General features: G+C 73.5%; 166 protein-coding genes, 3 tRNA genes, 8 pseudogenes and 2 riboswitches. Of the genes and pseudogenes, 73 read left to right on the plus strand and 104 right to left on the minus strand.

The features are described 5' to 3' along the window. The 5 genes from FHS37_RS27625 to FHS37_RS27645 all read right to left on the minus strand — a co-directional run. The coding region (locus tag FHS37_RS27625) for a non-ribosomal peptide synthetase (protein WP_280528437.1) at positions 1-4,726 on the minus strand (4,726 nt) is incomplete at its 3' end. A 93-nt stretch (positions 4,727-4,819) separates the two neighbouring features. After that, positions 4,820-5,089: an acyl carrier protein gene (locus tag FHS37_RS27630; protein ID WP_184826098.1), complete on the minus strand. Its 270-nt coding sequence runs from the start codon at positions 5,087-5,089 to the stop codon at positions 4,820-4,822. Then, positions 5,086-6,834, minus strand: coding sequence for a fatty acyl-AMP ligase (locus FHS37_RS27635; RefSeq protein ID WP_184826100.1), 1,749 nt, complete (start codon positions 6,832-6,834; stop codon positions 5,086-5,088). The genes FHS37_RS27630 and FHS37_RS27635 overlap by 4 nt, the downstream gene beginning before the upstream one ends. 259 nt (positions 6,835-7,093) lie before the next feature. Continuing rightward, a complete protein-coding gene (locus FHS37_RS27640) occupies positions 7,094-8,059 on the minus strand; it encodes an ArsR/SmtB family transcription factor (protein WP_184826102.1) in 966 nt (321 codons plus the stop codon). An 82-nt stretch (positions 8,060-8,141) separates the two neighbouring features. Continuing rightward, entirely contained in the window at positions 8,142-8,624 is a 483-nt protein-coding gene (locus tag FHS37_RS27645; protein WP_184826104.1) for a phospholipase, read from the minus strand. Positions 8,625-9,060: 436 nt separating this feature from the next. Here FHS37_RS27645 and FHS37_RS41160 point away from each other — a divergent pair. The 6 genes and pseudogenes from FHS37_RS41160 to FHS37_RS27675 form a co-directional block, all read left to right on the plus strand. Next, positions 9,061-9,457, plus strand: a pseudogene (locus FHS37_RS41160) (IS5/IS1182 family transposase); the annotation flags it as partial. 148 nt (positions 9,458-9,605) lie between these two features. Further along, positions 9,606-10,595: an SCO3242 family prenyltransferase gene (locus FHS37_RS27655; protein WP_229890214.1), complete on the plus strand. Its 990-nt coding sequence runs from the start codon at positions 9,606-9,608 to the stop codon at positions 10,593-10,595. Continuing rightward, complete coding sequence (locus FHS37_RS27660; protein ID WP_184826108.1) at positions 10,592-10,990, plus strand: hypothetical protein; 399 nt, start codon at positions 10,592-10,594, stop codon at positions 10,988-10,990. The genes FHS37_RS27655 and FHS37_RS27660 overlap by 4 nt, the downstream gene beginning before the upstream one ends. 5 nt (positions 10,991-10,995) lie before the next feature. Then, positions 10,996-11,856, plus strand: coding sequence for a TatD family hydrolase (locus FHS37_RS27665; RefSeq protein ID WP_184826110.1), 861 nt, complete (start codon positions 10,996-10,998; stop codon positions 11,854-11,856). Positions 11,857-11,866: 10 nt separating this feature from the next. After that, the gene (gene eboE / locus FHS37_RS27670; protein ID WP_184826112.1) at positions 11,867-13,042 is read left to right on the plus strand and encodes a metabolite traffic protein EboE; all 1,176 of its coding nucleotides are present in this window, start codon (positions 11,867-11,869) and stop codon (positions 13,040-13,042) included. Further along, the gene (locus FHS37_RS27675) at positions 13,039-14,421 is read left to right on the plus strand and encodes an alkaline phosphatase family protein (protein WP_184826114.1); all 1,383 of its coding nucleotides are present in this window, start codon (positions 13,039-13,041) and stop codon (positions 14,419-14,421) included. Before eboE ends, FHS37_RS27675 begins: the two co-directional genes overlap by 4 nt. Before the next feature lie 22 nt (positions 14,422-14,443). Here the strand turns inward: FHS37_RS27675 and trpD are convergent, their stop codons facing one another. Then, positions 14,444-15,502 carry an anthranilate phosphoribosyltransferase gene (gene trpD / locus FHS37_RS27680; RefSeq protein ID WP_229890215.1) on the minus strand — a complete coding sequence of 353 codons (1,059 nt, stop codon included), beginning with the start codon at positions 15,500-15,502 and terminating at the stop codon, positions 14,444-14,446. Positions 15,503-15,653: 151 nt separating this feature from the next. Between trpD and pdxR the strand changes: the two genes are divergently transcribed. Further along, complete coding sequence (gene pdxR, locus FHS37_RS27685; RefSeq protein ID WP_184826116.1) at positions 15,654-17,087, plus strand: MocR-like pyridoxine biosynthesis transcription factor PdxR; 1,434 nt, start codon at positions 15,654-15,656, stop codon at positions 17,085-17,087. On the opposite strand, the gene FHS37_RS39910 is transcribed toward pdxR, so the two are convergent. Both FHS37_RS39910 and FHS37_RS27695 read right to left on the minus strand, forming a co-directional pair. Continuing rightward, positions 17,036-17,659, minus strand: a complete 624-nt coding sequence (locus FHS37_RS39910; protein WP_184826118.1) for an anthranilate synthase component II — start codon at positions 17,657-17,659, stop codon at positions 17,036-17,038. The genes pdxR and FHS37_RS39910 overlap by 52 nt on opposite strands. Further along, positions 17,656-19,269 carry an anthranilate synthase component I family protein gene (locus FHS37_RS27695; RefSeq protein ID WP_184826120.1) on the minus strand — a complete coding sequence of 538 codons (1,614 nt, stop codon included), beginning with the start codon at positions 19,267-19,269 and terminating at the stop codon, positions 17,656-17,658. Before FHS37_RS27695 ends, FHS37_RS39910 begins: the two co-directional genes overlap by 4 nt. A 177-nt stretch (positions 19,270-19,446) precedes the next feature. Between FHS37_RS27695 and FHS37_RS27700 the strand changes: the two genes are divergently transcribed. Beyond that, the gene (locus tag FHS37_RS27700; RefSeq protein WP_184826122.1) at positions 19,447-20,880 is read left to right on the plus strand and encodes a class II 3-deoxy-7-phosphoheptulonate synthase; all 1,434 of its coding nucleotides are present in this window, start codon (positions 19,447-19,449) and stop codon (positions 20,878-20,880) included. Positions 20,881-21,912: 1,032 nt separating this feature from the next. Here the strand turns inward: FHS37_RS27700 and FHS37_RS27710 are convergent. Beyond that, complete coding sequence (locus FHS37_RS27710) at positions 21,913-23,343, minus strand: endo-1,4-beta-xylanase (RefSeq protein ID WP_184826124.1); 1,431 nt, start codon at positions 23,341-23,343, stop codon at positions 21,913-21,915. A 726-nt stretch (positions 23,344-24,069) separates the two neighbouring features. Here FHS37_RS27710 and FHS37_RS27715 point away from each other — a divergent pair. Then, positions 24,070-25,536 carry a non-reducing end alpha-L-arabinofuranosidase family hydrolase gene (locus tag FHS37_RS27715; RefSeq protein WP_184826126.1) on the plus strand — a complete coding sequence of 489 codons (1,467 nt, stop codon included), beginning with the start codon at positions 24,070-24,072 and terminating at the stop codon, positions 25,534-25,536. Between the two features lie 661 nt (positions 25,537-26,197). Here FHS37_RS27715 and FHS37_RS27720 read toward each other — a convergent pair. After that, on the minus strand, positions 26,198-27,010 hold the full coding sequence (locus FHS37_RS27720; protein WP_184826128.1) for an SDR family NAD(P)-dependent oxidoreductase: 813 nt from the start codon (positions 27,008-27,010) through the stop codon (positions 26,198-26,200). A 362-nt stretch (positions 27,011-27,372) separates the two neighbouring features. On the opposite strand from FHS37_RS27720, the gene FHS37_RS27725 reads away from it, so the two are divergent. Beyond that, the gene (locus FHS37_RS27725; RefSeq protein WP_184826130.1) at positions 27,373-28,176 is read left to right on the plus strand and encodes an SDR family NAD(P)-dependent oxidoreductase; all 804 of its coding nucleotides are present in this window, start codon (positions 27,373-27,375) and stop codon (positions 28,174-28,176) included. A gap of 259 nt (positions 28,177-28,435) precedes the next feature. Here FHS37_RS27725 and FHS37_RS27730 read toward each other — a convergent pair whose 3' ends face one another. From FHS37_RS27730 to FHS37_RS27750, 5 genes are all read right to left on the minus strand, one after another. Continuing rightward, positions 28,436-28,840 (minus strand): (2Fe-2S) ferredoxin domain-containing protein, encoded by a 405-nt coding sequence (locus FHS37_RS27730; RefSeq protein ID WP_184826132.1) that lies wholly within the window; start codon positions 28,838-28,840, stop codon positions 28,436-28,438. A gap of 46 nt (positions 28,841-28,886) precedes the next feature. Next, positions 28,887-29,064, minus strand: a riboswitch (cobalamin riboswitch). A gap of 33 nt (positions 29,065-29,097) precedes the next feature. Next, positions 29,098-30,084, minus strand: a complete 987-nt coding sequence (locus FHS37_RS27735) for a ferric reductase-like transmembrane domain-containing protein (protein ID WP_184826134.1) — start codon at positions 30,082-30,084, stop codon at positions 29,098-29,100. Between the two features lie 294 nt (positions 30,085-30,378). After that, positions 30,379-31,107, minus strand: a complete 729-nt coding sequence (locus FHS37_RS27740; protein WP_184826136.1) for a DJ-1/PfpI family protein — start codon at positions 31,105-31,107, stop codon at positions 30,379-30,381. Continuing rightward, positions 31,104-31,748: a DJ-1/PfpI family protein gene (locus FHS37_RS27745; RefSeq protein WP_184826138.1), complete on the minus strand. Its 645-nt coding sequence runs from the start codon at positions 31,746-31,748 to the stop codon at positions 31,104-31,106. Before FHS37_RS27745 ends, FHS37_RS27740 begins: the two co-directional genes overlap by 4 nt. A gap of 2 nt (positions 31,749-31,750) precedes the next feature. Beyond that, positions 31,751-32,404 (minus strand): HD domain-containing protein, encoded by a 654-nt coding sequence (locus tag FHS37_RS27750; RefSeq protein WP_184826140.1) that lies wholly within the window; start codon positions 32,402-32,404, stop codon positions 31,751-31,753. A gap of 53 nt (positions 32,405-32,457) precedes the next feature. Between FHS37_RS27750 and FHS37_RS27755 the strand changes: the two genes are divergently transcribed. Together FHS37_RS27755 and FHS37_RS39915 are read left to right on the plus strand one after the other, a co-directional pair. Then, on the plus strand, positions 32,458-33,522 hold the full coding sequence (locus FHS37_RS27755) for a GlxA family transcriptional regulator (protein ID WP_230534839.1): 1,065 nt from the start codon (positions 32,458-32,460) through the stop codon (positions 33,520-33,522). 608 nt (positions 33,523-34,130) lie between these two features. Continuing rightward, positions 34,131-34,472 carry a protein-tyrosine phosphatase family protein gene (locus FHS37_RS39915; RefSeq protein ID WP_308436719.1) on the plus strand — a complete coding sequence of 114 codons (342 nt, stop codon included), beginning with the start codon at positions 34,131-34,133 and terminating at the stop codon, positions 34,470-34,472. A gap of 173 nt (positions 34,473-34,645) precedes the next feature. On the opposite strand, the gene FHS37_RS27765 is transcribed toward FHS37_RS39915, so the two are convergent. Continuing rightward, positions 34,646-35,104, minus strand: coding sequence for a DUF6281 family protein (locus FHS37_RS27765; protein WP_184826145.1), 459 nt, complete (start codon positions 35,102-35,104; stop codon positions 34,646-34,648). Positions 35,105-35,542: 438 nt separating this feature from the next. Between FHS37_RS27765 and FHS37_RS27775 the strand changes: the two genes are divergently transcribed. The 6 genes from FHS37_RS27775 (at position 35,543) to FHS37_RS27800 (ending at position 40,345) form a co-directional block, all read left to right on the plus strand. Beyond that, the gene (locus FHS37_RS27775; protein WP_184826393.1) at positions 35,543-35,932 is read left to right on the plus strand and encodes a hypothetical protein; all 390 of its coding nucleotides are present in this window, start codon (positions 35,543-35,545) and stop codon (positions 35,930-35,932) included. Positions 35,933-35,993: 61 nt separating this feature from the next. Further along, entirely contained in the window at positions 35,994-36,491 is a 498-nt protein-coding gene (locus tag FHS37_RS27780; RefSeq protein ID WP_184826147.1) for a hypothetical protein, read from the plus strand. Positions 36,492-36,541: 50 nt separating this feature from the next. After that, positions 36,542-37,297: a DsbA family protein gene (locus FHS37_RS27785; RefSeq protein ID WP_184826149.1), complete on the plus strand. Its 756-nt coding sequence runs from the start codon at positions 36,542-36,544 to the stop codon at positions 37,295-37,297. Beyond that, a complete protein-coding gene (locus tag FHS37_RS27790) occupies positions 37,294-38,169 on the plus strand; it encodes a cytochrome c biogenesis CcdA family protein (RefSeq protein ID WP_184826151.1) in 876 nt (291 codons plus the stop codon). Before FHS37_RS27785 ends, FHS37_RS27790 begins: the two co-directional genes overlap by 4 nt. 283 nt (positions 38,170-38,452) lie before the next feature. Next, positions 38,453-38,623: a hypothetical protein gene (locus FHS37_RS27795; RefSeq protein ID WP_184826152.1), complete on the plus strand. Its 171-nt coding sequence runs from the start codon at positions 38,453-38,455 to the stop codon at positions 38,621-38,623. 78 nt (positions 38,624-38,701) lie between these two features. Further along, entirely contained in the window at positions 38,702-40,345 is a 1,644-nt protein-coding gene (locus FHS37_RS27800; protein WP_184826154.1) for an alpha/beta hydrolase, read from the plus strand. Between the two features lie 78 nt (positions 40,346-40,423). Here FHS37_RS27800 and FHS37_RS27805 read toward each other — a convergent pair whose 3' ends face one another. Further along, entirely contained in the window at positions 40,424-40,636 is a 213-nt protein-coding gene (locus tag FHS37_RS27805) for an MbtH family protein (protein WP_184826156.1), read from the minus strand. 93 nt (positions 40,637-40,729) lie between these two features. Here FHS37_RS27805 and FHS37_RS27810 point away from each other — a divergent pair, with 93 nt between their 5' ends. Further along, complete coding sequence (locus FHS37_RS27810) at positions 40,730-41,830, plus strand: alpha/beta hydrolase-fold protein (RefSeq protein WP_184826158.1); 1,101 nt, start codon at positions 40,730-40,732, stop codon at positions 41,828-41,830. Positions 41,831-41,860: 30 nt separating this feature from the next. Here the strand turns inward: FHS37_RS27810 and FHS37_RS27815 are convergent, their stop codons facing one another. From FHS37_RS27815 to FHS37_RS27850, 8 genes are all read right to left on the minus strand, one after another. Beyond that, the gene (locus tag FHS37_RS27815; RefSeq protein ID WP_184826160.1) at positions 41,861-43,573 is read right to left on the minus strand and encodes an ABC transporter transmembrane domain-containing protein; all 1,713 of its coding nucleotides are present in this window, start codon (positions 43,571-43,573) and stop codon (positions 41,861-41,863) included. Next, positions 43,560-54,464, minus strand: coding sequence for a non-ribosomal peptide synthetase (locus tag FHS37_RS27820; RefSeq protein ID WP_184826161.1), 10,905 nt, complete (start codon positions 54,462-54,464; stop codon positions 43,560-43,562). Before FHS37_RS27820 ends, FHS37_RS27815 begins: the two co-directional genes overlap by 14 nt. Positions 54,465-54,521: 57 nt before the next feature. Continuing rightward, complete coding sequence (locus FHS37_RS27825) at positions 54,522-56,309, minus strand: ABC transporter ATP-binding protein (RefSeq protein ID WP_184826163.1); 1,788 nt, start codon at positions 56,307-56,309, stop codon at positions 54,522-54,524. 46 nt (positions 56,310-56,355) lie between these two features. Continuing rightward, positions 56,356-57,414: an iron-siderophore ABC transporter substrate-binding protein gene (locus FHS37_RS27830; protein WP_184826165.1), complete on the minus strand. Its 1,059-nt coding sequence runs from the start codon at positions 57,412-57,414 to the stop codon at positions 56,356-56,358. A 109-nt stretch (positions 57,415-57,523) separates the two neighbouring features. Beyond that, positions 57,524-58,363: an ABC transporter ATP-binding protein gene (locus FHS37_RS27835; RefSeq protein ID WP_184826167.1), complete on the minus strand. Its 840-nt coding sequence runs from the start codon at positions 58,361-58,363 to the stop codon at positions 57,524-57,526. Between the two features lie 40 nt (positions 58,364-58,403). Then, a complete protein-coding gene (locus FHS37_RS27840; protein WP_184826169.1) occupies positions 58,404-59,489 on the minus strand; it encodes a FecCD family ABC transporter permease in 1,086 nt (361 codons plus the stop codon). Beyond that, the gene (locus tag FHS37_RS27845) at positions 59,486-60,559 is read right to left on the minus strand and encodes a FecCD family ABC transporter permease (protein ID WP_229890220.1); all 1,074 of its coding nucleotides are present in this window, start codon (positions 60,557-60,559) and stop codon (positions 59,486-59,488) included. The genes FHS37_RS27840 and FHS37_RS27845 overlap by 4 nt, the downstream gene beginning before the upstream one ends. A gap of 83 nt (positions 60,560-60,642) precedes the next feature. Continuing rightward, positions 60,643-61,998: a lysine N(6)-hydroxylase/L-ornithine N(5)-oxygenase family protein gene (locus FHS37_RS27850; RefSeq protein WP_184826171.1), complete on the minus strand. Its 1,356-nt coding sequence runs from the start codon at positions 61,996-61,998 to the stop codon at positions 60,643-60,645. Positions 61,999-62,261: 263 nt separating this feature from the next. Between FHS37_RS27850 and FHS37_RS27855 the strand changes: the two genes are divergently transcribed. Next, positions 62,262-63,209 (plus strand): methionyl-tRNA formyltransferase, encoded by a 948-nt coding sequence (locus FHS37_RS27855; protein ID WP_184826173.1) that lies wholly within the window; start codon positions 62,262-62,264, stop codon positions 63,207-63,209. A gap of 132 nt (positions 63,210-63,341) precedes the next feature. Here FHS37_RS27855 and FHS37_RS27860 read toward each other — a convergent pair whose 3' ends face one another. Then, positions 63,342-64,283 carry an RNA polymerase sigma-70 factor gene (locus FHS37_RS27860; RefSeq protein WP_184826175.1) on the minus strand — a complete coding sequence of 314 codons (942 nt, stop codon included), beginning with the start codon at positions 64,281-64,283 and terminating at the stop codon, positions 63,342-63,344. A 172-nt stretch (positions 64,284-64,455) separates the two neighbouring features. Here FHS37_RS27860 and FHS37_RS27865 point away from each other — a divergent pair, with 172 nt between their 5' ends. Further along, entirely contained in the window at positions 64,456-64,941 is a 486-nt protein-coding gene (locus tag FHS37_RS27865; protein WP_184826177.1) for a carboxymuconolactone decarboxylase family protein, read from the plus strand. 251 nt (positions 64,942-65,192) lie between these two features. Here the strand turns inward: FHS37_RS27865 and FHS37_RS27870 are convergent, their stop codons facing one another. Next, a complete protein-coding gene (locus FHS37_RS27870; RefSeq protein ID WP_311136971.1) occupies positions 65,193-65,558 on the minus strand; it encodes an alpha-amylase inhibitor in 366 nt (121 codons plus the stop codon). Positions 65,559-65,918: 360 nt separating this feature from the next. Between FHS37_RS27870 and FHS37_RS27875 the strand changes: the two genes are divergently transcribed. Beyond that, positions 65,919-66,839, plus strand: coding sequence for a carbohydrate kinase family protein (locus tag FHS37_RS27875; protein WP_184826179.1), 921 nt, complete (start codon positions 65,919-65,921; stop codon positions 66,837-66,839). Between the two features lie 648 nt (positions 66,840-67,487). Here the strand turns inward: FHS37_RS27875 and FHS37_RS27880 are convergent. Beyond that, positions 67,488-67,670: pseudogene (locus FHS37_RS27880) on the minus strand (carbohydrate-binding module family 20 domain-containing protein); the annotation flags it as partial. On the opposite strand from FHS37_RS27880, the pseudogene FHS37_RS27885 reads away from it, so the two are divergent. Continuing rightward, positions 67,671-69,152 (plus strand): annotated as a pseudogene (locus FHS37_RS27885) (alpha-amylase family glycosyl hydrolase); the annotation flags it as partial. Between the two features lie 49 nt (positions 69,153-69,201). On the opposite strand, the gene FHS37_RS27890 reads toward FHS37_RS27885, so the two are convergent. Both FHS37_RS27890 and FHS37_RS27895 read right to left on the minus strand, forming a co-directional pair. Continuing rightward, entirely contained in the window at positions 69,202-69,546 is a 345-nt protein-coding gene (locus FHS37_RS27890; protein WP_184826181.1) for a carboxylesterase family protein, read from the minus strand. A gap of 250 nt (positions 69,547-69,796) precedes the next feature. Further along, positions 69,797-70,039 (minus strand): hypothetical protein, encoded by a 243-nt coding sequence (locus tag FHS37_RS27895; protein ID WP_184826183.1) that lies wholly within the window; start codon positions 70,037-70,039, stop codon positions 69,797-69,799. 169 nt (positions 70,040-70,208) lie between these two features. Here FHS37_RS27895 and FHS37_RS27900 point away from each other — a divergent pair, with 169 nt between their 5' ends. The 5 genes from FHS37_RS27900 (at position 70,209) to FHS37_RS27920 (ending at position 74,635) form a co-directional block, all read left to right on the plus strand. After that, positions 70,209-71,042, plus strand: a complete 834-nt coding sequence (locus FHS37_RS27900; protein WP_184826185.1) for an SDR family oxidoreductase — start codon at positions 70,209-70,211, stop codon at positions 71,040-71,042. 184 nt (positions 71,043-71,226) lie between these two features. Continuing rightward, on the plus strand, positions 71,227-72,051 hold the full coding sequence (locus tag FHS37_RS27905) for a hypothetical protein (protein WP_184826187.1): 825 nt from the start codon (positions 71,227-71,229) through the stop codon (positions 72,049-72,051). A gap of 50 nt (positions 72,052-72,101) precedes the next feature. After that, a complete protein-coding gene (locus tag FHS37_RS27910) occupies positions 72,102-73,370 on the plus strand; it encodes a hypothetical protein (protein ID WP_184826189.1) in 1,269 nt (422 codons plus the stop codon). Between the two features lie 43 nt (positions 73,371-73,413). Then, positions 73,414-74,421 (plus strand): radical SAM protein, encoded by a 1,008-nt coding sequence (locus FHS37_RS27915; protein WP_184826191.1) that lies wholly within the window; start codon positions 73,414-73,416, stop codon positions 74,419-74,421. Between the two features lie 4 nt (positions 74,422-74,425). Further along, complete coding sequence (locus FHS37_RS27920) at positions 74,426-74,635, plus strand: radical SAM-modified peptide, FtsH ternary system-associated (RefSeq protein ID WP_184826193.1); 210 nt, start codon at positions 74,426-74,428, stop codon at positions 74,633-74,635. A 21-nt stretch (positions 74,636-74,656) separates the two neighbouring features. On the opposite strand, the gene FHS37_RS27925 is transcribed toward FHS37_RS27920, so the two are convergent. The 14 genes from FHS37_RS27925 to FHS37_RS27990 all read right to left on the minus strand — a co-directional run bounded on the left by FHS37_RS27925 (position 74,657) and on the right by FHS37_RS27990 (position 90,768). Next, positions 74,657-77,836 carry a WD40 repeat domain-containing protein gene (locus FHS37_RS27925; protein WP_184826195.1) on the minus strand — a complete coding sequence of 1,060 codons (3,180 nt, stop codon included), beginning with the start codon at positions 77,834-77,836 and terminating at the stop codon, positions 74,657-74,659. Beyond that, on the minus strand, positions 77,833-79,443 hold the full coding sequence (locus tag FHS37_RS27930; protein ID WP_184826197.1) for a DUF8588 domain-containing protein: 1,611 nt from the start codon (positions 79,441-79,443) through the stop codon (positions 77,833-77,835). Before FHS37_RS27930 ends, FHS37_RS27925 begins: the two co-directional genes overlap by 4 nt. 208 nt (positions 79,444-79,651) lie before the next feature. After that, the gene (locus FHS37_RS27935; protein ID WP_184826199.1) at positions 79,652-80,326 is read right to left on the minus strand and encodes a soluble NSF attachment family protein; all 675 of its coding nucleotides are present in this window, start codon (positions 80,324-80,326) and stop codon (positions 79,652-79,654) included. Beyond that, positions 80,323-80,595, minus strand: a complete 273-nt coding sequence (locus FHS37_RS27940; RefSeq protein WP_184826200.1) for a hypothetical protein — start codon at positions 80,593-80,595, stop codon at positions 80,323-80,325. The genes FHS37_RS27935 and FHS37_RS27940 overlap by 4 nt, the downstream gene beginning before the upstream one ends. A gap of 3 nt (positions 80,596-80,598) precedes the next feature. Next, complete coding sequence (locus tag FHS37_RS27945) at positions 80,599-81,393, minus strand: hypothetical protein (protein WP_184826202.1); 795 nt, start codon at positions 81,391-81,393, stop codon at positions 80,599-80,601. Between the two features lie 28 nt (positions 81,394-81,421). Then, positions 81,422-82,627, minus strand: coding sequence for an AAA family ATPase (locus FHS37_RS27950; RefSeq protein ID WP_184826205.1), 1,206 nt, complete (start codon positions 82,625-82,627; stop codon positions 81,422-81,424). Positions 82,628-82,669: 42 nt separating this feature from the next. Then, on the minus strand, positions 82,670-84,586 hold the full coding sequence (locus FHS37_RS40865) for an ATP-binding protein (protein WP_184826207.1): 1,917 nt from the start codon (positions 84,584-84,586) through the stop codon (positions 82,670-82,672). After that, a complete protein-coding gene (locus tag FHS37_RS27960; RefSeq protein WP_184826209.1) occupies positions 84,583-85,455 on the minus strand; it encodes a hypothetical protein in 873 nt (290 codons plus the stop codon). The genes FHS37_RS40865 and FHS37_RS27960 overlap by 4 nt, the downstream gene beginning before the upstream one ends. Next, positions 85,403-86,491: a JAB N-terminal domain-containing protein gene (locus tag FHS37_RS27965; RefSeq protein WP_184826211.1), complete on the minus strand. Its 1,089-nt coding sequence runs from the start codon at positions 86,489-86,491 to the stop codon at positions 85,403-85,405. Before FHS37_RS27965 ends, FHS37_RS27960 begins: the two co-directional genes overlap by 53 nt. Beyond that, entirely contained in the window at positions 86,481-87,983 is a 1,503-nt protein-coding gene (locus FHS37_RS27970) for an effector-associated domain EAD1-containing protein (protein ID WP_184826213.1), read from the minus strand. Before FHS37_RS27970 ends, FHS37_RS27965 begins: the two co-directional genes overlap by 11 nt. Continuing rightward, a complete protein-coding gene (locus tag FHS37_RS27975) occupies positions 87,980-88,993 on the minus strand; it encodes a HesA/MoeB/ThiF family protein (protein ID WP_184826215.1) in 1,014 nt (337 codons plus the stop codon). The genes FHS37_RS27970 and FHS37_RS27975 overlap by 4 nt, the downstream gene beginning before the upstream one ends. A gap of 1 nt (position 88,994) precedes the next feature. Further along, positions 88,995-89,633: a hypothetical protein gene (locus FHS37_RS27980; RefSeq protein WP_184826217.1), complete on the minus strand. Its 639-nt coding sequence runs from the start codon at positions 89,631-89,633 to the stop codon at positions 88,995-88,997. Next, complete coding sequence (locus FHS37_RS27985; protein WP_184826219.1) at positions 89,630-90,484, minus strand: CHAT domain-containing protein; 855 nt, start codon at positions 90,482-90,484, stop codon at positions 89,630-89,632. Before FHS37_RS27985 ends, FHS37_RS27980 begins: the two co-directional genes overlap by 4 nt. 101 nt (positions 90,485-90,585) lie before the next feature. Continuing rightward, on the minus strand, positions 90,586-90,768 hold the full coding sequence (locus FHS37_RS27990) for a hypothetical protein (protein WP_184826221.1): 183 nt from the start codon (positions 90,766-90,768) through the stop codon (positions 90,586-90,588). On the opposite strand from FHS37_RS27990, the gene FHS37_RS27995 reads away from it, so the two are divergent. The 6 genes from FHS37_RS27995 (at position 90,751) to FHS37_RS28020 (ending at position 98,581) form a co-directional block, all read left to right on the plus strand. Next, complete coding sequence (locus FHS37_RS27995; protein ID WP_184826223.1) at positions 90,751-91,659, plus strand: protein kinase domain-containing protein; 909 nt, start codon at positions 90,751-90,753, stop codon at positions 91,657-91,659. The two genes, FHS37_RS27990 and FHS37_RS27995, sit on opposite strands and share 18 nt — an antisense overlap. 13 nt (positions 91,660-91,672) lie before the next feature. After that, entirely contained in the window at positions 91,673-92,752 is a 1,080-nt protein-coding gene (locus FHS37_RS28000) for a hypothetical protein (protein ID WP_184826225.1), read from the plus strand. Further along, the gene (locus tag FHS37_RS28005; protein WP_184826226.1) at positions 92,749-94,776 is read left to right on the plus strand and encodes a hypothetical protein; all 2,028 of its coding nucleotides are present in this window, start codon (positions 92,749-92,751) and stop codon (positions 94,774-94,776) included. Before FHS37_RS28000 ends, FHS37_RS28005 begins: the two co-directional genes overlap by 4 nt. 56 nt (positions 94,777-94,832) lie before the next feature. Then, positions 94,833-96,008 (plus strand): hypothetical protein, encoded by a 1,176-nt coding sequence (locus FHS37_RS28010; RefSeq protein ID WP_184826228.1) that lies wholly within the window; start codon positions 94,833-94,835, stop codon positions 96,006-96,008. Continuing rightward, on the plus strand, positions 96,005-96,538 hold the full coding sequence (locus FHS37_RS28015; protein WP_184826230.1) for a hypothetical protein: 534 nt from the start codon (positions 96,005-96,007) through the stop codon (positions 96,536-96,538). The genes FHS37_RS28010 and FHS37_RS28015 overlap by 4 nt, the downstream gene beginning before the upstream one ends. A gap of 162 nt (positions 96,539-96,700) precedes the next feature. Beyond that, the gene (locus tag FHS37_RS28020; protein ID WP_229890123.1) at positions 96,701-98,581 is read left to right on the plus strand and encodes a SpoIIE family protein phosphatase; all 1,881 of its coding nucleotides are present in this window, start codon (positions 96,701-96,703) and stop codon (positions 98,579-98,581) included. 112 nt (positions 98,582-98,693) lie between these two features. Here FHS37_RS28020 and FHS37_RS28025 read toward each other — a convergent pair whose 3' ends face one another. The 7 genes and pseudogenes from FHS37_RS28025 to FHS37_RS28055 all read right to left on the minus strand — a co-directional run bounded on the left by FHS37_RS28025 (position 98,694) and on the right by FHS37_RS28055 (position 103,697). Next, on the minus strand, positions 98,694-99,698 hold the full coding sequence (locus tag FHS37_RS28025) for a polysaccharide deacetylase family protein (protein ID WP_184826232.1): 1,005 nt from the start codon (positions 99,696-99,698) through the stop codon (positions 98,694-98,696). Between the two features lie 26 nt (positions 99,699-99,724). After that, a complete protein-coding gene (xynA, locus tag FHS37_RS28030; protein WP_184826401.1) occupies positions 99,725-100,732 on the minus strand; it encodes an endo-1,4-beta-xylanase XynA in 1,008 nt (335 codons plus the stop codon). A 309-nt stretch (positions 100,733-101,041) separates the two neighbouring features. Next, positions 101,042-101,380, minus strand: a pseudogene (locus FHS37_RS28035) (flotillin family protein); the annotation flags it as partial. Between the two features lie 58 nt (positions 101,381-101,438). Further along, complete coding sequence (locus FHS37_RS28040; RefSeq protein ID WP_184826234.1) at positions 101,439-102,062, minus strand: Rv1733c family protein; 624 nt, start codon at positions 102,060-102,062, stop codon at positions 101,439-101,441. A gap of 96 nt (positions 102,063-102,158) precedes the next feature. Beyond that, a complete protein-coding gene (locus tag FHS37_RS28045) occupies positions 102,159-102,962 on the minus strand; it encodes a rod shape-determining protein (protein WP_184826235.1) in 804 nt (267 codons plus the stop codon). After that, positions 102,959-103,324 carry a TraR/DksA family transcriptional regulator gene (locus tag FHS37_RS28050; RefSeq protein ID WP_184826237.1) on the minus strand — a complete coding sequence of 122 codons (366 nt, stop codon included), beginning with the start codon at positions 103,322-103,324 and terminating at the stop codon, positions 102,959-102,961. The genes FHS37_RS28045 and FHS37_RS28050 overlap by 4 nt, the downstream gene beginning before the upstream one ends. A gap of 46 nt (positions 103,325-103,370) precedes the next feature. Then, entirely contained in the window at positions 103,371-103,697 is a 327-nt protein-coding gene (locus tag FHS37_RS28055; RefSeq protein WP_184826239.1) for a TraR/DksA family transcriptional regulator, read from the minus strand. A gap of 271 nt (positions 103,698-103,968) precedes the next feature. Between FHS37_RS28055 and FHS37_RS28060 the strand changes: the two genes are divergently transcribed. The 4 genes from FHS37_RS28060 to secD all read left to right on the plus strand — a co-directional run bounded on the left by FHS37_RS28060 (position 103,969) and on the right by secD (position 108,405). Next, complete coding sequence (locus FHS37_RS28060; RefSeq protein WP_184826241.1) at positions 103,969-104,931, plus strand: HAMP domain-containing sensor histidine kinase; 963 nt, start codon at positions 103,969-103,971, stop codon at positions 104,929-104,931. Next, complete coding sequence (locus tag FHS37_RS28065; protein ID WP_184826243.1) at positions 104,928-105,596, plus strand: response regulator; 669 nt, start codon at positions 104,928-104,930, stop codon at positions 105,594-105,596. The genes FHS37_RS28060 and FHS37_RS28065 overlap by 4 nt, the downstream gene beginning before the upstream one ends. Next, a complete protein-coding gene (locus tag FHS37_RS28070; protein ID WP_184826245.1) occupies positions 105,593-106,009 on the plus strand; it encodes a hypothetical protein in 417 nt (138 codons plus the stop codon). The genes FHS37_RS28065 and FHS37_RS28070 overlap by 4 nt, the downstream gene beginning before the upstream one ends. 71 nt (positions 106,010-106,080) lie before the next feature. Further along, the gene (gene secD / locus FHS37_RS28075; RefSeq protein WP_229890122.1) at positions 106,081-108,405 is read left to right on the plus strand and encodes a protein translocase subunit SecD; all 2,325 of its coding nucleotides are present in this window, start codon (positions 106,081-106,083) and stop codon (positions 108,403-108,405) included. A 153-nt stretch (positions 108,406-108,558) separates the two neighbouring features. On the opposite strand, the gene FHS37_RS28080 is transcribed toward secD, so the two are convergent. Then, positions 108,559-110,454: an ABC transporter ATP-binding protein gene (locus FHS37_RS28080; RefSeq protein ID WP_184826405.1), complete on the minus strand. Its 1,896-nt coding sequence runs from the start codon at positions 110,452-110,454 to the stop codon at positions 108,559-108,561. Positions 110,455-110,637: 183 nt separating this feature from the next. Between FHS37_RS28080 and FHS37_RS28085 the strand changes: the two genes are divergently transcribed. The 4 genes from FHS37_RS28085 (at position 110,638) to FHS37_RS28100 (ending at position 116,479) form a co-directional block, all read left to right on the plus strand. Beyond that, positions 110,638-111,537, plus strand: a complete 900-nt coding sequence (locus FHS37_RS28085) for a lysylphosphatidylglycerol synthase transmembrane domain-containing protein (RefSeq protein WP_184826407.1) — start codon at positions 110,638-110,640, stop codon at positions 111,535-111,537. 195 nt (positions 111,538-111,732) lie between these two features. Beyond that, on the plus strand, positions 111,733-112,830 hold the full coding sequence (locus tag FHS37_RS28090) for a mechanosensitive ion channel family protein (protein WP_184826247.1): 1,098 nt from the start codon (positions 111,733-111,735) through the stop codon (positions 112,828-112,830). Positions 112,831-113,265: 435 nt separating this feature from the next. Beyond that, complete coding sequence (locus FHS37_RS28095; protein ID WP_184826249.1) at positions 113,266-115,485, plus strand: NADP-dependent isocitrate dehydrogenase; 2,220 nt, start codon at positions 113,266-113,268, stop codon at positions 115,483-115,485. 196 nt (positions 115,486-115,681) lie between these two features. After that, positions 115,682-116,479 carry an N-formylglutamate amidohydrolase gene (locus tag FHS37_RS28100; RefSeq protein ID WP_184826250.1) on the plus strand — a complete coding sequence of 266 codons (798 nt, stop codon included), beginning with the start codon at positions 115,682-115,684 and terminating at the stop codon, positions 116,477-116,479. Positions 116,480-116,563: 84 nt separating this feature from the next. On the opposite strand, the gene FHS37_RS28105 is transcribed toward FHS37_RS28100, so the two are convergent. Genes FHS37_RS28105 through FHS37_RS28115 form a run of 3 tightly spaced genes read right to left on the minus strand, consistent with a single transcriptional unit; the run spans position 116,564 to position 119,123 of the window. Beyond that, a complete protein-coding gene (locus tag FHS37_RS28105; protein WP_184826252.1) occupies positions 116,564-117,061 on the minus strand; it encodes a hypothetical protein in 498 nt (165 codons plus the stop codon). Next, on the minus strand, positions 117,049-117,633 hold the full coding sequence (locus FHS37_RS28110; RefSeq protein ID WP_229890121.1) for an RNA polymerase sigma factor: 585 nt from the start codon (positions 117,631-117,633) through the stop codon (positions 117,049-117,051). The genes FHS37_RS28105 and FHS37_RS28110 overlap by 13 nt, the downstream gene beginning before the upstream one ends. Before the next feature lie 59 nt (positions 117,634-117,692). Continuing rightward, positions 117,693-119,123, minus strand: a complete 1,431-nt coding sequence (locus tag FHS37_RS28115; RefSeq protein ID WP_184826256.1) for a S8/S53 family peptidase — start codon at positions 119,121-119,123, stop codon at positions 117,693-117,695. 121 nt (positions 119,124-119,244) lie between these two features. Here FHS37_RS28115 and FHS37_RS28120 point away from each other — a divergent pair, with 121 nt between their 5' ends. Next, positions 119,245-121,860, plus strand: a complete 2,616-nt coding sequence (locus FHS37_RS28120) for a CHAT domain-containing protein (protein WP_184826258.1) — start codon at positions 119,245-119,247, stop codon at positions 121,858-121,860. Between the two features lie 16 nt (positions 121,861-121,876). Here FHS37_RS28120 and FHS37_RS28125 read toward each other — a convergent pair whose 3' ends face one another. Further along, entirely contained in the window at positions 121,877-123,697 is a 1,821-nt protein-coding gene (locus tag FHS37_RS28125; RefSeq protein WP_184826260.1) for a LuxR family transcriptional regulator AbsR2, read from the minus strand. Positions 123,698-123,793: 96 nt separating this feature from the next. Between FHS37_RS28125 and absR1 the strand changes: the two genes are divergently transcribed. Beyond that, positions 123,794-124,879: a beta-glucuronidase AbsR1 gene (absR1, locus tag FHS37_RS28130; protein ID WP_184826262.1), complete on the plus strand. Its 1,086-nt coding sequence runs from the start codon at positions 123,794-123,796 to the stop codon at positions 124,877-124,879. Positions 124,880-125,140: 261 nt separating this feature from the next. Here the strand turns inward: absR1 and FHS37_RS28135 are convergent. Together FHS37_RS28135 and FHS37_RS28140 are read right to left on the minus strand one after the other, a co-directional pair. Next, positions 125,141-125,214: transfer RNA gene (locus FHS37_RS28135), tRNA-Pro, on the minus strand. A 235-nt stretch (positions 125,215-125,449) separates the two neighbouring features. Next, on the minus strand, positions 125,450-126,328 hold the full coding sequence (locus tag FHS37_RS28140) for a hypothetical protein (RefSeq protein WP_229890125.1): 879 nt from the start codon (positions 126,326-126,328) through the stop codon (positions 125,450-125,452). 137 nt (positions 126,329-126,465) lie between these two features. Here FHS37_RS28140 and FHS37_RS28145 point away from each other — a divergent pair, with 137 nt between their 5' ends. Beyond that, entirely contained in the window at positions 126,466-127,629 is a 1,164-nt protein-coding gene (locus FHS37_RS28145; protein WP_184826264.1) for a Gfo/Idh/MocA family protein, read from the plus strand. Positions 127,630-127,632: 3 nt separating this feature from the next. On the opposite strand, the gene FHS37_RS28150 is transcribed toward FHS37_RS28145, so the two are convergent. Both FHS37_RS28150 and FHS37_RS28155 read right to left on the minus strand, forming a co-directional pair. Beyond that, a complete protein-coding gene (locus FHS37_RS28150) occupies positions 127,633-128,244 on the minus strand; it encodes a TMEM175 family protein (protein ID WP_221500408.1) in 612 nt (203 codons plus the stop codon). Positions 128,245-128,319: 75 nt separating this feature from the next. Then, entirely contained in the window at positions 128,320-129,354 is a 1,035-nt protein-coding gene (locus FHS37_RS28155; RefSeq protein WP_184826266.1) for a LacI family DNA-binding transcriptional regulator, read from the minus strand. 106 nt (positions 129,355-129,460) lie between these two features. Between FHS37_RS28155 and FHS37_RS28160 the strand changes: the two genes are divergently transcribed. The 4 genes from FHS37_RS28160 (at position 129,461) to FHS37_RS28175 (ending at position 133,564) form a co-directional block, all read left to right on the plus strand. After that, complete coding sequence (locus tag FHS37_RS28160; RefSeq protein WP_184826268.1) at positions 129,461-130,657, plus strand: phytanoyl-CoA dioxygenase family protein; 1,197 nt, start codon at positions 129,461-129,463, stop codon at positions 130,655-130,657. 25 nt (positions 130,658-130,682) lie between these two features. Beyond that, positions 130,683-131,459 carry an SDR family oxidoreductase gene (locus FHS37_RS28165; RefSeq protein ID WP_184826270.1) on the plus strand — a complete coding sequence of 259 codons (777 nt, stop codon included), beginning with the start codon at positions 130,683-130,685 and terminating at the stop codon, positions 131,457-131,459. Between the two features lie 75 nt (positions 131,460-131,534). Then, the gene (locus FHS37_RS28170) at positions 131,535-132,539 is read left to right on the plus strand and encodes a Gfo/Idh/MocA family protein (RefSeq protein WP_184826271.1); all 1,005 of its coding nucleotides are present in this window, start codon (positions 131,535-131,537) and stop codon (positions 132,537-132,539) included. Continuing rightward, positions 132,536-133,564 (plus strand): Gfo/Idh/MocA family protein, encoded by a 1,029-nt coding sequence (locus FHS37_RS28175; RefSeq protein ID WP_184826273.1) that lies wholly within the window; start codon positions 132,536-132,538, stop codon positions 133,562-133,564. The genes FHS37_RS28170 and FHS37_RS28175 overlap by 4 nt, the downstream gene beginning before the upstream one ends. 138 nt (positions 133,565-133,702) lie before the next feature. Here FHS37_RS28175 and FHS37_RS28180 read toward each other — a convergent pair whose 3' ends face one another. From FHS37_RS28180 to FHS37_RS28200, 5 genes are read right to left on the minus strand one after another with little or no spacing between them, the layout of a single operon-like run. After that, positions 133,703-134,722, minus strand: coding sequence for a Gfo/Idh/MocA family protein (locus tag FHS37_RS28180; RefSeq protein WP_184826275.1), 1,020 nt, complete (start codon positions 134,720-134,722; stop codon positions 133,703-133,705). Between the two features lie 23 nt (positions 134,723-134,745). After that, positions 134,746-135,648: a sugar phosphate isomerase/epimerase family protein gene (locus FHS37_RS28185; RefSeq protein ID WP_184826277.1), complete on the minus strand. Its 903-nt coding sequence runs from the start codon at positions 135,646-135,648 to the stop codon at positions 134,746-134,748. A gap of 1 nt (position 135,649) precedes the next feature. Then, positions 135,650-136,561, minus strand: coding sequence for an ATP-binding cassette domain-containing protein (locus FHS37_RS28190; protein ID WP_184826279.1), 912 nt, complete (start codon positions 136,559-136,561; stop codon positions 135,650-135,652). A 5-nt stretch (positions 136,562-136,566) separates the two neighbouring features. Next, on the minus strand, positions 136,567-137,643 hold the full coding sequence (locus tag FHS37_RS28195) for an ABC transporter permease (RefSeq protein ID WP_184826281.1): 1,077 nt from the start codon (positions 137,641-137,643) through the stop codon (positions 136,567-136,569). Next, positions 137,643-138,662, minus strand: coding sequence for a sugar ABC transporter substrate-binding protein (locus tag FHS37_RS28200; RefSeq protein WP_184826283.1), 1,020 nt, complete (start codon positions 138,660-138,662; stop codon positions 137,643-137,645). Before FHS37_RS28200 ends, FHS37_RS28195 begins: the two co-directional genes overlap by 1 nt. Before the next feature lie 317 nt (positions 138,663-138,979). Between FHS37_RS28200 and iolC the strand changes: the two genes are divergently transcribed. The 5 genes from iolC (at position 138,980) to FHS37_RS28225 (ending at position 144,527) form a co-directional block, all read left to right on the plus strand. Then, positions 138,980-139,972: a 5-dehydro-2-deoxygluconokinase gene (gene iolC / locus FHS37_RS28205; protein ID WP_184826285.1), complete on the plus strand. Its 993-nt coding sequence runs from the start codon at positions 138,980-138,982 to the stop codon at positions 139,970-139,972. Positions 139,973-139,985: 13 nt separating this feature from the next. After that, entirely contained in the window at positions 139,986-140,861 is an 876-nt protein-coding gene (locus FHS37_RS28210; RefSeq protein WP_184826287.1) for a Cgl0159 family (beta/alpha)8-fold protein, read from the plus strand. Between the two features lie 110 nt (positions 140,862-140,971). Then, entirely contained in the window at positions 140,972-141,865 is an 894-nt protein-coding gene (gene iolB / locus FHS37_RS28215; RefSeq protein ID WP_184826289.1) for a 5-deoxy-glucuronate isomerase, read from the plus strand. After that, positions 141,862-143,733 carry a 3D-(3,5/4)-trihydroxycyclohexane-1,2-dione acylhydrolase (decyclizing) gene (iolD, locus tag FHS37_RS28220; protein ID WP_184826291.1) on the plus strand — a complete coding sequence of 624 codons (1,872 nt, stop codon included), beginning with the start codon at positions 141,862-141,864 and terminating at the stop codon, positions 143,731-143,733. Before iolB ends, iolD begins: the two co-directional genes overlap by 4 nt. Positions 143,734-143,759: 26 nt before the next feature. Next, positions 143,760-144,527, plus strand: coding sequence for a GntR family transcriptional regulator (locus FHS37_RS28225; protein ID WP_184826293.1), 768 nt, complete (start codon positions 143,760-143,762; stop codon positions 144,525-144,527). Here FHS37_RS28225 and FHS37_RS28230 read toward each other — a convergent pair. The 3 genes from FHS37_RS28230 to FHS37_RS28240 all read right to left on the minus strand — a co-directional run bounded on the left by FHS37_RS28230 (position 144,505) and on the right by FHS37_RS28240 (position 147,122). Beyond that, complete coding sequence (locus tag FHS37_RS28230; protein ID WP_184826295.1) at positions 144,505-145,311, minus strand: DUF427 domain-containing protein; 807 nt, start codon at positions 145,309-145,311, stop codon at positions 144,505-144,507. The two genes, FHS37_RS28225 and FHS37_RS28230, sit on opposite strands and share 23 nt — an antisense overlap. A 65-nt stretch (positions 145,312-145,376) precedes the next feature. Further along, positions 145,377-146,360 (minus strand): aldo/keto reductase, encoded by a 984-nt coding sequence (locus FHS37_RS28235; protein WP_184826297.1) that lies wholly within the window; start codon positions 146,358-146,360, stop codon positions 145,377-145,379. Positions 146,361-146,459: 99 nt separating this feature from the next. Beyond that, positions 146,460-147,122: an NUDIX domain-containing protein gene (locus tag FHS37_RS28240; protein WP_184826299.1), complete on the minus strand. Its 663-nt coding sequence runs from the start codon at positions 147,120-147,122 to the stop codon at positions 146,460-146,462. A gap of 241 nt (positions 147,123-147,363) precedes the next feature. Between FHS37_RS28240 and FHS37_RS28245 the strand changes: the two genes are divergently transcribed. Next, complete coding sequence (locus FHS37_RS28245) at positions 147,364-147,780, plus strand: DUF5958 family protein (protein ID WP_184826301.1); 417 nt, start codon at positions 147,364-147,366, stop codon at positions 147,778-147,780. Between the two features lie 70 nt (positions 147,781-147,850). Next, entirely contained in the window at positions 147,851-148,366 is a 516-nt protein-coding gene (locus FHS37_RS28250; RefSeq protein WP_184826303.1) for a GNAT family N-acetyltransferase, read from the plus strand. A 155-nt stretch (positions 148,367-148,521) separates the two neighbouring features. Here FHS37_RS28250 and FHS37_RS39925 read toward each other — a convergent pair whose 3' ends face one another. Further along, complete coding sequence (locus FHS37_RS39925) at positions 148,522-149,130, minus strand: hypothetical protein (protein WP_229890120.1); 609 nt, start codon at positions 149,128-149,130, stop codon at positions 148,522-148,524. Positions 149,131-149,456: 326 nt separating this feature from the next. Here FHS37_RS39925 and FHS37_RS28260 point away from each other — a divergent pair, with 326 nt between their 5' ends. Beyond that, a complete protein-coding gene (locus tag FHS37_RS28260) occupies positions 149,457-158,531 on the plus strand; it encodes a golvesin C-terminal-like domain-containing protein (RefSeq protein WP_245005654.1) in 9,075 nt (3,024 codons plus the stop codon). Positions 158,532-158,623: 92 nt separating this feature from the next. Here FHS37_RS28260 and FHS37_RS28265 read toward each other — a convergent pair whose 3' ends face one another. Both FHS37_RS28265 and FHS37_RS28270 read right to left on the minus strand, forming a co-directional pair. Beyond that, on the minus strand, positions 158,624-159,706 hold the full coding sequence (locus FHS37_RS28265) for a hypothetical protein (protein WP_184826307.1): 1,083 nt from the start codon (positions 159,704-159,706) through the stop codon (positions 158,624-158,626). A gap of 167 nt (positions 159,707-159,873) precedes the next feature. Then, positions 159,874-159,947, minus strand: a tRNA-Pro gene (locus tag FHS37_RS28270). Between the two features lie 99 nt (positions 159,948-160,046). Between FHS37_RS28270 and FHS37_RS28275 the strand changes: the two genes are divergently transcribed. Together FHS37_RS28275 and cobF are read left to right on the plus strand one after the other, a co-directional pair. Next, complete coding sequence (locus FHS37_RS28275) at positions 160,047-160,583, plus strand: DUF309 domain-containing protein (protein WP_184826309.1); 537 nt, start codon at positions 160,047-160,049, stop codon at positions 160,581-160,583. A gap of 65 nt (positions 160,584-160,648) precedes the next feature. After that, positions 160,649-161,431 carry a precorrin-6A synthase (deacetylating) gene (gene cobF / locus FHS37_RS28280; protein WP_184826311.1) on the plus strand — a complete coding sequence of 261 codons (783 nt, stop codon included), beginning with the start codon at positions 160,649-160,651 and terminating at the stop codon, positions 161,429-161,431. A 56-nt stretch (positions 161,432-161,487) separates the two neighbouring features. On the opposite strand, the gene FHS37_RS28285 is transcribed toward cobF, so the two are convergent. After that, positions 161,488-162,240 (minus strand): cobalt-precorrin-6A reductase, encoded by a 753-nt coding sequence (locus FHS37_RS28285; RefSeq protein WP_184826313.1) that lies wholly within the window; start codon positions 162,238-162,240, stop codon positions 161,488-161,490. Between the two features lie 152 nt (positions 162,241-162,392). Between FHS37_RS28285 and FHS37_RS28290 the strand changes: the two genes are divergently transcribed. Continuing rightward, the gene (locus tag FHS37_RS28290; RefSeq protein ID WP_184826315.1) at positions 162,393-163,820 is read left to right on the plus strand and encodes a diacylglycerol/lipid kinase family protein; all 1,428 of its coding nucleotides are present in this window, start codon (positions 162,393-162,395) and stop codon (positions 163,818-163,820) included. Between the two features lie 32 nt (positions 163,821-163,852). Here the strand turns inward: FHS37_RS28290 and FHS37_RS28295 are convergent, their stop codons facing one another. After that, positions 163,853-164,626 carry a sulfite exporter TauE/SafE family protein gene (locus tag FHS37_RS28295; protein ID WP_184826317.1) on the minus strand — a complete coding sequence of 258 codons (774 nt, stop codon included), beginning with the start codon at positions 164,624-164,626 and terminating at the stop codon, positions 163,853-163,855. Between the two features lie 52 nt (positions 164,627-164,678). Then, positions 164,679-165,866 (minus strand): thiolase family protein, encoded by a 1,188-nt coding sequence (locus tag FHS37_RS28300; RefSeq protein ID WP_184826319.1) that lies wholly within the window; start codon positions 165,864-165,866, stop codon positions 164,679-164,681. Between the two features lie 156 nt (positions 165,867-166,022). Here FHS37_RS28300 and FHS37_RS28305 point away from each other — a divergent pair, with 156 nt between their 5' ends. The 8 genes and pseudogenes from FHS37_RS28305 (at position 166,023) to FHS37_RS28340 (ending at position 171,358) form a co-directional block, all read left to right on the plus strand. Continuing rightward, complete coding sequence (locus FHS37_RS28305) at positions 166,023-166,832, plus strand: alpha/beta hydrolase (RefSeq protein ID WP_184826321.1); 810 nt, start codon at positions 166,023-166,025, stop codon at positions 166,830-166,832. A 175-nt stretch (positions 166,833-167,007) separates the two neighbouring features. Further along, the gene (locus tag FHS37_RS28310; RefSeq protein WP_184826323.1) at positions 167,008-167,490 is read left to right on the plus strand and encodes a Dps family protein; all 483 of its coding nucleotides are present in this window, start codon (positions 167,008-167,010) and stop codon (positions 167,488-167,490) included. A 92-nt stretch (positions 167,491-167,582) separates the two neighbouring features. Beyond that, positions 167,583-167,915, plus strand: coding sequence for a DUF3140 domain-containing protein (locus tag FHS37_RS28315; protein WP_184826325.1), 333 nt, complete (start codon positions 167,583-167,585; stop codon positions 167,913-167,915). Between the two features lie 2 nt (positions 167,916-167,917). Beyond that, complete coding sequence (locus FHS37_RS28320) at positions 167,918-168,571, plus strand: HhH-GDP family DNA glycosylase (protein ID WP_184826327.1); 654 nt, start codon at positions 167,918-167,920, stop codon at positions 168,569-168,571. Positions 168,572-168,707: 136 nt separating this feature from the next. Then, the gene (locus FHS37_RS28325) at positions 168,708-169,520 is read left to right on the plus strand and encodes an SAM-dependent methyltransferase (RefSeq protein WP_184826329.1); all 813 of its coding nucleotides are present in this window, start codon (positions 168,708-168,710) and stop codon (positions 169,518-169,520) included. Positions 169,521-169,560: 40 nt separating this feature from the next. Then, positions 169,561-169,700 (plus strand): annotated as a pseudogene (locus FHS37_RS28330) (glutamine synthetase); the annotation flags it as partial. 4 nt (positions 169,701-169,704) lie between these two features. Then, a pseudogene (locus tag FHS37_RS28335) lies at positions 169,705-170,748 on the plus strand (amidohydrolase family protein); the annotation flags it as partial. Positions 170,749-170,821: 73 nt separating this feature from the next. After that, positions 170,822-171,358, plus strand: coding sequence for an NUDIX hydrolase family protein (locus FHS37_RS28340; RefSeq protein WP_184826331.1), 537 nt, complete (start codon positions 170,822-170,824; stop codon positions 171,356-171,358). A 54-nt stretch (positions 171,359-171,412) separates the two neighbouring features. Here the strand turns inward: FHS37_RS28340 and FHS37_RS28345 are convergent, their stop codons facing one another. From FHS37_RS28345 to FHS37_RS28365, 5 genes are all read right to left on the minus strand, one after another. After that, the gene (locus tag FHS37_RS28345; RefSeq protein ID WP_184826333.1) at positions 171,413-172,597 is read right to left on the minus strand and encodes an ABC transporter ATP-binding protein; all 1,185 of its coding nucleotides are present in this window, start codon (positions 172,595-172,597) and stop codon (positions 171,413-171,415) included. 25 nt (positions 172,598-172,622) lie between these two features. After that, a complete protein-coding gene (locus tag FHS37_RS28350; RefSeq protein WP_184826334.1) occupies positions 172,623-173,456 on the minus strand; it encodes a carbohydrate ABC transporter permease in 834 nt (277 codons plus the stop codon). After that, positions 173,456-174,373, minus strand: coding sequence for a carbohydrate ABC transporter permease (locus FHS37_RS28355; protein ID WP_184826336.1), 918 nt, complete (start codon positions 174,371-174,373; stop codon positions 173,456-173,458). The genes FHS37_RS28350 and FHS37_RS28355 overlap by 1 nt, the downstream gene beginning before the upstream one ends. Next, complete coding sequence (locus FHS37_RS28360) at positions 174,370-175,644, minus strand: ABC transporter substrate-binding protein (protein WP_229890118.1); 1,275 nt, start codon at positions 175,642-175,644, stop codon at positions 174,370-174,372. The genes FHS37_RS28355 and FHS37_RS28360 overlap by 4 nt, the downstream gene beginning before the upstream one ends. A gap of 202 nt (positions 175,645-175,846) precedes the next feature. Then, positions 175,847-175,920 (minus strand) — tRNA-Pro (locus tag FHS37_RS28365). Positions 175,921-176,065: 145 nt separating this feature from the next. Between FHS37_RS28365 and FHS37_RS28370 the strand changes: the two genes are divergently transcribed. Both FHS37_RS28370 and FHS37_RS28375 read left to right on the plus strand, forming a co-directional pair. Further along, complete coding sequence (locus FHS37_RS28370) at positions 176,066-176,773, plus strand: thiamine pyrophosphate-binding protein (protein WP_184826340.1); 708 nt, start codon at positions 176,066-176,068, stop codon at positions 176,771-176,773. Positions 176,774-176,846: 73 nt separating this feature from the next. Continuing rightward, positions 176,847-177,770 (plus strand): transketolase family protein, encoded by a 924-nt coding sequence (locus FHS37_RS28375; RefSeq protein WP_184826342.1) that lies wholly within the window; start codon positions 176,847-176,849, stop codon positions 177,768-177,770. 370 nt (positions 177,771-178,140) lie between these two features. On the opposite strand, the gene FHS37_RS28380 is transcribed toward FHS37_RS28375, so the two are convergent. The 15 genes from FHS37_RS28380 to FHS37_RS28445 all read right to left on the minus strand — a co-directional run bounded on the left by FHS37_RS28380 (position 178,141) and on the right by FHS37_RS28445 (position 195,041). After that, positions 178,141-178,500: an MmcQ/YjbR family DNA-binding protein gene (locus tag FHS37_RS28380; RefSeq protein ID WP_184826344.1), complete on the minus strand. Its 360-nt coding sequence runs from the start codon at positions 178,498-178,500 to the stop codon at positions 178,141-178,143. A 17-nt stretch (positions 178,501-178,517) separates the two neighbouring features. Next, a complete protein-coding gene (locus tag FHS37_RS28385; protein WP_221500410.1) occupies positions 178,518-179,066 on the minus strand; it encodes a GNAT family N-acetyltransferase in 549 nt (182 codons plus the stop codon). Positions 179,067-179,071: 5 nt separating this feature from the next. Then, positions 179,072-179,656: a helix-turn-helix domain-containing protein gene (locus FHS37_RS28390; RefSeq protein ID WP_184826348.1), complete on the minus strand. Its 585-nt coding sequence runs from the start codon at positions 179,654-179,656 to the stop codon at positions 179,072-179,074. 46 nt (positions 179,657-179,702) lie between these two features. Beyond that, the gene (locus tag FHS37_RS28395; RefSeq protein WP_184826350.1) at positions 179,703-180,248 is read right to left on the minus strand and encodes a hypothetical protein; all 546 of its coding nucleotides are present in this window, start codon (positions 180,246-180,248) and stop codon (positions 179,703-179,705) included. Between the two features lie 59 nt (positions 180,249-180,307). Further along, positions 180,308-181,213 carry a LysR family transcriptional regulator gene (locus FHS37_RS28400; protein WP_184826352.1) on the minus strand — a complete coding sequence of 302 codons (906 nt, stop codon included), beginning with the start codon at positions 181,211-181,213 and terminating at the stop codon, positions 180,308-180,310. A gap of 36 nt (positions 181,214-181,249) precedes the next feature. Continuing rightward, positions 181,250-182,449, minus strand: coding sequence for a glycine C-acetyltransferase (locus FHS37_RS28405; RefSeq protein WP_184826354.1), 1,200 nt, complete (start codon positions 182,447-182,449; stop codon positions 181,250-181,252). Positions 182,450-182,489: 40 nt separating this feature from the next. Beyond that, a complete protein-coding gene (tdh, locus tag FHS37_RS28410; RefSeq protein ID WP_184826356.1) occupies positions 182,490-183,518 on the minus strand; it encodes an L-threonine 3-dehydrogenase in 1,029 nt (342 codons plus the stop codon). A 203-nt stretch (positions 183,519-183,721) separates the two neighbouring features. After that, positions 183,722-184,294, minus strand: a complete 573-nt coding sequence (locus tag FHS37_RS28415; RefSeq protein ID WP_184826358.1) for a GAF domain-containing protein — start codon at positions 184,292-184,294, stop codon at positions 183,722-183,724. A gap of 59 nt (positions 184,295-184,353) precedes the next feature. Further along, positions 184,354-184,977, minus strand: a complete 624-nt coding sequence (locus FHS37_RS28420; RefSeq protein WP_184826360.1) for a GTP-binding protein — start codon at positions 184,975-184,977, stop codon at positions 184,354-184,356. After that, the gene (locus FHS37_RS28425; protein WP_184826412.1) at positions 184,955-185,326 is read right to left on the minus strand and encodes a DUF742 domain-containing protein; all 372 of its coding nucleotides are present in this window, start codon (positions 185,324-185,326) and stop codon (positions 184,955-184,957) included. The genes FHS37_RS28420 and FHS37_RS28425 overlap by 23 nt, the downstream gene beginning before the upstream one ends. Before the next feature lie 2 nt (positions 185,327-185,328). Then, entirely contained in the window at positions 185,329-185,763 is a 435-nt protein-coding gene (locus FHS37_RS28430; protein WP_184826362.1) for a roadblock/LC7 domain-containing protein, read from the minus strand. A gap of 80 nt (positions 185,764-185,843) precedes the next feature. Further along, positions 185,844-187,715, minus strand: coding sequence for a sensor histidine kinase (locus FHS37_RS28435; RefSeq protein ID WP_184826364.1), 1,872 nt, complete (start codon positions 187,713-187,715; stop codon positions 185,844-185,846). Positions 187,716-188,625: 910 nt separating this feature from the next. Then, positions 188,626-189,666 (minus strand): TauD/TfdA family dioxygenase, encoded by a 1,041-nt coding sequence (locus FHS37_RS39940; RefSeq protein WP_193474793.1) that lies wholly within the window; start codon positions 189,664-189,666, stop codon positions 188,626-188,628. Between the two features lie 57 nt (positions 189,667-189,723). Continuing rightward, positions 189,724-192,285, minus strand: coding sequence for a non-ribosomal peptide synthetase (locus FHS37_RS28440; protein ID WP_311136972.1), 2,562 nt, complete (start codon positions 192,283-192,285; stop codon positions 189,724-189,726). A 53-nt stretch (positions 192,286-192,338) separates the two neighbouring features. Next, positions 192,339-195,041, minus strand: a complete 2,703-nt coding sequence (locus FHS37_RS28445; RefSeq protein WP_184826366.1) for a Pls/PosA family non-ribosomal peptide synthetase — start codon at positions 195,039-195,041, stop codon at positions 192,339-192,341. A gap of 426 nt (positions 195,042-195,467) precedes the next feature. Here FHS37_RS28445 and sbnA point away from each other — a divergent pair, with 426 nt between their 5' ends. Then, positions 195,468-196,508 carry a 2,3-diaminopropionate biosynthesis protein SbnA gene (gene sbnA / locus FHS37_RS28450; protein ID WP_184826368.1) on the plus strand — a complete coding sequence of 347 codons (1,041 nt, stop codon included), beginning with the start codon at positions 195,468-195,470 and terminating at the stop codon, positions 196,506-196,508. Between the two features lie 23 nt (positions 196,509-196,531). On the opposite strand, the pseudogene FHS37_RS39945 reads toward sbnA, so the two are convergent. The 3 genes and pseudogenes from FHS37_RS39945 to FHS37_RS28460 all read right to left on the minus strand — a co-directional run. Beyond that, positions 196,532-196,665 (minus strand): annotated as a pseudogene (locus FHS37_RS39945) (nuclear transport factor 2 family protein); the annotation flags it as partial. Between the two features lie 103 nt (positions 196,666-196,768). Further along, positions 196,769-196,918 (minus strand): hypothetical protein, encoded by a 150-nt coding sequence (locus FHS37_RS38925; protein WP_221500412.1) that lies wholly within the window; start codon positions 196,916-196,918, stop codon positions 196,769-196,771. A 185-nt stretch (positions 196,919-197,103) separates the two neighbouring features. After that, positions 197,104-198,333 (minus strand): MBL fold metallo-hydrolase, encoded by a 1,230-nt coding sequence (locus FHS37_RS28460; RefSeq protein WP_184826373.1) that lies wholly within the window; start codon positions 198,331-198,333, stop codon positions 197,104-197,106. Positions 198,334-198,535: 202 nt separating this feature from the next. Here FHS37_RS28460 and FHS37_RS28465 point away from each other — a divergent pair, with 202 nt between their 5' ends. Then, positions 198,536-199,156 (plus strand): TetR/AcrR family transcriptional regulator, encoded by a 621-nt coding sequence (locus FHS37_RS28465; RefSeq protein ID WP_229890311.1) that lies wholly within the window; start codon positions 198,536-198,538, stop codon positions 199,154-199,156. Positions 199,157-199,242: 86 nt separating this feature from the next. On the opposite strand, the gene FHS37_RS28470 is transcribed toward FHS37_RS28465, so the two are convergent. Together FHS37_RS28470 and FHS37_RS28475 are read right to left on the minus strand one after the other, a co-directional pair. Beyond that, complete coding sequence (locus FHS37_RS28470; protein WP_184826416.1) at positions 199,243-200,028, minus strand: SGNH/GDSL hydrolase family protein; 786 nt, start codon at positions 200,026-200,028, stop codon at positions 199,243-199,245. A 206-nt stretch (positions 200,029-200,234) separates the two neighbouring features. Beyond that, positions 200,235-201,173, minus strand: a complete 939-nt coding sequence (locus tag FHS37_RS28475) for a M23 family metallopeptidase (RefSeq protein WP_184826375.1) — start codon at positions 201,171-201,173, stop codon at positions 200,235-200,237. A 2-nt stretch (positions 201,174-201,175) separates the two neighbouring features. After that, a riboswitch (cyclic di-AMP (ydaO/yuaA leader) is annotated at positions 201,176-201,339 on the minus strand. A 692-nt stretch (positions 201,340-202,031) separates the two neighbouring features. On the opposite strand from FHS37_RS28475, the gene FHS37_RS28480 reads away from it, so the two are divergent. After that, positions 202,032-202,829 carry a tyrosine-protein phosphatase gene (locus FHS37_RS28480; RefSeq protein WP_184826377.1) on the plus strand — a complete coding sequence of 266 codons (798 nt, stop codon included), beginning with the start codon at positions 202,032-202,034 and terminating at the stop codon, positions 202,827-202,829. A 10-nt stretch (positions 202,830-202,839) separates the two neighbouring features. On the opposite strand, the gene FHS37_RS28485 is transcribed toward FHS37_RS28480, so the two are convergent. The 5 genes and pseudogenes from FHS37_RS28485 to FHS37_RS28505 all read right to left on the minus strand — a co-directional run. Continuing rightward, positions 202,840-202,968, minus strand: coding sequence for a DUF6126 family protein (locus FHS37_RS28485; RefSeq protein ID WP_184826379.1), 129 nt, complete (start codon positions 202,966-202,968; stop codon positions 202,840-202,842). Next, the gene (locus FHS37_RS28490; protein ID WP_184826381.1) at positions 202,965-203,588 is read right to left on the minus strand and encodes a helix-turn-helix domain-containing protein; all 624 of its coding nucleotides are present in this window, start codon (positions 203,586-203,588) and stop codon (positions 202,965-202,967) included. Before FHS37_RS28490 ends, FHS37_RS28485 begins: the two co-directional genes overlap by 4 nt. Before the next feature lie 68 nt (positions 203,589-203,656). Further along, positions 203,657-205,072 (minus strand): aspartate aminotransferase family protein, encoded by a 1,416-nt coding sequence (locus tag FHS37_RS28495; RefSeq protein WP_184826383.1) that lies wholly within the window; start codon positions 205,070-205,072, stop codon positions 203,657-203,659. Then, positions 205,069-206,982, minus strand: a complete 1,914-nt coding sequence (gene dxs / locus FHS37_RS28500) for a 1-deoxy-D-xylulose-5-phosphate synthase (protein ID WP_184826385.1) — start codon at positions 206,980-206,982, stop codon at positions 205,069-205,071. Before dxs ends, FHS37_RS28495 begins: the two co-directional genes overlap by 4 nt. A gap of 29 nt (positions 206,983-207,011) precedes the next feature. Further along, positions 207,012-207,141, minus strand: a pseudogene (locus tag FHS37_RS28505) (flavodoxin-dependent (E)-4-hydroxy-3-methylbut-2-enyl-diphosphate synthase); the annotation flags it as partial.

Genomic DNA, 207,141 nt, shown 5'->3' on the forward strand with positions numbered 1-207,141 from the left:
CCCGGTCACCCACACCCACACCACGCCCCGCCAGCCACCCGGCCAACGCACACGCACGCGCATCCAGCTCCGCGTACGACAACGACACACCCTCGAACACCACCGCCGTCGCCCCCGGCGACCGCCGCACCTGCTCCACGAACAGATCCGCCAACGACACCGAAGGCACCACACGCCCGGTCGCGTTCCACTCCTCCACCACCCGCCGCCGCTCACCGGACGACAGCACGTCGAGGGCGCTGACGGGACGTGCGGGGTCGGCGCACGCCTGGTCGATGACGCGCAGGAGTCGGTCGGCGAGGAGGTGGGCCGTGTCGGGGTCGAAGAGGTCGGTGCTGTACTCGAGGCCGCCGTACATCCCGGCCGGCGAACCGTCGGCGGTGAAGCGCTCGCCGAAGTCGAAGGACAGGTCGAACTCGGCGGTGCCGGTGTGGCTGGGCAGCAGTTCGGCGTCGAGTCCGGACAGGCGGCGCAGGGCGCCGATGCCGTCGTGCCGGTAGGTGTTCTGGAAGGCCAGCATCACCTGGAACAGGGGGCTGCGGGACAGCGACCGGGAGGGGTTGAGTTCGCCGACGAGCCGTTCGAAGGGCACGTCCTGGTGGGCGTAGGCGGCGAGGTCGGTCTCCCGGACGCGGGCCAGCAGCTCGGCGAACGTGGGGTCGCCGGACAGGTCCGTGCGCAGCACCAGCGTGTTGACGAACACGCCGACGAGCTCCTCGAAGTCCTCGTGGACGCGTCCGGCTGTCGGGGAGCCGATCGGGATGTCGTCCCCGGCGCCGAGCCGGGACAGCAGGGCGGCGAGGGCGGCCTGCATCACCATGAAGACGCTCACGTCGTGGGCCCTGGCGACGGCGGCGATGCGTGCGTGGAGTTCGGCGGGGACGTCGAAGGCGTGGTGGGCGCCCGCACCGGTGGAGACGGCGGGGCGGGGGCGGTCGCCGGGCATCGGCAGTTCGTCGGGCAGGTCCGCCAGGGCCCGCCTCCAGTGGGCGAGTTGGCGGTCGCCGAGGCTGTCGGGGTCGCCGGGCTCGCCGAGGAGGGCGTGCTGCCACAGGGCGTAGTCGGCGTACTGGAGCGGCAGCGGTGCCCAGTCGGGGGCGTGGCCCTGCCGGCGGGCGGCGTAGGCGGTGGCCAGGTCGCGGACGAGGCGTTCCATGGACCAGCCGTCGGCGGCGACGTGGTGGACGACGAGCAGCAGGACGTGCTCGGTGCCGGACGTGGTGAACAACCGGGCGCGCAGGGGCGGTTCGGTGGCCAGGTCGAAGCGTTCCCGGGCAGCCCGGGCGAGGGCGGTGTCCAGTTCGCCGGGCTCGACCGGGAGCACCGGCAGCACGGGGTGTGCCTCGTCCGCGGGCAGGAAGGTCTGGCGCAGGCCCTCGGTGTCCTCGGTGAGAAGGGTGCGCAGCGGCTCGTGGCGGGCCACGACGTCGGCGAGGGCGGCGCGCAGGGCTTCCCGGTCGAGGTCGCCGGCGAGCCGGAGGGCGGCGGGGATGTTGTGGGTGGCCGAGTCCTGGGCCTCCAGGCGGTCCAGGAACCACCAGCGGCGCTGGCCGTAGGAGGCGGGGACGCGTTCGGGGCGGTTGCGGACGGCGACGGGCCGTGCGTCGTCGGCGGTGCCGGCGTCCGCCGACGCGAGGACGCGGGCCAGGCCGGCGGGGGTGGGCGTGTCGAACAGCTGGCGGACGGACACGTCCGCCCGGAAGGCGGCGCGGATCCGGGCGGCGAGACGGGTGGCCAGCAGGGAGTGTCCGCCGAGGGCGAAGAAGTCGCTGTCGGGGCCCACCTGGGGCAGCCCGAGGACGCGTGCGAACAGCTCGCAGAGCAGTTCCTCCTGCGGGGAGCGGGGCGTGCGGGCGGGGGCGTCGTCGGCGTACTCGGGGGCGGGCAGCGCCTTCCGGTCGAGCTTGCCGTTCGGGGTGAGCGGCAGGGCGTCCAGCAGCACGATCGCGGCGGGGACCATGTACTCCGGGAGCGCGTCGGCCAGTTGCTCGCGCAGCGAGTCGGGGTGGGCGCCGCCGGACGGGACGGCGTATCCGACGAGCCGCAGGTCGCCGGGCCGGTCCTCCCGGGCGACGACGACGGCCTGGGCGACCTCGGGCAGCCGGGCCAGCCGGTTCTGGACCTCGCCGAGTTCGATGCGGTGGCCGCGGATCTTGACCTGGCCGTCGGCCCGGCCCACGAAGACGAGGGTGCCGTCGTCGCACCTGCGGGCGAGGTCGCCGGTGCGGTACATGCGGGCGCCCGCGTCGCCGTGGAGGCCGGCGTGGGGGTCGGCGACGAAGCGTTCGGCGGTGAGGCCGGGACGCTTCCAGTAGCCGCGGGCCAGGCCGGTGCCCGCGATGTAGAGCTCGCCGACGACGCCCGGGGGCACGGGGCGCAGGGCGCCGTCGAGGACGTAGGCGCGCGTGTTGGTGAAGGGCCGGCCGATGGGCACGGGGCCGTCGGGGCTGGGGGTGCCCGGGTCCAGCCGGTGGTCCAGGCAGTTGACGGTGGCCTCGGTGGGGCCGTACGCGTTGTAGACGACCGCGTCGGGGTGGCGGCGGCGCCAGCCGTCGAGGACGCCGCCGTGCAGGGCCTCGCCGCCGATGACGAGGGTGTCGCTCGGTGACGCGGCATCGGGCAGGGCGTCGAGGAGCTCCAGGTGGCTGGGGGTGACCTTCATGAACGTGGGCCGGTCGCCGGTCCGGGCGGTGTCCTCGCCCAGTTCGGCGACGCGGACGGTGCCGCCGCTGACGAGCGGTGTGTACAGCGCCGTGACGGTCAGGTCGAAGGCGACCGGCGAGTGCAGGAGGGAGGTTCCCGCGGCGGCCGGGTACTCGCGGCGGGCGCGCTGGAGGTAGGCGGCCAGCGAGCGGTGCTCGACCACCACGCCCTTGGGGCGGCCCGTCGAGCCGGACGTGTAGATGACGTACGCGGGGTGCCTCGGCAGCGGCCCGTCGGTGTGCCGGTCGGCGGTGTCCTCCGGGGCGTCGGCCGTGTCGGGGTCGTCGACGAGGAGGCGGCGGCGTGAGGCGGGCGCGGGGACCCGGTCGGCGAGCCGGCTGTCCGTCACGACGAGGGCGGGGTCGCAGTCCTGCAGCATGTAGCGGATGCGGTCCGCCGGGTAGTGGGGGTCGACCGGCACGTAGGCGGCGCCGGTCCGCACCACGGCGAGCAGGGCGACCACCAGGTCGGCGGAGCGGGGCAGTACCACCGCGACGAACGTCTCCGGGCGGGCCCCGGCCCGGCGCAGCCGACGGGCGAGGCGGTCCGCGCGGGCGTCCAGTTCGGCGTACGTCAGGACGGTGCCGTCGACGTCGAGGGCCGGACGGGTGGGGGTGCGCCGCACCTGCTCGGCGAACAGGGCGGGAAGGGTCGTCCCGGGTGTGTCGCGGGCGGTGTCGTTCCACTCGACGAGCGCGCGGTGCGTGTCCTGGGCGTCCAGGACGTCGGCCCGTCCGACGGGCAGGGCGGGGCCCTCGAGCAGCCTGGTGAGGAAGCCGAGGAAGCGGTCGCGGTGGGCGAGGAGCGCGGTGTCCTCGTACAGGTCGGGGTGTGCGTCGAAGTCGAGGCGGATGCCGCCGGAGCCGTCGGGGGCGCCGCTGATGTGCACGGAGAGGTCCCTGACGCGTCCGGTGGACAGCTGGCGGGCGGTGACGGTGCGGCCCGCGAGCTCGATGGACAGGTCCTGGGCGACGAGGTTGACGACCGGTCCGGTGAGCGGGTGCGCCGCGGTGCGGCCGAAGTCCCGGTGGAGGTCCTCGCCGCGGTAGCGCTGGTGGCGGACGGCGTCGCGCACCTGCCGGTCGGCCTGGGCGACCAGGTCCTCCAGGGTGGCGGCGGGGTGTACGCGCAGCCGCAGCGGCACCTCGTTGGCGAGCATGCCGGGGGTGGTGAGGGCGGCGCGGCTGGTGCGGGCGGAGACCGGGAAGCCGAGGACGACGTCCCGCACCGAGGTGAGGCGGTGCAGGTAGGCGGCGACGGCGGCGACGAGGACGACGGTCCAGCGGGTGCGGGCCGTGCCGGCCGCCGCGAGGAGGGTGGCGGCCTGCGGCTCGGACAGCCAGGTCCCGGCGCGCAGTTCGCTGTGCGCGGGCTGTGCGGAGCCGCCCGCGAGGCGGGGCGGCTCCGGCGGGTCGGCGAGGGCGTCGCGCCAGTACGCCCCGTCCCGGTCGTGGGCCGGGGAGCCGAGGTAGGCGGCGTCCTCCGCCAACAGATCGTGCAGGGTGCCGAACGGGGCGGCGGGTGCCTCGGCGCCCTTGGCCAGCGCCGTGTACAGCTCGGCGATCCGGCGGCAGTGGAGGATCTGGCCCCAGCCGTCGAGGGCGATGTGGTGGTAGCGGAAGGCGAGAACGTGGCGGTCCGGGGCGAGGCTCAGCAGCGCGTGCCCGTACAGCGCGTCCCGGCCGGGGTCGACGGGGGTGGCGAGATCGTCCCGCATCCAGGCGAGGGCGGCGGCGTACGGGTCGGCTTCGCCGGTGAGGTCGACGTGGCGCGGGGGTGCCGCGTCGGGCACGGTCCACAGCCACAGGCCCTCGTCGTCCTCGGTGAAGCGGGCGCGCAGCGCCGCGGTGTCCTCGACGGCGCGGACGACGGCCCGGTCGAGCAGCCCGGAGTCCACCGGCGCGTCGATGTCGAAGAACACGCCGCAGTTGTAAAGCGGGCTGCCGGGCTGCAACTGCTGTGCGACCCAGACGCCCAGCTGCGCCGATGACGCACGGTAACGCGGGGTTCCGCCCTTGGACATGCTCACATCCGCCCTTCCTCCGGCTCGTTCGGGACGTGCGCGCCGGTGCCCGGGACGAGCCGTCGTCCCGGGCGGGCGCTGCGGTGGTGCGGGTCAGCCGCCGTCGGCGATCCGTGCGGCGAGGTGGGCCGCGAGGAGCGCGACGGTGGGGTACTCCCAGGCGACGTCGGGGTCCACGGGCAGGCCCCAGCGGTCCTCGGCCTCCCCGGCCAGGGCGACCGCCTGGAGGGAGTCGAGGCCGTACTCGGCCATCAGGACATCCGGCTGGATCTCGTGGCCGGCCCGGTCGAGGAGGACGCCGATACGCTCGGCGAGCCACTGGCGGACCTCGGTCTCGGACACGGTGTGCGCGTGCGCGGTCATCGCGGCTCTCCCGGGGTGATGACGCTGGCGTACTCGCTGTCCAGGCGTCCGGTGGTGAACAGGTCGCGCATCGCGGAGCGTTCGATCTTGCCGCTGGTGGTGCGGCGGACCGCGCCGCGGCGCAGCAGCAGCACCGCTGCCGGGACGACGCCGAAGTCCCGGGCGACGGTCTGCCGGAGGGCGGCGGCGAGCGCCGTGAGGCGGGGCCCGCCGAGTCCGGCGCGCACCTCGTGCGTGACGACGAGGGCCTCCTCGGGGTCCCGGGTGTCGCGCGGGTGGACGGGCGCGGCGAACACGGCGCCCACGTTGGCGAGTTCCGGATGGGCGGTGCGCAGTTCGTGCTCGATGTCCTGGGGGTACAGATTGCGGCCGTGGAAGATCATCACGTCCTTGATGCGGCCGGTCACGTAGAGCTCGCCGTCGTGGACGGTGCCGAGGTCGCCGGTGCGCAGATAGCCGGTGTCGCCGTCGGCGGTGGTCGCGCGGAAGGTGGCGGTGGTGGCGTCGTCGTCGCCCCAGTAGCCCAGGGCGACGTTGGGGCCGCGCAGCCACAGCTCCCCGATCCGTCCGGCGGGCAGGCGCCGGCCGGTCTCCGGGTCGACGACGGCCACGTCGAAGCCGTGCGCGGTGCCGTTGCTCGGCAGGTCGCGCCCGCCCGCGGCGGTGGGCACGGGCCGGAACTCGCGCCGTGCCAGGGCATCGCCGTCGACGGTGGTGACGACGGGCTCGCGGGGCGGCGCGCCCGAGACGAACACCGTCGACTCGGCCAGGCCGTAGCAGGGGGAGGCCGCCTCGGGGCGGAAGCCCGCGGCGGCGAACCGCTTGGCGAACTCGGTCATGGTGCCGGCCTGAACGGGTTCGGAGCCGTTGACGGCGTAGCGCCAGCGGGACAGGTCCAGGCCGTGGATCTGCTCGTCGGTCACCTTGCGGCAGCAGTAGTCGTAGCCGAAGTTGGGCGCGGCGGACCACACGACGTCGTACGTGTCGATCATGCGCAGCCAGTGGTGGGGCCGCTTGAGGAAGGCCGTCGGGTCCATCAGGACGCAGGTGCTGCCGTGGAAGAGGGCGGGCAGCGTCTGCGCCATCAGGCCCATGTCGTGGAACTGCGGGGCCCAGCCCCCGAACCGGGCGCCCTCGGGGACCTCGAGGGTGGAGCAGAGGGTCGCCGCGTTGGTGAGCAGGTTGCCGTGGCTGATCATCACCCCCTTGGGGGTGCCCGTCGACCCGGACGTGTACTGCAGGAGGGCCAGCGTCCCGCGGCCGGCGGCCGGCGGCGTCCAGCCGTCGGGGGACGGCAGGTCCGCGTCGTCGGCGACGAGCAGGGGCACCTCGTCCAGCTCCTCCTGCTGCGCCCAGTCCCGGACGGCCGGGAGGCTCGCGGTGCCGGTGAGGACGGCGGACGCCCGCGAGTCGGCGGCGATCGCTCTGACCCGCCTGCGCTCGTGCGGGAAGCGGCCGGGCAGGGGGGCCGGTACGGCGACCATGCCGGCGTACAGGCAGCCGACGAACGGGACGATGAATTCCGCGGGCGGGCAGAGCAGCAGGATGCGGGACCCGGCGGGAAAACGGCTCTGCAGCCGCACGGCGAGCTGCCGGGCGCGGGTGTCGAGTTCTGCGTGGGTCAGGTGCACGGCATCCCGCCGCTCCGGATCGCGTACCCATATGAGCGCGTCCTGTGCGGGGCGTTCGGCGGCCCAGTGCCGAAGGAGTTCCGTGGCATTGGCAGCGGTGCTGACTTCCGACATGACCGTCGATTCCTCGATTCTGCGGTCAGGAATTGATGCACGATCATCGACGGGCTGCGACGCTAGTCGGCCCGCGAAGCAGGCGTCAAGGAAAGGGATCTCGGGCGACCGTCTTCCCTTCTGTTTTCGTGGGTTTCGCGGAGGGCTCTTTCCAGGGTTCTTAAGCCTGGACTTCAGCAGTCTCCGCGGCGGCCAGCAGGATCTTTCACTCTCGCCTGAATGACCGTCGCGGACGTCCCCAGCGGGATGTGGAGCGGTTTCACGCCGCGGGCTGACGGAACTCGCCCGCAATCCGCTGTTCACCCTTTCCGGAACCGCGCCCGGATTCCCGGACGCGCATGCCCAGCAGGGCCATTCCGAGGGGGGTCACGGTGTGCAGGACGGTATTGCGATTGCGGTGCGTGGTGATGAGTCCGGACTCCCGGAGAACCGCGGTGTGCTGGCTGGCACCCGCGGAGGAGATGCCGAGCGTCCCGGCGAGTTCGGAGGTGGTGCGCGAGGTGGTGAGGGCGCGCAGGGCCGCCGCCCGGGTCCGGCCCACCAGCGCGCCGAGCGCCTGCCCGGTGTTGTCGGGCTCGTCCCACAGTCCGGCGGCCTGCGGGAAGTCCGGCGACACGGCGAACACCAGGGCGGCCCCGCCGCTTTCCGGCAGGGAGCGGATCAGCACGGCGGGCTGGTGCACCAGGAACAGGGACGGCACCAGGACCAGCCCCCGTCCGTCCAGGTGGACGTCCCGGTCGGGGCCCGGCACCTCCAGGACCGGGCTCTGCCACTGGATCCTGGAGTGCAGGGTCTCCAGCAGCCGGTCGACCCCGCCGGTCATGGTGATGCGGCCGCGGGCGTTGCACTCGTGCTCCAGCTGGTTCAGCACCCGGTTCCAGTACGGGGCGAGGGCGTACCGCCACACGTCCCGCACGGCGGCCAGGGCCTCGTCGCGGCCCAGGCCGAGGGCCCGCAGCGCACGGTCGCCCTCGTCCGGGGCCGCGTCCACCAGACAGAGCAGATCACCGGGTGCCCGTAACCGGCTCTGGGGCGAGGCGACCAGCGCGGCGAGCGCGGTGCGCTGGCGCAGGTGCTGGGCCAGCCGGTGGCGCCAGCGCAGATGCGCGGCGCTGCCGGGGCGGCCGAGCAGCCCCAGGGCGAAGACCGTCTCCGCGACCTGGCCGAGTGTGGGGCTCAGCCGGGTCCGCGCCAGGTCCTCTGCCGTGAAGTGGATTCTCTGCACTGTCCGTTTCTCCCCGGGACGGTCCGGTCGCTGTGCGACCGGTGCGGTACGGGCCATTGCCGAAGCGCCGGTCAAGCCGGCGTCAGGCGGTCCTGCCGGTGTCCGCCTCCCGCGATCCCAGGATCCGGACCGCTTCGTAGTACACCCTCGCGAGGCTTTGGCACTCCGTGCGGCGCTCACCGCTGTAGGCGGCGCAGACCCGCATCAGATCCGCGTGGAAGGCGCTGTCCAGACGGTCCTTGTTCGCGGCGAACAGGCCGGCCGCCTTGTAGTTGCGATAACCGAAGTCGTGCCGGGCGCACGACAGCGAGAACGGATACCCGTAGGGGTTGTCCGGGGACGTGGTGCAGTAGTCGGTGGACCAGTCGAATGCGTACGCCGCCCAGGCCGCCTGGTTCTGCCGTGCTGCGTACCACGACTGGTAGCTGGTGGCACTGGTCTGCGTCCATCTGGACAGGACCTCCAGTTTGTCGGCCGGAGCCGCCTGCGCGGGAGCGGCAGTGAAAAGTGCGGCGGCCACCGCGGCGACAGCTGCACCGGCCGAAAGACGCACCTGGCGAAGCATGCTGGACACCTCCGGAAGACAGGCAACGGCTCGTCTGAGCCCGACGGACGGAAAGCACGCGGGGTCGCCCGCGCCGTCCCATTCTGGGGGACCCGAATATGCACGCTTTATCGAGCGACTATGGCGCGACTTATTCGCCGGCCAGGGGTCTTGGACCGATGACGGGGAGGGCACCGGTCAGGGCCGGTGAGACCTGCGGGAGGGTCCTTCGCGCCGGCCACGAGTACGTCCGTGCCGTGCTGCCGCGTCGGTGAGCACCCTCGGACGGGCGGCGGCGCAGCGGAGGCCGGAACCGGACGCGTCGACGCCGGACGGGGATACCGGCACACGGAGCCTCTGGTGGTGTCCGCCGTCTCGACCCGGGGCACGGGAGCCCGCGTCGGTCGCGTGCTCTGCCGCACCCGGCCGGCCGCACGCCTTGGCCGGGTGGGCCTCGATGCTCGTGTCACCCGCGACGGTGCCCGCCGCTGCGCCCCCCGCCGCACCGGGGGCTCGTCGGCCTGGTGCGCCGGCCCGGCACGCCCGCGCGGATCGCCGTCGGCTTCGGTGTCCCGCCGGGCTCGGCCCACGCGCCCGCACGACCGCCGTGATCGGCCTGCGCAGAGCGTGCACCAGGCCTGCTCAGGGCGTTGCGCGACACCGCTCGCGCGAGCACCGCCGACCGGGGTGAACGTGCAACGGGTGACCGGTCGGACGGCAGGCTGCTGCGGATCCCGCCCGCACCGGCCGGCCGCTCGCACGACCTGGCCACGTCCCGCGCCCACCGGATCATCCGGATGGGCGAACGCCAGGGCATCCCCGTCCTCGCCGACCGCGCCTACGGGGGAGCCGGCCCCGGGTGACGCCGCCCGGACGTTTCTCGTCGGCCGTGCTCGAGGGCGGCAAGCCGACTTGTCCGCTCGATAACAGCAGGATGCGCCCCGCATAGCTCCAGGGCGCACGATCGCCCGCAGAGGACGCCCTACCGAAGTGGAGGAGCCCGTGGCCCGCTCGCCCTTCCCCCGGACCGGCTCCGTCGGCCCCGCTGCCTGGGTGGAACTCGTCCGTGCCCCGGCCGCGCTGACGGTGCCGGGGGACGTGATCGCCGGCGCGGTGTCGGCCTGCCGGCCCCTGGGCCGTCGCGTCGTGGGGCTCGCCGCCGCGTCGACGTGCCTGTACTGGGCCGGGATGGCCCTCAACGACTATGCCGACCGGGAGACCGACGCCCGCGAGCGGTCGCACCGGCCCCTTCCGTCCGGGAGGGTGCGGCCCGGCACGGCACTGACCGTGGCGGCCGCCTGCACCGCGGGCGGGCTGGGGTTGGCCGCCTTGTCCGGCGGACGCCGCTCGCTGTGCACCGCCGTGCCGCTGGCCACCCTGGTCTGGGCGTACGACCTGTCGCTGAAGTCCACGCCGCTCGGGCCCGCCGCCATGGCGGGCGCACGGGCTCTGGACGTCCTGCTGGGGGCCACCGCGCCCGGCGGCCCCGGGACGGAGGTGCCACTGCGCCGGGCGCTGCGGCCCGCGGCGCTCACGGCTGCGCACACCGGTGCCGTCACCGTGCTCAGCCGACGCGAGGTCGAAGGCGCGCACCCGGCGCTGCCCGCCGCCGCACTGACCGTGACCGCCGCCGTCACCGCCGCGGCCGCCGCCCCCCGGGCCGCGCTGCGGCACGCCACCCCCCACAACGCCACCACCCCGGCCCCGCACCCGCCCCGCGCCGCCCGCCGCCCCTTCTTCGGCACCCCGGCCCAAGGCGTGTCCGCCGTGCTGGCCGGGCTGTACGGCATGGTCGCCGGCGCCGCCCAGTACGCGGCCGTACGGGACCCGCGCCCCGACCGGGTTCAGCGGGCGGTGCGGGACGGCATCCACGCGATGGTGCCGCTCCAGGCCTCCTCGACGGCCCGCGCCGGAGCGGTCACCGCGGCGGTGTCCGTGTCCGCCCTCCTGCCGCTGGCCCGGCGCCTGGGCCGACGGGTGTCCGTCACGTGAACGCCCCCGGTGGGCCGCAGAGGGAGGCTCTCCCGGCCGGGCGCGTGGACGCGGCCCCGTTGCGCGCGGCGCTCGACCAGGACCCCACCCCGCCGGCTCGTCGCTGGCTGCGGGAGTCCCAGGCCCGGGTGGCCGCCGAACCGGCGGCGCCCGCCGGGCTGTTCCCCGCCGTGGGCCGCCGCTGCGGGCGCGGCGTGCTCACCGCGCTGCCCGACTGGCTGACGGAGGGCGCCGCGCGAACCGTCCTGCTGCCCGCACTGCCGCCCCACGACGCGGGCCTGCCTGCCGAGGCGGCGTCCTGCCACCACGACGGGGACGCAAAGGAGCGGCGGGCCGCCGGGCGTCCCGTACCACCCGAGATCCCGCCCCTGCTCGAGCACTTCGCCAGGAGATGAGCCCGATGCGCATCCTCGATCCGCACATCCACATGACGTCCCGCACCACGGACGACTACCGCGCCATGCGCGCGGCGGGGGTGCGGTGCGTGGTCGAGCCGTCGTTCTGGCTCGGTCAGCCCCGCACGTCCGTCGGCAGTTTCACCGACTACTTCGCGTCCCTGGTCGGCTGGGAGCCGTTCCGGGCGGCGCGGTTCGGCATCGCGCACCACTGCGCGGTGGCGCTCAACCCGAAGGAGGCCAACGATCCGCGGTGCGCCGGGGTGCTCGACATCCTGCCCCGCTGGCTGGCCAAGGACTCGGTGGTCGCCGTCGGCGAGATCGGCTTCGACTCGATGACCGGGGCCGAGGCGAAGGCGTTCACCGCCCAGCTCGAACTGGCCGTCGCCGAAGGGCTTCCCGTCCTGGTGCACACTCCGCACCGGGACAAGGCGGCCGGCACGGCCGCGTCCCTGGAACTGGTCGCGGCGTCCGGGATCGACCCGGGCCTGGTCGTGCTGGACCACCTCAACGAGGTCACCGTCGGGCAGGTCGCCGGCACCGGCTGCTGGATGGGCTTCTCCGTCTACCCGGACACGAAGATGGACCCCGCCCGCGTGGTGCGCGTCCTGCGTGAGTACGGCACCGAGCGCGTGCTGGTGAACTCCGCCGCCGACTGGGGGCACAGCGACCCGCTGCTGACCCGGGCCACCGGCGAGGCCATGCTCGCCGCCGGGTTCGCGGAGGACGACGTGGACCGGGTCCTGTGGCGCAACCCGGTCGAGTTCTACGGGCAGAGCGGACGGCTCCGCCCGCTGCTCGAGGAGCCCGACGGCACCGCCCCCGCCGAGCACGAGGGCAACTCGATCGCGCGCGGCCCGCGCTGAGGAGACGTCGATGAGATTCCGGCACGCCGACGGCACCACCGTCCACCTGTCGTACGGGACCAACGTCCACGACGCCGACGACCTCGAGGACGTCGGCGCGCTGCTCGACCGGTACGCCACGCCGGTGCGTGAGCGGCTGGGCGCGGACCGGCTCGGGCTGGGCCTGTGGCTGCCCGAGCCGGCCGCCACGGCGCTGGCCCGGGACCGCTCGGGCGTGGACCGGCTGCGCGCGGAGCTGACGGCGCGCGGCCTGGAGGTCGTCACGCTCAACGGCTTCCCCTACCGGCACTTCCACGCCCCCGTCGTCAAACGCGACGTCTACCTGCCCGATTGGTCCCATCCGGCCCGCCTCGACTACACCCGCGACCTCGCGGCCGTCCTCTCCCGGCTGCTCCCGGACGACGCGGTGCGCGGCAGCATCTCGACCCTGCCGCTGGGCTGGCGTGCCTTCTGGTCGCCTGCCCACCGGGAGCGGGCCCTGGCCCACTTCGACGAGCTGGGCCGCGAACTGGCCGCGCTGGCCCGGACGTACGGCCGTCCGGTGCGGGTCGGCTTCGAGCCGGAGCCGGGCTGTGTCGTGGAGGACGCCGCCGAGGCGGCCGCCCATCTCACGGGGCTGGACCCGGAGGCGTTCGGCGTCTGTCTCGACACCTGCCATCTCGCGGTGGCCTTCGAGGAACCGGAGGACGCCCTGACCACCTGGGCCGGAGCGGGACTGCCCGTCGTGAAGGTCCAGGCGTCGTGCGCCCTGCACGCCGACGATCCGTCCGGTCCGGCGACCGCCGCCACGCTCGCCTCGTTCGCGGAGCCCCGGTTCCTGCACCAGACGAGGGAGGCCGTACCGGGCGCCGGGCGCATCGGCTGCGACGACTTGGACGAGGCGCTGCGGCCCGGCGCCCTGCCCGGCCGGGGGCCGTGGCGGGTCCACTTCCACGTCCCCCTGCACGCCGCGCCCGCCCCGCCGCTGCGCAGCACGCGCCCGGTGCTGGAGTCCGCCCTGTCCGCGCTGTTCGCCGGGGAGCGCGCGCTCACCGATCACGTCGAGGTGGAGACGTACACCTGGTCGGTCCTGCCGCCGGAGCAGCGGCCCGACGGGCCGGACGGCCTCGTCGACGGGATCGCCGCAGAGCTCGACTGGGCCCACCGCCGCCTCACCGGCATCGGCCTGAAGGAGGTGTCCGGATGAGCCGGCGCCAGGTGGTCGTGCTCTGCACGGTGGGCGTCACCCGCCGGCTGCTCGCCCACATGCCGCACCTGCGGGCCGTCGGGGAACAGGGCTTCATCGCCCCGCTCGACACGTCGTTCCCCGCCGTGACGTCGACGGTGCAGGCGTCCCTGGTCACCGGCCGCGCGCCGCGCGACCACGGGGCCGTCGCCAACGGCTGGTTCGACCGCGACCGCGCGGAGATCCGGTTCTGGGGACAGCACGCCGGGCTGGTGGCCGGGGAGAAGGTGTGGCAGGCCGCCCGCGCCTTGGACGACCGGCACCGTACGGCCTACCTGTGCTGGTGGTTCGCCATGGGCGCCGACGTGGACACCGTCGTCACGCCCCGGCCGGTCTACCGCTACGACGGCCGCAAGGAACCCGACTGCTACACCCGGCCGCCCGGGCTGCGCGACGTCCTCACGCACACCCTGGGCCCGTTCCCGCTGTTCCGCTACTGGGGGCCGGCGGCCGACATCACCTCCACCCGGTGGGTGATCGACGCGGCCCGCCTGGTCCTCGGCACCACGGCCCCCGACCTGTCGTTCGTGTACGTTCCGCACCTCGACTACGACCTCCAGCGGTACGGCCCCGACGGGCCCGAGGCGATCCGCGCGGCCCGCCAGGCGGACGCGGCGCTCGCCCCGCTGCTCGCCGAACTCCACGAGCGGGGCGCGACGGTCCTGGCCCTGAGCGAGTACGGCATCCGCCCGGTCGCCCGTCCCGTCGGCATCAACCGGGCCCTGCGCCGCGCAGGGCTGCTCGCCGTGCACGCCCAGCGCGGCATGGAGTATCTCGACCCGCACGCCTCGCGGGCGTTCGCGGTCGCCGACCACCAGGTCGCGCACGTCTACGTGCGCGACCCGGCGGACGTGCCGCGCGTGCGGGCGGTCGTGGCGGGGCTGCCCGGTGTGGACCAGGTGCTGGACCGGTCGGGGCAGGAGCGGCTGGCCGTGGACCATCCGCGGTCCGGGGAGCTCGTCGCGGTCGCGGAGCCGGACGCCTGGTTCACCTACTACTACTGGCTCGACGACGCACGCGCGCCGGACTTCGCGCGGGGCGTGGAGATCCACCGCAAGCCCGGCTACGACCCGGCGGAGCTGTTCTTCGACCCCGGCCGGCCCGCGGTGCGGCTGCGCGCCGGGCTGACCGTGCTGCGCAAGAAGCTCGGCATGCGCGCCCCGATGACGGTGGTGCCGCTCGACGCGTCCCTGGTGCGGGGCAGCCACGGCCGGCTGCCCGACGGCGACGACGACGGACCGCTGCTGCTGTGCTCCGACCCTTCGGCGGAGCGCCCCCGCTACCGGGCCACGGACGTCAAGCGGCTGCTCCTGCGGCTGTCGGGGCTCAGCGGGCCGTGACGGGGACACGCGTACGACCGGTTCACCCGGCGGCGGCCAGTTTGGCGGTCACGGTGATCCAGTCGTCGAGGACCTGCGCCGCCGTACCGGAGTCGATCGCCCGGGCGGCCCTGCCCCATCCCGCGGCGAGCCGTTCGGTGACGGTCCGCCCGTCGGGTTCCAGCGCGGCCAGGCCGGCAGCGGCCGACAGCAGCACGGCGTCCCGCACCGGGCCGGGTTCGCCGTCCAGCACCCGGCGGGCGACGCGGGCGTTGTGGACGCGGTCGCCGCCGCGCAGCGCGTCGAGCGGGGCGCGGGGGACGCCGATGTCCCGCGGGTCGAAGCGGCTCTCGTGCACCTCGCCGTCCTGGACCGACCAGACGGTGGAGGTGGTGGTGACGGTCAGTTCGTCGAGTCCGTCGTCACCGCGGAACACCAGGGCCCGGGTGCCGCGCCGGGCCAGCACCCCGGCGATCAGCGGAGCCATGCGCCGGTCGGCCACGCCGACGGCCTGGGCGGTGGGCGCCGCGGGGTTGGACAGCGGCCCGAGGACGTTGAAGACGGTGGGGACGCCGAGTTCGCGGCGGACGGCGGAGGCGTGCCGCATCGACGGGTGGAAGAGCGGGGCGAAGCAGAACGTGATGCCGGCCCGGGCGACGGTCTCCGCGGCGTGGTGCGCCGGCAGGTCGAGCGGAACGCCCAGTTCCTCGAGTACGTCGGCGGAGCCGCACGCCGAGGACGCGGACCGGTTGCCGTGCTTGACGACGCGCGCGCCGGCGCCGGCCGCGACGACGGCCGCCATGGTGGAGACGTTGACGGTGTGCGCGCCGTCACCCCCGGTGCCGACGATGTCCAGCGTGGGGCCCGGCACGTCCACGGTGTGCGCGTGCGCCGTCAACGACCGCACCAGGCCGCTGATCTCCTCCACCGTCTCGCCCTTGGCGCGCAGGGCGACCAGGAACGCCGCCATGCGGGCGGGGGTCGCGGTGCCGCGCATCGTCTCGTCCATCGCCCACCCGGTCTCGTCGGCGGACAGGTCGCGCCGCTCCAGCAGCGCGGTCAGCAGGGCGGGCCAGCCGGGTTCATGCGTGCTTCGGGTCACGTCGGTTCTCCCTGGGGTCGGTTCGCCGCGCGGGCGCGGGCGGCATGGGCCCGGCGGTGCGTCCGGTCCCAGTCTTCGCAGCGCGGTGAGCCGTCCACCAGACCATTCGGAGTGATCCCTTGCGGTCCAATCACCACAGGAGGAGAGGAACATGAGCTGGCTGCCGTCGATCGAGGTGTCCCGCGTCTCGGGCGAGTCCCTGACCGCGCAGATCCAGCGGGTGCTGAAGCGGGAGATCACCGAGGGGGTGCTGCACCCGGGGACCCGGTTGCCGCCGAGCCGCCGGCTCGCCGACGACCTCGACGTCTCGCGCTCCGTGGTCGTCGAGGCGTACGGGCAGTTGATCGCCGAGGGGTACCTGGAGGCGGTGCAGGGTTCGGGGACGCGGGTGGCGCGCCATCTGGCGACGACGCCGGCGGCGGTCGTGCCCACGCTGCTGGACGAGGGCCGGGTGCCGGCCGTGCGCTGGGACCTGCGCTCCGGCCGGGCCAATGTGTCGCACTTCCCGTACCGCGAGTGGCTGGCGGGCTACCAGCGCGTCCTGCAGACGGCCCGGCAGGGCGATCTGGACTATCCGCCGCTGTCCGGAGTGCCGCGGCTGCGCGAGGAGTTGGCCCGCCATCTGGGCCGGGTGCGGGGTGTGCGGACGGCACCGGGCCAGGTGATGGTGGTGTCCGGGTTCGCGCACGGGCTGGGGCTGCTGTGCGCGGCGCTGCCCGGGCTCGGCATCGGTGAGCTGGCCATGGAGGAGCCGGGGCTGCTGCGGCAGCGGGAGTTCGTGCTGGAGGCGGGGATGCGCCCGCGGGGTGTGCCGGTGGACGAGGACGGCCTGGACGTGGAGGCGCTGGCCCGCACCGGGGCGCGGGCCGTGCTGGTGACGCCGTTCCACCAGTTCCCCACCGGGGTGGCGCTGTCCGCCGAGCGGCGTGCCGCGCTGGTGCGTTGGGCCCGGGACGTGGACGGCTATGTCATCGAGGACGACTACGACGGCGACTTCTGGTTCGAGCGCCGCAGCCGGCCGCTGGCGCTCCAGCGGCACGCCCCGGACCGGGTGGTGTACGCGGGCACGGCCTCCAAGACGCTGGTGCCGGGGCTGCGGCTGGGGTGGCTGGCGGTGCCGGGCCCGCTGCTGGCGCCGCTGGAACGCGTGCGGGCCCGGCGCGACCTGGGTTCCGACAGCCTGACGCAGTTCGCCTTCGCCGAGCTCCTCGGCTCGGGCGCGTACGACCGGCACATGCGCCGGCTGCGGGGGCGCTACCGGCTGCGCCGGGACACCCTGGTGGAGGCCGTACGGCGCTTTCTGCCGCAGGCCCGGCTCGACGGTCCGGCCGCCGGTCTGCACGCGTATCTGCGGCTGCCGCGCGGCACCGACGAGGCCGCCCTGGTGGCGGCGGCGCTGCGCCGGTCGGTGCTGGTGCGCGGCGGGCGGGACCTCCACGGCCGCCCGCCGGGCACGGGCCCCGCGCTGGTGCTGGGGTACACCGCGCTGCCCCGGTCGGGTCTGACGGAGGCGGTACGGGTGCTCGGCGCGGCCTATTCGGAGGTGGCGGGCCGGGCGGCGCCGGCCCCGGCGCGGATCGCGTGACGGGCGCCGGCCAGGTCCAGGAAGTTGTCCAGCATGACGAGTCCGTCGTGGGTCGCGACGGACTCGGGGTGGAACTGCACGCCCTCGACGGGCAGGGTGCGGTGGCGCACGCCCATGACGTAGCCGTCGTCCGTGGAGCGGGCGGTGACCTCGAGGACGTCCGGGACGGGTTCGCGTACGACGAGGGAGTGGTAGCGGGTGACCACCGGTTCCTCGGGGGCGCCCCGGAACACTCCGGCCCCGTCGTGGCGGACGGAGCTGGTGCGCCCGTGCATCAGGTGCTCGGCGACCCGGACGCGCCCGCCGAAGGCGAGCGCCACGGCCTGGTGGCCCAGGCACACGCCGAGCAGCGGCACCCGGCCGGCGAAGGCGTGCACCAGCTCGACGTGGCCGCTGTCGGCGGGGTGCCCGGGCCCGGGGCCGAGGACCACGGCGTCCGGGGCGAGCGCCGCCAGTTCCCGCGGGGACCGGGTGCGGGAGCGCACCACCTGGGTGGTGGCGCCCAGGGAGCGCAGGTAGCGGTCGATGATGTGGACGAAGCTGTCGTAGGCGTCCACGAGCAGTACCTTCACGACCGTTCCTCCCGTCCCTGGGTGTCGTGGAGTTCGCGGCCGGTCAGCGCCCAGTACGTGGCGGCCATCTTCGCCAGGGTCTCGGCCCACTCCGCGGCGGGGTCGGACTCGGCGACCATGCCGGCGGAGCTCTGCGTGGCGTAGGTGCGCCCGTCGTGCACGACGGACCTGATGCACAGGGCGAGTTCGCTCCAGCCGCGCACGTCGACGAGGCCGACCGCGCCGGCGTAGGCGCCGCGCGGCTCCTCCTCCAGTCCGTCGATGATCTCCATGGCGCGGATCTTGGGGGCTCCGCTCATGGTGCCCGCCGGGAAGGTCGCGCGGACCGCGTCCCAGGGGCCCGCCTGCGGCCGGAGCCGCCCGGACACCGTGGACACGAGGTGGAACACATGGGAGAAGCTCTCCACCGACATCAGCCGGTCGACGGGCAGTGTGCCCGGTTCGCTGACCCGGCCGATGTCGTTGCGGCACAGGTCGACCAGCATGATGTGCTCGGCACGCTCCTTGCGGCTGGCCACCATGCGCGCGATGTTCCGCTCGTCGGCCGCGGCGTCCGGCCCGCGCCGGGTCGTCCCGGCGATCGGCCGCATGAGGATGCGGTCCCCCTCGATCCGCAGGTACAGCTCCGGGCTCGCCCCGATCAGGACGCTCCCGGCGCGCGGTACGAGGTACATGTACGGCGACGGGTTGCGGCCGCGCAGCCTCCGGTAGACGTCGACGGGCGTGAGGTCGGTCTCGACGTCGATCCGGTGGCCGATCTGGATCTGGTAGACGTCGCCGACGCGGATGTGCTCCAGGCACTTCTCGGCCCAGCCGAGGAAGGTCGCCCGGTCGACGCTGTCGCGCACCGAGCGGGGTTCCGGCGCCTCGGGGTGGCCGACGGCCGGCGACGCCTGCGCGCGGTGGGCGAGGGCGGGCGTGACGCGGGCCGGTACCCGGTCGAAGCCGGGGCCGTGCGCCCGCCGCAGCTGCACGGCACCGGTGTCGCGGTCGTACCAGACGGTGTCCCGGAAGAGGGTCAGGGTGACGTCCGGTGTGGCGGACTCGGCGCGCGCGGGGAGTTCCTCCATGTGCCAGGCGGCCTCGTAGGAGAAGGCGGCGAGGAAACCGAAGGCGTACGTCGTCGCGGACACGTCGGTGTCCAGCCGGAACAGCACCCGGGCCCGCTCGAGGAGGTCCCACACCTGGGCGGAGGTGCGGAACGCGCGGCGCCCGGGCGCGCCGTCGCCGGTCATGCCGGCCGCGTCGGCGGCGGCGAGGAGGGCCGTGCGGAGCTCGGGGAGGCCGTCCACCTCGATGCGGTGCGCGTACACCCGTACCTCGGCGAGCCGGCCGCAGCCGACGACGGCGGGCCTGCGGTCCTGTTCCGGGCCGACGGGGCTCTCGGTGAGGAACACGTCCTGCTCGCCGGCCTCCTGCCGCAGCAGCGCGTACAGGTCGAACGGGGCGTGCGGCGGCAGCTCGGTCGTGGTGACGCGGACGTCGATGCGCTGCGCGGACGATTCCCGGGATTCGTTCTCCGTCCGCTCGCCTGGCTCCGGCGGTTTCTCCTCCCGCGGTCGTGCCTGCGGGAGGAGTTCGTCCGCCGGTGTTCCCGTCCTCACTGACATTCCGGCCCCATCCGTCGTGAACTGCTGGATCGACGTCATGAGACAAGCAGTTTCCGCGCGGCGGGGACCAGACCAATTCCGTGGAACGCGTGCGGTCCATTCCCGGCGCCGCTTGACCCTTTTGTGAGAGCGCGTCTTGTATGGCGGCCGTCCCCCACGCACCGGAATGGGAGCCCCATGAATCCGACGCATTCGCACGTCGTGGACGGCCGGCGTGGTCTGCCCGCCGCCCAGCAGCCGGAATGGCCCGATCAGAACGCGCTCCGCCGGATCACCGAGGAACTCGCCGCCGCTTCCCCGCTCGTGCTGGTCGAGGAGTGCGACCGGCTGCGGGAGCTGCTCGGGGCGGCCGCGCGCGGGGAGGCGTTCGTGCTCCAGGGCGGCGACTGCGCGGAGACCTTCGCCGGGTCCACCGCCGACGCCGTGCAGGGCACGCTGAGGACGCTGCTGCAGATGGCGCTGGTCCTCACCCACGGGGCTTCGGTCCCGGTCGTCAAGGTCGGCCGGATGGCGGGGCAGTTCGCCAAGCCCCGGTCCAGCCGCACCGAGACGCGGGGCGCGGTCACGCTGCCGTCGTACTTCGGCGACGCGGTCAACGGCCTGGAGTTCACGCCGGAGGCGCGCCGTCCCGATCCGGCGCGGCTGCGCACCGCGTACGAGACATCGGCGGCCACGCTCAATCTGGTCCGCGCCTTCGCCCGGGGCGGCTCGGCCGACCTGCACCGGGTCCAGAGCTGGAACCGTGGGTTCCTGACGGACACGCCCGCGGCCGCCCGGTACGAGCGGCTGGCCGGCGAGATCGACCGGACGCTGGCCTTCATGCGCGCCTGCGGGGTGGATCCGCGGCAGCTGCACACGACGGAGTTCTTCACCAGCCACGAGGGTCTGCTGCTGGACTACGAGGTGGCGCTGACCCGGGTGGACCGGGAGTCCGGCCGGGCGTACTCGGCCGGGGCCCACCTGCTGTGGATCGGTGAGCGCACCCGTGACCCGGCGGGCGCGCACGTGGAGTTCTTCTCCCGGATCGCCAACCCGGTCGCGGTCAAGCTGGGCCCGTCCACCACCCCGGACGAGCTGATGGCGTACGCCGACCGGCTCGACCCGGACCGGACGGCGGGCCGACTGTCGTTCGTGGTGCGGATGGGCCGGGACCGGATCCGCGACCTGCTGCCCGTCCTGGTGGAGAAGGCCGCCGGGAACGGGGTCAGGGCCTGCTGGCTGACGGACCCGATGCACGGCAACACGTTCACCGTCGGCGGCCGCAAGACGCGCCGCTTCGACGACGTGCTGGACGAGGTGCGCGGCTTCTTCGAGGTGCACCGGGCACTGGGCAGCCGCCCCGGCGGACTCCACCTGGAGCTCACCGGGGACGACGTGACGGAGTGCCTGGGCGGCGGCCGGGCCATGGGCGTCGGGGACCTGCGGCGCGACTACGCGTCGGCCTGCGACCCGCGCCTGAACCACAGCCAGTCCCTGGACCTGGCGTTCCTGGTCGCGGAGATGCTGCAGGACGCGGGGGAAACCACCGGGCGGGACGCGGGTGCGGCCACCGGGCGGGGAGCGGCTCAGCCGGCGTCAGGCGGCCGGGACGCGAACCTGCGGCGTCCGTAGGGCAGCGGCGGTGCGTCGCCGAACACCGTCGGGCGCACCACCTCCCCGAACACGATGCGCTGTCCCCCGACCCGTACGATGCGGGCGACGGCGCAGTCGGCCACGGAGTGGGCGCCCCTCACCGGATGGGGCCCCGCGGCTGATTCTCCTTGTGCCGCCGGTCCTCGAACCGGATTCCCCGTTCGCAGGTGGTATTGCACCGGGGCGTCCCTACGTTCTCCGGCAGCCCCGGACAGCTGAGGAAGTGCCGTACCGCACTGAAGGCTGCCCCTCCGGCCCCGGTCGCCTTGATCCTCTCGGATTCCACCACCACACGGAAATGCGCTCTCCGAACGCGGCGCGCAGGTATGCCGCGGTCATCCGCCCGGCTGCCCCTCCCCCGACGATCACGACTTTTTCAGCGCGTGATTTCCTCCCCGGTCGCCCGTCGATGGACGAGCTGAAGCCGGATGGGTCCGGGCAGATGCTCCAGGAACCCTCCACGGGGCGCCAGGTCCTTGAGCCTCCGCGAAAAATCCCCTGCCGGCACCGTGTTCCCGGCCGCCGCTACGGTTGCTGGAGGCGACGATCCGACCGTTTTGCCGCCCCGTACGGGAGCGGGGGCAAAGCCCCGCCCCCAGGACCCTCCCGCCGCACGAGTGTCTCGCCTTCGTCCTGTGCGCCTCGGGCTGTGCTGCTCCCCCGTTCGGGCCAGGCCGCCACGAGGAACTCGCGGCGGGCCTCCGCGACGGACCGTGCCGTGCGCCTCTTCTCGGCGCAGACCCGAATGAGGCGCCCGATGCCGGCCATCTGCCGGCCCGGACCGGCCCGGACCGGCCCGTCACGCCTCTGACCTGTGCAGATGTCTGGCCTTCAGCTCTCGGACTTGAACAGGGTGCGCGGCATTCGGGGCTCCCGGAAGACGGCTCCCTGCCTGCACCTCCGCGGGACCGGACCGTCTGACGCCCCCACCGGTCCGTGCCGATCGCGAGGGCCGCCGCCACCACGGCGACGACCCTCGCGATCATCGGCGATGTCTTCGTGCAGGCCTTGTCAGGCGCGGGCCCAGCGTTGGTTGCTGCCGTTCGAGCAGGAGTAGAGCTGGATCAGGGTGCCGTTGGCGGTGCCGCTCCCGACGGCGTCGAGGCAGAGGCCGGACTGGACGCCGACGATGGATCCGTCGGAGTTCAGGCGCCACTTCTGGTTGTCGCCGCCCCAGCAGCTGTAGATCTGGACCTTGGCGCCGTTGCCGGTGCCGGCGGCGTCCAGGCACTTGTTGCCGTAGACCCTCAGCTCACCGGCGTCGGTGTACGTCCACTGCTGGTTGGTGCCGTTGTGGCAGTCCCACAGCTGGACCTGGGTGCCGTCGGTGGTGCTGCTGCTGGGCACGTCCAGGCAGCGGCCCGAACCGGCGCCCCTGATCGTTCCGCCGTCCGCGGGCGGTGTGGTGGAGCCGCCGTTGAGTGCGTTGAGGACGGCGGTGTAGGCAGGCTTCTTGCTGCCGTCGTTGTTGAACAGCAGCGGCGTCTGCTCCGATCGCCAGGAGTCGCTGTCGCGCACACCCCAGACGGTGACGCCGAGGCAGCGCGAGACGGCCAGGCAGTCGTTGACCACGTTGGCGTAGGTCGAGGCCGGGGCGCCCTGGATGTCGAGTTCGGTGACGGCCACGTCGACGCCGAGGGCGGCGAAGTTCTGCAGGGTGGTGCGGAAGTTGCTGTTGTAGGGGCTGCCGCTGTTGAAGTGCGACTGGAAGCCGACGCAGTCGATCGGCACGCCGCGCTGCTTGAAGTCCCGCACCATGTTGTACATGGCCTGGGTCTTGGCCCAGGTCCAGTTCTCGACGTTGTAGTCGTTGTAGCAGAGCTTGGCGGACGGGTCGGCGGCGCGCGCGGTGCGGAAGGCGACCTCGATCCAGTCGTTGCCGGTGCGCTGCAGGTTGGAGTCGCGCCGGGCGCCCGAACTGCCGTCGGCGAAGGCCTCGTTGACGACGTCCCACTGCGCGATCTTGCCCTTGTAGTGGGCCATCACGCCGTTGATGTGGTCGATCATCGCCTGGCGCAGCGCGCCGCCGCTGAGGTTCTGCATCCAGCCGGGCTGCTGGGAGTGCCAGGCCAGGGTGTGGCCGCGCACCTCCTTGCCGTTCTGCACCGCCCAGTTGTAGACGCGGTCGGCGGCGGTGAAGTTGAACTGGCCCCGCTGCGGCTGGGTGGCGTCGATCTTCATCTCGTTCTCGGCCGTCACCGAGTTGAACTCACGGGCCGCGATCGTCGCGTACGTCGAGTCGCTCAGCCTGTTCCCGGCGATGGCGACGCCGAAGTAGCGGCCGCTCTGCGCCGCCGCGGCGCCGAGCGTGCTCTCGGCGGCCTGAGCGGGCGGCGGCGCGACCAGTGCGGCGACCACACCGAGGACGCCGGCGACCAGCGCCAGCAGCAGCGCGCGGATCTTCCGCCGGACGACGGGTCTGGTAAGGGCATGAGAGCCCATGGCTGTGCCTCCAAGGTAGGAATGACGGGATCACCGGACACCGCGGTCATGGGACCCGGGAGGATCTCAACCGGCACGGACGGGCCCGGTCGGCCGCCGAGTGACGTACGCCGGGCGGCAGCGGTCTTTCGACACGGGCACGGGGGTACTCCATCGCGGCTCGGCCGGGAGGCCGTCACGCGGCGTCGCACACCTCTCCTCCTGCGCGGAGGGTCGGGATGCGTCGGCGCGAGCCTCACCGGGACGGAAAACGGGGTGGCGCAGGTGCTGTGGTGCGTGGATCCGTCGTGCAGCCGTGCGCGGCTCTGCGGTGCGGCACAGCCTGCACGGGCGAGCTTGTTCGAGATTTCGGTCTACGGTCGGTTTACCAGACAGGATGATCGAGGGGTTGACGGTGACTCGTCAACCCTCTCGACGGGAAAAGTTTCCGACCCCGATGCGAAATTTTCGACGCTCCCACGAGGCGGATGGATCCATGAGCCGGCAAGCCGTATCGCGAACCACCTGCAGGTCTCCGGTCGACGCAAGGGCTTTCCACGCCCGGGGGGAGAAACCGTTTGCGGTCAGATCGGCGACAGGCCTTGACCGGAGGACCCCGCCTTCCTAACTTGTGGCGTCACGGAATCGGGATCACTTCGAAACTTTCGAACCCGTCCCTGCCCCGACGCGGTTGCCGCTCCGCGGTTCATCGGCGGCACCTCACCCCCACCCCAAGGAGGCCCTCTGATGTGGTTCCGCCACCCGTCCCTGATCCGTCCAAGACGCTTACTCGGCGTCCTCGCGCCTCTGCTGCTGCTGGCCACCTTCCTCGGTGCCCAGCCCGCCGAGGCCGCGACCGTGGACACCAACGCCTCGTACGTGCTGGTCAACCGCAACAGCGGCAAGGCCCTGGACGTCTACAACCTGGCGACCGGCGACGGCGCCCGCATCACCCAGTGGACCAGGAACGACCAGAACCAGCAGCAGTGGCAGTTCGTCGCTTCCGGGGACGGCTACTACCGCCTCAAGTCGCGCCACTCGGGCAAGGTGCTGGACGTCCACAACTGGTCCACCGCGAACGGCGGTTCGATCGTCCAGTGGACCGACCTGAACGCCACCAACCAGCAGTGGCGGCTGGCCGACAGCTCGGACGGCTACGTGCGGCTCATCTCGCGCCACAGCAACAAGGCCCTCGAGGTGCAGGGCGCCTCCACCGCCGACAACGCGAACATCGTCCAGTACGACGACTGGGGCGGCACCAACCAGCAGTGGCAGCTCGTCAAGGTCGGCGCCGGCACCCCCGGCTCGTGCGATCTCCCGTCGAGCTACCGCTGGACGTCGACGGGCGCGCTGGCGCAGCCCAGGCAGGGGTGGGTCTCGCTCAAGGACTTCACCGTCGCCCCCTACAACGGCAGGCAACTCGTCTACGCGACCACGCACGACACGGGGACGAGGTGGGGTTCGATGAACTTCGGCCTGTTCACCAACTGGTCGGAGATGGGCTCGGCCAGCCAGAACGCGATGTCCAACTCGACCGTCGCACCCACGCTCTTCTACTTCGCGCCGAAGAACATCTGGGTGCTCGCCTACCAGTGGGGCAGGACGGCGTTCTCCTACCGGACGTCGAGCGACCCCACCAACCCGAACGGCTGGTCGTCCGAGCAGGTGCTCTTCTCCGGGAGCATCTCCGACTCCGGAACGGGACCCATCGACCAGACGCTCATCGGTGACGGCACGAACATGTACCTGTTCTTCGCCGGCGACAACGGCAAGATCTACCGTGCCAGCATGCCGATCGGGAACTTCCCGGGCAGCTTCGGCTCGACCTCGACGGTGGTCATGAGCGACACGACGAACAACCTGTTCGAAGCCCCGCAGGTCTACAAGCTGCAGGGCCAGAACCGCTACCTCATGATCGTCGAGGCGATCGGCGCGCAGGGCCGGTACTTCCGCTCGTTCACGGCCACCAGCCTGAACGGCTCCTGGACGCCCCAGGCCGCGACCGAGAGCAATCCCTTCGCCGGCAAGGCCAACAGTGGCGCCACCTGGACCAACGACATCAGCCACGGCGAACTGATCCGCACCAGCGCCGATCAGACCATGACCGTCGATCCCTGCCATCTGCAGTTGCTCTACCAGGGACGCAGCCCCAACTCCGGCGGTGACTACGGCCTCCTGCCCTACCGTCCGGGTCTGCTGACACTGCAGCGCTGACGGCACGACGGGGTCCGGCTCCGAGGGGGAGCCGGCGTGGCGGGCCCGGCGGAAGGCCGGGCCCGCCACGCCGTGGTCGGGAAAGGACGTGCCACCCGCCGGCACGGTGAAGGACGCGCAGGGGCCTTCCTCCGGTGCGTGGACCGTGCCGCCGAGCGGAGCGGGGCGGCGGCGCACCGGGACGAGCGTGCGCTCCGCGACCGTACCGAGCGGAGCACCGCCGGCGACGGCGGCAGGGGCCGTGTGCGGCATCCCGGCGATCAGATCCGCCGTGAGCGCGGGTTCGGGGGCGCCGAGCTGCCGGGACCCGACGGGCCGACGACGGCGACACCCCCGGAGCGACGCTCAGGTCGACGTGGTCGAGGGCGGTGCCGGCGGTGTCCTTGTCCCCCGGGGGGCTGACGTCGAGCGGGCGCGGTCCACCGGAGCCCGCGGCGTCCGAGACGGCCCGGTACCCGGCTCGGTCCGCGGCCCCGCCCTGCCGGACGGACGCCGACACGCCCGGATCGGCCGAGACGGAAGCCGGCCTCGTCATGTTCGACGGGCGGGCGCCCGGTGGAGGCGTTCGCCCGTGGAACGAGGCCGCGCCCCGCTCCTGACGGACGGCGGGACAGGGGGTGCGCCCTGGGACCGGACCCACACCCTCGACATGCCGTCCCGCTCACGCCCCGCTCCCGGGCCCGGCGTCCTCGCCGGTTCCCGGTTCCGCCAGTTTCCGGTGTGCCGCCGCCTTGACGCCGTCCGGCAGCACCTTCCCCGCCGCACCCATCGCCTTGGCCTTCAGCGACCCGGTGACGGCCTTCCTCTCGCCCTTCACGATCGCCGTGAACGCCTGCTCGGCGACCTGTGCGGGGTCGTCCTTCCTCGACGTGCCCATCCGGGTGTCGTCCGCCATCCCCGCCCTTCGGAAGAAGTCCGTCTCCGTCACGCCCGGCATGAACGACGTGATCGTCACGCCCGTGCCCCGGACCTCCTCGCCCAGCGCCTCCGCGAAGGACTGCACGAACGACTTCGAGGCGTTGTAGACGCTCTGGAAGGGGCCGGGCATCATCGCGGCGACGGACGAGGTGAAGGCGATCCTGCCCGCGCCGCGCGCCACCATGGCGCGCAGCAACGGCTTGGCCAGCCGGACGGTCGCGGTGACGTTCAGATCGATGACGGCCTGGTCGTCGGCGGGGTCGGTGTCCACGAAGGCGCCGCCCCGGCCGACTCCCGCGTTGAGGGCGGCGACGTCGACCGTGAGCCCCTCGACCGCGGCGAGCAGCCGTTCCACGCCCTCGCGGGTCCGCAGGTCGGCGCGCACGGGACGTACCCGCGCGCCCGTCTCCCGCAGGCCGCGCGCGGCGGACTCCAGCCGTTCGTCCTCGGCGTTGACCACGAGGTCGTAGCCGTGCTCGGCGAACTGCCGGGCCAGTTCGTATCCGATTCCGGCGGAAGCACCGGTGATCAGGGCGAGAGGCCGTGTGTCGGTCATGCCGACCGGGTAACCCGCGGGCGAACCGCCAAGCCCGGCGACGGGGGAGGATTTTCGGCACCCCTCGACGGCCGCTGCCCCGGGCCGAGTGGAGGGAGCACGCCGCTCCGTCACCGGGTGCCGCGTCGGGGACTCGTGCCCGTCCGCGACCTCGCCCCGGGCGCAGGCGCGGACGCCACAGCGGGGGAAGGGATCCGACGACGAGGCGCCTCACCGCCGGCGGGGCCGCATCCGGCTCGTGAGGCCCGGAGGGGGCTACGTCCACGCGGGCCCGCCCGGCTCTCCCGGTGCCGACACGCTTGCGGGGTACCCGTCACCGATCACGGCATTCGCGGATCGGTGACGCGAGAGGTGGCACAACGGTGAGCACACGACGTGACACGGCCCTGGTGACGGGGGCCTCCTCCGGCATCGGCGCGGCCTACGCCGGACGACTGGCCTCCCGCGGGTGGAACACCGTCCTCGTGGCCAGGAGGGCGCAGCGGCTCGACGACCTCGCGCAACGACTGCGCGAGGTGACGGGAACCGTGGTGGAGACCCTCGTGGCCGACCTGTCCGAGCCCGACGACCTGGCGGGGGTGGCGCGGCGTGCGGCGGGCGACGACATCGGGTTCCTCCTCAACAACGCGGGGATCAACGGTTACGGCCCCTTCGCCGGGCTCGAACCGGAGCTCATGAGGAAGGTCCTCGACATCAACGTCCTCGCCGTCACCGCACTCACGCGGGCCGCGGTCCCGGCCATGCTGGAACGCGGGCGCGGCACCCTGGTCAACGTGGCCTCACAGCTGGCCTTCGCGGGCGCGCTGCCGCCGCATCCGCTGCCCGAACGCGCGGTGTACGCCGGCACCAAGGGCTACGTGGTCACCTTCACCCGCACTCTCGCCGCCGAACTGGCCGGCACACCGCTGCGGATCCAGGTGCTGTGCCCCGGACTGACCGCCACCGAGTTCCATCGGTCGCGTGGTGACACGCCCGTCCCGGGACGGGACCAGTCCGTGCACGAGGACGGCGGCATGCCCGTGGACCAGGTCGTCGACGCGTCACTGGCCGCGTTGGACACCGGCGAGGTGGTGTGCGTACCGGGGCTCGAGGACCCGGCCCCGGTCGACGGTCTGGCCGAGGCCGAACTGGCGATCCGCACGGCGGCCCGCCGGGGCAGGAGCTGACCCCGGGGGCGTCCCGCCGTGGGACACCCACCAGGAGGCCGAAGACGGATCGCTCCCGTGTCCCCGTGCCGGAGGCGTCGCAGGAGTTCCGGCGTCGCGGTGACGCCGTGCACGCGGCGGTTCCCCGTCGGTGAGGACCGCGTGCGGGCGGTGGCCGCCGAGGCGGAGCGAGCTCGGTGCCGGCCGGGCGCGGTGGTGGAGGCGGCGGACCCGGCGGCGGAACGCCAGGTCCGGTCCGGCCGGCCCGTGCGGCGCGGTGTCAGCGGGTCGCGCGGCGCCCTGGCGGAGTGAAGACGTGGAGGTCCAGGATGTCGGGCCGGGGCGCCACACCGGGACCGCCCGCGCGGGCCCATGCGACGACGTCCTCGGTCGCGTCCGGGTCGTTGACCAGTCCGAGCCAGACGGGCCGGGCACCGGCGGCGCGGCCTTCGGCGGAGGGCTGCACGACGATGACGTTGGCCTGGTCGCAGACGTCGAGGCAGTCGGAGACGCGTACGGGTGCCGCGGTGCGCAGGCGTTCGGTCTGGGCCGCGTGGTCGACGCCGGTCACCTTGGGACTGCCGCAGCAGCAGTCGCGGCACACGACGACGCGGCACGGCACGGGGCCGGTGGCCGTCGCGGTCCTCGCGTCGTCCGTCGTTCGTCCGGTCGGCGTTGCGGGCATGCGGTGCCGTCCCTCTCTCCGGGGAGATCCGCCCCGGTGGTCCGTCGAGGAGGCGACCGCGTGAGTCTCCTGGCTCTCGGGTCGATGCTTCTCCCGGCCTTCCCACCCGTTGCCGGGCAGTGGCCTGTCGGGAGTCGCTCGCCGATCACAGTGGCGGGACCGCGCCGGACTCGCACCGGCTTCCTCGTTCCGCCGTCGCCCTGTCGCCGGCCATCATCCCATTCCCCGGCGCCGTCCCGCCCGCCCCGTGCCGGCCGTCAGTCCGTCTCCTGGGCGTGCGGGGCCGTCGCGGGCGGATGGGTCGGACGGTCCCGTCCGCCGTCACGGCCCGACACCACCACGACGACCAGCCCGACGAGGACGGCTCCTGCGACGACCCGTCCGAGTCCGCGCGCCCACCAGGCCGGACGGGCCGCGCCCCCGCGCCCGCCTGGCGGGCCCAGTCGTTCGGCCCGCCGGGCCGGTCTCAGCAGGCGCAGCAACAGCAGTGCGGCGACCGGGAGTTGCAGCAGCCACAGCACGGTGCGCGGCCACTCCCCGTACCAGACGTTGGTTCCGTACAGCAGCGTGTGCCAGACGCTCAGCACGTACACGACGATCACGAAACGGTGCAGCCGTCGCCAGGTGTTCGCTCCGATGCGGTGCCGGACGTAGAACAACAGCCCCAGCGGGATCGCCAGGTACAGGGCACCCTGCCCCAGCGGGATGGCGATCCTTCCGGTTCCGGAGTCGTACCAGCCCGGCACGAAGGTGTCCGCGAAGGCCACCCACAACCGTTCCGCCCACGCCACCTTCGTCTCGTAGCGCACGAGTTCGGCCGCGAACATCAGCGCGTGCGCGGACATCAGCGCCGTCGTCGTCAGGCTCGTGGTGCGGTGCCAGCGCTCCAGTACCTGCCGGGAGACCGGCAGCCGGGCGGGGCGCGGCCCCGACAGCAGCAGGCCGAGCATGACCGTGCCCCAGGCCCACAGCAGCCCCGACCAGCCGAACGCCTGGCTGAGCAGGTACATCCAGTAGGTGCCGGGGTCGTCCATGAACGGCATGACCGCGACGGTGTCCGAGGCGCCCGACTCCATGCGCGCCCACAGGAGGGCGAACACGAGCGCCGTGACCACCACCGCCGCGGCGGCGTCGGGCAGGGCGGACCGCAGGTCGCCGCGCAGCGCGACGCGGTCACCGGGAGGCCGTCGCCGTCCGGGCGGGGCCGCCGTCCCTTCCTCGTCCGGACTCGCGTCTGACAGCATCAGGGGCCTCCCGGGCACGGACCACCGCGGCAGCGGTGCACATGTGTCGTGAGGCAACAAGTCTGGCTGAGGGGACGGCGAACCCCAGAGGCGATATCCGGTCAGAGCCGCCACGGGGACTGCTCGGTCCGCCCCGTCGGAAGGGCCCCCCGGACCGCCTGGCCGCGGGGGACGGTGTGGGAGGGAGGGGCCACACGACGCCCCTCCCGGCCCCCCGCTCCTCCCGTCCGGGCGACCGGGTCACCGATGACCGCCCCCGGCGGGGTGTCGGCACGGCACCCCGGAGGGATCCGTTCAGCGGTTGCTTCGCGCGGTCCAGACCGTGCCGCGTGCCTCGTACTCGAGCATCTCCTCCAGACCGACCGCGGCGTCCGCCCCGAGTTCGCGGCGCACCAGCCACAGGGCGAGGTCCAGCCCGGAGGTGACCCCGCCGGCGGTGATCAGGTCGCCGTCGTCGACCACGCGGGCGTTCTTCAGCACGCCGCCCTGCCGCTCCAGGTCGGCCCGCGCCCGGTGGTGGGTGGTGCAGGGGCGTCCCGAGGTCAGCCCGGCGGCGGAGAGCAGCATCACGCCCGTGCACAGCGCGCTGACGGTCAGGCCCGGGCGGGTCGCGGCGGCCAGGGCCCGCGGCAGTGAGCCTCGCCGGATCTCGGCCCACACGCCGGGATCCTCGCGGCGTGCGTACCCGCCGCCGGGGACGACGAGGAGGTCCGCCTGCTCGGGGGCCCACCCGTGGTCGACGCGCAGGCGGGTGCCGTAGGCCGCCTTGACGGTACGCGGACCGTCGAGCGCCACGTAGCGGGTCTCCACCTCCCGGTCGGTGAAGTAGCCGGATGCGGAGAACACCTCGTACGGGGCGGAGAAGTCGAGTTCCTCCACTCCGTCGAACATGACCACGTGGACGCGCAGGGGCCGGTCGTGTCCGGGGGCTTCGGGGGCGGCGGCGGCCCGGGTCGCGGCGCCGGCCGTCAGGGTCGCGGCTCCGATCGCGGTGGTGGCGTGCAGGAGGGTCCGGCGGTTCATCTCGGTCGGTGCTCCGTTTCTCGGTCGGTCGTGGGCAGGGGGATCGGCTCGTCCGCCAGGTAGGGAGGTGCCGGGTCGTACTGGAGGGCGCGGCGCACGGAGCGGGCGTGCTCGCGTCCGTGCAGGTGGCCGACGAGCCACAGGGTGCTGTCGATGCCGGCGGAGACACCCTGGCTGGTGAGCAGGTTGCCGTCGACGACATAGCGGGCGTCGCGCACGACGGTGACGTCACCGCGTTCTTCGAGCGCGTCCTCGTACTGCCGGTGCGTGGCGACCCGGCGGGCCCGGGCCGGGCCGGCGGCGTGGAGCAGGAAGGTCCCGGTGCAGACGCCGACCACCCAGGTGGCGTGCGCTGCGGTGTCGGTGAGCCAGCCGGTGACCCGCTCGTTGCGGGTCTCGGCCTCCCGGGCCCCGTGACCGCCCGGTACGAGGACGACGTCCAGCGGCGGATGGTCATCGAGTGTGCGGTCCGGCAGTACCCGCATGCCCTGGGAGCACCGGACGGGCGCGGAACGCTCGGCGAGGAGCAGGACGTCGTCCGCGCCGTCGCGCAGTCCGGAGGAGGTGGTGAACACCTCCCACGGGCCGGTGAAGTCGAGTTCCTGCGCCGAGTCGAACAGCAGGATTCCGTACGTGGTCATGCTCAGTTGCCCCAGCGCGCGGCGTCGGCCATGGTCTCCATCCGGGTCCTGTGCGGCGGTACGGACCTCTCCCGCAGGAGTTCGGACGCGAGGCTGAAGGGCGGGGCCTTCTCCGGGCGGTTGCGCGCCTGACCGGTGATCTCGTCGGTGAGGGTGGTGGCCATGGACAGCCGCGGGTAGGCGGCGTGGATCGCGGCGCCGGTGGCGTCGTCGACGCAGTCGGTGTCCCAGCCGAAGTCCATGCCGGTCCCCTGGTGCACCAGGGCGCACAGGGTGCCGCGGCGCTCGGCGATGCCCGGCGTCGTGTGCAGGGCGATGGCCTCCCACACGGCGTCGACGTCGGCGGTGGGCAGGCCCTGCGCGGTGAGGAACTCCGCGGCCGTGTCGGCGCCGTCCACCTCGAACCGCTGGTGGCGGTCACCGGCCCGCGTCAGGCCGATGTCGTGCAGGACGCAGGCCAGGAACAGCAGTTCCGGGTCGTAGTCGTGTCCCGGCTTCGCGCCTTGGTGGTCGGCGCGGAGGCGGGCGAACAGGGCGCTGCGGACGCTGTGGTTGGCGGTCGCGGTGGACTCCGTCTCGCGCACCAGGGCCAGCGCCCGGCGGGCGACGGGAGAGTCGGGAAGCGGCGGGACGCCGGCGGTCATCACGTCGTTCATGGCATAGACGATCGCCCGCCCCAACTTCCCGTGACAGTGGCAGACTTGCCTTCATGCGCGAGGAAACTGCCACCCCCGCCGCACCGCATCGAGTGGCGGTACTGGTCTTGGACGACGTACTGCCCCTGGACCTGGGCATCCCGGCCCAGGTCTTCATCGCCGTGCCCGGCGCCCCCTACCGGCTGACCCTGTGCGGACGGACCGCGCGTCCGGTCACGACCGCTGCGGGCTTCGCGGTCACGGTGACGGCCGGGCTGGAGGCCCTACGCGGGGCGGACACCGTCATCGTCCCGGGGTACGCACCGCACCTGCGGGAGCTCCCGGCGGACGTGCTCGCCGCACTGGCCGAGGCGCACGCCCGGGGCCGGCGCCTGGTGTCCATCTGCACGGGTGCGTTCGCGCTGGCGGCGGCCGGGGTCCTGGACGGCCGCAAGGCCACCACCCACTGGAAGTACGCCGACGAACTGGCCGCGCGGTACCCGACGGTGTCGGTGGACCCGCGCGTGCTCTACGTGGACGAGGGACAGGTGCTGACCTCGGCGGGCGTCGCCGCCGGCATCGACCTGTGCCTGCACCTGGTGCGACGTGACCTGGGCGCGCGGACGGCGAACGAGGTGGCGCGCGCCTTGGTCTCGGCGCCCCACCGCGACGGCGGGCAGGCGCAGTACATCAAACGGCCGCTGGCCCCCGAAGACCCCGGCGTCTCCCTCGCGGCCACCCGGGAGTGGGCCGCGGCCCGTCTGCACGAACCGCTGACGGTCCCGCAGCTCGCCGCGCACGCCCACATGGCGCCGCGGACCTTCGCCCGGCGGTTCGTCACCGAGACCGGCACGACGCCCCTGCGGTGGCTGCTCGCCGCCCGGCTCGACCGTGCCCGGGAACTGCTGGAGACCACCGGACTCGCCGTCGACCACATCGCCGACCGGTGCGGCCTGGGCAGCCCCTCCAACCTGCGGCTGCACTTCCGGCGCGTCCTGGGCACGACGCCCACCGCGTACCGGGCGGCGTTCGCCGCGACGGCACGACCGGACTCCGGCCGGGCGCGCACCACGACGGCGGTCACGACGCGGTCGTCTCCTTCGCAGCCGCTGGAGCGGGCCCCGGCGCGACGGCGATGAGCGGGTGGCGCCGTCATCTGCCGGGGACTCGTCCATCCCGTTGCCGAGGCAAGGCGTCTTCGTGGGCTGGAGCGGATCGACGTGCCGCCGGGTACGGGCTGGACCCTGTCACGCCCCGCGTTCCTGCGCCGGACGGACGAAGCGTCCGGCGTCCGGGTACCGGAGTTTCGGGGTCACCCCGGTCACGGGCTCCCCTGCGGTTTCCCACAGGGGCCGGTACTGCGGTGGACCGCAGGGCGTACGGCGGTTTACCTCGTACTCGCGGCAAGGCGACCGGCCTAGCGTTCTTTCCGCCGGGCCGGCCGGCGTCCAGGGACCGGCCCGCGCGAGCGGAAGGACGCACCATGCGAAGGAGACCGGCGACGGTACGGATCGCGCGGTGGAGCGCCACACAGTTGAATCATCCGCGCACCAGTGGGGCCGCGGAGTGCGGCGGCCCCCGATCCGGTCGCTCGCGGGATCACGCGCAGAGATCGAGGACGGAGCACACCGTGACAGAGCAGTGGGACGACGGGACTCCCGGAGTCGTCCGGCTCCCGTCAGGACGACTCGTCCGCGGGCGAGGGCTGAGGAACGGACTTCCGGAGGGCCAGGAACCGACATTGGCCGTGTACCTGACGGACCGCCGGCCCGCGGCACAGCCGTGGGAGAGCCTGTGGATCCGGTGGCGGGACTTCTGGCTGCCCTCCGACCCCGACGACGCGTTGCGCACGCTCCGGCTCGTCCATGAGCGCGGGTTCGGTGAGCGGGTCGAGGTCGCCTGCGGCGGCGGTGCCGGACGCACCGGAACGGCACTGGCCGCGATGTGCGTGATGGAGGGCATGGAACCCGGTCAAGCTGTCGACTGGGTCCGGCGGCACTACCGTTCGCGGGCCGTCGAGGTGCCCTGGCAGCGGCGGTTCATCCGCCGGGTCCACGCATCCCGCGCCTTCGGGCCCCGAGAGCCGTAACCGGGTCGCGCGGGTCGGGGCCCGGTACGGCGGACAGGATCAGGGTGGGGAACGGCGCTCCCGACCGCACCGGGAGGCCGGTCACGTCGGCCCCGTACACCGCTTCTCGGGGCGCGGCCAGGGCGGGGACCGTCTCCCCGGCCGGACTCCGCCTCGCGGGCCTCCTCCTCCGGTCAGCCCGCCGATCCGGGCGAGACCGCCGAGCGCCCGGCCAGGTTCTCGGCCTCCGGAGGCAGGTCGCCGTCGGGTCGGACGGCGAGCAGCACGAACTCGTCCGAGGTGTACCGCACCGCGATGGCCGTCCGTGGGTCCAAGCCGTCGACGGCGTGGACCGTGGCCGGCTCGTGCCCTCCCGCATCGTCGGGGTGGCCCGGTGTGTCGTCGCAGGGCGGGAACTCGGCGGTGCCGAGTGCGTCGCCCGCGGTGGAGTCGACGCCGGCCACGCCCGTGTAGGTACGGCCCCCGTACGTGGCCGTGAGCGCGCATGACCCTTCGGCCTCCCCGTCAGCGCCCTGCGCCGCACAGGCGGCCGTCAGCACGGCCGTGACCACCACCGTCACCGAGGACAACGGCGGAAACCGCAGCCGCGGCGACCTGTCGTCGTCACGTGGGAGTGACCGTGTGACCCGCATCCGTGGGGCTCCTTCCGGAGCGTGCGCGCTCCGTCTCGTCGGGCACCGCTCGATGCCTGGGGAGTTCGGGCCCCACGCGCGTCCCCCCGACCGGTTCACGGCCATGACGGAGCACGGAGCGGATGCGTTCACCCCGCTTTCGGTGTCCCGTCCCTTCGGCACGGCCTCGTCGGGAGGCCCCGGAGTGGGACGGCCCTGCGGCGCCTGCGCGATGCCTGTGCCGACGAACGCATCGCGCACGAGGAGACGGACGGACGTCTCGACCGGGTGCTCACCGCCAGGGCGCGCAGCGAACTCGCGCCGGCTCCGGCCGTGGGCGGGTGCGGCCGTGGGTCGGCCGTGGTCGTCGGCGGGCCGGTGTCAGGGGTGGCGGCGGATCTCCACCGGGCCGGTGTGCTCTATGGTGGCGTTACCTCCGGAAGGCAGGAAGACGAGCAGGTGTCCACGAAGCGAGTGCCGCGTCACGCAGCGACCACGGTCGCGCTGCGCGGTGTGCTCGCGCTGCTGGTGGCCGTCGTGGGGCTGCTGTGCCTGTTCGGCCACGCGGCCCAGCAGCGGTCGGCTCCTTCCGACGAGGTGTCCGCGTCCCGGACGGTCTCGTTCTCGTCACCGGCCGCGGCCGAGGGGACCAAGCCGTGCGGCGTGAAGCTGCTGGTGTCCGAGTCCGGCGCGCAGCACACGGGCACCGTCTCCCCACCGGCCGAGGCTTCCGCCTCGCCGCACACGGCGGACCGGGCCGACGCCTCGCCGTCCGCCTTCACCGCCTCGCTGCTCCGCGGGCCCGCGCCGCCGCCTCCGGTGGCCCCCTTCTCCGTTCTGCGGATGTAGGCCGACTCCCGTAGTCGCGTCCTCATTTCCTCTTTCCTCATCCGGAAACGGAGTCCTTCGCATGTCCTCTTCCCGGCGTTCGCTGAGCCGGGCGGGCGGAGCGCTGCGCGGGTGGCGGCCGAGGCAGTGGTGGGTGGCGGGGGCCGGCGCCCTGGCCACGGCCGTTGCCGTCGGCGTGCCCACCGATGTGGTGCCCAATCCGCTGTTCGGCCGCTCGGTCCCCGTGCAGTGGTGGAACCACCCCGTCCTGGCCCTCACCTCCGTCCTGGCCGGCATCGTGCTGAGCACGTACGTCCGTCGGCCGGACGCTCCCGTGTCCGCCGACGCGACCGGCCCGGGGGGCCGGATGGGAGCGGTCGGCGGCGTGCTGTCGTTCTTCGCCGTGGGCTGCCCGGTGTGCAACAAGCTCGTGCTGGTGCTCCTGGGAACCTCCGGAGCACTCAGCTACTGGGCCCCGGTGCAGCCGCTGCTCGCCGTCGCCTCCGTCGTCCTGCTCGCCGAAGCGGCGGTGCGGCGCCTTTCCGCTCAGGCCGAGTGCCCGGTCCCGGCTTCCGTCTGACGCCGCGGCCCGGCCTCCCCGTTCGTCCTTCTCACCTTCAGAGGCGTTCCATGACTGCTTCCTCCTCCCCGTCCGCTTCCTCTTCTCGCAGCCGCCGCACCTATGCGGCGGGCGCCGTCCTGGTGGCCGCCGCGACCACGGCCGTCCTCGTTCTCCTGCCGGGCGGCTCCGACAGCCGGGGCGGCGGGGCGCGCGGGTCCGCCGCGGCCGGGTCCGCCTCCGCCGTCCCCGCTCCCGCGGACGAGGGCCTGCTCGCCCTCGCCCGGCGGGACGCGTCCGACGCGCTGGCGGTCGGACGGGCCGACGCACCGGTCGTGATGATCGAGTACTCGGACTTCCAGTGTCCCTTCTGCGGCCGGTTCGCCCGCGAGACCAAGCCCGAACTGCTGCGCTCGTACGTCGACGAGGGGATCCTGCGCATCGAGTGGCGCAACTTCCCCGTCTTCGGCGAGGAGTCGCAGCGGGCCGCGCTGGCCGGCTGGGCGGCGGGCCGGCAGGACAGGTTCTGGGAGTTCCACGACGTGGTCTACGGCGAGTCCCGGGAACGCAACTCCGGCGCGTTCAGCACGGACAGGCTCGTCGCGATGGCCCGGGAGGCGGGCGTGGCCGACATCGACAGGTTCCGCTCGGACATGTCCTCCGAGGAGGCGCGCGAGGCCGTCGCGCGGGACCGGGACGAGGGGTACGGCCTGGGCGTGAGCAGCACCCCCGCCTTCCTGGTGAACGGAGAGCCCATCCTGGGCGCCCAGCCGACGGACGCCTTCAGGTCCGCTGTCGAGGCGGCGGCCAGGGCGGTGGAGGAGTGAGCGAGGTCGGCCTGGCCGTGGCGTTCCTGGGCGGACTGCTGGCACTGCTGAGCCCGTGCAGCGCGCTGTTGCTGCCCGCGTTCTTCGCGTACTCGTTCACCGGCCGGACCCGGCTGGTGGCCCGTACCGGTGTCTTCTACGTCGGCCTGTGCACGACCCTGGTCCCGCTCGGGGTCGCCGGCTCGTTCGCCAGCAGGCTCTTCTACGGCCACCGCGACCTGCTGGTCGCGGGAGGCGGGTGGACGCTGGTCGCCCTCGGCGTGGCGCAGATCGCCGGGTTGGGCTTCGGCTCCCGGCGTCTGGCACAGGCGGCCGGGGACCGGCGTACGGGCTCGGCCCTGTCGGTGTTCGTCCTGGGCGCGGTGTACGGGCTGGCGGGATTCTGTGCCGGGCCGATCCTCGGGGGCATCCTGACCGTGGCGGCCATCGACGGCGATCCCGCGCACGGCGGGGTGCTGCTGGCGGTGTACGCCCTGGGCATGGCCGTCCCGGTGTTCGTCCTGGCCCTGCTGTGGGACCGGTTCGACCTCGGACGCAGGCGCTGGCTGCGGGGCAGGGTGTTCCCCGTGGGCCCGCTGTCGTTCCACAGCACTTCCGTCGTGGGCGGAACGCTGTTCGTCGTGCTCGGAGCGGTCTTCCTGGCGTTCGACGGCACGTCGGCGCTGCCGTCGCCGCTGGGCACCGACACCGAGTTCGCGCTCGAGGAGCGCCTGTCGGCGCTCGGAGGTGCGGTCCCGGACCGGGTCCTGCTGCTGGTGCTGGCGGCGGTCGCGGCACTGGTCGCGGTGTTCGTCCTGGTACGGGGCGCCGAACGGTCCGGGGCGGCGAAGCCGGGCGAGGCCCCCGGGCCGGACGGCGCGGAGCACCGCTGAGCGGACACGTGGGAGGGGCGGGCCCGGCGACGAGCCGGGCCCCCTCTCCCGACCTCGGCCTCGGCCTCGGGCCACGCCGTCTCCCTCACCGGGGAGCGGGCGGTGGCGCCGCCGGCACCGGTGTCGCGCGGCGGCACGCACGTCTTCCTCCTGGGGCGCGAGGAGGAGAGCGGCAAGCCGGTTCCGCCGAACTTCGCGCACTTCACGGCGGTCGGCTCCCGAGCGGCTTCAGTCTGCACCTGGACGCCCCGTGGGGCTACCGGGGGGCGACGGTGACACCGCGATGGCCACCCGACTGCGGGAACTGCTGACCGCCGCGGGCCTGCCGGACCCGGAGCGGGACCGAGGGGAGGTGCACCGCACCGCGCTGAGCGTCGTGGAAGGCTTCTTCGGGCTCTCGCTGCCGAGGGGCCGGATCGTGAACGGCACCCCCTGCCGGCCGTCCGGGCGGTAACCGGCTGCTCGGCACACCTTTCTCCCCTAATGGACGACACGCCGTGCGGCTCCGGCCGGGCCCTCGGAATCTGAGGGCATGCCCCCAATAAGAGCGACATCCGCCGCTGTCCTGCTGTCCACCGCCGCCCTGCTCTCCTGCTCCGTGGCGGCTTGCTCGCCGCCCGCACGGGACGGCAGCCAGGCCGGTGGTGGCGGCACAGCGGCCGCAGGCCAGGACGAGAACCGGTTCTGGAAGCAGTCCCTGGACTGGAAGGACTGCCCCGCCCCCTCGCCCGCCCAGGGCGGCGGCGAAGCCCCCGTCCCCCTGCCGGACGGCACCCGGTGGCAGTGCACCACCATGCAGGCGCCGCTGGACTGGAACGACCCCTCCGGGGAGTCGATGGGCATCGAGCTGATCCGGGCCCGCTCCAGCGGTGCCGCGGACGACCGGATCGGTTCGCTGCTCCTCAACTTCGGTGGCCCCGGAACCTCGGGAGTCGCCAGACTGCCCGTCTTCGCCCCCGCCTACGAGAAGCTCCGCTCCCGGTACGACCTGGTCAGCTTCGACCCGCGCGGCGTCGGCGACAGCCGGGGCGTGCGCTGCCTGGACGCCGCCACCACCGTCCGGTTGGCCGACGCGGTGGACTTCGCCCCCGACGACGGCGACGACGAGAGCGACGCGCTGGTCGAGTTCCTCCGGGAGACGGCCGCGGCCTGCGAGAGGAACTCCGGCGACGTCCTCCCCCACGTCGGCACCACCGAGGCGGCCCGGGACCTGGACCTGATGCGTCACGTCCTCGGCGACGAGAAGCTCCACTACTTCGGCGTCTCGTACGGCACCCAGCTCGGCGGCGTGTACGCCCACCTGTTCCCCGAACACGTCGGCCGGGCCGCCCTGGACGCCGTCATCGACCCCACCCAGAACCTGATGGAGCAGGCCCTCGGACAGGCCGGGGGGTTCCAGCTCGCCTTCGAGCACTTCGCCGCGTGGTGCGTCGAGCAGGGCTGCACGCTCGGCGACAGTGTCGAGGAGATCGTGGACGCCGTCGTGAAGCTCGAGGCCGACCTGGACGACGCCCCGCTCTCCTTCCCGGACGGGGGCGAGCTCGGCGGCGACGAGCTCATCGCCGTCATCACCGACTTCCTCTACGCGCAGGGCAACTGGCCCGCGCTCCTCGTGGGCCTGGAAGACCTCGTGGGCCAGGACGCGGCCGCCACCGGCAACGGCGCCATCATGATGGACCTGGCGGAGTCACTGGAACGGCACCGCTTCGTCGGCGGTGCCGACGGCGACGAGAGCAACGAGAGCGACGCCCTGAGGGCCGTCACCTGTGCCGACTTCAACGGCCGTTACACCGTGGCGGAGGTGGAGGAGAAGCTGCCCGAGTTCGTCGAGGCGTCGCCCCTGTTCGGGCCAGCCCTGGCGTGGGCCACCCTCTTCTGCGACGGCTGGCCGGTGCCGGGAGAGGCCGAGCACCCCGAGGTGAGCGCACCGGGCGCGCCGCCGATCCTGCTGGTCGGCAACACCGGCGACCCCGCCACCCCCTACGAGGGCACCGCCCGCATGGCGGAGCAGCTCGGCGAGGGCGTGGGCCATGAACTCACCTACCGGGGCGAGGGCCACGGCGCCTACGACGGGAGCGCGTGCGTGCGGAACGCCGTCGACGCGTACCTGCTCGACGGGAAGCTCCCGGGAAGCGGCGCGGTGTGCGAGGCGGAGCCGCTGCCGGAAGGCAAGTAGGGCGCGGACCACGGCGACACCGCCGGCGTCCGCCTGCCGCCGCCGGCCGGTCCGGGAGCCCGGGCCGGCCGGTGGCGGTCAGCCGTCCGTGGACGCCGAGAGGGAGCGGGGGCGCAGATCGGTCCAGTGGGACTCGACGTAGTCCAGGCACGCCTGCCGGGTGTTCTCGGCGAAGACGACCGTCCACCCCCCGGGCACCTCGGCGAAGGACGGCCAGAGCGAGTGCTGGCCCTCGTCGTTCACCAGGACCAGGAAACGGCCTTCGGCGTCGTCGAAGGGGTTGGTGCTCATGCTGAGTTCCTCCCAAGGCACGCCAAGTTTAGGTTAGCCTCGCCTAATTGGAGTTAACCTAGCTTTTCCCCTTCCCTCTCACAAGGAGACGTCATGGGGGGTCTCGCGGCCGGCACGGGGGGCGCCTTCGCCGAGTTCGGCCTGCCCGGAGCACCCGGTACGGACGAGTTCTGGGCGACGGTGGGGGCGCCCGTGTCGGTGCCCGCCGGCGACGGCGGCTGGACGACCTTGTTCCTGTGGCGCGGTTCCGGGGCGAGCATCGGCTTCGAGAGCTGGTCGGAGCCGGTGCCCCTGCGCCGGTGGGACGACACGGACTGCTGGTACGCCGCGGTGCGCATGCCTCCCCGGCTCCGGGTGACCTACCGGTTCCTCGTGGGCGACGCGGCGCACGCCGACCCGTTCAACCCGGTCGGCGCGGGCGGTGACCGTTCCGTCGCCGCGACGCCGGACGCCCCGGCCCAGCCGCACTGGCCCGCCCTCGGCGCCGACGACGTCCTGCCCGTCCCGCGCACCCGGATCCGCTGGACCAGCGAACGGCTCGGCGGGCGGCGCACCGTGCGCGTCCACCCCGCGGGCGGCGGCGGGCCGGTGGTCCTGCTGCTCGACGGGGACGACTGGCTGTACCTGCACCCGGCCATGACCGCGTTCGACTCGGCCGTCGCCGGTGGTGACATGCCCGCCGTCACCCTCGTCTTCCTCCCGGCCGGGGACAGGGAGGCCGAGTTCGCGTGCAGGCCCGGGCTGTGGGAGGCGGTCCGGGACGAGCTGCTGCCGCTGGTGGCGGAGACCGGCGTACCCGCCGACCGGGACCGGCTGGTGGTCGCCGGGCAGAGCCTCGGCGGGCTGAGCGCGGTGTACGCGGCACTGGAGTTCCCGGACCTGGTGTCCCGCGTCGCCTGCCAGTCGGGGGCGTTCTGGTGGACGCCCGGCGCCGCGGACCTGGCGGACCCGTTGGGCGGCCCGGTCGGCGGTTCCGTCGCCGCGCGCCTGCGGGAACGCCCCGACCTGTCCGGCCTGCGGGTCGCGTTCGACGTGGGGGAGCACGAGACGCGGATGCTCCCCCACTGCGAACTCACCGAGACCCTGGCCGAACAGGCCGGTGCGACCGTGCGGGTCTCTCGGTCGGCGTCGGGCCACGACCGGGCGGGCTGGCGGCACGCCCTGCTCAGGGACGTCGCCTGGGCACTCGCCTAGGGCCGGTCCGGCCGGACGGGCCCCGGCTCGTCACCGGGCCACCGCCAGGCGGTACTCCTCGTCGGTGGCCAGCAGGTTCCGGTGGGTGTCCTCGGCGGTGACGACGCCGCCGTCCAGGACGAGGACCCGGTCGGCGACGTCCAGGAGGGCCGGACTGCTGGTGATCACGACGGTGGTGCGGCCCCGGCGCAGCTTCGCGACGCCTCGCGCGATGAGCTGTTCGGTGACCGCGTCCACGGCCGTCGTCGGGTCGTGCAGGACCAGGACGTCGGTGTCGGCGGCGAGGGCGCGGGCCAGGGACAGCCGTTGGCGCTGCCCCCCGGAGAGGTTCGCGCCGCGGTCGCGGACGCCGTGGTCGAGTCCCTCGCGGTGGAGGGCGACGACGTCGGTCAGCATGGACGCCTCGACGGCCTCGGGGACCGTCCGGCTGGTGCCCGAGGGGTCGATGTTCGTGCGGAGGGTGCCCGCGAAGATCTCCCCGTCGTACGGGTTGACCAGCATGTGCTCGCGGACCGCCTCGACCGAGAGGTCCGCGAGCTCCTGTCCGCCGATCCGCACCACCCCCTCGTACGCGTCGGGCGGGACGCGCACGGCCAGGACCGCCGCGAGGTCGGCCGCCGCGCGCGGCTGGTAGGCGGCGATCGCCACGAACTCGCCGGCGGACACCTGGAACTTCAGCTTGCGCAGGGCCCCGTACCGGACGCAGTCGACCTCGAGGTCTCCGCCCGCGGCCGGGCGCTCCGGCCCCGGGGTGGTCACCGGCGGCGCGGCCAGCACCAGCGCCATCCGCTCGGCCGACGCGCGCGCGGTCATCACGTACTTCGGCATCTCCGAGAACAGTTTGAGCGGCTCGATGATGAACTGCGCCAGCCCCACCGCCATGACGAGTTCCCCGACGGTGATCCGGCCGTCGAACGCCAGCCAGCCCGCCGTCAGGGTCACCGCGGCGGCGAGGACCGCGTTGAGGGCCAGCGCGACGCCCGCGTACACGCCGTTCGCCTTGGCGACGGTGACCGCCTGGCGCTTCGCCTCCGTGCTGACCTTCCGGTAGGACAGGAACGCCTCGTGGTTGCCGCCGAAGCCGTGCAGCGGACGCAGGCCGGTGATCAGGTCGGCGACCTTGGCGCCCGCTCGCGCCACCCGGGCCTGCTGTTCGCGGGTGCTGGTGCCGATCCGTCCGGACAGCACGCTCAGGACCGACAGGATCGCGGCGGTTCCCACGATCACCAGCAGGCCGAGCCGGAGGTCGGCCAGCCCCAGCGCGACCGCCGCGACCAGCACCGCGACCAGTGAGCTGATCAGCAGCGGCACCACCTCGATGATGTCGGCGGTCTGGTCGGCGTCCTCGGTGGCGATGGTCAGCACCTCGCCCGACTTGAGGTCGACGTCCCTGGCCACGGGCTGCAGTCCGCAGGCCGCGACCTTCACCCGCCAGCGGTGCGCCTCGGTCGTGTTGGCCTTCTGCAGGATGCGCATGCCGAACCGCCACGACAGCGAGACCGTCGTGATGATCACGGCCAGTGCGGCGATCGACAGGGCGAGCGCGCCGAGGGTCCGGCCGTCCCGCATCGTGTGCTCGACGATCATGCCGAGCGCGATGGGGAAGGCCGTCTCGCCCGCCTGGTAGAGGCCCATGAGGACGGTGCCGCCGGCCATGGCGCCGAGGTTGCGGCGCAGTGCGGTCCGGAGGACGCCGGCCCCGGTGCGGGGCTGCTGCGTGTCAGGAGCGTCAGGAGCGGTCATCGAGGTGGCGGGCAATCGCTTCCGGGGTTCGCAGGGTGAACAGGTCTCGGATCGTGATCACAGGACCGTACTCCCGGCGGAGCAGCCCGATCAGCCGCACCGCCAGCATGGAGTGCCCCCCGAGGGACACGAAGTCGCTCACCGCGCTCACCTCGTCGTCGTCCAGGTCCAGTGCCTCGGCGAAGAACTCGCACACCACGGTCTCGGTCCCGGTCCGCGGGCCGCGCTCCCCCGCCGTGGTCAGCGCGCCCAGCGGCTTGGCCTCCGGCAACGCCTTGGTGTCGGCCTTCCCGTTCACCGTCAGCGGGATGCCGTCGACCTGGGCGTAGTGCGTCGGGCGCAGGAAGTCCGGCAGTCCGGCGCCGACTTCGGCGGCGACGGCCGCCAACTCGGCGCCGTCCAGCACGAGGTAGGCGGCCAGCCGGTGCGCGCCGTCGACCTGCGGGTCGGGCTGGGCGACCGCGGCGACGAACCGTACCGCCGGGTGCGCCGCGAACGCGGCCTCGACCTCTCCGAGTTCGACCCGGTGCCCCCGGATCTTGACCTGCTGGTCGGTGCGGCCCAGGTACATCAGGTTCCCGTCGGGCCGGCGGACCACCAGATCCCCGGTGCGGTACATGCGCTCGCCGGGTTCGCCGAACGGGCACGCGACGAAGCGGTGCGCGGTCTGGGCGGGCTGCCCGAGGTAACCGCGCGCGATGCCGGTGCCCGACACGTACAGCTCACCGGGAACGCCGTCCGGCAGGGGCCGCAGCCACGGGTCCAGCACGTACACGTCGGTGTTGTCGATGGGCACGCCCACCACCGGGTCCTGGCACTCGAAGGTGCCGACGCCGAGGGTGTTGATGGTGTACTCGGTGGGTCCGTACAGGTTGTAGCCGACCGTCCCCTCGGTCCCGGCGAGCCGTCGCCAGAGCGTCGGGGTGACGGCCTCGCCGCCCAGCAGCACGAGCGCCGGCCGCCGCTGCGGGTCGTCGAGCAGGCCCTCGGCCACCAGTTGCTGCGCGTAGGTCGGGGTCACGTTGACCACGTCGATCCCGCGCTCCAGGCAGTACTCGACCAGGCGGGGCGCGTCGCGGCGCAACTCCTCGTCGCAGATGTGCACTTCATGGCCGTCGGCCAGCCACAGCAGCTCCTCCCACGACATGTCGAACGCGAACGACACCGTGTGCGCGATCCGGAAGACCCGGTGGCCGTGCTGTGCCAGCACCGGCTCGAAGATCCGGCGCTGGTGGTTGACCAGCATGTTGGTGAGCCCGGCGTACTCGGTCACCACGCCCTTGGGCCTCCCGGTCGATCCGGAGGTGTAGATCGTGTACGCGGGGTGCCGCAGGCGGTCCGGGTCGTCCGGCGCGAACGTCGGACACGGTTCGGCCCGGGGCAGCGGGCGGTCCAGCTCGATCAGGTCGCCGGTGAGCCCGGCCAGCCGGGGCGACACGGCGCTCACGGTGAGGATCACGTCCGGGCGGGCGTCCGCGACGATCGCGGCGATCCGCTCGTCCGGGTGGTCCAGCTCCAGCGGCACGTACGCGGCGCCGGTGCGCAGTACGGCGAACAGCGCCACGATCGAGTCGAGCGAGCGCGGGACCGCGAGGCCCACGGTCCTCTCGGGACCGATGCCGCGCCGGACGAGCACACCGGCCACCGCGCGGCTGCGGTCCCTCAGCCGGGCGAAGGTCATGGTCGAGCCGTGGGCGACGAGCGCGACCCGTTCCGGGGCGCGGTCCGCCGCCCGGTCGAACCGGTCGACCACGGTGTCCGTGCCGACGTCCGTCCGTTCGGTCCGCCCGGGTACCGGCCCCGAGCCCCGCAGCGCCCCCACCGGCCCGGTCGACCGGGCCAGGTCCTCGAGCACGCGCAGGTAGTCGTCGAGGAGGCGACGGGCGTGCTCGGTGTCGCCGTGGCGGTACTCCAGTTTGACCGTGAGCCGGTCGCCGGGCGTGACGACCCAGGTGAACGGGTAGTGGGTGGAGTCGTCGGCCTTCACCGAGGTGATGCCGTGCCTGGCGTTCATCTCGGCGAACGCGTCCGGGTCCAGGAAGTTCTGGAGCACGAACAGGTTGTCGAACAGGGTGTCGTGCCCACTGGCCCGCTGGATCTCGCCGAGCCCCAGGTGTTCGTGCTCCATCGCCTCGACCCGGGACGCCTGGACGGCCGACAGGTACGCGCGGACCGTGTCGTACGGCCGGGCCCGCGTCCACATCGGCACGGTGTTGAGCAGCACGCCGACGACGCCGGACAGCCCCTCGCCCTCCCGGCCGGAGACGGTCACGCCGAACACGGCGTCGCCGCGGCCCGTGCGCGCACCGAGCAGGAGGCCGAACGCGCCGGTCAGCACCGAGTTCAGCGTGACGCCGTGCGTCCTGGCCGCGTCCCGGAGCAGTTCCGACCGTTCGGCGGACAGCGTGTGCACGAGGGCGCGCGGAAGGCCGTCCGAGAGGTCCGGCGCCGGTCCGGCGAGCAGCGTCGGGCCGGGGAGGCCGGCCAGGTGCTCCGCCCAGAAGCGCTCCGCCGCGGCGGGATCCTCGGCGGCGAGCGCCCGGGCGTGGTCCTCGAAGCCCGGTGCGGCCGGGGCCGGGTCGAGCGGCTCGCCCTCCATGACGGCCCGGTAGGCGTCGAACAGGTCCCGCAGCACGATCTCGCGGGACCAGCCGTCCCACAGCAGCAGGTGGTAGCTGAGCAGCAGGCCGTCGCGGTCGTCGGGCAGCCGCACCACGGTCATCCGGATCAGCGGCGGCTCGCCCGGGTCGAATCCGGTGCCGCGGTCCCGGGCGCGCAGGGCGTCGGCCTCGGCCTCCGTCGACAGGACGACCGTGCGGACGTCGACCCGCCGGCCCGTCCCGAGGACCTGGACCGGGTTGCCGTCGGCGTCGGCCGTGAAGCCGGCGCCCACGACCGGGTGCCGGGTGATCACGTGCGCCATCGCCTCGGCCAGCGCGTCGGTGTCCAGGCGCCGGTCGAAGGTGAACCAGCTCTGCGCGACGTAGTGTCCGGCCGGGCCCGCCATCTGGGCCTGGAAGAACAGCCCCCGCTGGAGCGGGGTGACCGGTGCGGTGCGCTCGGTCCCGGCGCAGGCCTCGGCGACGTGCTCCAGCGCGTCGCGCCAGTGCTCGGTGATCCGGTCGGGAACGCCTTCGGCGAGGACGAACTCCGCGTGCAGGCTTCCGGTGGCCTCGTCGAGCCATGCGTCGACCTCGACGGCGTACGGGCCGCCCCGGTCGCCGCCGGTGAGGCGCACCGCCCGGGACTCGCTGCCCCGGCCGAGGTAGTTGAGGAGCACCTGCGGGCGGGCGGTCAGCAGCGGGGCCGTCTGCGGGTTGAGGTACCTGAGCTGCCCGTAGGCGACGTGCGCGCGCTCGTCCGGGAGGCGTTCGGCGACCTCGCGCGCCGCCGCGACGGGGTCGGTGTGCGCGGTGAGCCGCACGGGTGCGACGGCGGTGAACCAGCCGACGGTGCGGGTGTAGTCGTGGTGCTCCAGCGCCGGGACCCGGCCGTGCCGCTCCAGTTCGATCGCGAGATCGGTGGGTGACGGCTGGACGCGGGTCAGCGCGGTGCGCAGGGCGCCGCACAGCAGCTCGGTGACGCCGATGCCGAGGGCGGCGGGCGCGGTACGCGTCACGCGGTCGCTCAGGTGCGGGGCGAGCACGACGGTGGTCTCCCGCGGCTCCCCGACCGTCGGGAGCAGTCCGGGGGCCCGGAGCGTGGTGACCCAGTGCCCGAGGCCGTCGATCGCCTCGGCGGACCGGAGGGCGAGCGCGTCGGCGTACTCGGCGTAGGACGTGGTCGGCGGGGGCAGGGGCTCCCCGCGCAGGGCGGTGGCCAGGTCGTCCAGCAGGATCAGCCAGGACACCGCGTCGACGGCGAGGTGGTGCACGGTGACCACCAGGGTCCGGCTCGCCTCCAGCCACGAGAAGGCGACGACGTCCCCGGACTCGGGGTCGAGCCGCCCGGCGGCCTCGTCCGCGGCGGTCGTCGTGTCGGTCGTGTCCGCCCGTGCGACGGTGATCCGGCGGGCGGGCCCGGTGCTCAGCGCCCACACGCCGTGCTCGACGCGCAGCCGCATCCGGAGGACAGGGTGCGCGGCGACGACGGCGTGCGCGGCGCGCTCGACGTCGGCGAGCTCCGTGCCCCCGGGGGCCTCCAGGGTCCTGGCCTGGGCGAACCGGGCGAGGGATCCACCCAGTTCGCGCTGGCGCAGGATGATCGGCGTCGGCGTCAGCGGACCGTCCGCACGGCGGGCGGGTGCGGGCCCCGTCCCGCCCCGGGGGGTGCGCGTCCCCAGGTGCTCGGCGAGCGCACGCGGTGTCCTGAGCAGGAACACGTCCCGGGGTGTGATGGCCAGGCCGAGTGCCCTGGCCCGGTTGACCACGGTGATGGCGACGATGCTGTCGCCTCCGGCGCGGAAGAAGTCGGTGTCGCCGTCCGCGGCGGAGCCGGGCAGCGTCCCGGCGAAGACGTCGACGAGCGCGGCCAGCGCGGAATCGCTCACGGCCGTCGGGGTGTCGTCCCGCGCGGCCCGCTCGGTGAGGGCCTTGCGGTCCAGTTTGCCGTTGACCGTCAGGGGCAGCGCGTCGACCGGCAGCACCCGGCCCGGGATCATGTGCGCGGGCAGCTTCGCGGACAGCCGGCCGGAGAGGTCGGCGGGCACCCGGCCCACGACGTGCGCGACCAGGTGGTCGCCGCTGCCGGCCACGGTCACGGCGACGTCGACCACGCCGTCGAGCTCCCGGATCGCGGACTCCACCTCGCCCGGCTCGATCCGGAACCCCTTGAGCTGGACCTGGTCGTCGGCACGGCCCACGAACTCCAGCTCGCCGTCGAGCGTGCGGCGGGCGAGGTCGCCCGTGTGGTACATGCGGGAGCCGTCGCCCGCGAAGGGGTCCGCCACGAACCGGCCGGCCGTGAGCCCGGGCCTGCCCAGGTAGCCGAGCGACACCTGCTCGCCGGCGACGTAGATGGCGCCCACCCGGCCCGGCGGCACCGGCCGGAGCCGCTCGTCGAGCAGGTGGGTGACCAGGCCGGGGATCGGGCCGCCGATCGGGCTGGCGCCGTCGCCGGGGCCGAAGTCCTCCTCGGTCAGCACGCGGTGGGTGACGTGCACGGTGGTCTCGGTGATGCCGTACATGTTGACCAGCTCGGGCGAACGGGTGCCGTGCCGCTCGACCCAGCCGCGCAGCCGCCCGAGGTCCAGCGCCTCGCCGCCGAGGACGATCCGGCGCAGGGCGGGCAGCGGCTCGCCGGCCAGCCGGTCGGCCTCGACGAACTGGTGGAAGGCCGAGGGGGTCTGGTTGAGCACGGTCACGCCGCGTTCGCGGACCAGCCGGTGGAAGTCGACCGGGGAGCGGGTCAGCCCGTACTCCGGCACCAGCAGCTCACCGCCGTGCGCCAGCGCGCCCCACAGCTCCCAGACCGCGAAGTCGAAGGAGAAGGAGTGGAACTGGACCCAGACGTCGTGCGGCCCGAAGGCCATGGCGGACCGGGTGTTGGCGAGCAGTGCCACCACACCGGAGTGCGGGACGACGACGCCCTTGGGCCGGCCGGTCGACCCGGAGGTGTAGATCACGTACGCGGGGTCGTGTGCCCTCGCCTCCGGCCCGTCCCCGGTGCCGGCGGGCGGCGGCTCGTCGCCCTGGACGAGGACGCGGGCCGGTACCCCCGTCCGCGCCAGCAGTCGTGTGAAGCGGTCGCGCTGCCCGCGGTCCACGAGGACGACCTGCGGGGCGGCGTCGGTGAGGATGTACTCCAGCCGTTCGTCCGGGTACGCCGGGTCCAGCGGCACGTACGCGCCGCCCGCGCCGACGACGGCGACCAGGGCGACGACCTGCTCCACGGAGCGCGGGACGGCGACGGCGACCCGCCGGCCCGGCCGTACCCCGGCCGCGCGCAGCGTCGAGGCCAACGCGTTCCTGGCTCCGGCCAGTTCGCCGTACGTCAGGGACCGCGTGCGGCCGTCGAGACCGCACTGGGTGACGGCGGTGGCCGCCGGGTCCCGGTGCGCGGCGGCGTCGAACAGTCCGCCCAGGGTGGTCCCGGTGACCGGCTCGGGACGCCGGTCGGTGCCGGCTGCCAGGTCGTCGACCAGGGCGTCCGGTCGGGTGAGCAGGGCGGTGAGGGCCGAGGTGAACGTGCGCAGGATCGCCCGGGCGGTCGTCCCGCGCAGCAGTTCGCCGTCGTGGATCAGGTTGAAGCGCGGACGGCCGCCGGGTGCGCGTTCCACCACCAGCGTCAGCGGGTAGTGCGGTGCGCCCTCGTTCACGATGCCGGTGACGACCAGCGTGTCGCCGGGCCGCCGCAGACCGGCGACGTCGGTCGCGACGTCGAACACGACCAGGGTGTCGAACAGGGGGCCGCCGACGCCGGCCCGGCGGCCGATCCTCGCCAGCGGGACGTGCTGGTGCGCCAGCACCGCGTTCCGGTGTTCCCGCACCGAGGCGAGCAGGTCCCGGGCCGTGGTGGTGCCGGTCCACCGGGCGCGTACGGGGACGGTGTTGATGAACAGGCCCACCATGTCCTCGATGCCGGGTACGTCCGCGTCGCGTCCGGACACGGTGGAGCCGAACACGACGTCCCTGCCGTGCAGGACGCCGCCCAGCGTCACCGCCCAGGCGGTGTGCACGGCCACGCTCAGCGGCACGCCGGCCGACCGTGCGGCCGCGTCGACGTCGACGTCCGGCTCCACGGAGGTGTCGGCGAACCGGTCGGACGGGGTGTGCCCCTCGGCCACCAGGGACGGGCCGGGCAGCCCGGCGAGCTGGTCCTGCCAGACGCGGTCGCTCTCGTCGTCGTCGCGTGCCGCGAGCCGGCGCACGTGGTCCGGGAAGCCGCCGAGCGGGCGCACGGTTCCCGGCGCGTGGTACTCGGCCAGCAGCGCGCGGAGCATCGGCGGCACCGACCAGCCGTCGGCGACGATGTGGTGCACGGTCTGCACCAGGACGTTCCGGCCGGGGCCGCCGCGGACGAGGGTGTACCGCATGAGCGGGCCGGCGGCCAGGTCGAACCCGGCGCGGCGGTCCCGCTCGGCCAGGTCGCGTATCCCGTCGTCGGTGACGCCGGGGCGGTCCAGCACGGTGAAGGGGGCCTCGACACCGCTCTCGAGCACGGAGACCACACGGCCGTCGGCGAGGGTCACGAACCGTGCGGCCAGGTTCGGGTACAGCGTGAGCAGCCGGGTGGCCGCCGCCGCGAGCCGGCCGGCGTCCACCTCGCCGTCCAGGGTGAGCAGCTGCTGCTCGACGTAGGCGCCCGCCGAGTCGTCGTCGAAGACGGAGTGGAAGTACAGGCCCTCCTGCAGCGGGGTCAGCGGCAGGACGTCCCGCAGCGCCGGGCCGTCCAGGGCGTCGACGTCGGCCTGGGTCAGCGGCACCGGGCCGAAGTCGCTCGGCGAGTGGCCGCCCCGTGGGTCGAGCGCGGCCAGCCCGGTCAGGGCCGTGCGGAGGTACCCGCCGAGGGTCGTGACGTCCTCGTCCGTGAACATTCCGGCGGGCCAGGAGATGGTGGTGACCAGCTCGTACCCGCCGGTCGGGACCGGCTCGGCGACGGCGTTGAACTCCAGGGCGCGCGGCAGGCGCATGCGCGGGTCGCGCTTCTCGCCCAACTGGCCTGCGGCGACCGCGAGCTGCCAGTCGCCGGAGGAGCCGGCGGCGAAGCGGCCCAGGTAGTTGAACAGCACCTGTGGTGCGGGCGCGTCGAACTCGGTGCGGGTCAGGTGGCGCAGGGCGCCGTAGGAGACGCCGTTGTCCGGGACCCGGGCGAGGTCCTCCTTGACCGCCTTGAGCGCCGCGGTCAGGTATCCGGGCGCGGTGAAGTCGGTGGCCGCGCCGGGGTCGACGGTCACCGGGAACAGGGTGGTGAACCAGCCCACGGTCCGCGACAGCTCGGGTTCGAACCCGGCGGAGTCCGCCACGAACCGTCCTTCGCGGCCGTGGCCCTCGAGCTCGATGTGCGCGAAGGTCTGGTCCTGCCCGAGGTCGCGGCGCCACCGGGCGAGGGCGACGGCGAGCGCGGTCAGCAGCACGTCGTTGACGCCCGCGTGGAACTTCGCGGGGACCTCGCCCAGCAGCGCCGCCGTGGTCCCGGGGCCGACCGAGACGGTCCGCAGCCGCTCCGTCGCGACGGTGTCGGACGCGGACAGCGCGCGCCTGCCCACCGGCCGGTCGTCTCCCGGCAGGGGGCGCCGGTAGTAGGAGCTGTCCGCGTCGAACGCGGCGCGCTCCAGCAGCTGCGTCCAGCGCCGGAACGACGTGCCCACCGGGGGCAGTTCGATCGGGGCGCCCGAGGAGGACTGCCGCCAGGCGGTGGCCAGGTCCTCCATCAGGACCCGCCAGGAGACGCCGTCGACCACCACGTGGTGGGCGACCAGGACCAGCTGCCGTGCCGCGCGGCGCCAGACGGCGCGCAGCATCACGCCGCCGTCGGGGTCCAGCCCGTCGGTGGCGAGCGCGACGCACTCGTCGAGCGGCCGGTCGCTCTCCTGCCACCCGGCGAGGGCCCGGTCCGCCTCCGGGACGTCGAAGCCCCAGCGCTCGCCGCGCACCAGCCTGGCGCGGAGCATGTCGTGGTGCCGGACCACGGCGGTGAGGACCGCGTCGAGGGCGTCGGCGGTCAGGTCCGCCGGCGTGTTCAGGACGACCGACTGGACGAAGCCGTCGATCGCGTCGGTGGTCTCGCCGAGCCACTGCACGATGGGCGACCCCGCGACGGCACCGGTCGCGACGTCGCGGTGGTCCACGGCGGGGGCGTCCCCGCGGCTCGCGACCGCCGCCAGCGCCCCCACGGTCCTGTGGGTGAGGATCTGCCGTGCCGTGACGTGGAGTCCCGCGTCGCGCAGCGCGCCCAGCAGGGAGACGGCCAGGATGCTGTCTCCGCCGAGCTGGAAGAAGTCCTGGTCGACGCCGACCTCCTCGAGCCGCAGCACCGCCGCGACCGCCGCGCACACCGCGCGCTCGTCGTCGGTGGCGGGCGGCACCAGGGAGCCCGTCCCGACCGCGGGTTCCGGCAGCGCGTTCCGGTCGAGCTTGCCGTTCGCGGTGAGCGGGAACTCCGTCATCACGACGATGTGGGCGGGCACCATGTACTCCACCATGTGCGCCGCGGCCCACGCCTTGACCTCGTCCGCCCGCAGGTCCTCGCTCCCGGCCGCCGGGATGACGTACCCCACCAGGTAGGTGCCGCCCGCCGTGTTCTTCTTCGCGACGACGCAGGTGTGGCGTACGCCGGGGTGCTCCGCGAGACCGGCCTCGACGTCCTCGGTCTCCAGCCGCATGCCGCGGATCTTGATCTGGTTGTCGGCCCGGCCGAGGAAGTCCAGCGACCCGTCCGGGGCGAACCGCGCGAGGTCACCGGTGCGGTACAGCCGGGACCCGTCGTCCGCGAAGGGGTTCGCCACGAAGCGGGAGGCGGTGAGGCCGGGCGCGTTGGCGTACCCGCGCCCCAGGAGGAAGCCGCCGACGTACAGTTCGCCGCCGACCCCGACGGGGACCGGGCGCAGCTCGTCGTCCAGGACGTACAGCTGGGTGTTGGGGTTGGCCCTGCCGATCGACGTCGACAGGCGTTCCGCCGCGCCCCGGTAGACGACGTGCGAGACGCCGATGGTCGTCTCGGCCGGGCCGTAGCCGTGGTACAGGGGGACGTCGAGCTTGGCGCGGAACCGCTCGTACAGTTCCGGGGTCAGCACCTCGCCGCCGCACCACACGTGCCGCAGGCTGTCCAGTCGCCCGGAGTCGCCCGCGATCTCCAGCAGCACGTCCAGCATGGACGGCACCAGGTAGGTGAAGGTGACGCGCTGCTCGGCGATCACGCTCAGCAGGTGGTGCGGGTCGCGTTCGCCGCCGGGCCGCAGGACCACCAGCCGGCCGCCGGACACCAGCGGCAGGAGTATCTCGTTGACGGAGATGTCGAAGGACAACGGCGCCTTGAACAGCGACGCGTCGTCGTGGCCGAAGCCCAGGACCTCGTGCACCTGCCACAGCAGGCGCTCGCTGATCGCCTCGTGCCGGATCATCGCGCCCTTGGGCCGCCCGGTCGAGCCGGACGTGAAGATGACGTAGGCGAGGGCGTCGCCGTGGACGGCGACCCCGGTCCCCCCGGTGGGGTGGGAGCCGAACCGCCAGTCGTCCACGTCGACGGCCACGGCCTCCGGTTCCCCCGCCGCGTGCTCGCCCGAGTCGTTGAGCTGCACCGCGACCCGGGCGTCCGCGACGACGACGGCCCGGCGCGCGGCGGGCCACTGCGGATCGAGCGGCACGAACGCGCATCCGGCCTGGAGCACGCCGAGCAGGCCGATCACCATGTCGGCGGAGCGGTCCAGGGAGATGCCGACGACCTGTTCGGCGGTGAGGCCGCGTTCGATCAGGTGGTGGGCCAACTGGCTGGACAGCTCCGCGGCCTGGCGGTAGGTCAGCGTCCGGTGCCCGTCGACGACGGCGACGGCGTCCGGCCTGGTCCGGGCCTGCTCGCGGAACATCTCCACGACGGTCGGGCGGACCCGGTCGGCACGGGTGTCGTTCCACTCGGCCAGGGTCTCGAGCCTCGCGGCCACACTGGACGGACCGATGGTGCCGAGGGACCGGTCCGGGAAGTCGGCCAGGTCGTCCAGGGCCTGCTGCGCGTCGGCCGGGTCGACGCCTTCCGGGACCGTGATGCTCCGGCCGTCCGCGCCGACCTCCCAGTCGCCGGGCGCGGAACCGCCGTGGTCGACCCAGCCGAGGACGTCGGCGAACAGGGTGGCGGGGGTGAGGTCGATCCCGTCGCTCCCCCGGCCCGTCGCCCAGTACGCCAGCCCGATGGCGCACGCCTCGGTGACGGTCCGGTCGGAGTGGTCGCCGGTCCGCCTGCGGACACCGGCCAGGCGCGCGGGAGAAAGCCGTACGAGACGAGCGCTCGGTTCCCTCATCGAAGACTCAGCACCCTTTCCGGGAGAGCGGACGGACCCAACCGAACTAAGGCCTGCCTAACTTCCTTCGCGCCACGCCTGCCACAGTCGCGCGTACCGGCCGCCCAGGGCCACCAGCTCCTCGTGGGTGCCCTGCTCGACGACGCGCCCCGCGTCCAGCACGGCGATCCGGTCCGCCGCCGTCGCCTGGGTCAGCCGGTGCGCCACGAACAGGGTGGTCCGGCCCGCGCAGGCGGCGAGCACCGCCCGTTCCAGTTCGGCGGCGCCCTCACTGCCGGCCTCCGCGGTCGACTCGTCGAGCACCACCACCGGCGACCGGGCCAGCACCAGCCGGGCCAGGGCGATCTGGGCGACCTTGGTGGCGTCCAGGCGCTCACCGCCCTCGCCGACCGCGGTCCCCAGCCCGTCGGGCAGTGCCTCGACCCATGCGTCGGCGCCGACCGTGCGCAGCGCGTCCATCAGCTCGGCGTCGGTCGCCCCCGGTGCGGACAGCCGCAGGTCGTCGGCGAGCGGACCGGAGAACACGTGCGTCTCCTGGGTCAGGATGCTCACCAGGGCCCGCGCACCGGCCTCGTCCAGTCCGGCGAGGTCGGTGGATCCGATCCGCACCGATCCGGACTGCGGAGCGCCGATGCCCGCGATCAGCGCGGCCAGGGTCGTCTTGCCCGCGCCCGTCGCCCCCACCAGCGCGAGCGAACCGCCGGCCGGGATCGCCAGGCTGACGTCCCTGAGGACCGGTTCGTCGGCGCCGGGGTACCGGAACGTCAGCCCTTCGACCGTCACCGGGTACGGCGCGGTGTCCGCCGGTGCGACGGCGGGGTCGCCCACCAGCCGGCGCTCCGTGTCCTCCCCCAGCACCCCGACCAGCCGGGTCAGGCTCGCGCCCGACTTCTGTGCCTCGTCGAAGGTGAACATGATGAGGCCCAGCGGGGTGAACAGCCGGTGGAACAGCAGCGGGGCCGCCGACACCTCGCCCAGGCTGGCGGCACCGGCCTCCAGCAGGGCGTACCCCACCACGACGATCAGGGCCAGTCCGATGAACTCGGCGCGGTTCTCCCGGCCGACGAACCTGCCGAAGAAACGGAACACCTCGATGCCGAGGTCGCGCACCCGCCACGACTCACGGGTGACCCTCTCGCGGAAGGCCTCCTCCAGGCGGTAGGCCCGGACCGTGTCGATCCCGTCCAGGCCGCTGATCAGCGCCTGCGCCCGGTCGGCCTGGGCCATGCGCTGCTTCCGGTAGAGCGGGGCGGACCGGGGGAGGTACCAGCGCAGGGCCAGGGCGTACGCGGGCAGTGCGCCCGCGCCCGCCAGTCCGAGCCGCCAGTCCAGGCCGAACATGCCGGCCGTGGCGATGGCGACCAGGACTCCCGCCGAGAACACCGTGGGGACGGCCGTGCGGACGCCCCTGGAGACGACGGCCACGTCGTCACCGACCCTGGAGAGCACGTCTCCCCGGCCGACCTGCTCGACGCGTGCGCTCGGCATCCCCAGCACCGCCCGGACGGCCCCTTCCCGCAGCCGTGCGAGCAGGTCGGCGCCCAGCCGGCCGATCAGGTAGGTCGACACCGCGGTGGCCGCCGCGCCGAGCAGTGCGGCGGCCCCCATCAGCACCCCGATGGTGATCAGGGCCGAGCGCGGTCCGCCCTCGGCCACCCCGTCGACCACCCGGCCGAGCAGGAGCACGGGGAGCACCTGGAGCGCGGCCCCGGCCACCGTGGTGAGCACGGTGGCCGCCGACAGCCAGGGCACCCGGCGGCAGTGCGCCACGACCCATCGGGCCGCCTCGCGTCCGGTGGCCGTGCGCAGGGTCGCCGGGGCGGCGCGGGTGGCGGTCGTGCTCACACCGCACTCCAGGCGGGCCGGGGACGGGACGTGGTGACCGGCATCGCTAGTCGGCCGCCGACTCGACGAGCTCGTCGACCGCGTACGGCATCGACAGCAGCGTGCCCTGGGAGATGGCCGCGCCGACCGCCGGCCCCTCGCTGTCCAGCAGGTAGGACACGTTGCCCCTCTTCACGGCGTCCAGGTTGGTGAACAGCCTGAACCTCTTCAGGGCCTCCGTGTCGGCCTCGTCGTTGATGACGAAGATGCGGTCGGCGTCGACCAGGTCGACGCGCTCGGGCGAGAGCTTGGTGTAGAAGCTGCCGTCCGCGACCTCGTCGATCTCGGTCCGGTACGTGAAGCCGAGGCCCGACACCAGCCGTCCGCGCACGTCGGTGGAGGTGAACGGCGCCACCGAGTTCTCGTACCAGGACAGCACGACGGCGGTCCTGCCGGCGAACTCCGGGTGCTCCTTCCTGGCCGTTTCGAGCTTGTCCTCGACCTCCTCGACCATCCGCTCGCCCTCCTCGGCCTTGCCGAGCGCCTTGGCGATGTGCAGCGCGTTGTCCTGCCAGGGCGCGCTGAACGGCTCCTTCTCGGCCTTGGTGCGGGCCACCGTCGGCGCGATCCTGGAGAGCTTGTCGTAGGCGGCCCGGTCGATCTCGGAGTAGACCGCGACGATCAGGTCCGGGCGCAGGGCGGCGATCTTCTCGTAGTTGGGGCCCGCGTCGCCGTTCTCCATGACGACCTCGGGCTCGGTGTCGCCCCACTTGTCCTTCACCCAGGGCCACTGGGTGTTGATGTCGGGGCTCCGGCCCGGCGGGTTCGGGTACTGGTCGGTCATGCCGACCGGCTTGACGCCGAACGCCAGGACGGTCTGGTCGTCGGTGTAGCCGACGGAGACGACCCGCTTCGGGGCCTCGGTGACCTCCGTGGCGCCGAACGCGTGCTCCACCGTGACCGGGAAGGCGCCGGCCCCGGCGGTGGAGCCGCCGTCGTTGCCCTGGTCGGCCGGGTCCGATTCCGAACCGCATCCCGCGAGGAGGCCGAGGCCGAGCGTCGCGGCGGACAGTGCCGCCGCCGTCCGCCGCCGGGGCCTCTTACGCGTCGTCGTGTGGAGGAGCATCCGCAATCCCCTTGCCTGTCGCGCTGTCTGCGCCCCGTCCGAGGGCAGGCAAACCGTATCGCACAAAGGTAAGGCAAGCCTAGCCTAACTTATATAACTACCTTCCGAATCAAGGGAGTTGAACATGCGTGCGACCGATCGGCACGATGAGCGGCCGATCGCCCACCGGGTCGTCGATCACCTTGGCGCGCAGTCCGAACGCCTCGTGCAGCAGGTCGGCCGTGACGACGTCGCGCGGGTGCCCCTGCGCGAGGATCGACCCGTCCCGCATCACGATGAGGTTGTCGCTGTAGCGCGTGGCCAGGTTGAGGTCGTGCAGCACCATGACGACGGTGCAGCCCGACTCGTGCAGGTCGTTCACCAGGTCGAGCACGTCGATCGCGTGGGCCAGGTCGAGGTAGGTGGTCGGCTCGTCGAGGAGCAGCAGGTCGGTTCCCTGAGCCAGGGTCATCGAGATCCAGACGCGCTGGCGCTGTCCGCCGGACAGCGTGTCGACCGGGCGGTCGGCCAGGTCGGACACGCCGGTCATGGCCAGCGCGCGCTCCACGACGGCGGCGTCGTCCGACGACCACTGCCGCAGCCAGCTCTGGTGCGGATGGCGTCCCCTGGCGACCAGGTCGCCCACCGTCAGCCCCTCCGGCGCGACCGGTGCCTGCGGCAGCAGGCCGAGCTTCTTCGCCACGTCCCTGGTCCGGAGCCTGCCGATGTCCTCGCCGTCCAGCACGACCGCCCCCTTGGTGGGTTTGAGCAGCCGCGACAGGGTGCGCAACAGGGTCGACTTCCCGCAGCCGTTGGGGCCGATGATCGTGGTGATCACCCCTGGTGGTATCGCCGCGTCGAGTTCGTCGATGACGGTCCGCGTGCCGTACCCGACCGTGACGCCCCTGGCGGCCAGCCGCGAGGGGGCGACGGCCCCGGACTCGATCCCGGTGACGGACTGGGTGACCACAAGGCCCTCCTCGTTCGTGCTTCCCGACTTCTGTACCGACTTATCCGCGCAGGTTCGCCCGCACCAGCAGGTGGACGAGGAAGGGCCCGCCGATCGCCGCGGTGACCACGCCGACCGGGAGGCTCACGGGCAGTGCCGTCCGTGCGACCAGGTCCGCGCCGACGAGGAGCAGCGCGCCCACCACGCCGGAGGCCACCATCGGCGGCGTCGGGCACCGCGCCAGGCGCATCGCCGCCTGGGGCGCCACGAGCGCGACGAACGGAACGGGGCCGGCCGCGCCGACCGCCAGGCCGGCCAGCAGGACCGCGCACAGCAGGAGGACCGCCCGCACCGCCGAGTACCGGACGCCCAGGCCCGCGGCGACGTCGTCGCCGAGGTGCATCGGCTTGAACTGGAAGGCGACGGCGGCCACGACGGCCAGGAGGACGAGCGTGCCCCGGAGCGCCGGCCGGACCTCGTCCCACGACCGGTCGTCCAGCGAGCCGACCAGCCACGCCTGGGCCTGGGCGACGTCCCTGATGTCGGCCGTGACCAGCAGCCAGGCCGTGATCGCCTCCGTCACGGCGCTCACCGAGATGCCGATGAGGACGAGCCTCAGACCGTCGATCCCGCGCCGCCACGCCAGGAAGTAGACGAGCAGCCCCGTGCCGAGACCCCCCGCGAGCGCCGCGGCGGACAGACCGACGGAGTCGACGATCGCCGTGGCGGTTCCGCCCGACACCGTCACCAGGAACACCGCGGTCGCACCGGCGCCGCCGGTGATCCCCAGGACGTCCGGGCTGGCCAGCGGATTGCGCGCGACGGACTGCGTGATCGCCCCGGACACCCCGAGCGCGACGCCCACGACGAGGCCGGCCAGTGCGCGCGGCATCCGCAGGTCCATGATCACGAACTCGTCGACCGGCTCGCCCCGGCCCAGGAGCGTGGCGGCCACCCGGGACAGGCCGATGGGGAAGTCCCCGACGCCGATGGACAGGCAGAACAGCAGGAAGGCCACCGTCGCCAGCAGCACGGTGACGAGGACGGTCCAGGGCCGCCACACGAACGACACGCGCCCGAGCCGTACGCCCGGCGCCAGCGACGGCCGCCCCGCCGCCCCGTCCGGCTTCGCGTCCGCCCCGCTCATGCGTTCTTGAACTTTCCGCGCCACACCAGCCCCGCGAAGAACGGGGCGCCGAGGAGGGCGACGAGGACGCCCGCGTCCAACTCGCCCGGCCGCACCACCAGTCGGCCGACGATGTCGCAGACCAGCAGGACGACGGCGCCGAGCAGGCCCGCGTACGGCACCAGCCAGCGGTAGTCCGGTCCGGTCAGGTACCGGGCCACGTGGGCCACCATGAGCCCGAGGAACGCGATGGGGCCGCACGCCGCCGTCGCCGCGCCCGCCAGCAGGGTGACGGCGGCGATGCCGACGGTCCGGCTCAGCGCGATGTTCACCCCGAGCCCCCGCGCCACGTCGTCGCCCAGGTTGAGCAGGTTGACGGCGGGCAGGGTGGTGAGGGCCGGCACCAGCCCGGCCGCGACGAACCCGGTCACCGGCCAGATGACGTCGAATCCGACACCGGCCACGGAGCCCGCGTTCCAGAACCGCAGCGCGTTCAGCGACTTCTGGTCCGACAGCGCGACCGCCGTGGTCATCGCCGCGAGGAACACCGTGACCCCTTGCCCGGCCAGGGCGAGCGTCAGCGGATTGCCCGCGCCGCGGCCGATGCTCGCCAGTCCGAACACGACGGCACCGGCGACGCCCGCCCCCAGGAAGGCGAACCAGATGTACTGGAACGGGTCGGAGAGCCCGAACACGGCGATCACCGACACCACGGCGAACGAGGCGCCGGAGTTCACGCCCAGCAGGCCGGTGTCGGCGATCGGGTTGCGCGTGTACCCCTGGATCAGCGCGCCGCCGGCCCCCAGGGCGACGCCCGCCACGATCGCGAGCACCGTCCGGGGCACCCGGACCGTCCGCACGATCAGCCTGATCTCGGTGAGCCGTCGGTCGGGGTCCGGCGCCGCGAACAGCCCGTGCCACACCTCGGCGGGGCTCAACGCGCGCGCGCCGACGGCCAGTGACACCGCCCCCGCCGCCACGAGGACCACCACGAGCGTGCCCAGGCCCGCGACCCGCCGCCTGCGGGCCTGGGTCGTGGCCGTGGCCGCGGGGCGCTCAGTTGCAGTCGTGCCCATGTGGACGTACGTCATCCCTCTGATCGGTGCCGCCACGCCCGCCCGGCGGGATCCGCCGGGCGGGCGTGGCGAGGCGGACGGCTGGACCGGTGGGCGGACTACCGGGCGGTGCTGCCGGTTCCGTCGGCGACCGTCCGGGCCTCGTCGGAGGCGGACTTCAGGCCCCGGTCGAGGAGAGAGTCCAGGATCTCGCCGACCCTGACGGCCGTGTTGGACAGCAGCGACGACGTGATGCCGTGGGTGTGCTCCGTGCCGCCCTGCAGGTAGATGCCGCAGCGCAGGCCGGGGTCCGTCGCGACGCGGTAGTCGCGCTCGACGCGGACGCGGCCCTCGTCGTCGCGCAGGCAGCGGTCGGCGACCTCGCCGAGCAGGCCGACGGGGTCGGCGGGGCTGTAGCCGGTGGCGAAGACCACGACGTCGGCGTCCAGGAGCGTCTCCTCACCGGTGACGAGGGAGGTGACGGTGGCCTCGACCTTGTCCGGCGTCTCCCTGACGCCGGTGAGCCGGGAGACGTTGAGGAAGCGCAGGCGCTCGGTGCCGAGGACCTTCTCCTGGTACATCTGCCGGTACAGGTCGTCGATCAGGTCGATGTCCACCACGGAGTAGTTGGTGTTGCCGTGGTAGTCCATCAGCCGGCGCTTGACGTTGCGCGGCGCGGTGAAGAACTCGTCGACGGCCGCGGGGTCGAAGATCCGGTTGGCGAAGCCGCTGTCGTCGGCGGGACTGTAGCCGTAGCGGGAGAAGACGGCGCAGATCTCGGCCCGCGGGAAGCGGCGGTGGAGGTAGGCGACGTTCTCGGCGGCGCTCTGGCCGGCGCCCACGACGACGAACCGCGAGGGAGAGGTGCCCTCCAGCCCGTCGACCTTCGCCAGCAGTTCGGAGTTGTGCCAGAGGCGGCCGGTGCGCTGCACGCCCTCCGGCATGAGGGGGCGCAGGCCGGTGCCGATGACGAGGTTGCGGGCCCGGTGGACGGCGAGCCCCTCCCCCGACCGGACGGTCACGTCCAGGTGCTCCACGGCGCCGTCGCGCACGACGGGCATGACGCCGACGACCTCGTGGCCGTAGGAGACCATGTCGTCGACCTTGCCGGCGGCCCACTCGAAGTAGTCGTGGAACTCCACCCGCAACGGGAAGAGGTTCTTGTGGTTGATGAAGTCGATCAGCCGCCCCTTGCTCTTGAGGTAGCACAGGAAGCTGAACTCGCTGGCCGGGTTCCGCAGCGTCACCAGGTCCTTGAGGAAGGACACCTGCATGGTCGCGTCGTCGATGAGCATGCCGCGGTGCCAGCCGAACCGCGGCTGCTGCTCGAAGAAGCGAGCGGTGAACGCCTCCTGTCGGCCGACGCGCGCGTTGTGCTCGCTGAGCGCGATCGCCATGGCCACGTTGGACGGCCCGAAGCCGATGCCAATGAGGTCGTGGATCAAAGGGGCGTCGCCGGGACGGGCCTGTGCCATGTCACTCCCATCGTGCGGACGGCGGCCCGCGGGGGCGGACGGCCGCTGGTCGAGCATCGGGGAAGTACGGACGGTGGGCACGCCGAAGAGCCACGGCCCGAAAACTTAGGTAAGGCTAAGTTCATCTCATGGGGCTGTCCATAGACAAAACAGGCGGACGGGAGCGCGTGAAGCGTCAACACGCCCCGGAATACGCCCCGTTGAAAACTTAGGTAAGCCTTGCTTTACTGGCCGGGCCATTCCCTGCCTCGAGGAGGAAGCCCATGCGGGTCGTCATGTTCGGCTACCAGACCTGGGGGCACCGCACCCTGCGAGCCCTCCTCGACTCCGAGCACGACGTGGTCCTGGTCGTGACGCACCCCAGGAGCGAGCACGCGTACGAGAAGATCTGGAGCGACTCGGTCGCCGACCTCGCCGAGGAGCACGGCGTGCCGGTCCTGATCCGCAACCGCCCTGACGACGACGAGCTGCTCCAGCGCCTCGAAGAGGCCGACCCGGACGTCATCGTGGCCAACAACTGGCGTACGTGGATCCCCCCGCGCGTCTTCGGCCTCCCCCGCCACGGCACGCTGAACGTGCACGACTCGCTGCTGCCGAAGTACGCCGGCTTCTCCCCGCTGATCTGGGCGCTGATCAACGGCGAGTCCGAAGTGGGCGTCACCGCGCACATGATGAACGACGAGCTCGACGCCGGCGACATCGTGCTGCAGGAGGCGGTGCCGGTGGGCCCGGCGGACACCGCCACCGACCTCTTCCACCGGACCGTCGACCTCATCGCCCCGGTCACCATCGGCGCGCTCGGCCTCATCGCCTCCGGACGGACGGAGTTCACCCGGCAGGACCGGTCGCGGGCGAGCTTCTTCCACAAGCGGTCCGTCGAGGACAGCCGCATCGACTGGACGTGGCCGGCGCAGGACCTGGAGCGCCTGGTCCGCGCCCAGTCCGAGCCGTACCCCAGCGCCTTCACCTTCCACAAGGGCAGGCGGCTGGAGGTCCTGGCCGCGGTCGTCTCCGAGGGGCGGTACGGCGGCACGCCCGGCCGTGTCTTCTACCGCGAGGGAGAGGGCGTGGTGATCGTCGCCGGAGCCGACGCCCGCACCGGCCGCAACCACGGCCTGGCCGTCAGGCGGGTACGGACCGACGACGGCCGGGAGCTGCCGGCGACCGAGTACTTCACCTCCATGGGCGGCTACCTGACCAACCACCCCTGACGCACCGGCCCCGGCACGGCCCCGGAGGCCGACGACGGTGATCACGGTGGAGGCGGGCGACGCGGCCACCCCCGTGAGTACGGCGTGACGGCCGCCGGCAGGCCCCCGGGGCCGTTCCCGGGGAACCCCGGATCAGCGGCACAGGACGGTCTCCCGCTGCATGTGCGACAGTTTCCCGGGATTGCGCACGGCGTAGAGCCCGGTGACGAGCCCGTCGTCGACGCGTACCGCCACGACGGTGTCCAGCGCCCCGTCGAGCCGGAAGACCAGCGCCGGGTGACCGTTGACCTCCGCCGGCCGCAGTGACGTCTCCGCGGTGGTCCTGCCCAGCCCGGCGACCAGCAGGCGGGCCACCTTGCCGGCCCCCACGACGGGCCGCGGGACGGCCTGCCTGACTCCGCCGCCGTCGCCCACGAGGACGACGTCCGGTGCGAGGACGTCGAGCAGGCCCTGCAGGTCGCCCGTTTCGACCGCCCGCCGGAACGCCTCGAACGCGTCCCGGGTCTCGGCCGGGGAGACGACCCCGCGCGGCCGGCGCGCCGCGACGTGGGCCCGTGCCCGGTGCGCGATCTGGCGGACCGCGGCCGGACTCCTGTCGACGGCCCCGGCGATCTCGTCGTACCCGAGGTCGAACACCTCGCGCAGCACGAACACCGCCCGCTCGGTCGGCGTGAGCGTCTCCAGCACCAGCAGCATCGCCATCGAGACGCTGTCGGCCAGCTCGACGTCCTCGGCCACGTCGGGCGAGGTGAGCAGCGGCTCGGGCAGCCAGGAGCCGACGTAGGACTCCTTGCGGCGGCCGAGCGCGCGCAGCCGGCCCAGTGCCTGGCGGGTGGTGATCCGGACCAGGTACGCACGCCGGTCGCGCACCGTGCCGAGGTCGACGCCCGCCCACCGCAGCCAGGTCTCCTGCAGGACGTCCTCCGCGTCGGCGGCCGAGCCGAGCATCTCGTAGGCGACGGTGAACAGCAGGTTGCGATGGGCGACGAACGCCTCGGTGGCGGGGTCCGTGCGTCCGCCGCCGGCGGACCGCACGGCCGTGTCCCGTGGGTGCTCACTGTGCTCGCTCTTCACCGACTGCTCCTGTCTGTCCGCTCCCGACGGTGCCACGCGCACAAGACGCCGGCCCCCGCGGTTCTGTGACGTCCGGGGACGGTGGCGCACGTCACACCACCGCGGCGTCACACGGAGCACGGCGCCGGCGTCTCGTGTTCGTTCCGTGCCCGCAACGAGTGAGGACGACGTCATGGACACCCGATTCGACCTGTTCGGCAACAGGATCGCCGCCACGTTCGCCAAGCGGTTCGCCGGCGCCGCCCTGGTGATCCACCAGTCGCCGCTGCCGAGGTCCACCCAGGAACTGGTGTCGCTGCGCGCCAGCCAGATCAACGGCTGCGGTCACTGCGTCGACATGCACGTCAAGGAGGCCGCGGCCGCCGGTGAGACCGCGGTCCGGCTCCATCTGGTCGCCGCCTGGCGCGAGTCCACGGTGTTCACCGAGGCCGAGCGGGCCGCGCTGGCGCTCGCCGAGGAGGGCACCCGGCTCGCCGACGCCCACCAGGGCGTGTCCGACGAGACCTGGGCCCAGGTGCGCAGGCACTACGACGACGACCAGATCGCCGCGCTGGTCTCCCTGGTCGCCATGATCAACGCGGCCAACCGGCTCGCCGTGATCGTGCACCAGAAGGGAGGCTCCTACGAGCCCGGCACGTTCGCCGCCGCGCTCGGCTGAGCGGCGGACGGGTCCGGCCCGCCGTGCGCCGATGCCGGCCTTCCGGGGCCGGCGCGCGGCGGGTGCCGACCGGGGCTCCGCCCCGCTGTCCCGGCCCGCCCCGGTGGCTCACCGACCTCGGGGAGCGGTGCCCGACCGGGATCCGCCCGGGGACACCGGGGTCCCGTCCGCGTGCGTGACGGGCACCGCCGGCCGGGTCGGCACCGGGAGTCCGCCCGCGTCCTGCCGCCGGGCGGGCGGCGTCCCCCTCCTCACCCCGGGGAGGCACCCGTGGCACCCGGCCCGCGGGAGGAAGGGGCGCCGGAGCACAGTACGGCGCCGAGGACCCGGTCGCCCCGGGTGCCGTAGCCGGGGAAGGTGAGGTGGTCGCCGGGGCGGGCGACACGGCACGGGACGTCCCGGCCGTCGCTGTAGGCGACGGTCGGCGTGTGGGTCTCGGCGCAGTCGTTGGTGACGAACGTGTAGCGCCAGCCCGGGCCGACCTCCACGCAGGCCGGAGCGCTCCCGGAGGACCGCACCGCCGCCTCGGACGGCACCGCGTGTGCCGCCGCGTTACCGGTCAGGACCGGCAGCGCGGCTGCCGCCATCGTGATGAACGGACGCATTGCCTGACGCACTGGACCGCTTCTCTTCGACTTGTGGACGGACGAGCTCGGGTTGGGCGGGCCGTCGGCACCCGGAAGCCGGATTGCGCCATGTTTTCGCAATTCTCAGCAAGACATTGCAACAACTCTTGAACACTGTACGAAGCGTGAATCCGCAGTTGCGGCACCCGACGGCGCCGCTCCGACGCTCCGGCGAAGCCGCGGACGGGCGGGGTCGGCGGGCCCCGCGGATCGACCGGAAAAGACCGCTGCCGCCGGGGAGGCGACCGCGGCGTGCCGCGGCGGGGCCGTACACCGTGAGAGTCTCGGCGGACAGTGCGGACAGTCGGGAACCGACGTGCCGACCCGGCCGGCGACGGAAGGAAACGACCCATGAGCCTGTCCCCCCACGACGTCCTGGTGGTCGGCGGCGCCGGAGTGGACACCGTCGTCCGCGTCGAGGAGCTGGAGGTACCGCCGGGCGACTCCCTGCACGTCCCGCCCGTGTACGACTACGTCGCGCACACCGGGAACGGTGTGGCGCTCGGCTGCCACGCGCTCGGGCTCGCCACCAAGTTCATCGACTTCCTGGGGGACGACCCGCAGGGTCACGCGGTGCTCGCCGCGTACGCCGAGCGGGGACTGGACTTCAGCCACCTGGTGTCCCCGCACGGCACCCCGCGCGGCGTCAACCTGGTCGACGCGCGGGGCCGCCGCTTCTCCTTCTACGACTCCCGGCACCCCGCGGACCTCCGGCTGCCCCGCGCCTTCTACCTGCCCCACCTGGAGCGGGCGCGCCACGTCCACCTCTCCATCGTGGGGCACAACCGCGACCTGTACGAGGACGTCCACCGGCTCGGGGTGACCAGCTCCACCGACCTGCACGACTGGGACGGCGTCGACCCCCACCACCTCACCTACGCCCTCTCCTCCGACCACGTGTTCCTCAGCGCGGCGGCGCTGCAGGGCCGGCTCGACGAGGTGCTGCACCGGATCGTCGACGAGGGCCGGGCCCGGTCGGTGGTGGCCACCGACGGCGCGGCGGGCTGCCACGTGCTGGTGCGGGGCGAGGAGCGGACACGGCACTTCCCCGCGGTGCGGCCGGAGCGTCCGGTCGTCGACACCAACGGCGCGGGCGACGCGTTCGTCACCGCCTTCCTGCACGCCCTGCTGGAGGGGAGGCCGCTCGAGGACTGCGTGCTGGCCGGTTCCGTCTCCGGTGCCTTCGCCTGCGGTGCCGCCGGCACCCACACCGAGTTCATCGACCTGCCCGGCCTGCGCGCGGCCTGCGCCCGCGCCGTCCGGGCCGGATGAGGGACGCGGCGCGGGCGGAAGGAGGAGTCGCGGTGAACGGCGTCGTCCTCGTCCTGCGCGCCCTCCACCACGGCGAGAGGCACCCGGCCGGGCAGTCGACGACGGCGGCGGAACGCCACCGCGCGGAACACGGGGTCCGCCACGTCGCCACCGACCTCGCCCGGTGGTCCCCGCACGCACGTCCGGCGCCCGGCCGACACCGGCCGCGCCCGCGGCGTGAACCTCGGCGACCCTTCCGGCGGCGCCCCCGCGGGGGTGCGGTCGACGCTCGGGGAGGAGGCGGCCGAGGCGGTCGTCCACCGGCCCGGACCGGGCCTCCTCCTCCTGCGTGATCTGCGGGGGCCGCACCTCGACGCGGCGGGCAACTCCCTGTACCGGGAGATGCCCGCGCAGGCCGCCCGGCACGACGAACTGCTCGCCCTGGCCTCGGCGTGCCGTCCGGAGACCCCGCGGCGGATGCGCCGGACCAGCACCATGGCCAAGAACCCCTCGCCCCAGGTCCTGACGTCCCCGTGGGGGAACCACCGCACGCCGGTCCGCGGTCGCGGCCTTCCCGGGGGCGGGCTCGCCGCACCGGGGCCGGAGGGACGCCCGGGTCCCGTCCGCACGGAGCGCACGGTCCGGCCGGGGGGCGCGGGGCGGGAGGGGTCAGCCGCGCCAGGTGTCGTCGAGGGTGGTCCCGGTGGAGGTGACGGTCGCGGTGCGGCTGGCGCCGCTCTCCCAGGTCACGTTCCCCGACTGGTCCTTGCGGATGTACTTGTACTCGAAGGACGTCCCCTCGGGGAGTTCCACGTCCAGCTTCCACACCGGGTAGGCGGCCGGGTCGAGCTCCGGTGGAGCTGGTACTACGACGAGAAGCAGCCCGGCTTCGCGTACGACGGCCTGACCGTCGAGCCGAGGAGCGGCAAGTCGTACTACAACGGCGACCTGTGGTCCACGGCCGAACCGACCGGCAACACCTGCGTCGACTGGGGCAGGCCCACCGGCGCCAGGAGCCCCGAGGGCCACACCCTCTACAACTGCCAGTGGCCCAGCCCGACGTCCGGCATGTTCCCCAAGGCGTACTACCACCAGTGCTGGATCGGCAACTGGGAGGGCGAGGACTCCCGTTCCTGCTGGCTGCACGAGGACCTCGCCGACTTCGACACCGAGAACGCGCAGGTGCAGAACTACCTGATCGGCGCGTACGACGAGTACATCGACATGGGCGTCGACGGCTTCCGCGTCGACACGGCCGTCCACATCCCGCGCACCACCTGGAACCGCCGCTTCCTGCCCGCGATCCAGGAACGCGTCGCCCAGCGGCACGGCGCCGGGGCCGCGAAGAACTTCTTCGTCTTCGGCGAGGTCGCCGCCTTCGTCAACGACAAGTGGAACCGCGGTTCGGTCAACCACTCCGCCCAGTTCTTCACGTGGAAGGAGCGGAAGGAGTACAGCGCCGACGACGCGCGGGCCGCCCTCGAGATGTACGACTACGAGCAGCAGCAGGGCACGTCGAACCAGCCCACGTCCACCAACGCCTTCCTGGAGGGCAACACGTACCACACCCCCGACCACAGCCGCGCCTCCGGCATGCACGTCATCGACATGCGGATGCACACGAACTTCGGCGACGCGAGCAACGCCTTCCACAACGGCAGGGACTCCGACGACAGTTACCACGACGCCATCTACCACGTCGTCTACGTCGACAGCCACGGCTACGGGCCCGACAAGAGCAATGAGCGCTACACCGGCGGCACCGACGCCCGGGCCGAGAACATGTCGCTGATGTGGACCTTCCGCGGCATCCCCACCCTCTACTACGGCTCGGAGGTCGAGTTCCGGAAGGGCGAGAAGATCGACTGCGGCCCCACCTGCCCCCTCGCCGCGACCGGCCGCGCCTACTACGGCGACCACATCGCCGGCGACGTGCGGGCCTCCCGCTTCTCCGAGGTCGACTCGGCCACCGGCGCCGTCGCCGCGACGCTGGAGCAACCGCTGGTCAAGCACGTGCAGCGGCTGAACCAGATCCGCCGGGCGGTTCCGGCCCTGCAGACGGGCCAGTACTCCACGGAGGGCATCACCGGCGGCATGGCCTTCAAGCGGCGCTACACGGCGGGCGGCACGGACAGCTTCGCCCTCGTCACCGTCTCGGGCGGCGCCACCTACACGGGCGTCCCCGACGGCACCTGCACCGACGCGGTCACCGGCGACACCCGGACCGTCACCGGCGGCAGGCTCACCGTGGCCGCGCCCGGCAAGGGCAACCTGCGGGTCTACGTCCTGAACGGCCCCGGGAAGATCGGAACCGACGGTCCCTACCTGAAGTAGGCCGACGGGAGTCCCCGGCCCCGGCGGTCCCAAAATCCGACCGGCCGTGTCAGGGCATGCGGTCCCAGAAGTCGAGGTCGTGTTCGCGGCGGTAGTCGACGGGCCCGATGCGCTGGGGCGCCAGTGACTGCGTGTACGGCCGGCCGACGGGGCCCGGACGGTGGGGCGGCCAGGCGGGCAGACCGGTGCCGCGGGGCGCGCCGGTGCGGGCGAACGCGGCCCAGTACCCGGTCATCACGGCCGACAGGCGGCGCTGTGCCGGGGTGAACGACGGCTCGGCCGCCTCGTCCTCGAACAGGTAGGCGGTGTCCGCCGCGTGGGTGGATCCCGTTGGCGGCCGGCGTGCACGGGCCGTGCGCGTGGCCGGAACGGCGGCTCGGTCGTTGCCGCTCACGGCGGAACACTGCGCGGAGGAACGGGGGCGCGACGGGCATGACGCCCCAGCGGGAGTGCGACACCACCGGCCGGCGCGGGCCGGACAAGGAGCGCCCGGCGGCGTGGAGCGCCTACGGCGAACTCGTCCGCCCCTTCCGCGAACGCGCCGGCCTCACCCGGCAGGCCCGCACTTCGTCCGCGTCCCCCGCCGCTTCGGCCGAGTGGCGGAGCCGACGTTCACCGGGCTCGCCATCCGGTCCGTCTGCGCTTCAGGAGCCGCCCCACCCGCGCATGTGCCGATCGACCCTTTCCCGGACCTGCCTCCGTAGGTGCTCGTGCAGGCCGGGGTCCATCCCTTCCGCCTCGAAGACGGCGTCGGTGAAGCCGTCCGCGTCGGTGGGCGGCGCCTCCTGCAGGTGCTGCTGTTCCTGCGGCGGGAGGCAGAAGCCGAGGTCGACGCAGAGTTCGTGGAGGAGCTGCCGCACTTCGGCCTTCGGGTCGCGTCGAGTCATGACACCAGCATGGTCGAATGCGCAGTCGGTCCGTCACCGGGCCGACGACGCAGGCCCGTCGCCGAGCAGGCCCGGGGCGCGGTGCCGTGGCCACGGCTTGACCTCGACTTCGCTCGAGGTTCTAGCGTGCGGCACCGGCGTGATCACCATTCGGCGGCAGGAGAAGACGATGATCCTCGTGACCGGTGCGACCGGAAACACCGGAAGCGCTCTGCTGCGGCAGTTGCTCCCGTCCAGCGCGGTACCGGTGCGGGGTCTGACCCGTGACGCCGCCCGGGCCTCGTTCCCCGACGGGGTCGAAGCCGTCGAGGGCGACCTCGCCCGGCCCGCCTCGCTGGAGCCGGCGCTGGACGGGGTGCGCTCCCTGTTCCTCGTGCCGGGCATGGGCGCGGACGCGGACGTGCTCACGGCCGCCCGGCGGGCGGGTGTGGAGCACGTGGTGCTCGTGTCCTCCATCACGGTGCGGACCCACCCGCACCTGCCCGCCGCCGTCGAGAACCTGGCCGTCGAGCGGCTGCTCCAGGACAGCGGGACGGGCTGGACGATCCTGCGTCCGACGCAGTTCGCGTCGAACGCCCTGTGGTGGGCGGCGTCGATCCGGGAGCACCGGTCGATCCGGGTGCCCTACGCGGACACCGGGCTTCCCACCGTCCACCCCGCCGACATCGCGGCGGTGGCCCGGGCGGCGCTGACCGAGCCGGGCCACCGCGGGCGGACGTACGCGCTGACCGGACCGGAACGCATCACGCCCCGGCAGCAGGCCCGGGCGATCGGGGCGGCCCTGGGGCACGAGGTGTCCGTCGAGGAGATCGGCCGGGAGGAGGCGCACCGGCAGATGGCCCCCTTCCTGGGGGACCGGACCGCGCACGCGGTGCTCGACCTGATGGGCGGGGACGTCAACGACGAACTGCTCACGGTGCACGACACGGTCCCGCGTGTCACCGGCTCCCCGGCCAGGCCCTTCCGACAGTGGGCCGCGGAGAACGTCACCGCGTTCCGCTGACGGCCCCGGCGGGACCGCTCAGCGGCGGGGTGGACTCAGGACTTCGGACTGCGCCCGTCCCCGCGGGTCCGGCGTCCACGTTCAACCTTCCGGGCGGAACAGGGAAGTTCGGGCGCGTCCCGGTGACCGCGCTGCTAGCCTGCGCGCAGACGGTCCGGGAGGGGCAGGGAAGGAGCTGGACGGCGTGGTCCGAGCGTTCGCCGTGTACCGGGACGCCATGCGCGAGGCGTGGGGCGACTGGTGGCTGGCCTGGCCCCTGCTCCAGCAGGTCGCCGTGGGAGACGTCCTGCACGACTCCGGGGGATCCGTCCGCGCGGCCGGGACGCTCGCCGACCGGCGGATCGGGTACGAGGAGACGGCGCCCGAGGCCCGCGGCGTGTTCGTGCACGACGCCGGCGGCGGGATCGACGTCCGCTTCAAGGCGTCCGGCGCCACGGACCCCCTCTTCTCCGCGCTCGCGGAGGCGGACGCCGGGGCGCTGGTGCGGTTCGCCAAGCGGCGTTCCGCCCTGGTGGCGTACCGGGGCATGACCGGGAGCGGGGTGACCGACACCCGTGCCCTCGCCGCCGCGCTCGTCCGCCGCTACTGGCAGGGCCGCTGGGACGCCGGTCTGCTCGCCGTGACCGAGGTGGTCCGGGCCGACGCGGCCGCCGTGCTGGTGGCCGCCGGGACGGACGCGGCGGCCGAGCTGCGGCTGGCCGCCTCCGTGGGTCCCGGACCGCTGCAACTCCTCGACCTGGCGGGCGCCGCGCAGGTCGCGGGCGGCCGGCACCTGGGCTTCCAGTGGATCGGCGAGGCGGTCACCCCGCTCTTCCGGGTCGTACGGCTGCGCGGCACCTGGCTCGGCGGGGTGCGCGAGGAGTTCGGGCCCGTGCAGCCCGGACGCGGCTTCGGCGACGAGCCGGTGCCGCCCGTGCTGCTGGAGCAGGCCGGCGACGACCCGTCGGCCGTGCTCGAGTCCCCGCCGCAGCCCCTCGCGGAGCCCGAGCCGGCCGGGGACGCGTCCTGACCACCCCGGCGCCGCTCGCCGACCGGCGCGCCGCGGCCCGTCGGCGCGCCGTGGACGGGCTGGAGGAGGAGCTGCGCCGGTGGGAGGAGGTCAGCCGCGCGGGCGGACCGCTGGAGAAGCACCGCAGTCAGGTGGACGCGGTGCTCGCGCTGCTGGGCGTCGGGGTGGCCGACGCCCGGGCGCGGCTCGCGGACGGGCGCGGTGACGACGTTCCCGGGCGGGTCCTGGACCTGTACCACGTCTGGGGCTTCTACCGGAGCCGGCTGATGCTGCGCCGCGTCCGGAGCTACCGCCGGTACCTGGACGTCGCCGACGAACTCGCCTGGGAGTGCTACCACCGGGTCCCGGACCTGCCCGGTTCCCGGCCCAAGGAACCCCCGCTGACCGGCTTCGGCCGGGCCGCCTCGCCGCGCGCCCACCGCCGGGGCAGCGCCTACCACGACCTGCTGCCGCGCGGCGGCGTCCACACCCGTGAGGGCCGGGAGGCCGCCGCGCGGCTGCCGTTCCCGGTCGTCGACGTGCCCTGGTACTTCGGTTCCCATCTGCCCGCCCTGCTGACGGTGGCGCACGAGACCGCGCACCACGTCGACGACGACTGCGGCCTCGGCGACGAGATCCGCCGGCGGGTCGCGGCGGCCGGCCTGCCCCCGGACCGCGCCGTCCACTGGGAGCGCTGGGCGGGCGAGGCGTTCGCCGACGTGTGCGCCGCCGTGCTGTGCGGACCCGCCTACGCGGCCGTGCTCGCGGAGCTGCTCGACGCCGAACGGGAAGCGGACGAACGGGACTTCGACGGTCCCCACCCGCCGCCCGCGGTCCGGGTCCGGCTGGCCGGTGCCGCCTCCCGCGCGGCCGGGCACCCGGCCGCGCGGGAGGACCCCGACGCCGACCACGAGACCGGGGCCGTGGCCGCCGCGCTGCTGGAGGGGGGCTGGTCCGGGCTGCACGGGGAGTCGCTGGCCGGGCTGCTCGCCCCGGCCCGCCCGCCCGGTGCCGCGGACGCGGCCGAGGGGGCGCGGCGGCTGCTGGCCGGGGGCCCGTCCCGGTGCTCCTCGGCGACCGGGGTGGTGGCCGCGGCCGCCCTGGCCTTCCAGCGCGATCCGGCCGCCTACGACCGGCAGGGGGCCGGGGAACGGGCCGTGGCCGAGGTGCTGCGCCTGCGTTCCGCCGGTTCCCGCGCCGCGGGCCCGCCGGACGCGGCGGCCGAGGCCGCGCGCCGTCGCGCGCACACGGCGGCGGGCGGCGCCGTGCTGGCCGCGCTCGACGCCGCGACCGGTCCGGACGACGTGATTCCGCCGTGGGCCGACCGGTTCGGGGACTAACCTGACGAAGGCACACCGACCGGACGGGGGACGGCACATGGGCATGCGGTGGACGCCGGCGGTCCTCCACCGGCACCGGCACGGACGGGTGCAGTGCGTGCTGTGCCCCTTCCGCTGCTCGCTGAAGGACGGCGAGACGGGACTGTGCGGGGTGCGCCGCCGCTCCGGGGACGGTCTGCAGACCGCGACCTTCGCGTCGTCCGTGCGGCACTGGGACAGCGTCGAGCGCAAACCGCTGTACCACTACCGGCCGGGCGCGCCCTGCCTCACCCTGGCCGCGCCCGGCTGCACCTTCGCCTGCGACTACTGCATCAACCACCGCATGTCCCAGTACGGCCGCGAGGACTCCGTCCCCTGGGACGCCGAGCCGGTGGACGCCGAGGACGTGGTCCGGGAGGCCGCCGCGCGCTCGGGGTGCGTGGCGATCTCCTACACCGAGCCCTCGCTGGCGGTCGAGCTCACCGCCGCCCTGGCCGAGTCGGGCCGTCCGCTCGGCGTGGAGGTGGTCTGGAAGAGCAACGGCTTCCTCACCCCGGAGGCCGTCGACCTCGCGGCGCGCCACGTCGCCGCCGTCAACGTCGACGTGAAGACCCTCGACGAGCGCGACCACCGCGAGCTCACCGGCGCCCCGCCGGGGCCCGTGCTCGACGCCCTCACCGGGCTGCGCGAGCGCGGTGTCTGGGTCGAGGTGTCGACCCCGCTGATCCCCGGGCTCACGGCCGGACCGGACACGCTGCGCCCGATCGCCCGGGCGCTGGCCGCGCTGGACGGCGCGATCCCCTGGCACCTGGTCCGGGCCACCCCCGCCCACCGCCGCACCGGGCACGCGCCCACCCCGGTGGCGGCCCTCGAGGCCGGGGTCCGTACCGGGCACGAGGAGGGGCTGCGGCACGTGTACGTGGAGCGCGCCCTGGGCGCGGACGGGCGGGCCACCCGGTGCCCCGGCTGCCGGACCACCGTGGTGGACCGGGACGTCTGGGCCCTCGGCCAAAACTCCCTCGAAGACGGCAGGTGCCCGCGGTGCGGCACCCGAGTGGAAGGACGCTGGTGACACGATGGCCGACTACCGCATGGTCGAGCACATCCCCGACCTGATCCAGCCGGAGGAGTACGACCGGCACCCCGAGGGGCGCCTGGTGCGCATCAGCATCCGGGTCGACGGCGAGGGGGTCCAGGTGCTCGGCGACGCCTTCCGGCCGGAGCTCCTGGAGCGGCTGCTGGAGACGCTGGGCCCCGACGCGATCGAGCAGATGCTCTGCGGCTGACCGGCGGCGTCCCCGCCGCCGTCAGTCGTCCAGCAGCAGCGCGTTCAGGGCCGCCCGCAGTTCCTGGGGCGAGGGGTCCGGCGGGAGCACGTGGCGGTGGCGGGCGGGCTCGCGCCACGGGATCCGGGGGTAGTGCACGCGCAGCTCGCGCAGTCCCGGCCGCGGCGCGGACCTCAGGTACGGGTGCGACAGCAGCACCGTCCGGGGCGGCCCCGCCATGTCGGCGGTGAGCCGTCCGGCCACCACCTCGGCCTCCCGGAGGGCCGCCGGCACGTCCCCCGCCGTCAGCGGACCGGCGGCCCACACCCGGACCAGGTCCTCCGGGCCCAGCAGGATCTGCGACCGCCACGGCTCGCTCAGCGGCACCAGGGCGCACGGGCGCCCCAGCCGCAGCGCGGTGACGGCCATGAGGTGGGCCGCCAGCCGCAGCACGGAACCGACCTTGCCGTGGGTGGCGGGCGTGTCGTCCAGCACCAGCACCACGCCGTGCGGATCGCGCGGCAGCCGGCCGCTGCTGGTGCGGTACAGCAGCTCGTCGCGTGCGTGCCGGGCCCGCAGCAGTTCGGTGGGCAGGGCGAGCTGGGTGGGCAGCAGCCGGTCGGCCGGGCCGTGCCGGGCCAGCCCGGAGCGACCGGTGCCGCCCGCGCCGCCCGTGGCGAGCCCGGTGTCGCCGTCCAGCAGCCGGAGGTCCAGCAGGGCGCGCTGCGCGGGTCCGGGCGGGGTGAGGGACAGCCGCAGCCGGCGCATCCGGGCCGGGAGCGTGGGATCGGTGGCCACCGCCTCGGGCCCGAGGACGCGCAGCAGGGCCAGCAGCCGGTCGTCCACCGTGCCCAGCGCCGCGGTCAGCTCGGTGAGCACCGGCGGGGAGCGCCGGGCGGGCACCGAGGAACCCCTCAGCACCGGGCCCAGCGCCCGGGCGAGGTCGCCGGGGGTGACCTCGGGCGGGGCCAGGTACGCCGGGTCGGCGGGCAGGTCCGCGACCAGCAGCAGCACCAGTCCCGCCAGGGCCTGCCCCGACCAGCCCAGTTCGCGCAGCCCGTGCAGGCCGCGGTGGTCGGCCAGCGCCCGCAGCCGCGGCGGGGTGGTGCCCCGCAGCAGTGCCAGTACGTCCGCCAGCAGGTCCAGCGGCACCCCGAACCCGTGGACGGCCGCGAGCGCGCCGAGTCGCGCCAGTTCCTCCTGGCCGCTCGGCGGCGCCGAGGGCGCGACGGCCCGGGGACCACCGGTGAACAGCTCCCAGAGGACGGCGGCCCCCGAGTTGTAGGTGGCCGCCAGCTGGTCGCCGACCGGCGACCAGAGCAGCGTCCACAGGTGCCCTCCCACGCCGTCCGGCGGCAGCAGCACCCGGATCCTGCGCGGTTCCTCCGTGTCCCAGACCTCCGCCGCGAAGTCCTGGTCGGCGGAGACGAAGGCCAGCAGCCGGGAGTCGGCGCACCAGGACAGCGCCGGCGCCCAGTCCCGGCCGCCGGCCTGGCCGAACACCCGCCGCCGCTGCCAGGTGCCGGTGTCCCAGACCACGACCGGGCCCCCGGCGCTGCCCGGCGTCGCGGCCAGCCGGCTGCCGTCCGGGGACCAGGCCACCCGGCACACCATGGCCCGTGGGTCGGGCCAGTCCAGCACCCTCACGCGCTGCCACCGGCCGGCGGGGCCGGCGCCCCAGACGATCACGCGGCCGCGGGCCCCGGCCGCGAGCAGACGGCCGTCCGGGGACCAGCCGGGCCGGCGCACACCGTGCTCCACGGGCAGCCGCTGCGGCGTCCCGCCGTCCTGCTCCAGGTCGTGCACGAGCAGTCGGCCGGGGTCCGCACCGGGTTCGGGCGCCGCCCAGCGCAGCGGGCGCACCGGGTCGGCGGCGAGCGCCTGTCCCGCCGCGCGTTCGCCGAGCACGGCGCCGTCGCGCGGGTCCACCAGCCGGTTGACGCCCTGCCGGCAGTGTGCCGCCAGCACCAGGACCGGGTGGGTGCCGGTCAGGCAGGCCGCGTCGTACCAGCCGTGCGGAGAGCTCGGCACGGAGGTCCCGCCGAGCGGCTCCGCCGCGTCGGCGGCGTACTCGAGGAGGCGGCCCGGACCCGACTCGCACCAGTGCCGGGAACCGTCGGGAGACCAGGCGAAGACGGGTGCGACGCAGCCCGTTCCGGCCTCCGGCAGCCGCGTCGCGCGCAGCACCCCCGGGGGCCGCTCCCCCGTGCGGGTGTGGACCTTGCCGACGGTGACGCCCATCGCGTTGGCCCAGCGGCGCACGGCGGCGGGGTCCCGGCGCCGGTGCGCGCGCGGCACCGCGCCGGGCGGCTCCCACACCGCCACCGTGTCCGCGTCGAGCCGGGCGGCGAACAGCCCGCTGGCCGACAGGCTCAGCTCGCCGGGGCCGGTCACCCGGCCCGGCAGCCGCCCCAGGGGGTCCAGGCGCGGGCCGAGGATGCGCAGTCCCTCCAGCGCGGAACCGGCGATCAGCAGGGAGCCGTCGTGGCTGAACGTCAGCGCGTTCGTGTGGTGCAGCACGGACTCGCGCAGCAGCTCCCGGCCGGAGCCCGGGTCCAGCAGCCGCAGGCTGTCGTGGTCCTCGACGGCGATCGCCCGCCCCTCCGGGGAGCAGGCCACCCGGCGCAGCCCGCGGAAGGGCCCGCCGAGCGTGCCCGTCATGGTGCCGCCGTGCGGCTCCCACAACTGCGCGGAGGTCGCCGTGGCCACGCACAGGGTGTCCTGCGGACCGGGGATCCAGCACACCTCCGCCACCGGGTCCACGCCGCGCAACCGGGTCACCGAGCCGTCGCCGCGGTGCAGCAGCAGCACGTCGCCCGACCTCAGCCCGGCCGCCAGCCGCCGGGCGTCGGGAGACAGGGCCACGGCCGTGACCTCGCCCTCGGCGTGCAGCCGGTCGGGCAGTTCCAGGGCCTCCCCGGTGTCGGCGTCGACGAGGAGCAGGCGCCCCGCGTCCAGCAGGAACAGCCGGTCGCCCTCGGGGCTCCACACCGCCGCGTCGGTGCCCGCGTGCGGCTCCGCCCCGCGCACGGGGCCGGGCGGGGAACCGGGCCGGGGCAGGCGCCACACGACGCGTCCCTCGTCGTCGTACCGCACCGCCTCGTCGCCGTGCGCCACGACCAGTCCCGTGCCGTCCGGCGACAGGCACAGGCAGCGGGCGTCCCCGGCGGGCACGGTGAGGATCTGCTGGGCGTTCCAGGCGCCGGCCGGCGGTGTGCTCACGGCCCCTCACCCAGTTCGGCCGCGGCCCGCTCGTACATCTGGGCGGCGCGCTGGAAGTGGCCCGCCTGTTCCAGCAGTTCGGCGGCCTTGCGGTACTCGCCGCGCAGGGAGTGCTCCATGGCCTCCCGGTTCAGCCGCCGCCGTTCGGCCTCCGGGGTGGGCGCCGCGGCCGGTGTGGCGGGCTCCGGTTCGGGCACCAGGGTGGCCAGCCGCTCCAGCAGCTCCCGCGCGGGCCGTGACAGACCGGTCGCGAAGGCGGGCGCCTCGGGCACCCACAGGTGCCAGGCGGGGCGTACGTCCCGCAGGCGCAGCCGCCAGGCGCCGTCCCGGCAGAGCACCGTGATCACGTCCGTGCCGAGGCCGAGCACCTCGTCGCGCGCGGTGTCCGGCAGCGGCGGGTGGAGGACGCAGCCGCTCTCCACGTAGAGGGCGCCGGGGCCGGCCTGGTGGACGGGTGTGCCGAAGGGCAGGGACTGCAGCAGGCCGGGCGGTTCGGTCACCAGGTGGCGGCCCGGTCCGAAGGCCACCACGGCGGTCTCGTGCAGTGGTCTGCTGCGCAGGAACCGGCGCAGCGCGTCGAGTTCGCCGTCCGCGACCAGGACGGCGTCCACCCGGTGGGGCGCACGCGCGCTGGTCACCAGGCGGACCGGCAGCGGGGGCCCCAGGGCGGGCACGGGCACCGGCGTGCGGACGGGTGCGGCGGTGCCCAGCACCGGGCGCGCGTCGAGGAGTTCGCCCGCGGCCGGTTCGCCCAGCGGCCGCCACTGCCACGGCGGGCCGGACGCGGCGCGTTCCACGACGAGGTGCCGCCCGGCCGGGACCTCGTCCAGCAGCACCGTCTCGTCCAGGGGGAGGCGCAGCCGCAGATCGACCAGCAGCCGGCAGTCCGTGTCCGCCGCGCGGCAGGCGACGGTGCCCGGCAGCCGGCCGCACGCCTCCACCAGGCCGGCGGGCACGGCGCCGTCCGCGGCGCGCAGCCGGAGCAGCAGCCAGCCGGGGTCTCCCCCGCCGTCCGCGCCGAGCCGTTCGACGGGGGTGAAGGTGGTGGCCACGCCCGTGGCCAGGCAGCGGCGCAGCAGCCAGCGGGCCAGCGCGCCCGGCGCGAGCACGGCGACCTCCCGGAGGCCGGGCGGCGGATCGGCCACCGGGCTGTGCGCGGCCAGCTCCGCGAGGGACACCGCGTCCCATCCGGCGACGGTGTCGAGGCGGTCGACGGCCTGCGGGGCGTGTTCCCCGGGTCTGGCGTGTTCCCCGGGCCCGGTGTGCCCCGGCGGCCCGTCGTGTCCCGGCGGTCCGCCGGACCACAGCCGGCCGTCGGCGTCCGCCTCGAGCACCAGACCGCCGTAGCCGGCCGCCAGCGGCAGCCCCGGTCGGTGCTCCGGGGTGAGCAGCGCCCACACCGAGCGGTCGTGAGGGGGCCTGCGCAGTCCGCGCGGGCCCAGCTCCACGGTCGCCGCGATGTGCCCCAGGGCGGCGCGGGCGGACGGGAAGCGGACCGCGGCCGACCAGCCGGACGGCACGTCCGGTCCGCCGGGTTCGTCCGGCGGGGGTTCGTCCGGCGGGGCGTCCGGAGCCACGGGCCGCGCGTCGGGGACCTTCCGGGCCACGGGGAACACCGTGAAACGGGGCCGCGGGTCCGGGGGTGGTGGTTCCGCGGACGGTGGCTCCGCGGACGGTGGCTCCGCGGACGGTGGCTCCGCGGGCATGGGCGGAAGCGGTGGCCGGGCCGGGAACACGGACGGGAACGTCCGCTTCTTGCGCCGCCATGGAGTGCTCATGGATCCCCCGGTGAACGGATCTGGTGGTGCCGGGCGCCTACGTCTGCGCCGGGGCCGGCGGCGCGGGCCCCGCCGGCACACCGGTGGTGTCGCCCAGGACCCGGGCCGCCCAGTGCTGCCAGCGGTCGGCGCAGCCGGGGACCGCGGCCCGGTAGGAGGCGGCGAAGACCAGGGCGCCGAGGTCCGGGCGGCGGATGTGGTCCGCCGCCGTGACCGCCCACAGCTCGACCTCGGCCCGCTCCCGGGCCGGGGTGAGCGAACCGATGCGCTCCGGCACGCCCGCCAGGGTGCCCAGCAGCGCGCCGCTCTCGCCGTACGCGCGGGCCGCGGCCAGCTGCCGGCCCAGCAGGCGCCGCAGCCGTTCGCCCGCGGTCCGGGCCGGCGCGGCCGCGAACAGCTGTTCGGCGGTGGCGAACGACCGGGTGCGGGTGACCAGGGTCCACCCGGCGCTCAGCAGGTCGCCGCCCTGCTCGAAGCACTCGGCGGCCGCCTCGTAGCGCCGCGCGGACAGCAGGCACTCGGCGGCCCGGCTCGGCCGGCGGGCGCGCAGCCAGCAGTCGGCGGCACGCACCGGGTCCCCCGCGTGCTCCCACAGTTCGGCCGCCTTCAGCGGGTGACCCGCCTCCTCGTGGCAGCGGGCGGCCTGGGCGTGGTCGCCCGTCTGCTCGTAGCAGTGGGCGGCGCGCACCAGGAGGTCGGGCGGTCTCCTCATTCGTGGGCGCGCCTCGGCTCTCGGGGTTGCTCCTGGACGGCCGGTTCGGCCTGCACCGGCAGGGGACGGGGCCGCGGCTCCCGCTCCCGGTCGGGGACGATCTCCTCCACGCCGGGTCTGCGGTCCAGCACCCGGCCGATCGCATGGGCGATCTCGTCGTGGGTGGCGTCGTGGTCCTGGATCCGCGTGGTGCCGCCGATGTCGTCCACCCGGAACAGCTCGACCTCGCCGGTCTCGGCGTTGTACCGGAACTCGACCCTGACCCGCATCGCTCAGGCCTCCATCTCGAACTGGATGTTGAGCGTCCCGTCCGTCTCGTCGACCCGGAGGTCCTGCGCGCCGTGCGTGCGCGCGTACTCCACGATGGCGTCGCGGTAGGCCACGGCCAGCACCTCGTGCACCGGGCGCAGGAAGTCGGTCCGCGCCTCCCTCAGCCGGACCTCGGCGTCCCGTTCGAGCTCCTCCCGGCGCCGCTCCGCGTCCTCGGCGGCCCTGCGTTCGGCCTCCGCGCGCGCTTCGGCGTCGATCTCGTCCCGCTGGCTCGCCAGGCTGCGCTGCCCGGCCAGCCGGGCCCGCTCCTCCTCGCGTGCGGCCTGCCGCGCGGCGTCGCGGTCGGCGCGTTCCTGCGCCTCGAGGCGGGCGGTGCGCTCGGCCACCGACCGGCTCAGGCCGGCCCAGCTGTCGTCGTAGTACTTCGCGGTGCGCTCGGCGGTGGCCTCCACCCGGACCGTGCCCTCCAGGGTGCGGGTCACCTCGGCCTCGGCGGTCACCACGTCGCTCAGCCGGGCGGTCAGCTCGATCTCGCCGGTGTCGAGGTGGTAGACCACCGTGCCGCCGTCCGTCTCGAGCCGGTAGGCGCCGTCCTGCCAGGTCCACCGGGTGTCGGCGCCGAGGGCGGTCTCGAAGGCCCGGCGGGCCGCGGCACCGAGCAGGGTGCCGAACTCCTGCCGCAGGGTGGCCTCGCCGGCCACCTCGGCGCTGGCCCGGCCCGTCCGGCTGAGCTCCTCCTGCCACATGCGGGTGAGCCGGCTGGAGGCCCGGACGCGGACCCGTCGAGGATTGCACATTGGGGTACCCCCTGGTGTGTTCCCGCCCTCACTCGAACTGGTCGAGCAGTGCGTTCACTTCGGCGATGATACGAGACAGCTCTGCCTCGGTCTGGGTGTTCACCGGCGGATGCTCCCTCAGCTCCCGTGAGAGGTCGCCGAGTCTGTGGAGCCCTTCGATGACGCTCCATTCGCTGGGCCGCCGCTCGGCGGTCAGCGGTGCGCTGATCTCCCGGGCGTCGAGCAGTATTTCGTGGTCGGAGCGGTGCCGCCGGGACGGCTCCCCGCCGTGCTTCTCCACCACGGCCTGCACGGCCTCCTCCACCGTGGTGCGGTCGGCCGGGTCGGTCCAGATGTGGGCCAGCGGCCACAGGTCCACCGGCCGGGCGATGCGCGACTCGCGCAGCAGTGCGGCCGCGGCGACCAGTTTCAGGCTGCGCACCAGCCGGCGGTCGGAGAGCCGGACCCCCTGGATCAGCAACTGGCGCACCAGAGCGCGGTGTTCGCCGAGGACCGGATCCAGGTCGACGTCCTTCAGGCGCAGGGAGAGCCGGCCCAGCCGTTCGACGGTCACCGTGCCCGCGGCGCGGTCCGCGCCGGTCCGCGCGGCCGTGCCCGTGCCGCGTGCCTGCTCGGCCGACTGCACCGCGGACGCGATCCGGCGGCTCTCGTGCCCCCAGCCCACCTGCAGCAGCCGCTCCAGGTCGGTGCCGCCCACCGGCTCCACCTGCAGCCGGATCAGGAACCGGTCGGAGAACGCGGTCAGGCCCGGATCGTCGGGTATCTCGTTGGTCGCGCCCAGCAGGCTGATCAGCGGGGCGTTCTCGGCCCGGGCGCCGTTGTGGTAGCGGCGTTCGTTGAGCAGGGTCAGCAGGGTGTTGAGGATGGCGCTGCTGCCCTGGAACACCTCGTCCAGGAAGACGATCTCGGCCGTCGGCAGCATCCCCTCGGTGCGCACCTGGTAGGTGCCCTGCCGGAACCGCTCGAAGTCCAGCGCCCCGAAGATCTCCGACGGCTCGGTGAACCGGGTGAGCAGGTAGCTGAAGTGGCGGGCCTCGACGTACCGGGCCAGCGCCGAGATCAGCTCGCTCTTGGCGGTTCCGGTGGGGCCGAGCAGCAGCGCGTGCTCCCGGCAGACCACGGCGAGCTGCAGCAGCCGCACCGCGCGCTCCCGGCCGACGAACTCGTCGCCGAGCCGCCGCCGCACGTACTCCAGGTCCCTGATGGTGTCGACGGTGTCCTGGCCCCAGCTCACGGCGCCTCCTGCTGCTGCGTGTCCCTCGTACGTGCCACGGCGTCAGCGCCTTCCCGACCTGCGCTGCTCGCGCCGCTTGCGCTGCAGCCTGCCCACGATCTGGCCCAGCTGCTCGGGCGTGGGCGGAACCGGAGGGTCCTGGAAGTGGGCGGCGACGAAGGCGTCGCGGAAGACCGAGTGGATGTCGTCACCGTTGCGCCCGCGCAGGGCCGCCGCGATCAGCTCGTCCACGCCGCCGCCGACGTCGATGCCGAACTTCGCCGCGTGCAGGCTGATCATCTTCAGCCGGGCCTCGTCGTTGGGCACGTCGATGCCGATGCTCTCGAAGCGGCTCGGCCGCAGCAGGGCCTCGTCGATCAGGTTCAGCCGGTTGGTGGTGCCGATCACCAGGGTCGGCACCTCCGGCCGGAAGCCGTCCATCTCGGTGAGGATCTGGGCGACCACGGCGTTGCCGGCCCGGGTGCCGCCGTCGGAGTGCTCCGAGCGGCGGGAGGCGATGGAGTCGAACTCGTCGAACACCACCACCGAGGGCGCGTTGCGCCGCGCCTCGGCGAAGATCTCCCGGACGTTGCGCTCGCTCTCGCCGACGTAGGTGCCCATGACCTCGGGGCCGGAGACCACCAGGATGGTGGCGTTCATCCGGTTGGCGATCGCCTTCGCGAACAGGGTCTTACCGGTGCCCGGCGGGCCGTGGAAGATGAAGCCGCGGGGAATCAGCCTGGTGCGCAGGTGGTCGTACTGCGGCGGCAGCCGGTGGTGCCCCATCACGATGTCGATCGCCCGCTGGATGTGGACCTTCACCTCGTCGTAGCCGGCGATGTCGTCGAAGCTGACGTCCGGCACCTCGAAGTTGCTCGACATCTGGGCCTTGAACGCCCGGATCGTGGAGTACAGGTCGCGTGCGGCCGGCGCCGGGTGGTCCTTGTGGACGCTCATCGCGTACCGCATGGCCTGGCGCAGCAGCACCGGGTTCATGCCGGCGACGTGCTTGTAGAACTCGACCGGGTCGTACCGGCTGAACCGCTCCGCCTCGCCCACCGTCACCAGGGCCCGGCCGAGCGGCTGCTCCTCCCGGTCGTCCCGGAAGCGGACGGTGCGCGGGACCCCGGTGACCGTCACGCGGGTGCTGAACCGCTCGGCCAGCACCTCGGGAACCGACAGCGAGGGCGCCGCGAAGGCGAGCATGACGCGCTCGGGCGCCCCGTGCAGCAGCTCGGTCACCTCCCTCGCCTCCGGGGAGAGCGACCCGTCGGTGCCCCCGGCGAGCAGGTCGAGGTGCTGCACGACCAGCACGGTGTCGTCGTTGAGTCCGCGCACGAGCTCGCGCAGCCGGGCCAGCAGGCGCTGGCGCGGGTTCTGCTGCACCGGGATCAGCGGCTCGGACGGCTGCTGCTCCTGCGGCTCGCCGGTCCCGTCCTCCTCCGCCTCCTCCAGGACCTCGGCCCGCAGTCCGGCCCGGGTCGCCATCTCCCGCCACAGGTGCGGCACCACCGGCTTCTCGGCCACGACGAGCACCGACAGACCGGCCCGGAGCAACGAGGAGACCTGCTCGATGTCCCGGCCGTAGGCGAGGACGGTGGCCTGGTCCTCGTGCAGTTCCTCCGGCTGCGGGTGCCGGTACACCGGCTCCTCGGGGGTGTTCCGCTCCCCGGGCGGGTCGTCCGCGTCCGGCGGGGACGGCCGCTTGGACAGGTCGGGCCGCGCCGCCCCGGCCGCGGGGGCGGAGTACGCCGGAGGGTAGACCGGGGTGCCGTACGGCAGGTCGGTCTGCAGCAGCAGCTCCGGTGAGACGGACTCCCAGCGCAGCAGGTCCCAGCCCGGCTGCAGCGGGAAGAGCAGCGTGTACGGCCCCGAGGTGAGGGCCTCGCCGACCGTGACGTGGGGCGGCTGCCGGCGCAGCGCCGCCAGGGCCGCCTCGTCCGGTGCCACGACGGAGATGCGACGCGCGGTCGTGGTCACGAGGTGCTCCCCTCACTCGCCTCCAGCCGTTCCACCTGCCGGTACAGGCGCACGCCTTCCAGGTACTCCTTGCCGATGCCGGAACGCGCCCTCAGCAGCTGCCGGTGCGAGCGCTCCAGCCGGGCGAGCGCGGCCCACCAGTACGCCACCGGACGGGCCGCGGGCAGGTCGGGCGGTGCCGTCAGGCCGATGCGGGCCCGGCGGACCAGCGACAGGTGCGCCTGCGCGTGGCGCAGCAGCGCCGCCTCGTACACGTCGATCACCAGGTCCCGCTCGCTCATCCGCAGCTGGTCGAGCAGCCTGCCGCGCCACAGGGCCTGCGCGGGGGAGGCCGGGGCCTCGCAGTAGACGGTGGTGATCATCCGACGTCCTTGGGGGTGTGTCAGGAGTACGTCCTCGAGCAGGAGTTCCGCGTCGGTCTCGCCGACCGGATCGGGCCGGTCCAGGAGCGCGGTGAGCGGTGAGGCGGCCCGCAGCCGGCCGGCCAGCGCCGCGTCGCCGATGTGCGGCAGCGCCGGCGTGACCACCGCGTGGTGGGTGAGCACGTCCCACAGCGAGCGGGCGGGCGGCACCGCCCGGACCGTCTCGGCCGCCAGGTGGGGGCGGGCCCGGCCGCCGACCGCGGCCGCCAGCAGGAGGGCTCCGGCCCCGACCGGCCGCCGCTCTCCGGCCGCCAGGGCGTCCAGCCGCAGCCGGGCCGCGGTCCGCGCCGCCAGCCCGGTCAGGACCGCGGTGACGTCGGGCGGCGGAGCGGCCAGCTCCTGGGGGTCCGTCAGCTCTCCCTCGGGCGGAGCGGAACGCGCCGCCGGGTCGGCGTCAGCGGTCGTCGACCACAGCAGCACGCGCACGGCGGTATCGACCGCTGTCATCTCTCACCCACTGTTCGCACTCGCGCATCGAGTCACCGGAGCGTGCGTAGAAGCGCAGGAGCCGCTCGTCACCGGTGAGGTTGATCAGTCCGGCCACCTGCCAGGGCTGCCGGAACGTGCCCAGGTGCAGATCGACGTCGATGCCCGACAGGCCCGACTCCTTCCCCGAGAACAGGTGGGTGTGGTACCAGCCCATCAGCTGCCGGTCCTCCCCGGAGGCGGTGATGCGCCGGTTCACCTCGCGGAAGGAGTCGCCGGTGAAGGTGAAGTGCAGGGCTCCGGCCCCCGCGTGCTCGGCCGACGTGACCTCGTTGATCTCCACCAGATAGCGGTCCGCCGCCTCGCCGTCGCCGTCCGCCGGCCGCGCGCGGTCCGGGGCGAGGACGCGCAGGACCTTGCCGAGCAGGAAGCCGCCCTCCTCCAGCCGGCGGGAGAGCTTCATCTCGTGCAGGTGGTCGTAGGTGTCGCCGGACAGCAGGACCGTCACCTGGCCGAGCCCCGCGGCGTCGATGCCCAGCTCCTGCGGGTCGACCCCGGGCACCGGTGGTTCGGCCACCTTGCGCACGGTGAAACTGCGCCTGCTCTCCCGCAGGTTGAGGTCCATGGTGCCTTCGACCTCGGGGGTCGAGCGCCCGAGCGACAGACCGCCGAGGGAGGGGTGGTCCAGGCAGAAGCCCCACACCTGCTCGTCGGGGTCGATCTGCTGCACCACGTGCTGCAGGACCGGGCCGAGCAGCTCCCGCACCGGGTACTCCCGGTCGACGACGGTCTCCCCGGCGCGGGAGACGATCACCCCCAGCCGGCCGATCTGGCTGCGCAGGTTGTGGATCGTGCGCGGGCCGTCCGCCAGCCGGGGGTCGGGCCTGCGCACGTAGCGCAGGTGCATGATCAGCTGGTCCTCAGGATCGCCCTCCTCCAGCTCCCGCCGCAGCGCCTCGACCATCAGGGAGGACAGGGAGATCTTGCCCACGTAGTCGAAGGACGTGCTCTTGTAGAGCAGCACCATGGCCGCGCCGGCGCGGTTCTCAGTACTCATCCGGGCTCGCTTCCACGCGGTGGACCTCCAGGAAACGGGAGCGGTCGGCCCGCTGGGTCAGCCCCGCGCGGGCCAGCCAGGTGGTGCCGCCGATCTCCTTGATGCGCTCCTGGCCCTCCCAGGAGAACGCCCAGGCGGCAGCGGCCCCGTCGAGGTATCCGCCGCGCTCGACGATGTCCTGCACGAGGCTGTCGAAGTCCATGGCCATCCGGTAGTCGTGCGGCAGGATCTCGTAGTTGCGGTACCGGGCCATGTCGATGAGCATCTGGCACAGGGAGTACATGCTCAGGTCGGGCGTGTAGTCGGTCATCAGCGGGCCGAGGCACACCGATCCCTTGCGGTCCTCGTCGCGGGCGATGTTCGGGTGGAAGACGTCCGACCGCCACAGCACCCGCGGTGCCTGGATGGGGAATTCGGACGGCATCCAGATCACGAGGTCGTGCCGGTCGATGCGCCGGGGCTCCAGCGGCCAGGCCTCCGGGTCGTCGGGCGGGGCGAAGCCGGGGACGCCCAGCTCCACCGTGTACTCGACCGGGAGCTTGTCGTCGTCCATGCCGACCAGCGTGAACTCCTCGTGGTCCGCGGCGAATTCCACGATGTCGTCACGGGCCCGCGTCAGCGCCTCGAACCGCAGCCAGCTGTCGACACCGGCCGTCGACTCGGCCGACATCTGCAGCTGGCCGCCGTCCCGGACGCCCTGGTTGTACAGGGGTTGCTCCGGGTCGAGGCGGCGGGCCTCGCCGTTCTCGTCGCGGTAGTCGACGACGGCCCGCAGCAGCTGTCCGTTGGCGTCCTGGGCCACCTCCGGCCGGTACTGCGCCCAGACGGCCGGGACGAGATCGCTCGGCAGGGTCGTGTTGGGGACGTACGGGATCTCGAACTGCTGACCGTCGGGGCCCATGACCTGCAGGCGCGTGTACAGGGTCGGCCGGAAGTCGTACTCGCCGCAGAACACCTCCACGCCGGGTGCGATGCGCGCGGCCCGCTCCCGCAGGCGCTCCAGCCGGTCCGGGGGCAGCTCGGCGACCCGGTAGGCGGCCTGCCGGTGGCCGGCGTACAGCTGGACGGCGTCGGTGTCGAGCACCTCCCGGACCAGCCTGAGCAGCTCCGGGTAGTCCTCGCTGCCCACGAACTCCACCGTCCGGTACAGCGTGTCGGCGTTCCCGCCGGCGCCGTCGCGCTCCTGTCCCTCCTCGCCGAGGAAGTCCCGGATCTTCTGCAGGTCCTGGTTGCCCGGGTAGCGCCTGAGCACCGTCTCCAGCAGCTGCCGGACGCCGTCGCGCCGCACGGCGCCCAGCTCGAGGGCGCGCACCACCTGCCGCCAGTAGGCGACGACCTCCTGGCTCGCGTCCCAGCGGGGCCGGGTCTGCGGGGGGAAGTCCATGTCCTCCAGCAGTTCCTCGGCCTGGTTCTGGGTGCGGTAGATGTCCGCCAGCGTGTCGACCAGGACGCGTTTGATCTCGTTGGGCAGCCTGCCCGCTTCGTATGTCACCGGGGCGTTCCTTTCCCGCCGGCCTCGGAGAGCTCCAGGTAGCGGATTCTGCGGGTGCGGCCGGCCACCAGGACCGGCAGGATCTCGCGCGGGGCGACGCCGAGATCGGTGAGCCGGGCGCGCGGGGGCGCGTCCGCGAGCCGGGTGGACTCGCGGGTGGGCGCGGAGCCGGGCAACGGCGCCCAGGTCATCACGGTCTCCTCGGGGGCCAGGTGGGCGGTCAGGTCGGCCGGGGTGGACAGCACCGTCTCCGGGACGGGGGCCACCAGGTCGGCGGGGATGCGGGTGTGCAGCGGGCATCCGGGGTCGCGGCGCACGGTGACCGGGACCGCGGTCCCGCCCGCGGCGTCCACCCGGACCAGGCCCGGCGTGGTGTCCGCGCCGCACAGCAGCCGTACCGCGGTCACCGCCAGCCACGAGCCGATCAGCGCGGAGACGGGCGCGGAGGCGCCGGTCTCCGGCACGACGGCGTCCGCACAGGCCCACGGGTCGTCCCGGACGGCCCGGTCCCGGTCGGTCAGGCCGCAGCCGAAGCAGGGCCCGGACGGCTCGTACAGCCGTACCTCGCCGCCCCAGGGGCTGGTGCCGCCGTCCAGCAGCGTCGCGCCCGCCAGGAGGCAGCGGCCGGCGAGCTGGAGCCGGGCGGCCAGGCTGTCCAGGCAGCCCACGACCAGCGAGGCGTCCCGGAGTTCGGCCAGCCCCACCCCGCTGACCAGGGGCGCGGTCCGGGCGTCGACCCGGGTCACCGGGGACAGCTCGGCGAGCCGGCGGGCCGCGGTGGGCGCCTTGGGCCGTCCGACGTCGTCGGCGCGGAACAGCGGGGCGCGGCTGAGGTTCGACTCCGAGACGTCGTCGGGGTCGCACAGCACCAGCCGGCCGACCCCGGCCAGGGCCAGCGCCTGCGCGCACTGGCTGCCCAGCGCGCCCGTCCCGCACACCACGACGGTGGCCCCGGCCAGCCGCTGCTGGTCCCAGCCGGGGACGAGGGTGTGCCGGTCGAAGCGCCCCACGTCAGTCCCGCCTCAGGGTACGGAAGTTCATCGGGCACTGCTGGACGGTCAGTTCGCTGCGCCACTGTTCGAAGCAGCCGAGTCCGCGCGCCGGATCCTGGTGGACGGCCTTGCGGCAGCCGGGCTCCTCGGGCGAGCACGGGCAGACGACCACCGTCTCGAACAGCCGGAAGGTGTGCGTGCACACGAAGCAGGCGTTGCGCTGCCTCGGATGCCCGAGCACCGGGTCGCCCGGCATCAGCCGTACGGTGCGCAGGGTGTCCGGCGACGGGTCGGTGCGGTCGACGCCGCGGAAGAAGGCCGCCTGCGCGTGCGGGTCGGGCGGGCCGGCGGCCGGGGCGTCGCCGCTGCACGGCAGGGTGCGCAGATGATGGGTGACGTCGGTCAGCCTGCCGTCCTCCGCGTGGCGCAGGTACACGGTGTCGTCCAGCCGGAAGGTGTGGCCGCACACCCGGCAGGGTGCGCGGCGTCTGGAGCCGGGCCGTCGCCAGGAGCCCAGCCAGCGCGAGTCCAGGGTGGTGGAGGCCGGGCCGTCGGCGCCGGCCACCTGCGGATTGTCGCCGCGCTGGAGCCCGCGCTCGAAGGAGCTGGCGACGTCGGGCGCGGCGGAGGTCGGGGCGGGGGTGTCGGGTGCCGTCATGCCGCCCGGGTCCCGCGGGAGACGTGGTGGACCTCGTCCGGCGCGTGACCGCGCAGCCCGAGGGCCGCGCGGCCCGCCGCGCACGCCCGGTCGACGGCGTCGGAGTGGGCCAGGGAGCCGTAGAAGCCCTCGGCGAAGGCGATCGCGGCGTCGTCCCCGAGTTCGCCGTCCGTGCCCACGACGGTGTCGGCGCAGCCGAGCAGGGCGTCCGCGTACGCAGCCGACCAGCAGGAGTTGAGGACGACGCAGTCGAGCGGCGCGTGCAGGGCGAGCGCGTCGGCCAGTGCCCGGACCGGGACCGCGGCGGAGGTGCCCGCCTCGTCCTCGAAGAGCAGCCGGCCGTCGTCCGTGCCGTGCCCGGCGAAGTGCACGATCCGCGGCCCGAACGCCTGGAGCTGGGGGAGGATGTCGGACACCCGGGCCGCCGGGTGGACCGCCACCGTCAGCCGGCCCGCGGAGCGGGCCGCCGCCTCGCGGATGACGCGTTGCTCGGCCCCCAGCCGCAGCCTGGTCTCGTCGAGCGGCGCGGACATCAGGCACAGCACCCGCAGCCCGGTCGCCGCGCCCCGGCCGGCCAGGGCCCCGAGGCCCGTGTGCCCCGGGTACCGGGCCGCCGCCCGGTCGAGGAGGTCGGCGAGCGAGACGCCTTTGAACCTGCCCTGCGCCACGGTCCGGCACACCGCGCGCCACCAGGAGGCGGCGGGCAGCGGCGGGGCGAACGGCGGCAGGAGGGCGGGTCTTATCCCGAGGTCCTCGAGGAATGCGTGACTGCTCAGCGCATCCGGAAACAATTCGCCCAGCGTTTCGAATGCGTCGGCGTCGCGCATTTGTTCCCACGTCGAACTGGTCACGTACCGTCCCCCGAACCAACTACCACTGCGCCCAAGGCCGTTGAGGAGAAGAGTACGCGCAGCGGCGCTCCGTGGGTGTAGTTTCGGATTCCGCAGCACACTCATCGGGGGCGGGTTTGATCGAGCGTCTTGAAATGATCACCTGTGGTGGCCGCGATGGCGGAAAATCGTTCTTCGAGATCGATTTCGATCAACAGGGGGAAAGTGTCCGGGACGGATTCCGGGAACGCAGCGGCCTGCTCGTGCACGGCGGCGGGGAGCACGTCGTGCAGCGCATCGCCCACACCGACCGGGCCCGCCGGGAGCTGGAACGGACCGTCAGGACCGCCGACGTCCTGGTCCGCCGGCTCGGCGTCACCCGCTACCCGCCCGAGCTGAGCCGCGTCGTCGGTTACCGGCCGGACGGCCGGGCGCCCTACCTGGTCGCCACCCGGCGCGGCCGCCCCCTGGCCGACATGGGCGACCGGCTGCCGCTCGAGGCGGGCGAGCTGTGGGCCGTCGTGGACGGCGTCCTCACCGTGCTGCGGCACCTGGGCGACCTGCGCCTGGTGCACCGGGACATCCGGCCCGAGACCCTGTGGTGGGACGGGGCCACGGTGCAACTGGCCGACTTCGCCCTCGTCCTGGACGAGGGCGAGCCGCGCGGCGCCGCGGCCGGGGCCGACCCGTGGCGGTCCCCGGAACAGGCCAAGGGCCAGGGCCGGGCCGACTGCCGGGACGACGTGTACTCCGCGGGCGCGGTCATCTTCCACCTCGCCACCGGCGAGGAGGCCACCACGGCGGCGGACATGCGCGACCGGGTGCGCTGGCTCGACACCACCCTGCGCAACCTGCTCGACGGGGTCTTCACCGACGAGGCCCGCCACCGCGTCACCGGATACGCGCTCCGGCTGCGCCGCGACGCCCGGACGGGCCGGGCCGGCGCCCAGGGGCCGGGACCCGCCGCCCCGCCCCGGCTCGCCGAGCTGGAACAGCAGGCCCGGCAGCACTTCCGCGACCTGCGCGCCCGGCAGAGGGCCTTCGCCCAGCGGCCGCCGGGACCGGCGCACATCCCTCCGGAGCGTCCCCCGGGGCGCCCGGCCCGGCCCTTCGACCGCCAGGCCGCCGTGGTGTCCATGGTGCTGCTCGCCGCGTGCCTCAGCATGCTGGTGCTCTTCGTCTCGGTACTGAACTGACGGGAGGAGTGACGTGGCAGGACATGTGAGGTGCCCCATCTGCCTGAGCATGGTCGACTGGGCGAACGCCGAGACCGTCACCCTCGACGCCGACGGCCGTCCCGAACCGCTCGTCCGCCTCGACGGCGAGGACGACGTGCGCTGGAACCACCGCAGGCTCGACGCCTACCGGCTGTGCGCCGGCGGCGGCGGTGAACCGCACGTGCTGCCCGGCCGTTACGGCGACTTCGGCGAGCCCCTGGTCATCGGCGTGGTCGGCGAGTCCGCCGCCGGCAAGAGCCATCTGCTCGCCGCCATGCTCGGCATGCTCTCCGACGTCGACCGGATGGCCCGCCTCGGCCTGGTCGTCGGCGGGCTCGACCTGAAACTGCACCAGCGCTACCTGAAGGACGTCGTCCGCCCGTTCCTGGACCAGGGCCAGGGCCTGGCCGGAACCCCCGCCCAGCCGCCGGAGTTCACCGACGCCCTGTGGATCCACAACAGCAACACCGGGCGCAGCTTCGCCGTCGCCTTCTTCGACGTCTCCGGCGAGTGGCTCGCCGACCACGACTCCGAGGTGCCGTTCCTCGGCGCCGTCAGCGCCCTGGTCTTCGTGGTCGACCCGACCCGCATCCGCGGGCTGACGGCCGCGACCGGCAGCGTCACCGGCGATCCGTCCTTCGGTGTGGTCCTGGACAAGATCGGGCGGCTGCGCGGGGTCGACGGGTCGCAGTTCCTCCCCCTGCCGGCCGCCGTCGTGATCGGCAAGTGCGACCTGCTGCGGCACCACGAGGGCCTGGTCGACCGGTGGTTCCAGAACGCCTCCCCCGACGAGGAGCTGAACCTCGCCACCGTGGAGGAGGAGAGCGAGGACGCCTACGCCTTCCTCAGCTCCCGGGGCGCCCGCGGCTGGCTCGCCCCCTTCGTGCGGTGCGCCCGCTCCACTCTGCACTTCGCCACCGCGACCGGTCACGGGGCGGTCGAGACGGACGGTCTCCAGCGCTCCCCGCACGGGAGCTTCGCGCCGCGCCGCACCCTCAAACCCATGCTCGCCCTCTTCGCCATGTGCGGGGTCCTCGGCCCCACCGACCTCGGCCAGGGAGCTGCCGGATGACGACGGTCGACCAGATCCTCTTCGGCTGGGCCGAGCGGGACCACGAGGGCAACGCCGGGGTCCGCCCCCTCGCGCACTCCGGGCTGCCCACCATCGACCGCTGGGCCAAGCGGCTCCAGTACGTCTGGGCCACCCAGGACGGCCAGGGCGACCGGACCGAGGCGGCCGCCAGCCTCGTCCACCTGGTGTTCGACGACGAGGCGGCCGTGCTGCGCAAACTGCCCTCCCGCAACCCGCACGGCCGGGGCGGCGCCACCCTGACCCACGTCCTGGTCGGCGCCCCGCACGCGATCGGCCCCGGTCTCGCCCTCGGACTGCACGACTGGCCGGGCTGGCGGGAGCACGAACCGGACGGCACCGTGAGCCGCCTCGCCCCGCTCGACCTCGCCGGCCTCGAGGAGGCCGCACGGCCCGGGCTGGCCGCGCTGCGCGAGCGGATCGCCGACGTGCCGGCCGAACAGCTCGCCGCGCTCGTCGCCCGGGTGCTCGAGAGACCCGCCGAGGACTTCAGCGTGATCGCCCGGCCGGACCACGCCCTCCCGATGATGACGGCCCTGCTCGACATCACCGGTCCGGTCTCCGGCCGGCCCTGGACCTTCGCGAGCCGGGAGTCCACCGACAAGGGCAGCCACCAGCCCCGCGTGGTGTTCCTCGCCGCCCGCCCGCCCCAGTCGATGTACATCAACCAGCGCAACCGCGTCGACGTGGCCGAGACTCCCCCCGACACGGACACCACCCGTTTCGCCGCCCGGCTGGTGGACCTGTACCGGGAGGCCGGGCACGCGGCGCTGGAGCGGATCCGGCCGCGGACCCCGATCCGCACCACGGACGACGTGACCGCCTGGCAGCGGTCGGTGCCGGTCGTCGACGGCCGGATCGCCGACGTGCGGGTGCACTTCGACGTCCTCCTCGACGACGACCTGCTCGACAGGGCGGCTGCCCGCGGCACCCTGACGTCCGTACGGGCCCGGCTCACCGGGGAGCTGCGGGGGCAGCCCGCGCAGTGGCTCGCCGGGGCACTGCGGCGCTGGCGCCGCGACGAGCGGCGGGCCCGGCACCACCCCGAGCTGCGCGACCTCCTCCTGCACGAGGCTGTGGACGCGTGCCTGGCCGGGCAGGGCCCCGACCCGCTGGTGGAAGCGGTCAGGGACGCCCAACCGCCGCCCGCGGTGGTGGCCTCCTCCTTCCGCCCGCAGGTACCGCACGGGGGCCTGGACCTGAGCCGGGCCGGGCACCGGCGGCTGCTGGTCGTCGCCCTGTACCTCGGACTGCCGGCCGCCGAACTGGACCGTGCGGGCCTCCTGGCCGCCAGCCCGGCGGACGAACTGCTGGACTTCGTCGGCAGATACGCCGACCGCTACCCGGAGGCCGCGCACCTCGTGCTGCGCCACCTCGGCGACGCCGGGGAGGGCCGGGGCACCGCCCGGCTGTGGTACGACCACGGCCTCCTGCTCGGTCCGGTGGACCGCATCGCCGGCGGCGACCGTGTGAAGGAGGTCGACTGCTTCCGCCATCTGCTGCTCGCCGCCTACGGTCCGCGGCTGAAGCGCGACGACGCCGCCGTCCTGATCGAACGCGCCGGGGTCCGGGCGCCGTTGGGGCTGTTCGCCGCCGCGCTGGAACTGGCTTCGGACGAGGGGGCCGAGCAGCGGATCCGGTACGAGATCTCGGAGCAGTTCCTCCGCGACCACGGCTACGCCGCCCCCGCGCCGGGGTCCGGGCGCCGGCACCGTCCGGGCGGGCCGGTGCTCGGCCGTCCCCCCGCGCCACCGGAGCCGCCCGCCGCCCGGCCGGCCCCGTACCCGGCGGGGGCGCGGCTGGATGCGGCCGGTGCGCCCCCGGACACCGCCCACGCACCCCACGGGGCCGTCCCGGACCCCGCGCAGTGGGGTCCGTCGGCCGGCCTCGGCACCCGGCGCGGCCGGCCGGGACGACCGGACACCGTGAACGTGCTCGTCGTGACCGCGCTCGCCCTCGCCCTGATCGGCTTGGTCAGCTTCTTCGTGCTGACCTCCGTCCGCTGACCTTCTCGCCCGACGCCCTCCCCGCGCACACCGCCGGACGACACGAATGGCGCCGTATGACATCGACTGAAGAGGCAACGCCGTCGGCGACGGGCTCGGTCCCGCCGCCACGCTCCGGCACCGAGCCGGAACTCGGACACGTCGCCGCGCGGATCGGCGCCCTCGCCGACCGGGGCCGCGCCGACGGGTCCGACACCCGGGTCCTCGACCGCATCGTGGCCGACCTGGAACGGGGCGGCGCCACCCTCGCCGGCACCGACCTGGTCGCCGCCTACCCGCCCGAGGTGCTGCTCCCCGACGCACCCGTGAAGGGCGGGACCACGCTGGAGGGCTGGCTCGCCGTGACGCGCGACGTGCTGGTCTTCGCGCCCATCGCGCTCACCTGGTGGCGGCTGCGGGACGCCCTCGACGCCTACCGGGCGGACCCCGGCGAGGACGCCTTCCTGCTCGGCTGGGCCCAGGGCTTCCCCCAGGGCAGCCCGCCCGAGCCGACCACCGTGACGCTGGGCACGTCCGCGGTCCACGTCACCCTGCTCGTCCTGTTCGTGGCGGTGCTGACCCTGGCGCTGCACGCCCTGCAGCGCAACCGGGAGCGGCGGCTGTCCCGCGCCGAGGAGCGCCACCGGCTCGCCACCGAGCTGGCCCTGGCGACGTTCCTGCTGGCCACACCCGCGCGGCCGGTCGGCAAGCCGCTGGACAACCGGAGCGCGGAGCGGCTCGCCGCCCAGCTCAACGCCGGTACGCAGCAGCTGGAGTCGGCGTTGCGCAGGACCTCCGAGGAGATCACGGCCGTACTGGAGACCGGGCCCGGCAGCAGGATCCAGACCGCGCTGGACGGCTGGACGACGACGGTCGACGAGCTGACCCGGCTGATCCGGGCGCTCACCCCGCCCGGCCAACTGGCCCAGGACCTGATCCGGATCCGTGAGCAGACCGCCGAGGACGAGGCGAAGCTCCGCGCCGCCATCGAGACGCTCGTCGGCGACCTGCGGCGGGCCCAGGAGGCGACCGGGCAGGAGATCCACCGGCACGACCTCGCCGTCGCCGCGGTCCGTGATCTGGCCCGCGGCCTCGGGGAGGCGCTGCTGGTGTTCACCGAGCGGACGGAGAACCTGGTCGACTCCACCCGGGGCATCTGGCAGCTCGTCGACCGCCTCGACAGCCGCAACGGTCACCTCCCGCCCGGCGGGCTGGACAACGCCGATCCGCCCCCGTACGGGGACCTGCGGTGAGCCGGCTGCCGCAGCGGGCCGCTTCCGGCAGCACCGTCCTGCTCGCCGGGTGGCTCTTCGCCGACCTGCTCCTGCTGCTGCTGGTGATCGCGCTGGGTTCCCTGCCGCGGGAGGAACGCACGGGTGCGACGCCGGCGCCGACCGTTCCGAGCCCGCCGGCGAGCACACAGCCCGCTCAGCGCGGTCTGGTGCTCAAACCGTGCAGCTTCACCGTGCGGACGGGCAGCGCCGCGTCCGTACGGAAGCAGTTCGGCGCGCAGCTGGGCCGGGCCGGCGTGGCGGACCGCACGGCGGGATTCGTGCTCTCGTTCGGGACCGCGCCGGATCCGGGGCCGGGCCAGGAGGCCGCCGAACGGGTCAACTCGATCGTCACCGACGGGTTCTCCCGCTTCGAGCACGCCCCCAAGCGGGGTTACTGGAAGGGCGGGCCGTCCGGCAGGGTCCGCATCGACGTCTTCTTCCTCGCCACGCCCGACGGTGACACCTCCTTCCCGAAGCGCTGCCGCTCGTCGGACGACGAGGACGGCTGAGGGCGGGCCGCCGTGACCGGACCCGGGTGTGACCTCGCGTTCCGCCGATCACGCGGCCGAGCATGGTTCGGAACCCGCTGGGCACACGGCTCCGAGAGAGGAGCGAAGGCTGCGGCACGCACTCCGGAGGGACGTCCGGCACGACGAGGGGACGGTGGGGCCGTGGGCGGGACCGACCGGATCACCGACCGGGCTTCGGGGACGGTCTTCCTGCACGCCGTCCTCCGGGATCTGGGCGCGGGCGTCCTCACGGTCGACACCTCGGGGCTCATCACGTTCGTCAACCCCTGGGCCGAGCACCTGCTGGGCCGGTCGGCGGAGCAGATGCGCGGCTGCGACGCGCACGACCTGCTGCACCGTCGGCACGACGGCAGCCCCGTGCCGCGCGAGCTGTGCCCGATGCGGACCCTCCTGCAGGGGGGCAGGGCCGAGGAACTGAGCGGCGAGGAGTACTTCCTGCGCGCCGACGGGACGACCGTGCCGATCATCTGGTCGGCCGCCTCCCTGCGGGTGGCGGGGCGCCGGGCCGGGACGGTGGTCGTCTTCCACGACTTCAGCCTGCAGCGCGAGGCCGAGGAGCGGGCCGCGGCGCGCACCGCCGCGCTGGAGGCGCTGACCGCCCGGCTGAACCTGGTGGCGGACGTCTCGGTGCTGCTCGTGTCCACCGTGGACGCCTCCGGCATGGGCCGCCGGCTGCTGCGACTGCTGGTTCCGAGGATGGGTGACTGGGCCGCGCTGGACCTGTGGCCCGAGGTGGCGGGGGAAGGGGAGCGGTTCGCCGTCCGCGGCCCCCGTGGCGGGGAGCGGCCGGTGGCCCTGGAGGAACCGCTCCCGCCGTTGCCGGAGAGGAGCCGCCGGGCGGTGGAGCACGTCATGAGCGGCGACGAGCCCGTTCGGACGACCGGCGAGGAACTCGCCGCGGCCCCGGACGCCCCGCTGGCCACCACCCACCGGGTGCTGTTCGACCGGCTCGGCGGCCGGTCGGCCGTCGTGGTGCCGCTGCGCGCCCGCCGGCGGTCCTTCGGGATGCTGACCGTGGCACGCGCCGAGTCCGCTCCCCCCCATTCGGACGCCGAGATCAGGTTGCTGTCCGACATCGGCCGGCGCATCGGGATGGCGCTGGACAACATCCGGCTGTACCACGAACAGCGGAACGTGGCCGAGACCATGCAGCGCCAGTTGCTCGCCCCGCTCCCCCAGGTGGGCCGCCTGCGGATGGCCGCCCGTTACCTCCCCGCGCAGGGCGCCATGGAGATCGGGGGCGACTGGTACGACGCCTTCCGGCTCGCGGACGGCGTCACGGCCCTGGTCATCGGGGACGTGGTCGGCCACGACCGGCAGGCCGCCGCGCACATGGCGGAGGTCCGCAACATGCTGCGCGCCCTGGCCTGGGACCACCAGGAACCGCCCAGCGTGATCATGCGCCGCCTGGACGAGGCCGTGACCCACACCAGTGACGCCCCGATGGCCACCCTGATCTTCGCCCGCGTCGAGGGCGGGGAAGGCGGTCCCTGGCAGTTGCACTGGGTCACCGCCGGGCACCCGCCGCCCCTCCTGGTGACCAGCGCGGGCGACACCCGCTTCCTGACCGGCGGCCACGGGCCGCTGATCGGCATGAGCGCCGTGCTGGATCTGGGCCTGAACTGGCCCGACGCGTACGAGGACCTCCCTCCGGACTCCACCCTGCTCCTCTACACCGACGGCCTGGTGGAGAGCCGGGGCCGCTCCATCGACCTCGGCCTGGCCAAGCTCCGGCACCACGCGGGAATCCTGTCCCGGCGCATGGCCGGGCGGACCGTGGACGACTTCTGCGACGAACTGCTGGAGCGGATCGCCCCCGCCGGGGACGACGTCGCCCTGCTCGCCCTGCGCATGCCCGCCGCCGGTGAGGGGACGCCCGGCGACGCCACGCCCCCGCCCCCGCCGCAGTCCCCGCACAGCCCCGCCGCCCCCGACCGGGCCGCCCCCGGATCCACGGTGGAGCGTCCCGAGGTGCGGGACCCCACGCGGGCCACCGGGCGGGGTGAGGCGACGTGGGAGTGAACCGGCCGTGCGCCCGCCCCGGCACCTCCGTGAGGACGGCACCGCGGACAGGGGTGTGGCGCGGCGGACGGTGCCGCCGCGCCACGGGTGCGGTGGATCGGGTGCGCGGAGGTCAGCCGGCGCTGCAGGAGACCGTGGGCCAGGTCCAGTTGCCGTTGGTCTGGATCGTCACCCCCCAGTTGTCGCCGTTGCCGTTGGGCCGGGCGACCAGCGTCTGGCTGTCGGGGTAGGACGCGCCGACGTTCCAGGTCGACGACACCTTCGCCGGGGACGGCACCTTCATCGTCACGGTCCAGTTGCTCGAGCCGCTCACCGAGACGTTGAGGTTGTACCGGTCGCCCCAGCGGCTGCCTGCGGACAGGGCCGCGGTGCAGGCACTGCCGCCGCCTCCACCGCCGCCCCCGCCGGAGCCGCCTCCGTCGGGGGCGACGGCGCGGCCCGTCTGCGGGGAGATCATGCCGGTGCACAGGCCCCGGGAGGCCAGGTTCTGCGCGATGCGCGGGATGGCGGCCAGGGTGTTCGCCGGCCAGTCGTGCAGGAGGATGACCTGGCCGTCGGTGAGCCGGGAGGCGGCCTGCACGATCGCGTCGGTGCTCGCGTTGTTCCAGTCCTGCGAGTCGACGTCCCAGAGGACCTCGGTCAGGCCGTACTTGGCCTGGACCGACCGCAGGGTCGAGTTGGTCTCGCCGTAGGGCGGGCGGAACAGCTTCGGCGTGCCGCCGCCCGCGTTCGCGATCGCCTGCTGGGTGCGGGAGATCTCGGAGTCCATCTGCGCCTGGCTCAACTGGGTCATGTGGGGGTGGGTGTAGCTGTGGTTGGCGACCCACATGCCCGCGTCCACCTGGGCCTTGACCAGGGAGGGGTTGGCGGCGGCGTACTGGCCCTGGTTGAACATGGTGGCCCGCAGCCCGTTCTGCTTGAGCGCGTTGAGCAGGCTCGGGGTGCTGCCGGCGGAGGGGCCGTCGTCGAAGGTGAGCCCGACGTAGCCGTTGCAGGCGGCGGCGCGCGCCGGGGCGGCGTCGAGGGCGGCGGAGGCGACCGTGCCCGCCAGGGTCAGCGCGGCGACGGCCAGCCCTGACACCAGGCGCCGTACCGCCGGGGGTCGTGTGGTGGTCATGTGTGGTGAGTCCTCCTCGGACAGGATCAGCCGGCGCTGCAGGAGACCGTGGGCCAGGTCCAGTTGCCGTTGGTCTGGATCGTCGCGCCCCAGTTGTCGCCGTTGCCGTTGGGCCGGGCGACCAGCGTCTGGCTGTCGGGGTAGGACGCGCCGACGTTCCAGGTCGACGACACCTTCGCCGGGGACGGGACCCGCATCGTCACGGTCCAGTTGCTCGAGCCGCTCACCGAGACGTTGAGGTTGTACCGGTCGCCCCACTTCTCACCGGCCGACAGGGTCGCGGTGCAGCCGCCGGTGTCGCCGCCACCGCCGCCGCCACCGCCACCGCCGCCGCCGGATCCCTCACTCACGGTGATGTTGGAGCTGCCGCTGCTCTGGTAGCCCTCGGTGGCCATGATCATGTAGTTGTGGTTGCCCAGGTTCATGCCCTTGCCGGCCCAGGCGTCGAAGTGGTTGCCGCTGGTGATGGTGCCGCCGGTGCGCTTCGACTGCCGGACGCTCCAGTACTGGTCGAAGGTCTTGGTGCCCTCGATGGAGGGGGCGTTGTACCGGGTGGTCTTGTAGATGTCGTACGTGCCGCCGTCGCTGGTGACGGTGCCCTTGTACTCGCCGGTCGGCCGGTAGGTGCCCCAGTTGTCGACGATGTAGTACTCGATGAGCGGGCTGGTCGTCCATCCGTAGAGCGTCAGGTACGCGTTGCCGGACGGGTTGAAGGTGCCCGAGTAGTTCACGGTCTTGCGGCCACCGGTGCTCCAGCCCTTGCCGGCGACGAAGTTGCCGGTGTTGCGCCACTGGGTGCTGTAGTTGCCGCCGGAGCCCAGGTCCATGGAGACCGTTCCCTGGGCGTCGGTCCAGAACGAGTAGTAGTAGCCGTTGTTGGTGCCGGTCTGGTTCGTCGTGATGACCGGGGCGGCGGTGGCGGTGCCGGGCAGGAGCATCACGGCCAGGGCGGCCAGAACGATGCCCCAGGTGCTTCTGAGGCTCAGGACCAGGCGGCCGCTCCGGCGGCCTCCCGGGCGGGCGAGCACATGCATGTGGTGCGCCTCCTTGTGACGGTCGGCGATGCGGGTCAACGCCCGACAGTGTTGGTCTGTCCGCATCAACCGTCAACAGTTTCGGTAGAAGTTTCGAAAACTTCGGATGAGTGACACCGTGAGGAGTCCCACGTCATCCGAGGTCAACGCGCTCACTTGACCGGTCAAGCGCCAAGTGACCCCGACACACGGCATCGACTCACCGAACCCCCCTCAGGTGCTGACGAAAGTTTCGAACCGGTCCGTCGTGCCCGCACGACGGAGCCCGGACGCCTGTTCGGCGTCCGGGCCCCCGGGCGGAGAAAGGTCTCAGGCGGTCACTCGGTGACGTCGGCCCTGCCGCTGGCCGGCTCGCCCGGCGCGGAGGGGCGCCGGCGTACCGCGCCGGGCGAGGCGCTGGAGGAGCCGGGCGGGGTCGACGCCCGTGGTGGAGCTGAGCGGTTCCACGCCCTGGGCGGCGTTGTCGGCGACCGTGCGCGGGAGCTGCCCCGCGCCGTCCGTGGAGGTGGCGGTCAGCTCGTCCACGGCGGCCAGCGGTTCGGCCGCCTTTCCGGCCACCTGCGGCAGCGCCTCGACCAGCGTCTGGAGCACCGCCGCGTCGCCGTACCGCTCGAAGGCGTCGGCCTTCTTGTGCATCGCGTCGGCCTCGCCCTCCGCCGCGTCAAGACCCTCACCCCCGAACCCCGGGGACACCGGCCCCGGCGGCTCAGGTGGGTGTCGTCCAGCGCGGGGCCGTCTCGGCCCAGGAGGCGGCCCAGCCGGCCAGGTTGCGGCGGCGCAGGGCGAGGGTGGCCAGGGCGTGGGCGGCGGCACCGGTGAGGGCGACGCCGATGGCGGCGAGGAGGGCCCAGCCCATGCTGCGGCTGCGGATCTCCTCGCGGGTCAGCGGCGGATCGGTCGTCTCGCCGTCGACGGTGACCCAGATGCGGACCTCGTTGCCGGCGGTCAGCCCCGGCTGGACCTCGGTCCGGGTCGTGCGGGTCCGCCCCTCCCGGGTGACGAAGCGGACCTCGACCGGGTAGCGGGTCTTCTTCTCCTCGTCCGACCCCGGCTCCGGATGGCGTGGGGCGTCCCGGGTGAGGGTCGCGGTCGTCTCGTACCGGGTCAGGGTCTGGTGGCGGGCGGTGTCCTCGTAGTGGCGGTGGGCGGCGTCGGCCACGAGAACGGTGACCACGGGCGCCACGGCCAGTACGGCGAGCAGCAGCCCGAGGCCGAGCCAGGCCTGGAGCACGTCGGTGCGGCGGCGCAGGGGGTTGCGCCGCCAGCGCCACAGCAGGGGGCGCGGGGGTGGGCCGGGGGGTGGTTGCGCTGGTGGTATCTCGCCCGCCACGTCGTGGCTCCTTCGGGGTCTCGGGTCGCAGGCAGGTGGGGAGAGAGGTGCGGTCGGGTCGGGTGGGGACGGGGGAACGGGTCGGGGTGGGCCGGGTCAGACGGTGTCGGTGACCGAGGGGTGGTGGTGCGCCGAGGCGAGGAGACAGGCGGCGCCCCGGACGGCGGCGGTGTGCGGGGACGGCACCGGCTGCACGGGACAGCCGAGCCGGTCGGGGAGGTCCTGGGTGACGTCGGGGCGCAGGGCGCCTCCGCCGGCCAGGAGGACTCCACGGCGCAGGGCGGCACGGGTGAGGGAGGTGCGGTCCTGCCGCAGCATCGCCGTCACCATGTCGACCACGGCTTCGGTGAGCTGCCCCGGTGCCGTGCCGTCGGCCAGGTCGCCGGTGCCGAGCGCGGTGCGGCGTGCGTCGGTGACCGCTCCCCCGGCGAGCAGGACGACCTCCGTGAGGTGCGCGCCGATGTCCACGACCAGCAGGGGCCGGGCGTGGTCGGCGCCGGCGGCGAGGGCCACCGCCCGCGCGCCCGGGACGGTCAGGACGGCGCGCGGGCGGAGGATCTCGACGGCCGTCCGGGCCTCGGTCCGGAAGGCGAGCCCGTCCAGGACCGGTGCCGTGACGACGACCAGGGGGCGGCCGAAACGGGGCAGACGGGGCCCGAGCAGCCGGTCGAGCATCCGGGCGGTGCCCGGGGTGTCGACGATGGTGCCGCGCTGGATGGGGTGGAGGGCACCGTTGCCCGGGAAGGTCACCGTCGGCACGTCGAGCACCGTCCCCCGCCCCGCGAGCCACGCGCGCGTGCGCGCGCTGCCCATGTCGAGCGCGATCCCGGAGCACCGCCGGCACGGCGGCCGGGGGACGTGCCGCGCGGACACCGGTCGCGGACGCCGGACCACGGTCATCGCGCCGCCTCCCGCACCTGCTGGCAGCGGGCGCAGTAGCGGGCCTGCGGGACGATGAGGAGGCGCTCGCGCTGGATGGGGCGACGGCACAGGTGACAGGTGCCGTAGGTGCCCGTGTCCATGCGGGTGAGCGCCGCCTCGACGTCGGCGAGCACCATGCGGGCGGAAGCGGCGAGTTTGACGCGCACCTCGATCTGGCCGGCGCCGTGCGGGCCGTCGGCAGGGGGTGGGGAGTCGGCGGCGAACTGCCGCAACTGCTCCTCGCGGAACAGCAGCTGCTCGTGCAGGTTGTCGCGCAGCGCGGCGAGGTCCCCGGAGGTGAGGACCGTGTCGCGCTCACCGATGGTCTGGTGGGTCACCACTTCACCCCTTGGGCTAAGCGGGAGGGAGGGACGGAACGGGGCGCGGTCAGGCCGCGCGGCTCTGGCAGCTCACGCAGTGCCGGGTGTGCGGGAGGATCTCCAGCCGCTCCGGCGGTACGGGCTTCGAGCAGCCGAGGCAGATTCCGTAGGTCCCGCCGGCGAGGCGGGCGAACGCCTCGTCGATCTCCGTGAGGGCCCGCTTGATGGCGTCCTTCTGGTTGGACATGAGGTGGTCGTCGGGACTCTGCCCGGTTTCGTCGAGGGCCTTGAGCTGGGCGAGGCGCGTACTGCGGGCGTGCTCGAGGCGCTGCCGGATCTCGTCGGCGGCGGGGTGGTCGGGGCGCAGTTCGGTGCGGGGCAGGTCGAGCGACACGAAAGGTCCTCTCAAAGAACGGACGGGTGATGTCCTCACCATCGCCCTTCCCCCCTCGCGGGCCCATCGGGCGCGGTACCCATCTGTGGGGGGGCGTGGGACCCACCCCGTACGGGATGGGTGCGGCGGGCCGCCGGAAATGGGGCGCGGGGCCCATGGACCGCGAGAACCGGGGCCGTGCACGCTGGCCGCTGTTCGCCGGAATCAGGGGCCGCGGCCGCACCGGGCGGCACGGTGACCGACAGTAGAGGCTGACGAGAAAGAGGAAGGCGTGACCTCCGTGTCCCTGTACTGGCGGATCTTCGGGCTCAACGCGGTGGTGCTGGGCACGGCCACCGCGCTGCTGCTGTTGGCTCCGGTGACCGTGTCGGTTCCGGTGCTGCTGACCGAGGCGGTGATCCTCGTGGGCGGCCTGGGCGTGATGCTCGTGGCCAACGCGGCCCTGCTGCGCATCGGGCTCGCCCCGCTGGACCGGGTGACCCGGCTGATGACCACCGTCGACCTGTTGCGCCCCGGTCAGCGGCTTCCCGTGCACGGCGGTGGCGAGGTCGCCGAACTCGTCAGGACGTTCAACGCCATGCTGGAGCGGCTGGAGCGGGAGCGCGCCGCGAGCAGTGCCCGCGTCCTGTTCGCCCAGGAGGCCGAGCGGCGCCGCATCGCCCAGGAGCTGCACGACGAGGTCGGGCAGAGCATGACCGCCATCCTGCTGGCCCTGAAACGGGCCTGTGACGAGGCGTCCGATCCGCTGCGCGGTGAACTCCAGCAGGCGCAGGAGATCACCCGGGGGAGCCTGGACGAGGTCCGCCGCCTGGTGCGCCGGCTGCGGCCGGGCGTCCTGGACGACCTCGGTCTGGTCAGCGCGGTCACCTCGCTCGCCACCGAGTTCGCCACGCACACCGGGCTGCGTGTGGTGCGCCGCTTCGACACCGACCTGCCCCCGCTCGATCACGAGACGGAGCTCGTGATCTACCGTGTGGCACAGGAGGGTCTGACCAACGCCGCCCGGCATTCCGGGGCGCGGAACGTCGAAGTGAGCCTGCGCGGCGACGGCGACGGCGTCGTCCTCGAGGTGAGCGACGACGGCCGCGGCATCGGCGCCGCCCACGAGGGCGCCGGGATCCGCGGCATGCGCGAACGGGCCCTGCTCATCGGGGCCACACTGGACATCAGCCCCGCGACACCGGCCGGCACGAGGATCAGGCTGGCCACGCCCGCCGTCAGGAAGCAGTCATGACCCACGACGCCCGTCCGACCACGATCAGGATCCTGCTCGCCGACGACCACGCCCTGGTCCGGCGCGGCGTCCGGCTCATCCTCGACCGGGAGCCGGACCTGGAGGTGGTCGCCGAGGCCGGGGACGGCGCGGAGGCGATCGCCATGGCCCGTGCCCACGAGGTCGACCTGGCCGTCCTGGACATCGCCATGCCCCGGCTCACCGGTCTGCAGGCCGCGCGCGAGCTGGCCTCGGCGCGCCCCGGCGTGCGCATCCTGATGCTGACGATGCACGACAACGAGCAGTACCTGTTCCAGGCGCTCAAGGCCGGCGCGAGCGGTTACGTGCTGAAGTCCGTCGCCGACCGCGATCTGGTCGCCGCCTGCCGGGCGGCGATGCGGGACGAGCCGTTCCTCTACCCGGGCGCGGTCACCGCCCTGATCCGCAACTACCTGGACCGGGTCCGTGACGGCGAGGAGGCCCCCGAGCAGCTGCTGACGCCGCGCGAGGAGGAGGTGCTGAAGCTGGTCGCCGAGGGGCACTCCTCGAAGGAGATCGCCGAGCTGCTGTTCATCAGCGTCAAGACGGTGCAGCGCCACCGGGAGAACCTGCTGCACAAGCTGGGCCTGCGGGACCGTCTGGACCTGACCCGTTACGCCATCCGCGCCGGACTCGTCGAGCCTTGACCCCCGACCGGACGGGCCCGGCCGCCCGCCTTCCGCTCCGCGCCGGTGCGGCCCTCGCCGCCCTGGCCGCCGTCCTGCTGGCCCTCGCGCCCGGTTTCACCGACGGCGTCCGGCTCGTCCCGTCCGCGTCCGCGCCGGTGCCCGCGGTCCCCGCTTCCGCGTTCCACCCGACCGGCACCCACCCGCACACCGACGACGCCTACGTCGGTGCCTGCACCCTCCTCGTCAGGCCGCAGCGCGATGCCGGTGAGCGGACGGTGCCGACCGGTCCGCTGCTCTTCACTCCCCCGCACACCCCCCGTGTCCCGCCCCGGCCGGCCCGCCCCGCGCCGGTGACCGGTCACGCCCCGGCCGGCACCGCGCACGTGCCGTCGGTCCTGGGCCGGGCGCCGCCCACGTCCTCCAGCACCTGAGGTCCCCTGTCCCTTCCTCCTCTCCGCCGCGCCGTCCACCGGCCGCGGCCGTATGCCTGCTGGAGGCATCCGTGAAAAGTCCCGCCCGCTTCAGGGCGTTGTTCGCGCTCCTCGTGATCGCCGTGTCCGTGTACATCGCCGTCACCGTCCCGGTCCGTCTGGGCCTGGATCTGCGCGGTGGCACCCAGATCGTCCTGGAGACCCGCTCCACCCCCACCGCCGAGGCCGACGGGGAGGCCACCGACCGCACCCTGGAGGTGCTGCGCGGCCGGGTCGACGCGCTCGGCGTCGCCGAACCCACCATCGTCCGCTCCGGTGAGAACCGGATCATCGTGGAACTGCCCGGCGTCCAGGACCCGCGCAAGGCCGCCGACGTCCTGGGCCGCACCGCACAGCTGTCCGTCCACCCGGTGCTCGGCACCGCCACGGAGACCGACGAGCCGAAGGAAAAGGGCGAACGGATCCTGGCCGACGAGGCCGGTGAGCGGCTCCGGCTGGACGCCGCGAGGCTCACGGGTGACGACGTCAAGGGCGCCGACGCCCAGTTCGACCAGCAGAGCGGTGCCGGCTGGCACGTCACCGTGGAGTTCGAGGACGGCAAGGGCTGGGCCCAGCTGACCGGCGAGGCCGCCTGCCACCCGGCCGGCGATCCGCAGCGCCGGGTCGCGATCGTGCTGGACGGCAAGATCATCTCCTCGCCGCAGGTCGACCCGTCCGTCTCCTGCAACGTCGGCATCACCGGGGGCTCCACCCAGATCACCGGCTCCTTCACCAGCGACGAGGCCCGCGAGCTGGCCCTGCTCGTCGAAGGCGGCGCGCTGCCGGTGCCGGTCGAGACGGTGGAGCAGCGGACCGTGGGCCCGACGCTGGGCGCCGAGGCCATCGAGTCGAGCGCCTGGGCGGCCGTCATCGGCACGGCCCTGACCGCGATCTTCATCATCGTCGTCTACCGGCTCATGGGCTTCCTGGCCACGCTCGCCCTGGCCTGCTACGGCCTGATCTCCTACGCCGCCCTGGCCGGGCTCGGCGCGACGCTGACCCTGCCGGGTCTGGCCGGTTTCGTCCTGGCGATCGGCATGGCCGTCGACGCCAACGTGCTGGTCTTCGAACGAGCGCGCGAGGAGTACGGCAACCGCAACCGGCCCAGCAGCCGCTCGGCGCTGACCGCCGGCTTCAAGGGGGCGTTCAGCGCGATCGCCGACTCCAACGTCACCACGCTCATCGCGGCGGCGCTGCTGTTCCTGCTCGCCTCCGGACCGGTGAAGGGCTTCGGCGTCACCCTGGGCATCGGTGTCCTCGCCTCCATGATCAGCGCACTGGTGATCACGCGGGTGCTGGCCGAGTTCGCCGTGGCGCGCCGCTGGGTGCACCGCCGTCCCCACATCACCGGTCTGGCCTCCATCGGCCGGGTCCGGGAGTACCTCACCCGCCGCGATCCGCAGCTGATGCGCCGTCCGCGCCGCTGGCTGGCGGTGTCCGCCCTGGTGCTCGTCGTCACCGGCGCGGGCATCGCGGTGCGCGGGCTGAACTTCGGTGTCGAGTTCACGGGCGGCCGGCTGATCGAGTACTCGACCGGCACCTCCGTCGATCCGGACCGGGCGCGTGCCGCGCTGGCCGACGCGGGCTTCCCGCAGGCCGTCGTGCAGTCCTCGGGCGACAACCGGCTGACGGTGCGCACCGAGGAGCTGAGCAACGCCGAGGCGGTCGAGGTCGCCGACGCCATCTCCGGGATCGGCGACGGCGCCGAGAAGGTCCGCGACGAGCTGATCGGCCCGAGTCTCGGCGAGGAGCTGCGGCGCAACGCCCTGATCGCGCTCGGCCTGGCCCTCGGGGCCCAGCTGCTGTACCTTGCCGTCCGGTTCCGCTGGATGTTCGGTACGGCGGCGGTCGCCACCCTGGCCCACGACGTGGTGATCCTCACGGGCATCTTCGCCTGGCTGGGCAAACCGATCGACGGGGTGTTCCTGGCCGCGCTGCTCACCGTGATCGGCTACTCGGTGAACGACTCCGTCGTGGTCTTCGACCGCGTCCGGGAACTGTGGGCCAAGGACCGCAAGGCGCCCCTGTCCCGGTCCACCAACCGCGCGATCCTGCAGACGGTGCCCCGTACGGTCAACACCGGTATCGGTGTGCTCTTCATCCTGGCGGCGCTGGCCGTGCTGGGCGGTGACTCGCTCACCGACTTCGCGCTCGCCCTGCTGATCGGCATGCTCGTGGGAACGTACTCGTCGGTCCTGACGGCCTCGCCGCTCGCCATCGAGCTCGAGGCGTACGGCGGCGACGGCGGGGGCGGCCGCAAGCGCGGCCGCGGCCGTGGTCGCGACGGTTCCGGCCGGGCGAAGTCCGGCGCCGAGGAGCGCTCGGGCCGGGCCAGGGCCACCAGCCGAGGGAAGTGACCCCGGGCGGTTCCCCGCCGGGGAGCCGCCCCGCGCGCGGAGAACGCCGCCGCCGGCCCCGGGACCGGTCCCGGGGCCGGCGGCGGCGTGTGGGGCGGGCCTGGCCCCGCGGGGCCAGGCCCGCGGGGCGGCAGGCGGCTCCGCGGGAGGGGCCTACGCCGCCACCTGTGACGCGCCGCGGTCGTGGTCCCCCGGCCGAGGGGCGAACTGGGTCCGGTGCAGTTCGGCGTAGCGGCCGCCGGCCGCCAGCAGCTGCTCGTGGGTGCCGCGTTCCACGACGCGGCCGGCCTCGACCACCAGGATGAGGTCCGCGGCGCGGACGGTGGACAGGCGGTGGGCGATCACGACCGCCGTCCTGCCCTCCAGCGCCTCCGTGAGCGCCTCCTGGACCGCGGCCTCCGAGGTGTTGTCCAGGTGGGCGGTGGCCTCGTCCAGGATGACGACGCGCTGCCGGGCCAGCAGCAGCCGGGCGATGGTCATGCGCTGGCGTTCACCGCCGGAGAGCCGGTAGCCGCGTTCGCCGACCACCGTGTCCAGACCGTCGGGCAGGGACCGTACGAGGTCGTCGAGGCGGGCCCGGCGCAGGGCGTCCCACAGCTCGGGCTCGCTCGCCGACGGCCGGGCCAGCAGCAGGTTGGCGCGGACCGTGTCGTGGAAGAGGTGGCCGTCCTGGGTGACCATCCCGAGGGTGTCGCGCAGCGATCCGGCGGTCAGGTCCCGGACGTCGACGCCGCCCACGCGCACGGCGCCCGCGTCGACGTCGTACAGGCGCGGCAGCAGCTGCGCGACGGTCGACTTGCCGGCGCCGGAGGAGCCGACGAGGGCGACGGTCTGCCCGGGTTCGGCGCGGAAGGAGATGCCGTGCAGGACCTCGGCGCCGCCGCGCGTGTCGAGGGAGGCGACCTCCTCCAGGGAGGCCAGGGAGACCTTGTCGGCGGACGGGTAGCCGAAGCGGACGTCGTCGAACTCGACGGACACCGGGCCGTCGGGGACCTCGCGCGCGCCGGGCTTCTCCTCGATGAGGGGCTTCAGGTCCAGCACCTCGAAGACCCGCTCGAAGCTGACCAGGGCGCTCATCACCTCCACCCGCGCCCCGGCGAGCGAGGTCAGCGGCGCGTACAGGCGGGTCAGCAGCAGCGCCAGCGACACGATGGCGCCGGGCTCCAGGGAGCCGCGCAGGGCGAACCATCCGCCGAGGCCGTAGACCAGGGCCAGGGCGAGGGCGGAGACCAGGGTGAGGGCGGTGATGAACACCGTCTGGGCCGTGGCGGTCCGCACGCCGATGTCGCGGACCCGGCGGGCGCGCTCCGCGAACTCCTCCGACTCCTGCTCCGGGCGGCCGAAGAGCTTGACCAGGGTGGCGCCGGGCGCGGAGAAGCGCTCGGTCATGCGGGTGCCCATGGCCGCGTTGAGGGCGGCGGCCTCGCGCTGCATCCGGGCCATGCGGCGGCCCATGCGCCGGGCCGGGACGACGAACACGGGGAGCAGCACCAGGGCGAGCAGGGTGATCTGCCAGGACAGCGTGAGCATCACGGCGAGGGCGAGCAGCAGGGTGACCAGGTTGCCGACCACGGTGGACAGGGTGTTGCTGAAGGCCCGCTGGGCGCCGATGACGTCGTTGTTGAGACGGGAGACGAGCGCTCCCGTACGGGTGCGTGTGAAGAACGCGACCGGCATGCGCTGCACGTGGTCGAACACCGCCGTCCGCAGGTCGAGGATGAGGTCCTCCCCGAGCGACGCCGACAGCCGGCGGCCGAGGACGCCGAGGGCGGCCTCGACCACCGCGATCAGCGCGATGAGCAGGGCCAGGCGGACGACCGCGGCCTCGTCGCCGTCGGACACGATCGTGTCCACGACGCGCCCGGCGAGGACGGGCGTGGCGACGGCCAGCAGCGCGGTCGCCGTGCCGAGCAGCACGAACAGGGTGATGCGGCGGCGGTGCGGGCGCGCGAAGGCGCCGATGCGCCGCAGCGTCGACCGTGCGAGGGGGCGGTGCTCGTCCTGGGCGTTCATGACGCCGTGCAGCTGTGTCCACGCCGTGGTCTCCATACTCATGAAAGGGAACCTAGAACCTCGAGCAAGGTCGAGGTCAAGGGCGGCCCCTCCCCGCGCCGGTCGCTTCCCGGCCGTAGGCCATCCCGTAAGCCGCCGTCCGGGCCGCCGCAACCCGCCGTTGGCGCGCGGCGGAGAGGCTCTGCGGACGTGACGCGGACGATCCGCCGGATCCTGTGTGTGCTGCCGCTGCTGCTCGTGGCCGTGGTCGCGGTGCGGCACCGGTCGGTGCTGGCCGAGGGCTTCGCCCATCTGGCCACCGCCCGGTGGCCCTGGCTGCTGGCCGCGGCCGGCGCGACCTGCCTGACCTGGGTGGCCGCCGCGTGCACCCGGCAGGGCGCGGTCCTCGAACGGCTGCCCGGGCGGCGGTTGCTGGCCGCGCAGTTCGCGGCGGGCGCGGCGAACCACCTGCTGCCGACCGGTCTGGGCGCGAGCGCGGTCAACCTGCGGTTCATGACGGTGTGCGGGCTGTCGCCGGTCCGTTCCTCGGCCGCGCTCGCGCTGTACCTGCTGGCGGAGTCCGTCGGCCGGGTGGCCCTGCTGGGTGCCCTGCTCGTCGCGTTCCCGGACGCGCTGCGGCTCGGCTCCCTGCTGCCCGAGGGGGCGTTCGGGCCGCTGCTGCTCGTGCTCGGCGCGGTGCCGGTCGTCGCGGCGGGCGCGCTGGTGGCCGTACGGCGGCTGCGCGCGGTCGTGCGGTCGTTCCTGCGCACCGCGCTGGGCGAGGCGCGGTCGGTGCACGCACGGCCGTCCCGGGCGCTGGCGCTGTGGGGCGGGGCGCTCGCCTTCCCCGCGCTGCAGGCGGCTGCGCTGGTGCTGGTGGGCCGGGCGCTCGGGCTGCCGGTGCCGCCCGCCCACGTGGCGCTGGCCTACCTGGCGGCGACGGTCGCGGTCGCACTGGTGCCCACGCCGGGCGGGCTCGGCTCGGTGGAGGCGGCCCTGGTCGTGGCGCTGGTGGCGGTGGGCGGTCCCGCCGCGGTGGCCACGGCGGTGGTGCTGGCCTTCCGGGTCATCACCGTGTGGCTGCCGCTGCTGCCGGGTGCGGTGACGCTGGGCGTCCTGGTGCGGCTCGGGGTGATCTGAGCGGCGGTGCGGGCGGCGGGATCCGGACGGGGGACGGTGCGAACGGGCCGCGCGGATACGGCAGGATGTGCGATCGTGCCGACCGCAGGTCAGAACGGGTCCGGCACACCGTACTTCCCGGAACTCGAGCAGGTGACGACACGTGACACGACTTCACATACGGCCGTCGGCCAGGGTGTTCGCCGGAGGTGAGCGGTGACCCGCGCGCTCACCGTGGACGATCTGGTGTACGCCGGCATCGCCCTCGCCGCCGGTCTGCTGGCGGCGCTCCTGCTGCGGATGCTGCTGCGCTGGCTCGGCCGGCACGCCGAGCGCACCAACTGGCGCGGGGACGACGTCCTCGTGGACGCGCTGCGCATGATCGCGCCGTGGGCCGCGGTCGCGGGCGGCGCGGCCTCCGCGGCGGCGGCGCTGCCGCTGACCCGGAGCGTGCAGCACAACGTCAACCAGACGCTGACGGTGCTGGTCATCTTCGCCGCGACCGTGTCGGCGGCGCGGGTGGTGGCCGGCCTGGTGCGCTCGGTCACCCAGTCCCGCTCCGGCGTCGCCGGATCGGCCACCATCTTCACGAACATCACCCGGATCCTGGTCCTGGCGATCGGTTTCCTGGTGGGGCTGCAGACCCTGGGCATCTCCATCGCCCCGATGCTCACCGCCCTCGGCGTCGGCGGCCTGGCGGTCGCGCTCGCGCTGCAGGACACGCTCGCCAACCTCTTCGCGGGCATCCACATCCTCGCCTCCAAGACCGTGCAGCCCGGTGACTACATCCAGCTGAGCAGCGGAGAGGAGGGCTACGTCGAGGACATCAACTGGCGCCAGACGACCGTCCGCAACCTGTCCAACAACCTGGTGGTCATCCCGAACGCGCAGCTGGCGAAGACGAACATGACCAACTTCATGCGTCCGGAGCAGCAGCTGACCATCCTGGTGCAGGTCGGGGTGTCGTACGACAGCGACCTGGAGCAGGTGGAGCGGGTGACGAAGGAGGTCGTCGCCGAGGTGATGACCGAGATCACCGGTGCCGTGCCGGAACACGAGCCGGCGGTGCGCTTCCACACCTTCGGCGACTCCCGGATCGGGTTCACCGTGATCCTGGGCGTGGGCGAGTTCAGCGACCAGTACCGGATCAAGCACGAGTTCATCAAGCGCCTGCACCGGCGCTACCGCGACGAGGGCATCCGGATCCCGTCACCCGCGCGGACGGTGGCGCTCCAGCAGGGCGCGGTGGTCATCCCGCAGCAGCGCGGCACCGAGACGGAGCCGGACGACATGACCACGACCACACCGATCTGACCGGGACGCCGGCCGCCCCTCCGGCCGGCCGGCCACCGGCGACACCCCCGCACCCCACGCCCGCCCCCGGCCGCCCCGCCCGCGCCCGGCGGACCTCACCGGACCGGTGGAACCTGCCGGAGCATCCGCCTCCCGGCCGCACCGGCACGGCAAGCCCGCCGGCGGGCCACCACCGGACCGGCCGACCACGGCGACACCCCGCACGATCGCCGCCCGCCGTCCCCCTCACGCCCGGCGGGCGTCGCGGGCCCGGCACCTCCGGCCGGGGGCGACCGGCGGCCCGGCCGTGTGGCCGGTGAGCGACCGGCCGGTGCCGCCCGGCGGGGGACGTGGCGGGAGTTTGCCCGGAAGTAGGCGCGGACCCCTGTCGAGCCGAGGTCGATCACGAGATATCTTGATGTCGAGCAATGTTGCAGACGTGGAGCGGAGCACCCGGTGACTGACTCGACCATCATCTACACGCACACTGACGAGGCCCCGGCCCTGGCGACGTATTCCTTCCTGCCGGTGGTCCAGGCGTACGCCTCGCAGGCGGGTGTCGCCGTGGAGACGCGCGACATCTCGCTGGCCGGGCGCATCATCGCCGTGTTCCCGGAGTACCTGACCGAGGACCAGCGCATTCCGGACGCCCTCGCCGAGCTCGGCGAGCTGGCCAAGACGCCCGCGGCCAACATCATCAAGCTGCCGAACATCTCGGCGTCGATCCCGCAGCTCAAGGCCGCGATCGCCGAGCTGCAGGGCCAGGGCTACGCGCTGCCGGACTACCCGGACGACCCGAAGACCGACGAGGAGCGCGAGATCCGCGCCCGCTACGACAAGGTCAAGGGCAGCGCCGTGAACCCGGTGCTGCGCGAGGGCAACTCCGACCGCCGCGCCCCCGCCTCGGTGAAGAACTACGCCAAGACCCACCCGCACCGCATGGGCGCCTGGACCGCCGAGTCCAGGACCAACGTGGCGACCATGGGCGTGGACGACTTCCGCTCCACCGAGAAGTCCGTGGTCATCGCCGAGGACGGTGCCCTGCGCATCGAGCTCAAGGGCGACGACGGCTCCACCACGGTGCTGCGCGAGTCCGTCCCCGTACAGCAGGGCGAGGTCGTCGACGCCTCCGTGATGCGGGTCGCCGCGCTGCGCGAGTTCCTGACCGCGCAGGTCGCCCGCGCCAAGCAGGAGGGCGTGCTGTTCTCCGTGCACCTGAAGGCCACGATGATGAAGGTCTCCGACCCGATCGTCTTCGGCCACGTGGTGCGCGCCTTCTTCCCGAAGACCTTCGCGAAGTACGGAGAGAAGCTCGCCGCGGCCGGCCTCACCCCGAACGACGGCCTGGGCGGCATCTACAAGGGCCTGGAGGCCCTGCCCGAGGGCGCCGAGATCAAGGCGTCCTTCGACGCCGAGCTCGCCGAGGGCCCGGAGCTGGCGATGGTCGACTCCGACAAGGGCATCACCAACCTGCACGTCCCCTCGGACGTCATCGTCGACGCCTCCATGCCGGCCATGATCCGCACCTCCGGCCACATGTGGGGCCCCGACGGCCAGGAGCACGACACCCTGGCGGTCATCCCGGACTCCTCCTACGCCGGTGTGTACCAGGCCGTGATCGAGGACTGCCGCGCCAACGGCGCCTACGACCCGTCGACGATGGGCTCGGTCCCGAACGTCGGCCTGATGGCGCAGAAGGCCGAGGAGTACGGCAGCCACGACAAGACCTTCGAGATCCCGGTCACCGGCACCGTCCGCCTGGTCGACGGCAACGGCGACGTCGTCCTGGAGCAGGCCGTCTCCGCCGGTGACATCTTCCGCGCCTGCCAGACCAAGGACGCCCCGATCCGCGACTGGGTGAAGCTGGCCGTCAACCGCGCCCGGGCCACCGGCGACCCGGCGGTGTTCTGGCTGGACGCCACCCGCGCCCACGACGCCAACCTGATCGCCAAGGTCGAGCAGTACCTGCCGGAGCACGACACCGAGGGCCTGGACATCAGGATCCTGTCCCCCGTCGAGGCGACCAAGCTGTCGGTGGAGCGGATCCGCCGCGGTGAGAACACCATCTCCGTCACCGGCAACGTGCTGCGCGACTACCTGACCGACCTGTTCCCGATCCTGGAGCTGGGCACCAGCGCCAAGATGCTGTCGGTCGTCCCGCTGATGGCGGGCGGCGGCCTGTTCGAGACGGGCGCCGGCGGTTCCGCGCCGAAGCACGTGCAGCAGCTGGTCAAGGAGAACTACCTGCGCTGGGACTCCCTCGGCGAGTTCTTCGCGCTGGTGCCGTCGCTCGAGCAGTACGCCAAGGCCACGGGCAACGCCCGCGCCCAGGTGCTCGCCGACACCCTCGACCGGGCCACGGCGACCTTCCTCAACGAGGACAAGTCCCCGACCCGTCGCGTCGGCGGCATCGACAACCGCGGCAGCCACTTCTACCTGTCCCTGTACTGGGCGCAGGAGCTGGCCAGGCAGACCGACGACGCGGACCTGGCGAAGGCCTTCGCCCCGCTCGCCGAGACGCTCACCGCGAACGAGCAGCGCATCGTCGACGAGCTGAACGCCGTCCAGGGCAAGCCGGTCGAGATCGGCGGCTACTACCAGCCCGACCCGGCCAAGGCCGCCGAGGTCATGCGCCCGTCCGCCACGTGGAACGAGGCGCTGGCGTCCCTGAGCTGACGCAAGCCCCGGACGCCTTCGCGCTCCGCCCCGGCCGGCCACGCGCCCGGCCGGGGCGGAGCCGTTTCCCGGCCTCCGTCCGACGCGGCCCCCGTCCGACGCGCCCGCACGGGGCGAGCGGGCCGGCGGCGTTGTCAGTGCCGTGTGGCACCTTGGTCCCGTCGCGCACCACTGACAACGCCCATGGAGCAGCCGTATGACCGATGTCCCGCCGTCCTTCGAGTTCCTCCCCGGCGACGCGGACTCGCCCGTGATCCTCCACGTGCCGCACTCGGCGCGGGAGATACCGGCCGACGTGCGGTCCGGGATCGTGCCGGACGACGCCGAGCTGGAGCGGGAGCTGGACCACATCACCGACGCGCACACGGCCGAGATCGCCGAAGCGGCGGCCCGCGCGGCCGGGCTCACGCCCTGGCGGTTCGTGAACCGGCTGTCCCGGCTGGTGGTCGACCCCGAGCGGTTCCCGGACGAGCGGGAGGAGATGCTGGCCGTCGGGATGGGCGCGGTCTACACCCGGACCACGCACAAGGACGTGCTGCGGCCCGACGGGTACGACGCCGCACCGCTGCTCGAGCGGTACTTCCGTCCGTACGCGCGGGCGATGACGGAAGCGGTCGCCGGGCGGCTCGCGGCCACCGGGCGGGCCGTCGTCATCGACGTGCACTCCTACCCCAGCGCGCCGCTGCCCTACGAGCTGCACGGCGACGGGCCGCGGCCCGCGGTCTGCCTGGGCACCGACTCCTTCCACACCCCGCCCGAGCTGCTCGACGCGGCCCGGGAGGCGTTCGCACCGTGCGGGGAGACGGGGCTGGACAGCCCGTTCGCCGGGACGTACGTGCCGCTGGAGTTCTACGGGAAGCGGGCCGAGGTGTCCGCGCTGATGGTGGAGATCCGCCGGGACACCTACATGACCGAGCCGGGCGGGCCCGCGGGGCCGGGACTGTCCCGGCTGGCCTCGGCACTGGGAGCGCTGGTCGACGCCGTGACGCGCTGACCCCGGAGGACCCGGAGGACCCCGGAACGCCCGCCCGCGGGCCGGCCGGACGCCGTTCCCGCCGTCCGGCCGGCCGGGACTCCCTCAGGCGCGCAGCCACTCCGTCACGACCACGTCCCGGCCGGTTCGCAGGCGGAGGGCGAACGGGCCGGAGGGCGGGGTGTCGGCGGTGAAGCGGCCCATGTCGTCGGCCGTGAGCGGGGCACCCGCCTGCGGCCCGCCGAGCACCTCGATGCTGGCCGGCCGGGGCGGCAGCAGCTGGCCCATCAGACCCTGCGCGGTCACCTCGACGTCGACGGTGACCTCGCCCGCGCTGAAGGTGAGCATGCGCGGCGTGTCCGTCGCTCCCCTGACCGGGATGGCGTCGACCAGCGAGTCGAAGGTCAGCTCGGCCACGCGGGCGTCGAGGTCGTGCAGCGCGTAGGCGTCCACGGCGATCTGCAGCAGCCCCGGTGGCAGCGGATCCAGCACGGCGGCCGCCTGGCGGAGTTCCTCCTCCAGCAGCCCGGCCTCGACGTCCCCGTCGAACACCGCCTCGCCGTCCGTGCCGTCCAGGTCGTCCGTGCCGTTCACGTCGTCCATGTCGTCCCCCGTGACTCGAGCCGGGCCCGCAGCCGGCGCAGACAGCGCTGGCGCAGGGGCCCGATGCTGCCCACCGCGATACCGAGCGCGGCGGACACCTCCTGGTAGCTGGGCGGCGGCGAGGCGATCAGGACGCGCAGCAACTGCCGGCACCGCTCGCCCAGTTCCTCGAACTCCTGCCACAGCCGCCGTACGCGCTCGCTCTGGGCGGCCGCCTCCTCCGCCTCCAGCAGCGACTGCTCCGGCGCTCCGTCCTCGCTGACCCGGTCCAGCAGCTGCGGGTCGTCCGTCAGCATCAGCCGGCGCGCGTTCCGGTGCACCTTCAGGCACTCGTTCCGCGCGGTGCTGGACAGCCAGGCGCCCGCCTTGTCCGGTTCACGGATCCGCCCCAGGTTCTGGGCGAAACGGAACCACACCGTCTGGTAGACCTCGTGCGCGTCGGCGTCGGAGAGCCGGTGCGCGCGCACCACGGACCACACCAGTGGGCCCAGTCCCTCCACGATCGCCTTCCAGGCCGCCGCGTCGCCGTCGGCGGCGGACCGGACCAACGCGCCGACCTCGGTACGCTCCACGGTTCCACCCCTCGTGTACGGCACGTCATCGTACGCCGCGGAGGGGACAGTTCCGGTCCTCATGCCCGTACGGAGGGGGGTGAGACCGGCACCGGGCGCCAGGTGGGCGGCAGGAGCGCGGGGACGTGCGCCCCGCGCACCTCGGCGAACTCGGTGTTCGCCTCCAGCAGTTGCCGGCGGGCCTTGCGCGGGTCGGTCTCGGCCTGCGCGGTCATGTGGGCGGCGACCATGCCGGCGGCGACGGGGGTGGCGAACGAGGTGCCGCTCCACTGGGCGAGCCCTTCGAACATCACCTGGTCCGGCTTGGCCCGGCCGTTCTCCTCGCTCAGCACACCGGTGTGGCGCGGGTGCCGGCAGGTGCAGGCGTAGGAGAAGCCGTAGCGGCAGGCGTCGTAGGTGGAGTGCTGGTACACGTACGGGACGGGGGTGTCGAAGCCGGTGAGGGCGCCGGTGAGGCGCTCGCCGGGGGCGTAGGCCTGCACCCAGGCGCCGTGGTTGCTGAAGCAGGCGCCGAACTCGCCGTCGGCGCGCAGCGCGCCGACCGACAGCACGGCGTTCTCGTAGCCGGGCAGGCTCGCGTAGGCGGCGGGCCAGAACGGGGTGGCGCTGGCGTTGTTGCCGGCGGCGGCGACCAGCAGGGTGTGCTGCTCGCGCAGTTCCCGCATGAACGCGTCGATGCCGAGGAGTCCGTCGGTGCGGCCGTTGGAGGTGCCGGCGGAGAGGCTGAGGACGTCCGGCCAGCCGCCCTGGTCGACGGCCTCGAAGAGCTTCTCGCCGAACTCGGACTCCAGGATGGCGCCGGCGTCGTTGAGCGTGCCGCGGACCGTGATGTCGGTGTTGGGGGCGACGGCGGCGACGAGCCCGGCGATGAACGTGCCGTGGCCGCAGTACTGCTGCAGGACGCCCTCGTCGTCGCACTCCTTGACCTGGGCGTCGCCCCGGGTGTGGGCGAGCAGCGGGTAGGAGCGGTAGTCGTGCGTGAGACCGGTGTCGACGACGAGGACGCCGACGGCGCTGTCCGGGTCGTGGGCGGCCTCGGCGGCGGCCGGGTTGGGCAGCTCGCCGACCGGTACGGGCACGGGCTCGTCGCCGGGGCAGGCGTTGACCGCGATCGACACCACGTGGTTGCGGCTGACCAGCCGGTGTCCCGCGCGTCCCTCGGTCGCCGAGAGCGCGCGCAGGGCGCCCGCGACCGCCGGGTCGCCGCTGCCGTCGCCCTGCCCCGGGTCGGCGACCCGGATGCGGGTGATGCCGGAGCGGTTGGTCTCCGGGCCGATCCGGCCCACGTGGTCCGGGGCGAGCCCGGCGAACGTGGTGAAGTGCTGCCGCACGGTGTCCTCGACGACGCGTGCCTCCTCCCCGTCGCGGGCGAGGACGACGCCCTTCTCGTAGAGGAACTCGCCCGCGTCGTCCGGTCCCATCGCCAGCGGGACGTCGGGCATCGAGCGCTGGATCTGGTCGAACTGCTCGCGGAATCGCTGTGGTGCCATGGCGTGTCCTCCACTGGGGCGGCGGCCGGGGCCGCGGAGCTGTCCTGAATCAGAGCCGCGAGGCGGTCTTTTGATACAACGGCACACCTGTGGGGCACGGTTGCGGACCACTACCATCCGTATGGTGACAGCGGGAAGCGAATCGGTGCGGGAACTGCTGCCGATGGTGTTCGCCGCCCCCGGCGAGGCCCTGGCGAGGGCGGAAGAGGTACTGCGCGACCGTCCCCCGCCCCTGCACGCCTCCGTCGCCCACCAGGTGATCGGCATCTGGCAGCGGGACTTCGGCGACATGCGGCTCGCCCTGTCCCATCTGCGGCGGGCCCGGGACTGGGCGGCGCGCGCGGACTCGGCCGAGCGGGAGGCGGACGTCCTCGCCACGCTCGGGGTCGCACTGGTGCACGCGGGGCGCACCCGGCAGGGCATGGACGCCCTGCGGCGGGGCGTCGAACGCGGAACCGGACACACCCGCGCGCGCGTGCTGTTCCGCCGGGGGTACGCGTGGTGGGTGCTGGGCCACCACCAGGACGCCCTGGAGGACGTACGGCGGGCGGTTCCCGTGCTGCGGCAGGCGGACGACGTGATCTGGACGGCGCGTGCGCTGACCCTGCGGGCCACGGTGCACCTGGCGCTGGGCGCGGTGGAGCGGGCGGACGCCGACTTCACCGCGGCCGAGGCGCTGTGGGACACCACGGACCAGGAGCACGACAAGGCGGACGCCGTGGAGAGCCGGGGACTGGCCGCGTTCCGCTCGGGCGACGTCCCGGCGGCGCTGAGGCTGCTCGACGAGGCGGAGGAGCGGTACGCCAAGCTCGGCACCCCCACGTTCATGCTGAACATCCGGCGCTGCGAGGTGCTGATGGCCGCCGGGCTGGCCGCGGAGGCGCTCGCCGAGGCGGACGCGGCGATCAGGACGCTCGACGGGATCGGCGGACAGTCCACCCGCAAGGCCGAACTGCTGCTGGCCGCCGCGCGGGCCGCCCGGCTGGCGGACGATCCGCAGACGGCGATCGCGCGCGCGGCGCTCGCCGTGAAGCTGTTCGCGGGGCAGCGGCGCACCTGGTGGGAGACGCACGCGCGGCTGGTGCTGATCGGGGCCCGCCACGCGGCCGGGCGCGGTTCGGGCCGGCTGGTCGCGGACGCGGCGGCGGTGGCCGAGAAGCTGGTCGCGCTGGGCGCGCCCGCCGCCCCGGAGGCGTCCCTGCTCGCGGGCCGGATCGCGCTGGAGCTCGGCTGGACGGCGGACGCGGAGCGGCATCTGGCGGCCGCCGCGCGCAGCAGGCGCGGCGGTCCCCCGCTCGCGCGGATGACGGGCTGGGCGGCGCAGGCGCTGCGCGCGCAGGCCGCCGGGTCCGCGCGGGGGGTGCTGGAGGCCTGCCGGCGCGGCCTCGACGTGCTCGACGACCACCGGATGACGCTGGGCGCCTCGGAACTGCGGGCCCGCGCCACCGCGCAGGGCGCGGAGCTGGCCGCCCTCGCCCAGCGGGCCAGTCTGGTCTCGGGCGGGCCGCGGCGGCTGCTGGTGTGGAGCGAACGCTGGCGGGCCACCGCGCTGTCCGCGCCGCCCACCCGGCCGCCCGCCGACCCCGCGCTGCTCAGCGGCATGACCGCCTACCGGGAGATCGCCGCCCGCGCGGAGGAGGCCCGGATGGAGGGCAAGCCCGTACCGGCGCTGGAGCGGGAACAGCGGCGCCTGGAACGGGAGATCCGCTCCCGGACGCTGCACATGCGCGGCGAGGCCCCCGACGGCGGGGACCGCTTCGACGTCGGCCGGCTGCTCGACCGGCTGGGCGACAGCGACGACGGGCAGCTGGTGGAGCTCGCCGTGCTCGACGGGCGGGTGCAGGTGCTGCTGTGCGGGCGGGGGCGGGTGCGGCGGTTCGAGGCGGGACCGCTGGCCGCGGCGGAGACCGAGGCCGAGCACGTGCAGGCCGGGCTGCGGAGACTGGCGCACCCGGGGGCGGAGGCGCGGCTGCCGGTGGTGGAGGCCGCGGGCCGCCGCCTGGAGGAGCTGCTGCTGGGCCCGGCGGCGGCGCACCTGGGCGCCGGCCCGGTGGTGGTCGTGCCGCCGGGGCGGCTGCACCGGGTGCCGTGGGCGCTGCTGCCCTCGCTGCGGGAGCGGGTGCTGAGCGTGTCGCCGTCGGCGAGCAGCTGGCTGCGCGCGCGGGAGACCGCGCCGCCGCCCGGGGGCCGCCAGGTGCTGGTGCGCGGCCCGGGCCTGGCGACCGGCGGCGCGGAGGTGCCCGAACTGGCCGGCCGCTACGGCGGCGCGACCGTCCTGGAGCACGACGCCGCGACGGTGCCGCGCGTGCTGGCGGAGCTGGACGGGGCCGCGCTGGCGCACATCGCCGCGCACGGCGCGTTCCGCGCGGACGGCCCGCTGTTCTCCTCGCTGCGGATGGCCGACGGGCCGCTCATCGTGCACGACTTCGAGCGGCTGGACCGCAGCCCGTACCGGATCATCCTGTCCTGCTGCGACACCGCCCGGTTCGCCACCGTCGGCGCCGACGAACTCCTCGGCCTGGTGACGGCGTTGCTGCCGCTGGGCACGGCGGGGGTGGTGGCGTGCAGCGCGCCCGTCAACGACGCCGCCGTGGTGCCGCTGATGATCGCGCTGCACGAGGGGGTCGGTGCCGGGCTGTCGCTCGCCCAGGCGCTGCGCGACGCCCGGGCCGCGCTGCCCGGTGACGCGCTGCACCAGGCCACCGGGTGGGCGTTCTCCGCGTTCGGGGCGGCCTGAGCACCGCGCACGTGCTTCACGCCGGCTGTGCCTGCGGCAGTTCGGTGAGCGGTGCCAGGGCGGTGCGGTCGCTCGCGCCCAGGCGGGCGTAGGCGCCGTACAGGTGGTTGCCGACGGTACGGACCGACAGGGTGAGGCGTTCCGCGATCTGCCGGTTGCTCAGGCCCGCGGCGGCCAGGGCGACGATCTGCCGTTGCCGCGCGGTGAGTTCGCCCAGCGCCAGCCCCGCGAGCGCGGGGGTGCGGGCGCCCTGGCAGCGGCGGGCGAGCGCGACGGCGCGGGTGCGTGCGGTGCGGGCGGCGAGCGGATCGCGGTGGGCGCCCGCGGCCTGGGCGTGCGCCTCGGCGGCGAACAGCAGGAAGCCGCGCCTCCGGAGCTCCTCGGCCACCCGGTCCAGTGCGGGTCCGTCGGCGCGGGCGAGGGCGTCCGCGTGGTCGGCGAAGACGCCGGTGAGCCGGCCGGCGGCCCGTTCGGGGACGCCGAGGCGTACGGCGTCGTAGGGGTCGCCGCAGCAGGGGCCGCTGTCGCAAGGGCCGTCGCCGCAGGGGCCGGCGTGCGGCTCGGCCGGACCGGCCGAGCGGTCCTCGGCGCGGGCGAGTTCCGCGCGGCAGGACGGGTCGGCGGGAGCGGTGCACAGGCCCTCGCGGGCCCATGCGGCCGCTTCCCGCAGCTCGCCGCGCAGCCGCGCGTACCGGGCGCGCAGGGCCGCGTACCCGGCCGGGACCGGCACCCCCTCCGCCACGAGCCGGTCCCCCACGGGCGCCGGGACCGCCGCCACGTCGGCCCGTTCGATCCGCCGGGTCAGCTCCGCCGACTCGGCGTCCAGGGCGGGGCCGTACTCCTCGGGCGCGCGGGCCAGCCGGCGGGCCCGCAGCCGGCTGGCGGCGGCCCGCAGGACCGGGCCGTGCAGGGGGTGGGCGAGGTGGACGCCACCGTGGTCGTCGACGCGGACCAGGCCCTCGCCCTCCAGTCGTTCCAGCGCGGTGAGGTCGAGATCCTCCGGGGCCGGTGACAGGGGTTCGGCGAAGGCGAGGCGGTCGAGCGTCTCGCGCTCCTCGGGACGGGCGCGGTCCAGGAGGCGGGCGGTGCGTTCGCGCACGATCGGGGTCAGCGGCACCGGACCCCGCCAGGCCCACGTGCCGGTGCCCGGGACGCGGGTGAGCCGTCCGTGCGCGCACACCGCGGCCAGGAGTTCACGCAGCAGCCGCAGGTCCCCGCCGCACAGGTGGTGCAGCCGGTTCACGGTGAGCGGCTCCAGGGTGCGGGGCTCGCCCGCCGCGAGCAGCCGCGCGGTCTCCTCCCGGGGCAGCGGGGGCAGCGCCAGGCGGGGCAGCAGTTCCCCGGTCCACAGCCGGGACACGGCGGCGGGCACCGGCTCGCCGTCGGTGACGACGACCAGCAGCCGGGTGCGTCCCTGCACGGCGAGCTGGTGGACCAGGGCGGCGGAGGCGTCGTCCAGCAGATGGGCGTCGTCGACCAGCAGCGTCCGTGTCCCGGACAGGAGGCGCAGCGCGCGGTGCAGGGTGACGGGCTCGGGCAGCAGGGGGGCGAAGGCGGCGAAGGGGAGGTCCCGGGTCTGCGGCGTCCCGGTGATCCGGGCGCAGTCGGTGCCCCGGACGGCCTCGGTGACGAGCCGGGTCTTGCCCCGGCCCGCCGGCCCGGTCACCACGAGGCCGCGCCGTACGCCGGTCAGCGACCGCCGCACCAGGTCGAGTTCGTCCTCCCGGCCGGTGAACGGCCAGGGCGAACGCAGGGTCGTCGTGTCCTTCTCGTGCGGCTCGTGCGGCTCGTACGGCTCGTACGGCCCGCTGGCATCCCGTCGCGATGTCGTCGTCACATGAACAGGAGCGCGGATGCTCACGCTTGATACAGGGTCACTTGAGTAGACCCCGACTCAGGCGTCCGGCCCCGGTGACACGGCAGTCTGGTGTCCATGACCGCTCGCTACTGCTCGCTGCCGCCGCAGCCGGCCCCCGCGTTCGCGCCGGGCCTGGCCGCCGAGCGGCTCGGCGCGCTGGTCGGCGGGCGGCGGATGTGGGTCAACGGCACCGTCCTGCACTACTGCTTCTTCCACGGCGACACCGAGGGATCGGTCATCGCCGTCCCCGGGGCCGGGCGGACCCGCCGGGTCCCGTGGGGCGGTGCCGAGGAGCAGCAGGACGTGGTGCGCGAGTGCTTCGAGGAGTGGCGCGGCCTCGGGATCGGGCTGGCCTTCACCGAGGTCCGTGACCGTTCCGAGGCGGAGCTGCGCATAGGCTTCCAGCTCGGCGACGGCTCCTGGTCGGCCGTGGGCAGGGACGCGCTCCGGGTCGGCGTGCACGAGCGCACCATGAACTTCGGCTGGGACCTGACCGCACCGGGTGAACGCGCGACGGCCCTGCACCAGATCGGGCACGCGCTCGGGATGCTGCACGAGCACCAGAGCCCGTACGCCGGCATCCACTGGGACGACGAGGCCGTGTACGCCGAACTGGCCGGCCCCCCGAACCACTGGAGCCGGGACCGGACGTTCCACAACGTGCTGTGCAAGATCGACCCGGACGAGGTGAACGGCTCCGTCTGGGACCCGCAGTCGATCATGCAGTACGCGTTCCCGCCGGGGCTGATCCTGGAGCCGGAGCAGTACCGCGGGGGCGTGCACCCGCCCGGCACCCTGTCCCCGGCCGACAAGGAGTTCGTGCTCCGCTGGTACCCGCCGGCCGATCCGCCGCGGCCGCCCGCGCTGGTGCCGTTCCGCTCGGTGCCGCTGGGCCTGGGCCCGGGCGAGCAGGCCGACTTCCGCATCGATCCGCCGGAGACCCGCGACTACACGGTGGGCACCTTCGGCGACGGCGACACGGTCGTCGTGCTCTTCGAGGAACGGGACGGGGAGCCCCGCTTCCTCGCCGGTCACGACGACGGGGGAACCCCGCGCAACGCGACGATCGCGGCCCGGCTCGTCAAGGGCCGCCGCTATTACGTCCGTATCCGCCTGTACTCCGCCTGGGGTTCGGGCGAGACGGCGGTCATGTGCTGGTAGCGGCACGCACCGGCCGGTCGCATGCGGACACCCGATCCACAGTCCGGCGCCGGGGGAGCGGCCGGGCGGCGTCACCTTCGGGGGAGGGTGACGCCGCCCGGCCCACGCCACGGCGTCACGGGCCGCCTCCGGCAGGCCCCGGCGGCTCGACGCCCCTCCGAGGGAACGGGGCGGCGAGCCGCACGCACGTCCCCGGACACCGGAACCGGTTCAACGGGAAGGGCCTTCACAGGATTCCTCCTGTGAAGGCCCTTCACACCGTCGGGACGACAGGATTTGAACCTGCGACCCCTTGACCCCCAGTCAAGTGCGCTACCAAGCTGCGCCACGTCCCGGTGCGTTCCGCGCGGTGACCCGCGTGATCACGCAGGTCAACACTACCCCATGCGGGCGCACCGGGGCGCCGGTGGCCCCGCTCTCCGCGCTCGGCCGCCGGGTCGACGGCGGGGTGACGAAACCGGAGCGGTACCACACCACGTACGTCCCCTCCTCCCCGTCCGTTCCGCGACGTCGGCGACCGTCCGCCGCGCATCCTGCGGGTGTGCTCCTCGGGACGCGTGACGCGGACGTTCACCGAGACCGGCAGGACGGTGGGGCCTCCGTCGGCCGAGTACCGGATCGCTGGATCCCGTCCCGCCGGCCCGGCCGACAGGTGTGGTCTTCGGCGCTGGTTCGGGTGCCGGCCGAGCGGGGCCGGGCGCGCAGGGCGGGCAGCCGGGCGCAGTCCTCGGGTTCGGCCAGGCCCTCGTCCACGGCCAGGAGCGAAAGGAGCCGCACCGGACGTCCGGCCGTGGCCGCGGCCTCCAGTTTGTGGTGGCCGTCGAGGAGGAAGTGCGTCGGGCCCCAGTGCCGGTAGCGGTCGGCGGGCAGGCCGACAGCGGGTTCGCACACGTCCAGCGTCGACACCGCCACCGCCGTCGGGACCGTCCCCCGCTCCATGAGGCCGACGTACTCCTCGACGCGCTCCCTCGCGTTCCACGTCGGGGGAACCATGGGCACGACGAACTCGTAGAGGTGGGCGGACGCGTCGACCGCGGTCTCGAAGGTCCGGTAGTACGGCGTGTGCGGGTGCTCCGGGAGGCCCCAGAACTGGTCGAGCCCCCACGTGGCCACCTGCTCGCCGCTGAAGTAGTCGCCCTCCCGGCCGGGGAGGACCAGGCGGGGCTCCACCCGGAGCAGCACCGGAAGGTACTCGCCCTCCGGCAGCAACGCGCCGGTGAGCCGCTCCCGCACGCTCTCCAGCGACAGCGTCTGCCGGGCGGACTCCAGCCGGCGGAACAGGAACGGGCAGGTTCCGCACCAGAAACTGAGCTCGAAGGCGGGTTCCCCGTCGACCACGAGCAACCTGCGGCCCGGCCCGCCCCCGGTCTCCCGCCGCTCCGCCTCGAAGCGCAACCGTGCCCCGGGCGCCGGTACGCCGAGCCTGCGCGGCTCACCCGGCCTGATCATCACGGACCGATCGTACGGGCCGACCCCTTGGGGACCGTTCCACGGCCTGCCATGTCCTGTCAAAGTCTTGACACTCCGGGGAGATCACCCCCAGTGTGGCCCGGGCAGGTTCCGGAACGGTCCGAAGAAGGTCTCTCATGGTGGATGCGCTCGGTGTCGCCGTCGTCGGGTTCGGCTGGATGGGACGGGTGCACACCCAGGCGTACGCGCGCGTGCTCCACCACTATCCGCGGCTCGCCCTGCGTCCGGAGCTGGTCACGGTCGCCGAGGAGGTGCCGGGCCGGGCCGAGGAGGCCGCCCGGCAGTTCGGGTTCGCCTCGACCACCCGTGACTGGCGCGAGGTGGCCGCCGATCCGAGGGTGGAGGCCGTGAGCATCACCGCCCCGAACTTCCTGCACCGCGAGATCGGCGTCGCGATGGCCGAGGCGGGCAAGCACGTCTGGATCGAGAAGCCGGTCGGCCTGAGCGCCGAGGACGCCCGCGCGGTGGCGGACGCGGTCGCCAAGGCGGGGGTGCAGGGCGCGGTCGGCTTCAACTACCGCAACGCGCCCGCCGTGGAGGCGGCCCGGGACCTGATCGCCTCCGGGGAGATCGGCGGGGTCACCCATGTCCGCATCCGGCTGTTCAGCGACTACGCCGCCCACCCGGAGGGCGCCCTGACCTGGCGCTACGAGCGGGAGCGCGGGGGCAGCGGGGTGCTCGGCGACCTGGCCTCGCACGGCGTGGACCTGGCCCGCTTCCTGCTCGGCGACATCGCCTCGCTGACCGCCGACACGGCGGTCTTCCTGCCCGAACGGGCCCGTCCCGCGGGCGCCACGGCCGGCCACTCCCGCGCCGCCGGCGGCGAACTCGGCCCGGTCGAGAACGAGGACTACGTCAGCTGCCTGCTGCGCTTCGTCTCCGGCGCGCGCGGGGTGCTGGAGGCCTGCCGGGTCTCGGTCGGCGAGCAGAACAACTACGGCTTCGAGGTGCACGGCACGAAGGGCGCGGTGTTCTGGGACTTCCGCCGCATGAACGAGCTGGGCGTCAGCCGCGGCACGTCCTACCAGGACCAGCCCGTCAGCACCGTCCACGTCGGCCCCGGCCACGGCGAGTTCGGCGCCTTCCAGCCGGGCGCGGCGAACGCCATGGGCTACGACGACCTGAAGGTGATCGAGGCGTACCGCTTCCTGCGCTCCGTCGCCGAGGGCGCTCCGCACGGGGCCACCCTCGCGGACGCCGTGCGCAGCGCGGCCGCGCTCGACGCGATGGCACGGTCGGCCGGGAGCGGGGCCTGGGTGACGGTGGACGCGCCGGCCTGACGGTCAGCGGGCCGCGTTCTCCCGGCGGCCCAGCCACACCTTGACCGGCACCAGCACCAGCCACCACCACATGGCGCCGGACCCGACGAGCAGGGCCAGCGGGATGGTCACGAGGAACACCACCACCGTCGCCCCCAGGTCGACGGCGGAGAGCGTCTCGTCCCGTACCGGGGCGGCCCCGTCGCGCAGCCAGGGGCGCCGGGCGATCAGCCGGGTCAGCACGAGGTGGACGCCGCCGAGCGAGGCGACCGCCACCGCGTAGATGATCACCGCGGAGCGTTCCTCGCCGTACTCGGAGACCAGCGCGGTCGGGAACGGCAGCAGTGCCGCGATGCCCAGACCGAGCACGGTCAGCGAGATCACCTGTCCGTCCACCTGCCGGACGGTGCGGAAGATCGCGCGGTGGTCGCGCCAGAAGCCGGCCAGCACCGCCAGGCTGATCGCGTAGGCGCCCAGGTTGGGCAGCAGGTCGTCCAGGGCCTGGTGGTACCCCTCGGAGTCCAGCCCCTGGGGCACGGAGAGATCCAGGACGAGCAGGGTGATGGCGATGGCGAACACGCCGTCGGCGAGCGCCACCAGCCGTTCGGGTCCGCCTTCCGGGGTCGGGTTCCTCATGCGCACGACGGTAGGCAGCCCCGGCCCGCCGGACGGGGATACACGCCCGGGCCGCCGTTCCTCCGCCGCGGCCCGTCACCCGGCCACCGGGTCGGGCGGCATGTTGTAGGGGGTGACCACCTGGATCGCCGAGGGAAGGGTGGGGCCCGCGGGCGGCAGCGCCCCGTGGGCGCGCATCACGATGCGGCAGGCCTCGCGCAGGTCGTGGCGCAGGTCGTGGTGGAGCACGGCGGACAGCCGGTGCTCGCGCAGCAGCCGGGTGTTGTCGTGGTCGAGGTCGTGCGCGACGAACACGGCGCACTCGCGCCCGGCGTCCTCGAAGGCGCGCAGGGTGGCGATGTTGCCGCCGCCGATCGAGTAGACGGCGCGGATGTCCGGGTCGCGGTCCAGGGCGGCCCGGACCAGGTCGTACTGGGTGGCGTCCAGGCCCTGCCCCTCGGCGATCTCCACGAGGGCGCGCCCGGGGTGCCGGGCGCGCATGGCGCTGCGGAACCCCATCTCGCGCTCCTCCTCGTTGCGGAAGAAACCGCTGGAGAGGCTGGTGAGCACATTGCCGGGGCGGTCGCCGAGCCACTGCCCCATGAGGTACGCGGCGGTCGCCCCGGCCGCGCGGTTGTCGCTGCCGACGTAACCGACCCGGGCGCTCGCGGGCAGGTCGGTCACCAGCGTCACCACCGGGACGCCCGCCGCCGCGAGCCGGCCGACGGCGGCGGTGACCTCGGGGACGTCCGGGGCCTTGAGAATCACCCCCTGCGAGCCGCGCCGGCCGATCCGGTCGAGGACGGCGACCAGTTCCCCCGCCGGTCCCGTCTCGCGGAAGTGGAAGCGGGAGCGGACCACGGCCGGGTGCAGGGACGGCAGTTCGGCCTCCAGCGCCGCGCGGACGGCGGTGGAGAACCGCTCCGGCGACTGCATCACGATGTCCACCATGAACGTCCGGCCGACCAGGCGGACCTGGGTGCGCTGCCGGTCCAGGTCGGCCATCGCCCGGTGCACCTCCCGCGCGGTGCTCTCCCGCACACCGCCCCGGCCGTTGAGGACCCGGTCGACCGTGGCCTCGCTCAGCCCTGCCTGACGTGCGATCTCCCGGATCGGGAAGGGGTGGCCCATGCCTCGGCTCCTGAGGGGTTTTTGATGGCTTCCTGCTGGTTGTTCGAAGGGTTTGTACTGACAAGAATGACAGAGCCGAGTCGCTCCGTGACCCGAAAGGACGAGGATGTCCTCCTCCCCTGCCTCCGCCGCTCCCGCTCCGGCGCGGACCGCCCCCGCCCACGCCTCCTGGCTGTCCGAGCGGGACTGCGACCTGGACGCCTTCCGCGCGCTGGTCGAGCAGGCGACCGACCCCGCCGACCACCCGCACGCCTGTGCCGTCGAGCGGAACGTGCCCCTGTACGACGCCGACCGGCTCGCCCGCGCCGACCGCCGCACGGTCCAGGCCGAGCTGGTGCGCGCCCTCGCCGACGGCCCCGGCATCGTGGTGATCCGCGGCGCCTTCCCCGACCCGGCGGTGGTCGACCGCACCTCCGCCGTGTTCGACGCCCTGATCGCACGGCAGCGCGCCTCGGGCGCCACCGCCGGTGACCACTTCGCCCGGCCGGGCGCCAACGACCGGGTGTGGAACGCCCTGGAGAAGACGGCCCTGCACGACCCGGAGGCGTTCGCCGACTACTACGCCAACGACGTGATCGCCCTGGTCTCCTCGGCCTGGCTGGGCCCCGGCTACCAGGTCACCTCCCAGGTCAACGTGGTCAACCCGGGCGGTGCCGCGCAGACCGTGCACCGCGACTACCACCTCGGGTTCCTGGCCAACGAGGTCGCCGCCGCCTACCCGGCGCACGTGCACCGCCTCTCCCCCGTGCTCACCCTCCAGGGCGCGGTCGCGCACTGCGACATGCCCGTGGAGTCCGGCCCGACGCTCTACCTGCCGCACTCCCAGAAGTACGGGCCGGGTTACCTCGCCTGGCGGCTCCCGGAGTTCCGGGCGTACTTCGAGGAGCACCACGTCCAGTTGCCGCTCGCCAAGGGAGACGCGGTCTTCTTCAACCCGGCCCTCTTCCACGCCGCCGGCGCCAACCGCTCGGCGGACATCCGGCGCACGGCCAACCTGCTCCAGGTGTCGTCCGCGTTCGGGCGGGCGATGGAGAGCGTCGACCGCGAGGCCGTGACGGGCGCCGTCTACCCGGTGCTGCTGGCGCGCAAGGCCGGGGGCGCCGACGAGTGGTGGCTGGAGAACGTGATCGCGGCGAGCGCCGAGGGCTATCCCTTCCCCACCAACCTCGACGACGACCCGCCGGTCGAGGGCCTGGCCCCGCCCTCGCAGGCCGACGTCGTACGGCGGGCGCTGCGCGAGGGGTGGACCGCACGGGTCCTGCGGGACGAGCTGCGGGCCGCCGCCGAGCGGCGCGAGAGCTGAGGCCCCGGAAGGAACCGGAAGAACCATGGGACTTCTCGACGACAAGGTCGTCCTCGTCAACGGCGGCAGCCAGGGCGTCGGTGCCGCCGTCGCGCGGGCCGCGGTCCGCGAGGGGGCGGCCGTGGCCGTCACCGGCCGGCGCCCCGGACCCGGTGAGGCCCTGGTGGCCGAGCTGACCGCCGCGGGCGGCGAGGCGGTGTTCGTCCGCGCCGACCTGGCGGACGCCGAGCAGGCGAAGGGGTCCGTCGCGCGGGTGGTGGAGGCGCACGGCCGGATCGACTGCCTGGTCAACTCGGCGGGCCTGACCTCGCGCGGGACGCTGCTGGACACCACGCCGGAGCTGTTCGACCAGCACGTCGCGATCAACCTCAAGGCCCCGTTCTTCGCGATGCAGGCCGCCGTCGCGGACATGGTGCGGCGCGGGGAGCCCGGCACGATCGTCAACGTCATCACCTCGTCGGCGCACGGCGGGCAGCCGTTCCTCGCGCCGTACGTCGCCGCGAAGGCCGGGTTGATCGGCCTGACGCGGAACGCCGCCCACGCCCACCGCTGGGACCGCGTCCGGATCAACGGCCTGAACATCGGCTGGACCGCCACCGAGGGCGAGGACGCCACCCAGCGCGCCTTCCACGGCGCCGGGGACGACTGGCGCGAACGGGCCGCCGCGCGGCTGCCGATGGGCAGGCTCGGCCGACCGGACGAGATCGCCGACTTCGTGGTCCTCCTGCTCTCCGACCGCTCCGGAGTGGTCACCGGCTCCGTGATCGACTGGGACCAGAACGTCCTCGGCGGTCTCGACTGACTCCCCCCCTCCCCCACCTCCCGCTCGTACGCACCCCCGTACCCCCGCACCCCCGCACCAAGGAGCACCGTCCCCATGCGCATCGGAATCCTCGGCCTCGGCCGTATCGGCGCCTTCCACGCCGAGACCCTCTCCGGGCTCGACGCCGTCGGGTCCCTCGTCGTCTCCGACCCGTTCGCGGACGCCGCCAAGGCCGCCGCCGAGCGGTTCGGCGCCGAGGTCGCGGACTCCCCCGAGGCCGTGCTGGCGGCCGGCGTGGACGGCGTGGTGGTCGCCGCCGCGACCGACGCCCACCCCGGGCTGATCCTCGCCTGCGTCGAGGCCGGCGTCCCCGTCTTCTGCGAGAAGCCGGTCGCCCGCACGATGGCGGAGGGCGTGGAGGTGCTCAAGGCCGTCGGGGGCCAGGACGTGCCGGTCCAGATCGGCTACAACCGCCGCTTCGACGCGGGATTCGTCGCCGCACGGGAGGCCGTGCGGGCCGGGGAGCTGGGCGAGCTGCACACCGTCCGCTCGACGACGCTGGACCCGGCGCCGCCGCCGGCCGCGTACGTCGCCGCGTCCGGGGGCATCTTCCGGGACTGCTCGGTGCACGACTTCGACATCATCCGCTGGGTGACCGGCCGCGAGGTGACCGAGGTGTACGCGGTCGGCGGCAACCGGGGCGCCGGCTACATCAGGGAGGCGGGCGACGCCGACACCACCGGCGCGCTCCTCACCCTGGACGACGGCACCCTCGCGGTGGTCTCCAACAGCCGCCACAACGCGCGGGGCTACGACGTCCGCATGGAGCTCCACGGCTTCGCGGACTCCATCGCGGTCGGCCTGGAGGACAAGCTGCCGCTGCGGTCGGTGGAACCGGGCACGACCTTCCCCGCGGGCACCCCGCACGACTTCTTCATGGACCGCTTCGCGGCCGCCTACCGCGCCGAACTGACCGCGTTCACCGAGGTCGTGGCCGGCTCCCGCCCCTCGCCGTGCACGGTCGCGGACGCCCTGGAGGCGGGCTGGATCGCCGAGGCGTGCACACTGTCCCTGCACGAGCACCGCCCCGTCACCCTTGAGGAGGTACGCCGGGCATGAGCGAACCGGGCCGGGCGTCCGAACCCCTGCGCATCGGAATCCTGGGAGCCGCGCGCATCACCGAGCGCTCCCTCGTCGACCCGGCACGGGCGACCGGCCACCGCCTCGTGGCGGTGGCCGCCCGCGACCGCTCCCGGGCCGAGGCGTTCGCCGCCGCGCACGGCGTGGAGCGGGCCCTCGGCTCGTACGCCGAGCTGCTGGCCGATCCCGAGGTCGACGTCGTCTACAACCCCCTCGCCAACGGCCTGCACGGCCCGTGGAACCTGGCCGCCCTCGCGGCCGGCAAACACGTCCTGACGGAGAAGCCGTCGGCGAGCAACGCCGAGGAGGCGGCGGAGGTGCGGGACGCGGCGGCGCAGTCCGGCACGGTCTTCATGGAGGCGTTCCACTACCTCTTCCACCCGGTCACCCGGCGCCTGCACGAGCTGCTGTCCTCCGGTGAGCTCGGCGAACTCCGGCACGTCGACGCGCTGGTGGCGATCCCGGCCCCGGACGCCGACGACCCCCGCTGGTCCCTCCCGCTGGCCGGCGGGGCCCTGATGGACCTCGGCTGCTACAGCCTGCACGCGCTGCGCGTGCTCGCCCCCTGGGCGGGCGGAGCGCCGCGCCCGCTCTCCGCACGGGCCGGTGAACGGGCGGGCGCGCCGGGCGTGGACGAGTGGCTGGACGCCGACCTGGAGTACCCGGGCGGCGCGACGGGCACGGCCCGCTGCCACATGGCGTACGACCGGCTGGAGATGAGCATCCGCGTCGTCGGCAGCCGGGGCGAGGCGACGGCCCCGAACTTCGTGCTCCCGCAGCGGGACGACCGCGTCCTGGTCCGCACCCCGGACGGCGAGCGCACCGAACGCCTCGGCACCCGCTCGTCGTACGCGTACCAGCTGGAGGCGTTCGCCGCCCGGGTCCGTGAGGGCGCCGGGCTGCCGCTGGACGCGGACGACGCGGTGGCGACGATGGAGTTGATCGACGCCTGCTACGAGACGGCCGGCCTCGGCCCGCGCCCGCGCACCGCGCTCGGCGGCTGAGGCACCCGGACGCGAAGGGACGCGGCCGTCCCCGGCGGGACGGCCGCCCGCGCGGGCGAACGGCCGCCGGCGCTCCTGCCTCCGCCGGACACCGCGGAACCGGAGGTCCGCCGGGCCGCTCGGCGGCGAGTGTCCGGGTCAGCGGTACAGCGGCGGCTTCTCCGCCAGGTCGACCTCCACCCGGCCGCCGTTCTCCAGTGCCCGGATCCCCGCCTCGCAGACGGCCGCCGCGGCGTAGCCGTCCCAGGTGCTGGGGCCGGTCACCTCGCCGCGGCGGGTGGCGTCGACCCAGGTCTGGATCTCGTCGTCGTAGGCCTGGGCGAAGCGTTCGGTCCAGTCCTGGGTGATGGTGCCGCCCCAGCGGCCGGCCGTGTGGGTGACCAGGGCGTGGCCGTCGCCGATGCGGGCGGTGCCGCGTTCGCAGACCGCCTCGGCCTGCACCTGGTAGCCGAAACCGCAGTTGACGAAGATCTCGACGTCGGAGAGCGCGCCGCCGTCGGTCTCGAGGACGACGAACTGCGGGTCGCGCAGGCCTTCGGGGGCGCCGGAGGAGGGGGCGGGGCGCAGGACCGTGACGGCGGTGATCTCGTGGCCGAGGAGCCAGCGGGTGGCGTCGACCTCGTGGGCCACGGAGTCGCTGATCAGCATGGGGCTGGTGAAGAAGGGCGGGCTGGCCACGTTGCGGTGGCGGTTGTGCAGCATCAGCGGGCGGCCCAGCCGGCCGGTGGACAGCAGCGCCTTCAGCTTCACGTACTCGGCGTCGTAGCGGCGCATGAAGCCGACCTGGACCCGGCGGTGGCCGAGGGCCTGTTCGGCTTCCACGACGCGCAGGGCGGAGGCCGCGTCGGGGGTGAGCGGCTTCTCGCACAGGACGGGCAGGTCGTGCTCGAACGCGGTGAGCAGGGCGGCCTCGTGGGCCGGCCCCGGGGAGGCGATGAGCACGGCGTCGACGTCGGCCGCCGCCATCGCGGCGGCCGGGTCGGTGTGGGCGGTGCAGCCGTCGACGCCCGCGGCGACGGCTTTCGCCCGCTCGGCGTCGACGTCCACGACGGCGGCGACCCGCGCGCCGTTGATCACCCGGTCGATGCGGCGCACGTGGTCCGCGCCCATGCGGCCCGTGCCGATGACGGCGATGCCCAGGGGCTCGCGCCGGTTCATGTCTCTCCTCCCCCTTCGGGTCGTCAGGCGCCGCAGGAGCGGAGGAACCTGCGGGTGCGGACCGCGATCGGCAGCGGCTTGTCCGGCTCGCAGGGGTACATGTCCTGCTCGACGATCGCGAACAGGTCCACGCCCAGCTCCTGCGCGGCCGTGAGCACCGGACCGAGCGCGGGGACGCCGGCGGGCGGTTCGCACATCACCCCGCGCTGGACGGCGGGGCCGAACGGGATCTCGTTCTCGACGACGTCGGCGAGGATCTCCGGGTCCACCTGCTTGAGGTGGAGGTAGCCGATGCGCTCGCCGTAGGTCTCGATCAGCTTGACGCTGTCGCCGCCGCAGTAGGCGTAGTGGCCGGTGTCCAGGCAGAGGTTGACCAGGTCGGAGTCGGTGGAGTCGAGGAAGCGCTCGACGTGCTCCTCGGTGTCGATGTGGGTGTCGGCGTGCGGGTGGACGACGATGTCCAGGCCGTAGGTGTCCCGTACCTCGCGGCCGAGGCGTTCCATGCCCCGGGTGAGGTGGCCCCACTGCTCGGTGGTCAGCTCCGGGGGTTCGAGGATCTCGGCGGTCTTGTCGTCGCGCCAGAAGGACGGGATGACGACGAGGTGCTTCGCGTCCATGGCCCGGGTGAGCGCGGCGACCCGGCTGACCTGCTCCCAGGTGGCGTCCCACTCGGAGGGGCCGCGGTGCAGGCCGCAGAAGATGGTGCCGGCGGAGACCTTGAGGTTCCGCTTCTCCACCTCGTCGGTGAGGCGGGCCGGGTCGGTGGGGAGGTAGCCGTAGGGGCCGAGTTCGATCCAGGAGTAGCCGGCCTCGGCGACCTCGTCGAGGAAGCGCCGCCAGGGCACCTGTCGCGGGTCGTCGGGGAACCAGACGCCCCAGGAGTCGGGGGCGGAGCCGACCCGGATGCGGTCGAGCGCGACTGCCATGTCAGGACTTTCCTTCCGGGGTTGCCGCGGCGGGGGCCTGGAGGTCGCCCTCCTCGGGGAGCTCCTCGGTGTCGACGCCGCGGACCTGTGCCAGCTCGTGCTTGAGGGCGGCCAGTTCGGCGCCGCCGGCCATGTGGTTGGTCAGTTCCTCGAGGCTGACCTCGCTGCGGTCCGCGCTCAGTTCCACGGTGCCCAGGCGCAGCACGCTGAAGTGGTCGCCGACCATGTAGGCGTGGTGGGGGTTGTGGGTGATGAAGATGACGCCGAGGCCGCGGTCTCGGGCCATCGCGATGTACTTCAGGACGACGCCGGACTGCTTGACGCCGAGGGCTGCGGTCGGCTCGTCCAGGATCAGCACCCGCGCACCGAAGTGGACCGCGCGGGCGATGGCGACGCACTGGCGCTGGCCGCCGGAGAGCGTGCCGATGGGCTGCTCCAGGTCGTCCAGGACGATGCCCATGTTGCGCAGTTCCTCGTCCGCGGTCTTCTTCATGCGGTCGATGTCGAGGCGGCGGACGGGCCAGGGGCCCTTGGTCATCTCGGAGCCGAGGAAGAAGTTGCGCCACACCGGCATCAGCGGGACGACCGCGAGGTCCTGGTAGACGGTGGCGATGCCCTTGTCGAGGGCCTCGCGCGGGGTGGAGAAGCGCACCGGTGCGCCGTCGACGAGGAACTCGCCCTCGGTGTGCTGGTGCAACCCCGAGACGATCTTGATGAGGGTGGACTTGCCGGCGCCGTTGTCGCCGAGGACGCAGGTCACCCTGGAGGGATGGACGGTGAGGTCGACGCCGTGCAGGGCGCGGATGTTGCCGTAGGACTTGCCGGCCCCGCGGAGCTCGACGAGCGGGCGGTCCCCGTCGGGTGCGGTGTCCTGCGGGACGGCCCCGAGGGTGCCGGTGGTGTGGTCGGTCATTGCGGTCACCTCCGGGTCGCCGTGCGCTGGACCCACAGATTGATGAGGACGGCGCCGAGCAGCATCACGCCGAGGAAGGCCTTGAACCAGTCGGGGTTCCAGCCTGCGTAGACGATGCCCTGCTGCACCATGCCGAACATGAAGGCGCCGAAGACCGGGCCGATCGCGGAGCCGTGGCCGCCGGTCAGCAGACAGCCTCCGATGACCGCCGCGGCGATGTAGATGAGCTCCTGGCCCACGCCCTCGCCGGACTGCACGGTGTTGAAGGAGAACAGGTTGTGCATGCCGACGAACCAGGCGCCGAAGCCGACCAGCATGAACAGCGAGATCTTGGTGAAGGTGACGGGGACGCCGACCGCGCGGGCGCTCTCCTTGTTGCCGCCGACCGCGAAGACCCAGTTGCCGTACTTGGTGCGCAGCAGCACCCAGGTGGCCAGGGCCGCGAAGACGAGCCACCACACGACGGTGATCTTCACCTGGACGCCGGCGACCTCGAAGCTCGACGCGAAGATCGCCTTGGCCTGGTCGAACCCGTCCATGTCGCTGATGTCGTCGGTGGCGACGTTGCCGGTGACCAGCTTCGTCACCGCGAGATTGACGCCCTGCAGGATCAGGAAGGTGCCCAGGGTGACCAGGAAGCTCGGCAGTCCGGTCCTGACCAGCATCCAGCCGTTGAACACGCCGACGGCGAGGGACACCACGAGCGCGACGACCACGCCCACCCACACGTTCAGGGTGAGCTGGTAGCTGAGCATGCTCGCGGTCAGCGCCGAGGTCACGACGGCGACACCGGCCGAGAGGTCGAACTCGCCGCCGATCATCAGCAGGGCCACGGGCAGCGCCATGATCCCGATGGTCGAGGACTGGTACAGGATGTTGGCCATCGAACTGCCGTCCCGCACCGGCGGGGCGGTGAACAGGAAGAAGACCAGGACGGCCACGGCGCCGAGGAAGACGCCGACCTCGGGCCGGGCGAGCAGGCGCAGTGCCGGCGGGCGCCGCACGGTCCGTCCGTCGGTCCGCTTCGGGCCGGGGGCCGGCGGCGTGTCCACCGCCGGCTCAGCCTGTCGGGCCATGCTCATCACCGAGTGCCCTTCGCGGCGAACTCGGAGACCGTGTCGACGTTCGACTTGTCGACGAACGCCGGGCCGGTCAGCACCGGCTGCTCACCGCCGCCGCTGTAGTTGCCGTTGTTCTTGTAGAGCCACAGGCCGTCGACGGCGAGGTAGCCCTGGAGGTAGGGCTGCTGGTCCACGGCGAACTCGATGGAACCGTCCTGGATCGCCTTGGCCAGTTCCTTGTTGAGGTCGAAGGTGGCGACCTTCGCCTTGCTGCCGGCATCGCCCACCGACTGCACCGCGGTCGGCGCGAAGGGGGCGCCGAGGGTGACGACGTAGTCGATGGAGGAGTCCTGCTCGAGCTTGGCGGTGACGGTCGACTTCACCGACGGCATGTCGGTGCCGTTGACGTTGACGACCTGGGTCTTGCCCTCGAAGGTCTTCTCCACCCCGTCGCAGCGCTGGGTCAGGCCGACGTTCCCCTGCTCGTGGACGACGCACAGGGCGCTCCTGGCGCCGACCTCGTTGAGCTTCTTGCCGAACGCCTCGCCCGCGACGGACTCGTCCTGGCCGAAGAACTCCAGCAGGCCGAGGTCCTTCCAGTCGCTCAGCCCGGAGTTCAGGCCGACGACGGGGATGCCGGCCGCCTCGGCCTTGGCTATGACGTCCTTGAGCGCGTCCGGCTTGGCGAGGGTGACCGCGATGCCGTCGACCTTCTGGTCGATCGCGTTCTGCACCAGGTTGGCCTGGTTGCCCGCGTTCGGGTCGGAGGAGTAGACGAGGTCGACGTTGTCCTTGGCGGCCGCGGCCTCGGCACCCTTGCGGACGATGTCCCAGAAGGTGTCGCCGGGCGCCTGGTGGGTGACGAGGGCGACCTTCATGCGGGGCGTGGAGGCCTTGCCCGCGGAGGCGTCGGCTCCGCCCTCCTCGGCCTTCTTGCCGCCGGAACCGCTGGAGCAGCCGGCGAGGGTCAGGGCGGCTGCCGCCGCGACCGCGACGAACGGCGCGATCCTGCGGGAGCGGGTGTGAGAAGAGCGGTCCATCTTGTCCTGCACCTCACTGTGCTACGCGGGGAAAGGGCGGGAGTCCGAGGATCCGGTGCCCGGAGCCCCGGGAGTCCGGGGGTGTGCCGTGGAACACGGCTGTCGTGCTGGGACCGGATCCAATCCCCTGTTGCGCCCGCTGTCAATACTTTGTTAAGACATCATTTCACAAGCTCGTCCGAATGTAAGTACAAACTATTGACACCGCCGCCCTCCGAGACCTACACCTGAGGGGCGGCAGGTCCCCGGAATCCACGCCCCACCGTGGCAGGGCGTCCCGGGACCCGCATCCCCAGCAGCTCGAGGAGCGTCGCTCAATGGCCGACTCACCACAGTATTTCGATCTGATCACCATGGGCCGCATCGGGGTCGATCTTTACCCGCTGCAGACCGGCGTACCGCTGTCGCGGGTGGAGACGTTCGGGAAGTTCCTGGGCGGTTCCGCCGCGAACGTCGCGGTCGCCGCCGCCCGCCTGGGCCGCTCCGCCGCGGTGATCACCCGCACGGGAGACGACCCCTTCGGCGCCTACCTGCACGAGGCGCTGGGGGACTTCGGCGTCGACGACCGCTGGGTCACGCCGGTCGCGGCGTACCCCACCCCGGTCACGTTCTGCGAGATCTTCCCGCCGGACGACTTCCCGCTGTACTTCTACCGCCGGCCCAAGGCCCCCGACCTGGAGATCCACCCCGACGAGCTGGACCTGGCCGCCGTCCGCGCGGCCGGCGTCTTCTGGGTCACCGGCACCGGTCTGAGCGAGGAGCCGAGCCGCACCTCCACCCTCACCGCCCTCGAGGCCCGGGGCAGGGCCGGCACCACCGTCTTCGACCTCGACTGGCGCCCGATGTTCTGGCGCGACCCCGAACAGGCCCGTCCGTACTACCGCGAGGCCCTGCGGCACGCCACGGTCGCGGTCGGCAACCTCGACGAGTGCGAGATCGCCACCGGGGTGCGCGAACCCGAGGCGTGCGCCGAGGCGCTGCTGGCGGCGGGCGTGGAGCTGGCCGTGGTCAAGCAGGGCCCGAAGGGCGTGCTCGCCGTGCACCGCGACGGCGGCCGGGCCGAGGTGGAGCCGGTGCCGGTCGAGGTGGTCAACGGCCTCGGTGCGGGCGACGCCTTCGGCGGCTCGCTCTGCCACGGTCTGCTCTCCGGCTGGGACCTGGAGCGGACCATGCGCCACGCCAACGCGGCGGGCGCCCTCGTCGCCTCGCGCCTCGCCTGCTCGTCCGCCATGCCGACCGGGTCGGAGGTCGCGGACCTCCTCGCGCGGGCCGCGTCGCCGGGCGACGCACGCCGGCCGAGCCAGCCCTGAACGGAGCCCTTCCTTGAACCTCAGCATCCCCGACCTCACCGCGGTCCGCGCCCGCAACCCCGAGGCCGTCGCCGAGGCGGCCGCCCGCCGGGCGCGCCGCCCGCTGATCGGCGACAGCGGCCGGCTGATGATCGTGGCCGCCGACCACCCGGCCCGGGGCGCGCTCGGCGTCGGCGGCCGGCGGCTGGCCATGGCCGACCGCGTCGACCTGCTGGAACGCCTCTGCACCGCGCTGTCCCGGCCCGGCGTCGACGGGGTACTGGCCACCGCCGACATCCTGGAGGACCTGCTGCTGCTCGGGGCGTTGGAGAACAAGGTCGTCATGGGCTCGATGAACCGCGGCGGCCTGGCCGGCTCGGCCTTCGAGATGGACGACCGCTTCACCGGCCACCGCCCCGAGGACATCGAGCGCCTGGGCTTCGACGCCGGCAAGCTCCTCGTGCGCATCGACTACGACGACCCGGGCTCCCTGGCCACCCTCGAGTCCGCCGCCCGCGCCGTCGACGCCATGGCCGCCCGCCGGCTCCCGGTGTTCGTGGAGCCGTTCATCTCCCGCCGGATCGACGGCCGGGTCCGCAACGACCTGTCCGCCGAGGCCGTCACCCGCTCCATCGCCATCGCGGCCGGCCTGGGCGGCACCTCCGCCTACACCTGGCTGAAGCTCCCGGTCACCGACGACGCCGACGACATGGCGGAGGTGCTGCGGACCTCCACGCTGCCCGTCGTGCTGCTCGGCGGCGAAATCGGCGACCAGGAGGCGGCCTACGCGCGGTGGGGCAAGGCGCTGCGGCTGCCCTCCGTGCAGGGCATGGTCGTCGGCCGGTCGCTGCTCTACCCGGCCGAGGGCAGCGTGGAGTCGGCGGTGGACACGGCCGTCGGCCTGCTGTGAGACACCGGTCCCGGGGCGCCGTCCCGGGACGCCCCCCGCGACACGCCGCCCCCCGGGCGCCCGCCGCGACACGCTGTTCCGACCCGCCCGCTCCGAGACGGAGGCATGGCATGACGTACCACCTTCCCGCAGGCAAGGCCCGCACCGGCCCCTACCTCGTCGACGTCACCCCCGGGACGGCCGGCTGGGGGTACTCCTCGCTGCGCGTGCTGGAGCTGCCGCCGGGCGGCACGCACACCTTCGACACCGGTGACAGCGAGTGGATCGTGCTCCCGCTGAGCGGCGGCTGCACGGTCACCGCCGACGACGACTTCGGCCACGACGCCTTCGACCTCACCGGCCGCACGAGCGTGTTCGACGGCGTCAGCGACTTCGCCTACGTCCCGCGCGACGCCCGTACGACGGTGACCTCGGCCGGCGGCGGACGGTTCGCGCTCACCGGGGCCCGCTGCACCCGCCGGCTGCCCGCCCGCCACGGACCGGCCGCCGACGTCCCCGTGGAACTGCGCGGCACCGGCACCTGCTCCCGCCAGGTCAACAACTTCGGGGCGGCAGGGGTCTTCGAGTGCGACAAGCTGATCGCGGTCGAGGTCCTCACCCCCGGCGGCAACTGGTCGTCCTTCCCTCCGCACAAGCACGACGAGCACCGGCCGGGCGAGGAGTCCGTGCTGGAGGAGATCTACTACTTCGAGTTCGCCGCCCACGACGGCACCCCCGGCCTCGGCTACCAGCGGGTCTCCCCCTCCGGCCCGGGCCGCGACACGGACGTGCTGGCCGAGGTGCGCGACGGTGACGTCGTCCTCATCCCGGACGGCTGGCACGGGCCCTCCATGGCCGTGCCGGGCCACCACATGTACTACCTCAACGTCATGGCCGGCCCCGGGGCCGAGCGCGCCTGGCTGATCTGCGACCACCCCGACCACGCCTGGATCCGGGACACCTGGCCGGACCAGCCCGTCGACCCCCGCCTCCCCCTCTACACCGCCCCCGAGAGGTCCGCATGAGCGCCCCCACCCGCCGACTGACGACCGCCCAGGCACTGGTGCGGTTCCTGTCCGCCCAGTACACCGAGCGCGACGGCGTACGGCGCCGGCTGATCGCGGGCACCTGGGGCGTCTTCGGCCACGGCAACGTGGCCGGCGTCGGGCAGGCCCTCGTCGAGTACGCCGACGTGATGCCGTACCACCAGGGCCGCAACGAGCAGTCCATGGTGCACGCCGCCGTCGGCCACGCCCGCCAGCTGAACCGGCTCTCCGCGCAGGCGGTGACGACCTCCATCGGTCCCGGCGCGACCAACCTGGTCACCGGCGCCGCCCTCGCCACCATCAACCGGCTGCCGGTGCTGCTGCTCCCCGGCGACTACTTCGCCTCGCGCGTCGCCGACCCGCTGCTCCAGCAGCTGGAGCACCCGGTCGGGGCCGACGTGTCGGTCAACGACACGCTCCGCCCGGTGTCGCGGTACTTCGACCGCGTCACCCGCCCCGAGGCGCTGATCCCCTCCGCGCTGAACGCCATGCGGGTGCTCGCCGACCCGGCCGAGACCGGCGCCGTCACCCTGGCCCTCCCCCAGGACGTACAGGCGGAGGCGTACGACTGGCCGGAGGAGTTCTTCGCCGAGCGCGTCTGGCACGTGCGCCGTCCCGCCCCGGACCCGGTGGAGCTGGCGGCCGCAGCGGAGGCCGTACGGGCCGCGCGGCGCCCGCTGATCGTCGCGGGCGGCGGCGTCCACCACAGCGAGGCCGAGGAGGCGCTGCGGGCGTTCGTGGACGCCACCGGCGTCCCGGTCGCCTCCACCCAGGCCGGCAAGGGCTCCCTGCGCCACGACCACCCGGCCGACCTCGGCGGCATCGGCCACACCGGCACGGCGGTGAGCGACGCCCTCGCCCGCACCGCCGACCTGGTGATCGGCGTCGGCACCCGCTACACCGACTTCACCACCGCCTCCGGCACCCTGTTCCAGAACCCGGACGTCCGCTTCCTCAACCTCAACGTCACCGGCTTCGACGCGCACAAGCTGGCGGCGCGCACCCTGGTCTGCGACGCGCGGACGGGTCTCGAGCAGCTGGCCGCGGCGCTGGCCGGCCACCGCGTGGAACCGTCGTACGAGGCGGAGTACCGCGCCGGCAAGGAGCGCTGGGAGCAGGTCGTCGAGACCGCCTTCCGCGCCGAGGACGACAGCGCCGTACCGACCCAGACGCAGGTGCTCGGCGCGCTCGACGCGGTCGTGGGCGACACGGACGTGGTGATCAACGCGGCCGGGTCGCTCCCCGGCGACCTGCACAAGCTGTGGCGCGCGCGCAGCCCGCGCCAGTACCACCTGGAGTACGGCTACTCCTGCATGGGCTACGAGATCCCGGCCGCCCTCGGCGTGCAGCAGGCCGCGCCCGGCACGCCGGTCTGGGCGCTGGTCGGGGACGGCACCTACCTGATGATGCCGACGGAGCTCGTCACGGCGGTCCAGGAACGCCTGCCCGTCAAGGTGGTCCTGGTCCAGAACCACGGCTACGCCTCCATCGGCGGCCTCTCCGAGGAGACGGGCGGCGAGCGGTTCGGCACCGCCTACCGCCACCGGGCCGAGGACGGCACCTTCACCGGCGCCCCGCTGCCCGTCGACCTGGCCGCCAACGCGGCCAGCCTCGGCATGGACGTGCTGCGCGCCAAGACCGTGCGGGAGCTGCGGAACGCGCTGGCCGAGGCCCGTACCGCCGACCGCCCGACGTGCGTGTACGTCGAGACCGACCCGACCCCCACCGCTCCCCCGGCCGAGGCCTGGTGGGACGTGCCGGTGGCCGAGGTGGCGTCCCGCGAAGCCGCCGTGGCGGCCCGTGAACGGTACGACTCCCAGGTCGCCGCGCGCCGCCGCCACCTGTAGAAGCCCTCCGCGAAAGGTTCCGCGCCGTGACCGAACCCGCGCACCGTTCACTGGACCTCGCCCTGGACCGGGGCAGTCCGGTGCCGCTGTACCACCAGCTCGCCCAGCAGTTGGAGGCGGCGATCGAGCACGGCGCCCTCACCCCGGGCAGCCTCCTGGGCAACGAGGTCGACCTCTCCGCGCGCCTCGGCCTGTCCCGCCCCACCGTCCGCCAGGCCATCCGGTCCCTCGTCGACAAGGGGCTCCTGGTCCGGCGGCGCGGGGTGGGCACCCAGGTGGTGCACAGCCAGGTCAAGCGCCCCCTGGAACTGAGCAGCCTCTACGACGACCTGGAGGCGGCCGGCCAGGGGCCGAGCACCCAGGTGGTCCGCAACGAGACGGTCCCGGCGCCCGCCGACGCGGCGGCCGCTCTGGGCCTGGCCGAGGGCGACGAGGTGGTCCTCCTGGAACGCCTGCGCCGCACCCACGGCCAGCCGGTCGCCCTGCTGTGCAACCACCTCCCGCCCGGCCTGCTCGACCTGGACGGTGCCCGCCTGGAGGCGACCGGCCTGTACCGCGTGATGCGTGCGGCGGGCATCGTCCTGCACAGCGCCCGCCAGACCGTCGGCGCCCGCTCGGCCACCGCCGAGGAGGCCGCCCGCCTGGACGAGCAGGAGGGCGCCGCCCTCCTCACCATGCAGCGCACGGCCTACGACGACACGGGGCGGCCGGTGGAGTTCGGGACGCACGTCTACCGCGCGTCCCGGTACGCGTTCGACTTCCAGCTGATGGTCAGACCCCGAGGCTCGCGCTGAAGGGCGTGACCGGGCGCCGGAGGCGCTCACCGTCCACGGTGAGGTCGACCACCTCGTTGAAGAAGGCCAGCCGGCCCCTGATCGCGGCCACGGCGGGCAGCGGGTCGGGATAGCTCCACACGATGTTCGGCGGCACGGCGGCCCCGCCGCGCCAGGACCAGTACGAGGCGGCCGTGCCCTTGTACGGGCATCGGGTGCTGTGGTCCGTGGCGTCGAGGAGGTCCAGGCGGACGTCCCCGCGCGGGACGTAGTAGCGGATCGGCAGGGAGGTCTCGAAGAGCAGGACCGGGGCCCGGGTGTCGGCGACGACCGTGCCGTCGATCTCCACCCGGACGTGGCGGCTGCTCGGCACGGCGTCCACCCGGGTGTGCGGGTCGCGGGGGTGGACGAAGATCTCCTCCTCCTCCTCGTACCAGTGGTCGAGTCCCGTGTCGGTGCGCCGGAACCACTCGAAGGCGACGTGCCCGGCCAGGTCGCCGGCGGGGAACGTCCAGGCCGCGTTCGGGCGCACCCCGCCGCCGGCCTCGAGGTCGTAGAAGACCGTCGCGCCGGTGTGCCCGCCCGCGGGCGGGTGCCGCGCGGGGCGGAGGAGGTCGGTGCGCACCTCCTCGCGGGGGAAGGCGTACTGGGGGACGGGCAGCCGGGGCTCCCAGACGAGGACCGGGTGGCGGCTGTCGACGACGGTGACGTCGCCCGCGGTACCGCGCACCCAGCGCTCGCTGGGCTCCCACAGCAGGCCTTCGGGGGTCGCCCGCAGGGCACGGGCGGCGGGGTGGGTGGTCATGACCGGCGCTCCCTCCGGATGTCCGGGTCCCCCCTCCCACGGTCCCACCGGCGGGCCCGGACGTCTCAGTGCGCCCCGTCCAGCCGGGCCCGCTGCTCCGCCGACAGTTCCAGGTCCACGGCCGCCAGGTTCTCCTCCAGCTGGGCCACCGAGGACACCCCGACCAGCGGGACGATCGGCAGCTCGTGGCCGAGCTGCCAGGCCAGCACCACCTGGTTGACGGTCGCCCCGGTCTCGTCGGCGATCTCGCGCAGCACCGCGAGCCGGGCCGGGGTGCCCGGGTGGTCGAAGTCGCGGGGCAGCCGGTCGGGGCGGGTGTACGCGCCCTTGAGCAGCGGCGAGTAGGCGACCAGGGTCAGCGCGGGCTCGGCCCGCAGGTAGGAGGCCATTTCGGCGCCGGCGTGGCCGAGGCTGCCGTCGGGGAAGAGGTCTTCGGGGACGTCGGTGCGGGGACGCAGGTAGCTGTGCGCGTACTGGAGCACCTCGTAACCGGGCAGCCCGGCCGCCGCCGCGAGGGCGCGGGCCCGCTCCACCCGCCACACGGCCTGGTTGCTCGCGCCGAGCAGCCCCACCGTGCCCTCGGCGACCAGGGCCGCGAAGCCCTCGACCGTCTCCCGCTGGGGGACGGTGTGGTCGTCGATGTGCGCGTACAGCAGGTCCAGCCGCTCCGTGCCGAGCCGCTCGCGACTGCGGTCCGCCGCTTCCCGGATCACCTTCGCCGACAGGCCCTCGGGGTTGTCGACGTAGCTCGTGCCGGGGGCGAGGGGGCGGGCGCCGAGCTTGGTCGCGACGACGATCTCGTCACCGACGCCGCGGCTGCGCCGCCAGCGGCCGAGCAGTTCCTCGCTCTGCCCGCCCTGGCCGCCGTCGGTCCAGAAGGCGTAGTTGTCGGACGTGTCGATGAAGGTGCCGCCGGCCTCGACGTAGCGGTCGAGCACGGCGAAGGAGGTCCTCTCGTCGGTCACCGACCCGAAGAGCATGGCGCCGAGCGCGAGCACGCTCACCTCGCGCCGGGTCTGCGGATCGGCGCCGATCGTGCGGTACTTCATGGCTGTTTCCTCCCGTTCACGCCCCGTCGTCGGGGACGGAACGGGAGTCTTCCTCTTGGAGCGCGCTTCAAGTCAAGCGTTCCAAAGGCTCCTCGGGGTTCAGCGGGCGAACGGCCCGTCCAGCGCGGCCCACTGGAGCAGCATGATGGTCTTGGCGTCGTTGATCTCGCCGGTGCGGATCATCTCCAGGGCCCGGCGGAAAGGGAGTTCGAGGATCTCGATGTCCTCGCCCTCCTCGCCCAGTCCCCCGCCTTCGTGGGTCCGGGTCGAGGGGCCGTAGGCGGCGGCGTAGAAGCTGACGCGTTCGGTGACCGAGCCGGGGCTCATGTAGACGTCGAAGACGTGCTGGACGGCGCCGATGGTGTGCCCGGTCTCCTCCACCACCTCACGGCGCACGGCGAGCTCCGGGTGCTCGTCCTCGTCGTCGAGCAAACCGCCCGGCGTCTCGATCAGCATGCCGTCGGGGTGACCGTTGACGTACACCGGGAAGCGGAACTGGCGGGTGAGCAGCACGGTTTCGCGTTCGGCGTCGTAGAGGAGCATCGTGGCGCCGTTGCCGCGGTCGTGCGTCTCGCGTTCCTGGGTGCTCCAGGTGCCGTCGGCGTGCCGGAAGTCGAAGGTGGTGGTCCGCTCGACGTACCAGTGACTGGAGAGCAGTCTCACGTCCCGGACCTTCACCCGGGGGTTGCCGGTCAGGTCCCGGCCGGTCCGGTCGAGCCCGGTGCGGCCCCGGCGGTCCGGGGTGTCGATTCCGGCGGTCATCGCAGGACCGCCGGGCGGAGGGACACGTGCAGGGAGGACACGTACAGAATGGTCATACCCGCTTCTACCATCCGGCCCCGCCCGGGACCACGCGCAGTCGGCCCTGCGGTGCCGCGTGGCTCACGGCAGGAGCCTGCCGGACGAATCCGGTTGAGCGTGCCGGACGGAAGCGGGACACTCGCACGATGACCACCGATTCCTCCCTCCGAAGCCGCGGGCCCGTGAGTGAGAGGCCCGGCAGGTGAACGGCCGCGCTGTGGTCCTCGACGAGCTTGCCCAGGGTCTGCGCCCGCCGGCACAGGGGCTCGAACGGTTCGAGGGTCTGACCGACGAGGACCAGTCCGTTGCACTGCGGGACCTCTGCCGGTTCTGCGTGCAGGCACGCGCCACCGGCGATGACGCGCTCGAGGGCATCCGGCGGCCCGGGCTCCGGCCGACCCGCACGCCGTCCGTTCCGGTCCCGCGCGGACGGATCGACGAGCAGCTGGGAAAGGCCGCCGGCCTGACCCCGCGGCACGAACGGATCAAGGCGTTTCGCTCGCTGGTCCAGATCCTGGGCCTCGCCGACGCGCGGCGACGAGAGCGGTTCCGCGCCGACGGATGCTCCCACGAGCGGCACCAGCCGGCACCTGACCGTGGACGGGGCGTACCCGCCTGAACGGGCTCGGGCGCGCCGGCGACCGGCGCCCCCGGCCCGGTGACCGTCCCGAACTCGGCGAGGAGGAGCAGTGCGGTTGCGCAACGTCGTACCGGGCGATGTGGACGCCTACGTCCGGATGCGGTGCGACCCGGTCATGACGGCTGACCTCGGCGGGCCGCTACCGGCCGAACACATGCCGGAGAAAGTGCGTCGGGACGCCCGTGAGGCGGCGGCCGATCAGGCCTGGATCAAGATGATCCTTCCCGATCCCGACACCCCCCACGTGGTGGCCGGGCAGGTGACCATCTGGTCCCACGACACCGACGACGGGCCCGTCTCGGAGATCGGGTGGATGGTCCTGCCGCAGTTCCAGGGCCGTGGTCTGGGCAAACGCGCAGCCCGCGCCCTGCTCGAGCGGGCGCGGGACGAGAACCGCTGGGGGGTCGTGCACGCCTTCCCGGCAACGGGCAACAGGGCCTCGAACGGCATCTGCCGTTCTCTCGGCTTCCGGTTCGTCGCCGAACGGAACGTGACCTTCGCGGGCCGAGTGCTGCGCGGGAACCACTGGGCCGTCGATCCTCGCACCGACCTGACACCGGCATGACATCCGCGGCCCGCACGGCCGGGTGACACACGCCGGAGGACGGGCGACCGGACCGGACCGAGCCCTCGGTGACCAGGGCGGCGAAGCCCTCCGCCGTCTCGCGCCTGCGGCCGGGCGACCTGCTCCGCCCGCCCTGCCCGCAGCAGGTCAGGGGGTCAGCCGGACGACTCGGGCGCCGGCGCGGGCAGGGACGCGGAGCAGGTCGCCCGGCCGAACCCGCCACTGGCCGTGGCGCTCTGCACGTGCCGCCCGCGCACGGCGACCGCGCAACGGACCTGGCCGCCCCGCTCACCCAGGGTGATCCTGATGACGGGGTTCTGCCCCAGAGGCACCTCGACCGTCCTCTTCCACGGCAGCCGGGCACCGGAGACGGTCTCCGCCGTGCCCTGCTCGCTCACCCCCTGGTAGCTGAGGTCGGCGGTCCCCTCGCCGGTCACCTCGTACGTCACCGGCGCGGTGAGGACCTCGGGCCCGGCCTCGCCCTCGTCGCCGTCGCGCACCACACCGAACAGCACGAAGCCGAGGCAGAACACGAGGAAGCAGAGGGCCGCGATCAGCACGGGACGGTCGGAGTGGATCCTCCGGCCGCCGCTCCCGGTGCCGGCCGGAGGAGTCCCGCCGTGCCCGTCGGCTCCGGCCGTCACGGTCGTTTCGGCCGCTTCGGCCTTTTCGGTCGCTCCGGTCGTCCCGGGAGCGTTCCCTTCCGCCCCCGTGTGCCCGGCGGTGGGCACGGAGGGCCCCGCCTCGCGCGTCTCGCTGCTCATCCGAACTCCCCTCGGCCACAGGCCCGGACGGACCCCGCCCGATCCAAAAGGCGTGGGGAGAGCCTTGTCAAGGGACGTCGGTCCGGCCGTCAGGGTTGGCCTGATCTCACCGCACCGCTGCACGGCAAGACTCCGCGCAGAAGAGGGAAACCAGCAGCTCAGGCCTCAACAGACGGGTTTTTCAGGTGAGTTGGGCAAATAGTCCGCGCAGTTGACATGGACAGGGCGTTTTTTGTTAGGACTCTCGGCTGCCGACTGCCGTCCGGCAGCCGGTCCTTGGTTCCTTCGAAGGGAAACCGATGCACAGACCACGGGCCACAAGGCTCTTGGCCTCGAGTGCGGCGCTGGCGGTCCTCGTGACCATCGCGCCGGTGACGCCGGCGTTCGCGGCGCCACCCGACACGGGCCGACTCGCCGAAGGCCTCCGCGATTTCCTCACCGACCGGGACGCCGAACCGGCTGATCCCCCGGAGCTCCCCGACACCGATGTCCCGGCCAATGACAAGCTCGCCGAGGCGAGGAACGCGCCGAAGGCCAAGCGAGTCGAGGAACTGACGGACCGGCGGACGCCGTACTCCCGCCACTGGCGCATGTCGGACGGGCGGGTCCGGTCCGAGGTCTCGGCCATGCCCACCTCGTACCGGAAGGGCAAGGGCGAGGAGGCCGAGTGGAAGCCGATCGACACCGCGGTCACCGACACCGACCGCAAGGGCTTCGAGAAGGCGAACACCACCAACCTCGCCCGCACCTACTTCGGTTCACGCCCCGGTGAGCTGGTCCGCTTCGAGCTCGACAAGGGCCACTGGGTCGCCATCGGGCTCAAGAACGCCGGTGCCGCGAAGCTGACCCCGGTGGTCGACGGCGACAAGGTCACCTACGAGGACGCCCTGGGCCGGGGGATCGACCTCTCCTACACCGTCGGCAACGGCAGCGTGAAAGAGGACATCGTCCTCAACGAGCGTCCGAAGGGCGCGCCCTCCTTCGAGTTCACGCTCACCACGAACGGCCTGACCGCGAAGTCGGAGAAGAACGGCACCATCTCGCTGTACGGCGAGAACTCCCCGGTCGGCACTCCCGCGCTGGTGATCCCCGCACCGTTCATGACGGACGCGAGGAAGGACGCCGCCTCCGCGTACGGCACCACCGGCACCGATGCCGTCCGCCAGGTCCTCTCCGGCGAGGAGGGGTCGTACGGCATCACCCTGAAGCCGGACGCCGAGTGGCTGGCGGCACCCGAGCGCCGGTACCCGGTGACGGTCGACCCGACGGTGACGATCGCGCCGACGCCGTCGCAGTCCGCGGACGCGATGATCTCCTCGGACGACCCGAGCGCCAACTACGCCGACCTCTGGCGCCTCTCGGTCGGCAACACCGGTACCGGCACGTCGCGTGCGCTGCTGAGGTTCGGGCTGTCCGGCGTCCCCGCCGGCACGCGGTTGGATTCGGCCGAACTGAAGCTGTACTACGACCAGACCCACACCACCGGCGCCACCGAGGTCCGGCTGGAGGCGCACCGCGCCACCACGGCGTGGACCGAGGCGGGCGCCACCTGGAACAACGCGAACGGCATCACCGGCGAGCTGTCCGGCACGTCGGTCCTCGTCGACGACGGCGACCTGGGCACCACGGCCGCCCGGGGCGCCTGGCCCACCTCCGGCAACACCGACTACACCCGGTACGCGGTCGGCCAGGACTACCGGTACAACAAGGACGCCACGGCGGGTGACACGTACACCTGGCGGCCCGGTCTCCCCGAGGACGGCGAGTACCAGGTCGACGTGCACTACGTCCCGGCCTCCGACCGCGCCGCCGACGCGCCCTACACGGTGACGTACGACGGCGGCACCGAGACGTACCGGGTCGACCAGCGGGAAGGCACCGGGGGCGTCTGGAAGCCACTGGGCAAGCACCCCTTCAAGGCCGGCACCACCGGCCAGGTCGTGCTCGGCGACGGTCCCGCCTCGGCCTCCACGGCCGTCCTCGCGGACGCCGTGCGCTTCACCAAGGGCGGCGTGGTCACCAAGCAGCCGCAGGAGGTCAACACCTGGCACTCCTTCCCGGTGACCAAGACCGTCCAGCAGTGGCTCGACGGCACGTACGAGAACCACGGCTTCGTGGTGAAGGCCGCCGACGAGTCGGCGAGCGCCCCCAAGGGCGGCCCGCGCTACGAGGCCGCCGAGTACGGCTACAAGGGCGAGGTCGCCAACTACCCGAAACTGGTTCTCACCTGGGGCGACCAGGGCGTCGACGTCAACCCGCCGAAGGTCGTCCACTCGACCGGTGCCGAGCTGAGCTGGCCCGCGTACACCGACCCGTCGACCTCACCGGGCGACGACATCGTCGAGTACCAGGTCCACCGCAGCGTCTTCCAGCACTTCACGCCGTCCTCGCAGACCCTGGTCTCCCCGGTCGCCAAGGACACCCGTGCCTACACGGACACCTCGGCCCGGCCCACCCCGGCCGACTCCGCCGAGGAGTTCGGCGACGCGTACTACTACATGGTCGCGGTGAAGACCCGCAGCGGACAGGTCCTCCCGTCCGCCACGGAGCTGGTCCGCCTGCCGAAGGCCGGTCGCACCACGGTGGTGCTGCAGTCGGGGCAGAGCGACACCACGCTCTCCTCGGTGGAGCCGTCCACCGGTCACGACACGCTCACCGACGCGGGTGTCCCCCACCCGTGGCTGTCCGTGGGCAACAACTCGGCCACGTACGGCACCACCCGTGCCGTGCTGAAGTTCCCCACCGTCAGCGAGATCCCGGGCAACGCGCGGGTCCTCGAGGCGCAGCTGAACATGTGGGGCTTCCAGACCACGACCGACTCGAGCGGCGCGGTCTACGAGGCCCACGGCCTGACGCGTGACTTCGACGAGGCGACCGCGTCCTGGACGAAGGCGGACGCCACCACGGCGTGGACGACGGCCGGTGGCGACATGGACGCCTCCGTCTCCGACACGGTCGGCACGGTCACCAACGACCCGGCACGGCAGTCGTGGTACATCACCTCGCTGGCGCAGAGCTGGATCTCGGACTCCTCCGGCAACCACGGCGTGGCGGTCAAGCTGCGCGACGAGTCGACGGCCGGCCCGCGGGAGCGGACGTTGTTCCTCTCCTCCGAGGCCGAAGAACCGCAGTTGCGCCCGCAGTTGGTCGTCACCTACCTGACGAAGTCGACGGAGGCGACGTACCACGCCCCGTACACACCGTCCCGGATGGTCCCGGGTGACGAGTACACCGTCGACGTCACCCTCACCAACACCACCACCGGCGTCTGGACGGCGGGCGACCACGCGCTCTCCTACACCTGGTCGCTCCCGGACGGCACCGACGTCACCACCGGCGGCAACCAGCTGGAAACGGCGCTGCCGGACCGGGTGCTGCCCGGCGACTCGGTCACCGTGCCGGCCAGGCTGAAGGCCCCGGTCAACTCGGACTCCGGCAACAAGCGCCTGGACCACGTGCTGAAGTGGGACCTGAAGAACACCACCACCGGCACCTGGCTGTCCGACGCCGAGGGCATCGCCCCGCTGGCGCAGAGCGTCCGCACCGAGGACCCGACCTCCAACCAGCTCGGCCTGGAGAAGTTCTACTCCTACGCGGGCAAGAACACCGGCGCGGGCTCGTCGCTGATGACGAACCTGTACGCGGGCAACAGCGTCTGGCAGTACAACGCGTTCTCCAACCCGGGCCGCGGCCTCACCACCTTCGCCCGGTTCGCGTACAACTCCCAGGACACCTCCGACACGGTCCTCGGCCACGGCTGGTCGGCCCAGGCCGCGATGCCGCTGCGCCTGGGCGCCGCGCTGGACTTCCACCCCAACCCCGACCCGACCGAGGTCACCCTCCCCGACGGCGACGGCACCGCGCACGTCTTCCGCAAGCAGGAGGACGGGACCTGGCTGGCGCCGGCGGGCGTGCATTACCTGCTGCGGCAGGGCACCGGCACGGACTGCACCCCGAACAAGGACGGCGACCCGAGGGCCTGGTCGCTGACCCGTCCCGACCGCACCCGGTTCTTCTTCGACTGCGACGGCTACCTGACGTCGATCGTCGACAAGAACGGCAACACGCAGACGTACACCTACGCCGAACGCAGGTCGAACAACAAGCCGGTCAAGTTCCTCACGTACATCGAGGACCCGTCCGCGCGCCAGTCCCTGACGGTCGAGTACTACACGAAGGCCGACACCAACAGCCCGAAGATCATCGACCACGTCAAGTCGATGACCGACGTCTCCGGGCGGAAGATCACCTTCGGGTACTCCGACCAGGGCCTGCTCACCACCCTCACCGACGGTGCGGGCAGCGCGCAGCCCAAGGTGTTCCGCTTCACGTACGACATGGAGCAGGGCAACAAGAACGCCAAGCTGGTCGCCGTCACCGACCCGCGCGGCAACTCGACCTCCCTGGACTACTACTACCCCAGCGAGGGCGACGACCCGAAGTTCCACTGGAACACCCAGACCATCACCGACCGCCTCGGCCATGACACCGGGTACGTGTACACCGCCCCGGACGGCACCGCGGGCTCGTTCGTCCAGACCCGGGTGACCGACGCCGAGGGCAACGCCACCCGGTACGCGATGGACGGCTACGGCCGGGCCACCGAGATGGTCAACGCCAAGTCCGAGACCACGAGGATGGGCTGGGACGCCGACAACAACGTGACGCGCCTGGAGGAGGCCAACGGCGCCGTCACCACCTGGACGTACGACCCCAAGACGGGTTACCCGCTGGCGGAGAAGGACGCCGAGGCCAACAAGAACGGCACCGAGGCCCGGACCTTCACCTACTCCTACGGCCTGAACGGCCACATCGCCGACCTCTTCCAGAAGAGGTCGCCGGAAGGCCGCACCCACCAGTTCGGCTACGACGAGCTGGGCAATGTGACCTCGGTCACGGACCCGAAGGGAGTCGCGTCGTCCGCGGAGGGCGACTACACGAGCCGGTCCGAGTACGACGAGCACGGCCGGGTCACCAAGGAGATCGACGCCAACGGGCACGACACCGAGTACAGGAGCTACGACCCGGTCGGTTACCCGAAGACCATCCTCGACGCCCTCGACAACCCGTCGCACTTCGAGTACGACATCCGGGGCAACGTCACCAAGGTCACCAACGCCAGGGACGCCGTCGTCAGCCAGACCTACGACGTCTACGGCCGGCCGCTGGAGAAACGGGAGCCCAAGGACCAGGCGGCGGGCGACTTCATCGTCACTCCCGCACCGGAGTACGACGCCAACGACAACATCACCAGGGCCTACGCCCCCAACGGGGCGGAGACCACGGCGGTCTTCGACAAGGCCGACCAGCGTGTCGAGACGGTCGACCCGGCGGACGAGCCGACCGGGCCGGTCCGCAGGACCACGTCCACGTACGACAAGGTGGGCAACCTCGTCCGGGCCACCGGTCCGCAGGGCAACCTGACGGCGGCCGAGGGCGACTTCACCGCCACGACCCGGTACGACGCCGTCTACCAGGCCGTCGAGATGGTGGACGCCGAGGGCAACAAGGCCTCGGTGGAGTACGACAACGTCGGCAACGTCGTCGAGCTCGTGGACGCGCGGAAGAACGCGACCGCCGACCCCGACGACTACACCACCCGCTACGAGTACGACCTGAACCACCGGGTCGTGCGCACCGTCGACGCGCTCGGGTGGGCGACTTCCGTCCGTTACGACAAGGACGGCCTGCGGACGGCGCAGACGGACGCGGAGGGCAACGAGTCGCTCGCCGCGTACGACGAGCGCGGCGCCCTGGTGGAGTCGAAGGTCCCGGTGAGCGAGAACTCCTCCGGTGACATCACGTACCGCACGACCCGGTACGAGTACGACCAGGTCGGCAACCGGACGAAGACGATCACGCCCCGCGGTGTCGCCACCACCGACGACGCCACCGACTTCACGGCGGAGACCGTCTACGACGAGCTGAACCGGGTCAAGGAGGAGCGTTCGCCGTTCGACAAGGACGACACCCGCTACTCGTCGCCCGACTCGACCTTCTACTCCTACGACGAGGTCGGGAACCTCAGCTCGGTCTCCGCACCGCCGTCGGACGGCCAGTCGGTCCGCAACGTCACCGACTACACCCACTTCGACAACGGGTGGACGCGGACCACCACCGACCCGTGGGACATCACCACGTCCTACGACTACAACGAGCTCGGCCAGCAGACCGAGAACGTCCTCACCTCGGCGGGCGGTTCCCAGAAGCGCACCATGCTCTGGGAGTACTACCCGTCCGGCAACGAGAAGGCCCGCTCGGACGACGGCGTCCCGGTCGGCCGGCACGTGGTCCTGGTGGACAGCTCGGACTTCAACAACACCGCGCTCCAGGGCAACTGGTCGCGGACGCAGGCCGAGCAGCAGTACGGCTACGACACCTACTCCCACGCGGCCGGCGACGGCACCGCGTCGTTCTCCTGGCAGCTCAACATCCCGCAGGACGGCACGTACGAGGTCCTCGTACGGCATCCGAAGATGACCGGGGCGGCCACCGACGCGAAGTTCGAGGTCCACCACGACGGTGGCAGCGCCACCAGGACGGTCGACCAGACGCAGCGCGCCGGTGAGTGGATCTCGCTCGGCTCCTACGCGTTCGTCGAGGACGGCCCGCAGAAGGTCACCCTCACGGACGCGGCGAACGGCACCGTCCTCGCGGACTCGGTGAAGCTGGTCCGCTCCCACGCGGGCGACACGGACAACGAGCAGAAGTCCTTCACCTACAAGTACAACGCGAACGGCAACATGATCGAGGTCAGGGACCTCTCGCCGGGCGCGAAGATCGACACGTACAAGATCGCGTACAACGGCCTCAACCACATCACGAAGGTCGAGGAGCTCGCGGGCGGCACGGTGAAGAACACCACCGCGCTGACCTACGACGTGAACGGCAATCCGGTCACGTCGACGCACGACCTGACCTGGACGCAGATCGAGTACGACGAGCGCGACATGGTCAAGAAGGTGACCAACGCCGACTCGCCCACCGCGGGCGACCAGCAGATCACCACGATGACCTACACCGGCCGCGGGCAGCTGCTCGAGCAGACCAAGCCCAACGGCAACACCCTCGACATGCGGTACCACCTCGACGGCTCGGTCGAGCAGTCCGTCGAGAAGACGTCGGGCGGTGCGGTGGTCGCACAGCACGACCTGGAGTACTCCCCCAACGGGCACCGTTCCAAGGACACGCTCAAGCTGATGAACGCCGACGACAACTCGGCGTACATCGACAACACCTACACGTTCGACTACGACCCGCAGGACCGCCTCACCAAGGTCACCAAGGCGGGTGACGACCCGTCGACCGAGTCGTACGCCTACGACCGCAACAGCAACATCGTCGAGCAGACGGTGGACGGGGTCACCACGACGCAGCGCTACGACCGGAACCGGCTGCTGTCGGCCTCGTCGCAGGGCGTCACGTCCACGTACAACTACGATCCGCTGGGCCGGCTCGACACGGTCAGCACGGGTGGCCAGACAGCCGAGAAGTACTACTACGACGGTTTCGACCGCACGGTGAAGGTCCGTTCCGGCAGCGGTGCCGCGGCGGTGACGACGTCGTACGTCTTCGACCCGTTCGACCGGACGGTCTCGCAGACCACCTCCGGTGCCGACGCCAAGACCACGGCGTTCACCTACCTCGGTCTGGACGGCACGCTGCTGCGCGAGACGGTCGACGGCAAGGCCGACAAGGACTACCAGTACCTCGCCGGCGGCCAGCGGGCCACGCAGATCAAGCACAAGGACGACGGCGCCGAGGAGTACTCGCAGTACGTCACGAGCCCGCGCGGGGACGTCGAGGCGATCACGAAGGAGGACGGCAGGACACGCGCCACGTACGGCTACAGGGCGTACGGGTCCGCCGACGAGTCCCAGATGACCGGCGCGGACAAGCCGGCCGACGGCGCGGGGGAAAAGGACGCGTACAACGCGTTCCGCTTCAACTCCTCCCGCTGGGACAGCGCTTCGGGCACGTACGACATGGGCTTCCGCAACTACGACCCGGGCCTGAACCGCTTCCTGACCCGGGACTCCTACAGCGGTGCCCTGTCGGACATGTCCCTGGCCACCGACCCGTTCACCGGCAACCGCTACTCCTTCGCGGGCGGCAACCCGATCAGCTTCGTCGAACTCGACGGCCACCTGTTCGGGCTCTCCCTGTCCGACATCGGCCACGCGGCACTCGACGTGGTGGGCCTGGTCCCGGTCGTCGGTGAGGTCGCCGACGTCGCCAACGGCATCTGGTACGCGGCGGAGGGCAACTACGCCGACGCCGCGCTCTCCCTCACCTCCGCCATCCCGCTGGTGGGGTACGGGGCGACCGCGGTGAAGGCCGGCAAGTACACCAAGAAGGGCCTTGACGCGGCCGACTCGGCGAACGACGCCCGCAAGGGCGCGGACAACGCGGGTGCCGCGGCCACACCGCCGAAGCCCAAGGCCGATGACCCGAAGCCGCCGTCGACCACGAAGAAGGACCCGGAGAAACCCGACGCCACGAGCTGCAAGACCAACAGCTTCCTGCCCGGCACCCAGGTCGTCCTCGCGGACGGCAGCACGCGCGGCATCGAGTCGCTGAAGGTCGGCGACCGGGTGGTGGCCACCGACCCGGAGACCGGGGACACCCGTGCCCGGACGGTCACCGCCACCCGTGACCACGAGGGGGGCAAGGACCTTGTCACCCTGACCCTCGACCGTGACGGCGACGCGAAGCCGCTCAAGCTGACGTCGACGGCCGCGCACCTGTACTGGCTGCCGGACTACGGCAGATGGGTGGAGGGCGGCGACCTCGAACCGGGCATGTGGCTGCAGACCGCGGCCGGCACCTGGGTCCAGATCACCGCGGTCGACACCGCCCACCGCAAGGCGCACGTCCACAACCTCTCGGTCGAGGGCGTCCACACGTATTACGTGGGGGCGGCCGACGCCGCGGTCCTCGTCCACAACTGCGGCTACAAGAACGAAGCCGTCGCCGCGCAGCAGCGGGCCCAGGAACTGGCCGGCCAGCTGCACTTCATCAAGGAGAGGATGGTCACCGTCGCGGTGATCGGCGTCCGCAAGAAGGGGACGACCGACATCGTGGAGAAGGTGGCGATGAGCTCCGGCCAGAAGGGCGACCTCCTGAAGCTCAAGGGGGGCGAGGAGTTCGTGCCCGGCTCGTTGGTCCCCGGCAGGCTGACGAAGCAGGGCAACCCGGCGTACGAGCACGCCGAGGAAGCGGTCTTCAGCTGGCTGAAGAAGAACCCGGACTACGAGATCCTCTACGGGGGCACCTCCAAGAACGTCTGCAAGGACATCTGCGCCCCGTTGGTCGAGCAGTCCCTGCATCTCGGCGGTGAGACCTTCAAGGGAGAATCCGACAAAACCGATTTCCGGACGTTCTGGCGCCTGAGGCGCTAGGTCCACGGGGCCGGCGAGCAGCCGGCCCCCGCGTGCGGAAGAACGCCCGGCCGGGTTTCCCGGCCGGGCGTTCCCCGTGGGCGTCGGCGGGCTCAGTCCCTCCCGGCGAGGCTCCACAGGTGGACCGACGTGTGGTCCTGGGAGACGGTGCACCACGCGCCCCGGCCCGCGGACAGCGGGCTTCCCGAGACGGGGAAGGGATACGCGACGGGGCCGTCCACCGACAGGGTGCGCGGATCCACGAGCCAGTGACGCGGGACGTCGGCGTGGTCCTCGGTGCCGACCACGGCACCGTCCTCGTAGGGGAACGCGGCCTCGTAGTGCCATCTGGCCATGTCGTCGCCGGGCAGGGGGGACACGGCGTCCGCGGCGTTCAGCCGCTGCACTTCCGCCCCGTCGGAGGTCCGGTGCAGGTAGAGGGCCCACTGCCCGGGATCGGTGGTGAGGAAGTGCCGCCCGGACGGGCCGACGTCCAGGAAGACCTCCCCGACGAGCTTCTCGAAGGTGAGCGCGGTGCCGTCCCAGTGTCCCCACAGGAGCGGGGAATCGTCGTCGCCCTGACCGACGGTCAGCCCCATGTGCGCGCCGTCCGGGTGGGGGAAGTGCCATGAGGCGGCGCTCACGGTCATGGTCTCCGCCCGCCCCAGGACCGAGCCGGAGGCGGAGTCCAGGACGAGCCACTCCTCCTTCGTGTGCTCCCCTCCGCCGCTGCGGACGTGGGCCCACACCAGTGTGCCGTCCGGGGAGAACGCGGCGGAGCCGCTGTCGGCATGGGCGTGGCCGGGGTCGTCGGCGTACTCGGAGAACGAGGTGTGGGAGGCGGTGCACACGGCGGAGGACCAGCAGTCGTGCCGGACCTCCCATCGTGTTCCGCCGGTCCGGTCCACGGCCCTCAGGGCGTGCAGGCCGGAGAACACGGCGAGGTCGCCCGCGGGGGAGACCGTCGCCTGGCCGAACCGGCGTGGCCATGGTGCGGGGAAGCGGAATTCCGCTTCTTCCCCCGCGAGGTCACGAACGGCCAGCTCGGTGTCGCCCCGCTGCACCAGCAGCCGGCGCCCCGGCCAGTGCAGGATCTGCGGGACATCCGCGGGGGTACCGGCCAACGGGGCGCGGACGGTGGCGACGAGGCGGGCCGTGTGCTGTGCGAACTCTCCGTGCGTGGGCTCAACGGGCATGCCGGCATCGTTCCACAGGGGTCGGCGGCCGTGGCACCCGGTCGGGACGATCGTCGCCGGCGCCCTCCGCCGAGCCGTCCTGACCGCTCGCCCTCCCGCTCCCGGAAATGATCGAGAGGCCGTGTCGGTGAACTCCGACACGGCCTCTGACCTGCGACTTCGCAAAGTCGGGACGACAGGATTTGAACCTGCGACCCCTTGACCCCCAGTCAAGTGCGCTACCAAGCTGCGCCACGTCCCGGTGCGTTCTCGCGCGGTGAACCGCGTGATCGCGCGAACAGCACTTTACCCCACACCGCGTCCGGCACCGAAGCGGGGCCGGACGCGGGACAATCGGCGTATGGGCAGCATGGACAGGACTTCCCCGGACCCGGCGGCCGTCGTGCGGGACCGGGACAGCGAGGGGCGGGCGCGCAACGCCCGGCCGCGGGACGGGCTGGGGCGGCCCCTGCCGTACGGCGCGGAGGGGGTGCCCCGGCAGCCCGAGGGGGTCGTCCGGCGGCCGGAGGAGAGCGTCGCCGAGGCGCAGCGGCTGCTGGACGAGGGGAAGCCCTTCCACGCGCACGAGGTGTTCGAGGACGCCTGGAAGTCGGGGCCCCAGGAGGACCGCGAGCTGTGGCGGGGGCTGGCCCAGCTCGCCGTGGGACTCACCCACGCCGCGCGCGGGAACGTCACGGGCGGGGCGCGGCTGCTGCGGCGCGGGGCCGGTGCCGCGGAGGAGTGGGCGGCGGGGGCCGGGGGCGAACGGCGTCCGCACGGGATCGATCTCGACGGTGTCGTCGCCTGGGCCCGGGAGCTGGCCGCGGAGGTGGAGCGGGGCGGTGGTGAGCTCGTGGACCCGGCTGCGCGGGCGCCCCGGCTGCGGCGGTCCGCGTAGCGGGGCGTGCACCGGCCGTGGGGTGCGGTGCGAGGGGCGTCGGTGCCGTGCGGCAGACTCGGGGCGTGCGAAAGATTCATGTCATCGGTATCGGCGCGGGCGACCCCGACCAGCTGACCCTGCAGGCGGTCAAGGCGCTGCGGGGCACGGACGTGTTCTTCATCCTCGACAAGGGCGAGGTGAAGGCGGACCTCACCGGGCTCCGCCGGGACATGCTCGACGCGCACGTGCCGGAGGGGACGTACCGGGTCGTCGAGGCGCGCGACCCGGAGCGGGACCGGTCGGCCGGCGGTGCGGCCTACTCCCCCGCGGTCGGGGACTGGCGCAGCGCCCGCGCGGACATCTACGAGCGCCTGATCGCCGAGGAGCTCGCCGAGGACGAGACCGGCGCGTTCCTGGTGTGGGGGGACCCGTCGCTGTACGACAGCACGCTCGCGATCCTCGAGGAGGTGCTCGAGCGGGGCGGCGTCGCCTTCGCGTACGACGTCGTGCCGGGCATCAGCAGCGTCTCGGCGCTGGTCGCCCGGCACCGGACGGGGCTCAACCGCGTCGCCCGCCCGGTCCAGATCACCACGGGCCGGCGGCTCGCCGAGGGCTTCCCCGAGGGCGTGGACGACGTGGTGGTGATGCTGGACGCCCACCAGGCCTTCCTCCGGTACGCCGGCGAGGGCGGTGAGGACATCGACATCTACTGGGGCGCCTACATCGGCACCCCGGACGAGATCCTGGTCTCCGGCCCCCTCGCCGAGGCCGCGCCGCGTATCGAGCGGCTCCGCGCGGAGGCCCGGGAGCGCAAGGGCTGGATCATGGACACGTATCTGCTGCGGCGCCGGACGCCCGAGCGGTAGGAGGTGCGCGGGCCGGACGCGGTCGCGGCGGTTCCGCCGTCACGACCGGTCCGCCGTCACGACCGGCCGAGGGCGTTCAGCCGGCGCAGGACCGCCGCCGTGTCGGGGACGGCGGTCACCCCGTCCGGAAGGGGCGGGCGCCGGACGACCACGACCGGCAGTCCGAGGTCGCGGGCCGCGGTGAGTTTGGCGGACGTCGCCGCTCCGCCGCTGTCCTTCGTCACCAGCACGTCGACACGGTGGTCGCGCAGGAGCGCCGTCTCGTCGGCCACGGTGAAGGGGCCCCGGGCCAGCAGGACGTGCGTGTGCGGCGGCACGGGCGGTTCGGGCGGTTCCACCGACCGGACGACGAAACACAGTTCCGTGAGGTGGGCGAAGGCCGCGAGGCCCAGGCGGCCGGTGGTGAGGAAGACCCGGCGCCGTCCGAGCCGGGGCAGCAGGTCGGCGGCCGCGTGCAGCGAGGGGACCGGGTGCCAGTCGTCGCGCGGGCCCGGTCGCCAGCCCGGCCGGCGCAGCACCACCAGGGGCAGTCCGGTGACGGCCGCGGCCCGTGCCGCGTTCGCCGTGATGGTCCGCGCGAAGGGGTGCGTCGCGTCGACCACGGCGTCCACACGCTGCTCGCGCAGCCAGTCCGCCAGTCCCCGCGCGCCGCCGAAACCGCCCACGCGCACGTCGCCCGCGACGGCTCCCGGCCGTGCCACGCGTCCGGCGAGCGAGGTGGTCACCCGGGTTCCGGGACGGGCGGCCAGCTCACCGGCCAGTTCGCGCGCCTCGGTGGTGCCGCCGAGGATCAGGATGTGCGGGGACATGGCGCCGAGGGTACGGGGCACGGAGGCCGCCTCCGGCACCGGTCCGCCCGCCGTCCCGGTCCGTCGTCCCGGCCGCCGGTGACCGGCACGCGGAATCCGGCCGCACACACGTGCGCTGACGCCCTACGATGACGCCGGCGACGGGAGGAATCATGGCCGTGGACTTGAGCAGGCGGGGCTACCGCGCTCAGCGGTGGGCGGCGCGGGGGGCGCTGGCCGCCGCCGCGCTCGCGGTGGTGACCCCCCTCGTCTACGGCGGGCTGCGCGGTCTGCTGCTGCTGTTCTGCGGGGTCGCGGGACTGGGGCTCAGCGCGGCCGCCGTGTGGTGGACGCTGACCCTGCGGGGTCCGCTGCGCTGGGGGGCCGCGCTGATCGCGGTGTGCGTGCCCGCCGCCGTGCTCGCCCTGTTCGCCGTCACCCTGTTCTGGGCCCTGCTGGTGTCGCTGGCCCTGTGGGGTCTGGCGGTGTGGTGCGGCCGGTTCGCACTGCGGGGGACGGGCAGCGAGCGGGCCCGCGTGCGGGAGCGGCGGCTGCCGCCGCCCCGGCGGCCGGTGCTGATCATGAATCCCCGGTCGGGCGGCGGCAAGGTGGGCCGGTTCCGGCTGCGGGAGAAGGCGGAACGCCTGGGGGCCCGGGTCGTCCTGCTCGACCCGTCCGAGCGGCACGACGTCACCGCGCTGGCCCGGGAGGCCGTCGCGGACGGTGCGGACCTGCTGGGCGCCGCGGGCGGCGACGGCACCCAGGCGCTGGTCGCGGCCGTGGCCGCCGAGCACGACATCCCGTTCCTGGTCATCAGCGCCGGGACGCGCAACCACTTCGCCCTGGACCTCGGTCTCGACCGCGGTGACCCGGCCGCCTGCCTCGACGCGCTGACGGACGGCGTCGAGCTCCGCGTCGACCTCGGTTTCGCGGGTGAGCAGCCGTTCGTGAACAACGCCTCCTTCGGCGCGTACGCGGCGATCGTGCAGAGCCCCGCCTACCGCGACGACAAGATCGGCACCAGTCTGGAGATGCTGCCCGACCTGCTCACCGGTCAGCAGGGGCCCCGGCTGGTCGCCCGCGCGGGGGACACGACGCTCACCGCTCCGCAGGCCGTGCTGGTCAGCAACAACCCGTACCACACCGGTGATCCCTTCGGGCTGGGCCGGCGCGAACGGCTCGACTCCGCCGTGCTGGGCGTCCTCGGCGTCCGGTTGGAGGGCGCCGTCGACGCCGCCGCGCTGCTGCTGAACCCCGATCCGGGCGGGCTCACCCTCCTGACCGCCCCCGAGGTCGTCATCGAGGCGGACCGCCCGGAGATCGAGGCCGGGGTCGACGGGGAGGCGATGATGCTTCCGGCGCCCGTCCACTGCCGCATCGCACCGGGCGCGCTCCGCGTCCGCGTCCCGCGCAGGCGGCCCGGCGTCAGGAGGCCTCCGCAGCGACTGGACTGGCGGCGGCTGCGCAAGCTGGCCGCGACGGTCGGCCGTACGGCGGCCCCCAGCCGGCTGCGGCACACGGACGGCCCGCTGCCCCCTCCGCACGAGCCGGCCGACCGGCACGAGCCGACCGGATCGAGCGCCTCGGCCCCGCCCCGCTGACCGGCCCGGCCGCCTCCTGCCGGCCGCGCGCCTCAGCGCACCAGCAGTTGCAGGCCGCCCACCACCGTCGCCGCGATGACCAGTTGCTCGAAGAGCCGCTGGTTGATCCGGTTCACGGCCCACTTGCCGAGCAGCGCACCGGGCACCACGAACAGCACGAGCACCGCGTCGAGCAGCAGCGACCGGGCGTCGATCAGGCCCAGGCCGACGCTGAACGGCAGTTTGGACGTGTTGACGATCAGGAAGAAGAAGGCCGAGGTCCCCAGGAAGCCCATCTTCCGGAAGCCCGCGGAGAGCAGGTACATCGACATCACCGGTCCGCCCGCGTTGGCGACCATGGTGGTGAAGCCGCCGAGGACGCCGTACGCGCGGGCCTTCGCGCGGCCCGCGCGGGTGGTGACCGCGTCCGGTTCCTCCTCCGCCTCGGCCTTCCGCCGCCGCCACACCGTCACTCCGGCCATCAGCAGCAGGATCACGCCGATCGAGGTCCGCACGGCCCCGTCGTCCGCCCACACCAGGAACACCGTCCCGACGACGACGCCCGCCGCGACCGCCGGGAACAGCCGCCACAGCGTGGGCCAGTGGGCGTGCCGGCGGTAGGTGAGGACGGCGAGCACGTCACCGGCGATCAGGACCGGCAGCAGGACGCCGGTGGAGGCGCGGGCGGGCAGCACCGCGGCGAAGACGGCGAGGCTGACCGTGTTGGCGCCGCTGACGGCGGTCTTGGAGAAGCCGACGAGCAGGGCCGCGAAGGCGAGCGCGGCGAATTCCCAGCCGTCGAGGTGCCAGAGCGTCATCGTGTTCATGCGGGGACCGATGCTATGTGCGAGCAACCGGCCCCCGTAAGGGCCGTCTCGTCTAGTGCCGCTCGACCAGCACCGCGCTCCCCTGTCCCACGCCCACGCACATCGTCGCCAGTCCGCGCTCCGCGCCGGTGCGCCGCATGCGGTGCAGCAGGGTGGTGAGGATGCGGGCGCCGGAGCAGCCCAGCGGATGGCCCAGGGCGATCGCGCCGCCGCTCGGGTTGACCAGGTCGGGGTCGATGCCGAGCTGGTCCACGCAGGCCAGGGCCTGGGCCGCGAAGGCCTCGTTGAACTCGGCCTCCTGGATGTCGCCGATGCCCCAGCCGGCGCGCGCCAGCGCCTTGCGCGTGGCGGGGACCGGGCCGATGCCCATGACGTCCGGGTGGACGCCCGCGGAGGCACCGGCGACGTAGCGGCCGAGCGACTCCAGCCCCAGCTCGTTCAGGGCCTCCTCGCTGACCAGGATCAGTCCGGCCGCGCCGTCGTTCATCGGGGAGGCGTTGCCCGCGGTGACCGAGCCGTCCGCGCGGAAGACCGGCTTCAGCCGGGCCAGCTTCTCGATCGAGGTGTCCTCGCGGACGCACTCGTCGGCGTCGACGACCACCCCGTCCGGGCGGCTGACCGGCAGGATCTCGTCGTCGAAGTGGCCGTTCTCGCGCGCGTCGGCGGCCCGCCGGTGGCTGCGCAGGGCGAACTCGTCCTGGCGCTCGCGCGCGATGCCGTACCGGGCGGCGACCTCCTCCGCCGTCTCACCCATGGACAGCAGTCCGTGGAGGTCCCCCATCGCGGGGTTGACCAGCCGCCAGCCGAGTCGGGTGTCGGCGGTCTCGATGCGGTGCGGCAGGGCCTCCTCGGGGCGGGGCAGGACGAAGGGGGCGCGGCTCATCGACTCGGAGCCGCCCGCGATCACGATGTCGGCCTCCCCGGCCGCGATGGTGCGGGCGGCGGTGGTGACGGCCTCCAGGCCCGAGGCGCACAGCCGGTTGACCGTGGCGCCGGGGACGGACTCGGGGAGCCCGGCGAGCAGCGCGGCCATGCGGGCGACGTTGCGGTTGTCCTCGCCGGCCTGGTTGGCGGCACCCCAGTAGACGTCGTCCACGCGGGCCGGGTCCAGCGCGGGCACGTCGGCGACCAGGCCCCGGATCACGGCGGCGGCGAGGTCGTCGGGCCGCACGGAGGACAGGGATCCCCGCAGTTTGCCGATGGGGGTGCGGCGGGCGGCCGCGAAGTGGACGGGACGCACGAGGGAGACTCCTGACCGGGTACGGGGAGGCTGGGCCGTGACCGGCGACCCACTTGGTTATCACCGCTAGTTTTTGACTATAGACCGCCGGGCGGCTTCCTGGGAAGATCCAGGAGACCGCACCGCCCCGCCCGCCGTCCGCTGCCCGGAGGTCCCGTGCCCGACGTCCGCGAACACGTCCTCACCGGCACCCGGGGTGCGCTGACGGTGCGCGAGTGGTCCCGCGACGGCCCCCGGTACCTCGCGCTCGTGGTGCACGGCTACGGGGAACACGTCGGCCGCTACGCCGAGCTGGCCGGCGTGCTCGTCGCGCACGGGGCCGTGGTGGCCGGTCCCGATCACATGGGGCACGGCAGGTCGGCGGGCGAGCGGGTGCTGATCGAGGACTTCGAGGACGTGGTCACCGACCTGCACACCGCCGCCGGGCTCGTGCGCAGCGCCCACCCGGACCTGCCGCTCGTCGTGATCGGCCACTCCATGGGCGGCCTGATCGCGGCCCGCTACGCCCAGCGGCACGGCGCCTCACTGGCCGCGCTGGTGCTGTCGGCGCCCGTGATCGGCGCCTGGGAGCTGCCGGGGCGGCTGCTGGCCCTCGACGAGATCCCGGACGCCCCGATCAGTCCGGCGGCGCTCTCCCGCGATCCCGCGGTCGGCGCGGCGTACGCGGCGGACCCGCTGGTCTGGCACGGCCCGATGAAGCGGCCGACGGTGGAGGCGTTCGCGCGCGCCCTGGACACCGTCGCGCGGGGCGGCGACGTCGGCCCGCTCCCGTTGCTGTGGCTGCACGGCGACGACGACCGCCTGGTGCCGCTGCCCGGCAGCCGCGTCGGAGTGGAACGGCTGAGCGGCGGCCGGCTGACCGAGCGCATCCACCCCGGCGCCCGGCACGAGGTGTTCAACGAGACGTGCAGGGCGACGGCGTTCGACGACCTGACGCGCTTCCTGGACGGCGTTCTCGCAGGCTGAGGCGCCCCTGCCCGCCGGCCGGGCCGTGTTTGTGCCGGTGGGGCCGGGGCACCCGCGCGTCCATGGAGCGGTTGCGGAGCGCCGCCCGCGCGGACGAGGACCCCGCTTCGTCCCTCTCCGTCGGTGAGGCACCGTTCCGCACCGCCTTGGACGCATCGAGGAGGAGCAGCATCCCATGACCGTTGTGAGGAGCACCCTGCCCGACGAGGCCCGCCGGGTCTCCTGCGAGGCCCTCCAGGACACCCTGGTGGACCTGCTCGGGCTGTCACTGATCGGGAAGCAGGCGCACTGGAACGTCGTGGGTCCGCGCTTCCGTTCGATCCACTTCCAGCTGGACGAGGTGGTCTCGGCCGCGCGCACCCACGCCGACACGGTGGCGGAGCGGGCCGCGGCGCTCGGCGTGCCGCCGGACGGCCGTCCGGAGACCATCGCCAAGGTCTTCTCCCTGCCGGCCCCGAAGGAGGGCTGGCTGCGCGACTCGGACGCCGTGCAGGTCCTGACGGAGGCGCTCGGGGCGGCGATCGCGCGGCTGCGCGAGCGCATCGACGCCACCGAGAAGGCCGACCTGGTCACCCAGGACCTGCTGATCTCGATCACCGCGGAGCTGGAGAAGCAGCGGTGGATGTTCGAGGCGGAGAACTTCCCCGGCGAGTCCTGACCGCCGCACCGCACCCGTACGGACCGGCCGGCGCCCGCGTCTCCCCGCGGACCGCGCCCGGCCGGAGCACGAACACACCTGAGGGGCACATCATGGGCGACGCCCTCGACATCGACGCGCTGTGGAACGACTTCCACCGCGTGGTGAACATGACCTCGGCGGAACTCGCGGCCTGGCTGCGGGTGCGCGACGCCGGCGAGGAGACGGAACCGCTGCCGGACCAGACGGGCGGCGACACGGGGCAGCACGTCCTCTCCATCCTGCAGAAGCGGCGTACCGACCTCACCGAGGACGACCTGCGCGTGATGGAGGAGGTCGTGGACACCGTCACCGCGCAGACGGACGTGGAGAACGAACCCGTGGCCGAGGACACCCCCCGCCGGCACCGTCTGATGTCGCTCGGCCACGACCCGCTCAAGGCGTAGCCGTGGCCGGCCGCGACGAGCGGGTCGTCCGCGCGCTCGTCGACGCCCACGGCCGGACGTACGCGGAGGAGGCGGGCATCCGGCTGGAGGACGCCCCGCAGCCGCTGTACCGGCTGCTGGTGCTGGCCCACCTGCTCAGCGCCCGGATCCGCGGGTCGGTCGCCGTGGCCACCGCCCGTGCCCTGCACGAGGCGGGGCTGCGCGACCCCCGCCGCATGGCCGGTGCCGACTGGCAGGAGCGGGTGGACGCCCTCGGCCGGGGCGGCTACCGGCGCTACGACGAGCGCACCGCGACCCAACTGGGTGAAGAAGCAGAGTTGTTGATCGAACGCTGGGGCGGCGACCTGCGCGGGCTGCGCGAGGAGGCGGGCGGCGAGGTCCCCGAACTGCGCCGTCTCCTCCAGGAGTTCCCCGGTGTGGGCCCGGCCGGCGCCGACATCTTCCTGCGCGAGGTCCAGCGCGTCTGGCCCGGGACCGCCCCCTACCTGGACGCCAAGGCGCTCCAGGGCGCGCGGCGGCTGGAGCTGCCGCAGGACCCCGACCGGCTGATCGCCCTCGCGGGGCGGACCGAACCGGCCGTCCTCGCGGCCGCGTTGGTGCGCGCGGCCGTCGACGAGAAGGTGGCCGAGGACACCCTGGACCGGGCCGGTCCCTGACCGGCCCCGGGCGGGCCGCCCCTGCTTCCCCTCGCCCCTCCCCGGTCCCCTCGTTCCCGGGACAACGTGATCACCGCGCGGCACAATGACCGCGACGGCCGGCTGCGGCCGTACCGGCAAGGGAGAGGGAGAGACCGTGAGTGAGAGCCACACCCCGTCAAGCGGCTCGGCGAGGCCCGACACCGGTGTGGCGCACAACGCGCGCGTGTGGAACTACTGGATCGGCGGCAAGGACAACTACGAGGTCGACCAGCGGGTCGGCGACCACGTCGCCTCGATCATCCCGGTCATCCGGGACATCGCCCGGGCGGACCGGGAGTTCCTGGGCCGGGCGGTGACGTACCTGGCCGGCGAGCGCGGTGTGCGGCAGTTCCTCGACATCGGCACCGGGCTGCCGACCGCGGACAACACCCACCAGATCGCCCAGCGGATCGCGCCCGACTCGCGGATCGTGTACGTCGACAACGACCCGATCGTGCTGGCGCACGCCCGCACCCTGCTGACCGGCACCCGCGACGGCGCCACCGACTACATCGACGCCGACGTGCACGACCCGGACGCCATCCTCGAGCGGGCCGCCGGGACACTGGACCTCGCCCGGCCCGTCGCGGTGATGATGCTGGGCATCCTCAACTTCGTCCTCGACACCGGCAAGGCCCGCTCCATCGTGCGCCGCGTCATGGGCGCGGTGCCCTCCGGGAGCTTCCTCGTCCTCACGCACCCCACCTTCGATCCCGAGGTCGGCGGCGAGGACCAGGTTCCCGCCATGAAGTTCTGGAACGAGAACGCCACTCCCCCGATCACGGCGCGCGGCGCCGCGGACATCGCCGCGTTCCTCGAGGGGCTGGAGCCGGTCGAGCCCGGCTTGGTGTCGTGCTCGCAGTGGCACGCCGCGTCCGGCTCCGCCGTCGTGGTGCCCCAGTACGGCGCGGTGGCCGTGAAACCCTGACGGGAGCCGACGATCCGGCCGCGCCCGCCGAGGAGGACGCATGACCGCCCTGGCCGACCCCGTGCCCGGTGGACGTCCCGGTGACGTCGAGGCGGCCACCGCGCTCAGCGGTGAGCTGACCGGCCGGGGGTGCACGGCGTCGTGCTGACCTGCGTCGACACGGCGGGCGCCGGCCGGGTGGACCGACCCGGACCGCGCGGGGTTCGAGTCCCTGCCGGCCGAGGGGGACGCGTGGCCCGGCGTCTCCCCTTCGACGGTCCCGTCGGCGTGGCCGTGCGCCGCCACTGCGCCCCCCCGGCTGGGCCTGCCCCGGCACGCGTCCGCCGAGGAGTACCCGGCCCGGCGCACGGAGCTCGGCGGCGCCGAGGCGACCCGGCGCTTCCTCGCGGCCTCGGGCACGGAGGTGTTCTGCGTCGACACCGGCCACGCCCCCGAGCCGATCACCATGCCGCCGGTGACGCACGAGGTCGTACGCCTGGAGGGCGTCGCCGAGTCCCTGGCGGCCGCCGGTGTCGAGCCGGACGGGTACGCCGGTGCCTTCCGCGCGGCCGCGCCGGAGGCCGTGCGGCGGCCCGGGGCGGTGGGCGTGGAGCCGGTGGCGGCCTACCGCACCGGCTTCGGCCTGGACCCGGCCCGCCCCTCCGACGCTGAGGTCACCGGAGCCGCCGCACGGTGGCTCCCGGCCGGCGGTCGTCTGGCCGACCCCGTGCTCGTCCGGCACCTGCTGTGGACCGCCGTGGACCTCGGGCTGCCGCTCCAGCCGCACACCGGGTTCGGCGACGGCGACCTCCGGCTGCGCCGCGCGGGCCCCGCGCTCCTGACGGACTGGCTGCGCCTGACGGCCGGCACGGTCCCGGTCCTGCTGCTGCACTGCCGGCCCTGCCGGCGCCGGGCCGCCTGCCTGGCGGCCGTGTTCGAGCAGGTGTACCCCGACCTCGGGCTCACCCTGCGCCACGTCGGCCCCGCCCGCGCCGGCGCGGTGCTGGCCGAGGCGCTGGAGATCGCCCCGTTCCGCAAGCCGCTGTACAGCTCGGACGCCTACGGTCTGGCCGAGTTCCACCACCTGGGCGCGCTGGCCTTCCGGCGGGGCCTGGCGGAGCTGTTGCAGGAAAGGGTGGACGCCGATGAACCGGCCCTGCCGGACGCCCTGCGCCTCGCCGTCCCGGCGGGGCGGGACCACGCCCGCCGGGTCTACCGGCTGTCCGGCGGCGCTCCGGACGGCGACTGAGCCGCGTGGGGCGGGTCACAGTCGCCGCGGGGCGGATGCCCCACGAGCGGATCGCTGAAAGTATGATCAAGCAATGTCTGACATGACCGAGACCACGCCCGGTTGGCTGTCCTCCGACGATCTGGAGATGGCGCGCGCCCGCATGCCGATCCTGTACGTCGAGGCCGTCCCCGTGCGCGTGGACGACAGCGGTGAAGTCACCAGCGTCGGCCTGCTGCTGCGCATCGGACCCGACGGGACGGTCAGCCGGACCCTGGTGTCCGGCCGGGTGCTGCACCACGAACGCGTCCGCGACGCCCTGCTGCGTCACCTGGAGAAGGACCTCGGCCCGGTGGCGCTGCCGCGCGTCCCTGCGTCGCTCCAGCCGTTCACGGTCGCGGAGTACTTCCCCACCCAGGGCGTCACCCCCTTCCACGATCCCCGCCAGCACGCGGTGTCGCTGGCCTACATCGTGCCGGTGACGGGTGACTGCCGGCCCCGGCAGGACGCGCTCGACCTGGTGTGGTTCAGCCCGCAGGAGGCCGTGTCACAGGCGGTGCAGAGCGAGATGCCGGGCGGGCACGGGGTGCTGCTGAAGCAGGCGCTGGCGCACGCGGGCTGCGCGGTCTGACCGCGCCCCGGGGACCCCGCGGGCGCGTGGCCCCCCGGGCCGTGGGCCGCGGGGTCAGGGGCCGGCCGTGCCGTCCTGGTGCGTGAGGTTCGTTCCGGTCGACGGGTCGAAGACATGGGCCTTGCCCATGTCGACCCGGAGGTCCACGGGCGCGCCCTCGCGGGCGCGGGTGGCGGCGTTCAGCCGGGCCACGATCTGCGGGGCGGCCCCGGTGTCGCGCGCGCCGGAGTCCGTGGCGAGCTCCTCCAGTTCGGCGGTCGTCACCGGCCCGCCCTCCGCGCCGAAGTAGACGTACGCGTCCGAGCCCAGCGACTCCAGCACGTCCACGGTGGCGGTGATCACGGGGCCGCCCGTCTCGCGCGCCAGGCCCGCGTCCTCGAAGGCCTCCGGGCGCAGCCCGACGATGACCTCGCGGGGCGCGTTCCGCCGCTCCAGCACCCTGCGCACGCGGTCGTCGAGCGGCAGGTCGCCCAGCGGGGTGCGCAGGGTCCCGCCGGACAGGGAGGCGCCCACGAAGTTCATCGCCGGGGAGCCGATGAAGCCCGCGACGAACAGGTTGCGCGGCATGTCGTAGAGCTGGGCGGGGGTGCCGATCTGCTGGACCAGGCCCTGCCGCATGACCACGACCCGGTCGCCGAGGGTCATCGCCTCGGTCTGGTCGTGGGTGACGTACACGGTGGTGGTGCCCAGGCGGCGCTGCAGCCGGGAGATCTGGGTGCGCATCTGCACCCGGAGCTTGGCGTCCAGGTTGGACAGCGGCTCGTCCATCAGGAACGCCTCGGGGTCGCGGACGATGGCCCGCCCCATGGCCACCCGCTGGCGCTGGCCGCCCGAGAGGTTGGCCGGCTTGCGGTCCAGCAACCCGGTGAGGTCGAGCACCCGGGCGGCCTCCTCGACCTTGCGGTCGACGGTGGCCTTGTCCACCTTCGCCAGCCGCAGCGGGAACCCCATGTTCTCGCGCACGCTCATGTGCGGGTACAGGGCGTAGCTCTGGAACACCATGGCGACGTCGCGCTCCTTGGGGGCGAGGTCGTTGACGACCCGGCCGCCGATGCGCAGGGTTCCCTCGGTGATGTCCTCGAGCCCGGCGATCATGTTCAGGGTGGTGGACTTGCCGCATCCGGACGGGCCGACCAGGATCACGAACTCCCCGTCGGCGATGTCGAGGTCCACGTCCTTGACGGCGAGGGATCCGTCGGGATACCGCTTGGTGACCTTCTCGAGGACGATCTCGGCCATGGGTGGTGCCTCCTTGCCGTCGGGCTCATCCCTTGACCGCCCCGGAGGTCAGTCCGGCGACGATCCGCCGCTGGAAGAGCAGGACGAAGATGATGATCGGGACGGTGATCACCACGGCTGCGGCGGCGATCGACCCGGTGGGCTGCTGGAACTGCGAGCTGCCGGTGAAGAACGCGATCGCGGCGGGCACCGTCCGCGCGGACTCGGTGGACGTCAGCGAGATCGCGAACAGGAAGTCGTTCCAGCAGAAGATGAACACGAGGATGGCGGTGGTGAACACGCCCGGCGCGGCGAGCGGCACGATGACCAGCCGGAAGGCCTGCGCGGGCGTGGCCCCGTCCACCTTGGCGGCCTTCTCCAGGTCCCAGGGGATCTCCCGGAAGAACGCCGACAGGGTGTAGATCGCCAGCGGCAGCGAGAAGGTCATGTACGGGATGATCAGCCCGAGCCAGGTGTCGAAGATCCCGATGATCCGCTCGATGTCGAACAGCGGGGACACCAGGGAGATCGGCGGGAACATGGCGATCAGCAGCGACATGCCGATGAGGACCCGCTTGCCGGGGAACCGCAGCCGGGCGACCGCGTAGGCGGCCATGGTGCCGAGGACCACCGCGATCACGGTGGCGATCAGGGCGATGCCGATCGAGTTGATCAGCGCCCGCGTGAACTCGGAGGTCGCGAAGATGCCCCGGTAGTTCTCCCAGGTCCAGTCGCGCGGGACGTAGGAGCCGTCGGAGAGGGTGCCGGGGTCCTTGAACGACAGTGCGGCGATCCACCACACCGGGAACAGGGCGTACAGCACCACCACGACGTTGACGACACCCCACCGGGTGGCGTGCGTCTTGCCCGCGGCGGCCATCAGCGCTTCACCTCCGCGCCCGGTGCGGCGGCGCCGAACAGCCTGACGAAGGTGAAGGCGATGATCCCGACGCAGAGGAAGATCAGGACCGAGATCGCCGACCCGATGCCCAGGTTCAGCGCGGTGAACAGGTTGTCGTAGCCGAGGATGGACAGGGAGCCGGTGCCGTGGGCGCCGGAGGTCAGGACGTAAATGTTGTCGAAGATCCGGAACGCGTCCAGGGTGCGGAAGAGCAGTGCCACCAGGATGGCCGGCTTCATCAGCGGCAGCGTGACCTTGGTGAAGCGCTGCCAGGGGGTGGCGCCGTCCACCATGGCCGCCTTCAGGGTCTCCTCGGGGACCAGGGCGAGGCCGGCGAGCAGCAGCAGCGCCATGAACGGGGTGGTCTTCCACACCTCGGCGAGGACGATCAGCCACAGCGCGAGCCACTGCTCGGTGAGCGGGGCCTCACCGCTGGGCAGCAGTTCGGCGAGGTAGCCGAGCTCGGGGGTCCAGGCGTACTGCCAGGAGAAGGCGGCGACGACGGTGACGATGCCGTAGGGGACGAGGACCGCGGTGCGGACCGTGCCGCGCGCGAAGAGCGTGCGGTGCATCACCAGGGCGAGTCCCATGCCGAGGACCAGCTCGACGGCCACCGACACGACGGTGATGAAGAGCGTGACCCAGAAGGCGTCCCACCAGTACGGGGAGGAGAGCACCGCCCCGTAGTTCCTCAGGCCCACGAACTCCGCCCGCGCCGGGAAGCGCAGGTCGTAGCGCTGGAGGGACAGGTAGACCGCGTAGCCGATGGGGTAGGCGGTCACGGCGAGCATGACGAGGACGGCCGGTGCGCACAGCAGCCAGCCCAGGCGCCGCTCCTGCTTGGCCCCGGCGGAGAGGACCGGTCTGCCCCGCGCCGGGTCTGCCGTCGTGCTCACGGGATCACACCTTCGGATCGCAGGGCCTCGTCGATCTGTTCCCCGATGGTGTCGACCGCCCTCTCCGGCTGGATCGCGGACGGCGGGGACAGCGTGTGGGAGATGACGATCGACACGTTCTGGTAGGCGGGGGTGAGCGGCCGCACGCTCCCCGACTCCAGCGCGGCCAGCACCTCCTCGGAGAAGGGGTACGCCTTCCTGAACGCCGGCTCGTCGTACAGGGCGCGCAGGGTGGGCGGCAGTCCGCCCTCGAGCGCGGCGGTGAGCTGGTTCTCCCGGTCGCGCAGGCACAGGGCCGCCTCGAAGGCCAGGCCGGGGTGGCGGGAGTGGGCGCTGACGGCCAGGTGGTTGCCGCCGACGGTGGGCCGGGCCGGGCGGTCGGCGTCGACGCGGGGATAGGGCGCCCAGCGGAAGTGCTCGAACAGCTCCGGGTTGTTCGCCTTCATCGACGGATAGACGAAGGGGTAGTTCAGCTCGAAGGCCGCCACGCCCGACTCCATGGCGAGGCGGTTCTGGTCCTCCATCTGGTTGGGCAGGGAGGGGTCGGCGGCCGGGGAGTCGGCGAGGTCCCGCATGATCGTGGCGGCCCGCACGGCCGGCGGGCCGAGGGAGGGCCCGGTGGCGCCCGGGTCGAGGACGGCGCCGCCCGCGCTGTTGACCAGGGTGTTGAACCAGACGGTCAGGCCCTCGTACTGGGCGCCCTGGATCTCCACGTGGTGCGGTTTCCCCCGCCGGGCGAGGTCGCGGGCCATGTCCAGCATCTCGGACCAGGTCTCGGGCGGGGTGGGCACCAGGTCCTTCCGGTACCACAGGAGCTGGGTGTTGGTGTTGTACGGGACGGCGTAGAGCCCGTCCTTCCAGGTGGCGGTCTGCAGCGGGACGCGCAGGGTGCCCTCGGTGGCCCGCCGCCCGGTCTCACCGGTCCACTCCCGGATCCAGCGGGCCTCGGCGAACTCGGCGACCCAGGTGACGTCCAGGCCCAGGATGTCCATGGAGGTGTCCTCGGCGGCGAGCCTGCGCACCAGCTGCTGGCGCTGGCCGTCGGCGCCCCGGGGCAGTTTCCGGTAGCTGATGCGGTAGCGGCCGCCCGACGCCTCGGTGCAGCGGTCGGCGGCCTTCTGCAGGGCGCCGGAGTCGTCGGGGAAGTTGTACCAGTCGAGGGTGGGGCGGCCGGTGTCCTCGTCGCCGCCGCAGGCTGCGAGCGCGGAGGCCAGCAGGGTCAGCGCGACCAGCGCACGCGCCCGTCGCGCCCCTCGGGGGCGTCTCCACACGCGCTCCACACCTCGCTTCCGGGACGGCGGCGCGGGCAGGGGCCACGCAGCGGCTTACCCGGCGAACGTTAAGCAGCGCCTGGAGCGACATCAAGGACATGAGATGACGAATCACCCGTCATGCCCAGCAAGCACCCCGGAAACGACGCGGAGGCCGTGTCGGATCTCTCCGACACGGCCTCCGCACCACGACTCCCTCGAGTCGGGACGACAGGATTTGAACCTGCGACCCCTTGACCCCCAGTCAAGTGCGCTACCAAGCTGCGCCACGTCCCGGTGCCCGTCTGACCTGGGGATTCCCCCGGCCGAACGCGCACGGAAACAATACCGCACTCGGGGCGGTGATCGCGCACCCGTTTACCGGAGGGCACCGTCCGACGGGTCTTGACCTGAAGTTTGGTTGAGGTTGCACGATCGCTGTATGACGATCTTCGAGGAACACACGCGTCCCCACGGGTACGCGGATCTGCCGGGACTGATGGCTCTGATGACCGGTGACGAGAAGCACGGTCCGGCCGCGACGTCCACGCTGGACGTGCTGTGGGTGCTCTACGACCGGGTGCTGCGGGTCGGACCGGAGCGGATGGACGACCCCGGGCGGGACCGGTTCCTGCTGTCGAAGGGGCACGGGCCGATGGCGTACTACGCCGTACTGGCCGCCAAGGGGTTCCTGCCCGTGGACTGGCTGCCGGGTTTCGGCTCGTACGACTCGCCCCTCGGTCACCACCCCGACCGCCTCCTGGTGCCGGGCGCCGAGATCGGCAGCGGGTCGCTGGGGCACGGGCTGCCGATCGCGGTCGGCACGGCGCTGGGGTTGCGCGCGCAGGGCCTGGACGAGCCGCGGGTGTGGACGCTGATCGGGGACGCCGAGCTGGACGAGGGCAGCAACCACGAGGCGATCGCCTTCGCCGGGCCCGCCGGCCTGGAACGGCTGCACACCGTGGTCGTCGACAACTCCTCCGCCAGTCACGCCCGGCCCGGCGGGATCGCCGCCCGCTTCGAGGCGGCGGGCTGGTCCGCGCTCACGGTCGACGGCCGGGACCACGAGGCGCTGTACGCCGCGTTCACCGCACCGCATCCGGGCCGGCCCCACATGGTCGTGGCCCGGGTCGAGCCCAAGAACGCCTGAACGCCCTCCGTCTCCCCCCTTGTCGACCCGAGGTCGACCCGAATGATGCGAACCGTGGAAAGGACCGATCTCCGTGGACACCATGCGTGACCGTTTCGCCCCTGTCGTCACCCGACTGCTCGACGAGGACCCGCGGGTCGCGGTCGTCCTCGCCGAGATCGGCAGGGACGGCTTCGCCGAGGCACTGCGCCGGCACCCGGACCGGGTCGTCAATGTCGGCATCCGGGAACAGCTCCTGGTCGGGGCGGCCGCGGGGATGGCGCTGACCGGGCTGCGGCCCGTCGTGCACACCTTCGCGAGCTTCCTCGTCGAGCGGCCCTTCGAGCAGCTCAAACTGGACCTCGGACACCAGGGCGCGGGCGCGGTGCTGGTGAGCGCCGCCGCCTCCTTCGACTGGCCGGCCGGCGGGTACACCCACATGGCGCCGGGCGACGTGGCGCTGCTGGACACCCTGGACGGCTGGGCCGTGCACGTGCCGGGGCATCCGGACGAGGCCGAGGCGCTGCTGCGGCACGCGGTGGCCGCCGGTGACGACAAGGTGTACGTGCGGCTGTCCGTGCAGTCCAACGCGCGGGCGCTGCCCGTGGACGGGGAGCGCTTCCGCACCGTCCGCGAGGGACGCTCCGGTGTCGTGGTCGCCGTCGGGCCGGTGCTGGACGCGGTGCTCCACGCCACCGAGGGCCTCGACGTCACCGTCCTGTACGCCACCACCGTCCGCCCCTTCGACACGGCCGGCCTGCGCCGCGCCACCGCGGCGGCCGGGACGGACGTCGTCCTCGTCGAGCCGTACCTGGCGGGCACGTCGACGGCGGCGGCGAACGACGCGCTCGCCGACGTGCCGCACCGGGTGCTGGGGCTGGGCGTGGGCCGGGCCGAGCTGCGGCGGTACGGGCGGGTCGAGGAGCACGTCGCCGCGCACGGCCTCGACGCGCGGTCGCTGCGGGAGCGCATCGGGGGGTTCCTGGCCGTGGACGGGGTGGTGCCGGCGGGGGCGTGAGGCGGTCACCCCGGCGACCAGCAGTACCCGCTGCGTTCCGGCACCGAGGCGGCGGAGCCCGCGAGGGCCCGGCCGACCGGCGTCATCGCGAGCGAGCCCGCCACGTCACAGGCACGGATGCGGTCGTGGCCGCGGCTGAGGACACGCGGCCGGACCGCCCGCGCTCCCCCGGCGCCCGTCCCGGCACCCCCCCCGGTGCTTCCCCGGCGTCGCTCACGGCATGTCCGGGCGCCTCCCCCGCACCCGTCGCGCCGCCGCTTCCGGGCCGCCGCGCCGTCCGTCGTGGTGGCGGCCGGAACCCCCCTCCGGCCCCGGCCGCCGCTCACGGTCCTGGATCATGCCACGGGGCACTGACAACGCCCCGGGAACTTCAGTCCGCGGGCGGGAGGCCCAGCCGGGGGTGCGCCTCCAGCAGGCGCGACGGGGCCGCCTGGCGCCAGGAGTCGGCGAGGATGTCGCGCAGTTCGGCCTCGTCCTCCAGGGCGGCGAGGCGGACCCTGACCCAGGCGAACTGCGCCTCGTGGCCGGCGATCCAGAACTTCTCCGGCTCGGCGAGGGCCAGTTCGTCGCGCTCCTCCTTCGGGCAGCGCACCGCGAGGGAGGTCTCGTCCTCGGGCAGGGTGGCGAACATCTTCCCCGCGACCCGGAACGTGGGCATGCTCCAGGCGACCTTCTCCGTCGTGTCCGGCAGGGACAAGGCGATCCGTCGTACGTCTTCGGCTTCGGGCATGGCAGGGACCGTAGCGGTCACCACTGACAATCACCCGGGGAAGCGGGTGCCGTGCCCGCTCCCGGGCGCTTGTAGTAGAGCGTCGTCGGCCGCAGCACCCCGCCCGGGTCCGCCGCGTAGTCGGGGATCGTGCCGACGGGGGTCCAGCCGGCCGAGCGGTAGAGGTGCTCGGCGGGGCTGTCGGTCTCGGTGTCCAGGTGCAGCAGGGTGACGCCCCGCGCGGCGGCCTCCTCCTCCGCGGCGGTCAGCAGCCTGCGGCCGAGACCCCGGCCGCGGGCCGTGCGGTGCACCATCAGCTTCACCAGTTCGGCGCGGTGGCGGCTGTTGGGCCTGTCGGGCAGGGCGAGGCCGACCGTGCCCAGCACCCGGCCCGGCTCCTCGTACGCCACCCACACCACGAGCCGGCCGTCGGCGACGGCGGCGGACCGCTCCCGCCACCACGCGGCGGCCTGCGTGCGGTCGAGCGGTGCGAGGAAGCCGACGGAGGCGCCTCCGTCCACGGCGTCGGCCAGCAGGTCGGCCAACTCACCTGCCCGTTCGGCGAGTTGGTCCGCGTTCAGGCGCATGACGTTCACGGTCGCACCACCGCCAGTACGTAGCGCGCGTCTTCGGGGCCGGGGCAGCGGAACCGGGTGGGCCCCCAGACGCGCAGCCTGAGGCAGTCACCGCGGACGAGGTGGTGCTCGACGTCCTCGGCCGTCACGGCGAGGGCTCCGGCCAGGACCCAGATGTGCTGTTCCAGGCCGGGCACGGGCGGCCGGTCGTAGGCGAGGTCCGCGCCGGCGACGAGCCGTCCCTCGACGAGCTCGCCGCGCAGCCCGCCGTGCGGCGGGGAGACGGACCGGCGGACGAAACCGGAGGCGCGGTCCTCCCACACCGGCTGCTCGGCGGCCCGCACCACCGGCTGGGGCTCCGCCTCGACCTCGCTGAGCAGTTGGGACATGGTCCGCCCGTAGACGGCGCACAGGCGGTTCAGCAGGGAGGCGGTGGGGCTGGTCTCCGCCCGCTCGGTCCGGGACAGGGTGGACCGGCTGATCCCGCTGCGCTCCGCGAGCTCTCCGAGGGACCATCCGTGTTCGCCCCTGAGCTCGGCCAGTCGCGCGCCGATCCGGACGTCGACGGGGTCCGGGGCCGCCCCGGCCTCATCGTGTTTCACATCCGGGAGGGTATCCCAGGTCAGGGACGGACGGCTGTGGTCCCCGTCACCCGCGGCCGCCGAAGGCCGCCGGCGTCCGCTCCAGCACCGGCAGCGCCCGCACCACCCGTCCGGACCGGATCAGCAGGTCCCACGCGGGCTCGAACTTCTTCCGGCCGCCCGCGTACGCGAGGTGCCGCATCCGCTCGGGGCGGCCGGGCCGGGCCGCCGAACCCCGCCGGATGCGCGACCAGCGGGAGGAGTCGCGGTAGGCCCGCCGGTAGCCGTCCTCCAGCTGACGTGGCGTCATCCCCCTGGGCCGGTAGACGACGTGGCGGGTGTCGTACAGGTCCCGGTCCCGGTGCACGATGCGGTTCTCGGACTCCAGCTGCCTCCACGGCCCGGTCGACGGACACGGCGTCATGATGAGGTGGTGGCCGGGCAGGCGGTCGGTCTCGGCCAGGGCGTCGTCGACGGCCCGGGTGCAGAAGGACCTGCCGCCCTCGAAGAAGGCGTCCTGGTAGCAGGAGTCGCAGTGGTGCGGGCAACCGCGCGAGACCACGATCGAGTTGGGGACCGGGTAGAGGTGACGCGTGATCAGGTCGCGGCGCACCGGGGCAGTCCGGCGAGGATGCGGCCGGTGGAGTCGTAGCGGCGGCCGGTTCCCCGCGCCTACGCCCCCTCCGCCGCCGCGCTGAGCGCGTCCAGCACCGGCCGGATCAGCGGGTGCTCCTCGGCGCCCCGGCGCACGGCGGCGAAGACCCGGCGGGTCGGCGCCACACCGTCGACCGGGCGGACGACGACGCCCGCGAGGTCCATGCCGCGCAGCGCCGAGCGGGGCACGAGCGCGACGCCCACGTCCGCCGAGGCGAGGGCGACCACCGCGCGGAAGTCGTCCGAGGAGTGCTCCATCCGAGGCTGGAAACCGGCGTTCTCGCAGGCCAGGACGACCACGTCGTGGCAGGGGTTGCCGGGGTACGGGCCGATCCACGGGTCCTTGGCCAGTTCGGCGAGCGGCACCTCGGCGCAGTCGGCCAGCCGGTGGGTGACGGGGACGACCGCGTCGAACGGCTCGGCGTACAGCGGTACGTGGGCCAGCCGCGGGTCGTCGGCGGGCGGTGCCCCGCGGTACTCGACCGCCACGGCGACGTCGACCTGCCGGTCCAGCACCATCGGCAGGCTGGCGTCGCCCTCGGCGTCCTGGACCCGGATGCGGATGCCGGGCGCGGACGCGGCGAGCCGGGCCACCGCGGGCGCGACGACCTCGGCGATGCCGGTCGCGAAGGCGGCGACCGTGACGGTGCCGGCCGAGCCCGCGCCGTACGCGGCGAGCTCGGCCTCGGCCCGCTCCAGCTGGGCGAGGACCGCGTTGGTGTGGCTGAGCAGGATCTCGCCGGCCGGGGTCAGCCGTACGCCCTTGGCGCCGCGCTCCACGAGGCGGTGGCCGGTCTCCTGCTCCAGGGCGGTGAGCTGCTGGGAGACGGCCGAGGGGGTGAGGTACAGCGCGGCGGCGGCCGCCGTGACCGTGCGGTGGTCGGCCACCGCACGGAGGATGTGGAGCCGCCGCGCCTCGATCATGGGACCGATTGTCTCAAACGCCGCGGTGCGCTCCGCTCAGGCGTCGAGCTCCGCACGGGCCGCGACGAAGGCGTCCACCGCGCGGTTCACGTCGTCCGTGGAGTGCGCCGCCGAGAGCTGGACGCGGATGCGGGCCTGGCCCTGCGGCACGACCGGGTAGGAGAAGCCGATCACGTACACCCCGCGCTCCAGCAACAGCTCCGCCATGCGGCCGGCGCGGGCCGCGTCGCCGATCATCACGGGGGCGATGGCGTGGTCGCCGGGGAGGACGTCGAAGCCCTCCTCGGTCATCCGGCGGCGGAACAGGGCGGTGTTCTCGGCGAGCCGGACGCGCAGGTCGTCGGCCGACTCCAGCAGGTCGAGGACCTTCAGGGAGGCGGCGGCGATCACCGGGGCCAGCGTGTTGGAGAACAGGTAGGGGCGGGAGCGCTGGCGCAGCAGGGCGACGATCTCCGCGCGGGCGGCGACGTAGCCGCCGGAGGCGCCGCCCAGCGCCTTGCCCAGGGTGCCGGTGACGATGTCGACGCGGTCCATGACGCCGTGCAGCTCGGGCGTGCCGCGGCCGCCGGGGCCGACGAAGCCGACGGCGTGCGAGTCGTCAACCATGACCATGGCGCCGTGGCGGTCGGCGAGGTCGCAGATCTCGCCCAGCGGGGCGACGTAGCCGTCCATGGAGAAGACGCCGTCGGTGACGATCAGCGTGCGGCGCGCGCCGCCCTCGGCGGCCTCCTTCAGCTGCCGCTCCAGGTCCGCCATGTCGCGGTTGGCGTAGCGGAAGCGGCGGGCCTTGGAGAGCCGGATGCCGTCGATGATCGACGCGTGGTTCAGCGCGTCGGAGATCACCGCGTCCTCCGGGCCGAGCAGCGTCTCGAACACGCCGCCGTTGGCGTCGAAGCAGGAGGAGTACAGGATCGTGTCCTCCTGGCCGAGGAACGCCGACAGCCGGGCCTCGAGCTCCTTGTGCACCTCCTGGGTGCCGCAGATGAAGCGCACGGACGCCATGCCGTAGCCCCAGCGGTCCAGGGCCTCGTGGGCGGCGGCGATCACCTCGGGGTGGTCGGCGAGGCCGAGGTAGTTGTTGGCGCAGAAGTTGAGGACCTCGCCGGGACGGCCGCCGGCGGTGACGTTCACGGTGGCGGACTGCGGGGTGCCGATGACGCGCTCGGGCTTGTGCAGGCCGGCGGCGCGGATCTCGTCGAGGGTGGCGCGCAGGTCGTCGCGCACGGAGTCGAACATGGGGGGCTCCCTGAAGGTGCTTGCGGACGAGGGGGAAGGGTCAGGCGGTCCAGTCGAGGATGACTTTTCCGCCCTTGCCGCTGGCCGCGTCCTCGAAGGCGGCCTCGAAGTCGCGGTAGTCGTAGCGGCCGGTGATCACCGGGGCGAGGTCCAGGCCGCCCTCCAGCAGGACCGACATGGCGTACCAGGTCTCGAACATCTCACGGCCGTAGATGCCCTTGACCGTGATCATCGAGGTGACGATGCGGGCCCAGTCGACCGGGAACTCCTCGGCGGGCAGGCCGAGCATCGCGATCCGGCCGCCGTGCGTCATGTTGGCGATCATGTCCCGCATGGCCTCGGGGCGGCCGGACATCTCCAGACCGACGTCGAAGCCCTCGCGCAGGCCGAGGGCGTGCTGGCCGTCGGCGATGGTCGACTCGGCGACGTTCAGCGCCAGGGTCGCCCCGATCTTGCGGGCGAGCTCCAGGCGCTCCTCGCTGACGTCGGTGATCACGACGTTGCGCGCACCGGCGTGCCGGGCCACGGCGGCGGCCATCAGGCCGATCGGGCCGGCCCCCGTGATCAGGACGTCCTCGCCGACGAGCGGGAAGGACAGGGCGGTGTGCACGGCGTTGCCGAACGGGTCGAAGATCGCGGCGACGTCGAGGTCGACGGGGACGCGGTGCACCCAGACGTTGCCGGCGGGGAGCACGACGTACTCGGCGAAGGCGCCGTCGCGGCCGACGCCGAGCCCCACCGTGGCCCGGCACAGGTGGCGGCGTCCGGCCAGGCAGTTGCGGCACTTGCCGCACACCAGGTGTCCTTCGCCGCTGACCCGGTCACCGGTCCTGACGTCGGTGACGTCCCGGCCGGTCTCGACGACCTCGCCGACGAACTCGTGGCCGACGACCAGCGGGGTGGTGATCGCCTGCCGGGCCCAGCCGTCCCAGGCCCGGATGTGCAGGTCGGTGCCGCAGACACCGGTGCGCAGCACCTTGATCAGCACGTCGCCGGGTCCGACGGCGGGCTCCGGGACGTCCGCGAGCCACAGCCCGGGCTCCGCCTTCTGCTTGACCAGCGCCTTCAACGCTACGGCTCCTGAGGGTGAGTCCCGGTGCCGGGGCATGCCGAAGGGGCCCCGGTCCGGGAAGGGAGTGGAATCGCACTGCAATCTGCCGCACACCACCCTCACCGGTCCATCGAGGATTTCTTAAGCGCGGCCACAGCTTTCCTTCACGCCGTCACCCGTCCTCCCCTCACGGCGTCACCCGTCCGGCCGCGCCGCCCGGCTCACCGGGGCAGCCCGTCGTCCCGGCGCTCCAGCCGTACGACGAGATCCGCGGCCCGCTCCTTGATGGCCGCGAGCCCCGGCTGCCCCCAGGCCCTGGCCCGGACGTCGGTGACCGAGACGGTGCCGAGCACCATGCCGGTGCTGTCGATGAGCGGCGCGCCCAGGTAGGAGCGGATGCCGAACTCGTCCACGACCGGGTTGCCCGCGAACCGCGGATAGTCGCTCACGTCCTCCAGGACCAGCGCCTTGCGCCGGGCCACCACGTGGGGGCAGAAGCCGTGGTCGCGGGGCAGCGCCCGGCCGAGCAGGGCACCGGTGCCGTCACCGCGCACGACCGGTGCGACGGCCGGGGTGCGCAGACCGGCGAAGAACTGCCCGTGCTCGCCGAGGAAGTTGACCATGGCGTACGGCGCCCCCGTGAGCTCGGCGAGGCCGTACGCGAAGGCGTCCAGCTCGGGCTCGGGACGGTCTCCCAGTCCCAGTCCGCGGAGCCTGAGGGTGCGTGCCGGGGCCTCCTTGTCCTCGGGGGTGAGCAGCAGACGACCGGCCGGGCGCGGCGGGTCGTAGCTCATGGGCGGGCTCCCGGGGTACGGGCGAAGATCATGTACGGGCTCCGTGAGGTGTGCGGGGGTCACATGTGGGCGCCGTACCCCGTCGTGGGGGCCGGGGCGTGGGAGATGAGGTACCGGACCAGGGTCAGCAGGGTCTGGACGCCGGAGCTGGAGATCCGGGCGTCGCAGCACACCACGGGGACCTCCTCGGGGAGGTCGAGGGCGGCGCGCACCTCCCCGGGGTCGTAGCGGAAGGCGCCGTCGAACTCGTTGACGGCGACGATGAAGCCGAGCCCGCGCTGCTCGAAGAAGTCGACCGCGGCGAAGCACTCCTCCAGTCGCCGGGTGTCGGTGAGGATGACCGCACCGAGCGCGCCCTCGCAGAGTTCGTCCCACATGAACCAGAACCGCTCCTGGCCCGGAGTGCCGAACAGGTACAGCACGTGCTCCGCGTCGAGGGTGATGCGGCCGAAGTCCATGGCCACGGTCGTCTCGACCTTGTTCTCGATGCCGTCGAGGTTGTCGGTGCCGGCGCTGACCGTGGTGAGGAGTTCCTCGGTGCTGAGCGGCGCGATCTCGCTGACCGCACCGACGAAGGTCGTCTTGCCCACGCCGAACCCGCCCGCCACGAGGATCTTGAGTGCCGTGGGGAACGGTTCGGTGCCGGCGCCGTCGACGCGGTCAGAGCTGTCGTCGTAGTCCATCGAGCACTGCCTCCAGAAGGGCCCGGTCCGTCGGGGTGTGGTGGAACGCGGGGGGTTCGTCGGTCAGCGCCCCGCAGTCGACGAGGTCCGCCAGCAGCACCTTGGTGACGGCCACCGGCAGCCTGAGGTGGGCGGCGACCTCGGCGACCGGGACGGGGGCGCGGCACAGGTCGAGCGCCTGCGCGTGTTCGGGGCCGAGGTAGCCGAGGGGTGTGGTGCCGGTGGCTCTCACCTGCGACATGAGGTCGAGCGCGACGGTGGGCCGGGTGCGGCCGTTGCTGACCGTGAAAGGGCGCACCAGTCGACCGGCCGCGTCGTCGAGCCAGGGTTCGTCGCCGGCCGCCGTCACGTTCAAGGCCTCATCGCCGGGGGTTCGGCGGCCGGCTGCCGGGGGGCGGTCATCAGGTACGGCCGGACGCTCTTGACCAGCATCGCCATCTCGTAGCCGAGCACCGCCGCGTCGGCCTCGCGGCCGGCCAGCACGGCGAGGCAGGTGCCGGAGCCGGCGGTGGTGACGAACAGCAGCGTCGAGTCGAGCTCGACGACGACCTGGCGGACGTCGCCGCCGTCGCCGAAGCGGATGCCGGCGCTGCGGCCGAGGGAGTACAGGCCGGACGCCAGGGCGGCCATGTGGTCGGCGCTGTCCGCGTCGAGGCCGTGCACGGACTTCACCAGTCCGTCGCAGGAGAGCAGTACGGCGCTGCTGGTGTGCGGTACGCGTTGCACGAGGCCGCTCATCAGCCAGTCGAGATCGGATACATGGGCGGTCGGCGCATCGCTCGCCATGGTGGATCGACTCCTTGGGGTACGAAGGTCTGCGGGAGCGCTGGGCATGGGGGTGGGGGTCGGGGTGGAGAGGGGCGTGGTCATCCGGCGGGGGCGCTCCCGTCGTGCCGGACGGTGCGGTCGGGGTGGTCGGTGCGGGGTGCGGGCAGCGCCGGCCCGGTGCCGTCGGGCGCGGGGCGCTCGCCCGCGGGGCGGGCGGGGTCCGCGTGGCCGCGCTCCAGCTGCTGCTGGGACTCCGCGAGGCCGAACCCCCGTTGGAAGGCCGCCATCAGGTCGGGGTCGTGACCGGCGACGTGTTCGGTGTCCTGGCGGGGTGCGGGGGCGTCGCGGAGCTGGGGCGCGATGTGCTCCTGGGCGCGGCGGCGGGGCAGCCGGGGCCTGCCCATCGTGCCGCGCACCGTGCCGGTGCGCGGGGTGAGGGGAGTGGTCCCGTTCTCCGCGTGGTCGTGCCGGTCGTCGTGGTGGACGCCGGCCACGGCCTCGGCCGGGTCGGCCCGTACCGCGCGGGCTCCCCGCACGGGCAGCGGCGGGGCGACCGCGCCGCGCTGCGGCGGGGTGGCCGGAGGCGTCACGGGCGTGGGGGGCACCAGGGGACCCGGCACCGGTCCGCCGCCGTGCGCGGTCCCCGGCGCCGGCGCGTCCCCGGGTGAGGGGGCGAACGGCAGGTGACGGGCCGGCGGAAGCCCGTCGGTGCCGCCGTCGTGCGGCTGCCGGGCCGCGCCCTGTCCGCCGCCGGCGGCTCCCGGCTCCGTACCGAGCAGTGCCTGCGGCACCACGAGCACGGCCTGGACCCCGCCGTAGATGTTGGTCCGGAGGCGGACGTGGATGCCGTGCCGCCTGGCGAGCTGCGAGACCACGAACAGACCGATGCGGCCGTCGGCCAGCAGGCTGGCGACATTGACCTGGTCGGGGTCGGCGAGCAGGGCGTTCATCCGGTCCTGTTCGCCGACCGGCATGCCGAGCCCGCGGTCCTCGACCTCGACGGCGAGCCCGGAGGTGACGAGGTCGGCCCGCAGCAGCACCTGGGTGTGGGGGGCGGAGAACACCGTGGCGTTCTCGACGAGTTCGGCGAGCAGGTGGATGACGTCGGCGACGGCGTGCCCGCGCAGGGTGCCGTCGATCGGCGGTACGAGCTTGACCCGGGAGTACTGCTCGACCTCGGCGATGGCCGAGCGCAGCACCTCCGTCATGGGGACCGGGTTGCTCCACTGCCGCCGGGAGACGGCCCCGCCGAGCACGGCGAGGTTCTCGGCGTGGCGGCGGATGCGGGTGGCGAGGTGGTCGACGTGGAAGAGGCCCTTGAGCAGGTCGGGGTCCTCGATCTCGTTCTCCAGCTCGTCGAGGATCGAGATCTCCCGGTGCACCAGGGACTGCAGGCGCCGGGCGAGGTTGACGAACACCTCGAGCTTCTGTTCGCTGCCCGCCTGGCTGGAGAGCCGGGACGCCTGCACGACGGCGGTGACGGCACCCTCGTGCGCGCGGGCGAGGTCGGCGGCGAGCAGGTCGAAGTCGTCGGCGTCCGCGGCCGGTCCCCCTTGCTGCCGGTGCGGGGGCGGGCCCTCGCCACGGCGCAGCGTCTCGACGAGGGCGCGCAGGTCGGCCTCGCGCCGGGCGGTGCTCCGGCGCAGGGTGTCGATGCGGTCGTGCACGGACCGGGCGGCGCGGTCGGCGGCCACGGCGGCGATGACGATGCCGGCGAGCGTCACCGACGTCGCGCCGCCGAGCACGCCCCACAGGGTGGGGCTCGGCCGCGCCCCGGTCGAGCGGACGGTGAACAGCACGGCCGCACAGGCGCCGAGGGCCACCGCGACGGGCGGGAGGACGGCGAGACGCAGCAGTTGTGACCGTATGTGCGTCTCGGGCAGCGCGGGAGCGGTCCGGGCGGACGGCCGCCCGTGCCGTCCGCCCTCGCGCCGGTCCGGGCGGACGGCCGGGGCACGGAGGTCGGGCACCGGCTCCCCCGGACCGGTCCGTCGGTCCTGGGTCCCGGGGGAGCGGACGGCGGTGCGGCCGGGCTCGCGGGCCGCGACCGTGGTGCCGGTGGACGCCTGCGCACCGGTCGTGCCCGGGACGTCCGCCGGGCCCTGGTGGCGGGGCCCGTCGCCCCGTCGGCTCCCTCGTCCGCCTTGTGCCTGCACGTACCCGTCCCCGCTCCCTGGTCCGACCTGATCGACACCGGTCGACGCGGCCCGGCTGCGCGGTGCGCCCGTCGATCCGAGTCGTCAGCGGTGTCGCCGTACCGGTCGGGAGAGCCTGGGCAGGCCGAGGGTGTCGGCCATGCGTCGCCCGACCGACACTCACCGTAGTCGCCAGCGCATCATGTGCGGTGGGCAGTTGACAAACTCATGCGGACAGCATCCCGCTCTGGTATGAGGTTTCGTACGACAGCCCGATAACCCTCACGAACCCAGGGCCACACATGGAAAGAGAACGATCCCACCTGGTCACAAGCGGTCATGCGGGAAGTGCGGCGACCGGGGAACCCCGGCCCTCCGGCCGCCGTCGTCCGCACCCCGTCGGCCCCCGACCGCCCCTCCGCACCCCCTCGGAGACCGCGGACTCCCCCACCCCTCGGCCAGAACATCACTCACCGTGACGAAGGGCGTCCGATCGCGCGGCCTGCCGGTCGGGGAACCGCAGGAAGCACGACGGCGGGTTCGCCGGGTCCCCGGCGGCGTGTGGCCGGTGGGCGCCTCGGCCAGGTCCACGATCCGCCGTTCCCGGCCCGCAGGACGTGCTGGGCCTGGGCGCCGGGGATCACCGCGAACGGTGGCACGGCGGTCGGCGGCGGTGCGCTCATCTGCTCGGGTACGGCGGGCTCCATGGCGCGGGGGTGGGCGTGGGCGTCGGAGCGGCACGCGGTCATCGGGCGCTCCCGTCGGGGACGGGCGCGCAGGTGGTCGGGGGCAGCGGTTCGGCCATGGCGACGACCACGTCGCGCGGTGGTTCGAAGGGCTCTCGGCTGTGGGCGGTGCGGACGTTGTCCACGAGCATCAGGTCCCCCGCCCGCCACGGCTCGCGCACGGTGTGGCTCTCGTACACCGCGTCGATCAGCCGGACGACGTCCTCGCCGATCGGGTCGCCGTTCCCGAAGCGGGTGTTGAAGGGCAGCCCGTCGGGGCCGTAGACGTCGACGAGGTACTCCCGTACCTCCGGAGCCATGGTCCACTCGTTCAGGAACGCGATCTGGTTGAACCAGCAGCGCCGGCCGGTTGCCTGATGGCGTACCACGGCGCGGCGGCGCTGGCGGGTGCGCAGGGTCCCGTCGGGCTGCCACGCGCACTCGATCGCGTTGGCGCGGCAGTAGTCCTCGACGGCGGCCCTGTCGTCGGTACCGAACGACTCCTCCCAACAGGCCCCTATCTCGTCGTTGTACGTCCGCGTGAGCAGCCAGCCCTCCTCTTCGAACCGCCGCACCAGGCGGGGCGGGAGCGCGTCGAGGACGGTGGGGGCGTCGGCGAGGGCGGTGGCTCCGCCGGTGCGGGGCGGTGTGAGACAGGCCAGCAGCAGGAGGCCGGGCGGTGCGTGGGTGTAGCTGAGTTCGTGGTGCATGCACATGGGCTGGTTGGCCGGCCACGCCGTGGAGGAGTAGACGCCCGGCGCGCAGGCGCGGCGGGGCGCGAAGGCTTCCCTCTCCGTCATGAGGCCGGGAGCCAGGTGCTGGAAGACGGCGCCGGCCTGGCCGGTGTCGCGCAGACCGAGGCCGCGGACGAGGAGCGCGCCGTGTTCGGTGACGAGGCCGCGGAGGGTGTGGCGGTGTTCGGCCGCCCAGCCCGGCGCGTCCTCGGAGGCGTGGGGGTGGGCGTGCAGGACGGGGGGTTTGCCGTGGTGCACGTCCAGGGCCGTCCCGAGCCGCGCGGGCACGGCGGCGGGCGTGGGGGCGGTGGAGGTGGGGAGTGACATCGTCCTTGTCCTCTTCTCGGTGTCGGGGAGTTCCGTGCCGCTGACGAAGGCCTGCGGTCAGGCCGAGTCCGACCGTGCGGTCGACTGCCGGTCGGAGAGGTCCTCCACGAGTCCGGCCAGGTCCGTGAGGACGGGGTGGCGGGTGATGTCCGCCAGGGACACCACGCGGTCCAGGCTGATGGCGAGCTTCACGGCCGTCAGTGAGGTGCCGCCCAGATCGAAGAAGTGGTCGTGGCGTCCGATCCGGCTCTGCGGGATGCCGAGCACGCCCGCCCAGGCCGCTGCCAGCCGCCGCTCGGTGGGCGTACCGGGGGCACCGGGCGTCTGGGCGTCGTCCTCGGCGGGGTGGAGCCGGGTGGCCAGAGCCGTCAGGGCCTTCCGGTCGACCTTGCCGTTGGCGGTCAGGGGGAGCGCCTCGCTCCGGTGGACGGCCGAAGGGACCATGTACGCGGGCAGTGCGGCTCCGAGCCGGTCCAGCAGGGCACCGGTGGCGAGGGGCTGCGCGGACGAGTAGAAGGCCACCAGATGTGCGCTGTGGTCGGGCCGCTCGACGACCACCACGGCGGTGTCGCGGACGCCGGGCACCTGCAGCAGGGTGTTCTCGATCTCCCCGACCTCGATCCTGAACCCGCGGATCTTGACCTGGGTGTCGCGGCGGCCGAGGAACTCCAGCTTGCCGTCGGGCAGCCAGCGTCCCCGGTCGCCGCTGCGGTAGAGCCGGGCCCCCGCGCGGTGCGGATCGGGCAGGAAGGCCCGCTCGGTGCGGTCGGGGTCGTTGACGTAGCCGCGGCCGACGCAGACCCCGGAGAAGGCGATCTCGCCCGGCGCGCCGAGCGGCACCGGGTTCAGGTGCTCGTCGACGACGTAGAGATGCACGTTGCCGACCGGCCGGCCGAGCGGGACCCGGTCGCCCTCCGGCGCGCGGTCCATGACCTCGTGGTTGGTGTCGTCGGAGGTCTCGGTCAGGCCGTAGGCGTTGACCAGCCTGATGCCGGGCTCGGCGGCGAACCAGCGCTGGGCGAGTTCCTTCTTCAGCGCCTCGCCGGTCACCGACACGTACCGCAGGTCGGGCAGCTCCCGCGGGTGCTGCTCCAGGTACGTCAGGACGACCTCCAGGTACGAGGGCACGACCTGCAGGACGGCGACCCGGCCGCGGACGATCCGGTCGACGAACCGCTCGACGTCGAGGATCACCTCCTGCTCGACCAGCAGCGTCCGCCCGCCGACGAGCAGAGCGCAGACCAGTTGCCACAGCGAGATGTCGAAGCACTGGGGCGCGGTCTGCGCGACCACCCGCCCCTCGCCGATCTCCAGGTCCTCGATCTTGGCGCGGAGGTGGTTGAGCATCCCCGCGTGCTCGCACATGGCACCCTTGGGCTCTCCGGTGGAACCGGAGGTGAAGTAGACGTAGGCGAGCTGGTCCGGCGCGACGGCGACCCCGAGATCACACGCGGCGTGGCCCTCCTCGTAGGCGGTGTCGGTGAGCAGGATCCGGACCGCGGGCATCGGCACGAGGGCGGTCCGGAGGCTGTCGGTGACGGCGAGTTCGGCGAGCACGAGCCTGCACCCGGAGCGGGCGAGCATGGCCCTGATCCGCTCGGCGGGCAGATGCGGTTCGACGGGGAGGTACACACCGCCCGCCTTGAAGACCGCCAGGACGGCGGCCAGCCAGTCCAGGTTCCTGTCCGTCACCACCGCGACGACGCCTTCACGGTCGAGTCCCCGCGCCAGCAGCGCGCGGGCCAGCCGGTTGGCGCGGGCGTTGAGCTCCCGGTACGTCCACTGCTGGTTGCCGTGCACGGCCGCGACCGCGTGCGGGTGCAGCCTCACCCGCTGCTCGAACAGCTCGTGGACCCGGGCGTCGGGCAGGCTGCGGTGCGGCCCGGCGAGTCCCTCGAGCTGGAAGCGCAGCTCCTCGGCCGACAGCAGGCTCTGCCGTGCGTGGTCCGCGTCCGGGTCGGCGGCGATGAGGGAGAGCGCGGTGAGGTGGTAACCGGCGATGCGGGCGGCGCTGTCGGCGTCGAGGGCGTCGGTGCGGTAGCGCAGCCGCAGCGTGAGCCGGCCGTCGTCGTGGCGCACGACGGCCACCCTCAGCACTGCTTCCGGGTCCCGCTCGACGTCGTCGGCAGCCGACTCGCCGCCGGTGCCGAGGGGGTCGCCGTCGGCACCGGTCACCTCGAGCACGGTTTCGAACAGCGGCTCGGTCAGGCCGAGTTCGCACCTGAGGTCATCCACCGGGTCAGCGCGGTGGGCGAGCAGCCGCGCGGCGACCTCGTGGGTGTGTGCCAGAAGGGCCCGCCACGAGCCGGCGGCTGTCGTCAGCCGGCACGGGAGCGGCCGGCCGCTGTCCGTGGCGGCGTAGCCGGTGGTGACGTCGGGTTCACCGGTCAGCGCGGCCAGCACCTTGGCGTGCGCCGTCAGGAACACGGAGCTCAGCGGCACGGCCAGGTCGTCTGCCAGACGGTGCAGGGCCGTGGCGTGGCTGACGGGGATCGGCGCGTGGTGCTCGGCCAGGCCGGCGACCGGATCGCGGGTCCAGCGCGGAAGGGGCGTGAAGCCGCCGGAGGCGGTCAGGGCACCGTGCCAGAAGTCGCGATCGGCGAGGGTGTGGAGTGCCATCTGGGTCTGTCCTTGTGCTCGGGTCGTGGGGGGCGGGGCACGTGTGCGCGGCGTCAGGCGCGGGCTGCCCCGAGGACGTGCGGGCGGGGGGTGTCGTCGGGCAGGTGACGGGCCGGGTTTCCGCCCCACCGGGCGTGCGACGGGACGTGTTCGCCCTTCATGAGGAAGGAGTCGCAGGTGAGGTCGACGTGGTCGGCCATGGTCACGCCGTAGTGGACGAACGCGCCGACGCCGAGGGTGCAGCCGGCGCCGATCGCGGTGCGGTCGGACTTGAAGGCGCCGTCCTCCTGCGAGTGGCACTGGACCACCGTGCCCGCGTTGAGGGTGCAGTCGTCCCCGATCGTCACCATCGTCCGCTCCGGGAAGGAGGAGCCGTCGTCGAAGACCCGCTTGCCGATACGGGCACCCAGCAGCCGCAGGACCACGTTCTTGAACGGGGTTCCGTCGAAGAGCCGGGCGTGATCGACCGCCGACATCTTCCAGAAGCGTTCGTGCCGCCAGAAGGCCGGCTCGTAGATGGAGCAGTTCAGCGGCTCCTGGGCCTTGAAACCGGTGGCGGCCCGTTCGAGGAGCGCGAAGTAGCAGACGGTGAAGACGAGGGTGAGCAGGACGGCCGGCGCGATCACCGCTGCACCGAAGGAGGCGTGAAGGGTCGTGGCTCCCAGGGCCAGCAGGGTGACGACGAAGACGTGGAACCACCGCGCCAGCAGGTACGCCACCGCGGTGACGGCGTTGTGCCGGTTCTTGGCGGCGAGCCGGCGACGCAGCTCGCCGCCGCTCTCGAGGTGACTCAGCCGGGTGTCCCGCATCACCGTCCGCGGGATGACGAAGGGCGGCGAACCCAGCAGACCGACGCCCTCCCGCACCTCTCCGTCGACGGGCACCATGACCTTGGTCGCCAACAGGCAGTTGTCGCCGGTCCTGGACCGTGACGGATAGGCGATGCGGTTCCCGAGGAAACTGTGCGCTCCGATCGAGGCGCGGGAGAGCGAGAACGACGAGTTGGAGAAGTCGGCGTTGATGATCGACAGGCCGTCGGCGACCATCGTGCCGCCGCCCACCGAGCTCAGGAACGGGTTGTCGTGCTTCACCTCCACGCCGAAGTTCGATCCGGTCTGCGTGACACGGGCCAGGTCGTAGCCGATGTAGCGCAGGTAGTGGACGATCGCCGAGCTGTCGCCGAAGAGCCTGGTGTAGAACTTCCTGTTGGTCAGGAAGGCGATCGCCCGCTGCAGGCCGTAGTGGAAGCCGTAGAGGGGATAGACCTTGTCCGGCTTGACGGCCAGGCTGAGCAGGCGCGGCACCGTGCCCTGGATGAGAAGTCCGGCGAAGGCGGCGCCGAAGTACACCACGAGGGACGATGCCAGGGCCCCCAGCCAGAAGTCCCGGCCGACGAACGGCGTCGATCCGGAACCGGGAAATGCGTTCAGCTGTGGCGCCGCGGCGAGCAGCAGGGTCGTGCCGGCCGTGGTCAGCGGCAGGTACCCCAGCAGCAGGGCCAGCAGCTGCCCGACGCTGTAGCGGACCTTCCTGGCGGTGGAGCAGTCGGCGGCCTCCACCGTACGGAAGTCCGTGCCGGTCGGCTCCGCCGGTGACCCGTGCCAGCGCTCCCGGGCGGGCACGGCCTGCCCGGCGTACAGGGCGGAGGCGTGCCCGAGCTGGGACGCGTCGCCCATGGAGGTGTCGATGTCGAGGACCGTCTGTTCGCTGACGACGACGTCCTTGCCGAGAGTGACCGGGCCGGTCTGGATGAGGCCGGCATGGGCGCGGTAACCGGAGAACAGTGCGTCCTTGCGGATGACCGTCCCGTCCCCGATCGTCAGCAGATCGGCGCACACGGGGATGTGCGTGGAGAAGATCGCGACGTCACGTCCGATGTTCGCGCCCAGCGCCCGCAGGTACAGCACGTACAACGGCGACGCGGTGAACAGGCGCAGAGGACTCGTGCGGATCAGGGTCTTCACGACCCACCAACGCACGTAGGAAAGGCTCCACACGGGGAACTGACGTGGTTCGAACCGGCCGATGAGCGTCCATTTGGCCAGGACCGGCACGGCGCACAGGCCGATGAAGCCGGCACCGCCGACCAGCACGGAACGCAGGTAGCGGTCCGTCAGGGCGGAGGCGTCGCTGATCCATGCGTAGCCCCGGACCGCGGCCAGGGCGGTCAGGGAGGAGTACGCGAGGAAGAACAGGAACTGCAGCGTTCCGCAGAGCAGGTACTGCCGTGTGCCCGCCCGCGCCGGAACGGAGGCCGGGGTGGGCGCCGGGCTGGAGGCCGGAACGGACGCCGGACCGGACGGCTGGACGGGAACGGACGCGCCGGCCGGGGACGCGGTGGCCGTCGGGGCGCTGGTCGTGGACGCGCTGCCCGTGGCCGCCGCGTCGGCGGCTGCGGGGGCCACGGCCGCGGGGGCCGCGGCTGCGGGTCCGGTGAGCGCGGTGGCCAGGCTCTCGACCGTGGGATGCCGGTAGACGTCCTTCATCGACACGGACGGCAGGTCCGCCCGCTTGCGGACGCGCGCACAGAACTGGGCCATCACGAGCGAATCCGCGCCCAGGTCGTGGAAGAAGTGACTGTCCTCCGGCACCTGCTCCACGCGCACGACGTCGGCCAGCACCTCCGCCAGAAGCCGTGCGGTACGGGCCTTCGGGTCGGCGGACCCGTCACCGGTCCTGCCGCTGCCGTTCTCGTCGGGGCACGTGGAGACGCCGGACGGTGCGACGGTCCAGGTGCCGGTGGGATTCCCTGCCATGTGAGCTCCGGTGTCGTCTGTGTGAGGGCGGGCGGTGGCTTCCTCCCCCGTGGAGGCGCCAGGGCTTTTCGTGGCCGGCTCCTGACGCCCGCCTCTCCAGTAGGCCGGGGCGGCGCGATCCACGTCATGCCGCTGGATCTCGTTACTTGACACCACGCACCAGGAGCGTCTATGGGCCGGGAAATTCGCAGGCGGGAAGCACCGAGCCCGCGTCGGACCCCGCCTCGGACGACGAAGGGCGCGTGCTTCTACGCGACGACCCGGGTGCCGTCAAGCCCCGAGATCCGGTGGCATGACACGACCGGGACGACCGCGCGTACTGGAGGGGTCCCACAGACGTCGCCCCCGGCAGGCGATGTCCTCCGTCAGCCGCCCGCATCACCGACGAGCGGCACGAGACGGGTCACCACAGTCCAGGAGGCGATCGTGCCGGTCATATCCACCCCCCAGGCCTTCAACCAGGAAGACCTCTACGTCGACCTCGAGGCGATCATCGGCCACCGGCTGTTCCTCAAGTGCGAGGGATTCAACTTCGCCGGTTCCATCAAGCTCAAAGCCGCCGCCGAGATGGTCGAGGCCGCCGAACGAGAGGGCCGTCTCGACAGCGACTCGGTCCTCGTCGAATCCTCCTCCGGCAATCTGGGCGTGGCCCTGAGCATGATCGCGGCCAGCAAGGGCTACGGGTTCGTGTGCGTGACCGACTCCCGGTGCAACCTGCCCACCCGGCTGCTCATGGAAGCCCTCGGCGGTCAGGTCCACATCGTCACCGAGCCCGCCCCCGACGGCGGTCTGCTCGCCGCGCGCATCGACCACGTGCGCGCGCTGTGCGCCTCGGACGACCGCTACGTGTGGCTCAACCAGTACACCAATCCCAACAACCACATGGCTCACTTCCGCACCACCGCCCCCGCCATCGCCCGCCACTTCCCCGACCTCGACGTCCTCTTCGTCGGCGCCGGCACCACGGGCACCCTCATGGGCTGCGCCCGCTACTTCCGCGACTGGCACAGGCGGGTGCACGTCGTCGCCATCGACACGGAGGGATCCGTCACCTTCGGGGACACCCCGGGCCGGCGCATGATCCCCGGCCTCGGCACCAGCGTCCGTCCGCCGCTGCTGGACGACTCGTACGTGGACGAAGTGATCCACGTCAGCGAAGCCGACACCATCCGCACCTGCCACCGGCTGGCGCGACGCGGGTTCGTCTTCGGCGGCTCCACCGGCACCGTCGTCAGCGGCGCCTCCCAGTGGCTCGCCCGGCACTCGGGGCACCGCCGGCGGCCGACCGCGGTGGCCATCGCCCCCGACCTCGGCGAGCGCTATCTGGAAACCGTCTACCAGACCAACTGGGTGCAGGACCTCTACGGCGACGACATGCTCGACCCGCAGGCGGTCGCCGCCCACTTCCCCCGCGGCCTGGCCCCCAGGCCGCCGCGGCCCGCGCCCTCCGCGGACCGGCCGGTGTGACCGACCGGCCGGTGCGGCCGCGAGGCCGACGGCGCCCCGGTGCCGTCGGCGCTCGTGCGGGACGCGCCGGCGGAGTCGCCGGTGCGGGGGAAGTCCTCGAAGGTGCGCAGCAGTACCCCGAAGAGGCCCGGCACCGTCGCGGCCTGCCCCCGAAGGGCGCGGGCCGCCGGCCCGGCCGCACCGGACCGCTTCCCGGCCCGCGCCGCCCAGCCCTTCCTCCTGCGCGACGACCCGGTCGTCGAGGTCCGGGCTGCCTGGTCCTACGCCCCGGCCCGGCCGCCGTCGACGCGGGGGTGAACGATCTGCTCCGCCTGCGGCGCGACGCCGACGAGGTCGTCGGCCACCCGGAGGCGATGCTCGCCGCCGTCGCCCACGCCCTCAGCCCGCCCGGCGGCAGCGACTCCGGACACGGCCCTGCCCCCTTCCACGACGCCTCCGCCCACCGGACGGCGCGCCGTCCGGGCCGGACCGCGCCGGGCCGCCGCCTTCCTCGGCCCCCGGCCGGGCCGGCGCCTGCGCAGCCGGTCGTCCGGCCCCGTACCGTGACCGCCGCGTCCCGCCGGGACGTCCGCGCCCCGCTCCGGTTCGTCCGAGGTCAGTCCTCCCCCACCAGGTCCAGGCCACGAGTCGTCTTCAACGCGATCTCGGGGACGGGCCACTTGTGGACGTGGCGGGCAGGCTGGGCCACGTCGCGCCACCAAGGGCGCGTCGGGAGGTCCCCGCCCGGCTCGAAGGGCTGTCCGGGGACGGGCAGGGCGATCGCCTGCCCCACGGCGTCGGCGGCGGCCTTCGTCCACTCCCCGGGCTCGTCCCAGGGGTGCAGGGCGAGGTTGAAGGTACCCCAGTGGATCGGCAGCATCACACCGCCCGGCTCGCCCTTCTGCAGGTCGAGGTGCGTCTGCACGCCCTGGGAGGGGTTCATGTGGATGTCCGGCCAGGCACCGGGCTCCGGTGTGCAGTCCGTGTGGTTCTCGGGCCAGAAGTCCGAGTACGCGCCGATCTGGATCATCGTGGCGTCGAACGGGCCGTGCTCGGCGCCGATCTCCTTGAAGCCCTCGAAGTAGCCGGTGTCACCGCTGTGGTAGATCCGGTGCTCCTCCCCGGCGACCACCCAGGAGGCCCACAGGGTGTGCTGGGTGTTGCGCAGGCCCCGGCCGCAGAAGTGGCGGGCCGGGGTGGCGGTCAGGGCGAGTCCGCCGATCCTCGTCGTCTCGTGCCAGTCCAGCTCGCGCAGCCGGCCGGCGGACACTCCCCAGTGCTCCAGGTGCGCTCCGACGCCCAGGGGGACGGCGAACAGGGTGTCGGTGCCGGCCAGCGCCCTGATGCTGGGCAGGTCCAGGTGGTCGTAGTGGTCGTGCGAGATGACGACGGCGTCGACCGGCCCGAGCGCGGCCAGGGGCAGCGGCGCGGGGTGCAGCCGCCTGGGTCCGGCGAAGGGGAACGGCGAGCAGCGCTCGCCCCACACCGGGTCGAACAGGATCCGCTGCCCGTCGATCTCCGCGAGCACGCTGGAGTGGCCCATCCAGGTCAGGCGCAGCCCGGTGGCGGGGGGCCGGGAGATGTCGGCGAGCGTGGTGGCGTGCACCGGCACGGTGCCCCTGGGGGCGCGCCGCGACCGGGAGTCCTTGTCGAGGAAGGCCTTCGCCAGGCCCCGCGTCGAGCCCGAGGGGCGCGTCCGGGCGGTGCCCCCCGGGTTCTGGAACACCCCGTCCTTGAAGTGCGGGGACCTGCGGATGCGCGCCATGCGCTCACCACGGGGGTCCGCGCCGAAGGCCGCGGGCCGCAGCGCGCGGAACCCGGGGCTCTGGGAAGGGGAACCGGCCACGGCACCTCCAAGTGGAGTCGGTCAGGCATCCCATTATGTGCGTACGGTCCGACGGCGGGGTGCCGGACCGGGTGGTCCGGGCCCCGCGGAGACCCGCGGGACGACGTGCGGTCACGGTCCCCGGAAGTGGCCCCGCACCCGAACGCCCTTGAGGAGCGGGGGTGTTGGATGGCACAGGGGACGGCGGACTAGGGTGGACGACGTGACCAGGGTGCGGTTGAGCGTGGCCGAGCGGCGCGAGGAGATGCTGCGGGCCGCCGTCGAGCAGATCGAGGCGCGGGGTGTGGCGGCCGTCAGGGTCTCCGACGTGGCCTCGGCGCTCGGCGTGAGCAACGCGCTGGTGCTCTACCACTTCTCGACGAAGGAGAAGCTGGTCGCCGCCGCCTTCGCCTACGCGGCCGAGGGCGACCTCGCACACCTGCGCAAGCTGCTCCGCCGTCGCACGACGGCGGTGCACCGGCTGCGGTCGGCCGTGCGGTGGTACGCCCCCACGGGCCGGGCCGAGGGCTGGCGGCTGTGGATCGAGGGCTGGGCGGTGGCCCTGCGCGAGCCGGCGCTGCGGGAGGTCACCCGGGACCTGGACCGGCGGTGGAAGGCCGCGATCACCGAGGTCATCGCCCAGGGCGTGGCGGCGGGCGAGTTCCGGTGCCCGGACCCCGCCGCGTCGGCCCTGCGGCTGACCGCCCTGCTCGACGGGTTCGCGGTGCAGCTGACGTCCTACGACGGCGCGGTGTCGCGGGCGCGGGCGCGCGCGTGGGCGGACGAGGCGCTGGCCCGGGAACTGGGCCTGGACCGGAAGGCGCTGACGGCGCCGGCGCGCTGAACCGGCGCCGGCGCGACCGGCGGGGCGCCGGGGGCGTGCCCGTGAGCCGCGCCCGCCGTCCGGTGACGCGGCTCACCGCACCGGTCTCACGCCACCGACGCGATCCGCACCTTGATGTCGTCCGGCGACAGGGCCCCCTTGGCCCTCACGTGGTCGCCCGACGACTCCCCGCGCAGGCGGCGCCCGATCCACGGCACCAGGTACTCCCGTGCCCAGTGGACGTCGTCCCGCCGGATCTCGAGCGTGCCGCGGGGCGGCAGGGGCGGCCAGGGCTGTTCCGGGTCGGCCGGGACCTCCAGGCCGAGGACCTGGCCCGCGCGGAGCGCCACGCGCGTGTGCCCCTCGGGCGACAGGTGCAGCCGGTCGGCGTCCCAGGCCCTGCGGTCCTGGACGCTCTTGAGGGACCACAGGTCGAGCACGGGGCAGCCGTACCGGTCGGCGATGGCCCGGACGTGCCCGTTGTAGGTGGCGATCTTGCCGCGCAGGTGCTTGAGCACGGGCACGCCACGGGTGTCGAACCCGGTCGTCACCATGACCGTGCCGGCGGCGGCCGTGAGCGCGGCGATCGCCCGTTCGAAGCGCTCGGCCACCTCGTCCGGGTCGGTGCCCGGACGGATGATGTCGTTGCCGCCCGCGCAGAAGGAGACCAGATCGGGGGCGAGTTCGACGGCCCGGGGAAGCTGGTCCGCCATGATCTGGTCCAGCAGTTTGCCGCGCACCGCGAGGTTCGTGTACCGGAAGTCGCCTTCGGGCCGGCGGTCCGCGAGAAGCACGGCGAACCGGTCGGCCCAGCCGACGAACGCCCCGTCGGGGCCGGGGTCACCGACGCCCTCGGTGAAGCTGTCCCCCACCGCCACGTACGACCCGATCACTGTTCTGCTGTCATTCTTCGAATCGTCTGCCACAGCAGCACATGATTCACCTTCGAATGTGACCTACGCGACCGTAGGAAAGGGTTGACGGTCGGTGAGATAAGCCACTCTCAAAAAGTTGACCGACTCCGGAACACGCCGAAGGCCGGACCCGGGGATCGGGGTCCGGCCTTCGGCGGCGTGTCAGGCAGGTCGTCCCGCCGGGGTCAGAGGGAGACGCCCTTCGAGCGGAGGTACGAGACCGGGTCCACGTCCGAGCCGTAGTTCGGCGAGGTGCGGATCTCGAAGTGCAGGTGCGGACCGGTCGAGTTGCCGGTCGAGCCGGAGAGGCCCACCTGCTGTCCGGCGCTCACGGTCTGGCCGGCCGAGACGGACAGCGAGGACAGGTGGGCGTACTGGGCGTAGTAGCCGTCGTCGAGCTTGATGACGACCTGGTTGCCGTACGCACCGGCCCAGCCCGCGGAGACGACCGTGCCGGCGCCGACGGCCTTCAGGGAGGTGCCGGTCGGGACGCTGAAGTCGACACCGGTGTGGTAGCCGCTGGACCACATGCTGCCGGCCACCTTGTAGCCGGTGCCGACGCCGCCGCCGGGCACCGGGGAGCTGTAACCGGAGGCGCTCGCGGCCTGGCCGGCGGGCGCGGCGTCCCCGGCGGCGGACTCCGTGGACTGCGCGGGCTCGGGGGACTCCTCCGGCGACGAGGACTTCGACGCGCCGGAGGGCGCGGCAGCGGACGCCTTCGGCGAGGAGGACTTCTCCGGCGCACCGGTGGCGGCCTCGCCGTCGACCGAGAGCTTCAGACCCGGGTGGATGAGCGAGGGGTCCTCGCCGATGGTCTCGCGGTTGTCCGCGTAGAGCTTCTTCCAGCCGCCGTCGACGTCCTCGCTCTCGGCGATCTTCGCGAGGTAGTCGCCGGCCTTCACGGTGTAGGTGCGGGCGTCGCCGCCCTTTTCCGCGGCGGCCTTCTGGCCGGTGGCGGAAAGGGACTGAACGGCCTTCTCGGGGGCCGTCTGCGGCGTCGCGGCGTGAGCGCCGGCGGCACCGAGGAGCGGCAGGGCGAGCGCGGCGCCACCGGTTCCGGCCGCGGCGATGGAGCGGGTGAAACGCTGGGTCTTGGGACGGCGGTGCTTACCCTTCGCGGGCATGGCGAATTCCTCTCCGGCGCCTACGAGGTGAGCTGTCGGGTTCGGGCTGGAGATGCCCGGCCGCGCTGCGACGCGACTTAACCCCAAGCCGTTCCGGAGACCGGAACAGGCAGTCGTACCTGTGGGTCCCCCGCTCCTGCCGTACACGGGTCAGTGTGTGCGGGCTCCGAACGGCGGCAGGATTAGGCGTCCGTCCGGATCGGTGGCGAACGTAAGCGACCACGGTGCAAAGGGACAAGCACGAGGTTCTCCACGAACCCCTTTTCCCGTGATCCACGGGCACGGAGGGCGTCACCGAGCGTCAACCGGGATTCCGCTTCCCCTCCGAATTCCCTTGTCGTCCGCCTGAATTACGTGGACATGGCAATAACACATCGTCACCGGTATGACGATGCTCACGCACCTCCTCCCCATCTCCCCCTTTTCCGGGGCACGTTATGCCGAATGCACCCAATCGGACAGAACACCTGAATCGGTCGATCACGGGCATCCGCTGCCGCTGCCCGGGAAGACCGGACCCGCCGTCGCTCCACGGCCCGGCGACGACCGGAGTGACACAGGTCTCGCCCGCGCCCGCCCGGCGCCGCGCCGCTCGCGCGTGCGCACGGGGACAGGCGCGTGCGCACGGGGACGGGGCGGGGGCCGCCTTCGACGGGGCGCTCCCCGCTCCCGTCCGGTGGGGACTCGAACGGACTCGAGGAGACGGACACGGACACGCACGGACACCGCCCCGTCGGGGACCGCCGGGTCCACCGGCCGCGCCGGTGGACAACTCATTGCCCCGGGCAGCCGTGTCGTATCGTCAAGTGATGTCCGCCGACGAGCCTCGCCGGCGGCACCGAGTGGGAGGAGCCCCCGTTGACGCAGCAAATCCCGTCGACCGAACCCGAGCTGACCGGCGTGCGCAACTTCCGTGACGTGGGCGGACTGCCGACCGTGGACGGTCGCCGGGTGCGGCACGGGATGCTGTTCCGCAGCGGTCACCTCGCCCACGCGACCGAGGAGGACGTCGTTTTCCTGTCCTCCCTGGGGCTGCACACGATCTTCGACTTCCGCAACGCGGCCGACCAGAAGCTGGAGGGACCGGACGTCGAGCTGCCGGGCGTGCGCAATGTGAACCTGCCGCTGAGCGACCCGGCCGACGGCGCGGAGTTCTGGAAGATGGTGCGCGACGGCGACCTGGACCAGCTGCGCTCGATCCTCGCGGACGGCAAGGGCGCGGACCGGATGATCGCCTCGTACCGCATGATCGTCAAGGAGCGCACCGCCGAGCACTCCCGGGTGCTGCGCTCGCTCGCCGAGGACAGCGTCCCCGCGCTGATGCACTGCGCGGCGGGCAAGGACCGGGCGGGCCTGTCGGTGGCGGTGACGCTGCTCGCACTGGGCGTCGAGCGTGACGCGATCTTCGACGACTACCTGAAGTCCAACGCCAGGCACCGCCGCTACAAGGTGCACCGCAGCAGCAGCTCCGCCTCGGCCTACTCCCCCGAGGTCATGGAGCTGCTCAGCCCGCTGTTCGACGCGCGCGCGGAGTACCTGTCGGCCGCCTTCGAGACCGTCGAGGAGACCTGGGGCGGCGTGGACCCCTACCTGGAGAAGGCGCTCGGGCTCACCCCCGAAACCCGGGAGCGGCTGCGCGAGCGCCTCCTCGACTGAGGGCCGGGACCTACTTCTTCGGAGCCACCTCGAAGAGGAAGTAGATGAAGGCCGCGAAGACGTGGCCCACCACCACGTAGATGAAGAGCCTCACCCACAGGGCGCGGGGGAACTTCTCCTCCATGTCTTTGCCGGTCATGGTGTCTCTCCGTGGGTCGGGCCCAGGCACAGCGCGGCCGTGGGACTCTGCAGCAGGGTGTGGACGAACAGGAGCTCGACCCCGTCGGGGTCCGCGGCGGCGATGCGGTGCGGGGTCAGCGAGTCGAAGTGCGCGCTGTCGCCCGGACCGAGCCGGTGCAGGGTCTCCCCGAGGCGCAGCCGCAGCCGTCCCCTGAGGACGTACAGCCACTCCTCGCCGGGGTGGACGCGCACGATGTCGCCCTGGGCGCCGTGCGGCACACGGACCCGCAGGGCCTGCATGCCGCGCCCGGGGGCACCGGCCGGCCAGTACGTCCAGCCGCCCGCGGCGGTGGGCTCCATGTCGGCGGCGCGCACCACGGCGTCCCGGTCGGCGGCCCCCTCACCGAGCAGTTCGGAGACCGTCGTACCGTAGGTGCGGGCGAGGGAGAGCAGCATCGGGAGCGAGGGCTGGCGTTGCCCGGTCTCCAGCCGGGAGAGGTGGGCGGGCGACAGGCCCGCGTCTCGGGCGGCGGCCTCCAGCGTGAGGGAGGCCCGCCGCCGCAGGGCGCGCAGTTGCGGCGCGACCACGGGGAGCGCGCCGGCCGGCTCGGCCGACGGCTCCGTCTCGGAGGGGCTCATGCCCCCATTCAGCCGGAGATTTACCTCGGAGGCAATTTTCTTGCCTCCGAGGCAAACCGCGGGAGCGTTCAGCGGTGGGCGACCGCCTGCTTCACCAGCGTCCTGCCGAAGTCCCACACCAGGCCGCCGTCGTGCGCGTCGTCCATCACCGCGGTGAAGGCGCCCACGAACCGGTCCACCTCCCGCTCACCGATGATCAGCGGCGGGATCAGCTTGATCACCTCCATGTGGTCGCCGGAGACCTGGGTGAGGATCCGGTGCCGTTGCAGCAGCGGTACGACCACCATCTGCGCGAAGAGCCCCTTGCGGGCGGCCTGGAGCACGGCCCAGCGACCGCGCAGCTTCAGCGACCGGGGGCGGCCGAACTCGATGCCGATCATCAGGCCCCGGCCCCGGACGTCGGCGAGCAGCTCGTACTTCCCGGTCAGGGCGGCCAGCCGGGTCCGCAGCAGCTCTCCGGTGGCCCGGACGTTCGCGACGATCTGCTCGTCCTCCATGACCGACAGCACCGCGAGGCCGGCCGCCATCGCCTGGGCGTTGGCCCCGAAGCTGGCCGAGTGGACCAGCACCCGGTCCATCGACGAGTAGACCTTCCGGAAGATCCAGTCCTTGCCGAGCGTGGCGCCCACCGGCACGTAGCCGCCGGAGAGCGCCTTGGCCACGCACACCAGGTCCGGTTCGACCCCCTCCTCGTGCTGGTAGGCGTAGAAGTCGCCGGTCCGCCCCAGGCCGGTCTGCACCTCGTCGGCGATCAGCAGCGCCTTGTGCCGGTGCAGCAGCTCCTGCGCGGCGCGCAGGTAGCCGGGCGGGGCCTCGTGCACGCCCTTGCCCTGGATCGGCTCGACGATCAGTGCGGCGACGTCCCCCTTGCGCAGCTCCCGCTCCAGCGCGTCGAGGTCTCCGAGCGGCACGGCCGTGTCGGGCAGCAGCGGGGCGAACCCGTCCCGGAAGCCGGACTCGCCGTTGACGGACAGGGAGCCGGTGGTCAGACCGTGGAAGGCGTGCTCGCAGTACAGCACGCGCGGCCTGCCGGTCACGTACCGGGCGAACTTCAGCGCGCCCTCGACCGCCTCCGTGCCGCTGTTGCCGAAGAAGACCCGGTCCAGGTGGGGGCTGTGCGCGAGCAGCTTCTCGGCCAGCAGCCCGGGCAGCGGCTGGCAGTCGAAGCGGGTGAGGTCGGCGAGGGAGGCGTCCAGGACGTCGTGCAGCGCCTTGCGGACCACGGGGTGGTGCCGGCCCAGGCCCATCACCCCGAACCCGGCGAGCATGTCCAGGTAGTCGTTGCCGTCCGCGTCCCAGAAGTGGGCGCCCTCGGCGCGCTCGTAGACCTTGTCGAAGCCGAGGGTGTGCAGCATGCGCGGGAGCTGGTGGTTGAGGTACCGGGTGTGCAGCTCGTAGCGCTCGGCTCCGCGCTCGGCCAGCAGCGCGCCGAGGTCGAACCCCCCCGTCCGTGACGACTCCGACGCGGACTCCGCAGTGGTCATGCCTGGTGCTCCTGTCGGTCCGGTGACTGTTTCGCGAGTTCCTGCCGGACGGCGAGGCTCGCACTGATGCGTCCGGCGACCTCGACCGGTGTCAGGCCGATGTCGGCGAGCACCTCGCCGCGCTTGGCGTGCGCGAGGAACTGCTCCGGGACGCCGAACCGCCGTACGGGTACGTCGACCTCGGCGTCGCCCAGCGCCAGCGCCACCGCCGAGCCGACCCCGGCCGCCCGGCTGTTGTCCTCGACGACGGCCACCAGACGGTGCCGGGCGGCCAGCCGGGGCAGGGCCGGGTCGACGGGTTTGACCCAGCGGGGGTCGACCACGGTGCACCCGATGCCGCGCGCCTCGAGCAGTTCGGCGGCCTGAAGGCAGACCGGCGCCATCACGCCGACGGCCACCAGCAGCACCTCCGGCGCCTCCGCCCGGTGCAGCACGTCCGTGCCGCCGACCCGGTCCAGCGCCGGGACGGCCGGGCCCACGGACTCCTTCGGGAACCGGATCAGGGTGGGCGCGTCGTCGACGGCGACCGCCTCGCGCAGCTGGGCGCGCAGCTGGTCGGCGTCGCGGGGCGCGGCGATGCGCAGGCCGGGGACGACCTGGAGGACGGACAGGTCCCACACGCCGTTGTGCGAGGGCCCGTCGACGCCGGTGACACCGGCCCGGTCCAGCACGAAGGTGACGCCGCAGCGGTGCAGCGCCACGTCCATCAGCAGCTGGTCGAAGGCGCGGTTGAGGAAGGTGGCGTAGACGGCGACGACCGGGTGCAGGCCGCCGGCCGCCAGGCCGGCCGCGGACACGGCCGCGTGCTGCTCGGCGATGCCGACGTCCCACACCCGGTCCGGGAACCGCTCGGCGAAGGCGCCGAGGCCCACCGGATGCAGCATGGCGGCGGTGATCGCCACCACGTCCTCGCGCTCCTCCCCGATCCGGACGATCTCCTCGCCGAACACCGAGGTCCAGGACGGTCCGCCGGACGGCGCGAGGGGCGCGCAGGTGAGCGGGTCCATGACGCCGACGGTGTGGAAGTGGTCCTCCTCGTGGGCCAGGGCGGGTTCGTAGCCGCGGCCCTTCTCGGTGAGGCAGTGGACCAGGACGGGCCCGTGGAAGCGCTTGGCGCGGCGCAGCGCGGACTCCACGGCCCTGATGTCGTGCCCGTCGATCGGGCCCACGTACTTCAGACCCAGGTCCTCGAAGAGGCCCTGGGGGGCGAACGCGTCCTTGAAGCCCTTCTTGGCGCCGTGCAGGGCCTCGTAGACGGTGGGGCCGACCACGGGTGTGCGCTGCAGTACGTCCTTGCCCCAGGCCAGCACGCGTTCGTAGCCGTCGGTGGTGCGCAGGGCCGCGAGGTGGTTGGCGAGGCCGCCGATGGTCGGGGCGTAGGAGCGCTCGTTGTCGTTGACGACGATGATCAGCGGCCGGTCCTTGGCGGCGGCGATGTTGTTCAGCGCCTCCCAGGCCATGCCGCCGGTCAGCGCGCCGTCGCCGACCACCGCGACGACGTGTCCCTTCTCCCCCTGCACCCGGCGGGCCTTGGCGAGCCCGTCGGCCCAGCCGAGCGCCGTGGAGGCGTGGCTGTTCTCGATGACGTCGTGCTCGGACTCCTCGCGCGAGGGGTAGCCGGACAGTCCGCCCTTGCCCCGCAGCTTGGAGAAGTCCTGACGCCCGGTCAGGAGCTTGTGGACGTAGCTCTGGTGACCGGTGTCCCACAGGATCCGGTCGGCCGGTGACTCGAAGACCCGGTGCAGGGCGACGGTGAGTTCCACCACCCCCAGGTTGGGCCCGAGGTGACCGCCGGTCCTGGCGACCGCGTGCACCAGGAACTCCCGGATCTCGTGGGACAGTTCGCCGAGTTCCGCCTCGGACAGCGCCTTCAGGTCGCGCGGTTGCCGGATGCTCTCCAGGATCGTCACGCTCGGGCCCCCTTCGCATTCCGTGCTGCTCAGCTCACGGTGACGGCCGGCTCCCCCGACGCCGCGCCGTCCTTCTCCATCTGCTCGGCGAGCTTCATCGCCTCTTCGATCAGCGTCTCGACGATCCTGGACTCGGGAACGGTCTTGATGACCTCGCCC

The sequence above is a fragment of the Streptomyces griseomycini genome, assembly GCF_014203535.1.
GTDB lineage: Bacteria > Actinomycetota > Actinomycetes > Streptomycetales > Streptomycetaceae > Streptomyces > Streptomyces griseomycini.

Coding starts and splice junctions, on each gene's coding strand:
- FHS37_RS28310 (WP_184826323.1), top strand. CDS start 167,008: ATGACCGTTGTGAGGAGCACCCTGCCCGACGAGGCCCGCCGGGTCTCC.
- FHS37_RS28440 (WP_311136972.1), bottom strand. CDS start 192,285: ATGGCACTCCACACCCTCGCCGATCGCGACTTCTGGCACGGTGCCCTG.
- FHS37_RS27855 (WP_184826173.1), top strand. CDS start 62,262: ATGCGGGTCGTCATGTTCGGCTACCAGACCTGGGGGCACCGCACCCTG.
- FHS37_RS28115 (WP_184826256.1), bottom strand. CDS start 119,123: ATGGCACCACAGCGATTCCGCGAGCAGTTCGACCAGATCCAGCGCTCG.
- FHS37_RS27810 (WP_184826158.1), top strand. CDS start 40,730: ATGGGGGGTCTCGCGGCCGGCACGGGGGGCGCCTTCGCCGAGTTCGGC.
- FHS37_RS28150 (WP_221500408.1), bottom strand. CDS start 128,244: ATGAGGAACCCGACCCCGGAAGGCGGACCCGAACGGCTGGTGGCGCTC.
- FHS37_RS28165 (WP_184826270.1), top strand. CDS start 130,683: ATGGGACTTCTCGACGACAAGGTCGTCCTCGTCAACGGCGGCAGCCAG.
- FHS37_RS28170 (WP_184826271.1), top strand. CDS start 131,535: ATGCGCATCGGAATCCTCGGCCTCGGCCGTATCGGCGCCTTCCACGCC.
- FHS37_RS28080 (WP_184826405.1), bottom strand. CDS start 110,454: ATGGAGACCACGGCGTGGACACAGCTGCACGGCGTCATGAACGCCCAG.
- FHS37_RS28160 (WP_184826268.1), top strand. CDS start 129,461: ATGTCCTCCTCCCCTGCCTCCGCCGCTCCCGCTCCGGCGCGGACCGCC.
- FHS37_RS27915 (WP_184826191.1), top strand. CDS start 73,414: ATGCGGTGGACGCCGGCGGTCCTCCACCGGCACCGGCACGGACGGGTG.
- FHS37_RS28430 (WP_184826362.1), bottom strand. CDS start 185,763: ATGGCGAGCGATGCGCCGACCGCCCATGTATCCGATCTCGACTGGCTG.
- absR1 (WP_184826262.1), top strand. CDS start 123,794: ATGACCGCTCGCTACTGCTCGCTGCCGCCGCAGCCGGCCCCCGCGTTC.
- FHS37_RS27800 (WP_184826154.1), top strand. CDS start 38,702: ATGCCCCCAATAAGAGCGACATCCGCCGCTGTCCTGCTGTCCACCGCC.
- FHS37_RS28475 (WP_184826375.1), bottom strand. CDS start 201,173: ATGCCCGCGAAGGGTAAGCACCGCCGTCCCAAGACCCAGCGTTTCACC.
- FHS37_RS27965 (WP_184826211.1), bottom strand. CDS start 86,491: ATGAGTACTGAGAACCGCGCCGGCGCGGCCATGGTGCTGCTCTACAAG.
- FHS37_RS27830 (WP_184826165.1), bottom strand. CDS start 57,414: ATGCTCCTCCACACGACGACGCGTAAGAGGCCCCGGCGGCGGACGGCG.
- FHS37_RS27795 (WP_184826152.1), top strand. CDS start 38,453: ATGGCCACCCGACTGCGGGAACTGCTGACCGCCGCGGGCCTGCCGGAC.
- FHS37_RS28380 (WP_184826344.1), bottom strand. CDS start 178,500: ATGCCCGAAGCCGAAGACGTACGACGGATCGCCTTGTCCCTGCCGGAC.
- FHS37_RS28405 (WP_184826354.1), bottom strand. CDS start 182,449: ATGTTCGACTCCGTGCGCGACGACCTGCGCGCCACCCTCGACGAGATC.
- FHS37_RS28045 (WP_184826235.1), bottom strand. CDS start 102,962: ATGACCGTGGTCCGGCGTCCGCGACCGGTGTCCGCGCGGCACGTCCCC.
- FHS37_RS27665 (WP_184826110.1), top strand. CDS start 10,996: ATGCGCATCCTCGATCCGCACATCCACATGACGTCCCGCACCACGGAC.
- pdxR (WP_184826116.1), top strand. CDS start 15,654: ATGAGCTGGCTGCCGTCGATCGAGGTGTCCCGCGTCTCGGGCGAGTCC.
- FHS37_RS27780 (WP_184826147.1), top strand. CDS start 35,994: ATGTCCTCTTCCCGGCGTTCGCTGAGCCGGGCGGGCGGAGCGCTGCGC.
- FHS37_RS28370 (WP_184826340.1), top strand. CDS start 176,066: ATGACGATCTTCGAGGAACACACGCGTCCCCACGGGTACGCGGATCTG.
- FHS37_RS28065 (WP_184826243.1), top strand. CDS start 104,928: ATGACCCACGACGCCCGTCCGACCACGATCAGGATCCTGCTCGCCGAC.
- FHS37_RS28140 (WP_229890125.1), bottom strand. CDS start 126,328: ATGATCAGGCCGGGTGAGCCGCGCAGGCTCGGCGTACCGGCGCCCGGG.
- FHS37_RS28385 (WP_221500410.1), bottom strand. CDS start 179,066: ATGCGCCTGAACGCGGACCAACTCGCCGAACGGGCAGGTGAGTTGGCC.
- FHS37_RS39925 (WP_229890120.1), bottom strand. CDS start 149,130: ATGAGCAGCGAGACGCGCGAGGCGGGGCCCTCCGTGCCCACCGCCGGG.
- FHS37_RS28005 (WP_184826226.1), top strand. CDS start 92,749: ATGACGACGGTCGACCAGATCCTCTTCGGCTGGGCCGAGCGGGACCAC.
- iolB (WP_184826289.1), top strand. CDS start 140,972: ATGACGTACCACCTTCCCGCAGGCAAGGCCCGCACCGGCCCCTACCTC.
- FHS37_RS27815 (WP_184826160.1), bottom strand. CDS start 43,573: ATGACCGCTCCTGACGCTCCTGACACGCAGCAGCCCCGCACCGGGGCC.
- FHS37_RS27630 (WP_184826098.1), bottom strand. CDS start 5,089: ATGACCGCGCACGCGCACACCGTGTCCGAGACCGAGGTCCGCCAGTGG.
- FHS37_RS27785 (WP_184826149.1), top strand. CDS start 36,542: ATGACTGCTTCCTCCTCCCCGTCCGCTTCCTCTTCTCGCAGCCGCCGC.
- FHS37_RS27840 (WP_184826169.1), bottom strand. CDS start 59,489: ATGAGCGGGGCGGACGCGAAGCCGGACGGGGCGGCGGGGCGGCCGTCG.
- FHS37_RS28415 (WP_184826358.1), bottom strand. CDS start 184,294: ATGAGCTACGACCCGCCGCGCCCGGCCGGTCGTCTGCTGCTCACCCCC.
- FHS37_RS27700 (WP_184826122.1), top strand. CDS start 19,447: ATGAATCCGACGCATTCGCACGTCGTGGACGGCCGGCGTGGTCTGCCC.
- FHS37_RS27980 (WP_184826217.1), bottom strand. CDS start 89,633: ATGACGGCACCCGACACCCCCGCCCCGACCTCCGCCGCGCCCGACGTC.
- FHS37_RS39940 (WP_193474793.1), bottom strand. CDS start 189,666: ATGTCACTCCCCACCTCCACCGCCCCCACGCCCGCCGCCGTGCCCGCG.
- xynA (WP_184826401.1), bottom strand. CDS start 100,732: ATGCATGTGCTCGCCCGCCCGGGAGGCCGCCGGAGCGGCCGCCTGGTC.
- FHS37_RS28175 (WP_184826273.1), top strand. CDS start 132,536: ATGAGCGAACCGGGCCGGGCGTCCGAACCCCTGCGCATCGGAATCCTG.
- FHS37_RS27900 (WP_184826185.1), top strand. CDS start 70,209: ATGATCCTCGTGACCGGTGCGACCGGAAACACCGGAAGCGCTCTGCTG.
- FHS37_RS28155 (WP_184826266.1), bottom strand. CDS start 129,354: ATGGGCCACCCCTTCCCGATCCGGGAGATCGCACGTCAGGCAGGGCTG.
- FHS37_RS27960 (WP_184826209.1), bottom strand. CDS start 85,455: ATGACAGCGGTCGATACCGCCGTGCGCGTGCTGCTGTGGTCGACGACC.
- FHS37_RS28290 (WP_184826315.1), top strand. CDS start 162,393: ATGGCCGTGGACTTGAGCAGGCGGGGCTACCGCGCTCAGCGGTGGGCG.
- FHS37_RS28145 (WP_184826264.1), top strand. CDS start 126,466: ATGGTGGATGCGCTCGGTGTCGCCGTCGTCGGGTTCGGCTGGATGGGA.
- FHS37_RS27945 (WP_184826202.1), bottom strand. CDS start 81,393: ATGTGCAATCCTCGACGGGTCCGCGTCCGGGCCTCCAGCCGGCTCACC.
- FHS37_RS28315 (WP_184826325.1), top strand. CDS start 167,583: ATGGGCGACGCCCTCGACATCGACGCGCTGTGGAACGACTTCCACCGC.
- FHS37_RS28445 (WP_184826366.1), bottom strand. CDS start 195,041: ATGGCAGGGAATCCCACCGGCACCTGGACCGTCGCACCGTCCGGCGTC.
- FHS37_RS28340 (WP_184826331.1), top strand. CDS start 170,822: ATGTCTGACATGACCGAGACCACGCCCGGTTGGCTGTCCTCCGACGAT.
- iolC (WP_184826285.1), top strand. CDS start 138,980: ATGGCCGACTCACCACAGTATTTCGATCTGATCACCATGGGCCGCATC.
- FHS37_RS28265 (WP_184826307.1), bottom strand. CDS start 159,706: ATGCCCGTTGAGCCCACGCACGGAGAGTTCGCACAGCACACGGCCCGC.
- FHS37_RS28235 (WP_184826297.1), bottom strand. CDS start 146,360: ATGAAGTACCGCACGATCGGCGCCGATCCGCAGACCCGGCGCGAGGTG.
- FHS37_RS27850 (WP_184826171.1), bottom strand. CDS start 61,998: ATGGCACAGGCCCGTCCCGGCGACGCCCCTTTGATCCACGACCTCATT.
- FHS37_RS27710 (WP_184826124.1), bottom strand. CDS start 23,343: ATGGGCTCTCATGCCCTTACCAGACCCGTCGTCCGGCGGAAGATCCGC.
- FHS37_RS28275 (WP_184826309.1), top strand. CDS start 160,047: ATGGGCAGCATGGACAGGACTTCCCCGGACCCGGCGGCCGTCGTGCGG.
- FHS37_RS27635 (WP_184826100.1), bottom strand. CDS start 6,834: ATGTCGGAAGTCAGCACCGCTGCCAATGCCACGGAACTCCTTCGGCAC.
- FHS37_RS28345 (WP_184826333.1), bottom strand. CDS start 172,597: ATGGCCGAGATCGTCCTCGAGAAGGTCACCAAGCGGTATCCCGACGGA.
- FHS37_RS28490 (WP_184826381.1), bottom strand. CDS start 203,588: ATGAGCCCCTCCGAGACGGAGCCGTCGGCCGAGCCGGCCGGCGCGCTC.
- FHS37_RS28420 (WP_184826360.1), bottom strand. CDS start 184,977: ATGGACTACGACGACAGCTCTGACCGCGTCGACGGCGCCGGCACCGAA.
- FHS37_RS27750 (WP_184826140.1), bottom strand. CDS start 32,404: ATGAACGACGTGATGACCGCCGGCGTCCCGCCGCTTCCCGACTCTCCC.
- FHS37_RS27720 (WP_184826128.1), bottom strand. CDS start 27,010: ATGACCGACACACGGCCTCTCGCCCTGATCACCGGTGCTTCCGCCGGA.
- FHS37_RS28120 (WP_184826258.1), top strand. CDS start 119,245: ATGGTGACAGCGGGAAGCGAATCGGTGCGGGAACTGCTGCCGATGGTG.
- FHS37_RS27805 (WP_184826156.1), bottom strand. CDS start 40,636: ATGAGCACCAACCCCTTCGACGACGCCGAAGGCCGTTTCCTGGTCCTG.
- FHS37_RS28185 (WP_184826277.1), bottom strand. CDS start 135,648: ATGGCAGTCGCGCTCGACCGCATCCGGGTCGGCTCCGCCCCCGACTCC.
- FHS37_RS28400 (WP_184826352.1), bottom strand. CDS start 181,213: ATGATCGAGGCGCGGCGGCTCCACATCCTCCGTGCGGTGGCCGACCAC.
- eboE (WP_184826112.1), top strand. CDS start 11,867: ATGAGATTCCGGCACGCCGACGGCACCACCGTCCACCTGTCGTACGGG.
- FHS37_RS28100 (WP_184826250.1), top strand. CDS start 115,682: ATGACCGATGTCCCGCCGTCCTTCGAGTTCCTCCCCGGCGACGCGGAC.
- FHS37_RS27865 (WP_184826177.1), top strand. CDS start 64,456: ATGGACACCCGATTCGACCTGTTCGGCAACAGGATCGCCGCCACGTTC.
- FHS37_RS27740 (WP_184826136.1), bottom strand. CDS start 31,107: ATGAACCGCCGGACCCTCCTGCACGCCACCACCGCGATCGGAGCCGCG.
- FHS37_RS27895 (WP_184826183.1), bottom strand. CDS start 70,039: ATGACTCGACGCGACCCGAAGGCCGAAGTGCGGCAGCTCCTCCACGAA.
- FHS37_RS27875 (WP_184826179.1), top strand. CDS start 65,919: ATGAGCCTGTCCCCCCACGACGTCCTGGTGGTCGGCGGCGCCGGAGTG.
- FHS37_RS27745 (WP_184826138.1), bottom strand. CDS start 31,748: ATGACCACGTACGGAATCCTGCTGTTCGACTCGGCGCAGGAACTCGAC.
- FHS37_RS28350 (WP_184826334.1), bottom strand. CDS start 173,456: ATGGCCGCCGCGGGCAAGACGCACGCCACCCGGTGGGGTGTCGTCAAC.
- FHS37_RS27755 (WP_230534839.1), top strand. CDS start 32,458: ATGCGCGAGGAAACTGCCACCCCCGCCGCACCGCATCGAGTGGCGGTA.
- FHS37_RS28190 (WP_184826279.1), bottom strand. CDS start 136,561: ATGACCGACCACACCACCGGCACCCTCGGGGCCGTCCCGCAGGACACC.
- FHS37_RS27935 (WP_184826199.1), bottom strand. CDS start 80,326: ATGAGGAGACCGCCCGACCTCCTGGTGCGCGCCGCCCACTGCTACGAG.
- FHS37_RS28295 (WP_184826317.1), bottom strand. CDS start 164,626: ATGAACACGATGACGCTCTGGCACCTCGACGGCTGGGAATTCGCCGCG.
- FHS37_RS28025 (WP_184826232.1), bottom strand. CDS start 99,698: ATGACCACCACACGACCCCCGGCGGTACGGCGCCTGGTGTCAGGGCTG.
- FHS37_RS28105 (WP_184826252.1), bottom strand. CDS start 117,061: ATGGACGACGTGAACGGCACGGACGACCTGGACGGCACGGACGGCGAG.
- FHS37_RS28485 (WP_184826379.1), bottom strand. CDS start 202,968: ATGACCGGCAAAGACATGGAGGAGAAGTTCCCCCGCGCCCTGTGGGTG.
- FHS37_RS27715 (WP_184826126.1), top strand. CDS start 24,070: ATGTGGTTCCGCCACCCGTCCCTGATCCGTCCAAGACGCTTACTCGGC.
- iolD (WP_184826291.1), top strand. CDS start 141,862: ATGAGCGCCCCCACCCGCCGACTGACGACCGCCCAGGCACTGGTGCGG.
- FHS37_RS28010 (WP_184826228.1), top strand. CDS start 94,833: ATGACATCGACTGAAGAGGCAACGCCGTCGGCGACGGGCTCGGTCCCG.
- FHS37_RS28285 (WP_184826313.1), bottom strand. CDS start 162,240: ATGTCCCCGCACATCCTGATCCTCGGCGGCACCACCGAGGCGCGCGAA.
- FHS37_RS27820 (WP_184826161.1), bottom strand. CDS start 54,464: ATGAGGGAACCGAGCGCTCGTCTCGTACGGCTTTCTCCCGCGCGCCTG.
- FHS37_RS28495 (WP_184826383.1), bottom strand. CDS start 205,072: ATGACCACTGCGGAGTCCGCGTCGGAGTCGTCACGGACGGGGGGGTTC.
- FHS37_RS27765 (WP_184826145.1), bottom strand. CDS start 35,104: ATGCGGGTCACACGGTCACTCCCACGTGACGACGACAGGTCGCCGCGG.
- FHS37_RS28230 (WP_184826295.1), bottom strand. CDS start 145,311: ATGACCACCCACCCCGCCGCCCGTGCCCTGCGGGCGACCCCCGAAGGC.
- FHS37_RS28240 (WP_184826299.1), bottom strand. CDS start 147,122: ATGACCGCCGGAATCGACACCCCGGACCGCCGGGGCCGCACCGGGCTC.
- FHS37_RS27920 (WP_184826193.1), top strand. CDS start 74,426: ATGGCCGACTACCGCATGGTCGAGCACATCCCCGACCTGATCCAGCCG.
- FHS37_RS28200 (WP_184826283.1), bottom strand. CDS start 138,662: ATGGACCGCTCTTCTCACACCCGCTCCCGCAGGATCGCGCCGTTCGTC.
- FHS37_RS27695 (WP_184826120.1), bottom strand. CDS start 19,269: ATGTCAGTGAGGACGGGAACACCGGCGGACGAACTCCTCCCGCAGGCA.
- FHS37_RS27730 (WP_184826132.1), bottom strand. CDS start 28,840: ATGCCCGCAACGCCGACCGGACGAACGACGGACGACGCGAGGACCGCG.
- FHS37_RS27735 (WP_184826134.1), bottom strand. CDS start 30,084: ATGCTGTCAGACGCGAGTCCGGACGAGGAAGGGACGGCGGCCCCGCCC.
- FHS37_RS27675 (WP_184826114.1), top strand. CDS start 13,039: ATGAGCCGGCGCCAGGTGGTCGTGCTCTGCACGGTGGGCGTCACCCGC.
- FHS37_RS28180 (WP_184826275.1), bottom strand. CDS start 134,722: ATGAACCGGCGCGAGCCCCTGGGCATCGCCGTCATCGGCACGGGCCGC.
- FHS37_RS27645 (WP_184826104.1), bottom strand. CDS start 8,624: ATGCTTCGCCAGGTGCGTCTTTCGGCCGGTGCAGCTGTCGCCGCGGTG.
- FHS37_RS27845 (WP_229890220.1), bottom strand. CDS start 60,559: ATGACGTACGTCCACATGGGCACGACTGCAACTGAGCGCCCCGCGGCC.
- FHS37_RS28195 (WP_184826281.1), bottom strand. CDS start 137,643: ATGAGCATGGCCCGACAGGCTGAGCCGGCGGTGGACACGCCGCCGGCC.
- FHS37_RS27940 (WP_184826200.1), bottom strand. CDS start 80,595: ATGCGGGTCAGGGTCGAGTTCCGGTACAACGCCGAGACCGGCGAGGTC.